General features: G+C 61.3%; 201 protein-coding genes, 3 tRNA genes, 1 other RNA gene, 5 pseudogenes and 2 riboswitches (2 of these 212 running past the window's edge). Of the genes and pseudogenes, 122 read left to right on the forward strand and 88 right to left on the reverse strand.

All coding sequences use genetic code 11. The annotated features are described in order from the left end of the window. The 12 genes from CPA42_RS00550 to CPA42_RS00610 all read right to left on the reverse strand — a co-directional run. Positions 1-987 carry the 5' portion of an ABC transporter ATP-binding protein gene (locus CPA42_RS00550; protein WP_002515844.1) on the reverse strand. The gene continues 759 nt to the left of window position 1, outside the view, so 987 of the gene's 1,746 nt are visible here — the first part of the coding sequence; it begins with the start codon at positions 985-987; the stop codon falls past the left edge of the window. Next, entirely contained in the window at positions 984-2,612 is a 1,629-nt protein-coding gene (locus tag CPA42_RS00555; RefSeq protein WP_002518610.1) for an ABC transporter transmembrane domain-containing protein, read from the reverse strand. Before CPA42_RS00555 ends, CPA42_RS00550 begins: the two co-directional genes overlap by 4 nt. A gap of 134 nt (positions 2,613-2,746) precedes the next feature. Further along, on the reverse strand, positions 2,747-3,733 hold the full coding sequence (locus tag CPA42_RS00560) for an ATP-binding protein (RefSeq protein ID WP_002515831.1): 987 nt from the start codon (positions 3,731-3,733) through the stop codon (positions 2,747-2,749). A gap of 1 nt (position 3,734) precedes the next feature. Beyond that, positions 3,735-5,699: a magnesium chelatase subunit D family protein gene (locus CPA42_RS00565; protein ID WP_002515900.1), complete on the reverse strand. Its 1,965-nt coding sequence runs from the start codon at positions 5,697-5,699 to the stop codon at positions 3,735-3,737. Then, positions 5,699-9,604 carry a cobaltochelatase subunit CobN gene (gene cobN, locus CPA42_RS00570; RefSeq protein WP_002515764.1) on the reverse strand — a complete coding sequence of 1,302 codons (3,906 nt, stop codon included), beginning with the start codon at positions 9,602-9,604 and terminating at the stop codon, positions 5,699-5,701. The genes CPA42_RS00565 and cobN overlap by 1 nt, the downstream gene beginning before the upstream one ends. Beyond that, complete coding sequence (locus CPA42_RS00575; RefSeq protein WP_002515755.1) at positions 9,601-10,695, reverse strand: radical SAM/SPASM domain-containing protein; 1,095 nt, start codon at positions 10,693-10,695, stop codon at positions 9,601-9,603. The genes cobN and CPA42_RS00575 overlap by 4 nt, the downstream gene beginning before the upstream one ends. Further along, entirely contained in the window at positions 10,692-11,693 is a 1,002-nt protein-coding gene (locus tag CPA42_RS00580; protein ID WP_002515897.1) for an ABC transporter ATP-binding protein, read from the reverse strand. The genes CPA42_RS00575 and CPA42_RS00580 overlap by 4 nt, the downstream gene beginning before the upstream one ends. After that, complete coding sequence (locus tag CPA42_RS00585; RefSeq protein WP_002518613.1) at positions 11,690-12,829, reverse strand: FecCD family ABC transporter permease; 1,140 nt, start codon at positions 12,827-12,829, stop codon at positions 11,690-11,692. Before CPA42_RS00585 ends, CPA42_RS00580 begins: the two co-directional genes overlap by 4 nt. An 82-nt stretch (positions 12,830-12,911) precedes the next feature. Next, entirely contained in the window at positions 12,912-14,156 is a 1,245-nt protein-coding gene (locus CPA42_RS00590) for an ABC transporter substrate-binding protein (RefSeq protein ID WP_002515779.1), read from the reverse strand. Between the two features lie 56 nt (positions 14,157-14,212). After that, positions 14,213-15,463, reverse strand: a complete 1,251-nt coding sequence (locus CPA42_RS00595) for an ABC transporter substrate-binding protein (protein ID WP_002518614.1) — start codon at positions 15,461-15,463, stop codon at positions 14,213-14,215. Between the two features lie 301 nt (positions 15,464-15,764). Continuing rightward, positions 15,765-16,538, reverse strand: coding sequence for a hypothetical protein (locus CPA42_RS00605; RefSeq protein WP_002515776.1), 774 nt, complete (start codon positions 16,536-16,538; stop codon positions 15,765-15,767). A gap of 39 nt (positions 16,539-16,577) precedes the next feature. Beyond that, positions 16,578-18,362: an oleate hydratase gene (locus tag CPA42_RS00610; RefSeq protein WP_002515783.1), complete on the reverse strand. Its 1,785-nt coding sequence runs from the start codon at positions 18,360-18,362 to the stop codon at positions 16,578-16,580. 171 nt (positions 18,363-18,533) lie between these two features. Continuing rightward, a riboswitch (TPP riboswitch) is annotated at positions 18,534-18,628 on the forward strand. Between CPA42_RS00610 and CPA42_RS00615 the strand changes: the two genes are divergently transcribed. The 3 genes from CPA42_RS00615 to CPA42_RS00630 all read left to right on the forward strand — a co-directional run bounded on the left by CPA42_RS00615 (position 18,611) and on the right by CPA42_RS00630 (position 21,203). Further along, a complete protein-coding gene (locus tag CPA42_RS00615; protein WP_032496966.1) occupies positions 18,611-20,188 on the forward strand; it encodes a bifunctional hydroxymethylpyrimidine kinase/phosphomethylpyrimidine kinase in 1,578 nt (525 codons plus the stop codon). Its footprint overlaps the riboswitch before it by 18 nt. 176 nt (positions 20,189-20,364) lie before the next feature. After that, a complete protein-coding gene (locus CPA42_RS00625) occupies positions 20,365-20,541 on the forward strand; it encodes a hypothetical protein (RefSeq protein WP_002515938.1) in 177 nt (58 codons plus the stop codon). 8 nt (positions 20,542-20,549) lie between these two features. Then, positions 20,550-21,203, forward strand: a complete 654-nt coding sequence (locus tag CPA42_RS00630) for a thiamine phosphate synthase (protein WP_002515767.1) — start codon at positions 20,550-20,552, stop codon at positions 21,201-21,203. Between the two features lie 290 nt (positions 21,204-21,493). On the opposite strand, the gene CPA42_RS00635 is transcribed toward CPA42_RS00630, so the two are convergent. Next, positions 21,494-22,453 carry an endonuclease domain-containing protein gene (locus CPA42_RS00635; RefSeq protein WP_002518617.1) on the reverse strand — a complete coding sequence of 320 codons (960 nt, stop codon included), beginning with the start codon at positions 22,451-22,453 and terminating at the stop codon, positions 21,494-21,496. Between the two features lie 368 nt (positions 22,454-22,821). Here CPA42_RS00635 and CPA42_RS00640 point away from each other — a divergent pair, with 368 nt between their 5' ends. Genes CPA42_RS00640 through CPA42_RS00675 form a run of 8 tightly spaced genes read left to right on the forward strand, consistent with a single transcriptional unit; the run spans position 22,822 to position 31,245 of the window. Continuing rightward, positions 22,822-23,013 (forward strand): hypothetical protein, encoded by a 192-nt coding sequence (locus CPA42_RS00640; RefSeq protein WP_002518618.1) that lies wholly within the window; start codon positions 22,822-22,824, stop codon positions 23,011-23,013. Then, a complete protein-coding gene (locus CPA42_RS00645; protein ID WP_002524221.1) occupies positions 23,010-23,099 on the forward strand; it encodes a potassium-transporting ATPase subunit F in 90 nt (29 codons plus the stop codon). The genes CPA42_RS00640 and CPA42_RS00645 overlap by 4 nt, the downstream gene beginning before the upstream one ends. Continuing rightward, a complete protein-coding gene (gene kdpA, locus CPA42_RS00650; RefSeq protein WP_002515780.1) occupies positions 23,099-24,769 on the forward strand; it encodes a potassium-transporting ATPase subunit KdpA in 1,671 nt (556 codons plus the stop codon). The genes CPA42_RS00645 and kdpA overlap by 1 nt, the downstream gene beginning before the upstream one ends. A 2-nt stretch (positions 24,770-24,771) precedes the next feature. Next, complete coding sequence (gene kdpB / locus CPA42_RS00655) at positions 24,772-26,886, forward strand: potassium-transporting ATPase subunit KdpB (protein ID WP_002515846.1); 2,115 nt, start codon at positions 24,772-24,774, stop codon at positions 26,884-26,886. Positions 26,887-26,898: 12 nt separating this feature from the next. Next, complete coding sequence (kdpC, locus tag CPA42_RS00660; RefSeq protein WP_002515896.1) at positions 26,899-27,504, forward strand: potassium-transporting ATPase subunit KdpC; 606 nt, start codon at positions 26,899-26,901, stop codon at positions 27,502-27,504. Between the two features lie 40 nt (positions 27,505-27,544). Next, a complete protein-coding gene (locus tag CPA42_RS00665; RefSeq protein WP_002550939.1) occupies positions 27,545-30,037 on the forward strand; it encodes a sensor histidine kinase in 2,493 nt (830 codons plus the stop codon). After that, on the forward strand, positions 30,034-30,717 hold the full coding sequence (locus CPA42_RS00670) for a response regulator (protein ID WP_002512833.1): 684 nt from the start codon (positions 30,034-30,036) through the stop codon (positions 30,715-30,717). Before CPA42_RS00665 ends, CPA42_RS00670 begins: the two co-directional genes overlap by 4 nt. A 3-nt stretch (positions 30,718-30,720) precedes the next feature. After that, a complete protein-coding gene (locus CPA42_RS00675; protein WP_002525240.1) occupies positions 30,721-31,245 on the forward strand; it encodes an EXLDI protein in 525 nt (174 codons plus the stop codon). A 492-nt stretch (positions 31,246-31,737) separates the two neighbouring features. On the opposite strand, the gene CPA42_RS00685 is transcribed toward CPA42_RS00675, so the two are convergent. The 4 genes and pseudogenes from CPA42_RS00685 to CPA42_RS13480 form a co-directional block, all read right to left on the reverse strand. After that, positions 31,738-31,810 (reverse strand) — tRNA-Ala (locus CPA42_RS00685). 139 nt (positions 31,811-31,949) lie between these two features. Continuing rightward, on the reverse strand, positions 31,950-33,200 hold the full coding sequence (locus CPA42_RS00690) for a M16 family metallopeptidase (RefSeq protein WP_002518622.1): 1,251 nt from the start codon (positions 33,198-33,200) through the stop codon (positions 31,950-31,952). Positions 33,201-33,322: 122 nt separating this feature from the next. Continuing rightward, the gene (locus tag CPA42_RS13475) at positions 33,323-33,781 is read right to left on the reverse strand and encodes a M16 family metallopeptidase (RefSeq protein WP_002525239.1); all 459 of its coding nucleotides are present in this window, start codon (positions 33,779-33,781) and stop codon (positions 33,323-33,325) included. A gap of 73 nt (positions 33,782-33,854) precedes the next feature. Then, positions 33,855-34,595 (reverse strand): annotated as a pseudogene (locus tag CPA42_RS13480) (M16 family metallopeptidase); the annotation flags it as partial. A 205-nt stretch (positions 34,596-34,800) separates the two neighbouring features. Between CPA42_RS13480 and CPA42_RS00705 the strand changes: the two are divergent. The 5 genes from CPA42_RS00705 to CPA42_RS00725 all read left to right on the forward strand — a co-directional run bounded on the left by CPA42_RS00705 (position 34,801) and on the right by CPA42_RS00725 (position 41,621). Beyond that, complete coding sequence (locus tag CPA42_RS00705; RefSeq protein WP_002518625.1) at positions 34,801-35,220, forward strand: DUF5318 family protein; 420 nt, start codon at positions 34,801-34,803, stop codon at positions 35,218-35,220. After that, the gene (locus CPA42_RS00710) at positions 35,213-37,558 is read left to right on the forward strand and encodes a transglycosylase domain-containing protein (protein WP_002515734.1); all 2,346 of its coding nucleotides are present in this window, start codon (positions 35,213-35,215) and stop codon (positions 37,556-37,558) included. Before CPA42_RS00705 ends, CPA42_RS00710 begins: the two co-directional genes overlap by 8 nt. Before the next feature lie 171 nt (positions 37,559-37,729). After that, the gene (locus CPA42_RS00715) at positions 37,730-39,115 is read left to right on the forward strand and encodes a DUF2029 domain-containing protein (protein ID WP_002518626.1); all 1,386 of its coding nucleotides are present in this window, start codon (positions 37,730-37,732) and stop codon (positions 39,113-39,115) included. After that, a complete protein-coding gene (locus tag CPA42_RS00720; RefSeq protein ID WP_002515792.1) occupies positions 39,112-40,287 on the forward strand; it encodes a glycosyltransferase family protein in 1,176 nt (391 codons plus the stop codon). The genes CPA42_RS00715 and CPA42_RS00720 overlap by 4 nt, the downstream gene beginning before the upstream one ends. Further along, positions 40,284-41,621, forward strand: coding sequence for an O-antigen ligase family protein (locus tag CPA42_RS00725; RefSeq protein ID WP_002515730.1), 1,338 nt, complete (start codon positions 40,284-40,286; stop codon positions 41,619-41,621). The genes CPA42_RS00720 and CPA42_RS00725 overlap by 4 nt, the downstream gene beginning before the upstream one ends. Here CPA42_RS00725 and CPA42_RS00730 read toward each other — a convergent pair. Then, positions 41,582-42,844 (reverse strand): glycosyltransferase, encoded by a 1,263-nt coding sequence (locus CPA42_RS00730; protein ID WP_002515719.1) that lies wholly within the window; start codon positions 42,842-42,844, stop codon positions 41,582-41,584. The genes CPA42_RS00725 and CPA42_RS00730 overlap by 40 nt on opposite strands. 267 nt (positions 42,845-43,111) lie before the next feature. Between CPA42_RS00730 and CPA42_RS00735 the strand changes: the two genes are divergently transcribed. After that, entirely contained in the window at positions 43,112-44,239 is a 1,128-nt protein-coding gene (locus CPA42_RS00735; protein ID WP_002515744.1) for a glycosyltransferase, read from the forward strand. Next, complete coding sequence (locus CPA42_RS00740) at positions 44,236-45,558, forward strand: O-antigen ligase family protein (RefSeq protein WP_002515867.1); 1,323 nt, start codon at positions 44,236-44,238, stop codon at positions 45,556-45,558. The genes CPA42_RS00735 and CPA42_RS00740 overlap by 4 nt, the downstream gene beginning before the upstream one ends. Here the strand turns inward: CPA42_RS00740 and CPA42_RS00745 are convergent. Continuing rightward, entirely contained in the window at positions 45,532-46,308 is a 777-nt protein-coding gene (locus CPA42_RS00745) for a YveK family protein (protein ID WP_002515829.1), read from the reverse strand. The two genes, CPA42_RS00740 and CPA42_RS00745, sit on opposite strands and share 27 nt — an antisense overlap. A gap of 173 nt (positions 46,309-46,481) precedes the next feature. On the opposite strand from CPA42_RS00745, the gene CPA42_RS00750 reads away from it, so the two are divergent. From CPA42_RS00750 to CPA42_RS00780, 7 genes are all read left to right on the forward strand, one after another. Beyond that, positions 46,482-47,099: an acyltransferase gene (locus tag CPA42_RS00750; protein ID WP_002515799.1), complete on the forward strand. Its 618-nt coding sequence runs from the start codon at positions 46,482-46,484 to the stop codon at positions 47,097-47,099. 83 nt (positions 47,100-47,182) lie between these two features. Next, on the forward strand, positions 47,183-48,295 hold the full coding sequence (locus tag CPA42_RS00755; RefSeq protein ID WP_002515800.1) for a DegT/DnrJ/EryC1/StrS family aminotransferase: 1,113 nt from the start codon (positions 47,183-47,185) through the stop codon (positions 48,293-48,295). Continuing rightward, a complete protein-coding gene (locus CPA42_RS00760; protein WP_002515865.1) occupies positions 48,295-49,287 on the forward strand; it encodes a Gfo/Idh/MocA family protein in 993 nt (330 codons plus the stop codon). Before CPA42_RS00755 ends, CPA42_RS00760 begins: the two co-directional genes overlap by 1 nt. A gap of 101 nt (positions 49,288-49,388) precedes the next feature. Further along, complete coding sequence (locus CPA42_RS00765; RefSeq protein ID WP_002515826.1) at positions 49,389-50,771, forward strand: O-antigen ligase family protein; 1,383 nt, start codon at positions 49,389-49,391, stop codon at positions 50,769-50,771. Between the two features lie 158 nt (positions 50,772-50,929). After that, positions 50,930-52,552, forward strand: a complete 1,623-nt coding sequence (locus CPA42_RS00770) for a peptide MFS transporter (RefSeq protein WP_002518628.1) — start codon at positions 50,930-50,932, stop codon at positions 52,550-52,552. A gap of 243 nt (positions 52,553-52,795) precedes the next feature. After that, the gene (locus tag CPA42_RS00775; RefSeq protein WP_002518629.1) at positions 52,796-53,980 is read left to right on the forward strand and encodes an NAD(P)/FAD-dependent oxidoreductase; all 1,185 of its coding nucleotides are present in this window, start codon (positions 52,796-52,798) and stop codon (positions 53,978-53,980) included. 15 nt (positions 53,981-53,995) lie between these two features. After that, entirely contained in the window at positions 53,996-54,796 is an 801-nt protein-coding gene (locus CPA42_RS00780) for an SDR family NAD(P)-dependent oxidoreductase (protein WP_002515845.1), read from the forward strand. Positions 54,797-54,859: 63 nt separating this feature from the next. On the opposite strand, the gene CPA42_RS00785 is transcribed toward CPA42_RS00780, so the two are convergent. Genes CPA42_RS00785 through CPA42_RS00795 form a run of 3 tightly spaced genes read right to left on the reverse strand, consistent with a single transcriptional unit; the run spans position 54,860 to position 58,149 of the window. Further along, on the reverse strand, positions 54,860-55,117 hold the full coding sequence (locus CPA42_RS00785; protein WP_002515906.1) for an HPr family phosphocarrier protein: 258 nt from the start codon (positions 55,115-55,117) through the stop codon (positions 54,860-54,862). A gap of 35 nt (positions 55,118-55,152) precedes the next feature. Further along, positions 55,153-57,165 (reverse strand): PTS fructose transporter subunit IIABC, encoded by a 2,013-nt coding sequence (locus tag CPA42_RS00790; RefSeq protein WP_002515803.1) that lies wholly within the window; start codon positions 57,163-57,165, stop codon positions 55,153-55,155. Positions 57,166-57,174: 9 nt separating this feature from the next. Continuing rightward, positions 57,175-58,149 carry a 1-phosphofructokinase gene (locus tag CPA42_RS00795; protein WP_002518630.1) on the reverse strand — a complete coding sequence of 325 codons (975 nt, stop codon included), beginning with the start codon at positions 58,147-58,149 and terminating at the stop codon, positions 57,175-57,177. Positions 58,150-58,278: 129 nt separating this feature from the next. Between CPA42_RS00795 and CPA42_RS00800 the strand changes: the two genes are divergently transcribed. Further along, complete coding sequence (locus tag CPA42_RS00800; RefSeq protein WP_002515812.1) at positions 58,279-58,464, forward strand: hypothetical protein; 186 nt, start codon at positions 58,279-58,281, stop codon at positions 58,462-58,464. Here the strand turns inward: CPA42_RS00800 and CPA42_RS00805 are convergent. Beyond that, positions 58,454-59,215 carry a DeoR/GlpR family DNA-binding transcription regulator gene (locus tag CPA42_RS00805; RefSeq protein ID WP_024513532.1) on the reverse strand — a complete coding sequence of 254 codons (762 nt, stop codon included), beginning with the start codon at positions 59,213-59,215 and terminating at the stop codon, positions 58,454-58,456. The two genes, CPA42_RS00800 and CPA42_RS00805, sit on opposite strands and share 11 nt — an antisense overlap. A gap of 164 nt (positions 59,216-59,379) precedes the next feature. Between CPA42_RS00805 and CPA42_RS00810 the strand changes: the two genes are divergently transcribed. From CPA42_RS00810 to CPA42_RS00840, 7 genes are all read left to right on the forward strand, one after another. Further along, complete coding sequence (locus CPA42_RS00810; RefSeq protein ID WP_002515750.1) at positions 59,380-60,678, forward strand: nucleotide sugar dehydrogenase; 1,299 nt, start codon at positions 59,380-59,382, stop codon at positions 60,676-60,678. Further along, a complete protein-coding gene (locus CPA42_RS00815) occupies positions 60,662-61,921 on the forward strand; it encodes an O-antigen ligase family protein (RefSeq protein ID WP_002518634.1) in 1,260 nt (419 codons plus the stop codon). Before CPA42_RS00810 ends, CPA42_RS00815 begins: the two co-directional genes overlap by 17 nt. A 118-nt stretch (positions 61,922-62,039) precedes the next feature. Beyond that, positions 62,040-63,155 (forward strand): glycosyltransferase, encoded by a 1,116-nt coding sequence (locus CPA42_RS00820; RefSeq protein ID WP_002515854.1) that lies wholly within the window; start codon positions 62,040-62,042, stop codon positions 63,153-63,155. Positions 63,156-63,252: 97 nt separating this feature from the next. Beyond that, on the forward strand, positions 63,253-64,326 hold the full coding sequence (gene wecB, locus CPA42_RS00825; RefSeq protein ID WP_002515914.1) for a non-hydrolyzing UDP-N-acetylglucosamine 2-epimerase: 1,074 nt from the start codon (positions 63,253-63,255) through the stop codon (positions 64,324-64,326). Then, positions 64,326-65,447, forward strand: coding sequence for a glycosyltransferase (locus tag CPA42_RS00830; protein WP_024513533.1), 1,122 nt, complete (start codon positions 64,326-64,328; stop codon positions 65,445-65,447). Before wecB ends, CPA42_RS00830 begins: the two co-directional genes overlap by 1 nt. Before the next feature lie 77 nt (positions 65,448-65,524). Continuing rightward, a complete protein-coding gene (locus CPA42_RS00835) occupies positions 65,525-65,668 on the forward strand; it encodes a hypothetical protein (protein WP_002518636.1) in 144 nt (47 codons plus the stop codon). Between the two features lies 1 nt (position 65,669). Further along, entirely contained in the window at positions 65,670-66,617 is a 948-nt protein-coding gene (locus CPA42_RS00840) for an endonuclease domain-containing protein (RefSeq protein WP_002515717.1), read from the forward strand. Positions 66,618-66,962: 345 nt separating this feature from the next. On the opposite strand, the gene CPA42_RS00845 is transcribed toward CPA42_RS00840, so the two are convergent. Continuing rightward, complete coding sequence (locus tag CPA42_RS00845) at positions 66,963-67,259, reverse strand: hypothetical protein (RefSeq protein ID WP_002515710.1); 297 nt, start codon at positions 67,257-67,259, stop codon at positions 66,963-66,965. After that, entirely contained in the window at positions 67,256-68,638 is a 1,383-nt protein-coding gene (locus CPA42_RS00850) for an NAD(P)/FAD-dependent oxidoreductase (RefSeq protein ID WP_002515932.1), read from the reverse strand. The genes CPA42_RS00845 and CPA42_RS00850 overlap by 4 nt, the downstream gene beginning before the upstream one ends. A gap of 126 nt (positions 68,639-68,764) precedes the next feature. On the opposite strand from CPA42_RS00850, the gene CPA42_RS00855 reads away from it, so the two are divergent. The 4 genes from CPA42_RS00855 to CPA42_RS00870 all read left to right on the forward strand — a co-directional run bounded on the left by CPA42_RS00855 (position 68,765) and on the right by CPA42_RS00870 (position 74,943). Beyond that, on the forward strand, positions 68,765-69,412 hold the full coding sequence (locus tag CPA42_RS00855) for an NUDIX hydrolase (protein ID WP_002515921.1): 648 nt from the start codon (positions 68,765-68,767) through the stop codon (positions 69,410-69,412). Next, the gene (gene hrpB / locus CPA42_RS00860; RefSeq protein ID WP_002515728.1) at positions 69,394-71,910 is read left to right on the forward strand and encodes an ATP-dependent helicase HrpB; all 2,517 of its coding nucleotides are present in this window, start codon (positions 69,394-69,396) and stop codon (positions 71,908-71,910) included. The genes CPA42_RS00855 and hrpB overlap by 19 nt, the downstream gene beginning before the upstream one ends. 169 nt (positions 71,911-72,079) lie before the next feature. Then, positions 72,080-72,183, forward strand: a riboswitch (TPP riboswitch). 34 nt (positions 72,184-72,217) lie between these two features. After that, positions 72,218-72,847 (forward strand): ECF transporter S component, encoded by a 630-nt coding sequence (locus CPA42_RS00865; RefSeq protein ID WP_002517296.1) that lies wholly within the window; start codon positions 72,218-72,220, stop codon positions 72,845-72,847. Further along, positions 72,844-74,943 carry an ATP-binding cassette domain-containing protein gene (locus CPA42_RS00870; RefSeq protein ID WP_002515789.1) on the forward strand — a complete coding sequence of 700 codons (2,100 nt, stop codon included), beginning with the start codon at positions 72,844-72,846 and terminating at the stop codon, positions 74,941-74,943. Before CPA42_RS00865 ends, CPA42_RS00870 begins: the two co-directional genes overlap by 4 nt. Before the next feature lie 12 nt (positions 74,944-74,955). On the opposite strand, the gene CPA42_RS00875 is transcribed toward CPA42_RS00870, so the two are convergent. Both CPA42_RS00875 and CPA42_RS00880 read right to left on the reverse strand, forming a co-directional pair. Then, the gene (locus CPA42_RS00875) at positions 74,956-76,131 is read right to left on the reverse strand and encodes a glycosyltransferase family 4 protein (protein WP_002515847.1); all 1,176 of its coding nucleotides are present in this window, start codon (positions 76,129-76,131) and stop codon (positions 74,956-74,958) included. A 90-nt stretch (positions 76,132-76,221) separates the two neighbouring features. Further along, positions 76,222-76,641 (reverse strand): DoxX family protein, encoded by a 420-nt coding sequence (locus tag CPA42_RS00880; RefSeq protein WP_002515901.1) that lies wholly within the window; start codon positions 76,639-76,641, stop codon positions 76,222-76,224. Positions 76,642-76,789: 148 nt separating this feature from the next. Between CPA42_RS00880 and CPA42_RS00885 the strand changes: the two genes are divergently transcribed. Beyond that, positions 76,790-77,017, forward strand: a complete 228-nt coding sequence (locus CPA42_RS00885; RefSeq protein WP_002515746.1) for a hypothetical protein — start codon at positions 76,790-76,792, stop codon at positions 77,015-77,017. 219 nt (positions 77,018-77,236) lie between these two features. Here the strand turns inward: CPA42_RS00885 and CPA42_RS00890 are convergent, their stop codons facing one another. From CPA42_RS00890 to CPA42_RS00900, 3 genes are read right to left on the reverse strand one after another with little or no spacing between them, the layout of a single operon-like run. Further along, positions 77,237-78,244: a dihydroorotate dehydrogenase-like protein gene (locus tag CPA42_RS00890; RefSeq protein ID WP_002515697.1), complete on the reverse strand. Its 1,008-nt coding sequence runs from the start codon at positions 78,242-78,244 to the stop codon at positions 77,237-77,239. A 23-nt stretch (positions 78,245-78,267) separates the two neighbouring features. After that, a complete protein-coding gene (gene nifJ, locus CPA42_RS00895) occupies positions 78,268-81,882 on the reverse strand; it encodes a pyruvate:ferredoxin (flavodoxin) oxidoreductase (RefSeq protein WP_002515899.1) in 3,615 nt (1,204 codons plus the stop codon). A 15-nt stretch (positions 81,883-81,897) separates the two neighbouring features. Beyond that, positions 81,898-83,715 carry an NAD(P)-binding protein gene (locus tag CPA42_RS00900; protein WP_002518640.1) on the reverse strand — a complete coding sequence of 606 codons (1,818 nt, stop codon included), beginning with the start codon at positions 83,713-83,715 and terminating at the stop codon, positions 81,898-81,900. 248 nt (positions 83,716-83,963) lie between these two features. Here CPA42_RS00900 and CPA42_RS00905 point away from each other — a divergent pair, with 248 nt between their 5' ends. Further along, a complete protein-coding gene (locus tag CPA42_RS00905; RefSeq protein WP_002515786.1) occupies positions 83,964-84,281 on the forward strand; it encodes a thiamine-binding protein in 318 nt (105 codons plus the stop codon). Positions 84,282-84,302: 21 nt separating this feature from the next. Here CPA42_RS00905 and CPA42_RS00910 read toward each other — a convergent pair. Beyond that, a pseudogene (locus tag CPA42_RS00910) lies at positions 84,303-84,966 on the reverse strand (FadR/GntR family transcriptional regulator). Between the two features lie 493 nt (positions 84,967-85,459). On the opposite strand from CPA42_RS00910, the gene CPA42_RS00915 reads away from it, so the two are divergent. The 7 genes from CPA42_RS00915 to CPA42_RS00945 all read left to right on the forward strand — a co-directional run bounded on the left by CPA42_RS00915 (position 85,460) and on the right by CPA42_RS00945 (position 92,883). Beyond that, positions 85,460-87,148, forward strand: a complete 1,689-nt coding sequence (locus CPA42_RS00915) for an L-lactate permease (protein ID WP_002517221.1) — start codon at positions 85,460-85,462, stop codon at positions 87,146-87,148. Between the two features lie 42 nt (positions 87,149-87,190). Then, entirely contained in the window at positions 87,191-87,997 is an 807-nt protein-coding gene (locus CPA42_RS00920) for a (Fe-S)-binding protein (RefSeq protein ID WP_002519934.1), read from the forward strand. 3 nt (positions 87,998-88,000) lie between these two features. Then, complete coding sequence (locus tag CPA42_RS00925; RefSeq protein WP_002517151.1) at positions 88,001-89,536, forward strand: LutB/LldF family L-lactate oxidation iron-sulfur protein; 1,536 nt, start codon at positions 88,001-88,003, stop codon at positions 89,534-89,536. Next, positions 89,533-90,213 carry a LutC/YkgG family protein gene (locus CPA42_RS00930; protein ID WP_002517088.1) on the forward strand — a complete coding sequence of 227 codons (681 nt, stop codon included), beginning with the start codon at positions 89,533-89,535 and terminating at the stop codon, positions 90,211-90,213. Before CPA42_RS00925 ends, CPA42_RS00930 begins: the two co-directional genes overlap by 4 nt. A 134-nt stretch (positions 90,214-90,347) precedes the next feature. Further along, a complete protein-coding gene (locus CPA42_RS00935) occupies positions 90,348-91,067 on the forward strand; it encodes an ABC transporter ATP-binding protein (RefSeq protein WP_002518646.1) in 720 nt (239 codons plus the stop codon). Beyond that, a complete protein-coding gene (locus tag CPA42_RS00940) occupies positions 91,064-92,293 on the forward strand; it encodes a DUF7224 domain-containing protein (RefSeq protein WP_002518647.1) in 1,230 nt (409 codons plus the stop codon). The genes CPA42_RS00935 and CPA42_RS00940 overlap by 4 nt, the downstream gene beginning before the upstream one ends. Next, a complete protein-coding gene (locus tag CPA42_RS00945) occupies positions 92,290-92,883 on the forward strand; it encodes a hypothetical protein (RefSeq protein ID WP_002518648.1) in 594 nt (197 codons plus the stop codon). The genes CPA42_RS00940 and CPA42_RS00945 overlap by 4 nt, the downstream gene beginning before the upstream one ends. Before the next feature lie 24 nt (positions 92,884-92,907). Here CPA42_RS00945 and cydC read toward each other — a convergent pair whose 3' ends face one another. The 8 genes from cydC to CPA42_RS00985 form a co-directional block, all read right to left on the reverse strand. Then, on the reverse strand, positions 92,908-94,512 hold the full coding sequence (cydC, locus tag CPA42_RS00950; RefSeq protein ID WP_002517200.1) for a thiol reductant ABC exporter subunit CydC: 1,605 nt from the start codon (positions 94,510-94,512) through the stop codon (positions 92,908-92,910). After that, the gene (gene cydD, locus CPA42_RS00955) at positions 94,509-96,077 is read right to left on the reverse strand and encodes a thiol reductant ABC exporter subunit CydD (protein ID WP_002518650.1); all 1,569 of its coding nucleotides are present in this window, start codon (positions 96,075-96,077) and stop codon (positions 94,509-94,511) included. The genes cydC and cydD overlap by 4 nt, the downstream gene beginning before the upstream one ends. A gap of 75 nt (positions 96,078-96,152) precedes the next feature. Further along, positions 96,153-97,226: a cytochrome d ubiquinol oxidase subunit II gene (gene cydB / locus CPA42_RS00960; protein ID WP_002517210.1), complete on the reverse strand. Its 1,074-nt coding sequence runs from the start codon at positions 97,224-97,226 to the stop codon at positions 96,153-96,155. A 12-nt stretch (positions 97,227-97,238) separates the two neighbouring features. Continuing rightward, positions 97,239-98,759, reverse strand: a complete 1,521-nt coding sequence (locus tag CPA42_RS00965; RefSeq protein WP_002517169.1) for a cytochrome ubiquinol oxidase subunit I — start codon at positions 98,757-98,759, stop codon at positions 97,239-97,241. A 134-nt stretch (positions 98,760-98,893) separates the two neighbouring features. Next, positions 98,894-100,447 (reverse strand): APC family permease, encoded by a 1,554-nt coding sequence (locus CPA42_RS00970; protein ID WP_002517073.1) that lies wholly within the window; start codon positions 100,445-100,447, stop codon positions 98,894-98,896. Positions 100,448-100,557: 110 nt separating this feature from the next. Then, positions 100,558-102,372 (reverse strand): ABC transporter ATP-binding protein, encoded by a 1,815-nt coding sequence (locus tag CPA42_RS00975; protein WP_002517202.1) that lies wholly within the window; start codon positions 102,370-102,372, stop codon positions 100,558-100,560. Between the two features lie 14 nt (positions 102,373-102,386). Continuing rightward, positions 102,387-102,557: a hypothetical protein gene (locus CPA42_RS13485; protein WP_002517102.1), complete on the reverse strand. Its 171-nt coding sequence runs from the start codon at positions 102,555-102,557 to the stop codon at positions 102,387-102,389. Then, a complete protein-coding gene (locus CPA42_RS00985; RefSeq protein ID WP_002518652.1) occupies positions 102,554-104,290 on the reverse strand; it encodes an ABC transporter ATP-binding protein in 1,737 nt (578 codons plus the stop codon). Before CPA42_RS00985 ends, CPA42_RS13485 begins: the two co-directional genes overlap by 4 nt. 271 nt (positions 104,291-104,561) lie before the next feature. Here CPA42_RS00985 and CPA42_RS00995 point away from each other — a divergent pair, with 271 nt between their 5' ends. Then, positions 104,562-105,671 carry a helix-turn-helix domain-containing protein gene (locus CPA42_RS00995; RefSeq protein WP_002517109.1) on the forward strand — a complete coding sequence of 370 codons (1,110 nt, stop codon included), beginning with the start codon at positions 104,562-104,564 and terminating at the stop codon, positions 105,669-105,671. A gap of 207 nt (positions 105,672-105,878) precedes the next feature. Here the strand turns inward: CPA42_RS00995 and CPA42_RS12815 are convergent, their stop codons facing one another. After that, a complete protein-coding gene (locus CPA42_RS12815) occupies positions 105,879-106,388 on the reverse strand; it encodes a hypothetical protein (protein ID WP_002524635.1) in 510 nt (169 codons plus the stop codon). Between the two features lie 132 nt (positions 106,389-106,520). On the opposite strand from CPA42_RS12815, the gene lysS reads away from it, so the two are divergent. Then, positions 106,521-108,053, forward strand: coding sequence for a lysine--tRNA ligase (gene lysS / locus CPA42_RS01005; RefSeq protein ID WP_002517110.1), 1,533 nt, complete (start codon positions 106,521-106,523; stop codon positions 108,051-108,053). 38 nt (positions 108,054-108,091) lie between these two features. Here the strand turns inward: lysS and CPA42_RS01010 are convergent, their stop codons facing one another. Then, the gene (locus tag CPA42_RS01010; protein ID WP_002517214.1) at positions 108,092-108,373 is read right to left on the reverse strand and encodes a cell division protein CrgA; all 282 of its coding nucleotides are present in this window, start codon (positions 108,371-108,373) and stop codon (positions 108,092-108,094) included. Positions 108,374-108,494: 121 nt separating this feature from the next. Here CPA42_RS01010 and CPA42_RS01015 point away from each other — a divergent pair, with 121 nt between their 5' ends. Then, entirely contained in the window at positions 108,495-109,325 is an 831-nt protein-coding gene (locus CPA42_RS01015) for a DUF881 domain-containing protein (RefSeq protein WP_002517097.1), read from the forward strand. 90 nt (positions 109,326-109,415) lie between these two features. Here the strand turns inward: CPA42_RS01015 and pknB are convergent, their stop codons facing one another. The 8 genes from pknB to CPA42_RS01055 all read right to left on the reverse strand — a co-directional run bounded on the left by pknB (position 109,416) and on the right by CPA42_RS01055 (position 119,095). Further along, positions 109,416-111,314, reverse strand: a complete 1,899-nt coding sequence (gene pknB / locus CPA42_RS01020) for a Stk1 family PASTA domain-containing Ser/Thr kinase (protein WP_002517196.1) — start codon at positions 111,312-111,314, stop codon at positions 109,416-109,418. 46 nt (positions 111,315-111,360) lie between these two features. Next, positions 111,361-112,788 carry a peptidoglycan D,D-transpeptidase FtsI family protein gene (locus tag CPA42_RS01025; RefSeq protein ID WP_002517156.1) on the reverse strand — a complete coding sequence of 476 codons (1,428 nt, stop codon included), beginning with the start codon at positions 112,786-112,788 and terminating at the stop codon, positions 111,361-111,363. Continuing rightward, a complete protein-coding gene (locus tag CPA42_RS01030) occupies positions 112,785-114,176 on the reverse strand; it encodes an FtsW/RodA/SpoVE family cell cycle protein (RefSeq protein WP_002517049.1) in 1,392 nt (463 codons plus the stop codon). Before CPA42_RS01030 ends, CPA42_RS01025 begins: the two co-directional genes overlap by 4 nt. Then, positions 114,173-115,660: a PP2C family protein-serine/threonine phosphatase gene (locus CPA42_RS01035; protein WP_002517157.1), complete on the reverse strand. Its 1,488-nt coding sequence runs from the start codon at positions 115,658-115,660 to the stop codon at positions 114,173-114,175. The genes CPA42_RS01030 and CPA42_RS01035 overlap by 4 nt, the downstream gene beginning before the upstream one ends. Positions 115,661-115,663: 3 nt before the next feature. Next, entirely contained in the window at positions 115,664-116,152 is a 489-nt protein-coding gene (locus tag CPA42_RS01040; protein WP_002517068.1) for an FHA domain-containing protein FhaB/FipA, read from the reverse strand. Between the two features lie 2 nt (positions 116,153-116,154). Next, positions 116,155-116,844, reverse strand: a complete 690-nt coding sequence (locus tag CPA42_RS01045) for an FhaA domain-containing protein (protein WP_002517207.1) — start codon at positions 116,842-116,844, stop codon at positions 116,155-116,157. A 171-nt stretch (positions 116,845-117,015) separates the two neighbouring features. Next, positions 117,016-118,059, reverse strand: a complete 1,044-nt coding sequence (locus CPA42_RS01050; RefSeq protein ID WP_002517080.1) for a hypothetical protein — start codon at positions 118,057-118,059, stop codon at positions 117,016-117,018. Between the two features lie 73 nt (positions 118,060-118,132). Further along, positions 118,133-119,095, reverse strand: coding sequence for a phosphotransferase (locus CPA42_RS01055; RefSeq protein WP_002517168.1), 963 nt, complete (start codon positions 119,093-119,095; stop codon positions 118,133-118,135). 386 nt (positions 119,096-119,481) lie between these two features. Here CPA42_RS01055 and CPA42_RS01065 point away from each other — a divergent pair, with 386 nt between their 5' ends. Then, positions 119,482-119,661, forward strand: a complete 180-nt coding sequence (locus CPA42_RS01065; protein ID WP_002517198.1) for a hypothetical protein — start codon at positions 119,482-119,484, stop codon at positions 119,659-119,661. Positions 119,662-119,687: 26 nt separating this feature from the next. On the opposite strand, the gene CPA42_RS01070 is transcribed toward CPA42_RS01065, so the two are convergent. The 3 genes from CPA42_RS01070 to CPA42_RS01080 all read right to left on the reverse strand — a co-directional run bounded on the left by CPA42_RS01070 (position 119,688) and on the right by CPA42_RS01080 (position 125,554). After that, entirely contained in the window at positions 119,688-120,389 is a 702-nt protein-coding gene (locus tag CPA42_RS01070; RefSeq protein ID WP_002517167.1) for a hypothetical protein, read from the reverse strand. A 9-nt stretch (positions 120,390-120,398) separates the two neighbouring features. Further along, on the reverse strand, positions 120,399-121,502 hold the full coding sequence (locus tag CPA42_RS01075; RefSeq protein ID WP_075261053.1) for an RHS repeat-associated core domain-containing protein: 1,104 nt from the start codon (positions 121,500-121,502) through the stop codon (positions 120,399-120,401). A 512-nt stretch (positions 121,503-122,014) separates the two neighbouring features. Further along, complete coding sequence (locus tag CPA42_RS01080; protein WP_002525230.1) at positions 122,015-125,554, reverse strand: DUF6531 domain-containing protein; 3,540 nt, start codon at positions 125,552-125,554, stop codon at positions 122,015-122,017. Between the two features lie 100 nt (positions 125,555-125,654). Here CPA42_RS01080 and CPA42_RS01085 point away from each other — a divergent pair, with 100 nt between their 5' ends. The 3 genes from CPA42_RS01085 to CPA42_RS01100 all read left to right on the forward strand — a co-directional run bounded on the left by CPA42_RS01085 (position 125,655) and on the right by CPA42_RS01100 (position 127,942). After that, positions 125,655-125,837, forward strand: coding sequence for a hypothetical protein (locus tag CPA42_RS01085; RefSeq protein ID WP_002517065.1), 183 nt, complete (start codon positions 125,655-125,657; stop codon positions 125,835-125,837). Further along, complete coding sequence (locus tag CPA42_RS01090) at positions 125,824-126,669, forward strand: hypothetical protein (protein ID WP_002517141.1); 846 nt, start codon at positions 125,824-125,826, stop codon at positions 126,667-126,669. Before CPA42_RS01085 ends, CPA42_RS01090 begins: the two co-directional genes overlap by 14 nt. Before the next feature lie 373 nt (positions 126,670-127,042). Beyond that, the gene (locus CPA42_RS01100; protein ID WP_023487481.1) at positions 127,043-127,942 is read left to right on the forward strand and encodes an LppM family (lipo)protein; all 900 of its coding nucleotides are present in this window, start codon (positions 127,043-127,045) and stop codon (positions 127,940-127,942) included. Positions 127,943-128,182: 240 nt separating this feature from the next. Here the strand turns inward: CPA42_RS01100 and CPA42_RS13020 are convergent, their stop codons facing one another. The 10 genes and pseudogenes from CPA42_RS13020 to CPA42_RS01165 all read right to left on the reverse strand — a co-directional run bounded on the left by CPA42_RS13020 (position 128,183) and on the right by CPA42_RS01165 (position 137,813). Further along, positions 128,183-128,632: a hypothetical protein gene (locus CPA42_RS13020; RefSeq protein ID WP_032500898.1), complete on the reverse strand. Its 450-nt coding sequence runs from the start codon at positions 128,630-128,632 to the stop codon at positions 128,183-128,185. After that, positions 128,589-128,888, reverse strand: coding sequence for a hypothetical protein (locus CPA42_RS13025; protein WP_002518660.1), 300 nt, complete (start codon positions 128,886-128,888; stop codon positions 128,589-128,591). Before CPA42_RS13025 ends, CPA42_RS13020 begins: the two co-directional genes overlap by 44 nt. Further along, positions 128,876-129,322: a hypothetical protein gene (locus CPA42_RS01120; protein WP_002518661.1), complete on the reverse strand. Its 447-nt coding sequence runs from the start codon at positions 129,320-129,322 to the stop codon at positions 128,876-128,878. The genes CPA42_RS13025 and CPA42_RS01120 overlap by 13 nt, the downstream gene beginning before the upstream one ends. Further along, positions 129,304-130,093, reverse strand: a pseudogene (locus tag CPA42_RS12820) (hypothetical protein); the annotation flags it as partial. The gene CPA42_RS01120 and the pseudogene CPA42_RS12820, both read right to left, overlap by 19 nt. A 54-nt stretch (positions 130,094-130,147) precedes the next feature. After that, complete coding sequence (locus CPA42_RS12645; RefSeq protein ID WP_002518663.1) at positions 130,148-130,594, reverse strand: hypothetical protein; 447 nt, start codon at positions 130,592-130,594, stop codon at positions 130,148-130,150. After that, positions 130,576-133,446, reverse strand: a complete 2,871-nt coding sequence (locus tag CPA42_RS01140) for an RHS repeat protein (RefSeq protein ID WP_002525228.1) — start codon at positions 133,444-133,446, stop codon at positions 130,576-130,578. The genes CPA42_RS12645 and CPA42_RS01140 overlap by 19 nt, the downstream gene beginning before the upstream one ends. Continuing rightward, positions 133,443-135,908 carry a DUF6531 domain-containing protein gene (locus CPA42_RS01145; protein WP_002534289.1) on the reverse strand — a complete coding sequence of 822 codons (2,466 nt, stop codon included), beginning with the start codon at positions 135,906-135,908 and terminating at the stop codon, positions 133,443-133,445. Before CPA42_RS01145 ends, CPA42_RS01140 begins: the two co-directional genes overlap by 4 nt. 447 nt (positions 135,909-136,355) lie before the next feature. After that, entirely contained in the window at positions 136,356-137,078 is a 723-nt protein-coding gene (locus CPA42_RS01155) for a hypothetical protein (RefSeq protein ID WP_002517087.1), read from the reverse strand. 205 nt (positions 137,079-137,283) lie between these two features. Continuing rightward, positions 137,284-137,368, reverse strand: a tRNA-Ser gene (locus CPA42_RS01160). Positions 137,369-137,447: 79 nt separating this feature from the next. After that, on the reverse strand, positions 137,448-137,813 hold the full coding sequence (locus CPA42_RS01165; RefSeq protein ID WP_002517182.1) for an RNA-binding S4 domain-containing protein: 366 nt from the start codon (positions 137,811-137,813) through the stop codon (positions 137,448-137,450). Positions 137,814-137,940: 127 nt separating this feature from the next. Between CPA42_RS01165 and ffs the strand changes: the two genes are divergently transcribed. From ffs to CPA42_RS01205, 8 genes are all read left to right on the forward strand, one after another. Further along, positions 137,941-138,037, forward strand: an RNA gene (ffs, locus tag CPA42_RS01170) — signal recognition particle sRNA small type. Between the two features lie 37 nt (positions 138,038-138,074). Continuing rightward, positions 138,075-138,452: a hypothetical protein gene (locus CPA42_RS01175; RefSeq protein ID WP_002518667.1), complete on the forward strand. Its 378-nt coding sequence runs from the start codon at positions 138,075-138,077 to the stop codon at positions 138,450-138,452. 94 nt (positions 138,453-138,546) lie between these two features. After that, entirely contained in the window at positions 138,547-141,393 is a 2,847-nt protein-coding gene (locus tag CPA42_RS01180) for a DNA polymerase III subunit gamma and tau (RefSeq protein ID WP_002517233.1), read from the forward strand. A 109-nt stretch (positions 141,394-141,502) separates the two neighbouring features. Further along, positions 141,503-141,826 (forward strand): YbaB/EbfC family nucleoid-associated protein, encoded by a 324-nt coding sequence (locus CPA42_RS01185; RefSeq protein ID WP_002517187.1) that lies wholly within the window; start codon positions 141,503-141,505, stop codon positions 141,824-141,826. A gap of 30 nt (positions 141,827-141,856) precedes the next feature. Then, positions 141,857-142,462 carry a recombination mediator RecR gene (gene recR, locus CPA42_RS01190; RefSeq protein ID WP_002512927.1) on the forward strand — a complete coding sequence of 202 codons (606 nt, stop codon included), beginning with the start codon at positions 141,857-141,859 and terminating at the stop codon, positions 142,460-142,462. A gap of 107 nt (positions 142,463-142,569) precedes the next feature. Continuing rightward, positions 142,570-143,145 (forward strand): PadR family transcriptional regulator, encoded by a 576-nt coding sequence (locus tag CPA42_RS01195; protein ID WP_002517220.1) that lies wholly within the window; start codon positions 142,570-142,572, stop codon positions 143,143-143,145. A gap of 5 nt (positions 143,146-143,150) precedes the next feature. Then, positions 143,151-143,933 (forward strand): ABC transporter ATP-binding protein, encoded by a 783-nt coding sequence (locus CPA42_RS01200; RefSeq protein WP_002517144.1) that lies wholly within the window; start codon positions 143,151-143,153, stop codon positions 143,931-143,933. After that, the gene (locus tag CPA42_RS01205) at positions 143,933-146,572 is read left to right on the forward strand and encodes an FtsX-like permease family protein (protein WP_002518669.1); all 2,640 of its coding nucleotides are present in this window, start codon (positions 143,933-143,935) and stop codon (positions 146,570-146,572) included. Before CPA42_RS01200 ends, CPA42_RS01205 begins: the two co-directional genes overlap by 1 nt. Positions 146,573-146,575: 3 nt before the next feature. On the opposite strand, the gene CPA42_RS01210 is transcribed toward CPA42_RS01205, so the two are convergent. Continuing rightward, positions 146,576-148,042 carry a threonine/serine exporter family protein gene (locus CPA42_RS01210; RefSeq protein ID WP_002519955.1) on the reverse strand — a complete coding sequence of 489 codons (1,467 nt, stop codon included), beginning with the start codon at positions 148,040-148,042 and terminating at the stop codon, positions 146,576-146,578. Positions 148,043-148,521: 479 nt separating this feature from the next. Between CPA42_RS01210 and CPA42_RS01215 the strand changes: the two genes are divergently transcribed. The 6 genes and pseudogenes from CPA42_RS01215 (at position 148,522) to ileS (ending at position 156,976) form a co-directional block, all read left to right on the forward strand. Beyond that, positions 148,522-149,322 carry an HAD hydrolase family protein gene (locus tag CPA42_RS01215; RefSeq protein WP_002517237.1) on the forward strand — a complete coding sequence of 267 codons (801 nt, stop codon included), beginning with the start codon at positions 148,522-148,524 and terminating at the stop codon, positions 149,320-149,322. 9 nt (positions 149,323-149,331) lie between these two features. After that, on the forward strand, positions 149,332-150,141 hold the full coding sequence (locus CPA42_RS01220) for a Cof-type HAD-IIB family hydrolase (protein WP_024513535.1): 810 nt from the start codon (positions 149,332-149,334) through the stop codon (positions 150,139-150,141). A 282-nt stretch (positions 150,142-150,423) separates the two neighbouring features. Continuing rightward, positions 150,424-151,158: pseudogene (locus tag CPA42_RS13030) on the forward strand (ATP-binding cassette domain-containing protein). Between the two features lie 50 nt (positions 151,159-151,208). Beyond that, on the forward strand, positions 151,209-152,360 hold the full coding sequence (locus CPA42_RS01240) for a hypothetical protein (RefSeq protein ID WP_002518672.1): 1,152 nt from the start codon (positions 151,209-151,211) through the stop codon (positions 152,358-152,360). Between the two features lie 11 nt (positions 152,361-152,371). Continuing rightward, a complete protein-coding gene (locus CPA42_RS01245) occupies positions 152,372-152,962 on the forward strand; it encodes a hypothetical protein (RefSeq protein ID WP_002518673.1) in 591 nt (196 codons plus the stop codon). 645 nt (positions 152,963-153,607) lie between these two features. Beyond that, positions 153,608-156,976, forward strand: coding sequence for an isoleucine--tRNA ligase (ileS, locus tag CPA42_RS01250; RefSeq protein WP_002518675.1), 3,369 nt, complete (start codon positions 153,608-153,610; stop codon positions 156,974-156,976). Positions 156,977-157,090: 114 nt separating this feature from the next. Here the strand turns inward: ileS and CPA42_RS01255 are convergent. From CPA42_RS01255 to CPA42_RS01270, 4 genes and pseudogenes are all read right to left on the reverse strand, one after another. Further along, a pseudogene (locus CPA42_RS01255) lies at positions 157,091-158,471 on the reverse strand (L-cysteine desulfidase family protein). A 21-nt stretch (positions 158,472-158,492) separates the two neighbouring features. Next, positions 158,493-159,752: an SLC5/6 family protein gene (locus CPA42_RS01260; protein ID WP_002525221.1), complete on the reverse strand. Its 1,260-nt coding sequence runs from the start codon at positions 159,750-159,752 to the stop codon at positions 158,493-158,495. 13 nt (positions 159,753-159,765) lie between these two features. After that, on the reverse strand, positions 159,766-159,909 hold the full coding sequence (locus CPA42_RS01265; protein WP_024513536.1) for a hypothetical protein: 144 nt from the start codon (positions 159,907-159,909) through the stop codon (positions 159,766-159,768). A 105-nt stretch (positions 159,910-160,014) separates the two neighbouring features. Further along, the gene (locus CPA42_RS01270) at positions 160,015-161,040 is read right to left on the reverse strand and encodes a Gfo/Idh/MocA family protein (RefSeq protein ID WP_002517228.1); all 1,026 of its coding nucleotides are present in this window, start codon (positions 161,038-161,040) and stop codon (positions 160,015-160,017) included. 106 nt (positions 161,041-161,146) lie between these two features. Between CPA42_RS01270 and CPA42_RS01275 the strand changes: the two genes are divergently transcribed. The 3 genes from CPA42_RS01275 to CPA42_RS01285 are packed head-to-tail and all read left to right on the forward strand — an operon-like array spanning position 161,147 to position 162,068. Continuing rightward, complete coding sequence (locus tag CPA42_RS01275; RefSeq protein ID WP_002517165.1) at positions 161,147-161,446, forward strand: WhiB family transcriptional regulator; 300 nt, start codon at positions 161,147-161,149, stop codon at positions 161,444-161,446. Then, complete coding sequence (locus tag CPA42_RS01280) at positions 161,443-161,616, forward strand: DUF4177 domain-containing protein (protein ID WP_002517217.1); 174 nt, start codon at positions 161,443-161,445, stop codon at positions 161,614-161,616. Before CPA42_RS01275 ends, CPA42_RS01280 begins: the two co-directional genes overlap by 4 nt. Next, on the forward strand, positions 161,613-162,068 hold the full coding sequence (locus CPA42_RS01285; protein WP_002517122.1) for a RidA family protein: 456 nt from the start codon (positions 161,613-161,615) through the stop codon (positions 162,066-162,068). Before CPA42_RS01280 ends, CPA42_RS01285 begins: the two co-directional genes overlap by 4 nt. An 82-nt stretch (positions 162,069-162,150) precedes the next feature. On the opposite strand, the gene CPA42_RS01290 is transcribed toward CPA42_RS01285, so the two are convergent. Next, positions 162,151-162,882 (reverse strand): Crp/Fnr family transcriptional regulator, encoded by a 732-nt coding sequence (locus tag CPA42_RS01290; RefSeq protein WP_002517201.1) that lies wholly within the window; start codon positions 162,880-162,882, stop codon positions 162,151-162,153. Between the two features lie 85 nt (positions 162,883-162,967). Between CPA42_RS01290 and nth the strand changes: the two genes are divergently transcribed. From nth to CPA42_RS01305, 3 genes are all read left to right on the forward strand, one after another. Next, complete coding sequence (gene nth, locus CPA42_RS01295; protein ID WP_002518679.1) at positions 162,968-163,696, forward strand: endonuclease III; 729 nt, start codon at positions 162,968-162,970, stop codon at positions 163,694-163,696. After that, a complete protein-coding gene (locus CPA42_RS01300) occupies positions 163,693-164,280 on the forward strand; it encodes a TlpA family protein disulfide reductase (protein WP_002519962.1) in 588 nt (195 codons plus the stop codon). Before nth ends, CPA42_RS01300 begins: the two co-directional genes overlap by 4 nt. Before the next feature lie 89 nt (positions 164,281-164,369). Beyond that, positions 164,370-164,933, forward strand: a complete 564-nt coding sequence (locus CPA42_RS01305; protein ID WP_002518681.1) for an NUDIX hydrolase — start codon at positions 164,370-164,372, stop codon at positions 164,931-164,933. Between the two features lie 80 nt (positions 164,934-165,013). Here the strand turns inward: CPA42_RS01305 and CPA42_RS01310 are convergent, their stop codons facing one another. The 3 genes from CPA42_RS01310 to CPA42_RS01320 form a co-directional block, all read right to left on the reverse strand. Further along, positions 165,014-165,550 carry a phage holin family protein gene (locus CPA42_RS01310; RefSeq protein WP_002517058.1) on the reverse strand — a complete coding sequence of 179 codons (537 nt, stop codon included), beginning with the start codon at positions 165,548-165,550 and terminating at the stop codon, positions 165,014-165,016. A gap of 96 nt (positions 165,551-165,646) precedes the next feature. Next, entirely contained in the window at positions 165,647-166,909 is a 1,263-nt protein-coding gene (gene nhaA / locus CPA42_RS01315; RefSeq protein WP_002517166.1) for a Na+/H+ antiporter NhaA, read from the reverse strand. A gap of 167 nt (positions 166,910-167,076) precedes the next feature. Further along, positions 167,077-167,691 (reverse strand): class I SAM-dependent methyltransferase, encoded by a 615-nt coding sequence (locus tag CPA42_RS01320; RefSeq protein WP_234886117.1) that lies wholly within the window; start codon positions 167,689-167,691, stop codon positions 167,077-167,079. Between the two features lie 272 nt (positions 167,692-167,963). On the opposite strand from CPA42_RS01320, the gene ssd reads away from it, so the two are divergent. The 8 genes from ssd to CPA42_RS01365 all read left to right on the forward strand — a co-directional run bounded on the left by ssd (position 167,964) and on the right by CPA42_RS01365 (position 173,357). Continuing rightward, positions 167,964-169,022 carry a septum site-determining protein Ssd gene (gene ssd / locus CPA42_RS01325; protein ID WP_002518683.1) on the forward strand — a complete coding sequence of 353 codons (1,059 nt, stop codon included), beginning with the start codon at positions 167,964-167,966 and terminating at the stop codon, positions 169,020-169,022. After that, on the forward strand, positions 169,019-170,185 hold the full coding sequence (locus CPA42_RS01330) for a TadA family conjugal transfer-associated ATPase (protein WP_002517205.1): 1,167 nt from the start codon (positions 169,019-169,021) through the stop codon (positions 170,183-170,185). The genes ssd and CPA42_RS01330 overlap by 4 nt, the downstream gene beginning before the upstream one ends. Then, positions 170,182-170,952, forward strand: coding sequence for a type II secretion system F family protein (locus CPA42_RS01335; RefSeq protein WP_002517096.1), 771 nt, complete (start codon positions 170,182-170,184; stop codon positions 170,950-170,952). The genes CPA42_RS01330 and CPA42_RS01335 overlap by 4 nt, the downstream gene beginning before the upstream one ends. After that, positions 170,949-171,698: a type II secretion system F family protein gene (locus CPA42_RS13490; RefSeq protein ID WP_002517057.1), complete on the forward strand. Its 750-nt coding sequence runs from the start codon at positions 170,949-170,951 to the stop codon at positions 171,696-171,698. Before CPA42_RS01335 ends, CPA42_RS13490 begins: the two co-directional genes overlap by 4 nt. 208 nt (positions 171,699-171,906) lie before the next feature. After that, a complete protein-coding gene (locus CPA42_RS01350; protein WP_002517142.1) occupies positions 171,907-172,194 on the forward strand; it encodes a DUF4244 domain-containing protein in 288 nt (95 codons plus the stop codon). An 89-nt stretch (positions 172,195-172,283) separates the two neighbouring features. Continuing rightward, positions 172,284-172,601: a TadE family type IV pilus minor pilin gene (locus tag CPA42_RS01355; protein WP_002518686.1), complete on the forward strand. Its 318-nt coding sequence runs from the start codon at positions 172,284-172,286 to the stop codon at positions 172,599-172,601. Beyond that, complete coding sequence (locus CPA42_RS01360) at positions 172,598-173,005, forward strand: Rv3654c family TadE-like protein (RefSeq protein WP_024513537.1); 408 nt, start codon at positions 172,598-172,600, stop codon at positions 173,003-173,005. The genes CPA42_RS01355 and CPA42_RS01360 overlap by 4 nt, the downstream gene beginning before the upstream one ends. 94 nt (positions 173,006-173,099) lie before the next feature. After that, a complete protein-coding gene (locus CPA42_RS01365) occupies positions 173,100-173,357 on the forward strand; it encodes a hypothetical protein (protein ID WP_002517135.1) in 258 nt (85 codons plus the stop codon). Between the two features lie 60 nt (positions 173,358-173,417). On the opposite strand, the gene CPA42_RS01370 is transcribed toward CPA42_RS01365, so the two are convergent. Then, a complete protein-coding gene (locus CPA42_RS01370) occupies positions 173,418-175,718 on the reverse strand; it encodes a DEAD/DEAH box helicase (RefSeq protein ID WP_002517084.1) in 2,301 nt (766 codons plus the stop codon). On the opposite strand from CPA42_RS01370, the gene CPA42_RS01375 reads away from it, so the two are divergent. From CPA42_RS01375 to tmk, 5 genes are all read left to right on the forward strand, one after another. Further along, the gene (locus CPA42_RS01375; RefSeq protein WP_002517101.1) at positions 175,706-177,223 is read left to right on the forward strand and encodes a methyltransferase; all 1,518 of its coding nucleotides are present in this window, start codon (positions 175,706-175,708) and stop codon (positions 177,221-177,223) included. The two genes, CPA42_RS01370 and CPA42_RS01375, sit on opposite strands and share 13 nt — an antisense overlap. Positions 177,224-177,315: 92 nt before the next feature. Beyond that, positions 177,316-177,603: a DUF2249 domain-containing protein gene (locus tag CPA42_RS01380; protein ID WP_002512961.1), complete on the forward strand. Its 288-nt coding sequence runs from the start codon at positions 177,316-177,318 to the stop codon at positions 177,601-177,603. Between the two features lie 222 nt (positions 177,604-177,825). Beyond that, the gene (gene topA / locus CPA42_RS01385; RefSeq protein ID WP_002525218.1) at positions 177,826-180,615 is read left to right on the forward strand and encodes a type I DNA topoisomerase; all 2,790 of its coding nucleotides are present in this window, start codon (positions 177,826-177,828) and stop codon (positions 180,613-180,615) included. 1 nt (position 180,616) lies between these two features. After that, positions 180,617-182,104 (forward strand): hypothetical protein, encoded by a 1,488-nt coding sequence (locus CPA42_RS01390; protein WP_002517071.1) that lies wholly within the window; start codon positions 180,617-180,619, stop codon positions 182,102-182,104. Continuing rightward, on the forward strand, positions 182,097-182,741 hold the full coding sequence (tmk, locus tag CPA42_RS01395) for a dTMP kinase (protein ID WP_002517149.1): 645 nt from the start codon (positions 182,097-182,099) through the stop codon (positions 182,739-182,741). The genes CPA42_RS01390 and tmk overlap by 8 nt, the downstream gene beginning before the upstream one ends. On the opposite strand, the gene CPA42_RS13035 is transcribed toward tmk, so the two are convergent. Beyond that, the gene (locus CPA42_RS13035) at positions 182,731-182,892 is read right to left on the reverse strand and encodes a hypothetical protein (RefSeq protein ID WP_002518690.1); all 162 of its coding nucleotides are present in this window, start codon (positions 182,890-182,892) and stop codon (positions 182,731-182,733) included. The genes tmk and CPA42_RS13035 overlap by 11 nt on opposite strands. On the opposite strand from CPA42_RS13035, the gene CPA42_RS01400 reads away from it, so the two are divergent. From CPA42_RS01400 to CPA42_RS01420, 5 genes are all read left to right on the forward strand, one after another. After that, positions 182,824-183,996: a DNA polymerase III subunit delta' gene (locus CPA42_RS01400; protein ID WP_225070348.1), complete on the forward strand. Its 1,173-nt coding sequence runs from the start codon at positions 182,824-182,826 to the stop codon at positions 183,994-183,996. The genes CPA42_RS13035 and CPA42_RS01400 overlap by 69 nt on opposite strands. 131 nt (positions 183,997-184,127) lie before the next feature. Further along, a complete protein-coding gene (locus tag CPA42_RS01405) occupies positions 184,128-184,934 on the forward strand; it encodes a DoxX family protein (protein WP_002517148.1) in 807 nt (268 codons plus the stop codon). A gap of 74 nt (positions 184,935-185,008) precedes the next feature. Then, positions 185,009-185,671: a regulatory iron-sulfur-containing complex subunit RicT gene (ricT, locus tag CPA42_RS01410; RefSeq protein WP_002517114.1), complete on the forward strand. Its 663-nt coding sequence runs from the start codon at positions 185,009-185,011 to the stop codon at positions 185,669-185,671. 259 nt (positions 185,672-185,930) lie between these two features. Continuing rightward, a complete protein-coding gene (locus CPA42_RS01415) occupies positions 185,931-187,370 on the forward strand; it encodes an alpha/beta hydrolase (protein WP_002518693.1) in 1,440 nt (479 codons plus the stop codon). An 88-nt stretch (positions 187,371-187,458) separates the two neighbouring features. Then, positions 187,459-187,791 (forward strand): hypothetical protein, encoded by a 333-nt coding sequence (locus CPA42_RS01420; RefSeq protein ID WP_002517108.1) that lies wholly within the window; start codon positions 187,459-187,461, stop codon positions 187,789-187,791. A gap of 33 nt (positions 187,792-187,824) precedes the next feature. On the opposite strand, the gene CPA42_RS01425 is transcribed toward CPA42_RS01420, so the two are convergent. After that, positions 187,825-189,474 (reverse strand): DUF885 domain-containing protein, encoded by a 1,650-nt coding sequence (locus CPA42_RS01425; RefSeq protein WP_002525216.1) that lies wholly within the window; start codon positions 189,472-189,474, stop codon positions 187,825-187,827. Positions 189,475-189,631: 157 nt separating this feature from the next. On the opposite strand from CPA42_RS01425, the gene CPA42_RS01430 reads away from it, so the two are divergent. The 3 genes from CPA42_RS01430 (at position 189,632) to CPA42_RS01440 (ending at position 192,591) form a co-directional block, all read left to right on the forward strand. After that, positions 189,632-189,707, forward strand: a tRNA-Thr gene (locus CPA42_RS01430). A 204-nt stretch (positions 189,708-189,911) separates the two neighbouring features. After that, positions 189,912-191,261, forward strand: coding sequence for a flavin monoamine oxidase family protein (locus CPA42_RS01435; protein WP_002517091.1), 1,350 nt, complete (start codon positions 189,912-189,914; stop codon positions 191,259-191,261). Positions 191,262-191,655: 394 nt separating this feature from the next. Further along, complete coding sequence (locus CPA42_RS01440; RefSeq protein ID WP_002518696.1) at positions 191,656-192,591, forward strand: hypothetical protein; 936 nt, start codon at positions 191,656-191,658, stop codon at positions 192,589-192,591. Positions 192,592-192,608: 17 nt separating this feature from the next. On the opposite strand, the gene CPA42_RS01445 is transcribed toward CPA42_RS01440, so the two are convergent. After that, positions 192,609-193,094, reverse strand: a complete 486-nt coding sequence (locus CPA42_RS01445; RefSeq protein ID WP_002517204.1) for a SixA phosphatase family protein — start codon at positions 193,092-193,094, stop codon at positions 192,609-192,611. 47 nt (positions 193,095-193,141) lie between these two features. Between CPA42_RS01445 and CPA42_RS01450 the strand changes: the two genes are divergently transcribed. Continuing rightward, positions 193,142-194,131: an acetylxylan esterase gene (locus CPA42_RS01450; protein ID WP_002517235.1), complete on the forward strand. Its 990-nt coding sequence runs from the start codon at positions 193,142-193,144 to the stop codon at positions 194,129-194,131. A 15-nt stretch (positions 194,132-194,146) separates the two neighbouring features. On the opposite strand, the gene CPA42_RS01455 is transcribed toward CPA42_RS01450, so the two are convergent. Both CPA42_RS01455 and CPA42_RS01460 read right to left on the reverse strand, forming a co-directional pair. Beyond that, on the reverse strand, positions 194,147-195,160 hold the full coding sequence (locus tag CPA42_RS01455) for a TRM11 family SAM-dependent methyltransferase (RefSeq protein ID WP_002517045.1): 1,014 nt from the start codon (positions 195,158-195,160) through the stop codon (positions 194,147-194,149). Positions 195,161-195,270: 110 nt separating this feature from the next. Continuing rightward, positions 195,271-195,825 carry an inorganic diphosphatase gene (locus tag CPA42_RS01460; RefSeq protein WP_002512977.1) on the reverse strand — a complete coding sequence of 185 codons (555 nt, stop codon included), beginning with the start codon at positions 195,823-195,825 and terminating at the stop codon, positions 195,271-195,273. Positions 195,826-195,951: 126 nt separating this feature from the next. Here CPA42_RS01460 and dacB point away from each other — a divergent pair, with 126 nt between their 5' ends. The 17 genes from dacB (at position 195,952) to CPA42_RS01545 (ending at position 210,260) form a co-directional block, all read left to right on the forward strand. After that, positions 195,952-197,325, forward strand: a complete 1,374-nt coding sequence (gene dacB, locus CPA42_RS01465) for a D-alanyl-D-alanine carboxypeptidase/D-alanyl-D-alanine endopeptidase (protein ID WP_002517077.1) — start codon at positions 195,952-195,954, stop codon at positions 197,323-197,325. Next, on the forward strand, positions 197,325-198,260 hold the full coding sequence (gene tilS, locus CPA42_RS01470; protein ID WP_002518698.1) for a tRNA lysidine(34) synthetase TilS: 936 nt from the start codon (positions 197,325-197,327) through the stop codon (positions 198,258-198,260). The genes dacB and tilS overlap by 1 nt, the downstream gene beginning before the upstream one ends. Before the next feature lie 27 nt (positions 198,261-198,287). Next, complete coding sequence (gene hpt, locus CPA42_RS01475; RefSeq protein ID WP_002517062.1) at positions 198,288-198,842, forward strand: hypoxanthine phosphoribosyltransferase; 555 nt, start codon at positions 198,288-198,290, stop codon at positions 198,840-198,842. Positions 198,843-198,983: 141 nt separating this feature from the next. Beyond that, positions 198,984-201,137 (forward strand): ATP-dependent zinc metalloprotease FtsH, encoded by a 2,154-nt coding sequence (gene ftsH, locus CPA42_RS01480; protein WP_002518699.1) that lies wholly within the window; start codon positions 198,984-198,986, stop codon positions 201,135-201,137. Between the two features lie 64 nt (positions 201,138-201,201). Then, complete coding sequence (folE, locus tag CPA42_RS01485; RefSeq protein ID WP_002517093.1) at positions 201,202-201,777, forward strand: GTP cyclohydrolase I FolE; 576 nt, start codon at positions 201,202-201,204, stop codon at positions 201,775-201,777. A gap of 63 nt (positions 201,778-201,840) precedes the next feature. Then, positions 201,841-202,143 carry a hypothetical protein gene (locus tag CPA42_RS01490; protein WP_002517194.1) on the forward strand — a complete coding sequence of 101 codons (303 nt, stop codon included), beginning with the start codon at positions 201,841-201,843 and terminating at the stop codon, positions 202,141-202,143. A 241-nt stretch (positions 202,144-202,384) separates the two neighbouring features. Next, positions 202,385-203,491, forward strand: coding sequence for an OmpA family protein (locus CPA42_RS01495; protein WP_002517089.1), 1,107 nt, complete (start codon positions 202,385-202,387; stop codon positions 203,489-203,491). A 161-nt stretch (positions 203,492-203,652) separates the two neighbouring features. After that, positions 203,653-204,129, forward strand: coding sequence for a hypothetical protein (locus tag CPA42_RS01500; protein ID WP_002518700.1), 477 nt, complete (start codon positions 203,653-203,655; stop codon positions 204,127-204,129). Between the two features lie 203 nt (positions 204,130-204,332). After that, entirely contained in the window at positions 204,333-204,857 is a 525-nt protein-coding gene (locus CPA42_RS01505; protein WP_002518701.1) for a hypothetical protein, read from the forward strand. A 29-nt stretch (positions 204,858-204,886) separates the two neighbouring features. Beyond that, on the forward strand, positions 204,887-205,339 hold the full coding sequence (locus CPA42_RS01510; RefSeq protein ID WP_002522336.1) for a hypothetical protein: 453 nt from the start codon (positions 204,887-204,889) through the stop codon (positions 205,337-205,339). A 189-nt stretch (positions 205,340-205,528) separates the two neighbouring features. Continuing rightward, a complete protein-coding gene (locus tag CPA42_RS01515; RefSeq protein ID WP_002517173.1) occupies positions 205,529-206,503 on the forward strand; it encodes a hypothetical protein in 975 nt (324 codons plus the stop codon). A 169-nt stretch (positions 206,504-206,672) separates the two neighbouring features. After that, on the forward strand, positions 206,673-207,089 hold the full coding sequence (locus tag CPA42_RS01520; protein ID WP_002517130.1) for a hypothetical protein: 417 nt from the start codon (positions 206,673-206,675) through the stop codon (positions 207,087-207,089). A 55-nt stretch (positions 207,090-207,144) separates the two neighbouring features. After that, positions 207,145-207,990 (forward strand): dihydropteroate synthase, encoded by an 846-nt coding sequence (folP, locus tag CPA42_RS01525; RefSeq protein ID WP_002517047.1) that lies wholly within the window; start codon positions 207,145-207,147, stop codon positions 207,988-207,990. Between the two features lie 60 nt (positions 207,991-208,050). Continuing rightward, positions 208,051-208,413, forward strand: a complete 363-nt coding sequence (gene folB / locus CPA42_RS01530) for a dihydroneopterin aldolase (RefSeq protein ID WP_002517487.1) — start codon at positions 208,051-208,053, stop codon at positions 208,411-208,413. Next, positions 208,410-208,967 carry a 2-amino-4-hydroxy-6-hydroxymethyldihydropteridine diphosphokinase gene (gene folK / locus CPA42_RS01535; protein ID WP_002517188.1) on the forward strand — a complete coding sequence of 186 codons (558 nt, stop codon included), beginning with the start codon at positions 208,410-208,412 and terminating at the stop codon, positions 208,965-208,967. The genes folB and folK overlap by 4 nt, the downstream gene beginning before the upstream one ends. After that, positions 208,964-209,500, forward strand: coding sequence for a DUF3180 domain-containing protein (locus tag CPA42_RS01540; RefSeq protein WP_002517092.1), 537 nt, complete (start codon positions 208,964-208,966; stop codon positions 209,498-209,500). Before folK ends, CPA42_RS01540 begins: the two co-directional genes overlap by 4 nt. 82 nt (positions 209,501-209,582) lie before the next feature. Next, on the forward strand, positions 209,583-210,260 hold the full coding sequence (locus tag CPA42_RS01545) for a hypothetical protein (protein WP_002518703.1): 678 nt from the start codon (positions 209,583-209,585) through the stop codon (positions 210,258-210,260). 76 nt (positions 210,261-210,336) lie between these two features. Here the strand turns inward: CPA42_RS01545 and CPA42_RS01550 are convergent, their stop codons facing one another. Further along, positions 210,337-211,497: an NADH-quinone oxidoreductase subunit D-related protein gene (locus CPA42_RS01550; RefSeq protein WP_002517111.1), complete on the reverse strand. Its 1,161-nt coding sequence runs from the start codon at positions 211,495-211,497 to the stop codon at positions 210,337-210,339. A 168-nt stretch (positions 211,498-211,665) separates the two neighbouring features. On the opposite strand from CPA42_RS01550, the gene CPA42_RS01555 reads away from it, so the two are divergent. Together CPA42_RS01555 and CPA42_RS01565 are read left to right on the forward strand one after the other, a co-directional pair. Continuing rightward, complete coding sequence (locus CPA42_RS01555) at positions 211,666-211,983, forward strand: histone-like nucleoid-structuring protein Lsr2 (protein WP_002512999.1); 318 nt, start codon at positions 211,666-211,668, stop codon at positions 211,981-211,983. Between the two features lie 261 nt (positions 211,984-212,244). Then, complete coding sequence (locus CPA42_RS01565) at positions 212,245-214,779, forward strand: ATP-dependent Clp protease ATP-binding subunit (protein WP_002517213.1); 2,535 nt, start codon at positions 212,245-212,247, stop codon at positions 214,777-214,779. Between the two features lie 52 nt (positions 214,780-214,831). Here CPA42_RS01565 and CPA42_RS01570 read toward each other — a convergent pair whose 3' ends face one another. Genes CPA42_RS01570 through CPA42_RS01580 form a run of 3 tightly spaced genes read right to left on the reverse strand, consistent with a single transcriptional unit; the run spans position 214,832 to position 217,583 of the window. Continuing rightward, positions 214,832-215,839, reverse strand: a complete 1,008-nt coding sequence (locus tag CPA42_RS01570; protein WP_002517104.1) for a DUF2891 family protein — start codon at positions 215,837-215,839, stop codon at positions 214,832-214,834. After that, positions 215,836-216,822, reverse strand: a complete 987-nt coding sequence (locus tag CPA42_RS01575) for a DUF979 domain-containing protein (RefSeq protein WP_002517209.1) — start codon at positions 216,820-216,822, stop codon at positions 215,836-215,838. The genes CPA42_RS01570 and CPA42_RS01575 overlap by 4 nt, the downstream gene beginning before the upstream one ends. Further along, the gene (locus CPA42_RS01580) at positions 216,819-217,583 is read right to left on the reverse strand and encodes a DUF969 domain-containing protein (RefSeq protein ID WP_002517113.1); all 765 of its coding nucleotides are present in this window, start codon (positions 217,581-217,583) and stop codon (positions 216,819-216,821) included. The genes CPA42_RS01575 and CPA42_RS01580 overlap by 4 nt, the downstream gene beginning before the upstream one ends. A gap of 122 nt (positions 217,584-217,705) precedes the next feature. Between CPA42_RS01580 and CPA42_RS01585 the strand changes: the two genes are divergently transcribed. The 6 genes from CPA42_RS01585 (at position 217,706) to CPA42_RS01610 (ending at position 223,482) form a co-directional block, all read left to right on the forward strand. Next, positions 217,706-218,476 carry a LamB/YcsF family protein gene (locus tag CPA42_RS01585; protein ID WP_002517206.1) on the forward strand — a complete coding sequence of 257 codons (771 nt, stop codon included), beginning with the start codon at positions 217,706-217,708 and terminating at the stop codon, positions 218,474-218,476. Then, positions 218,473-219,093: a 5-oxoprolinase subunit B family protein gene (locus CPA42_RS01590; protein WP_002517154.1), complete on the forward strand. Its 621-nt coding sequence runs from the start codon at positions 218,473-218,475 to the stop codon at positions 219,091-219,093. The genes CPA42_RS01585 and CPA42_RS01590 overlap by 4 nt, the downstream gene beginning before the upstream one ends. Further along, a complete protein-coding gene (locus CPA42_RS01595; RefSeq protein WP_002517224.1) occupies positions 219,090-219,959 on the forward strand; it encodes a 5-oxoprolinase subunit C family protein in 870 nt (289 codons plus the stop codon). Before CPA42_RS01590 ends, CPA42_RS01595 begins: the two co-directional genes overlap by 4 nt. Before the next feature lie 163 nt (positions 219,960-220,122). Further along, positions 220,123-221,610, forward strand: a complete 1,488-nt coding sequence (locus CPA42_RS01600; RefSeq protein WP_002517139.1) for a DHA2 family efflux MFS transporter permease subunit — start codon at positions 220,123-220,125, stop codon at positions 221,608-221,610. Positions 221,611-221,677: 67 nt separating this feature from the next. Continuing rightward, a complete protein-coding gene (locus tag CPA42_RS01605; protein WP_002517042.1) occupies positions 221,678-222,577 on the forward strand; it encodes a TIGR01777 family oxidoreductase in 900 nt (299 codons plus the stop codon). Then, the gene (locus CPA42_RS01610; protein WP_002517133.1) at positions 222,574-223,482 is read left to right on the forward strand and encodes a rhomboid family intramembrane serine protease; all 909 of its coding nucleotides are present in this window, start codon (positions 222,574-222,576) and stop codon (positions 223,480-223,482) included. Before CPA42_RS01605 ends, CPA42_RS01610 begins: the two co-directional genes overlap by 4 nt. Before the next feature lie 17 nt (positions 223,483-223,499). Here CPA42_RS01610 and CPA42_RS01615 read toward each other — a convergent pair whose 3' ends face one another. The 3 genes from CPA42_RS01615 to CPA42_RS01625 all read right to left on the reverse strand — a co-directional run bounded on the left by CPA42_RS01615 (position 223,500) and on the right by CPA42_RS01625 (position 226,096). Next, on the reverse strand, positions 223,500-224,054 hold the full coding sequence (locus CPA42_RS01615; RefSeq protein ID WP_002518705.1) for a nucleoside/nucleotide kinase family protein: 555 nt from the start codon (positions 224,052-224,054) through the stop codon (positions 223,500-223,502). A 73-nt stretch (positions 224,055-224,127) separates the two neighbouring features. Beyond that, a complete protein-coding gene (locus tag CPA42_RS01620) occupies positions 224,128-224,784 on the reverse strand; it encodes a response regulator (RefSeq protein ID WP_002517106.1) in 657 nt (218 codons plus the stop codon). Between the two features lie 79 nt (positions 224,785-224,863). After that, positions 224,864-226,096 (reverse strand): sensor histidine kinase, encoded by a 1,233-nt coding sequence (locus tag CPA42_RS01625; RefSeq protein ID WP_002517197.1) that lies wholly within the window; start codon positions 226,094-226,096, stop codon positions 224,864-224,866. Positions 226,097-226,348: 252 nt separating this feature from the next. On the opposite strand from CPA42_RS01625, the gene CPA42_RS01630 reads away from it, so the two are divergent. Continuing rightward, positions 226,349-226,867, forward strand: coding sequence for an FxLYD domain-containing protein (locus CPA42_RS01630; protein ID WP_002518706.1), 519 nt, complete (start codon positions 226,349-226,351; stop codon positions 226,865-226,867). 181 nt (positions 226,868-227,048) lie between these two features. On the opposite strand, the gene CPA42_RS01635 is transcribed toward CPA42_RS01630, so the two are convergent. From CPA42_RS01635 to CPA42_RS01650, 4 genes are read right to left on the reverse strand one after another with little or no spacing between them, the layout of a single operon-like run. Beyond that, the gene (locus tag CPA42_RS01635) at positions 227,049-227,960 is read right to left on the reverse strand and encodes a PRD domain-containing protein (protein ID WP_002517240.1); all 912 of its coding nucleotides are present in this window, start codon (positions 227,958-227,960) and stop codon (positions 227,049-227,051) included. A 4-nt stretch (positions 227,961-227,964) separates the two neighbouring features. After that, entirely contained in the window at positions 227,965-228,438 is a 474-nt protein-coding gene (locus CPA42_RS01640) for a PTS sugar transporter subunit IIA (RefSeq protein WP_002517155.1), read from the reverse strand. 11 nt (positions 228,439-228,449) lie between these two features. Next, positions 228,450-229,976, reverse strand: coding sequence for a PTS transporter subunit EIIC (locus CPA42_RS01645; RefSeq protein WP_002517125.1), 1,527 nt, complete (start codon positions 229,974-229,976; stop codon positions 228,450-228,452). A gap of 1 nt (position 229,977) precedes the next feature. Continuing rightward, positions 229,978-230,271 (reverse strand): N-acetylmannosamine-6-phosphate 2-epimerase, encoded by a 294-nt coding sequence (locus tag CPA42_RS01650; protein WP_002517172.1) that lies wholly within the window; start codon positions 230,269-230,271, stop codon positions 229,978-229,980. A gap of 393 nt (positions 230,272-230,664) precedes the next feature. Between CPA42_RS01650 and CPA42_RS01655 the strand changes: the two genes are divergently transcribed. Beyond that, positions 230,665-230,686, forward strand: partial view of a hypothetical protein gene (locus CPA42_RS01655; RefSeq protein WP_002518709.1) — the 5' portion only. Its footprint extends 221 nt past the window's final position; the window shows 22 of its 243 coding nt (coding positions 1-22); it begins with the start codon at positions 230,665-230,667; its stop codon lies off the right edge, out of view.

Below are 230,686 nucleotides of genomic sequence, written 5' to 3' on the forward strand. Positions count from 1 at the left end.
GTGGCGGGCCTGGATGACGCCCACCACTCGCTGCAGACATACCCATGCGGCCTGCAGGTTGTTGAGGAACATGAGCAGGAACCGCACAGGAGAGAACAACCTCAACAGCACCAGCACCGCTGTTGCAGCCGCGCCGACGCTCAGCCGGTCGGTGGTGACAAGCAGGTATCCCGTCCAGGCGACGCCGATAGTCGCCACCGCCTCGCCCGCTAGCAGCCGCACGACAAGGGTGTTGCCGAGGAATCGTCCGCGTAGGTTCCAGCGGATCGCCTGCCATGATCCGTTGGCCACCGCCCGGGTGCGCAGGTTTTCCAGGCCGAAGGCGCGCGCGACGTCCACCCCGTGAATCGTCGAGAGAATGCGCTGGGACTGGGTCGTCGACGCGTTTCTTTCCGCCCGGTACACCGGTGGGGCCGTGCGCAGGAACTCCCGGATTGCGAGGCCGTAGAGCACCCCAGCAAGGAGGACGGGGACGAAGAAGAGCGGGTGCAAGCTGGCCAGCGCACCCACTGACACGATCACCATGATCATGGTGTTGACGAGACGGGGGAGGGCGCCATTGGCGGCGTCGCGCACAGCCGTGACATCGTCGGAGGCCCGTGAGACGAGATCGGCGGTACCGGCTTTCTCGACCCGCTGCTGGTCCAGCCCCAAGCCGACCGCGATCATGGATTCCCGCAACCGGGTGATGATGGTCGTGAAGAAGGACGGCGTGAGGGACTGTGCGGCACCGTTACAGATCCCCGACCCGATCACCGCGGCAGCCATTACCAACGCCGGGGTAAGCAGCGCCGAGGTCGGACGGTGAGCCTTGGCCGCGTCAATGATCCAGCCGGTGGCCACCGGCACCGTCAGATCAAGCAGAGACGCCGCCGTGATCACCACGATTGCCCCGATGAAGTAGCCGCGCACTCCGCGAGCTGCCCGGTGGACCTCCTGGCGAACCTGGGCGGCAGTGGCGAGTGGCAATGAACGCGGGGTACTCATGACAGCATCTCCCGGTAGTCGTCGCGGGCCAGCAGTTCGCGATGCGGGGCCCGTGCGATCTGACGGCCGTCGGCGTCGAGCAGCACCACCTCGTCCATCTGGTCCAACAAGGCCGGGGATGTCGTAGCGATGATGGTGGTGCGTCCGGCTCGCAACTGCCGCACCTTCCTGGCGATGGTGGCGGTGGTGACGGCGTCGATGCTCGTGGTGGGGTCAATGAGAACGAGGCCGTCAGGAGAGTGCAGCAGGGCACGCGCCAGGGCTAGGCGTTGACGCTGACCCCCGGATACGTGGCGACCGCCCTCTCCGACCTCGGTCTCCAACCCCCGTGGTAACACGGCGACGACAGTGTCCAAAGCGGCTGCGTCGACGACGGCATTCAGCCTGGCGACAGTCGTCTGGCTGTCAAGCACGATGTTCGCACGGGCAGTATCGTCGAACAGTTCGGGGGAGCGGGGAGCCACCAGCACCAGACGACGCCGTTGGGCAGGGTTGAGGCGACTGGCGGGAACCCCATTCAAGACGGTCTCGGAGCCGTGGTCTATCGCCTCGGCCAAGGCGTCACAGACCGATTGAGGCGCCATGACACCCACATGGGTGCCGCCGGCGACGTCAAGCTGGAAATCCCTGACCGGGATGTGCAACTCCACCGGGCCATCACCCGGTGTGGTGCGGGCACCGTCGTCGGGGTGGATCTGCCAGGCTGCCGGGCTATCACGCAACTCACAGAATCGGTCCCCGGAGGCGTGGGCGGTGGCCAACATCGTCGCGGTGTCGACGCCCAGTGCTCGCAGCGGAGGGCCGAGGGTTTGGGCCAGCCCGACCACGGTGACGAGTTCCCCGACACTGATACGCCCGGCTAGGGTGAGCCACCCAGCTAGCACCGTCAGCGCGGTGATGAATACTCCCACCGAGGCGTTAATCGTCCCGGTGTAGACCCCCTTGACGCGTCGGGTGCGTAGGGTGGCGTCGAGGCCTTGGCGGCTGGCGGTCCGGAACCTTGCGGTGGCTCGGCGTTGCGCCGATAGCCCCTGTATTATCCGCAACCCACTGGTGAGGTCGGCGGCCGACCCGGCGACGGCGGCCTCGGCGCGGCGCTCACGCCGGGTGCTGCGCTTGACCGGGGCGACCCCCTTCACCGACAACAGGATGAGCAGCGGCACGATGCACACCGTCGCCAATGCCAACCAGCCGTTGATGAGGGTCATCGAGATCAGGGCACCGAGCAGGGTGACAACGTTGCCAGGGATCGACGTCAACGCGATGAAGGCGCGCGACACCGCCCGCACATCAGTGACGACGACCGCGAGCAGATCACCGGGAAGCCGCGAGCGCCCACCGATCCCCTCCGGGGCAGTGATCCGTTCGAGGGCTTGAATCCGCAAGTCGTGTTCGGCCAAACCGGCTCCGACATTGGTCTGCATCCGGATCGTCTGGGCTATTGCGCGCACCAGGTATGCCAGCGCGACCAGGGCCAGCCATCCGGTCAAGGCAGCGGCATCGGCAGCCACCACTCCGTCGTCAATGGCACGCCCCAGAGCCATCGGCACGCCGATGTTCACCAGGCTGACGAAGGCCGAGGAGACTGACCCGGGCAGTAGCCAGCGCCGCCCATCGCGGGCCATCCGGCGCACCACTGCCCGCCCATCGTGGGCATGGGTGACGTCGATCAGAGGGGCGTCAATGGGCGGTGGGGTTTGCCGGGGGATGTGCGGAAGCCAGCCCAGTTTCGGATGCCAGTGTCGGCGTGGGGTGCGTATCACACTGCCCTACCAACTGACTCGAGTGGTTGTCGTCTCATCCGGTGCGGCAGGACGAGCCGGGCAGCTTGAGAGAGGGCCTCTGTGGTGATCTCGGTGCAACCGTTCCAGGCTGCCAGAGTGCGCGCCGCCCGGACCATCATGATGTCGGCGCGGTGACCGTCGACGTGTGCGTTGATGCAGGTACGAGCCGCCGTCGTGAGAGTTTCGTCGGAGATGACTACCTGGGTGACGAGCTCAGTAGCACGTTGGATCCGTTCGCTGAGCTTGTGGCCATCCTGTTCCCATGTGCGTGAGAAGCCACCAGGGTCGTCCTCAAAGGCCATTCGGCGCCGGATTACCTCGGTGCGCTTGTCCGGGTCGTCCTCCCCGCTGACGGTGACGCACAGCCCGAAGCGGTCGAGCAACTGGGGGCGCAGTTCGCCCTCCTCCGGATTCATGGTGCCGACCAGGGTGAACCGGGCTGGATGGGTGACGCTGACCCCCTCTCGCTCTACGGTGTTGACGCCCATGGCGGCTGAGTCCAGCAGCAGGTCAACGACGTGGTCGTCGAGGAGGTTGACCTCGTCGACGTAGAGGATCGCCCGGTGCGCGGCTGCTAGCAGACCCGGCTCGAAACGGCGTCGCCCCTCCCGCAGGGCTGTCTCCATGTCGAGAGTGCCGGTGACGCGATCCTCAGTGACTCCCACCGGCAGCTCGACGACCGGCACCTGCACGGTGCGAGGCTCGGGCATGACCTCAGGCAGGTTGAGTGCGACCGCGTGGGTCGGGTACTCGTCGGGGGACAGGTGGTAGGGCCCGGGAATCTCCCGGTGTTGCGGCAGTAGGGCTGCTAGTCCGCGCACCGCGGTGGACTTGGCGGTGCCTTTCTCGCCGCGGATAAGTACCCCGGACAAATCGGGGCTGATGGTAGCGAGGATGAGAGCCAGCTTCATCTCCTCCTGACCGACGATGGCGCAGAAGGGATAGACGGGGCGTTGTGCCATGTCAGCGGTCCTTTCGGGGAGATTGGTGGGAGGGGTCAAGTCGAGAGACGACGTTGACGAGGTCGTCAGCCCGCAGGTCGTCGATGCGCAGACAAGGTCCACCCAAGGCTGTGGCAATGTCGCGGGCCCGAGACAGCTGGATACCTCGTGGGTCCTCGGTGTCGATGACGACCCAGCTGAGTCGTGTGTCGACGCCGAGCTTGGTTGCCACCCGAATCGCCTCATCGGTGGCCTGGGAGTTGGGACGGCCGTCCAGACTGACGTTGCCGCGCCCGTCGGTGACGAGGATGAGTAATGGTCGCAGCCCGGGGTCCTTGAGGAGCAGGGGCCGTACCACCTCGCAGGCCTTAATCAGTCCGGCCGACAGCGGGGTGCGCCCACCGACCGGTAGCTCTGCCAAACCGTGCTGGGCTACCTCCACCGAGGAGGTCACCGGCACCAGCACCTCGGCCCGGTCGCGGCGGAAACCGATAAGGCACACCCGATCACGCTTGACGTAGGCGTCCAAGAGGAGGGACAGCACGGCCCCCTTAGAGGCGGTCATTCGTCCTCGTGACCCCATCGACCCGGAAGCGTCGACTACGAAGATCACGCAGGAGGCGGCTCGTCCGGCCCGTACTTTGGCCCGCCAGTCGATCGGTTTGACGTGCACCGCCAGGTCTGGACGCTCGGTGGCCCGACGTGACTTCTGATGAACCGCCGCCGCGCGAAGGGTGGCGTCCAGGGCGAGGTCGTCAGGGCGGTCGGTGGGTCGGGCTGAGACGTAGCGGCCACGTCGATCGTTACTGCGGGTGCGCAGACGTCGTCCGCAGGCGCGACGGGCGAAGCGGTCCTGACTAGGTTCCAAGGGGCGGACGGCGAACGGGTCCCCGGCGGCAACCACCTGTTCACCGCTGCCCGAGGGTTGTTTCCGCGGGTCGTGCTGGCCGTCGTCTCGCTGGTTCTGGGGACCGTCGTGGTATTCGGGTTGTTGTTCGCCTGAACTGCTGGGCGGCGTGGCAAGATTCTCGCCCGCCTGCCATTTTTCCACGTCGGGGTCGGGTCGCTCGGGTTCCCGGGGACGTTGTTCGGGCTGGTCCGGCTGATCGTCGGGGTGCTGGTTGCGCGGCGGCGGAGACTCCGACGGGGTCTCGACGCGACGGCGGTGCCTCAGTACCATCTCGCTGATCGTTAACACGTCGTCCTCGGTGGCGACGCCGCGACCGACCAGGGCGGCATGAGCCCGCGTGGCTTCGGCCATGACGATGTCGGCGCGGTGCCCAGCAACGTGGTTCTGCCGACACAGGCAGGAGATGAGTTCGGTGACGACCTCGTCCAGTCGGACTCCGGCGACGATGTGCCGCGCCCTCTCGATGACTGCGGCCTGACGGTTCTGGTCGCTCTGCCAGCGGTGGTCGAACTCGGCCGGATCGGCGTCGTGGTCGAGACGCCGCCGGATGATCTCAGCCCGGACGGCCGGGTCGGACTCGCCGTGCACGTCGATGCACAGTCCGAACCGGTCCAACAACTGCGGACGCAGTGCCCCCTCCTCGGGGTTCATGGTTCCCACCAGCACGAATCGGCTCGGCAGGGAGGCCGTCAATCCCTCACGCTCCACCCGCACGGTCCCGGCGCAGGCGTCGATGACGAGATCGACGAGGTGGTCGTCGAGGAGGTTGACCTCGTCGATGTAGAGCACCCCTCCGTCGACCTCGCTAAGCAGACCCGGCTGGAGGACGGAGCGTCCCGCCACCAGGGTGGCTTCCAGGTCCAACCCGCCGACAAGACGATCCTCGGTGGTTCCCAGAGCCAGGGTGCGCATGATGTGACCGGGTAACAGCTCGACGAGACCACGAACCACTGTCGATTTGGCCGTTCCCTTCTCCCCACTAAGGATGACCCCACCGATACGCGGGTTGACCGCGCACAGCAGCAGAGCGAGTCTGGCTTCGTCCTGCCCGACGACGGCGGTGAACGGATAGGTCATTAGATCAACCCCAGCTCGGACAGGTCAAGTCCACCGGCAGGGTTCTGCGGAGGCGCACCCACCCGGGTGTTCGGGGCGATCGCGGGGTCGTCGGAGACCTCTTCGATGGTGCCCTCGATGTCAGCGTAGGTGTTCTCGAGTTCCTCGACGGTGCTCGGATTGGCCTCCCAGACGTGACGTTGGGCGGCGTCGAGCAGTTTGTCGACGATGTTGTGCAGGGCGTGCGGGTTGACCTGCCGGAACCATTCCTGCATCGCCGGGTCGAGGGCGTAACGACGCGCAACTCGTTCCCATAGGCCGTCATCGACGACGTCGGCGGTGGCGTCCCAGCCGATGAGGATATCGAGTACTGCGGATAGGTCGCCGGCTCCTTTATATCCGTGACGTTGCAGTCCCTCGATCCACGATGGGTTGAGGATTCGTGAGCGCAAGATGAGTCGGGCTTCCTCGGTGGTGGTGCGCGTGGCGATGCGGGTCGGATCCGAAGAGTCTCCTACCAGCGACATCGGCGCCTCGCCTCGTACTGTCGTCGCCGCAGCGATAAGCCCGCCGTAGTAGTTGTAGAAGTCGGTGCAGCTGAGCATGTCGTATTCGCGGGTGTCCTCATTCTTGACGGTGACGTCCATGCGTTTCAGGCTCGCGGTGAACCGTTCGGTTTCCACCTGTCCGAGCACTCCCTCACCGTAGGCGTGGGACGAGGCGGCAATGTAGGCCCGGCCCAGGTCGGCCTTGTCCTGCCACGCTTTGGTCTCGATGAGCTCCTCCACCCCGGCACCGTATCCGCCGGGCGGGCATCCGAAGACCCGGAGGGTCGCCTTGCGGCGGGCTTGCTCGACGTCAATCCCGCGGGCAGTCATTTCGACGACGTCGGCCTCGACGTGGGCGCGCAGCATGTTGTCGTCGTCAGGTTCGGGGAGGGCTGCGACCATCCGCACCGCCCGGTCGATCATCTCGACGAGGTTGGGGAAGGCATCACGGAACAGGCCGGAGATGCGCGGGGAGACGTCGATACGGGGACGCCCCAGCTCGCAGGGCTCGATGATCTGCAACCCGCTGACGAGCCCGGAGGACTCCCAGACCGGGCGCACCCCCATGAGGTACAGAATCTCGGCGATGTCGGCCCCTCCACTGCGCATATTCGGGGTACCCCAGACCACCACCCCGACGGTGCGCGGCCACGGTTGGTCGGGGTGGGCCTCGGCATACCCTCGGAGGAGTTGGTCGGCCAGTTCGACCCCCTCACGCCATCCCGTCGGGGTGGGCATGGTCTGGGGATCCAGGGAAAAGAAGTTTCGGCCGGAGGGCAGGATGTGGGCGTTGCCACGGCTGGGCGCTCCCGACGGCCCAGGGGCCACGAACCCGCCGTCGAGGGCCGTCATGATGGCGTCGATCTCGTTGTTGGTGGCGTCCAGCCGGGGCATGAGGTCTGTGAGGACCCAGGTGAGGGTTTCGATGACGTCCCCACGTTCGGCACCGAGTTGCTCATGACACAACTGGGCCGCCAGATCGTGCGCTTCGGTGTCGTCGGGGTGCCGGTCGCGGTGGCGGACGACAACAGGGGTGAGCAGCTTCACGCAGCGACGATGAGCCTCGGACATAAGCTGGCGTCCGGTCAGACCGTCGGGCAGGTCGGCGGTGACGGGCACTGGCTCGCCGGCTCTAGCAGAGACCTCGTCAAGGCTGGTCCCCCAGGCATTCAGCACGGCTTCGCGTAGGGACGGTACCGGCCCGTTGGGCTGACGGGTGAGTTGGGCGACGTACTCCACCTTGGCGGCGATCGGGTCGTCGTGTCCGGCGACGACTTGGCCCAGCACGTGCAGACCGTCAGAGATTTCACGGTCCTGCAGGTCGAGCAGATGATGGTGGACCCTGTCGAGCACCTCGACGGGGTCGGCGTCGACGTCGGCACTCGTCAGACCCAGATCGGTGTCCAGGCCTGCTTTGGTGACGGCGTCCCATACCTGCTCGGCGACAAGTCGGGCGCGCTGGGGGCTTTGCGACTGTGCCCCGGCGTATTCGCGCAAGATGCGGTCGATCTCGGCGGTGGAGTCGTATAACTCGGCCTGACGCATCGGTGGGGTGAGGTGGTCGATGAGGGCTGCGGCACTGCGCCGCTTAGCCTGGGTGCCCTCCCCAGGGTTATTGATGATGTACGGGTAGATGTTGACCATCCGGTCCAAGGCAAGCTCCGGGTAGCACTCCTCGGACAGGCCCAGCCCTTTGCCGGGTAGCCATTCCAGGCTCCCGTGGGTGCCGACGTGGATCACAGCGTCAGCTTTGAACACGTCACGGATCCAGCGGTAGTGGGCTAGGTAGTGGTGGGGCGGGGGCAGGAGTGGGTCGTGGATGTCGGAATCAGTGACAGCTTCGAAATTTCCCCGCGGCGGCTGGATCGTCAACAACACGTTGCCGTCGAGGTGCCCGGCGAAGGAAAATTCGTCGTGGTGGACGAAGAGGGATCCCGGGTGCGGGCCCCAAGCGCGATCCATCGACTCGCGGACGGATGCGGGAAGTGCCCGGTACCAGGACCGGGAGGTGGCAAGGTCAGCATGGACCTCGGCGCGCTGATACATCTGCTCGGGGGTGAGCCAGCGCTGGTCGCAGGTCAACGATGACAACAGCACCTGAGCGAGGTTGTCGGCGCTGTCGAACTGTTCTGGGACGTCGTAGCCATCCTCGGCCATTCGGACGAGGAGCCGGCGTACCGACTCAAAGGTGTCCAGCCCGGTGGCGCAGCCGATCCGGTCATTACGCGGCGGATGGTGGTGGAAGACGATCGCCACTTTGCGTTGGTTGGCGGAGGTGCGGGCCAGCCGGGCCCACGAAAGGGCCAGTTCGGCCATCGCCTCGGGGCGGCCGGGGACTGGGACCATGTGTGGTACGACGGCTCCGGTGAGATCGTCGACCCGATCGACTTCTCGGGTGGCCAGGAACTTAGTGATGAGGGCACCGTCGAATTCCGGCTGGGCGGCCTGGGTGGCAACGTCCATCGCCCCCATACCCTGGGCCTTCCATGCCGCCAACGGGGCGTAGGAGGTCAAGGCGTGCAGCACGCTCACCCCAAGTTTCGGATAGGCGTCCGCGTTGGCAGGTACGCCGGCGGTCATGGACATGCCGTGGACGTCGATCAGGGTGTCGATGACGCGGTTGCCATCATCGTCGCGTAGCAGAGTTTCGAGGGTTTGGGCCATGCTGGGGTTACCGCGGCGGGCGTCAGGAAGACGCAAACAGAAGAACGGCACAGTGTTGGCGTCGAGTCCCTCGATGGCCTCGATCAGGGCTTCGATGTGCGCGGTGTTGTGCTCCAGCCAGTAGCTGCGCGGGAAGGTGATCCCAACGGTGGGCAGATCGGGGTCCAGATGGTGCCGGTACTCGGCCAGGTTGGTGAACAGGCCGTGACGTGGATGCCAGATCCCCTCGGTGGGGGCGGGGATGACGTCGGGGATGGGGGCTGACCCGCCCCGCACCCGGTCGACGAGGATCCGTAGCGCCGCCTCGACGTTGTCCGGGCCGCCCATCTTCAGCAGCCCGATGAGACCCCTCCAGGTGCCGTCGTCGAGCCCGCTGGCCCAGTCCTGGGCGGCCAAGAGCCCGTCATCGTCACCGGAGGTGGGTTGGATGTGGATCCACGGCAGCGGCAGACCGGATTCGCGACGGTTTTTCCACGCCTCGACCAGAGCGGGCCATGCCGGGCAGGAAGTGGTACCGCCGTGGAAACTAAGCACGATGGCGTCACTGCGGGCGGCCGCCTGGGCGAAGGCGCGGGCTAGTTCCGGGTCGGTGATCTGATCCTTGGTGCGGCCGAAGAGGGTGATGTCGAGACCACGAGTGCGTAGCCGTGACAAGGCTTGGCTGACGAGGGTGAGTTCGCCGCCGGTGGCCGAGAAGAAGCTCAGGGTGGTCATGATGCACTTTCCAGACGGGCGAGAGTGCTGTCGATGAGGCAGGTGAGGGGAGTCCGGCGCTGTTCCGGGTCGGCAAGGGCATTGGCCTCTACTCGGGATGGGCAATCGCCGGGGCATCGTCCGGCCAAGGCGCAGCGGTGGCAGGGTCCGCGCAGGGTGTGGCGATCTTGCGAGAAACGCCGTCGCAAGCTTTCCCAGTCGATGCTATGGACGGTTCCCGCCCGGGAAGCCATATCTCCGACAGCTTGAGAACAGGGGTAGACGCTGCCATCGGGTGCGACCGCCATTGATTCCCCGATCGCCGCATGGCAGTAGGGGTGGTTCGCCACCGGGAGCAGAGTGCGGCCCGCGGGGTCGACGGCGCTGGTCGTGGGCACAGGACCACGGCGGAGAGCAGTCCTGACGGTCTCCAACTCCCGCCAGCGCAAGGGTGTGGCGCGCAGCGCGTTGATCTGTGCCAGCCGCCGGTGGAGCGTGGTGATTCCGTTGATGACGGCCTCGTCGCAGGGCACGAGTTCATCTCGCCCGGTTGCGCTCCCGATTGCCACAAGCGGGTCGAGTCCGAATCCGGTGACGTTGGGAAGCGCGGCGAGAGTGACGGCCAGCCCGTCTAGGTGATCGACGTTGAGGGCTGACAGCACTGTTGTCACCCGCACCGGGATGTCGGCGTGAGCGAGGGCGAGCAGGCCCCGGAAAGTCTGCGCCGCCGAACCGCGCGTCTTCTCGTGCACTGGGGGTGGCCCGTCGACGCTCACCCCGACTCGGACGCTGTGGCGTTTCAGCATGGCGATGATGTCGCCGTCGAGGCGGGCGGCATTGGTCTGGATGCCGCAGGTGACCTTTCCCCACCGAATTTCCACAACACGCTTGGCGACGTGCTCAATGAGGGAGGGCACCAGAGTCGGCTCCCCGCCGGCCAGTTGGACGTGGGCGGGCTGCCCGGTGGTGCGTACACCCTCGGCGACGAGGTCCAAGGCGGTGTCTGCCACCTCAACGGGCATCCGTCCGCCTCGACGGTCGCGGCGGTAACAGTAGGGACAAGTGAGATCGCAGGCCGCGGTCGGCCACAAGACGAGATAGCGCACGGTCATGACCGGGCACGCTCCCTGTGACGACCGATGAGATGCTCGTGGAGCTGGGAGAGGGTGGGTAGTACACAGTCGTCGACCGCCCAGCCTTCATCGGTGACTCCGATCGTTAGTACCTCGTCACCCGGCTGCTCAACGACCCGGTACCCGGATCGGGTCAGAACGTGGCGAGCGAGGTCGGCGTCTACACCGTGACCGACGACCCGTGCGACCGGGCGTCCGGAATCGGATTGCCAGAAGGTGAGGGTGCGAAGGTCGAAGGTGATCCCTTCGATACGGAAGGCTGCCTCAAGCGCACCGTTGCGGGCCAGGTCCTCCGGTGCCCCGATTACAACGTCGGTGTCGTGCCCGGCTACCCACAGGGTGTCGGCGTAACGCATCACCGGCTCGATGTCGTGGCTGCACACCACCACGGCGATGTTGCGCGCCGTGCATACCTCGCGCAGCATGCCGAGCAGGGCGATCCGTCCCGGTGGGTCGAGGAAAGAGGTCGGCTCGTCGAGCAGCAGTATGGACGGCTCCTGGGCCAGCGCCCGGGCCACCATCACCCGTTGACGCTGACCGTCCGACAGCTCACCGATGAAGGCGTCGGCCAAATCGGCAGCGCCCACCGCCGTCAGCGACTCGTCGATGACCGCATGGTCATGGGGCCGCAGCCGCCCACCGATGCCCGAATGTGGATGGCGCCCCAGCGAGACGACGTCGCGGCAGGTGAGCCGGGCCACCGACACCCGGTCGGTCAGCACGGTCGAGAGGGCTTGGGCGACCTGACGGCGCGACATCCGGGACGTCGGGGTGCCGTTGATCCGCACCTCGCCGGCAAGGCTCGGCTGCAGTCCAGCGACCGAGCGCAGCAGGGTGGACTTTCCGGCACCGTTGGGCCCCACGAGCCCAATCATCTGCCCGGCAGCCACCGAACCCGTCACCCCCGACAGCACCCTCGTGACGTGGCGGCCCGAACGGTACCCGACCGTCAGGTTCGACAGTGTGAGACCGGTCATGTCGCCTCCGCCTCCCGGTACCAGCGGATGAGGATGACCATGACGACCGGCGCCCCGAAAACTGCGTTGACGGCGTTGACGGGCAGCACGTCGTCACCGGGCAGCTGTGCCAGGATGTCGGCCATCAATGCCAGGGAACTGCCGGTGAGGATGCATCCGGGCAGCAGATGACGATGATCGGCCGTCCCCAACACCCCACGCGTCAGGTGGGGAATGGCGATTCCCAGGAAGCCGATCGGCCCGCAGAACGCGGTGGCGGCACCGGCGAGGATGGCTGTGCTCGCCACCAGCAGGGTGCGCACCACCTTGAGGTTCATCCCCATCGTCTGAGCGTAACGTTCCCCCAGCAACAAGGCGTTAAGCGGCTTGGCGAGCAGCAGGCTGGCGAGGATCATGGCCACAATGATCGGCACCATGACTCGCAGGTTCTGCCACGTCACACCGTGGTAGCTGCCGAACTGCCAGCGGGTGTACTGGGCAATGAGCTCTGGGCTCGCCCGCGACAGCAGTACGGTGACCCCAGACGAGACGAAGTACCCGATCATGACGCCGAGCAGCAGCAGGATCGTCGAGGAGTGGATGAATCGTCCTGCCAGCATGACGATGAGCAGCACGACGGCTGCCCCCAGAGCGGCTGCCACCATGATCAACAGGTCCGGTCCGATGCCCAATCCGGAGGCGAAGGTCGCCGCACCCGCCGATGCCGAGGTGGACAGCACCACCAGGGCGACGCCGAGACTGGCACCCGACGAGATACCCAGTACGTACGGGTCGGCCAAGGGATTGCGGAAGAGAGTCTGCATCTCCAGCCCGGACATTCCCAGCGCCGCCCCGACGAGCAGGGCGGTGATGGTGCGAGGCTCTCGGACGTCATGGATGATCGTCATCGAGACGGGATCGACGTTGGTGCCACCGGTGACGACCGTCATGACGTCACCTAACGGGATGTTCACCGATCCCAACGCCAGGCCGGCCAGGGTGACGGCGACGAAGATCGCTGCGAGGATCGTGAAACGTACCGGCAACGGCAGTCCACGCCGCCCCTGCGTCTGCCGGCTTCGTACATCCCGGTGATCCCGCACGTCCTGGCCTGGTGCCTCTCGGCTCTGCGACGTCTCCTGGTGGCCGTGTCTCACTGGTTGCCCCTGATACGTCCGCGGTGTGCCTCGGGGCGTTCGCGCCTCTCGTGACGGCACTGCATCATGTACCGAGGTGCAGTCACTTCGCGGTGGCCTTGCGGTAGAAGTGGAACTGGTGATCGCGGTCCAGCTCGGGGTGCAGGATCGCCGTCAGGTCCGCCAGGACGAGGTCGGGACGTACGACTCCGGTCTGCCAGTAGTCGTTGCCGTGCTTCGGGTCGGCTCGCAGGGTGGCGTCCCACACATTGCCGTTGTCGAGGGCCTTAAGCGACTTCAGACGTGGGTCGGCCTTGAGGATCTGCGGGATGGACGACTTCTCCGGCCCGTCGATCCAGAAGTCGGCGTCGTGGGCCTGCTTGATGACGGCCTCGGTGTCCAGCTTCCTCGAGGCTACCCCGTGGAGGTCCTTGAACACGTACTCACCACCGGCGTCACGCAGGAACTGGATGGCGTAGTTCTCGTTGGGTTTGATGTACCAGACGCCCTTGTACTGTGATCCGTGGAGCACGGTCGGTCGTGTCTTGACCTTGGCGGTGCGTTTCGCGGTCGCGTGGTACTTCTCGGCGATCTCGTCATACTTCTGGTTCGCAGTTTTCTCGGCATTGACGAACAACGAGTCGTACTTGATCCACTCGGCACGTCCCAGCGGGGTGCTCTCGAGGAAGTTCGGCTCGGCAACGACCGGGATGCCCATCTCCTTGATCTTGTCGATCTTGCTGGTGTTGTCGCTGCCGCTGACGAGGTTGAAGATGAACAGGTCCGGGCGCAATGCCGCTAATTTCTCGGTGTTGATCTCGGTGGCGTTGTCGCCTGCCGCGAAACTGGCGACCTTGTGGTCCTTGAGGGCCTGACGGGTGTCCGGATTCCCGACTCTATCGACGTTGACCATGCCAGCCACGGAGTCCAGCTTTCCCAACATCTGGAACTTCATTGGCAGGGTCGTCGAGCCCAACGCCACCTTGGTGGTGGGAATGGTGATCCGCTGCGCCTTGGCGAGCTCACCGTCCAGATGCGGGTCGGGGGCACCACACTGCACCAGGACGTACTGCACCGGTTTCGTCGCGGTGTTCGACGGGTGCTTGAGCGTCACGATCTTGTACGACTTGTGGTACGACACGGTGATGTCGCGAGCGTCGCCGAAGGTGGCCTTGTCGCCGAAGTAATCCTTCGAGGGGTCGAAGTCCTTGATGCAGCCCTGCCGGGAGGGCCCGCTGGACGACGTGTTCGCCGAGGAACCTGACTGCTCGGAGTGTGAGCACCCGGTGAGGGTGGCGACGCACATGGTGGTGGCGGCCAGACCCGCCACCAGACGATTGATGGACATGTTTGCTCCAGAAAATGGTGAAGGGAGGGTGTGCGGCGAGCAACGCCGTCGAGGGATCAGCTGAGCTTGGTGTAGTAGTACGGGGTGTACCCCTTCATGAGGTCTGGGTGGAAGATGTAGGTGAGGTCAGCCAGTACGACGTCGGGCTGGACGATCCCGGACTGCCAGAAGTCGTTTCCGGTGTCTGGGGCAGTGCGTTTGCTGGGGTTCCAGACGTTGCCATGCTTAAAGGCCGACAGGTTCGCGTAGCGCGGGTTCTGCTTGAGGGCGTCATCCTTGCCGTGCCACGTCGTCATGGACATGTAGTTGCCGTTGAGCCAGAAGTCGGCCTTGGAACCGTACTTGAAGACGACCTCGGCGTCGGTTGGGGTGGCTCCGTTGCCCTTGACGGCCTGGGCCATGACGTCGGAAGCTCCGGCGTCGGTCATGAACTTGATCATGTAGGAGTCGGCCCCCGGGACGTACCACTGCCCCTTGGTCTCCTGACCGACGAGCACGCTGGGTTTGTCGGCAGCGTTCTTGGCCTTCTTCGCCACCTCGGCGTAACGCTCGGCGATGCTGTCGAAACTCTTCGTGGCGGCGCCCTCCTTGTTGAGCAGGATGCCGTAGGCTTTCATCCACTCGGCCCGAGCTAGCGGGGTGGACTCGAGGTAGTCGAGGTCTTGCAGCACCGGGATGCCGGCGGACTGCACCTGCTTGAACTCTCCCACCTCTGAGCTGGCAGCCAGCACGGCGTCGGGTTTGAGGGAGATGATCTTCTCTGTGTCGATCTGCATCCTGCTCGATCCGTAGCTTGATATGTGGCGGGCCTCAAGGGCCTCACGTGCCGGTCCGCGATAGATCTGCTCGATCTGGTTGACGCCGACGATAGAGTCCAGGGCCCCCAAGGTGTGGAAGACCGGAATCTGGGTGGTGGAGGAGGCGGCGACCCGTTTGACCGGGACGTCGATGATCGGGGCCTTGGCGAGGTCACCAGTGAGTGCCGGCTTGGGAGCACCGCACTGCAGCAGCACGAAGGTCTGTGCCGGCCTGTCCTGCTCACCGAGGGTGAGAACCTTGTAGGACTTGTGGTAGCTGACGTGGACGTTCCTGGCCCCGGTGAAGGTGGCCTTGTCACCGAAGTAATCCTTGTCCTTGTCGAACTCCCCAGACTTGATGCACCCCGACATGTTGGCACCGGTGCCGACTGACGGGGCGGCTGTCGAGGTGTTCAGTGAGGTGGTTCTGTCGCTCGAACCCGAGCAGCCCGTCAGGGCCAGGGCGGGTGCGACGAAGAGGGTAATGAGGGCCGAGATCTTCCTCGGCATCGTCTTCGGAGTATTCACGCGGTTCTCCCTGCGGTCATGCCGCAGGTTTCGCGGAGGCGCACATAGTGTGCCCGGCAGACTCCTACGGCGAGAGTCAACAACTGCCACTCCTCAGAGAGTCGACCGGACTGAGCCTTGCAGGCATTACCGTTGCGCGACAGTGTCGGATTTGCACCGACTTCGCCCACTGCGGAGTGCCCCAAACCGAATCCGACTCGAGGCAATCGCACACTAACACCATGCATATGGGGTTCGTCGCGGGGGATGGAAAATGCTGCAGGTAGTTCCAGGTAGCGAATCGTCAGGAGCGCAGGTGCCCGATGACTGCCCACGGTCGTTCGGGGTTGACCAGGGCGTGCAACTGCTCAAGATTGGTTTTGGCACAGGCCATGACGACGCATGTGGCCGGGCCGCCGGAGCGGGTTAGGTCGACGTCGGTGGGTTGGAATGCGACGCGCAGTCCCGCAGTGGAGGCCAGCTGTTTGGCCTCCCAGGCCACCCCATGAGACCCGACCGGGACACAGTCGTGCACCTTCCCCGAAGCCATTAGTGCCCTAACCTCCGTGACGTCCACAATCTCGCGCCGACCAGGGGCGACGTCATCGTCAGGGGCCGAGATCGGAGCGCCGACACACACCAAGACGTCTCCGTCTAGGGACTTCGGCAAATCCTCGTGGTGCATGACGCCGATAATCGTCACCCCGACGCCGGTTTGGGTGGTGGCGACGTTGTCCTCCGTCGATCCGGTAACCGCATCTGGGTCGATCCCGGCGTCGAGCGCACAGCGTCGGAATTCGGCGATCATGGGCTGAGCAGATGCACTGTCCTGGCACAGTGTGTCGACGAGGACAAGCGGACGCGCACCGGCGCACAGCACCTCCAGCAGCGGCACTCGCGCTCCCAAGTGGGCGCACCACACCGGGTCGGCCGGGTAGGAATCGTCGGGACGCGGCCCGATGCCGCCGATCGTGTCACAGGCGATGACCAGACGGGAGGCCGGGATATCGGCCAGCAGTAGGTCGCGTAGTCGGGTGATGGACAAGCACCGGGAGGGGACACGGTTCGGGGCGGTCATGGTGTTATTCAACCGCCCCGAAACCGCATCGTCAGGACGTCACGGCAGGATGTCCTCGTAGTAGGTGTTCTTCAATAGCTTCGACAACAGCCAGCTACCGGGCAAGCGACCATTGTTGAGGGTTTTGGCGGAGGCCAGCAGGGAGCGGATGTCGTACTGGGTTGGCCAGATCGGCGGGATGTCACGGTCAAGGTCGAGCAGGCCGTAGACGGCCATCATTGCGGTGCGTGCCGAACCCTCGGTGGTGAAGACGCAGTCATCGGGGGTTTCGACGAACTGGCCTAGGCAAGCCAGGTTGACGCAGCCGTCCGGGATGACCTCCGGGCGATCGCCCTTGCCGCGGGGCATGAAGAAGGCCGTGATCCACGGCATCGTCGCGATTCGCACCTTGGTGTGGGCCTTGACCTCCTCGAACTGGTCGAGCAGTCCGAAGTGATAGCAGTACTCTTTGAGCAGTTCCTCGCCGGTGCATTCCAGCATTGTCTTGTTGACGACGTCGCCCTTTTCGAACGGGTACAGCCCGTAGGCCCATGCCACGCCCCAGTCTTCAGGCTGGCCATGGAACTGTGGCTGACGATTCATCGTCAGCGAGATGCACCACGACGAGTCCTCGGCGGTGATGATGCCGCCGGTGACGGTGCGCCCGGACAACGGATCGTTGCCGGTCAGCTCCTTGATCTTCTTGAGGAACGGGTGGTCACGACCGATGAAGTTGAAGCTGATTGATTGCCACACCGTCTTGTCAGCGTCGCCGCAGAAGACATCGGGACGTCCGAACGCGGGGGAGCGGCGAACCAGGTTGCGCCACAGCTCCCAGCCGGCCTGCATGTCTTTGTGGTAAGGGGCAGGGGTGTCCATGTCGCCGTATCCGGTGCACTCGGTAAGTGAACCGTTGGTCACGAACACCAGGTCCTTGGCGGACATGTCGATGCGATGCTCGCCACCCTCCTTATCGCGCCACAGGATGCCGCGGGCGATCTTGCGGTGGGCGGTGATCTCTAGGTCGACGTCGTAGACGAGGGTGTCGTACTGGAAGTTCACGCCCTTTTCGGTGAGCCACTTCACCAACGGGACGACGAAGGAGTCGTGCTGGTTGTAGCGACTGAATCGCAGACAGGACAGATTCGAGAAACCGGGAAGATACTGCAGGAAGCGGTGCATGTACCGTTTGAGCTCGGTAAGGGACTGCCACTGCTCGAAGGCGAACATCGTCTTCCACAGCAGGTAGAAGGTGGACTGCAGGAAGTCCTCGTCGAACCAGTCCTCGATCGACTTGTAGTAGGTGTCCGACTCCTTGGCCAGCAAGAGCCTCACGATGTCGAGCTGGCCTTTCTTGTTGAGCCCCATCTTTGAGGCGTCGCGCTTGTGACCGCGATTATTGATAATCCGACACGGATTGATGTTGGGGTCGTTCTCGTTCACGATCCGGAATTCATCCAGAACGCTGTAGGGTTCGGGCATCTCCAAGGCTGGGATGTCTTTCATGATGTCCCAGAAACACTCGAAGTGTTGCCCCATCTCACGACCACCGCGAGCGATGAAGCCCTTCTCCGTATCCCCTGCTCCGTCGAACGCGCCGCCGGGTTCTGACATTTCCTCGAGGATGGTGATGTTCTCCCCAGGCATCTGGGCGTCGCGAATCAAGTAGGCAGCGGAAAGAAGCGAGGCGATGCCCGAGCCGACGAGGTATGCCTTGCGCTCAGCGACGTCATCGGGCGGTACAGGGTGGTTCTGGGTGTAGCGGCCGAGGTCGTTCTGCACGAAAGGGTTGCCATCCGGGCTCACAGGGTAGCTGCGTTGATAAATGTGTTGGAAGTTCGTCATGACTGCTCCTCACACGACTTCGTCGGAAGTCCTTCGGTGAACTTCGACCAGTTCCCACGATAGCGCTGTCACCGCCTAATGGACCCTTGCCAACGACTTTTGTAGGAGTTTTGCAGGTGTTCGGTCGGTTTTCAGCGGCGGAGCGCAAGTTGTGGTGGGGTGACATACTGGTCTTTGGACACGGGGTGCGCCTCGGTGGCGCTGAGATCACACCCGTGGAACCTGATCTAGTTCGTACTGGCGAAGGGATGTCCGAGATGACCACTAGTGATGCGCTTGCCGAGCGGGGAACAATTCCCCGCGTCCTGTCAATTGCGGGTACCGATCCGTCCGGTGGAGCTGGCACCGCAGCCGACACCAAATCAATCGTCGCGGCAGGTGGATATGCGATGGTTGTCGTCACCTCCTTGGTGGCCCAGAACACCGAAGGGGTGCGCGCCATCCACACCCCGCCGACCGACTTCCTGGTCCAGCAACTGGCCGCTGTCAGTGATGACGTGAGAATCGACGCCGTCAAAACCGGAATGCTCGGCACCGCTGAGATCGTCGACGCGGTTGCGACCTTCCTCGACGAGCATCGACCGCCGGTAGTCGTCGTCGATCCGGTAATGGTCGCCACTAGCGGGGACCGCCTTCTTGCCCCCGACGCAGAGGCTGCCATGCGCGAGTTTTGTCGCCGCGCAACCGTCATCACCCCGAATATTCCGGAGCTCGCGGTGCTGTGCCGGAGCGAGCCGGCGACGACCCCGGAGCAGGCCGTGGAGCAGGCTCGTCGGTGGGCGGCTGAGACGGGAGTGGCTGTCGTCGTCAAGACCGGGCATTTGAATTCGCAGCGGGTCGACAATATGTGGGTGACGCCGGAAGGAGCAATGCACACCGTCCCGGCGGCGCGGGTGAAGACGACCAACACCCACGGTACCGGGTGCTCACTGTCCTCAGCCTTGGCGACCCGGTTGGGTGCCGGTGACACCCCGGGGGATGCCCTGGCGTGGGTCACCGACTGGCTGCACGAAGCGATTCAGTACGGGTCGGCGCTGAACGTCGGTAAGGGCCACGGCCCGGTGGACCACTCCCATCGGGCACGTCGGCTGGCCAAGGACGCCTCGGCAGTGGCGTGGTTTGCGCCCATCGACCCCTTGGAATCCCCGCAAGGGTTGGTTGGATCGGCAGAGCCTGCACCGGACGCGGTGGTTGCCCCAGCCGGCCCATGGACGACGGCCCTGTGGCAAGCAAGTGGGGACATCGCTCGTCGCATTGAGGACTCGGATTTTGTTGCCGCTCTCGTCGACGGCACCCTGTCGAAGCCGGCCTTCGAGTTCTACCTGGGGCAGGACGCTCAGTACCTCACCTACTATTCACGAGCTTTGGCATCCTTGGCGGCTCGTGCTGTCGACCCGGAGGAGTCAGTGTGGTGGGCGCAGTCCTCTCAGGCGTGCCTTGTTGAGGAGGCAGAACTGCACCGCTCTTGGTTAGGGGATCACATCGACGTGGTTGCCGGGCCGGTGACCTTGGCCTACACGGACTTTCTGCTGGCCCGGGCATTGGGTGACGACTACGTCGTCGGTACGGCAGCGGTACTGCCTTGTTTCTGGCTTTATGCACACTTGGGTGCCAAGGTTCCGCACGTTCCCGACGACCACCCTTACGCCTCATGGTTGCAGACCTATGGGGATCCCGAGTTCGTCGAGGGGGCGTCACACACCATCGGTCTGGTGGAGAAAGCCTTCCAGAACGCCTCCGCCGTCACCAGGGCTCGCGCTGCCCATGCCTACCTGACGGCCTGCCGTCACGAATTGGAGTTCTTCGACCAAGCTTTGCGGGTCTGACTAGCTCGTCAGCACAAAGATCATATGACCACACTTGTGTCTGTTGCGCGCCTGGCCTCGGCTGGAACGTCGATGCCCTCTGAGGGACGCGCTGCCCTGTGGGCGGGTGTTGTCGGGCCCCGATGGACCATTGCCTCACCGCCGCCGTTGCCGCGCGGCCCGGAGGAACCCCTTGGGTGCTCGCCCCGACGGCCATCGGGCTAGTCCCGGTGCGTACTCGGATGGCTCGGGAATTCCTTGATGCTGGGCCCGACGTGGCCGGGGAGGTTGCGGCAGCGCGTGCTGGCGGACCCGGAAGTTTTCGGGTGCAGCTGCGTGACGCCCTTGACGAGGCGGCGAGAACCGCAAAATAGGAGATGAGATGACTTTAGACCTGCGGTGCTATTTGGTGACGTCGGGGACTGGTCGGCACACCGTCGAGACTGCGGCAGCGGCCGCTGGGGCGGGTGCCGGGATGGTGCAGGTACGGGCCAAGGAATTGTCCACTCGTGATCTGTTCAGTCTGGTTTTGCAGGTCGGCGAGGCGGTTCGTCGAGCGAACCCCGCGACGCGGGTGGTCGTGGATGACCGCGCCGATGTCGCCTGGGCGGCCATACGGGCGCGAGGGAACGTCCACGGGGTGCACGTCGGATTGACGGATTTGCCGGTGCGTGATGCGCGGGCGATGCTGGGCCCCGACGCGATCGTCGGTTACACCACGGGAACCTTGGACCTCGTGAGATCGGCCGAACCGTTCGCTGATGCGCTCGACTATGTGGGTGCGGGACCGTTCCGACCCACCCCGACCAAGGAATCGGGCCGCTCCCCGCTCGGCGTTCAGGGGTATCCGGCCTTAGTAGGGGCGAGCAGCCTGCCGGTTGTCGCTATCGGTGACGTCCAGGTGGCCGATGTCCCTGCTTTGGCGGCCACCGGTGTGGCCGGTGTCGCGATGGTGCGGGCCATCATGGCCTCCGATGACCCTGCCGCAGTGGTGCGGCAGGTTGTGCAGTCTTTCGATGAGGTGCGGGTTAGCTGATGCTCTGAGGCGGTTTGGTGGGCTGACGTTGTTTCCCCGTTGGCGTAGGCATTGAGGTTGTGACTTTATCCCGTGTTGACGCTTCTGCTCTGTTCCCCTCAGCTCCGTGTGGTGATACTTCACCATCATGGATGACCACCTCACCCACACACTTTCATTTCACCTCTGTGTGGCGATATGGGTCGTGATCGTTGGGGATGCCTGGTGGGGTTGCAGACCGTGGGTTCGTAACCCTGATTTCCACAACCGGACACAATCACCTGCCGTCTAGCTAGAGAAATCAGCAAGGTTTACGCCGGTACGGCGCCATTCATGATCTGGCGCAGGACCTGGTTGGTGAGCGTGGTCTTAGGGCGGTGACGTTTGTGCAAGTGATTGATGATCCAGTCCAGCACGAACTTCGGATCGCGCCGCAGCATCGTCGGGGTGGCGTGTAGGATTCTCCACCCGGCCTGCTCCAGATGGGCCGAACGCACCATCATCGCCTCGTACCCTTCCGGGGTGCCGTGGACCGAGCGGCCTTCCATTTCCACGCCCAGCATCTCAGCCTGGAACGCTTGATCCAGGACATAGCGATAATTCCCCTCACCAACCCACACTTGGTGGTTCGGCTTGTGACCAGTGATCCCGGTTGCCCGTAGGATTCGCGCTAATTCCAGCTCCGGGATCGACCAAGGATTTAGGTCGATGTCGGCTAGCGCACGGTCGACTTCGGCCTTCGAGTACCGGCCGGTGAGGGCTTTACGGGCCGCCCGGCATGAGGCCGGGGTCACTAGGCGTTGGCGCAGAGCCTGGCACACCCAGTCCCACTGTCCCTGGATTGCCAGGATGATCACCGATACTTCTGGGATCGCGACTCGTATTCCTTCTTCTTCGATGGTGAAATAGTGGGGCACGTGCCAGCGATGCACCCAGATACGGGGTCGCCTCAGACGGCGAGTGGGCGAGAACGCCTCGATGGCCTGGATGCCGGTGTAGTCCCAGCAGCGCTGAGTGACCGGATTCTTCAGTCCGAGCAACACCAAGGCGGCCATGCCGACCAGCGTCGCGTCGCGGTGCCACAACTTCAGTGCTTGGATCATCGTAGTGACGTGGCGGGCAGCGCCGGTGGCGGCCACCACTCCCGGCAGGATGCGTACCGTATCGCCCCGGGCGACGGACCGGTCAGCCTGGCCTCGCAATGGGCTGTCACGGACAATGCGCGCCACCCCGCCGTTGCTGCGCAGCTCTAGTTCAAAGTTTTCCCTCATGTCCACAGTTATCGACACAGGCCCGCGGATGCACCACGTTTTTTGAACCTGTGGACAACCCGGCCCAGATCAGCCGTACTGGCTGTGGATAAGTCGTCACCTACTCGCATCCCAGCCACGTGAGATGGCACCACGGGCAGCCACCACCCCAATCACCACACTCAGGGTGGAGGAGGTGAAGGGGCACCGTGGTGACGGGTCCATGGCGGGAAGAGGGTGATGTGGCGAGGAGAGCCGTAATGATGATGAGGCCAAGGAGGGGATGGTACGTGGAACTTGTGTGATGGGGTCGCCGGGGTGACTAGCGCTCCCAGAACGGTTTCGAACTGGGAGTGTTAGGAAAACGTCAGGATCCCGCACATCCCCATATGGGATCCGTAGGGAAGCGCGACAGCGGCCGGGTCACGCGGTTTCGATGGGTGGTGGTGCCACAACCGGCACCCCGGAAACCCCGGGTCGTCGTCAAGGAGCCCGTCATGCTCGACGTCATCTGGCTGCTCGGTGTCATCGCCTTGTTCATCCTGCTCGCCCTGTGCGTGAAGGGGGTCGATGCGCTATGACCATCCTTAATCTGGTGGCCGCCATCCTCGGTATCGCCGCCGTTGTGTATCTCGTGATTGCCCTTATCCGCCCGGAGCGTTTCTAATGACGTGGATCTGTTTCCTGGCGGGTCTGGCTCTGCTCGCCATCGCGCTCGGTATCGCTCAGCATCACCTGGGCACCTACATGGCCCGTGTCTTCACCTCTGACAAGGACACGAGGGTCGAGACCTGGTGTTACCGCGTCATGGGGGTCAATCCCCGTGCCGGTCAGACGTGGAAGTCTTATGCTCGCGCAGTACTGGCTTTCAGTTTCTGCGGAGTCGTCTTCCTCTACGCTCTGCAACGTCTCCAGCCATGGCTGCCATGGTCCCTGGGGAAGGGATCAGTAAATCCGGCGGTCTCCTTCAACACCGCGATCTCTTTCGTCACGAACACCAATTGGCAGGCCTACTCACCGGAGGCGACCCTCGGGCACTTCGTCCAGCTCGCTGGCCTGTGCGTGCAGAATTTCGTCTCCGCCGCTACCGGCATCGCGATTGCTGTTGCGCTGATTCGCGGATTCGTTGGCCACGGTGAGCACACCATCGGCAACTTCTGGGTGGATCTCACCCGCTGCACGTTGCGCATCCTCATGCCGATTGCCGCCGTAGCGGCTTTCCTGCTCATCGCTGGTGGCGCGGTCCAGAATTTCACCGGGTTCCTGCACGTGACCGGTGTGGCTGGCGGAAACCAGGTCATCCCGGGCGGTCCCGTCGCCTCTCAGGAGGCCATCAAGGAGCTTGGCACTAACGGTGGTGGTTTCTTTAACGGTAACTCGTCTCACCCCTTCGAGAATCCGCAACCGTGGACGAACATGCTCGAGATCTTCCTCATCCTGCTCATCCCGTTCTCGCTGCCTCGCACCTTCGGGAAGATGGTGGAAGATGTGCGGCAGGGCAGGGCGATACTCGCTGCGATGGTCGTCCTGTTCACCGTCAACCTATGTGCCATGGCCGCTGCCGAATTTTCTGGCCACGGTACTGCCGCACGCCTCGCGGGAGCCCCGATGGAGGGCAAGGAGCAGCGCTTCGGATTGGCTCAGTCGGTCCTCTTCGCTAACTCGACGACGATGACCTCCACCGGCGCAGTCGACTCGATGCACGACTCCTTCACCGCCATCGGAGGGATGTTCACCCTGCTCAACATGATGCTCGGCGAGATTAGCCCTGGCGGTGTGGGGAGCGGTCTCTATGGCATGCTCGTTATCGCCGTCATCGCGGTCTTCATCGCCGGCTTGCTGGTCGGTCGTACGCCGGAATACCTTGGCAAGAAGATCGGCCCGCGTGAGATGAAGCTATCGGACTTGTACATCCTCGTGATGCCGACTCTGGTGCTATGCGGCGTAGCCTTGAGCCTGGCCGTCCCGGGCCTACGCAGTAGTGTCAATACCTCGATCGCCAACCCGGGCGAGCACGGGCTGTCCGAGCTGGTATACGCCTTCACCTCAGCCGCCAACAACAATGGTTCGGCCTTCGCCGGTTTGGACGCCTCGACGAACTGGCTGTGTGCCGCCCTCGGTGCGGCCATGCTCCTCGGGCGCTTCGTACCGATCATCCTCATCCTTGCCCTGTCGGGTGCCTTGGTCGAACGTGAACCAGTGCCCGTCACCGCCGGCACCCTTCCCACGCACAATGCGTTGTTCACGACCCTGATCGTGTTCACCGCGATCCTCGTCACAGCGCTTGTCTTCTTTCCGGTCCTCACGCTCGGACCGCTGGCCGAAGGACTGATCTGATCATGACCGTCATCCCTTCGAATTCGCGTTCCCGCGGTCTCACCGGGACTCAGGCGCGTCAGGCCCTGCCCGGAGCCCTTCGTAAGCTTGATCCGCGTTTTCAGTGGCGCAACCCGGTTATGTTTTTGGTGTGGATTGGCGCAGTCCTGACAACCATCATCGCTGGCCTGGAACTGCTCACTGGTGTCACCGACGGCGGTGTTTCCGTCGGTTTTTCCATGGCCATTGCGGTGTGGCTGTGGCTGACCGTCATCTTCGCCAACCTTGCCGAGTCGATCGCTGAGGGTCGCGGCAAGGCCCAGGCCGAGTCATTGCGCAAGACCCGCACCGCCACCAGCGCGATTCGCGTCGACGGGTGGGACGAGCGGAACGATCCGTCCGCCGAGCACACCACGACAACCGAGGTCGTCTCCTCGGAGCTCAGGTATGGCGACGTCGTCGTCGTGGCGGCGGGCCAGACGATCCCTGGTGACGGCGACATCGTCTGGGGCATCGCTTCGGTCGACGAATCGGCCATCACCGGTGAGTCAGCCCCCGTGGTACGGGAGTCCGGCGGCGACCGTTCTGCCGTCACCGGTGGTACGACAGTGCTTTCGGACCGTATCGTCGTCAAAATCACCTCGAAGCCCGGGCAAAGTTTCGTCGACCGCATGATCGCCCTGGTTGAGGGGTCCGGACGTCAGAAGACCCCCAACGAGATTGCCCTCAATATTTTGCTGGCGAGCCTCTCGATTGTCTTTGTCCTCGTCACCCTGACCCTCAACCCGATTGCGTCCCTGGCCGCCAGGCCGGTGAGCGTCACGGTATTGGTGGCGCTGCTGGTCTGCCTCGTCCCGACGACGATCGGTGCTCTGCTGTCGGCCATCGGCATCGCGGGTATGGACCGCCTGGTGCAGCACAACGTGTTGGCAATGTCCGGACGCGCGGTGGAGGCCGCTGGCGACGTTACGACTCTTCTGCTCGACAAGACTGGCACCATCACCTACGGAAACCGTCGTGCCAGCGAATTCATACCGATGCCGGGTGTGAGCGACAAAGAGATTCGCGACGCGGCCGCCCGGTCTTCGCTGGCCGACCCCACTCCCGAGGGCACCTCCATCGTCGACCTGGCCCGCGAGCAGGGCTTCGTCCCCGATGCCTGCGGCGAACAGGGGAAAGTCGTCCCCTTTACCGCTCAGACCAGAATGTCGGGCATCGACCTTCCCGACGGCACCAAAATCCGTAAGGGTGCCGGATCTGCTGTACGCGCCTGGCTGACGGAGTCCCACATCAATATGGACATCGACACGCTGGCGCACATGGATCGCCGGGTCGACTCGGTGTCCCAGTCCGGTGGTACTCCGCTCGTCGTGGCGGTACGCACCCCCGACCACTCGGGCAAGGTGCTCGGCGTCGTTCACCTCAAGGACATCGTCAAGGAGGGTCTAACCGACCGGTTTGCTGAGCTGCGTCGAATGGGCATCCGCACTGTCATGGTGACCGGAGACAACCCGCTGACCGCAGCCGCCATTGCCAAGGAGGCTGGCGTGGACGATTTCCTCGCCGAGGCCACCCCGGAGGACAAGCTCGCCTACATCCGCAAGGAGCAGGAGGGTGGCCGGATGGTCGCGATGACCGGTGACGGCACCAACGATGCCCCGGCTCTGGCCCAGGCGGACGTCGGCGTCGCGATGAACACCGGCACCTCGGCTGCTAAGGAGGCCGGCAACATGGTGGACCTTGACTCCGACCCGACGAAGCTCATCAGCATTGTCGGAATCGGCAAGCAACTACTCATCACGCGCGGTGCCCTGACGACCTTCTCGATCGCCAACGATATTGCCAAGTATTTCGCGATCATCCCAGCGATCTTCATGGCGACCTACCCGGGTCTGTCGGCCCTCAATATTATGGGTTTGCATTCCCCAGCGTCGGCGGTGCTCTCGGCGATCATCTTTAACGCCATCATCATCGTTATTTTGGTTCCGCTGGCCCTCAAAGGCGTGGCATACAAGCCCGCCGGGGCGTCGAAAATCCTCGCACGGAACCTGCGCATCTACGGGTTGGGCGGTGTTGTTGCGCCGTTCATCGGCATCTGGCTTATCGACCTGATTATCCGTCTCATTCCCGGCTTCTGATCGGAGTTCATCATGATCATCTCCTCTAGGACTCGCACCGTCCTCGTCGGGTTGCGCTCGATGCTGCTGTTTACTGTTATCGTCGGCGTCGTGTACACCGGCCTTATGACTGGGCTGGGCCAGTTGATGCTCCATCATCAAGCCAACGGCTCGCAGTTGGAGGTCAACGGCAAGGTGGTCGGCTCGACCCTCATCGGCCAGTCCTTCACCGACAAGGGTGGAAGGCCGTTGCCGAAGTACTTCCAGCCGCGTCCCTCGGCTGCCGGTGACGACGGTTACGATGCCGGGTCCTCGGGCGGTTCCAACATGGGCCCGGAAAACCCGGACCTGGCGAAGGCCATCAAGGAGCGTCGCAGCCAGGTGGCGGCCTTCAACTACGTCGATGCTGACCGGGTACCCGCTGATGCTGTGACGGCGTCGTCGTCGGGTCTGGACCCACATATCAGCCCCGAATACGCCAATATCCAGATCGCTCGGGTGGCGAAGGCTCGTCATCTCGACAAGGCCGTCGTACGGCGGATCGTTGACGATAACACCACGGGACGCCAACTCGGGTTCCTCGGTGAGACTAAGGTCAACGTCGTGACGCTCAATGCCGAACTGGATCGCCAGCACTGACGGTGCTGACGGTCGGGTAATCATGGCCTAGGAGGACGCGGTGGCTGTTCGGGGAAGGTTGCGGGTGCTGCTGGGCGCGGCACCGGGCGTCGGCAAGACCTACGCCATGCTTGACGAGGGCAAGCACCTGCGCGCCGGGGGGTCTGATGTCGTTATCGCCGTTGTTGAGACTCACGGCCGGGCAGCTACTGCGGCAATGACCGAGGGGATGGAGGTCATCCCGCGGCACTACGTCGAGTGCCGTGGCATTGAGCTGCCGGAGATGGATCTTGACGGGGTGCTGGCCCAGCACCCTGACGTCGCCCTCGTCGACGAACTTGCCCACACCAACGCCCCCGGGTCCCGTAATGAGAAGCGTTGGCAGGACGTTGAGGAGCTTCTGGAGGCCGGGATTGACGTCATCTCGACGGTCAACATCCAGCACATCGAGTCTCTCAACGACGTCGTTGAGCAAATCACTGGGGTACCACAGCGCGAGACTGTCCCGGACACCGTGCTGCGCAGGGCCAGCCAGGTGGAGGTCGTCGACCTCGCCCCGCAGGCCCTGCGCGACCGATTGTCGAGCGGCAAGGTGTATCCGGCCGAGCGGATCGACGCGGCCTTGTCAAACTACTTCCGGCTCGGCAATCTCACCGCCCTGCGTGAGTTGGCCTTGTTGTGGGTGGCCGACGAGGTCGATCACGCGCTGGCCGACTACCGTAGCGAGCACGGTATCGACTCCCGTTGGGAAGCCCGTGAACGGGTAGTCGTCGCCCTGACAGGGGGTCGGGAAGGCGAAACCCTGTTGCGACGCGGTGCCCGGATCGCGGTTCGAGCCGGTGGCGGAGAGTTGCTGGCGGTGCACGTCACCACCGAGGACGGGCTGCGCTCCCCGCATCCGGGGGAACTAGCCCGGCAACGAGGGTTGGTGGACAAGCTAGGAGGATCCTTCCACCAGCTCGTTGGCGATGACATCCCCGAGACTCTCATCGAGTTCGCGAAGTCGGTCAACGCCACCCAGCTCGTCATCGGGGCTAGTCGGCGCGGCAAACTTTCGCGGCTGTTGACCGGACACGACGTCGAGGCAGACATTATCCGGGCTTCCGGTGCTATCGACGTTCACATCGTCAGTCATGACGCCCAGGCGAAGGCGCTGCGTTTGCCGCGGATGGGTGGGTCGTTGTCGACGCGGCGTCGGATCGCTGGTTTCGCTGTGCTGGCGGTGCTCGGGCCACTCTTGACGTTGCTGTTGGTGTCGTCGCGTAGCCCGGAGGCGCTGACGACCGATGTGCTGGCTTACGAGTTGCTGGCCGTCGTGGTGGCCTTGGTAGGTGGGGCATTTTCGTCGCTCATTGCGGCTCTGGCCTCGGGTTTTGCGCTGGACTATTTTTTCACCAAACCTTTCTACACCGTCACCGTCAACGAACCGTTACACCTGGTGGCACTGTTGCTGTACCTGCTCACCGCGGCCCTGGTGAGTGTTGTTGTCGATCGCGCTGCCCGTAAGACCCGGGTGGCTCGACGCGCCGCCGCTGAGTCGGGACTGTTGCAGTCGGTGGCCGGTTTGGTGCTGCGCGGCGAGGACGCCGTTGAGTCGTTGTTGTCCAGGGCGACTGAGGCTTTCGGGTTGTCTGGGGCGCGATTGATGACCGACGGAAAGGTTGTGGCAAATTGGGGTACAACGAGTGATCAAGTCACGGAGCATCGCATCGACGACCATACCGTGGTGGAATTCCACGGCCCGGAGCCGGACGCCTCGGAGCGTCGGCTGATGTCGGTCATCGCCGCCCAGTTGGGGACAGCCTTGGAGCAGCATCAGCTGGAGGAGACGGCGAAGGCGGTGGAGCCGTTAGCGGCCACCGACCGGGTGCGCACGGCGTTGTTGTCAGCGGTCGGTCACGACCTGCGCCGCCCCCTGGCGGCTGCCACCGCCGCTGTGTCTGGGCTGCGCAGCGAGTGGTCGAAGCTTTCTGACCAAGATCGTGCCGATTTGTTGGAAACCGCTGATGAGGCGTTGTCGCAGTTGGCGAATTTGGTCACCGACCTTCTCGACGTCTCCCGGTTGCAGTCGGGGGTGCTGGGGGTCTCGGTGATGCCGGTAGACCCGGCTGAGGTCATCATGCCGGCGCTGGACGAGTTGTCCCTGGGGCCGGCCGACGTCGAGATCGACCTGGGTTCTGACGTTCCCGAGATGGTCGCCGACCCAGCCTTGCTGCAGCGAGTTGTCGTCAACCTGTTGTCGAATGCGCTGCGTTACGAGCCGGCGGGCAGCCGGGTGCGGTTGGCGGAGAGTAGCTTCGCCAACCAGGTGGAGATTCGAGTCATCGATCACGGCCCGGGGATTCCAGAGGACCGTCGCGACGATGTCATGGTGCCTTTCCAGCGGCTGGGTGATACGGATTCCAGCGTAGGGCTGGGGCTTGGCCTGGCGCTGTCGAAGGGGTTCGTCGAGGGAATGGACGGCACCCTGGCCTTGGAGGACACTCCCGGCGGGGGACTGACGATGGTGATCAGCTTGCCCCGGGTAGGGGTTGAGGAGGCAAGTGTTCAATGAGAATTCTTATCGCTGATGACGACCCGCAATTTTTGCGAGCCTTGCGGATCACTTTGGGCGCCAGGGGATACGAGGTCTTGTTGGCGCGTGATGGGCAGCACGCCTTGGAGATGGCCATCGATCACAAGCCGGACATCATTTTGCTGGATCTCGGGATGCCGCGTCTCGACGGGGTAAAGGTCATTGAGGCGGTGCGCGGCTGGTCGTCGGCGCCGATCCTGGTGATCTCGGGACGATCCGGGTCGGCCGAGAAGGTGGAAGCCCTTGACGCTGGGGCTGACGACTACGTCACCAAACCATTCTCGATGGATGAGTTGCTTGCCCGTATCCGCGTGTTGACAAGGCGTATTGGCCAGGACGAGGTAGATGAGGAACCAATCGTCGCTTTCGGGTCGGTGTGGGTGGATCTGGCTGCGCACACCGTGACCCGTGACGGGGCCAATGTCAGGCTGACGCCGACCGAGTGGCGGGTGCTGGAGCTGCTCATCCGTAATGAAGGTCGGCTGGTGACTCGTCAGACCATGCTGAGTCAGGTCTGGGGCTCCGAGCACGTCACCGACACCGGCTACCTGAGGCTCTACATTTCCCAGTTGCGCAAGAAGCTGGAGCCCGAGCCGAGTAGGCCGCGGTATCTCATCACTGATGCCGGAATGGGGTACCGGTTGGTGCTTGACCCCTGATATATGCATATAATAATGCACATGCCCACTAGAAACGTGTATGTCTCCGACGAAGACCAAAACCTGTTCCAAGAAGCAGCCGAGCTTGCAGGAGGGTTTTCACCTGCAGTGAGCGAAGCTCTGCGCGAGTACGTGAAACGTCGCAAGCTGATGAGGGGAGGGGCCGAGCAGGTTGAGGTAGATCTGCGTACTGACGGGATCGATCACCGTGTCTCGTTCATGGGGCGTCGGTTGGTCAAGGTGCAACGAGACCACGAGCAGGGCTGTCGCATTGATACCGTCTACGCGACTGCCAGGAAGCAATTTGCCGTGGTGTCGAAGGTGCGTCGTGTTCTGCCAAGCTGGGCCGGAGGCAAGGAAGATCTTTGGTCGCATCCAGAAACGTGGGACAAGGAATTCTGGACGGTCGGAGATCGTACGCTTAAAGTTTTTGCGAATTTGGATGAGTTGCGAGCGGCCGATGGTGAACTTGCAGAACGGGTCGACTCAGCGCTGCACGTCGCACCCTATGAGGTTCTGGACATTTAACACGTAGGGGGCTTAAGCGGTGGCCTGAGAGGTAGTGGTCGTCCATCTGCCGGCTACCACGTTTGACTGTTTTCGCTCGTCAGAAGCGTTTCGTCACCGATCAGTGGACCTACTACGTAGAGAGTTTGACGGCTTTGGCTCGGCCGCACGAACTGTGTGTGCGTTGGTCGCGAGGGGTTTACCGGGCATTAAAGCGGCCACCGGAACCCTGTGTTGTGGACTTCCGGGGTCAGTCTGTCCGCTCACTTGAGATGGCTCAACATTTCTGACCGACGCCGAAGTCTACGAACGCTGCGAAACGTCAACCGACGCCTTTGCAACCAAGCCTTCTTCACCAAGATCACATCGACGAAGACGACCAACTCCGCGTCGAGAACAACCGACCCTTCGAAATGCACCCCGACCCTCAGATCAACGCCAACGCCCTCACCTGGGCCCAAGACAGCAACAAGGCCCGAATCGAAACCAAGGGTTCGAGCCTTGTGCGTGGGGTGGAGCATAGGGGACTCGAACCCCTGACCTACTGCTTGCAAAGCAGCCGCGCTACCAACTGCGCCAATGCCCCGTGGACCTCCATAGTGTAGAGGATGCGCGGTGGTTTGGGCGAGTCGAAGCCTCGCGCAATGCCGTCTGGTCCTGCCAAAAAGTCGAGATTGTGACGGTACCATCGCGTTTTCGGGGCAGTTTGCGACGCATCGGCCCGGTTACGACAACACCTCGGCGGGACTAACGATAACGGCCTCGAGTCCACGCTCAGCCAGTGCGGGAGCCAACTCTTCGGCCTGACCGCAGATAGCGATCCGCCAGCTGTCGGGGATCAGCAACTCCCGCCAGGCTCGGTTCACCGACCATTCCCCAGCACTCGCCCTCGCTGATGCCACGGCGGCGAGGTGATCGTCGACCCAGTTCGGTGCCAGTCCGGCCCCGACCAGAGCTGCCACTTGGTGGGCGACCGCACCGGCGGTGTCGTACTGCAATGGGGCGATGCCAACCGAGTGGTCGCGGGCGGCATCCACTTCGTCGGCCCTCAGGTCGTCGCTGGAGGTGAGAATGCGTAATGCCTCGGCCACGGCGTCGGCTCCAACCTCAGTGCGGAAGGACCCCGCAACGGTCGCCACTCCACCATCGGGGAGTGGGCGGCTCGACATTCCGACCCCGTAAGACCATCCCTTGTCTTCCCGCAGCACCTGGTTGAGACGCGACCCGAACGTTCCGCCGAGGGCTCCGCATGCGACCTTGAGGGCAGCCCAACCCGGGTGGGAGCGCCCCACAGTGGCCTGCTGGATACGCACGTCGGCCTGCACAGCGTCGGGGCGGTCGACAAGAATCACCCGTGGTCCGTCGAGGCGTGGCTGGAGTGGAGCAACCTGCGAGGGGGAACCGCTGGTCGTCCACTCCTTGAATATTGACAAGTCGAGGTCCTCGACTCCCTCTCCGGCAACCACCAGCACGGCATCGGAGATCGTCCAGTGCGCGGCCCAGAATTCTCGTGCGGCTGCAGCGTTGAGCTTTTCTACCGACGAGAGGGTACCGATCGTGGGCAGGGACGACCGTGACCCCACTGGCCATAGCGCCCGTGCTGCTGCCATCTCGGCTAGGGACGATCCGCGCTGGCTGGTCTGGGCCAGGGAGGCTCGCGACGCGTCGATCTGACGAGCGATGTCCTCTTCGACCAGGCTCGTGGTGTTCAACAATTCGACGAAGAGTTCAGCCGCTGCATCGAACCTTGTCACGGGCACATCGACGCCGACGTGGCTTCCGGCTAACCCGGCCGAGCCGTCGTAGCTGGCCCCGATCGACTCCATGGCCTCAGCGAAAGCTGCGCCGGGATGGGGGCCGGTGGATTCGTCAGCTGTGCGGACGACGAGCCCAGCAAGGCCCTCGAGACCAGCAGGTTCGGCACACAGGGGCGCTTCCAACCCGATTTCCATAGTGACGATGCGCTGGCCAGGCATCGGAACGCGCACTACCGTGAGGCCGGTTGGCAGGGTCTCGACGAGGCACTGTGGAAAGGACCACGGCGAGCCAGGACGCACGGTGGGGCGACTGGTGAGAGGACGCTCATTACAGGTTTTCATCACGCCTCCTGGTGGACGACGGTTGACGCTTGATGGGGGGATAGCCACCGTCTTGCGGCTTCGGCAATGTGGTCCGCGGTGATAGCCCGGATGCGGTCGAGGTGAGTATTGACGAGGGCAGCGTCTCCTAGTAGCGACTCGTGCATATTGAGTAGGTCAGCCCGTTCATCAACGACGGCCAACGACTCCAACCAACTTCGTTCCACCTGGGCGCGCGCTCGCTCTAGCTCGGCCTGGCTCGGTCCGTTGGTGGCGAGTTCGGTGATGATCTCATCGACAGCCCCGGTCAGTTCTTTCTCGGAGACCCCGGGCTTGAGGTGTGCCGACACTAGAGCTGCCGACGCTCCTCGTGCCAGCCCAAAGTCGTTCATACCCACTCCATCGACGAGGTGACGTTCCCTTTCCAGGGTGCGAATGAGCCGTGAGCTCATCCCCGATCCGAGTATGTCGGTGGCCATGGCGACGGTGAGTATTGTCGGGGTTGGTGATGGGTGGAGTAGCCCATGCCCGGGTCACCGCAGTTCGCGGGAGGGGGCGCGTAACGACGACCCGAGGGTTGTCGTGGCGAACTCGTCCCTGAATGCGCTCGGGGAGGTCCCCGGTGGCAGCGGGAACCGCCCCGAGGTATTTATCGGCCAAGGTCAACCCTTCGTCGGCTTCAACACACCCGGAAATGACAAGAACGGCATTGTCGGGCCGGTACCAGGTGGAATGAAAGGCGGTGACGTCGTCGAGACAGGCGGCGTCGAGGTCGGGGACCGAACCGATGGTTGGATGACCGTAGGGATGCTCGCCGCCGAACCTTCCGTCAAGGAGCAGATCGAATAGGTCCCCATAGGGGGTGTTGTCGTAACGCTGCCGCTTCTCCTCCTTGACGACCTCGCGTTGGGTTGCCAGGTTTGCCTCGGTGACGGCCAAGTGCGCCAGCCGCTCAGCTTCTAGCCACAGTGCGAGTTCCAGCGCCCCGGCCGGTACTGTCTCGAAATAGTTGGTGCGATCGAAGCTGGTCGACGCATTCGCTGACCCACCCACCGACTCGATCGTTGCCAGATGTTCGCTTGATGCGATGCCGCTCGTCGTGCCCGAGAACATCAGGTGTTCGAAGAGGTGGGCGAACCCAAAATGGCCGGGTTCCTCGTCTGCCGACCCCACTCGATACCACATATTGACGGCAACTCCGGGAGAGGTGGTGTCGGGATTAACGACCACGCGCATCCCGTTGTCGAGTGTCGCGCGGTGTAACTGGAGGGCTTCGGACATAGGTCCGAGCATAGGGGTAGTGGCTCGGGCCCCTCCACGAGACCGGTGTGGTGAATGTGTTGGGGACGGGGTTTGATGTCAGTAGGGGTGGTAACTCTCACCTCTCCCACCCTGATTGCCACACGGGGCTCGAAGCACGTGCGGCGGATTCTTCGAGAACGCACCGTCGAACACTGGTGCTGCGAAGTCGTCTGAGCAGCGCCGTACTCTAGAGGGCATGCAGACGCAGCGAAACGTGGTTTCCCACGCTCTGCAACGCCGACACACCCTGGAGGCGTTGCGCAGCCCCCAGGTCGATCTCAGCGCCCCAACGGCGTGCGACGCCGACCCCATGCTGGTACGCGCCGCCATGCACCATGGCGAGCCCCTCAACCACGACTGTCCGGTCTGTGAGTCCCCGCGCTTAGCCCTGCTGCGCCATGCTTTCGGCCACCAGCTGGGCCAATATTCGGGTCGCATCCGTACCCTGGACGAACTAGAGGAGATGGAGCACCAGTTCGGCGAGTTTCACGTCTACGAGGTCGAGGTTTGCCCCGACTGTCTGTGGAATCACATCCTCGTCGACTACGTCCTAGGTGACGGTCGACGCCGCCGCCCACCTCGCCATCAGCCGACCGTGGAGGACATCTATGGCTGACCACAAACCCGCCAGAGCATCGAAGCGCCACGCCCCCGCGACTGGGGGCGGTGCCGGAAGGGCTCGTCGGGCCGCCGGGAGGCCCAGCCGTCATCCTAGGCTGGGCAAGTTTCTCCGGGGTTTGGTGATCGCAATCTTGTCTTTGGTGCTTATCGCCGTCGTTGGGGTCTTTGTCGCCTATGAGCGCACCGAGCTTCCCGACCCTAACCGCGACTTCCAGACGAACACCTCGTTTATCTACTACCGGGACGGCAGTCGCCTCGGGTCTTTCTCGGTACAGAACCGTCAATCGATCCCTTATGAGACGATGCCGAAGACTCTGCGTGACGCCGTCGTCTCGGCGGAGAATCGCACTTTCTGGTCCGATCCGGGTATCTCGGTCAAGGGCATGACGCGCGCCGCCTGGGCGATCGCTCGCGGTGGTGAGATGCAAGGCGGCTCGACGATCACCCAGCAGTACATCAAGGTGTTGTACCTGTCCCAGGAACGCACCATGGGTCGCAAATTCAAGGAGCTCCTCCTGGCCGTGAAGACGGGCAAGGAGGTCTCTAAAAAGGGCATTCTCGCTGGATATCTCAATACCATCTACTTTGGCCGGGGAGCTTATGGTGTTCAGGCTGCCGCTCGGGCTTTCTTCTACACCGATGCTTCGAAGCTCACCCTGTCTCAGTCGGCGGTGTTGGCTGCGGTGCTTAACAGCCCGTCAAATTTCGATCCCAGCGGTGGCGTAGGCGCTCGCGAGAGGTTACTCCAGCGATACCGGTACGTCCTCGACGGAATGCTGGAGGCCGGCAATATCACCCAGGCTCAGCACGACGAGGCTTATCGGCAGCTGCCGAAATTCCCGAAGGTCCCCGACTACAACCGATGGGCGGGAACCGACGGCTACCTCATGAAGTTGGTTTACGACGAGCTCATCGCCAGAGGGTTCTCCGATCAACAAATTAAGGGCGGTGGCCTCAAGGTGACGACCACCCTGGATCGTAAGGACCAGCAGGCTGCCGTGGCTGCAGGCCAGAAATATAAGAAAGTTGCTGGCCGCAACGCTGGTCCTGAGGGAGCCAAGAATCTACATCCTGCGCTTGCCTCAGTCGACGTCAGCTCCGGCGGTGTCCTGGCCCTTTACGGTGGCGATGACTATATTTCCAATACCCGCGATTGGGCGCTTACTGCGCGCCCGGCGGCATCCACCTTCAAGACCTACGCGGCCATAGCAGGGATGCGCCATGGATTCAGCTTGCGTTCCCGGTTGGAAGGTAACGCTTTCACACCTGACGGGGATAGCACCGAGGTTCACAACGAGAACGACCGGAACTACGGCACCGTCAGTTTGCGTCAGGCTATTGCGAAGTCGATCAACACCGCCTTCGTCGACATGGTCTCACGGATTAAGAATGGTCCGAGGGCTGTTGTTCAGGCCGCTACTGACGCCGGTTTGTCTCAGGGAACTGGGTGGGATCTGAATAACCGGATCGCTTTGGGAACTGCTGAGGTGAGTCCACTGGCTCAGGCGGGGGGCTATGCGACGATTGCCAATGACGGCAAAAGGGTTACCCCACACATTGTGGACAAGGTTGTTGACCAGTCAGGCAAGGTCCTCTGCCAGGCACCCACGCCGTCGAAGCAGACCATTGAGGCTGATATCAGCCATGACGTCAGCTACGCCCTGCAGTCAGTGGTTGAGGAAGGCACTGGACGGATTGTGGCCGGCTTTGACCATCACGTGGCCGGGAAAACGGGTACTTCGGGAGTTGGTCACGGGGTGACGTCGGCGTGGTTTGTCGCCTACACCAAGCAGATCTCGACGGCTGTCATGTTTGTGGCGGGGGATAGCGGCAACGAAAACCTTAACCGCTACGCCCGTGAAGGGGCTACCGGTTTCCACGGTGGTGATTACCCGGCTCGCACCTGGCTCGACTATATGCAGACGGCGATGAGGGGGATGCCCAACAAGTCCTTCGCTGCTCCAGACTGGGTGAATCTGTCAGGTAAGCATTATGGCTCCACCAACCGTCCGCAGGTGTCGGTCGAGGATGATTCCGATCGCGACCGGTCGAACCAGAATGATCCAGAGTCGCTGGGTAGGCCGTCTCCGACGCCGACTCGCACGTCGGCCTCCAGCCCAGAGCCGTCATCGGCGCCTTCTCGGGAGCAATCCTCTGAGCCCTCAGCGACGAGAACGGCGTCGGCCCATACACACACCTCTAAACCCACACAGACGTCACAGCCTGCGCACACCTCTAGACCGACTCATACCTCCACCCACACCTCTCGTCCGACCTCGGGCGAGACGACGCACGGTGGGAACCAGCTGAGTGGTCGGGCACAGAATGGGTAGCCTGACCACGTGACCATCCCTGATCCGAAAGAAGACGCCATGGCAGCTAGGAGGTGTGCTGTCGCACACCCAAATGATGGATCCCCGGGTTACACGGCTCGCCGTGGCCTTGATGTTCCGCGCGGATCCCGTGTGTCTCAACTGGGACTGGACCGTCGCATCGGCGGGCGTATGGGCCGCCATGCCTGGCCGCGCGGCGTCTTCTTTGATCCGGGCCCCTGGGCCATCATGAGTGCCATCGTTGTCTGGTTATTGACGATCTATCGCGTTACCCCGTGTGTGCAGCACGATGTAGCTAAGGCCGTCGATCCATATCAGCGGCAGTGCTACTCGGATATCCCGACGCTGTATCGGTCGTCAGGGATGGGTCATGGCGGGTCGTTGTTCGCGAACCCTGATATTGCCCAGACCCCTCTGGTAACCGTTCTCATGGCATTTTGCCGTCGAGTGGTGTGGGCTTTTGGTGCAGAGGTCTCCCCGAAGGCCACGGATCAGCAAGTCCTGGACGCCGCCAATGCCTACTGGGGAGTGGCCCAGATAGTGCTCTTTGTGGCTTTTCTGGCCGTCGCGATCTCCGTCATGCTGCTGGGGCGCGGATCGGACACTAATCTTCCGGTCGATGATAAGGGCCGCCCGACCCAGGCGCGGAGGCGATCTTGGGATGTTTTCTGGGTGGTGCTGTGCCCGGCGGTGTACCTCGCCGGTCTCATCGACTTTTCCATGGTTCCGGTTGCCTTAGCGACGACGTCCATACTGGCCTGGGCTCGTCGTCGCCCGTGGTTGGCCGGGATCCTGATGGGCCTGGCCTGCGCGGGGAGCCTCCAGGCGGCCGTGGTGGCTTTTGCCGTCTTGGTGTGCTGCTTGCGTGCGACGCGGTTGCCGGAGTTGGGACGGTACCTCCTGGCGGGATCCCTGGTGCTGGTGGTGTGCCACGTCATCGCGGCTTGTTTGGGCTTGCATACCTGGTGGGCCTATCTGCGTTCGACTTTCTGGTCGGGTACTGGCCTGGGAACGATTTGGTACGTCATTCAGGACTCTTCTGGTGGCACAATTCCGGGAATTGGTTGGATTACGGGCACCTTGACGGTGGGCGGTCTGCTTGGCCTGGCGTGGCTGTCGATGACGGTGCCGAGGCGTCCGCGCATCGCCCAGGTGGCCTGCGTGGCCCTGTTGATTTTGTTCATCACTAATAAGGTGTATTCGCCGCAGTGGATGCTCTTTCTGGTCCCGCTTGCTGCTTTGGCCCGTCCTGACCTGCGGGATTGGGCTGTGCTCATGGTGGGTGAGTGCTTCTACTCCTTGGCTGTGTGGGCTCATTTGGGTGGGCTTTCTCTGCCTGGTGGTTCTGACGCTGACGTCGTGTACTGGGCGTCGGTAGTGCTACGTCTGGCCTGCGAGATGTGGTTCGCGTGGGGTGTCCTGGATGACATCCGACGACCTTGGAACGACGTCGTCAGGGTGGGGTATGCCGACGATCCCACCGGCGGCGTCCTCGATCACGCCCCAGATCCGGCTCCTGAACCTGTTGAGGATTCCAGCGCGGAGGTTGCCCGATGACGCGTACCGGACGCGCGACGGCTAGGCGATTCGCTCCCTCGGCTGACGGACGCCTGGTGGCCCAGACCTGGTTGGGGAGCCGTGCGATCTTGCTAGTCGTCGCTGTGGTTGTCATGACCGGGTACCACCGCACCTTTTCTCAGGTGACGGGGAATTGGGACGTGCAGCACTACATGTCGATCGCGCGCAATGGGTACGCCGATCCTCTCGAGATGGCGTTCTTTCCCGGACTTCCGGCATTGCTGAAAGGTGGCAGCTTCCTTGGTATTCCTATGGAAGTTACCGGGGTACTCCTCGGTCTGATCGGTTCGGCCTTAGCCGCATGGGCTCTCTTCCGGATTGGTGGGATGCTTCCCGCCTGTCTGTGGCTTATTGCCCCGGCAACCGTGTTTACCATGGTCGGATACACCGAGGCACCTTTCTGCGCTGCTGCCTTCTGGGCTTGGGAGCGTGCTCGTGCTGGGCGCTGGTGGGCGGCAGCTCTCCTCGCTGGTCTGGCATGCACGTTCCGAGTTTCTGGCCTCTTCCTGATAGGGGCGCTGGCAGTCTTGGCAGTCCTTGGCGATAGGGATGAGGGCCGTCCGACGAGCCAGGCTGCCCGACGTCGCCGCCTCATAGATGTCGTCAATCGATTATCCACTCTGCTGGTGCCCACTGCGGTGCTGGTGGCTTTCGTGGTGTGGCTACATCGGCTGACAGGGTCGTGGACTGCGTGGTCCCAGGCCCAGACGAATGGGTGGAGACGCGGTTTTACGACCCCGGCGGAGACCTTGCGGCATACTTTGCCCGCCACCCACGCCGACACCTGGCGGTCCCTCTACGGCGCTGGAGCTAGCGGTGTGGCCGTCGTATTTCGGCTTGAATTGGTTTCGGTGGCGCTGGGTGTCCTGGTGTTTGTCTACTGCCTTGTCCGACGACGTTGGGCTTCGGCGTCCTGGGTGGGCATCCAGGTGGTGGCCTTTTCGATCGGTTACTGGTACATGAGTGTCAACCGTGCCACCTTGTTATGGTTCCCGCTCTTTGTCGCCCTTGCTGAGGTAACTCGTGGCCCGTCTAAACCGCCCGGTCTGGTGCTGCTGTGGCGGGGGATCATGGGCATCGTTATCGCCATTGATCTTGCTGTCATGGTGTGGTGGGGTTGGCGATTTTTTACCGGGGGGTGGGCTAGTTGAGACGTACGGCCTTCATCGGGCCGGGACGCTACCAGCAGGCCATCGGTTCGCTGACCTCTTGGGGGTTAGTGGCACTCGTGGTCGTCGAAGCCTTCGCTGATTTTCGGCATGGACTCACCTCGCCGCCGTGGATCGTCAGTAGCTATCTCATTGTTGATGTGCTGATCATCCTGGCTTGTGGACCTGCGTTGTGGCTGCGTCGTCATGACCTTGGACGGACCGGACGGTGGATGCTCGGCGGAGCCTTGGGTTTCATGGTGTGGGCTATCGTCTCGGCATCCTTCTGCCCGCTGCCTAATCTCGGACCAGGGCCGGTGGCCAGGCTCTTGTTAGTGATGGCTCCCGTCACTGCGGTTGCGACTCTGCTCGCCGGCCTGTCCGTGGCCGCGGGGCTGACGATCAGGTCCTCTGGACGGATGGTGATCGAACGATTGTGGTGGCCTGCTGCGGCCATGACGTGCGTGTCTTATCTCCAGTGGCCTCGCGCCATGAAGGTGCACGGATCCACCCGACTCGCGACCGGTATGGGTGGTTCTGCGGTGCTCCACGTCGCCTTATTGCTGGCTTGTGGTGTGTTGGTGGCGGCTGCGGTGGCCGGTTGCCGGCGCGTCGCCAGCGGGATACTGGCTACTGGCGCGCTTGTCGCTGTCATACTGACGGGTTCGCGAGCCGGGCTGGCCTGTGCGACCCTGTTCGTGCTCGGATGCGCGATTGGCTTGGTGGTATGGCGCCGCTCCCGGGTGGTGAGACGGGCGGGTCATAGACGAATGGTCTGGGGAGCGCTCGTAGCACTGGCTGTAGTCGTCATCGGTATGGTGATTGTGGTTCCTGGGCTTCGACGCATGCTGAACCCGTCTGATCCGATGAGGTCCCGCACGCTGCGCACCGGAATACAGGTGTGGTCGAGCGACCTTAACCATGTTTTCTTCGGGCTCGGATCGGGGCGTTTGTGGCCATGGTATTTGTACGACTGTCATGCCCGGCAGGAGCCGTGGCGCGAGTTAATGACGACGCAGTGGGGACCCACCCTCAGCAGCGCACACTCCACCGTGTTAGCGGTCCTTGTGGAGCTCGGTTTGCTGGGCTTTGTTCTGCTCCTGCCCGTTCTACTAGGCCCCGTGGTGGAGTTGGTTCGCCGTCTGTTTGACGGTACTGGCTCTCCTGCGGAGGTCGTGCTGCGCTGGGCGGTCGTCGCCACGTTGCCAGCTTTCCTCGTCGATACTTACTTGGTCAAAAACTTCGGCGTGAGTATGTGGTGGTGGGTGGTCACCCTGTCGAGCGTGGCGTGGACTGATCAGCGTCCGCCCAGCACCTCGCGACAGAATTCGGGGTAGACGACAGAGGCGCGGAACTTTTCTTCCCATACCTGGCGGGAGGCCTGACACACCTGCTGGTACTCGTCCTCAGACAGACGTGCCAGCTGCACTAACGCGTCAGATGCCTGGGCGTCGGTGAACTCGGCAGGCAATAGATGCCCGTTGTCAGACGAGACGATTTCTCCTACTCCGCCGACGCCAGTCGCGATAATGGGGATACCGAGGGAGGCAACCTCCATCATTGATACAGGAAGTCCTTCCGAGGAGGAGAGGTTGACGAATACTGACGGTTTGAGATCGCGCTGGGTCGCCATGACCTGGGTGTTGTCGACGTGTCCGAGCAGGGTGATAGCATCCGTGACGCGGTGAACGGTGACCTCCTCGCGCAGAGTGTCCATCTGTGGGCCGTCACCCAGATGAGTCCAGTGTGCGTCGATGCCGCTAGCTCGCACCCTGGCCAGGATCGCGGGCATCCGGATCATTCTCTTGACTGGGACAAGATGGGCACAGCTGACAATGGTGAATGGGTCACGTCGGCAGTGGGCCGTCGGTCCGGGGTCGGAAGTGCCCAGGTAACGAGTGTGTATCTTCCCGGCGTACTGGGGCCACGTTGTTTGCAGTTCCCGAGTCCCCTGCTCGGAGACCGGGCAGATCCCGTCAAGAGACTGCAATAGCAGGCGACGTTCTGGGATGTGGTGACGAGGGGCAACGCTGGGGTACAAGTCGTAGCGATGGGCACGGGAGATTACGCGATCCACCGTGACTCCTTGGGCGCGCAACTGCTCAGCTAGCAGGGTTGCGGTGCGGGCTGTGATATGGAGCCAGAAGGAATAGATTGTGACATGGGATTCCGAGGTCAGCCTGAGGTTCGGGAGTTTGGCAAGGATGCTGTCGAGGGCTGTTTGGGCGCAAGCCTCGAAGTGAGCGTCAGAGACGAGTAGGCGGGGCTGTCGTCGTGTCGCTGCCCAGTCCACTCCGCTGGGTGGCAGCCGAACTAGCCCTTTCACGGCGGCGAGGGCGCGATCGAGGCCCCGGGGTGAAGACCGGGCAATGTGCATGACCTGAGCGTTGCTCGGGATGGCTCGTGTCTGCACATCGGCGGGACCAGCCTGGATTGGGATGATCACCACCTGATCGAAGGCGCGCCCCACATGGTCGATCTCGTTCTCAAGGAACTCCTCCCCGCGTGACAGCGGGTAGGTGTTCGTCAGGAGGATCAACGTCGACTCTCGATGTGCCATGTGGTGATCCTAACGTGCCAGGGTCGTCATCCTCGCGGGGCGTGGGGTGGTCGCCTGGTCGACTACGTGTGGCAATACGGTTGGTGGAGGGAGCCCGTGCCATCCAAGATCGCTATGCGATGGTTCCCGAACGTGATTGCCACAGTGGTCGGGTATTGCGTGTGCGTTGCCGTCCCGACATGGTGTCTTGTGCTGTTACAGGTCTGATGCAGTCCTAGACCTCGGGTACCGTTGTGGTGAATTGTTCGGCGGATCGGAGGACAACCCATGCCACAGACCGGCGCTGATCGCGAGGTCCGACGCTGCATCTACCACGTCCCCTACCCACTGGACCCGAACACGACTTTCGGTGGGCAGAAGCGCGCTGTGGCGATGCTCAAAGCCTTGACGCAGTGGGGCGAAGTGTGGGTGGTTGCTGGTGACGCCCGTCAGCGGCGCCGCCAAATTCAGGTGGTCATGAACGCTATCCGTGCTGGCACCCGATTCGAGTTTTGCTATTCGGAGTCCTCGACGATGCCCACGACTCTTACCGAGCCCCATCACCTGCCCACCCACCCTTTGGAGGACTTCGCCTTCTTGACCCGCTTGCGTCGGCACGGCATTCCGGTAGGTCTGTTCTATCGGGACGTCTACTGGAAGTTCCCGCTCTACGGTGAGGGAGTCCCGAAGGCCAAACAGCTCGTGGCGCAGGCGATGTACCGCTACGACTTGCTCGCCTATCGGCAGTGCCTCGACGTCCTTTTCCTACCTTCACTGCGTATGGGGGAGTGGGTTGACGTCGGTGATCGAGTGAAAAAGGTTGCCCTGCCCCCCGGCCACGACATTGACGAGACCCCGACGGCCACCCCGCCATCGCCACTGTCGATGTTCTACGTCGGTGGACTGGGGTCCCTTTACGACCTGCGTGCCTTCTGCGAGGCAGTCGCCAGTGTCCCCGAGGCATCCCTGACGATTTGCACCCGGCCTAAGGAATGGGAACAGGCGCGCAAGGACTACGAGCCCCTTATGGGGAACAACATTAAGGTTGTCCATGCTAACGGCAAGAAGGAGTTGGAGCCCTACTTCGCGGCGGCCAATGTAGCCGTCTTGGCGATGGCTCCGCATGAGTACCGAGACTTTGCGGCTCCGCTCAAACTTTTCGAGTACATCGGCAACGGGAAGCCGATCATTGCCACCGAGGGCACCTTCGTCGGGGATGTCGTGACGCGCGACGAACTGGGGTGGACGGTGCAGGCTTCCGTGAACGAGTTCGCGGCCCTCCTGGAACAGCTCACCCAACATCCGGAGCGGGTTGATGAAGCTTGCGACCGGGTCATGGCCGCACGGGACCAGCACACCTGGGCAGCCCGGGTGGAGGAGCTGGTCACGGCCCTGGCTGCGGTGGATCAACGATGAGTGTCGCCGAACGAACGGCAGCACGGCCGTTAGACCGTCAGGAGATGGCGAGTCGGGCCACGTCAGGGGTGTGGCTGGGCGCGGTCGCTGCCGTGCTGGTAATGCGGCTGCCCATGGGATTCCTCCTCTTCCTGATCGTGCCGTGGGTCATCCTGGCGGTGCAGACACGGTTTGCTTCCAGCCTCAGGGTGACCCTTCTCGTTGCGGTCGAGGTGTGCTGCATGGTGGCTTCCGGGATGGCCGTGGTATTTTTCCACCCCGGACTCCTAACCGACACCGGGAACAGCGCCTTCATCATGCTCGCGGTTATAGGTGTGACCCTCGTGGTGTTCCGGTCAGCTGAGCCAGGTAGGACGGCTCGTCAGGTCCTTCACGGCCTGTACTGGGGTGCAATCCTCGTTTGGCTTATTGGCATGGGAGAGATCGTGACCGGTGTCAAGCTGCTGCCACTGCTCTACCCGCGGGCCAACACGCTGGGTGCGGTGTCAAAGAATCGATGGGTTGTTACTGCAACCTACCCCAACTACAACGATTACGGTGTCGTCATGGCGATGCTTTTCACTGCTGTGCTGGCCCGGCTGTGGTTCAACCCGCGAAGAGGTGCGATTCGTCTCGGACGGTTGTTCGTCCTGGCGACGTGTCTGGTGATGATCCTCATTGGCGGGTCGCGAGGCGCCCTCTTTGGCTGCATCTGTGCCGTCATGCTGTTGTTTGTCCTCAACGTTCGCCGTCTCCATACAGCCGCTATGGGGGTGCGTGCCTTCGTCTGGGGTGGAGCGCTTGTCATCGTGCTGGGTACCGGGCTGTGGATGAGTCCCTACGTCCAGGATCACTCCACAGCGGAACGTGGCACTATCATGGCCAACGCATTGTCGATGACGTTGTCTAACCCGGCCGCCCTGCTCCTTGGATACGGCTCACTGTCGGAGTATCAAGCCCGGGCGTCGGCTCTGTACGGACACGTTCTCATGGATCCGCACAATCTGCTATTGGAGATCGTCCTCCGCTACGGAGCGATCGCGATGATCCTTTTCGTTGTCTGTTGGTTGTGGATTCTGGTCCGTGGTTTCTTGCCGCGTCGACCCGTGGCCGACTGGCAGGCGGCCTTCGGTCTCACCGTCGTAATGCTTTTCCCTGTGCTCGGCGTCGTTCCGTCATCAACCCTGCGGTATCACGTGACCTGGCTCTACCTTGTTGCGGCTAGCTCCATCACTGCAGAGACTGTCGCAGCAAACAGTGCCAGTGCCGGACGTCCGACACTAAGTCCGGAAGCGGTGACGCAAACCGAACGGTCAGCGGGAGGCCCTGGAGCGGCGTGAGGAGCGGTATTCCAGAACGCCCATGACGACCAGTCCGAGGATCAGGCCGGCAGCCACCCCCACCATCGGGGAGGAGAGCTTGGTGCTGTTCTTGTTGGTTGCTGGAGCGTTCGGGTTGGGGTCCGATGGGAAGGCCGGCTGGACGATCGTTAGCTTCGGCTGCGGGAGGCTAGCGAGAGAACTAGGAACCAGGTCGTTCGCCTTTTCGGCGAATGCGCGGGCGTAGGCGTTGGCGCGCTCGATGGCCTGGTTTTGGTTGGTTCCCATGGCGTAGACCGCAATGACAGTGCCGCCCCCACCCCAATACACCGAGGCGCCCGCCTTGAGGTCGTCTGCGGTTGTTCCGTCATGGAGATACTTTACGGCGGCGTTGACGATGGGGTCCGGGGTGGTGAGAGCGACGTAGTTGCTCATGATCTGGTCGACGGTAGCCGACTCGACGGTGGCCTGGGCCTCGGTGCGTGGCTCGGGCAACGTGACCATCACATGGGCGTGGGCGGCGACCGTTCCGACGGTGTTCCTGGGTGCCATGAGGAGGGAATAGCCGACGAGAAGCCCGGCGGCAACAATGAAGGTTATGAGGCCAGCGAGCCAGTGGTGCCCCAGTCCTTTAAGGAACCCGAGTAGATCGATCGGCTGTCCCGGGTCGCGCGGGCGCGGTGGCTGGGTAGAGGAATCGGTGGTGCCCTCGCGCTCAATAGCGGAGGATCCGGATTGTGCGACGGTGGGTTCAGAGGGAAGGCTGCTCACGTCAGTGCATGCTACACAGCTCAGCTAAGCAGACGGGTGATACCCGCGCGTTAAATCGGTTGGAAGGCGGGCCGCCACGCCGAATTTTCGGCGTCGCCGTGCAGGGGCGACGGGCCTGTCGGGCTAGCACGAGTAAGCTGGCCTTGATGTAACCGGCATGAAAGGCGTCCCACATGGGTGAACCACGGATCATCGACACCGCCGACTTGGACGACGGTGTGACCATCGGCGACGGTTCGTCGATCTGGCATCTTTCCCAAGTTCGCAGCGAGGCCGTCCTCGGGCAGAACGTCGTCGTGGGCCGCGGTGCCTACATCGGCGAGGGCGTCCACGTTGGCGACAACTGCAAGATCCAGAATTACGCGTTGGTTTACGAGCCCGCGAAGCTGGAAGACGGGGTATTCATCGGACCGGCAGTGGTGCTTACCAACGACCACTTCCCGCGGGCTATCAACCCCGACGGCTCCCTCAAATCTGCTGACGACTGGGAGCAGGTGGGTGTGACCTGCAAGCGTGGCTGCTCTGTTGGCGCCCGCTCGGTGTGCATTGCGCCTGTCACTATTGGTGAGTGGGCCACGGTGGCTGCCGGCTCGGTCGTCACCAAGGATGTCCCGGCATATGCCTTGGTGGCCGGCGTCCCGGCCCGTCGCATTAAGTGGGTGGGCCGTTCCGGATTCCCGCTAGATCCCGACGGTGAGAACAAGTGGATCGACTCGCGTACCGGAGACCGGTTCATCGAGGATCCTGCCACCGATACGCTGACCCTGGTTAGCGAGGGCGAGCAGGCCTAAGGCCGTCGTCCCCCAATACCCCCTCGTGGGTGCTACGGCGCCCACAAACCGGACCTTCCGTCCGAATAGTTAGGAGCTTTCACGTGACCGCCCAGTTCATTCCTCCCGCTAAGCCGATCCTCGGCGATGACGAGCGTAAGGCCGTCGACGAGGTTATTGCCTCCGGCATGGTCGCCCAGGGCCCCCAGGTCCACGCCTTCGAGGACGAGTTCTCCTCCCAGGTCGTCGACGGGGTTCACTGCGTCGCCGTCAACTCGGGAACCTCGGCCCTCCACATTGGCCTGCTGGCCTCTGGCATCGGTGAGGGCGACGAGGTCATCGTCCCTTCCTTCACTTTCGCCGCTACCGGCAACTCGGTAGCCCTGTCCGGCGCCAAGCCGGTGTTCGCTGACGTCGACCCGGTCACGTTTACCCTCGACCCGGCTTCCATCGAGGCCTCTATTACCGACAAGACCGCCGCGATCATGCCGGTGCACCTCTATGGTCTCCCGGCTAACATGGCCGAAATTGTCGCGATCGCCACAAAGCACGGTCTCAAGATCTTCGAGGATTGTGCCCAAGCCCACGCTGCCAGCATCGACGGCAAGCATGTCGGTACTTTTGGCACCTTTGGAGCTTTCTCCTTCTACCCGACGAAGAACATGACCTCGGGCGAGGGTGGCATGATCACCACCTCTGACCCGGAAATCACCCGTAAGGCTGCCATGCTCCGCAACCAGGGCATGGAGAAGCGTTACGCCAACGAGTACGTTGGTCTCAACAACCGCATGACTGACATCCACGCTTCCATCGGACGGGTGCAGTTGACCAAGCTGGCCGGCTGGACCAAGACCCGCCAGGAGAACGCGGCGTTCCTGTCGTCCAACATCACCGAGGCCATCACCCCCGCCGTGCCGGAGGGTTATGTGCACGTGTACCACCAGTACACGATTCGTCTTGAGGGAGCTACTGGTGAGGAGCGTGACCGTTTCGTCACCGCTCTCAAAGAGGAACACCAGGTTGGCTCGGGTGTCTACTACCCGATTCCGAACCACCGGCTGCCGTCGCTGGCCCCCTACGCCCCGGGCCTGGAGCTGCCGAACACCGAGAAGGTTGCCGCCGAGTGTGTCTCACTGCCGGTCCATCCCTCGCTGTCCCAGGCTGACCGTGAGCGCATCGTTGCCGCTGTCAATACCTGCGCGAAAGCAGGTGCCTGATGGCGAATCTGCGCGCCGGCATGGTCGGCATCGGTTCGATGGGCAAGAACCACGTCCGCAACCTGCGCGCCATCGACGGCGTCGATCTGGTCGCGATCGCGGATGCCTCCGGCAAGGACCCGTTTGGAGTCGCCGGTGACCTACCCGTTCTCCCCGACGTCGATGCGGTCATCGAGACTGGTATCGACTACTGTGTCGTCGCTGCCCCGACGAAGTTCCACGAGGAGATCGGTCTCAAGCTGGCTGAGGCGGGGGTCCACGCCCTCATCGAGAAGCCGCTGGCCTACGACACTGCGGCTGCGACTCGTCTGGCTGAGGCCTTTGAGAGCAAGGGTCTGGTGGGCGCGGTCGGCCATATCGAGCGATTCAACCCGGCTTTGCAGTCGTTGCGTAAGCGTCTGGAGAACGGCGACCTCGGTGACCTCTACCAGGTGGCTACCCGCCGTCAGGGGCCATTCCCGGCCCGTATCGCTGACGTCGGCGTTGTCAAGGACCTCGCTAGCCACGACATTGACCTCACCGCGTGGGTTACCCAGCGTGAGTTCGAGTTGGTCGCCGCTCGCACCATGTTCAAGGCTGGCCGCGATTACGAGGATATGGTCTCGGCGACTTGCCAGCTCTCGGGCGGGCTCATGAGCAACCACCTCGTCAACTGGCTGACCCCGACTAAGGAGCGTCGCACCTTCGTGACCGGCGAGAAGGGTATGTTCGTCGCGGACACTCTGACCGCCGACCTCACCTTCTACTCCAACGCCAAGGTTGCGACGGTATGGGACGATATCGCTAACTTCCGTGGTGTTGCCGAGGGTGACGTGACCAGATTCGCGATCCCGAAGCCCGAACCACTACGCACCGAGCATGAAAACTTCCGTGACGCGGTGCTGGGCAAGGAATCCGACATTGTGACGATGACCCAGGGTGCCACGGTCGTCCAGGTGTGCGAGGCGATGATCACCTCCGCCGCGACCGGCGAGTTCGTCAAGATCTCCTGACGTAACAGTAGTCGGGCCGGGCCGCTAAGGTCCGGCCCGATTCTCACATCTCTGCTCGATTTTCCCTGCGCCCCGGAGCGGCCAGCTGCCCCACAGGTAGGATGACTCCCATCTTTCGTCTCCATGATTCCCCAGACGGCTCCTCGGCCGTAACATTATTGCGCTCGGTTGCCCCCATCCAATGGTTCAGCGGGGCAGCTGAGGTCATCGTCGCGTGTCTTTTCGTCACCTGCACCTTCGTAACGGTGGCCCAGCCTGTCTTTGATAATGGCGCATGCCAGTTGATGCTCCCGCTGTTTGCTGGAGCGGCCCTGGTACTCGAAGCGTTGTGCATCGTGCGGGATGTCCGAGGGGTGCCGTCGCCGCGCGAGTGGTCTCGTTCCCTCACTATCGTGACGTGCAGTTTCGTGGCGCTATTGGTATGGGCTGCGGTCTCAATCCCGTTTCACGAACATCTCATCTACGACGATTCCATGGGGGTTACCCGGGATCTTCCGCTATATGCCCTAGTGATGCCTCTGGCGGAGGCGATGGTTACCCTTCTCGTGGCTATTTTCGCGTGCCGGATGATCGCGGTGGGGAACCTTGAAGGCGCGCTGTGGCGGTTGTCGATGCTGATGGCCATCGCTAACCCAATTGACCTCGTTCGTGAGTACGTCGAAGGCAATACCACCGGATGGCGGGTTGCCACCAGACTCGGTGGGGCCGCCATCTGCCACGTCCTTCTCATCCTGGCCCTGGCCGTTGCTGTGAACGCCGTGATACGACACCGTCACCGGATTCTCTCCAGCGTGGCTGCCGTCAGCCATCTTGCGTGTTTGGCAGCATCCGGGTCTCGCGCCGGAACCATCAGCCTGGCACTATTCGTCATCGGGCTGGTATTTTTCGGACGTTCTTACCGGACGCGCAGCCGAAAACAGCGGATCGTCATCGCAGTGTTGGGAATCGTGGCATCAGGGGTAGCCATATGGCTAGTGACGACGGTCCGTTCTGGGTCTCTTGTCGATCCGGCGCGTGCGCGAACTTGGGCATTGGCGGGACGTGTTGTTGTGGATTCGCCGAGTCATTTCTTGGTGGGAACCGGGTACGGAACAATCTGGCCGTGGTTTGCTGTCGAGTCCACCTTTATGCCCGAATCATCCCACGGGATGCGCCGAACTCTTTATGGTTACAGCCTCCCACACGCCCACAGCCTCATCGTCCAGGTTGTCGGTGAGCTTGGTGTGATCGGGCTGGCCCTGATTTTGGTCTGCCTGGGAACTGTCATCGCGGTGTGTGTCAAGGGAATTCGCGGAGGCTATCCGCTTTTATCCTTGGGCGTGCTCGCAACAATGCCGGCTTTCCTCATGGACACCTACCTCATCAAGAACTTCCCAGTAGCTCTGTTCTGGTGGATCTTCACCTTGGCACTTTGCCGGTTAGTGACCACCGGTGATGCGGACGTCGAGGGTGGTTCAGGCTACCGCGAGGAGAAGTACGCCTGAGAATATATAACTTTTGGTCGCGCGCGAGTAGTACTTTCGTACTAGCCTATCTTCGTCATTATTCACATTTGTGACGACGCTGTCGCGATGCGATGAACACAGGCACCACTGTCTAGGCACAGGTCGGTCATCCCCCTGGGGAGTTCCGAACCATCGTCTTGGAGGACCTCGTGGTGCCTCATAACATCGGAAAGGAAGGGAAAATGTCCCTCGAACCGCTTGATGTCGACGCGGAAGGCGTCGCCGCCGCCACCAAAGCACGAGGTTTTCGGCCTAAGCATCTGGTGACAGGACCCTCGCGTGACGACAAGTCATTCTTGGGCCACCCCGGCGGTTTGCCGTGGATGCTCCAGGTAGAAATGTGGGAGCGGTTCTCGTGGTATGGCATGCGCGCCATCCTCGTTTACTTCATCACCGATACTTTGGCCCACGGCGGGCTAGGATTGCCGATCAACGCCGGCCAGGTTGTTATGGCTTCCTACGGCGCCGCAGTGTTGTTGATGACGATTCCTGGCGGTATTTTCGCTGACCGCATCCTCGGGCCGTGGATGTCCACCCTGTGCGGCGGTCTTATCATCATGACGGGTCACGTCATCCTGGCGATTCCACAGGTGGTGACGTCATGGATCGGCCTCATCTGCATCGCCATTGGCACGGGCTTTATCAAGCCGAACCTCTCCACGGTGGTAGGAGGTCTTTACGATGACGGTGACCCCCGCCGCGATCAGGGTTTCCTGTACTTCTACATGTCGATCAGTATTGGATCTCTCTTCGCGCCGATCGTCACCGGCCTCCTCAAGGACCATTACGGCTACCACGTAGGTTTCATTGCCGCTGCTATCGGTATGGCTCTGGGTCTGATCGCCTTCTTCCACGGTCGTTCCAAACTGCGTGAGCTCGCCTTCGACATCCCCAATCCGCTGGCCCCCGGCGAGGGTCGCCGGATGGTGCTCCGCGCGTTGGGCATTGCCGTCATCGGTGCCGTCCTTGCCATCGGGTTCAAAGCCCTGCTGGGCGAGTGGACCTCGGCCATCGCCTACGCCCTGTTCGCCTTTGCCTTGGTGACGGCACTGGGCTACTTCTTGACGATGTTCCGCTCCCCGAAGGTCTCTGATCGTGAGCGTGGCCATCTATGGGCATTTGTGCCGTTGTGGGTTGGCCAAGTGCTGTTCACCATGATCTTCGAGCAGGCGGCCGGCAAGATGGCCACTTTTGCTAAGGACAACACCGACGGACACATCGTCGGGTCGTGGTCGGTGGAGCCTGAGCAGTACCAAACCATCAACCCGGCCGCAGTCTTGATCCTGGCCGGCCTGCTAGGCATGTGGTTCCGGCGCAGGGAAGGGAAGTTCCCCAATACCCCGCAGAAGTTCGCCATTTCGGTGTTCATCATCGGTATAACCGCCCTCATCATGGGATTCGGTTTCCGGAGTTGGCCAGGTGGGAACAGACTCGCACCGTGGTGGTTCCTGGCGGTGGTGTTCGTCATTCAGACTGTTGCTGAGCTGTTCATGAACCCGATCGGTCTGTCGACCGCGACCAAGCTAGCCTCGAAAAAGTTCGCATCCCAGAACATGACCCTGTGGCTGCTCGCCTCAGCCTGTGGCCAGGGCCTCGCCTCGGTGACGATCGAGCGCACCAAGAACCTTGGTGATGTGGTGTTCTACTACAGCCTAGGTATCGTGACGATCCTTGTAGCGGTGGTGCTCTTCGTGATCGCCCCATGGACCCAGGCGAAGATGAAGGATGTCGACTCCGTTGCCGAGGAGGGTGACGCCTGACCTCGCTCCCAACCCATTGCGAGGTCCGTCCCGTCTGGGGCGGGCCTCGTGCCTTGTCGGGGGGTTTACGCGTGGTGTGGTAATCCGGTTTCTGGTGGCGACGGCTGCCGCCCCTCGTGGCAAGACATGCCGTTGCGTGCCGATATGCCATACGAAGCTTGGCCTAGTGCGAAAAGCTCGCTGGAACCCTAGAAGAGGCAGGGGCGGCAGGTTACCGTGGTCGGTGTACGCATCGTTTCGACGATGAACCCCATCCTGGGAGCAGATATGATGACGTACCAGTACCTCATTGTCGGTGGCGGGATGGCCGCTGATTCTGCCGCCCGCGGTATCCGCGACATCGACAAGAAAGGGTCGATCGCCATCCTCAGCGCTGACGTCGACGCCCCGTATCCTCGGCCAGCGCTGAGCAAGAAGCTGTGGACTGACCCTGAGTTCACCTGGGACCAGGCCGACCTCGCTACCGTCGGAGACACCGGCGCGGAATTGCGGCTCGGCACTGAGGTGCTCAGCATTGACCGTGACGGCAAGACCGTCCTGACCGCTTCCGGCCAGGTATTCGGCTACCAGAAGTTGCTGCTCGTTACCGGCCTTACCCCGTCGCGCATTGACGACGACGGCGATGCCGTCCTCTACTTTCGGTCTGCTCGGGACTACCAGCAGCTGCGTGCGCTGGCCCAGCCCGGTCACCAGTTCGTGGTCGTCGGCGGCGGATATATCGGTGCCGAGCTTGCTGCGGGCCTCGTCCAGCAGGGCTGCGAGGTCGCCCTCGTCACCCCCGATCCGACGCTGGGTGGTTCGCAATTCCCGGCCCAGATTGCGTCTGAGTACCAGAAGCTTTTCGCCGATGCTGGGGTGCACCTCGTCACTGGGAAGCGCGTCTGTTCGGTGCGCAAACATGAAGCGGCCGAGGTCACCCTCGATGACGGCACTATTCTCCAGGCTGACGATGTTATTGCGGGTTTGGGGGCATCCCCGGTCACCAAACTGGCCGAGGAAGCGGGTCTTACCGTTAATGATGGGGTCATCGTTGATGAGCAGTTGCGCACCAACGATCCGGCCATCTGGGCCGCCGGAGACATCGCCAATTACCCGGACCCGGTGTTGGGCCGCACCCGCGTCGAGCATGTGGACAATGCCATCGCGATGGGCAAGGCGGCCGGCCGCATCATGGCGGGATCAAAAGACTCCTACACCCATACCCCGATGATGTACTCACAAATCTTTGGGGTCCGCTGGGAGGCAGTCGGCACCCTCGACTCCAGCCTCGCGACCACATCAGTGGAAGCTGGGGATGGGCAGGTCGTCTACTACCTGTCCGACGGCAAGCCTGTCGGTGTGCTGCTGTGGAACCTTCCCGGACGCACCGACAAGGCCGTCACAGTGCTTGCCGATCCGCCTGAGGACCTCTCGACCGCTATCAGCTAACCACTAGGAGGAATCATGGATCTTGGACTCAACGGACGCACTGCGCTCATCACTGGCGCTGATTCGGGTATTGGCTGGCACACCGCGAAACTCCTCCTCGCCGAGGGAGCCAAAGTTGCCATCACCGACCTCGACTCTGACGAACTCACCCAGGCTGCGCAGGCTCTCGACGTCGCTGATGACCGTCTCGTCGCCCTCCCGGCCGACGTCACTGACGCTGACTCTCTGGCGAAGCTGCACCAGCAAGTGAAGGACGCCCTCGGTCCGATTGACATCCTCGTCCAGTCGGCCGGCGTGACCGGGGCCCAGGGTAAGTTCCACGAGATCGATGAGGAGGGCTGGCGTTCCACCCTTGACATTGACCTCATGGGTCCGGTGCGGGTGCTGCGCGAGTTCCTCGATGACTTGCGCACGGGTGGCTGGGGGCGTGTCGTGCTGCTGGCCTCTGAGGACGGCGTCCAGCCCTACGACGACGAGATCCCCTACTGCGCTGCCAAGGCCGGAGTATTGGCTCTGGCTAAGGGTTTGTCGCGGACCTATGCCCGTGAAGGACTCCTCGTCAACGCCGTTTCTCCAGCCTTCATCCATACCCCGATGACTGACGCCATGATGAATAAGCGGTCCAAGGAGCTTGGCGTTAGCTTTGACGAGGCCATCGAGTCCTTCCTTGACCAGGAGCGCCCCTATATGGAGCTCAAACGGCGCGGCGAGCCTGAGGAGGTGGCTGCCGTCATCGCTTTCCTATGTTCGGACAAGGCTTCCTTCGTTAACGGATCGAACTACCGCGTCGACTCCGGATCGGTGGCCACTTTTTGAGGTTCGACATTGGTGCCTGTGGGGCCGAGTCACGATGGCAGCGGCCCCATCGTGGAGGCTGGCTCAGGCGTCGAGGTTAGAGGCAACCAGGTCGGCAATGGTGTTGACGTCGTCCTCGTTATCGCCGGCGACTGTCACTGGGTCGCCTGCGCTGGCACCGAGGGTCATGATGAGCAGCACGGACTTGGCGTCAATTGGCTCGCCTCCCTCGGCAGCTAGGGTGACGGTTGAACTGAGCTTGGCAGCCTCCTGCGAGATGACGGCGGCGGGGCGGGCGTGGAGTCCGACAGAGGATCCGACCTTAACGGTTTTGCTGGCCATGATGGTGTTCCTTTCGGGGTTGTGGTGTGGAAATTTTACGCGGCAGCCGCGGCCTTGCGCCGAGCTGAGGCTTTGAGAGCGGTTACGAGCAAGGCTGCCACGAGGGTGCCGACGACAATGGCCAGGATGAAGGCCCAGACCCGATCAATGGCAAAGAAGACGAAGATTCCGCCATGGGGAGCTTTAGAAGCGGCCCCCAGAGCCATTGACAGGGCACCGGTGATTGCGCCTCCGACCATCATTGAGGGAATCACTCGTAGCGGATCCGCAGCTGCGAACGGGATAGCGCCCTCGGAGATGAAGGAGGCTCCCAGCAGCCAGGCAGCAGTGCCGTTTTCACGCTCGGCAGGCTGGTAGAGCTTCGGACGCAGGGTCGTCGATAGCGCCATGGCCAGCGGGGGAACCATCCCGGCAGCCATGACGGCGGCCATCACTTTGAGGGATCCGACGTTGGTGACCGCGAGGTTCGTTGTCGCGAAGAGGTAAGCCGCCTTGTTGATGGGGCCGCCCAGGTCAGAGCACATCATGAGTCCCAGGACGATTCCGAGGATGACGGCCGAGGCGCCGCTCATGCCGCCTAGCCAGTTGTTGAGAGCGTTCGTCAAGGCTGCCAGCGGACGTCCCAGTACGACGTACATCAACCCACCGGCGACCAGGGACCCGACGAGCGGGATGATGACGACCGGCATGAGGCCACGCAGCCAGCGCGGCGGGTTGAGACGGGTGAACCAGTAGGCGACGAAACCGCCGAGCAGACCACCGATGATGGCACCGATGAATCCCGCCCCGGTCACCCCAGCGACGGCACCCGCTACGAAACCGGGGGCGATGCCGGGGCGGTCTGCCAGGCCGAAGCCGATATACCCAGCGAGGGCAGGTAGCAAGAAGCCGAAAGCCGCTTGTCCGACCGCGAAAAGGACCGCGCCGATGTAGGTCATGGTGGCTGATCCGCCTAGAGCATGGGCGGTTGGCGTCGGCAGGTTGCTGAAGGTGTTGTGCAAGGCAATATCCATGCCGTCCTTGGCAATCTCATACCCGCCGAAGAGGAATCCCAGGGCGATGAGCAGACCACCTGCGGCGACGAACGGAATCATGTAGGACACGCCCGTCATGAGGGCCTGCTGGATGCGCTTGCCCCAGCCAATGTGAGATCCAGCCTGCTCGGGCTCCTGCTGTTCACCATGGCCAGCGGGGACCCGATGGGCGTGTGGGTCTTTGGAGGCGGCGACGGCCTCCGAAATCATCTTCTCAGGCTCGTCGACGGCCCGCTTCACCCCGGACTCAATGACTGGCTTTCCGGCGAAGCGCTCCCGGCCCTTGACACCAACGTCGGTGGCGAAAATGACAGCGTCAGCACCCTCGATGTCGTCGGTGCTGAGAGGCTCGGTGGCGGTGGACCCTTGGGGCTCGACCTTGACGTCAACACCCAGCTTCTTCCCAGCAGCCCTCAAATAGTCGGCTGCCATGTAAGTGTGGGCGATGCCGGTGGGACAGGCCGTAATGGCGACGATGCGGGGCGTATCGGAGGCGGCATTGGTCACCGCGGCGTGCCCAGGAGCGGGGAGGGCCGTTGCAGATGAGGTCGAGGCTTCTTCCTTCGGCTCGACGACCCCACCGATGAGGTCGACGACGGTTTGCGCGTCGGGGGCCTGACGCAACTGCTCGACGAACTCAGGATTGACGAGGGCGCGAGCCAGCTTGGTCAGAAGTTTCATATGGTCCGCGCCGCCGTCTTCGGAGGCCGCGATCATAAAGATGAGGTCGGCCGGGCCGTCAGGTCCATTGAAGTCGACAGCGGGCGATAGCCGGGCGAACCCCAGGGATACCTGAGATACCGCGGCTGAGCGGCAGTGGGGGATGGCGAATCCGCCGGGCATACCGGTCGGGCTTTTGGACTCGCGGTCCAGAGCGTCGTGGGCGAGGCCGTCAGCATCGGCGCGTCCAGCGGCAGCAATGAGTCCGGCGACTGAGGTGATGACCTCGGTTTTGGTCGAGCCGAGGTTGGCGTCAAGAGATACTAATTCCGGGGTAATGAGAGGAGTGCTCATCGGTTCTCCTTACAGGTGGGTGAGGCTGACGTGAATGGCGTCGGCCTGTGACGGGGTCGGCATGGTTGACCCCGGTAGAGCGGCGGCTGCTGTGCCCCACGCCACGGCGGCGCGCAGGCAGTTTTCGGGCTGGTCGCCGCGGGTGCGCGCCAGCAGGAATCCGGCCAGGGAGGAGTCTCCGGCGCCAACAGTCGACTTCACCTCGACCGGCTCTGGCCGGGCGTGCCAGGCGTCGTGTTCGGTGATGAGCAGAGCGCCGGTCCCGCCCAAGGTGACGATTACCTCGGCGATGCCGTGCAGACCTCGGGCGGCCACGACAACGTCGTCGAACTGTCCCCTTGTGGCAGCAGACTCGAGAGAGTCGCCGTCAATCCCGCATAGTTGGCCGAGCTCGACGGAGTTCGGCTTGACAAGGTCAGGGGCACAGTCGGGGAGGCGGGCCGCCAGCTCTTGGAGGGGTTGATCGGAGGTGTCGACGGCGACTTTGACGCCGATCTCATGGAGGCGGTCGGTCATTGTGGCATACCAATGTGTGGGTACGCCCGGGGGTAAGGATCCTGACAGTACGACCCATTGCGCGCCGGAGGACTTCTCGACGATGGCCTCCTCAACTGCGGTCAGCTCCTCAGGACTGAGGTCGGCTCCGGGCTCATTGATCTTGGTTGTAATGCCGTCAGGTTCGGTGATGGTGAGGTTGGTTCTCACCGCTGCCGCAACGGGTACAACTTGGTGCGGGATGTCGTCGTGGTTGAGGCCGAGGGTCAGGCGGCCCTTGGCTCCGGCTGGCACCACGGCGCAGGTTTCGATTCCAGCCCCACGAAGGACTCGTGAGATGTTGACCCCCTTACCGGCGGCGACCTCGGTGGAACTGCCGAGTCGGTTCACCTGCCCGCGCCGCAGCGGCCCAGCTATGGGCGCTGTGCGGTCAATGCTCGGGTTGAGCGTGACGGTGACGATCACGTGGACTCCTTCGGCTTTGGCCAACGGTTCCTCGGGCCCGAGAGAACCATCAATGTTGGGATGTGTGACACTCTAGTTCGTAAACACACTAATACGGACATTTGTTGTGTAGGTTTCTCGGAGCGAGGGCTGGCATAGGTGGTCCAAACATCGATGTGGCAATCCGGGTTACGACGTGGGGTACTGCCATGGGCGATGGTTGCTGACGCGATCATCACCCAGATTTCCACACCGCGCGGTGGAGCTTATCGAAGCGGTGTTCGTGGCGTCCGGTGTGATGCTCTCCAGCAGATAAGGGGGCTGTGTCGCTGGTTACCAGAAGCCGATGTCAGGCGATAACGATTTCGACGCCAGCTTTGTGCAGCATGTCGACTTGGTGAGGAGTCACCCCAGAGTCGGTGATGATGACGTCAACGTCGCCCAGCTCTGCGAACCTCATCGTCGATTCCGCACCCATCTTCCGAGAATCGGCGAGAACCACGACGTGATGGGCGCTCGCGACCATTGCTGCCTTAGTTGCGACTTCATCGGCGTCAGGAGTGGATAAGCCGTGCGTCGGGGAAATGCCGTTGGTGCCCATGAAGGCAACGTCGACGCGGAGTCGGGAAATGGCGTCAACGTTACCGACGGTGGCCTGAGTGGTGGGGCGCAGTCGTCCTCCCAGCAGGTGGACGTCACAGTTGCTGTGGGTAGCCACCGTACTGGCGATCGGGGATGAGTTCGTAAAGACGGTGAACCGCCTTGTGGAGGGCATGATCGACGCTAACCGACCGGTTGTCGATCCGGCGTCGAGGATGATCGACCCCTTGTCACTAGGTAGATGGGATAGTGCCGCCCGGGCGATTTGTTCCTTCTGCGTCACTGCCGAGGAGTCTCGGGTGGCGAGGGGCTGGTCGCCCAGCAGGTCGAACTCGATCGGGATAGCGCCACCGTGTACCCGCCGCAGCATTTTCTGATTGCACAACTGGTCGAGGTCACGGCGAATGATCTCGGGGACAACTCCTAGTGCAGTGGAGGCTTCAGCAACCGATACTCGACCGGTCTCGCGGGCAGTATCGATCAGCCACTTGTGTCTTTCGGCGGGATACACGGGCTCTCCTTGGGAATACCACTCGACGCAACTGCGGCTTGCGAAAGGCCTTGTCGGGGCCTGGTGCGAGCGTCTTTGCGACGGCGTGAGCATAACACGGACTCGTCGAGGTGCCGTACCCGGATAGACTGACGGAGTATTCGCGAATCCCAAGGAGTTCAGGAATGAAAATTGCCGTCGTCGCCATGGGCAAGATCGGGCTTCCCCTGGCCGTGCAGTTCGCCGAGAAGGGTCACGACGTCATCGGCGTCGACGTGCAGCAGCGCGTCGTGGACGAGATCAACAAGGGCAATGAGCCTTTTCCCGGTGAGGCCTTTCTTGACGAGAAGTTGAAGAAGCTTGTCCCGGCAGGCAAGCTCACCGCCACCACCGACTACTCCCAGGCCATCCCCGGCGCCGACGCGATAGTTCTCGTCGTCCCGCTCTTCGTTAACGACGAGACCTGGGAACCGGACTTCGGCTGGATGGAAAATGCCACCAAGTCGCTGGCCGAGCACCTCACCCCCGGCACCCTCATCTCCTACGAGACCACCCTGCCGGTCGGCACCACCCGCAATCGCTGGAAGCCCATGATCGAGGAGATCTCTGGTCTGAGTGAAGGCAAAGATTTCCACCTCGTCTTTTCCCCGGAGCGCGTTCTCACTGGTCGCGTCTTCGCTGACCTGCGTCGTTACCCGAAACTCGTCGGCGGCTTGAACGACGAGGGCACTGCCAAGGGCATCGACTTCTACCAGCAAGTTCTCGACTTCGACGACCGTGACGACCTTCCTCGCGCCAACGGCGTCTGGGACATGGGCACCGCTGAGGCCGCTGAGATGGCCAAACTTGCCGAGACCACCTACCGTGACGTCAACATTGGCCTGGCCAATCAGTTCGGCAAGTACGCTGCGGCCAACGGCATCGACGTCTACAAGGTCATTGACGCCTGCAACTCGCAGCCCTACTCCCACATTCACCGTCCCGGCATTGCCGTCGGAGGTCATTGCATCCCCGTCTACCCGCGCCTCTACCTATGGACCGACCCGGACGCCACCATCGTCCGCACTGCCCGCGAGGCCAACATGACGATGCCCCAGTACTGCGTCGACCAGGCCGCCTCGGTGCTCGGTGATCTGTCCGGTAAAAAGATTGTCGTCCTTGGCGCTTCCTATCGGGGCAAGGTCAAGGAAACTGCTTTCTCCGGGGTTTTCCCGACTGTTGACATCCTCGCCAAGGCTGGCGCTGACGTCAGCGTCCACGACCCGATGTTCACCGACGAGGAGCTCGGCAAGTTCGGCTTTAAGGCCTACCACATCGGCGATCCGGTTGACGGCGCTCTACTGCAGGCCGACCATCCCGAGTACGCCGAACTGACCCCGGCGGACCTGCCGGGTATCAAGGTGCTCGTCGACGGTCGTCACGTCGTCGATCCAGCCGTATGGGGAGACGTCGAGGTCATCGTCGTTGGTGACGGGGAGGCCTGAGTACTCCGGCAGCTTCCTCGACAAGATCGTCGAGGGGCTGTTGGTGCTGTTGCCTCCGGCAGCCCTCCTGGGGCCCTGGGCCGGCAGTGGAAGAGTGTTCGGCTACCGCATCTTGGTGGTGTTGCTAGTCGGGTGCGCAGTGACGGGATGGATTTATCCCATCTGGGTGCGACGATTCAGTCGCGCAGCTTGCGCCATCGTGGTCGTTGCGGTGGCGTGGGCCGTAACCGGTGTGGTAGGTGCTATGAGGCTGGGCCCGCGTCGAGACCTTTCGAGTCTGATGGGGGCCGGTCTTGCCCTGGCGGGGGCATGGTCAGTGGCGAGACTTATCTCGGATAGGCACATACGTCGTGAGCGTGCCTTACGCGATGTTGCGATCGGTTGGGCGGTCGCAGTCTGGGTGGGGGCACCGCTGGCCGTCTGGGAAATCCTTACCGCGCGACACTTGGGCACTTACGCCGACGGGGCATGGCGGAACCATCCAGGGCTTTATCGCCAGCCGGCGACGTGGCTCACCAACCCCAACCTTTACGCGGTTTTCCTGGCTGTAGGCTCCGTGTGGGTCGGTGTGGTTGGCGTGCGAAGCGCTACTCGGTGGGTGCGGATAGCTGCCATAGCCACGGCGGTGACCGGTTTAGGGCTGTTACTAGCGACGGACAGTCGCATAGTCTACGCGGCGCTGTTATTGGCCGTTATGGTGCGGTTGTGGGCGGTTCGACGGTGGCGCTGGGTGCTTCCCGGGGTGGTCATGGTCGTCGTCGTGGTAATCGTGGTGACGCACCTGCACCAAGCCGGGTTGGTATGGCACAGGTTCATCGGTGTACTGATTCACCACAACGATGAGGGCCCATCATCCTTCGCGGTGAGGACTACTTTGTTGGCTTGGGGTCTTGCGCTCGTGATGGAGTACCCCCTGCTTGGAGCGGGTCCGGGAGGATATCGGGCTAACATCCTCGCTGCGCCAAAGCGATGGTTTCCGCATGGCAAGTCCGATCCCCATAACGGGATCCTGGAGATTGCCTCCCAATACGGTTTGGTCGTTACCGCCCTAGTGGCAGTGTGTTGGTGTCTGGCCATTGGTCGATGTTGGCGGTCACGACGATGGTGGGGGGCTGCTCTCATCACTGCAATGCCGGTGCTCTCACTTGCCAACAGCACCTACTTGGTTCAGTCGGTGAACCAACTCGGGTGGCTGGTATGTGTTTTGGCGGCGAGTTCGTCCCGTCAGGAAACGCCGCAATGACGAGGTGACTGAATTCCACCGCATGTCGTGTCTGGACGTATGTAGGTCACGGTAGTGTGGGACCGCCGGTGCCTTAAAGGAGAGCGGGCATCGGCGTTGCAGTACGAGAGGGGAAGGTGTGCGGATACTTATTGTCGGTGCGGCATCGTCCATCCACACCGTTCGATGGGTCAATGGACTGGTCAAGCGAGGTCACGAGGTTCACCTGGCATCAGTCCATCCGGTGGGCCGTCACTCCATTGATTCCCGAGTCCGGATCCATCTGGCCCCACACGGTGGGAAGGCAAAATACGTCGTCAATGCCGGCTGGCTGCGATCAGTGGCGGCTGGGGTGCAACCTGACATCGTCAACGTCCACTATGCGACCGGTTATGGTCTGCTCGCTCGTCTTGCCCATATTGACGCCCCGACGCTGCTGTCGGTGTGGGGAAGTGACGTTTACGATTCCCCCCGGGCAAATCCCCTCATGCGTCACATGGTCCGATCCAACTTGGTCTCAGCTACTCGGATCGCATCGACAAGCCACTGCATGGCGCGTGTCACGCGTGACTTGGTGAACAAACCCATATCCATTACCCCCTTCGGCGTTGATACGGAAATACTCACGCCCCCTGACAGGCGGCGTGATGCGAACGACGGTGACGGGGTGGTGTGCATCGGGACTATCAAGGCTCTCCACTCCAAATATGGGATCGGTGAACTCATCCGTGCCTTCAGTCGGGTCCATGATGAGCGGCCTAATACCGTCCTTCATATCTGGGGCGGCGGCCCAGACGAGAATCCCCTCAAGGTCTTGGCTCGCCGTCTTGTCCCGGACGGTTCGGTGGAGTTTCGCGGTGCCATTGATCATTCTGAGGTCAGAGATGCCTTGGGTAGTTTGGACATCTTTGCCGCCCTATCGACCCTGGATTCGGAGTCTTTCGGAGTGGCGATCATCGAGGCGGGAGCCTGTGGACTGCCAGCGGTCGTCAGCGATGCGGATGGTCCGGCAGAGGTCGTCGAGGATGGTGTTACCGGCTTGATCGTCCCCCGTGGTGACGTTATTGCCAGCGCTACTGCCTTGATGCAGCTGGTTGATGACGTTGAGTTGCGTCGGCGTATGGGTGGGGCTGGTCGCCACCACGTCGTCGAGACGTATTCGTGGGAGCGTAGCCTCGATCTCATGGAGCTGGCGTATCGGGACACCATCGATGATGCAGCGCGCCAGCATTGTTCAGGTCGTCACGGTGGGTAGTGGAAGGTAGAGTGCCAGCATTGCGCCCAGTTCCCGATTCGGGCGCTGCCATGTGGCCTCGGGGAGAGGCTGACTATCTCATCGAGAGGATTGCGTCGTGCGCGTCGTGAGTATCGTCGGGGCTCGTCCCCAATTCGTGAAATTGGCCCCGGTGGCTAAGGCTTTCGCGGCCGAGGGGATCGACCACAAGATCATCCATACCGGGCAGCATTACGACGTCAACATGTCGGATTCCTTCTTCGTCGAGCTCGGGATCCCGAACCCGGACCTGCATCTTGGTGTAGGAGGCGGCTCCCACGGCGTCATGACCGGCCGGATGCTCGAGCAGCTTGATCCGGTGCTTGAGGACATGGGCCCAGACTGGGTGCTCGTTTACGGCGACACAAATTCGACCATTGCCGGCACCCTCTCGGCGGTCAAGATGCACCTGCCGGTGGCCCACCTGGAAGCCGGGCTGCGTTCCTTCAACCGTCGCATGCCCGAGGAGCACAACCGAGTTCTCACCGACCACGCCGCAGACCTGTGCCTGGCCCCGACCGAGGTAGCCATGGGACATCTGGCCGATGAGGGGCTGGCCTCCCGTGCAGTTCTTGTCGGAGACGTCATGACCGACGTGTGCCTGCAGGTGCGCGATTCCGTCCTCGCCAACCCGCGCCCGGTACCCGGTGTCGAGGCGGGCGAGGAGTACGTCATGGCGACGATCCACCGTGCCGACAACACTGACGACCCCAAGCGTCTGGCCCACATTCTTGACGCCCTCGGCAGCCTAGATCGCAAGGTCATCCTGCCGGTACACCCGCGCCTGCGCGCCCGCGCCGAGTCCGACGGCTTTACTGTCGCCCGCGGCAACCTCACCACCATTGACCCGTTGGCTTACCCCGACATGGTTAACGCCGTCACCAACGCCGCTGGCGTCATCACCGACTCGGGTGGTTTGCAAAAAGAAGCCTTCCTGCTTGGCACTATCTGCACGACGGTGCGCACCGAGACCGAGTGGGTGGAGACCGTCGAGAACGGTTGGAACGTGCTCGATCCCGATGCCGAGCACCTGAGCGAGTACGCCACGCGCCCGCACCCCGAGAGCGATCCGGGGCATCCCTACGGTGACGGCAAGGCTGCTCGCAATGTCGCCACCGTGTTGTTGAAAGCCGGCGAGCGAGACCGTTCCTGATGGCGAATTCTTCCCGCCTCGGCAGGGTCGTCTCCCTCTCGACAGTTCATCACGGTCACGACAACCGGGTTTTCAACAAAGAAGCCAAGGCACTTGTCGCAGCTGGGCACGACTACCACCTCGTCATTTCCGCTGACCGTGACGGGATCGACCAAGGGGTCCCCGTCGTCGCCTTACACCGCGAGGAAGGCCGGGTCCGCCGACTCGTCGTCAGTCAGCGGGAAGCATGGCGCCACCTGCAAGCCCTCCAGCCCGAGGTGCTGCATATTCACGACCCGGAGCTCATTCTGCTGGCACTGGTGTGGCGTTGGCGCCATCACTGCAAAGTAATCTACGACGCTCACGAGGATCTCATCGGCCAGGTTGACACTAAGCCGTACCTAGGCGCGGTGACGCGGCCGCTGGCCAAGATGGCCGCTCGTGGACTTGTGGGGCTAGCCGAGCGCAGCGCCGACGCCGTCGTGGCGGCTACACCGACCGTGGGGGAAAGGTTCCGCCGCGCTTCAGTGACGGTAGTGCGAAATTACCCGTGGCTGGGTAACTACACGGTGCCACCCAAGCCGGTGCCGGGGCAGCTCGTATACGTCGGGGACTTGTCGGAGGAGCGCAAGCTTTCCTTCATGATCGAGGTGACGCGCACAGTCCGTAAGCAGGTGCCACAGGCGCATTTGGTGCTGGCCGGACGTGTGCTGCCACGCTGCCAGGAAACGGTGGAGCATGCCGTGGCAGAAGGGTTTGTGGAGCATCTCGGTCTGGTCGCCCCTACCGAGGTGCCGCAGGTGTTGGCCAGCGCGCAGGTCGGACTGGTCTTCCTCAAGCCGCTGCCGAACTATGTCGCGTCGTTGCCGACGAAACTGTTCGAGTACATGGCTTCCCGAGTGCCATTTGCGGCTTCGGACTTTCCGGCCTGGCGCGAGATGTTCGATGGTTACGGGGCTGGGATTTTTGTTGATACTGAGGATGCCGCAGCTACTGCAGATGCCCTGAGCGAGCTCTTGGCGGACCCGCAGCGGTGTCGGGAGATGGGCTGTGCTGGGCGTCGAGCGGTTGAGTCGGGGCTCAACTTCGAGTCCCAAGCCGAGGCCTTGATCGATCTGGTAGCCGGTTTGCTCGAGGGCTGATTCCCCGGTCCCGTGCCCGGCCAACAGTTGGTGGAGTCTCCGCCGCCCTTTCCAGCTTCCGTGTGGTGATTCGGGTAATGATCGGCCTCAAAGCCATCCCCGGTAGCAGGCGCTGGGGTCACGAGGCAGTTTTCCACAGGCTGCGTGAGTACCCCGGCCGGGGTTGTCCACAGAACCGAAAATGGTTGGAGGAAATCGGCTCCTCCGACGACAACTTTTAGTGTGAGGAATCTTGGAGAACGACTCGATCGACGCGGCGTTGCCCGTATTTACCGGCACAGCTATGTCCGAGGCCAGGCCGACCGGGCGGTAGCTCGAGGGGAGGCTGTCCGCATCCTGCCGGGGGTGGTCGCTGCGTCTGCTGTGGCCCGAGACCCGAGGATCATTATCCGGGCGTTGTTGTTGTGGCACCGTGACATTGTGTTGGTCGGAAAGGCTGCCCTTATCATGCTCGGGATGAAAGCCCCGGGTACAACCCGGCCCATGGACTTCTACGGCGTTAAGGATGTGGAGGCTTTCTCTACAACTCGTTGTCTCACCCGGCCGGGAATTCGAGTGCGTCGGTGGCATATACCTCACTGGTTTATAACCGAGCGAGAGCAAATTCGCATCGCTACTGCTGAAGTGTCGGTTCTCATACTGGCTATTCAGGGCGAGTGGGGATGGGTGTGTGAGGCCCTCCGGCAACGAGTCGTGACGCCCGAATCATGCCGGCAAGCTCGTAAGAGCCTGACAGGTCGGTATCCCAAGACCAAGGTTGATGCTGCTCTGGCCGACATCTGTCTGGCTGCGTGGTCGATTCCAGAACTAGAGATGGGCAGGGTACTGCGTGCTACTGGGATCACGGGGCACAAACCGAATCACAAGGTTCGTGTGGGCGACCGCTACTACTACTTGGACCGGGCCTTCGAGGCTGAGAAGGTGGCTTTGGAAATTGATGGCCGATCGGTACACGGGACGATTGACGGGTTTGAGGCGACCATGATGCGCTCAGCGCATTTAGACCGCCACGGCTGGAAGGTGCTTCACGTCACCCCAACCATGTTCCGCGAGGACCCGAGGTTTGTCCTAGACTGGCTCGCCTCCCACCTCCACCGGCGTCATCGGCCCAAAACTATGTTTACCGAGTTCGCTTTGCGACGAATTATGAGCGGCGCCGCCCCAGCTTGAGGCGCGGCTCGGTACATGGCTCACGTGCCGGAAACCAGGCCTAACCTTGCCCTATCCTTCGCGGCCCCTCGGCTCTGCTGCGCTGTGGAAATCGGGGTGATGATCAACCCAGCTGCAATCTCACGCAGCATGACCGGTGCTTAGACACCCGATTGCCACACGACGGGAGAAGGACCCCTAGGGGAAAGCTCAAGGCTAGCCAGCTCAAACCAGGAAGCTTAGAGGTCTGGCATGGGAGCCCTGGTGAGTGACTCCACCGTAAATCGATGGGTAGTGCTGCTCCCGGTTCGCGTCTCACTACGACAGACGGAGGGGCGACACTCTCGCGTCACTCACACCGAATCGTCACTTGTAGGAGTAGAAGTCCGGGGCTGTTGAGACTCGCCCGGTGCCACCCATCGGGGTTGCATGACCATCAGCTCGAGGGTCGCGACGTTGGGTCACTCGCCCGCCGGAAGGCTTGCGCGTGGCGAGATTCTCGAACAAGGACGGGTCCTGGGAGCCCGTTTTCCTATCCTTAGGGCCTTTACGCATGGCTTTCAGTGCGATCCCGATAACGGCGACAGCAGCCACCGCGACGGCAACGAGGGTGCCCTTGTTGATCTCTTCAGGGTTGACTTCGGGCTTACTCATCTTTTTCACTCTTTCCCATCAATGGGTTTGGCGCCCTTCTCATCATCGTCGCGAAGGGCATTCTTGTTCATGTTCTCCTTACCCTCCTCGCTGAGAACGTCACCGACGATGGCTCCGGCCTCGCGATGGAAGGCGATGTAGCGGGCGCCGAGGTTTATCATGGCTTGCAGACGGTTGCGGCCGCCCAGCAGGGTGAAGATATGCACGGTGACCCACGTCAGCCATGCACCGATACCGGTGAACTTGAGCTTTTCGGACAGCTGCACGACGGCTGAATTGCGGCCGATCGTCGCCATCGTGCCTTTGTCGTTGTACTCGAACTTCTCCAGCGGCTCGCCGAGCTCGAGGTGAACGATCTGACGAGCAACGCACTCGCCTCCCTGGATGGCGGGTTGGGCGAGCTGGGGCTTGGGATCCTCGGTGTTGATGGCACCGTCGCCGACAGCAAAGATGCGATCCTGGCCTTTGACGAGGAGGGTGCCGTCGGTAGCAATGCGGCCACCTCGGCCCTGCTCAAATCCCCAATTCGTAACAGACTTGTGGGCACCGACGCCAGCGGCCCAAATGACCATGTCGGCCGGGAGAGTCTGGCCGTCCTTGAGGAGCACGGAATCCTCGCGCACCTCAGCGATGGCGGTATTGGTGCGCACATCCACGCCGCGCTTCTGCAGTTGGCGGCGGGTGTAGTGGCGCAGCGCTGGGTCGAAGGGCATGAGGAGGTGGTTGGCCATCTCGACGAGCGTCACGTGGACCCGGTCGGTGGACACATCCGGGAAGATCGCCGGGATGCCGATTGACTTCATCTCGGCGAGGGTGCCGGCCATTTCGACGCCGGTCGGGCCGCCGCCAACGATGATGACGTCGAAGGTCTTGTCACGTTGGGTGTCGAGATCCTCAAGGTAGGTGAAGATCGCGTCGCGAGCGCGCAGTGAGGATGCACGGGTGTAAATGGTGTACGAGTTTTCGGCGGCACCAGGGGTTCCGAAGAAGTTGGCCCCGACGCCCTGGGACAGGACGAGGTAGTCGTAGGAGATCGGGTCGCCGTTGTCGACCTCGACAATCCGGTTCTCGGTATCGATACCGGTCACACAAGCGCGACGGAAGTGGGTGTGAGGACCGTTGTTAGCGGCGAAGGAGCGAAGTCGGTAGGTGACATCGCCAGGGTTGAGACCGCCGGTTGCCACCTGATACAGCAGCGGCTGGAATGTGGTGTACGGGTTGCGGTCGATGAGGGTGACGTCGCATCCTGCCTCGGCAGTCTTTTCGGCAGCAGCCAAGCCGCCGAATCCGGCGCCGACGATGACAACTCGGGGCTTGGAGTCCGTCAGAACCGGTTTGCAGCCCAGGCCCGGCAGGCCGATGTCTGACAACAGGTTATTGATGCCCATCTAATCCTCCGAATGATGTTGCAATGAGACGATACTCCCAAAAATGTGGTGTAACTCGCAATGAGTGAGGTCTCATTGAGAGGCGCGGAAGGGGCACTTCCGCTTCCAGCGTGACAGGCTGGGACCATGCCACATCTCCATACGCAGCCGCACGGACATGACGTGACGATCAGTGCGTGGATCCTCAGACAGTTTCCGTCTGACGGCGTTCGTCGTCGGCAGTGGAAGGCGCTGGTGCACAAACACCGCAAAATGAACCTGTGGATCCAGCCTGGCGGGCACGTCGAACATACCGAGAATCCCTGGCAGGCCCTGGCACACGAGCTTCATGAGGAGACGGGCTACAGCATCGACCAATTGAGCGTTCTGCAGCCCTGGGACCGGTTGCCTGACGGCATACACGACCTCATGCATCCCACCCCGGTGCTCCTCAACACCCACAGCCCCTACCCGGGCCATTTCCACTCCGACATCGTCATGGCAATGGTTGCCCATGGCGATCCGGCGGAAAAACCGCGTCCGGGGGAGTCTCAAGAGCTGCAATGGGTCAGTCCTGACGAATTTGCCGCGTTGCCGGGGGCCGAGCCTGACGCAGTCATGATCATGACGATGATCGTTGAAAGGGTGGCTGATTCATGGCTGGCGATCCCCGCGACACGCTGGTCTCTGGCTGACGCTCCCGCTGAGGCGATGACCGATCGGTCTGTTGCTGAGGCCACTGCTCCTGATCCTCTCGACGACAGGGAGACGCTGGGGTGGGGGACCGCTCAGTGACGAGGAATTGTGGTCCAGACCTGGTGAGAGTTGGGGCTGGACTTCCGGTTGCCGCCTACCGTGACGAGATCACCACGGCTTTACATGGTGGGCGGGCCGTCATCGTGGCTCCACCGGGTACTGGTAAGACAACATTCGTCCCGCCCTTGGTGGCCTCGAGGTGTTCTGGTCGGGTTATCGTCACCCAGCCACGCCGGGTGGCAGCGAGGGCCGCTGCTCGCCGACTTGCCACGCTGACCGGGACCCGCCCCGGGGAGTTCGCGTCGCACACCGTGCACGGTGAGTCGACGACAACCCGCGACACCAAGGTGGAGTTCGTTACTACCGGGGTGTTGCTGCGCCGTCTACTCAGCGACCCCGACCTGACTGGGGTGGATGCCGTCGTCCTCGATGAGGTCCACGAACGTCACCTCGACGCTGACCTCGTCGTGGCAATGGTGTGTGAAGTTGCTCAATTGCGCGATGATCTGACCATTGTCGCGATGTCGGCGACTGTCGATAGTTCCGGGTGGGCAGCTTTTCTCGGCGGTGTTGAGCCGGCGCCGGTTGTCGAGGTGGCCTCCGCTCTGCATGAACTCGAGGTGGAGTGGGCACCGGCAGCTGGTGCTGCTGTGGAATCTCGGGGAGTGAGTCGCGAATTTCTCGGCCATCTTGGCACTGTGACCGTTGACGCGCTTGATCGCCACACTGAAGGGTCGGCACTTGTTTTTGTTCCGGGCGCCCGCGAGGTTGACCACGTCGTCGCGGATTTGCGTTCCCGGCTCGCCGGGATAGATGTGGTCGGGTTGTCTGGGGCGATGTCGGCACGTGAGCAGGATCATGCTCTGTCAGATCCAGGGAATGTGCGTCGCGTTATTGTCTCGACGGCTGTCGCAGAATCTTCCCTGACGGTGCCTGGTGTGAGGCTCGTTGTTGACTCCGGGTTGTCACGCGAACCGAGACTCGACCGTGGTCGAGGTATGACGGGCCTAGTGACGGTCCGGGAATCCCGCGCTTCAGCAGTGCAGCGCGCCGGACGCGCAGCTCGTCTGGGCCCGGGGGTAGCAGTGCGCTGCCTGCGTGCCCAGGACTGGGCGGGCATGAATGCCGACCCTACCCCCGAGGTCGACCACGCCGACCTTGTGGCGTCCCTGTTGTCTTTGGCGGTGTGGGGATCCCCTCGTGGCGAAGGGATGGCACTGCCAACACCATTGCCACAGGATCGGGTAGCTGCGGCCGAAGAGGAACTGCGAGATCTGGGGGCCGTCGACGCGGAGGGGCGGATTACGGCGAGGGGGCGTCACCTTGCCACGTTTCCCCTTGACCCACGTCTGGCAAGGGCTTTGACCGACGGTGCCGCCATCATCGGATCGCGCCGCTGTGCTGAGATCGCCGCCATGCTTGGCCTGGAAGACGGCCAGGTCGACCTCGTTGGGCAATGGCGTCAACTGCGATCGGGGCGACACCCAGAGGCCGCGATGTGGCGCCGCGAAGCTGACCGGCTGGCCCGGCTCATCAACGACGTTCCCCCTACCGACATCACCGATGACGATGCCGTCGCCACCGTCGTTTCCCTTGCTCGCCCGGGGTGGATCGCTCGCAGCCGAGGGGTGGGTTCTACGTCGTATCTACTGGCCTGTGGCACGGGGGTTGACCTTCCTCGCAACTGCCCTCCAGGGCTGCTCGGGCAGCCGTGGCTGGCGGTGGCACGTACCTCGCGCATTACTAGTGGCGCCCTCATCCGGGCCGCTGTCCCGCTCTCGGAGTCGGCTGCGTTGGAGTCCGGTGAGGCGATGCTGACGAACGACACACCGGTGACTTGGGATGGCGGGAAAGTACGGGGCAGGCGGGTGTCGCGCCTCGGTGCGATCGAGTTGTCGTCGACCCCGGTCCGCCCAGATCCGGTACGGGCTCGCCACGTGGCGCTGGAAGCAGTGAGGTCTGGGGGACTTGACGTAGCGAGCCTGACGAAGAACGGTGAATCTTTGCGACGCCGTCTTGCCCTGGCCCATCGGGTGTTTGGTGATCCCTGGCCCGATGTCAGCGATGAGGCTCTGCTAGCCTGCGCCGAGGAGTGGCTTGACCTCGACGCGTTGGCGGCAGGGCGGGGAAGTGACGCAGCTTCGGGGTTGCGGGGGCTGCTGGGCTGGCAGGAATCCGCTCGTCTTGACGAGGTCGCCCCCGAGACCATCACCGTCCCCAGCGGATCGCGGATCCGCGTCGACTATCCCGAGCCTGGCAGTGACACCTCTCCGGTTCTTGCAGTCAAACTCCAGGAGTGTTTTGGCTGGACTGATGGCCCGACGGTGTGTGACGGCAGGGTGAGGGTGGTCCTCCACCTGCTATCCCCGGCGCGACGGCCCCTGGCCGTCACCGACGATCTGGCGAGTTTCTGGGCCAGTGTGTATCCCGCGGTGAGGGTTGAAAACCGGGGGCGCTACTCCAAACATCCCTGGCCGGAGGACCCCATGACAGCCACACCTACCAAGCGCACGAATCGCGCCCTGCGGGGGAACTGATGTGGCGTCCTCCAGGGGCAAGATACGTGTGGTGAATTGGTTTTCGATCCCGTGGGTAACCACCAGGAGTGGCTCCGGGGTGTTTCCCAACCATGATTGCCACGGGTGGTTTGCGGGCGTCGAGTGGCGTCGAGCGGTGGTGATCTCACGGCGTCATAGCTATGATCGAGAGCAACGACAGGGGAGCATCGTCGGATGCTGAGAGTGGGCACCGCCCAGACCCTCGAACCTGAACCGGTTAGGACCGGCGTAGGGAGTCGGGCTCTTCGCGCTTTCGCGCCCCTTCCGAATGAGCGGAAGGACTTCTATGACCAACGACAAACTCACCATGCGATACCGCACTATCGACATCGTGACTCCAGTGATGATTGTTGTGGCATTCGGCGTCATCTTCCTCGGCTACGGAGCGGTATATAGTCTCCTCAAGCCGGCCACGTCGGTGTATCTGCCCATTGAGGGCATCCTTTCTGGCATCTGGTTCCTGCCGGCACTTCTTGCTGGGCTCATCGTTCGTAAACCCGGTGCAGCCTTACTCTCCGAGGTTCTGGCGGCCGCCATTGAGGCTGCTCTCGGCGGCCCGTGGGGGGCTGGCACCCTCATTTCCGGTGTCGTCCAGGCCCTGCCGATGGAGCTGTGTTTGCTCGTCGTCGCCTACCGCAAGGCCGGTCCGAAGCTTGTCCTGGTGGCCGGGGCTCTTACCGGTTTCGCTGAGGCCATCTACGAGCGCATCTCTTACTACCCGATGTTCCGTTTCGGCGACACGATCGTCTACTTCGTTTTCATGATCGTTTCCGGGGCTCTGCTCGGCGGTCTGGTGGCATGGGGTATTGTCCGTGGCCTCGCGGCTGCCGGTGCGCTCAGCCCCTTCGCAGTTTCTCGTGAATTGCGTGGCGGGAAGTCACCCCGGAGCACAATCTCATCGCGAAACCTGTCATGACTGACGTCTTGACCCATGCTGACCACGTTGACGAGGTTTCCAGCCGCCGGGCGGTGCCGGTGGATGTCGAGGGGATGACGGTCGGCGTTCCCGATCGCGACGAGCCCATTCTTGGCCCCATCGACCTCCATTTGGGGGCAGGATCCCGGGTGCTTGTATCTGGGCCGTCGGGAGCTGGTAAGACCACCTTGCTGCACGCCATCGGCGGCTTACTGGAGGAAGAGAGCTACGACCTTACCGGGCGGGTGAACACGTGGTCCGGCGACGTGAATGTCGGACTGTTGCAGCAGGAACCGATCCACTCCGTCGTTGCTGCTACATGCGGACGAGACATCGCCTTTGGCCCGGAGAACCATCGTGTCCCGCGCGAGGACATCTGGCCGATCGTCGAGGATTCCCAACGACGAGCCCGGTTCACCATGCCCATGGACCACTCGACTACGAAGATGTCCGGAGGCCAGATGCAGCGCCTCGCCATCGCTGGGATCCTCGCTACCAATCCCGGGCTGTTGCTGCTTGATGAGCCCATTTCCATGCTCGACGAGGAGTCGGCTACGGCGATCCGTGACGAAATCGCCAGGATGGCCCACGACCGAACTGTGCTCGTCGTCGATCACCATCCCGACCAGTGGCGTGGCGTCCTTGACCAGGTCGTCGAATTGACCGACCACGGCACCCTCAAGAAGATCTGGGACTTTGAAGACTTCCTGGACTCGCGTGAGGCAACGTCATTGCCGTCACACACCTCCACCGCGGGCGAGGTGGTTGCTTCTACCAGCTCCCTCGATGCCCACCGTCCCCAGTCCGACGACGTGCTGCTGGGTGGTGTCACCATGTCTGCCCGGCGTGGTCACATTACCGTTGTGTCGGGCCCGAGTGGGGTTGGCAAATCCACCCTGCTGAGGCTGCTCGCTGGCCTTGACGTTCCCGCGTCTGGCGAACTCACCCTGCCGGACCAGACCGCCTGGGTGCCGCAGAACCCGGAGAATTACCTGGTGGCTCGAACGGCTGCCGACGAGTTGTTTGCCTCGCCGATGGTCCCGGAGGACGCCGATCTTAGGGACTTGGTGCGGACCTTCGGGCTCAAATCGATCCTGGACTCCCACCCCATGACGTGCTCCGGGGGCGAGAAGCGGCGCCTTGCTATCGCGGCAGCCCTGGCCCAGCGCCCCGACCTTCTCCTTCTCGATGAGCCGACTGTCGGCCTCGACGACGACCGCGGCGCGAGCGTGCTGTCAGCGATTCGTGCTGCTGCTGACTCAGGTGTCGCCGTCGTCGTTTCCTCCCACGATCGTCAGGTCATCGCTATGGCCGACGAGGTCGTCGACGTCGCCTCTTACCGCGTCCCGGACCCCACTCCCAATGAGCGTCCGGGCGAAAAACCAGCCTTCCTGACGACGATCAACCCCCTCGTTGCTTTTCTCATTGCCATTGCTGGCATTTTCGGGTCTCTCTTTGTGCGCTCCCCCCTCGTGGGGGCTGTGGGACTTATCCCGGCTGCCGTGATGGCCCCGATGTGCTCCCGCCATGTCAAACCCTTGGTGGTGCGGACGGTGCCGGTTCTCATCGCTGCGGTGATGCTGGTCTGGACGACCCTGTTACTGCACAGCGGGTTCACTGACCCGTCCGCCTGGAGCGAGGCGACTCGTCAGGGTCTGAGGATCCTCGTTTTTGTCCTGCCCGGAGCGCTGGCCTCGGCGGCCATCGACCCTACTCGGTTGGGTGACGCCTTGGCCCAGCAAACCCACCTGTCGCAGCGTCCGGTAGTGGCTTCGATGGCCGGAGTGGTGCGGATGGGTCACCTAGGTGACCAGTGGCACATTCAGTCCGATGTACGTAACTTGCGCGGGTTGGGCCCCAAGCGGTCCCTGTCCTCGAGGATCACGTACCTGTCGTCAATGACCTTCGCGATGGTGCTGTATGCCATGAGGTCCTCGGAAGTCCTTAGCCGAGCGATGGATTCCCGCGGATTCGCGACGGCGACCCGCCGGACCTACGCGGTGGAGTCGCGCTGGCGTGCTCGTGATCTGTGGGGAGTGGTGCTTGCAGCGTTTGTTGTCGCGGTTCCGGCCCTGGCGGCGGTGTTGTTCGGCTGAACTGACGCGCGCTCAGCGATATAGCGCTTTCTCGAGCACCCTCGCCAGCTTGTCGACGGATGCCTGCAGGGAGTACTTGTTTGCCATGAGTTCACGGGCCCGCTCGTGCCAGCGCTTCATGGTGGCTTCGTCGGCGTCACGTACCCGCTCGATACCGGCTACCAGGTCAGTGGGGTCGACGCATGCGCCCACCTCGTCGTCGCTGATGACGTCGCGGATGGGCACCTTGGCGTTGGAGACGACGGCTAGCCCGGCAGCCATGTAGTCGTAGAGCTTGTTGGGGCTCATACCTTTGTCGAAGACCGACTGCGGGGATACCGTGTGCAGACCGACGTCGCAGGCCGACAGGATGCGCACCAATTCTGACTTCGGCACCTGGTCGTGGAAAGTGACGTTGGTTAGGCGGAGCTTGGCGACTTCGTCAATGGCCCACTGCTTACGCGCCCCGGCACCGACCAACAGAAAGTTGACGTCGGGCAGACGGCGGGCGGCATCGACGATGAGGTCCAGTCCGACGTAGTTGGCATGGGTTCCCGAGAACACCGCGGTGAACCCGGAGATGCCGTACTCCTTGCGCAACTCTTCGCGGGACTCCTTGACCTCGTATTCGGCCAGGTCGGCGCCATTAGGGACGACGGTGATCTTGTCGACGTTAATGCCGATTTCGCGGAAGTGGTCCTCCCAGCCCTTCGTTACGACGACGATCTGGCGAGCGTGGGCGTAGATGGTTTTTTCCAACCCTTGCAGCACCTTGTGCAGGGCTGACCCCTCCTTGAGGGCGCCGCCTGATACCAAGGATTCCGGCCATAGATCGCGGACTTCGACGACGAATGGCTTGCGACGAAGAGCGGCGACGACCATCCCGACTGCGGGGGACAAAATCTGTGGGGAGGAGGCGAAAATGACGTCGGCCGGGCGGGCTAGGGCTCGGGCTCCGGCGCCGGCGGCAAAGGCAACCCAGCCGAGGACCCGCTTGACTCCGTTGCCCTTGTACTGCGGGATCGGGACGAGGGTGTAGCGCGGGTCGTCAACCGTCATGCGCTCACCGGAGGTGTGGTTGATGTTGGCAGCATAAAAATGGGGCTGCCAGCCGCGCAGCCGGGAAAACATGTCAAAGTTCCGGGTGATGCCGCCTGATCCCGGTGGAAAGGCGTAGTGATTGATCACGCTGACCTTGCGTTGCGGCATCTTTCCTCCTGGGTTTGGGCGCACACTAACCCTACCGGGCATGGTCGCTGCCTGTGGACAGCGCCACGACCGGAGCCGTAGCCCTGGGTGTTAGTCCTCGCGGGTGCCTTCCAGAGCCAGGCCCACCAGGATGGGCTGGAAGAGCAAGCGAATTGCGCGCTTGCGGTCGTCGTCAAGGCCGAATCCATCCTTGTGCTCGACGAGTTGGCCGACGTTGCCAGGGAAAATTGCGGCGAAGAAGGCAGCTGCGCTGCGTCCCCAGAACTTCTTGTGACGGCCTGACAGTAAGGCGGCGCCGAGGATGATCTCGGCGGCTCCTGACAGCCAGACAACCGTGTCGTCATCGACCGGTACCCAATCGGGTACCTGAGCTTGGAACTCCTCGCGGACGAAGGTGAGGTGACCGACACCGGCGTAAGCCAGTAGACCGCCTACTCCGAGGCGGCTCAGGGTGCGTAAGGGGTGGCGCTTCGAGGGCGATGGGGCGGTGAAGTGTGATGGGTGGGACATTGATCCTCCTGACGACCAGAAGCGGTACTCAATCGATGATAACTCGTGGAAATTCTGGTTCTGTTTCGTCGTGGAGGCAGTCAAAGTAGCGCGGGGCCCTCTGCGGAACCCGTTTACCACGGCTGGCCCCAGGGTCCGGTGGCCGGTCGTGTGGACCGATTCCGGCAGCGGCCGATCATGGCGCTCGGATCGGTTTCCTGAGCTTGTGGCTGGCACGTTCAAGATGACGTCGAGTCGTGGTGATCATGTGACGGCCTCGCGCACCAGCATTGCAGCTCAACCGGTGGGTTCGACACCGCGCCTTTGCGGTAGCGCCCTGGCCATTGGATACCGCTATTCGCCCGAGAGGTGGTGTGGTATTTCGGTTGGTGAGTAATGAGTGAGCAACCTGAGATGGCACCGGACATCATCATTACCCCGATTGCCACACGCGGCGGGAGAGCCGGGGAGAGGTGTAAGGGTGGGGAGAGGTGCGAGGTTGGGGAGAAGCGACTCTTCCGGACAAGGCGCATCCCCGTGCCCTTGTCAGCGATAGGTATCGGACATAGCGAAGGGCCGGTGACGATCGCCACCGGCCCTTCTGCACATTCGAGGGTCAGGATCCATAGGTTGTTTTGGCCTTCTCGAGGGCCGCAACGTAACCGTTGCGTTCGTACTCGGCGGTCGACGCATCGTTCGGGACAGCGAGCGTTCCGCGCAGCGTGTCAAGGTCGACTTCCTTGCGTTGCAGGTAGGATTCCAGTCCCTTCTGCAGCTCGGTCGCGTACCCGGCGCCGTGACGCACCAACGCTGAAGTGGTCATAACGACGTCGGCTCCAGCAAGCAGGTACTTGACGACGTCGTTGGCGCTCTCGACGCCTGAGGACGCAGCCAGCGAGGCGCCAATGCGGCCCGACAGTGCAGCAATCCACGTCAGTGGCAGGCGAGCGTCAGCCGGGGAAGACAGCCACACCCCGGGCTCTACTTGCATTGTCTCGACGTTGATGTCGGGCTGCAGGAACCGGTTGAACATCACTAGGGCGTCGGCACCAGCGGCATCCAGGCGGGTAGCCATATTGCCGAGGGCCGAGAAGAACGGCGAGAGTTTGACAGCAACCGGTACGCTCACGGCGTCTTTGACGGCCTGGACGATCTCGACGTGGCGGTCTTCGACTTCTTCGGCTGACTGTTCAAGGTCACCGGGCACCATGTAGATGTTGCACTCGATGCCTGCTGCGCCGGCGTTCTCCATCCGTTTGGCGGTGTCGACCCAGCCGCCGTTTGTGGCCCCGTTGAGGGACGCAATGACGGGGATGTCAACGGCATTGGCGCTGGCTTCCAGATGGGCGAGGTAGCGCTCGGTAATGCCGCCTTCGTTGCTGGCCACGGTCGGGAAGAAGCTCAGCGATTCGGCGAACGAGTCCATGTACTCTAGCTCGATTTCGGCTTGCCGAGCCTCCTCGTGCCTCACCTGTTCCTCGAATAGGGAGTACATGACGATAGCTCCGACCCCGGCGTCGGCGAGGGCCCTGACCCCGTCGACTTTCTGCTGGATGGGGCCGGCGGAGGCAACTAATGGCGACCTCAGGGTTAGCCCCATGTACTTGGTGTGAAGATCACTCATGACACGTCATTCCTTCGTGGCTGTCAGGCGCGGTTGGATGAAGCGGCGAACTCGGACATACGGGCATCGACGGCGAAGCCCTCGGCGGTGCGGGATGCCATTTCGGCATACTCGGCGTAGCGACGCTCTACCTGGCGCTGGCCCAGGTCCAGCATACGTTCGGCCTCTTCCGGATGGGCCTTCTGGAGCATCCGGTAACGCAGCTCGAGCTTGGTGTACTCCCGCCACGTCTCGTCGGGTTTGGGGGAGTCGAGCAGGAATGGGTTGCGTCCTTCGTCGGCTAGCACCGGGTTGTAACGCATCAGCGGCCAGTGTCCACAGTGGACCGCCTTGTACTGCTGGTCCAGGCCGTTGCGCAGGTCGTAGCCGTGGGCGATGCAGTGGCTGTAGGCGATGATGAGGCTCGGACCAGGGTAGGCCTCGGCCTCGCGGAAGGCCCGCAGGGTTTGCTGCGGATCGGCGCCCAGGGCCACGCGGGCGACGTACACCGACCCGTAGGCGATGGCTTGCAGGGCCATGTCTTTTTTGGCGGTGGGTTTGCCAGCCGAGGCGAATTTGGCAACTGCCCCTAGCGGGGTCGATTTCGATGCCTGACCACCGGTGTTGGAGTACACCTCGGTGTCGAGGACCAGGACGTTGACGTCGCGGCCGGAGGCAAGCACGTGGTCGACGCCACCGGAACCGATGTCGTAAGCCCATCCGTCACCGCCGATAATCCACACCGACCGGCGCAGTAAGTGGTCGGCGACGCTCATGAGGTCGCGCACTGCCGGGGTTTGTTCCATGTCGGCGAGCTTGGCTTGGAGCTCCTTGACGCGGTGCTGCTGGCTCTGGAGGTCGTGCTCGGTCAGCTGCGGGCCATGTAGCAGATCCTCGACGAACTCCGGGTCGAGTTGGCTGGACACCTCCTGGAGGCGGCGTCTGGCCAACTCGGTTTGGACGTTGGCGGCCATTCGCATGCCCAGGCCAAATTCGGCGTTGTCCTCGAATAGCGAGTTCGACCAAGCCGGGCCACGCCCTGATGCGTTCTTGCCCCACGGGGTCGTCGGCAAGTTACCGCCGTAGATGGAGGAGCAGCCAGTGGCGTTGGCAACCTCGGCGCGGTCACCGAAGAGCTGGGTGATGAGTTTGACGTAAGGTGTCTCGCCACATCCCGAGCAGGCTCCGGAGAACTCGAAGAGGGGCTCCAGGAACTGGGTGCCTCGTACGGTGGCGAAGTCGACACGGGAGCGATCATTAACCGGGATTGTCTCGAAGAACTTCACGTTCTCGCGCTGGACGGTCTTGTCGAGGTGCTCTTCAAGGTTGATGGCCTTGCGGTCGGGTTCTCCGACTGGGTGGGCCGGGCAGGCCTCGACGCACAGTCCGCAGCCGGTGCACTGGTCGGGGACGACCTGCAGGGTGTAGCAGGACTCCGGCAGACCGGCGGCATTGAGTTCTGCGGACTGGAAGGATTCCGGGGCACCCTCGAGCTGAGACTGCGGGTAGTACTTGGAGCGGATGACGCCGTGTGGGCAGACGAAGGCGCAGTTGCCGCACTGGATGCAGGCGTTGGGCTCCCAGGTGGCGATGACGTCCGATAGCGTCCGCTGCTCATATTTGGTGGTGCCGGCAGGGTAGGTGCCGTCATCGGGCAGGGCCGACACGGGCAGCAGGTCGCCGAATCCCTCGATCATTCGGGCGGTGACATTCTTGACGAACTTGGGGGAGTCCTCGCGCACAGCCGGGATGAGGCTGTGGTTGGCAGTCATCTGGTCGGGAACCTTGACCTGATGTAGGTGTTCCAGGGAGGCGTCGACGGCCGCATGATTCATCTCGACGATCTTCTGGGACTTTTTACCGTAGGTCTTTTGGATCGAATCCTTGATCTTCGCGATGGCCTCATCCTTGGGCAGCACGCCAGAGATCGCGAAGAAGCAGGTTTGCAGGATGGTGTTGGTGCGGTTACGCAGACCCACCTTGCGGGCTACGGACAGGGCGTCGATGGTCCACAGGTCGAGGTGCTTATCGAGGACCTGACGTTGCATGGTGTTGGGCAGCTTGTCCCACACCTCATCGGCTGAGTACGGAGAGTTGAGTAGAACGGTGGTTCCCTCGCGGGCCATTGTCAGCACATCCATCGACTCCAGGATCCCCCAGGCGTGGATACCGATGAATCCTGCCTGGCTGACCAGGTAGGGGGCCTCGATCGGTTTGGGTCCGAAACGCAGGTGGGAGGTCGTCTTGGATCCGGATTTCTTAGAGTCGTAGACGAAGTAGCCCTGGGCGTAGGTGTTGGGGTCCGATCCGAGGATCTTGATGGTGTTCTTGTTAGCACCGACGGTGCCGTCAGAACCCATGCCGTAGAACACTGCGCGGATCGTTGTGGGATCCTCGATGTCGAGGGGTTCCCATGGCAGGGATATGCCGGTGACGTCGTCGTCGATACCGATGGTGAAGCGGGGACGCGGACTCTCCAGCTCGAGCTCGGCGACGATCCCGGCCACCATACCGGGGGTGAATTCCTTTGATGAGATCCCGTAACGGCCGCCTGAGACAATCGGCATGGAATTTCGGGTGCCGCGGGAATGAGCCTCGGATAAGGCAGCCAGCACGTCGAGGAAGAGGGGCTCGCCGTTCGAGCCGGGCTCCTTGGTGCGGTCCAAGACGGCAACGGTACGAGCTGTCTCCGGGATGGCTTTGACGACCTCGGCGGTGGGGAAGGGACGGAATAGGTGCAACTCGACGAGACCGAGCTTGTGCCCGCGGGCGTTGAAGTGGTCGATGGTGTGCTCGATGGTGCGGGCGCCAGAGCCCATACAGACTATGACCTCGGTGGCTTCAGGATCACCGTGGTACTCAACGAGATGGTATTGGCGTCCGACGACCTGGGCGAACTCGTCCATGAGGGACTGGACGATGCTCGGCACTTTCTCGTAGTACTTGTTTGCGGCCTCACGAGCTTGGAAGTGGGTATCGGGGTTCTGGGCGGTGCCGCGGATGAACGGGTGAGCCGGAGAGAGGGCGCGCTCCCGATGAGCGTGGACGAGGTCATCGGTGATGAAGTGTCGGATGTCGTCGTCCGAGAGCATCTCGAGCACGTTGAGTTCGTGGGAGGTGCGGAAACCTTCAAAGAAGTGCATGAAGGGCACGCGGGAGCGCATCGTCGCTGCTTGGCTGATGAGGGCCAGGTCGTGGCATTCCTGCACGGTCGAGGAGCACAACATGGCGAAGCCGGTCTGACGGCAGGCCATGACGTCCTGGTGATCGCCGAAGATGGATAGGCCCTGGGCGGCCAGCGAACGGGCGGCCACATGGAAGACCGTGCTGGTGAGCTCGCCAGCGATCTTGTACATATTCGGGATCATGAGCAGTAGGCCTTGGGAGGCCGTGAAGGTGGTGCTCAGGGCGCCACCCTGCAGAGCGCCGTGTATGGCCCCGGCAGCGCCACCTTCGGACTGCATCTCCATAACGGTGGGGATGTCTCCCCAGATGTTCTTGCGCCCGGCGGCAGACCACTCGTCGGCGGTTTCAGCCATCGGGGAGGACGGGGTGATCGGGTAGATCGAGCACAGTTCGTTGCAACGATAGGCGACCGAGGCGGCGGCGGTGTTGCCGTCGGCAATGGTGCGGACGCGGGAGTCGGAGCTATTTGCCATGGTCAGTCCTCCTTCTCAGTTCTCGGAGTCGACGGTGAACTTCAGTGAAGCTGACCGTTGTGGATTAGGTTCAGGACGCACCGCCCAGCCGGGTGTCGGGTTGCCGGATCCCTGTACGGTGGCCGGGTCCGTGCCTTCGGGGATCATCTCAATAGCATGAACTGGGCACTGGTCGAAGCAGGTGGCGCATCCGGTGCATTTGTCGTAGTTGAATTCGTAGCGGTGGCCCTTGCCGAGCTTGATAATGGCATCCTCAGGGCAGGAACCGTAGCAGCCGTCACATTCGAAGCAGTTACCGCAGGATAGGCATCGTCCGGCTTCGAAGTGGGCCTGATCGTCGGTGAGTCCACCGACGACCTCGTCGAATCCGACGCGCTGGGTCGGGTCGAGTTCGGGCTGGTGACGACGCAGGTGATCGCCGAAGTACCACAGGTTGAGGTCGTTGAAGCCCACCGTGGTGTTCTTGGCGGTCGGGTAACCGGACTCGCGGTTCAGCCACAGGTCGATCTGACGGGCGGCGCGTTTGCCGTGGCCAACGCCGATCGTCACGGTGCGCTCGGAGGGGACGGTGTCGCCGCCGGCGAAGATACCGGGGACGTCGGTCATGAGGGTTGAGGGGTTGACGTCGACGACGTCGTTGCGGAACCTCATACCGGGCATCTTGTGTAGGAAGCTGGTGTCGGCGTCCTGGCCGACGGCAAGGATGACGGTGTCGGCTTCGAGTTTCTCGTAGCGTCCGGTGCCGTGCGGCTTGCCGTCCTCGTCGAGTTCCATGACCTCGACGGTGAGGTCGTCGCCGACGTCAGTGATGGTGCGCAGCCAGTTCATCTGGACGCCCTCGCGCTCGGCTTCTTCGCGCTCTTCGGCGTGGGCGGGCATCTGCTCTGCGGTGCGTCGGTAGACGACGATGGACTCCTCGGCGCCGAGGCGCTTGGCGACGCGCGCGGCATCCATGGCGGTGTTGCCGCCGCCGTAAACAGCTACGCGGCGTCCAATGAGTGGCTTCTCGCCGGCGGCGACGTTGTGCAAAAAGCTCACGGCGTCGACCATTCGGGAGGCATCAACGGTCGGGATGTCGACGCGTTTGGATAGATGGGCGCCGATGGCCACGAAGACGGCGTCGAAACGCCCCTTGGCCTTTTCTTCCATGAGGTCGTTGACGGGATGGTTGAGGACGATCTTGATGCCGAGGTCGGTGAGACGTGCTACTTCGGCGTCGAGGATTTCGCGCGGTAGACGGTATTCGGGGATGCCGTAGCGCATCATGCCGCCGACTTTGTCGCCCGCGTCGTGGATCTCGACGTCGTGGCCAAGCATTGCGAGGTGGTAGGCGGCAGACAGGCCGGCCGGGCCAGCGCCAATGACGAGGACGCGGTGCCCGGAGGGCTCCGTGGGCCTGGTGAACGTCCAGCCCTTTTCAATGGCAAGGTCACCGAGGTAGCGCTCCACGGAGTGAATGGACACGGCACCATCGAGGTCGGCGCGGTTACAGGCCACTTCGCAGGGGTGGTAGCAGACACGACCGTGGATGGCAGGGAAGGGGTTGTCGGCGGTCAGTTGACGCCATGCCTTCTCTTCTTCGTGGGCCTTGATGAGGCGCAGCCACTCCTGAATGTTTTCGCCGGCTGGGCAGCCAGCATTACAGGGAGGAAGCATGTCGAGGTATACGGGTCTGCGGGTACGGGTGGGAGTGACGCGGCCGGTCGTGCGGGCTAGGTCAGGACGTGCAGTGATGTCCTGGTTTTCCCTGATGACGTACCCGTTTGGGTCGGTGGTGTCACTCGTCATAGTCTCGGCGCTCATACCTGGCTCTTCCTGTTGGAAATGCGGCATTTCAGATTGCGAATGTGGGGTTCGCAAACGAACCTACAGCCGATGTTAGACCACATGTGAAAGGGCGTGCAGGTCAGGGTATAGGAGATGAAATTTGGTGCAGGAAGGTTTGCCTAAACCGCATCCGAGATTTTGGAATTACGAACCATTTTATTATCGAAATATGGTGAGGTGTGAGGACTCGCAGCGGTGTGTGCCCTCGATGTCAAACTCGGTGGTTTCCTGGCCGATGGTGCAAGACTGGAACCATGATCGTTGCCTTCAGTCTTGTTCCCAGTGGTGGCCGAGCTTCACGGGAGGACGGTGGCGTTGCCGACGCCGTTGCTGCTGCTGTCAGAGTGGTTCGCGATTCTGGGCTGCCCAACCACACTTCGTCGATGTTCACTGAAATCGAGGGCTCGTGGGATGAGGTCATGGATATCGTTAAGCGGGCTACCGAAGCGGTTGCGCAGTATGGCACTCGGGTGTCGCTTGTACTCAAAGCCGATATTCGTCCCGGGCGTACCGGTGAGATGACGGCCAAACTGGAGCGACTCCAGGGGGAGCTGGATAAGCAGCACAACTGACCGCGGGTGAACCGGCGTTAATCATCTGTCGATGAGCAGGGTGTCGTAGGTATTGCGGATGTGCGCCTCGGTGACCTTGGCTGCTCGCTCGGAGTCGCCATTCTCGATCGCGGCAAGCATTTCTTGATGATCGCAGACGAGATCGTCACGCCATTGTTCCCACCCAATATAGGGAATGCTCCGCTTCCAAGATAGGTAGGTGCACCGCCTCGCGAATGGCCACCGTCAGGTCCCTCATGAGGCGGTTGTCTCCGGCTTCGGCTAAGGCGACGTGGAAGGCAGTGTCGAGGGCGTTGAAGGAGTCAGGTTGCATAGCGTCGTGCATTTGAACGAGGAGGTCTGTCGCCCGAGTTAAGGGCACAGGGGCGCGCACCTTTGCCGCTGCAGCACAGGCAGCTTTTTCAAGCGCTATACGGGTTTCAGTGAGATCAGCGAACGAAACAACGTCGAGGGCTAATTGCAGTCGCAGTATGCGTCCCATGGCGTCTGAGGGGCGGGCGTCGACGCGGGTTCCATTGCTGCGTCCGGTGCCTGAGGACAGGATCCCCTGGGCCTCTAAAGCCCGAATGGCTTCTCGAACCGCTCCCCGACTGACGCTTAGAGAAGCTGCGAGCTCTCGCTCTGGGGGAAGACGAGAACCGTTGACCCACCGTCCGGCGAGGATTTCGTCGTCAATGTGGCGCATGACAACCGAGAACCCCCCCGATTTCGAGGCGGTGCTCGAATGGGTCACTGATGCCTGATGTCCAGCGTGTGGGTCTGGTCGACTGGAGCCGGCGTCGCGGGTCTGTGTCATGGCTGGGATCCTCGTCGGTGAGTTGATTCGTAGGCGCCAATAGTTCATCTTATGTCCACCTCATGAGCTTCCCGGGGCGATGTGGTGTGATCTCGGCGATTCTCACAGTGGCTTGGTGCGGTATGTGAGGTACGCCTGAGTCGAGATGTGCGCAGTCCGGTGCTGGACGTCGCCGCGCACGCCCACAACATATTTAAAGTCATTGACAGCGTAGGCAAACCTTAAATGCTGCACAAATGATTGTTAAGCTAACTACGAATTGAACGGAAGTGCTTGACGTCCATCGAAAACGGTCCTACCGTCATATTGGTCGGACCAAATCGGTCCGACCTTGCCAGCGGTTAGCCGACCGTAGGCAGTGGTTGAACAACGGAGTTCTTCGATGGTTCTTCTCCAGACCTTCACCCCATCGGCCAACCCTCTAGGGTCGCAATGGCTGTCGGCCCTCTTGGCGGTCCTGCCGGTGCTGGCCATGCTCATTACCCTTGGTGCGCTGCGTTGGAAGGCGCACCTGGCTGGCCTCTTCTCATGGGGTGTCGCCCTCATTGTGGCGATCACCGCCTTCCGTATGCCGATCGGAATGGCGTTTTCCTCAAGCGTCCAAGGTTTCCTCTACGGCCTCTTCCCGATTTCGTGGATCCTGCTAGGCGCCATCTGGATGTATCAGGTGACGGTCATTTCCGGTCGCTTCGACGACCTGCGCCGCACCTTCTTCCTCATCAGCGACGACCCGCGTGTGCTGGGCATCCTCATCGCCTTCTGCTTCGGTGGTCTACTAGAAGCCCTGGCCGGGTTCGGTGCCCCCGTCGCCATCGCCGCTGCGATGCTCATCGCTATCGGATTCGGCAAGCTCCGTGGTGCCATCACTGCCTTGGTCGCTAATACCGTCCCGGTGGCGTTCGGAGCCGTCGGTCTGCCGGTTCTCATGGCCGCCAAGACCGGTGGCTTGGACGTCGCGATGGTGGCCCCGGTCACCGCCCGCGTCTGCGCCGTGCTCTGCCTCGTCGTCCCCTTCCTCATGCTGGCGATCATGGACGGCCGTAAGGGTGTTCGCGAATGCTGGCCCTTTGGCCTGTTCGTCGGCGTCGTCTTCGGTGTGACGAAGGTCATCGTCGGCGGCACCCCGGTCTACAACCTCACTGAGATTTTCGCCGCCGTCGTCACCGTCGCCCTCTCCCTGCTTTTCCTTAAAGTCTGGAAACCCAAGGGCGGCCGCGAGGCCGCCGAGCGCATCGGCATCCCAATCGATCCGACCGTCGAGATCGAGTCGGTCGAGGCTCAGGAGGTCGACACCTCTGACCTCACTGGCAGCCGTATCTTTATGGCCCTCGTTCCCTACATCCTCGTCATCGTGGTCTTCGGTATCGCCGCTATCCCTGCTGTCAAGGACAGTTTCAAAGCCGCCGACGTGAAGATGGCCTGGCCTGGCCTATCCGGACTCATGACCGCCGGTGGCGAGGCCGCCGCCCACCAGACATACATCTGGCAATGGCTGTCCCAGCCGGGCTTCTTGCTTGCCATCGTCGCAATTCTCGTGGGCTTCATCTACCGGGTGCCCCTCGCCGACGTCACTAAAGAGCTATGGATCAACGCCAAGAAGATGAAGTTTTCGATGCTGACCATCGGTTTGGTCGTCGCTTTGGCCTATGTGATGGGTGACTCCGGCCAGACCCTTGCTCTTGGCATGTTCATCGCTGGGGCAGGAGCGGTCTACCCGTTCCTCGCCCCGATCCTCGGTTGGATCGGCACGTACGTCACCGGATCCGATACCTCCGCCAACATCCTGTTCTCTGGCTTACAGAGCAGTGTGGGACAACAGGTCGGTGCTGGGTCATATCTTGGTATGGAAAGCATGCGGCATTTGCTGGTTGGTGCGGGCGCATCCGGCGGTGTCGTCGGCAAGATGATCTCCCCGCAGTCGCTGACCATCGCGGCCACCGCGATAGGTCTAGCCGGCGGCGAGTCGGTCATCCTGCGCAAGGTTTTTAAATTCTCGATCATCCTCCTCGTCCTGATGTGCATCATCGTCGGCCTCATGTCGACCCCGGTGCTCGGATGGATGGTCCCCTGAATCTGCTGACGGTTGACACCGCCTGGCATCCGTTCATTATCAATGGAGGTCACCATGACAACCACTACAAGCCCTGGCGCCAGGGCTACCTTGCCCGGCTTGCCGGGGGCGGGTATGACCGTCGGGCTGTTCATTACGTGCATCAATGACGTGATGTTCCCTCAAACGGGCGTGGCCGTCACCACCCTGTTGGAGCGCCTCGGCTGCAAAGTTGAGTTCCCACGGGAACAGACCTGTTGCGCCCAGATGACGACCAACACCGGATACTTCGACGAGGGTATTCCGACCGTCCGTCAGTATGTGCGAGCCTTCGGAGACTACGACTATATCGTCGCACCCTCGGGGTCCTGTGTCGCCGCCGTCCGTGATCAGCACCCGATGCTTGCCGAGTATGCCGGAGATTCTGGTCTGGCCAAGGAGGTCGAGCACACCAGTCAATGCACCTACGATCTACCCGAGTTCCTCGTCGACATTCTCGGGGTCACTGACGTCGGCGCATATTTCCCGCATCGGGTGACGTATCACCCGTCCTGCCACGGCAAGCGGCTGCTGAACCTTGGTGATCGTCCCTACGAGCTGCTGCGTCACGTCAAAGGCATGACCCTGGTCGACCTTCCGATGGCCGAGCAGTGCTGCGGGTTCGGTGGCACCTTCTGCATCAAAAACCCCGATATGAGCGCGGCCATGGCTAACGACAAGGCTCGCCACGTCCGCGAGACTGAGGCTGAGTACGTCGTCGCCGGCGATAACTCCTGCCTCATGAATATCGGTGGTGTGCTGTCGCGCCAGAACTCGGGCGTTAAGCCGATTCACATCGCCGAAATCCTCGCCAACACTGAGGAGGACTGACCCATGAGTACCGAACTGCGTCGCGTCACGTACGGAAACCACGGCGTCGCCCGGTTGACCCCAGCCCCCGACAAGCCCGGCACGTACATGGGCATGCCGAAGTTTTCGAAGGCCGTCAAGGGCGAGTTGAACTTGTCGGTGCAGCGCAAGAACATGCGTAATGCCACCATGACGATTCGCAACAAGCGCGCCATGCGTGTCTCCGAATCCCCGGATTGGCAGGATCTGCGTGATGCTGCCGAGTCCATCAAGAATCGCGTCGGCCGCCACCTCGACCATTACCTCGTCGAGGCGGAGAAGAACCTGACTGCGAATGGCGTTCACGTCCACTGGGCCCGGGACGGCGAGGAGGCCAACCGCATCGTCGCCCAGATCGCCAAGGATAAGGGGGTTGACGAGGTCGTCAAGATCAAGTCGATCACCAGTCAGGAAACTGACCTCAACGAGTACCTCGAAGAGCAAGGCATCGCGGCGTGGGAGACGGACCTAGCCGAACTCATCGTGCAGCTGGGCCACGACCGTCCGTCCCACATTGTCGTGCCGGCTATCCACCGTAACCGTGCTGAGGTCCGCGAGATCTTCCTACATGAGATGAAGAATTATGGCCGTCCGGCCCCCGAGGACATCTCGGAGAACCCGCCGGAGCTAACCAACGCGGCTCGTCTGCACTTGCGCGAGAAGTTCCTGCGCGCCGAAATGGCCGTCTCGGGTGGCAATTTCGTGCTCGCCGATACTGGGTCCTTAGTGATCGTTGAGTCTGAGGGCAATGGCCGTATGTGCCTGACTCTGCCGGACACCCTGGTGTCGATTGTCGGCATCGAGAAGGTGCTGCCGAGTTTCGACGACCTTGAGGTTTTCCTCAAGCTGTTGCCGCGTTCGGCCACCGGGGAACGGATGAACCCGTACAACTCGGTGTGGAGTGGTGTGACCGACGGTGACGGGCCGCAGGAACAGCACGTCATTTTCCTTGATAACGGTCGTACCGACGTGCTTGCCGACACCCTTGGCCGCGAGGTGTTGCGGTGCATTCGGTGCGCTTCGTGTATCAACATCTGCCCGGTTTACGAGCGGGCGGGCGGTCACGCTTACGGCTCGGTGTACCCGGGGCCGATCGGTGCTGTGCTCAATCCGCAGTTGCGGGGCGTGGAGCATCCCGTCGATCGTGGTCTGCCGTATGCGTGTTCGCTGTGCGGTGCGTGTAATGAGGTATGCCCGGTGAAGATCCCCTTCACCGATATCCTCCTCAAGCTGCGTAATAAGGTGGTCAAGTCCGAGAAAGCCGACCGTATACCGCAGGACTACGAGGTGGCCGGCGAGATGGGTCTCATGAAGACGGCCTCGTGGGCGTTCAGTGATCACAAACATTTCGAGGCGATCCAGGTTGGCTCGCGTGGCGTGGGACGTGTCCTGCGCGGCAAGAAGATGGGGCCGGTTCCGGTGCCGGTGGCCGAGCGGTGGCTTAAATATCGCGACGTTGACGCACCCCCGGCTGACACTTTCCGCACCTGGTGGAAGAAGAACAGGGAGGCTCAGCGATGACCACAATTAGCACTGATCCGGTGGCGCGTACCGAGATCCTCGCCCGGATTCGTCCCGCCAGCACTGACATCACCAATTCTGACCCGGTCGCAGATGTGCCGATCGAGTGGGAGTACGGCACTGGCATCGACATGGACGACGTGGTTGGCACCTTTGTCGAAAAGGTCATCGACTACAAGGCGACCGTCGTGCGGGTCAAGGGGGCTGACGTTCCCCAGGCCGTCGTTGAGGGGCTGAGGTCTACCGGTGCTGAGCACAGCGCCGTCGTTCCGGTCGGTTTGGACAAGTCCTGGGTGGGGGCGATCAAGACTGCCGGGTTTGACGCCCGCCTCGATGATCCGCAGCTATCGAAGAAGGAGCTCAATGACACCGATGCTGTCGTCACCGGCGCTGCGTGTGGTATCGCTGACACGGGCAGCATCGTGTTGACCCACGTGGAGGACCAGGGGCGTAGGGCTATCACCCTTGTCCCGGATCGCCACGTCTGCGTCGTCAAGGCTAGCCAGGTGGTTTCCGACGTCCCGGAGGCCATCCAGATCGTCAAACCGGCGGTGCATGAGGGACACCCGTTGACCTTCATTTCCGGTGGTTCGGCCACCTCTGACATTGAGTTGTCCCGGGTTGACGGAGTGCATGGGCCTCGTCGGCTTTATGTCATCGTCGTCGACGACCGGTGAAACACGACCAGAACTAGTGCCCCGGTTGAGGGACCGGGGCACTGCTGTGCCTGAGGGTGTAAGGAAGATGCGCCGTTCAATGCAGCCGGGTCTGTTTGGCTGCTTTCGTGACGGTTCCAGTACGATCAGCGACGATGATCATTGACGATGTGACGTTTTCCTACCGGCGTCACCACGAGGTCCTGCACGGTGTGACCGTCGAGCTTGCTCCCGGCAGGACAGTCTTGCTGGGCCCTAACGGGGCAGGTAAGTCCACTCTGTTCTCTCTGTGCTCGGGATCCAGGGCGCCCACCTCGGGGAGGATCGGTCTGGCCGGGATGGCTGAGGCGTCGTCGCGGACGTTGCGCCGGCGAGTAGGGCTGATGAGGCAGAACGTTCTCCCCATGCCAGGGTTCACCGTGCGTGAGCAAATCATCTATTGCGGGTGGCTCATGGGAATGAGTACTCGTGAGGCCACCGTGCGGGCAGATGATGTCATTGCAGCGGTCAATCTGACCGAAAAAGCCGACGATCGCACATCCAGACTCTCGGGCGGGCAACTGCGTAGGGTTGGCCTGGCCCAGGTACTCGTCGGGGAGCCGGAAGTGCTACTGCTCGACGAGCCCATGGCCGGGCTGGATCCTGCACAAAGGGTGCGTTTTCGCGCTGTCCTCGAGCATGTTCCTGATGATCGCGTCACCGTGGTGTCCACTCACCAGGTTGACGACCTCACTGACAGCTATGACAGGGTGATTGTACTGTCATGTGGCCGGGTCGTCTTCGACGGAACCCCTAAGGAGTTCGTGGATCTGGCGCCAGAGTGTTCGCAGCGTCGTGCTGAAATGGCCTACCTCGGTCTGGTGGCCGACGAATGAGGCTCACAACGCGGCTGCGAACTGCGCCCGGTGTCTGGTTGGCGCCCCTGATGGTCGTGGCCTTCATCATGGTTGTCAATGACACCGCCGGTGAGCCGTATTGGTTAGCTCAGGTGGCCGGGGACGCGGGGAGAACCATGGTCGTCAACGCGTTGTGTGCCTTGGCTGGAGCCCTGGAAGGTCATCGACTCAGAACCGTTGCTCTGAGGTCGAACCGAGTCAGGTCATGGTGGCGTGTCCTGCTCGGCCCGATAGTGACCTCGGCCGCAATGACCACTGTGCTCTCCGTCGTCTTCATGGCCAGACACGGATTCGCCCCGCACACGCTGGGGTGGTCCATCCTCGGTGTGACCGTGCTGTCGACTTGGGCATGGACCGTGGCCGGTATCGCGCTGGGATTGTGGTTGCACGTGGCCGTGGCGGCTCCCATCGCCCTGGCAACACCCTTGGTGTGGGTGACTTTCCCGCCTGGGATGTCGATCTACTGGCTCCGGCATCTCACGGGTTCCTGGATTGGGTGTTGTACGATCACCCAGACACTGAATCCCCTCGTCATCACGGGAACGCTGCGTGTTGAGCTCGGTCTGCTGGTGGCGGCCGTCGTTGTAGTGTCGGCGCGAGCAGCCCAGCATGGGCGCAGATTGTTGCTGAGCCTGGGCGGGTGCGTCCTTGTGATCGGATTCATCGCCGGTGCCGTCCAGGTTAGACATCTCGATGCATTCCCGACTATTGATCGGGAGCTGTCCGTCACATGTCGCACGGTGGAAGGTGCGGATGTGCAGTTGTGCCTGTTGCCCGAGCATGAGGCGGAGAGGTCTTTGATGGCTTCGTCGATCAAGCGGGTGTTCCCGATCTGGAAACGTGCCGGGATCGGTCTGCCGAGTATTTACTCCGAGCAGGCCCTGCCGGGGCACAAGGATGCTGTCGAGATCAGTGTGTCCCCTGACATGCCGGATGCGGCTTTCGCTATTGCGCGTCTCGCTACAGCCACCGGACACTGTTTCTGCCCGCCGGCGAGCACAAGTCCCACCGAGGTTATCCAGTATGAGGGACGGATCGACGCGTGGCTACGGGAGGTGGCGCGCGCAAGCGGCATGGAGGTTGTCGGTGCAGGGGTGGATGCCGAGGACGTCACATGGGCCGAACGGCTGCGCACCAAGGATCCCACCACTCAGGCGGTTGTTGTGACGAGGATGCAGAAATACCTCAGGGACTGCTACCGATGAGGTACTGGATGCGCAGCAGGCTGGCGTGGTTACAGTTGGCCCTCGCGTGCGTCTTTGCTGCCGTGTGCGCTCGGACTGATCCCGACGAAGTGGCAGTGCCAGCTATCTTCGGGAGCTTCGGGGCCGTGGTTGTCTTCAGTAATCTGTTCGGTCTAGTCTTGACCATCCTCTACGCCGTCGGTTTGTCACGGGCAGATCTGAGTGTCGAGGATCGATCACCCCGACAGACGGGAATCCTCGACGCTGCCCTTGGGCTGGCCCTGTCCGGGATTATGGTGCTGGGACTGTTCGGTGGGCCAGCGAACGCCCAGGTCATTCGCGACGTTCCGATACTCCTCGCCATGACGATGATCGCGGCGCGATGGATGCCTCGAAACGTGTCGGCCCTGCCCGCAATTGCCTATTTCTTCGTGGGTCTCTTGGCCGGTCGTCAGCGTAACGAGCGGGAGGGCTGGTGGAACTGGCCGGTCGCCGACGCTGCCGGGCCGGTCAGCGTGGGATGGATTATTGCGACCACCGTCTGTGGTGTGCTGGCGTTGAGCCTTCCGGTTCGGACGGTTCGCCGACGCTGCGAGGCCGATCTGGGCTGAGGGGAAGCAGAGCCTTTATCGACATCACCCAACGTGCCAGACTCGGTCGCATCGTGCCATGACGAGGGGGTCGTGGGTGATGACCACTTTCGCGGTCCCACTGGTGGTCGCCCACAGGTCGCTCATGAGAGCCTCGGAGGTCTCGACGTCTAGGTGCTCGCTGGGCTCGTCGAGGATGAGCAGATCGTGAGTTGCAGGATCGGCTGGAGTGCCATGGTTGACGAGCACCCGCGCCAAGGCCAGGCGTTGGGCCTCACCGCCTGACAGGGAGCTGCCGTCCTCGGTGACCACTCGTCGCGGCGGAATTGCTAGGCCAGCGCGAGACAGCGCTGTGAGAACCTCGTCCTCGGTGGCCTCTTTGCAGCCGATGCGTACATTTTCGCTGATTGACGTTGCGAACACATGGGCATTCTGGGCCAAGTAACGCACCCGCCCTGTCGTCGTCACTGTCCCGGTCAACGGTGGGATGAGCCCCATGATGGTCGCCGCGAGGGTCGTCTTTCCAATTCCTGACCTGCCGACGATGGCCACTGATTCCCCAGCCACCACGTGCAAGTTGACGTTTGAGAGCACGGGCTGGTTTCCCGGCCAACCAACCGTAAGCCCCTCGATCACCAAGGAGGGTTTTTCCTCGGAAGCAGCCGCGGTGGGGGAGTCGCCCACCCCGACCTGAGGCGCGTCGAGCACCTCGACTACCCGCTGCAGGGCCGCCTTGGCACGGGTATGAGTCTGGGCGGCCCCCGTGAACGCTCCGAACACCTCGTGGAGGGCCAGTGGGGTCAGCACCAGCACAGCCAGGATTCGCCCACCGATACGCCCGTCGGCAACCGCATTGCCACCGATCCATAGGGCCGAGACGACTGCTAACCCGGCCGCCAGGATCTGACCTGCGGTGCCGAGACCTCGTCCCCATGCCGCTCGTTGCTCGGCGGTGCGCAACCGGGAATCGACCTCCAACACATCGGCCAGGATCGCGTCCTGGGCTCCGTAAGCCACCAGATCAGGGGCGCAATGGGCCAACTCGCGAGTGCGGTCGGCCAACTGACCACGCAGCGGCACCAAGGAGGAGTCGGCAGCCCGGGACAGGCGTTGAGTGATCGCCGGCATGACGACGGCCGCCAGTAGGGCCGACAGTAGTAGGACCGCAGCCGAAGTCAATGAGAACCGGGCTAGCAGGACCGTCGTGCCAATGATGACGAGGCTTGACGCGCACGCCGGAACGATCACCCGCACGACCATGTCCAACACCGCGTCGACGTCGGCAGTAACCCGTACCAGCAGGTCACCCCGGCGACGTCCCAGCAGGGTGGTACGTGACAGCCGGTCGTAGACCCGCATCCGCAATGCCCCCTGCATCCGCAGAGCCAGGTCGTGGCCTACCAGACGTTCGGCGTAGCGGAAGACACCGCGGGAGATGCCGAAGAATCGCACCCCGACGGCTGCGGCCTCCAGGTAGAGCACCGGTGGCATCTCTGCGGCCCGAGACAGCAACCACGCTGACACACCCATGAGGGCCACGGACGCTCCGGATGCACATGCGGCGAGCAGGGTCGACAGGACGAGTAGCCAGCGACCTCGCGGGACATCCCGCAACAGAGTCTTGAGCAACTGGGTGGTTCGCGCGTTCATGCCAGCACCTCCAGGTCGACGACCACGTCGGCTGCCGCGATGATGTTGCGACGATGGGACACGACGAGCACCGATGCTCCCGAGGCACGTACCGCCTCCAACACGGTCGCCTCGGTGTCGGCGTCAAGACCTGCCGTCGGCTCGTCAAGGACCAGCAGACCGGCCTCGGCCTGCTCCACCCGCACCAGAGCGCGGGCCAAGGCCACACGACGACGTTCCCCGGCGGACAGACCTTCGGCGTCGTCGTCGATACGCTTATTCAACGGGATTGCCGCGGCTCCGCAGCGATCCAGGGCGTCGCGCAACATGGCCTCGGGCGCATCCGAGCACCCTAAACGGATGTTCTCGGCCACCGTACCGGCCATCATCGCTGGCACCTGGGGCACGTAGGCCAGCTGACGTCGCCACGACTGCCATACCGATTCGTCGGCCCCTATGAGTTCGCGATCGCCGACGAGGATAGACCCGGAATCGGGGTCGATGAATCCGAGCAGACACGACAGGGCGGTCGTCTTGCCACCACCGGAGTGCCCGACGAGGGCGACGACACTCCCGGGCTCGATGCGCAGAGACAACCCGTCAGGGGCGGCACGATCCGTCCCTTCATACGTGTGCGTCAACCCGCTGATGACCACCGGGACCTCGCGAGGTGAGGCGATCTCGACGTCGCTCTTGGGTGCCGTCGGCCGCCCGGACTCAATAAGCCCGAAGGACACCTCTGCGGCGGCCATTCCGTCAGCGGCATCGTGGAAGAGCACCCCCACCTGCCGCACCGGCAGGAAAACTTCAGGGGCGAGGATGAGGATGAACAGGGAGGTGCGCAGGTCCATTCCGCCGGCGGCAACTCGGAAACCGACGGTAACGGCCACCAGGGCCACCGAGAGGGTCGCCAGCAGCTCAAGTATGAAAGAGGACAGGAAACTGATGCGCAGGGTGCGCATTGTTTCGGAGCGGTTGGCCGCCTCGGTGCGGCGCAGCCCCTCGAGTTGGGCGCGGGCTCGCCCGAAGACCTGCAGGGTCGGCAGCCCAGCGACCAGATCAGCGAAGTGGTTGGCCAGTCGGGTGGCTACCTTGAACCGTTTTGCTACGGCCGCCTCGGTCCGCCAGCCAATGAGGGCCATGAAAACGGGGATGAGCGGGATCGTCACGACGACGATGACGAGGCTGGTGAGGTCGTTTAGGCCGATAGCGGTGGCTAGCACTGCTGGCACGATGACGGCCAGCACAAGCTGGGGAAGGTATTTCGAGTAGTAGCCGTCGAGGGCGTCCAGACCTGTTGTCATCAGGCTGATGAGGGTTCCCGACGGCATTGTTGCGTCAGTGGGACGCGACAACCTGGCTTGCAGGATGTCGCGCCGCAATTGCGACTTGACTGACGCTGAAGCTTGATGAGCCAGGGATTCTTGCAGCCAGGCGAGGCAAGCTCGACCACAGAACACCGCCGCAAGCAGCCCGCACCACATCGCCACGCCGTCGAGATGATGGGCGGCGAAGACCGACGAGACACCACGGGACAGCAACCAGGCCTGTGCGAGGATGAGCAAAGCCGTAGCCACGCCCACCACGCACAGACCTGCGAGAAAGGGAAGAGTGGCCCGCGCCCGGCGAACCAGGCGCGGATCCAGCGGAGCTGCCACGGATTAGGCAGCCACCGCGGTGTCCGGGATGGCCTCCCGAGTGAGGCGCTTGCGGAACACCCAGTAACTCCAGACCTGGTAGGCGAGCACAATCGGCACGAAGACGCAGGCGCTGATCGTCATGATCTTCAGTGTCCGGCCGGTTGCGGAGGCAATCCACATGTCGAATGCGATACCCGACGGGCGGTACCCGAGGTTGCCGTACATGGCGAACATGCAGGCAACGATCATGAGGGCGATACCCAGAGCGGTGCACAGGAAAGCCAGCCCCTCGCGGCCCTTGGCGACGACCGCCGAACCAGCGGCCAGCAGCACGACGACGAGCAGGCAGATGATCCAGGTGAGCACCTGACGTCCGTCTCGGGTGACGTACATGATGTTGAACATCAAGGCCCACACCAGGGCAACGACGGTGGCGATCCAGCCCAGCTTGGCCGAGGTCTTGCGAGCGCGGTCGTGCATGTCACCCATCGTTTTGAGCGCGACGAAGTTAGCTCCGTGAGCGCAGAAGAGCACCACGAACAGAATGCCGCCGATGAGGGCGAACGGAGTGAACAAGCCCCAGAAGGAGGTCGTCACTAACGGCGCAGTGCCGCCGTCTGGGGTCGAGTGCGGGCCGACGGCCAGGCCGCGGACGAAGTTCGCGAAGCCGACGCCGAGCACCAAGGTGGGCAGGAAGGAACCAATAGTGGCCATCCAGTCGAAAGCGTTGCGCCACGAGGAGGACGGGTTCTTCGAACGATATTCGAAGGCAACGCCACGGACGATGAGACCGAGCAACACCAGTAGTAGTGGCAGGTACAGACCGGAGAACATCGTCGCGTACCAGCCGGGGAAGGCGGCGAAGGTAGCGCCACCGGCGGTCAGCAACCACACCTCGTTGCCGTCCCAGGTCGGTCCGATGGTGTTGACCATGAGACGACGATCCTTGTCGTCACGTCCCAGGAAGGGCAGCAGCATGGCGACGCCGAAGTCGAATCCTTCGAGGAAGAAGAATCCGACCCACAGAACGGTGATGAGGACGAACCAGACGATCGTCAGGGGCGAGTGGGCAGTAGTTTCAAGAACGGGAAGCATGTCGTTACCTCCTCAGTATGCGAAGGACAACGGAGTGTCCTCGCCCTCGGTAACAGGTTGATCACGGGTGGAGAGCTCAGGCAGCCCCTCCTTGAGGGCCTTCCAGAACAGCCCCACCTCGACGACCGCCAGAATTCCGTAGACGACGGTGTAGGCGATGGTCGAGAAAAGCACGCTGCCGGCCGAAACGTTGGGTGAGACGGCTGCCGTAGTTGGCAGCACACCCGCGACGATCCAAGGCTGGCGTCCCATCTCCGTGAATATCCAACCGAAGGAAATGGCGAACAGTGGCAGCAGGGGTAGGGCGATCATGAAGAGGGTCAGCCACCCGTGCGGCTTCGGGTTGCGGCCTCCGCGCATTGCGATGAGCATGACGAGGCCGATAAGGCCACCGATCATGCCGAGGGTGATCATGATGCGGAAGGTCCAGTAGGACAACGGGACGTTCGGCTCGAGTTTGATGCCGTTGGCGTCGATCTTCTGACGCAGCACATTCTGGTAAGAGGCCTGCAGGGGGGTCTGCGAGCCGTCCTTGCGATGGTAGGTGTACTCGTGGACCTGATAGCTCTTGAGCTCGTTGATGCCCTTGACCTGCGAGCCCCACTTGCCGTTACCGAGGAAGCCGAGCATGCCGGGTATCTTGAGAGCCCACACCTCCTCCGAGCCGTCCTTGTTGCCGATGGTCAGCACTGAGAAGTCCGAGGTGTTCTGGTAAGCCGCCTCGGCAGCAGCCATCTTCATGGGCTGTGCGTCGGTCATGACCTTGCCCTGGTAGTCGCCACTCAGCACAACGCCGACGCAAGCGACAATGAGCACCCATGCGCCGAACTTCGAGGCCCAGCGCCACGTGCGGACGCTCTCGACCTCTTCGGCGTCGGAGATCTGGGAGGTGGTGCGTCCCCTGGCGACTTTGGCCAAGTGCCAGAAGGCGATGGCGGCGATAAGGGCGCCAGCCACCGTGTAGGAAGATGAGATCTGGTGAACGAAAGTCGCCTTGAATACCGGATTGCTTAGCACGGCCCCGAAATCGGTCAGCTCGGCCCGGTGGGTGACTGGGTTGTAGCTGGCTCCGACAGGATTCTGCATCCAGGAGTTTGCCGCGAGGATGAATACTGCGGAGATCATGGTGCCAATGGCGGTCAGGTAGATGCACGCCAGGTGGACTCCCTTGGGGAGTTTCTCCCAGCCGAACACCCACAAGCCAACGAAGGTGGACTCCATGAAGAAGGCCACCAAGGCCTCAAGGGCCAGCGGAGCACCGAAGATGTCGCCAACGAATCGCGAGTATTCCGACCAGTTCATGCCGAACTGGAACTCCTGCACGATTCCGGTGACGACGCCGAGGGCGAAGTTGATGAGGAAGAGCTTGCCGTAGAACTTGGTCAGACGAAGATAACGGTCGTTGCGGGTCTTAAGCCACACTGTCTGCATCACCGCCACGAGCATCGATAGCGCGATCGTGATCGGGACGAAGAAGAAGTGGTAGACCGTCGTGATCCCGAATTGCCATCGGGCGATCAGTTGGGCATCCATGGCGGGTACCTTACTATCCGAGGTCACCGGTTTGGCCCGACTGAGTGGTGTTGCGCAAAAACAGACCAAAAGGCCAGGTGCGTGCCATGTTGCTGGTGACGTTCGCGCTGCATCCGCATGACCGCCGAGACCAGTTAATCGCACGTCCGTTCGCGCCTGTGAACCTCCGTTGACGTTTGGTTTAAAGACTCAGTGGAGATACCCGACCGGCGTAGCGGAGCCCCACGCCAGTAGCCGATGAGCGCCATGACGATGATGAAAGCCAGGGTGCCGAGTGTCAGCGCCTCGAAGGAGGCATACGAGACCCCCTGGGCTTTGGAGAAGTCGTGAGGCATTCCCACCAGGGCCTCCAGGGTGCCTGGGAAGATGCTTACCCATGACCCAAAGGCGACAAATGTCGTCGTCACTACGCACATGAGGATGAAAAACCAGTTCGGGCCGGCCCGGAAGGGCCGTTCGACGTCGGGCTCGCTAAGCCGCAGTTTGGCTGCGGCCGGGATGATGAGCAGGTAGCTGAACAGGTAGGTCGTTACTGCCACTCCGAGGACGACGTTAAACAGGTCAGCGCTAGAACCCGTCAACTCCATGGCGGCGAGCATGAAAAGAGTGGAGACGATCCCCGATAGCAGGTTGACGTGCACCGGCGTGCCCAGCCGGGGGTGGAACTTCCCGAAGAACCCACCGAAGAAGGAACCATCAGCAGCGGCCATGGCCTGCATTCGGTCGGACATGATCATCCACGCCGCGCCCTGACCGATATTCGCCAAAGTGAACATAACGAGGGCTAGCACCATCATCGGTTCGGCAGCCGGTCCATATACCGAGAAGACGGTGTTGACGGCTTTAAGTAGTCCCGAGACTCCGTCGATGTCGGAGGGAGGTAGGACGAGCAGAATCGTTGCCACTGGAAGGAGGTAAAAAATTCCAGCCATAGTGGCCGAACGGAGCACCGAGACCGAGACGTCGTGCTGGGCGTTGCGCATCTCCCCCGACGCGCTCGATCCACCCTCAAAACCAAGGAAGGCGAAGAGCAGCAAAGGCGTCAGGGTGATGAATCCGCGCAGGGTGGGAGAGAAGCTACCAAGACTGAGGGGCTGGACGCCGTGTTGGGTCGCATACACGGCGGCGGTGACTAAGAACAAGCACAGGAAGGAGATTTTGAAAAAGGCGCCGGCAGTAGGAATCCATTTGGCTTTAGCTAGGGACAAGATAGCGGCGAACACCGTCAGCCAGATGAAGGCCAGCTTAAACAGGTAGTCACCAGCCGATCCTGCGGAAAAGTGAACGAGGTGGTTGCGGGCGGCCTCCGCGTTGAGGAAAGCCATCGAGCCGCCCACCCATACTGGCTGGGTGATCCAGGTGAAGACACTGGTGACGGCGGCAGCTGGCCGCCCAAAGGCACGTCGGGTCCATAGGTACACCCCTCCCTCGCCGACGAAGGCCGAGCCGGTCTCGGCGAAGATGAGGGAATAGGGGATGAGGAAGACGATGATGAGGAATACCAGCCAGGTGAAGGTTTCGGGGCCTTCGGCTGAGACCGATCCCAGCATCTCCAGCCCGACCACCGCAGAAACGATGAGGAAGACGATGTCGAATCGGTTGAGGGTACGTTGCAGGACCTTCGTCTGGTCCTTCGCCATGTCAGTGTCGTTGTGGGCAGTCAGCTGGGAGTTTTTGACCTCGGCCATGGGTCTCTTTCGTCGATGAGAACGACCGGCTGGGGGCTGGCCGGACGCTGTGCCCCGGCGGGCACCCCATCAACTTTAGAGCCTGTTGCTAAGAATGTGGGTGCGGTGTCTCATTCGTGACTCGCCGCGGCGAACTGCGCTTGGTACAACTCGTAGTAGTGACCCTGGTGCTCGAGCAACTCACTATGGCCTCCCTGCTCGACGATGTCGCCGTGTTCCATGACGAGGATGAGGTCAGCGTCCCGGATAGTGGAGAGGCGATGGGCGATGACGAAGCTAGTACGCTCCTTGCGCAAGTTTGCCATCGCCTCTTGAACGAGCATCTCGGTGCGGGTGTCCACCGAACTAGTGGCTTCGTCAAGGATGAGTAGGTCCGGGGCCGCTAGGAAGGCTCTAGCGATGGTGATGAGCTGCTTTTGACCCACCGAAACATTGGATCCATCATCATCGATGATGGTGTCATAACCGTCGGGCAGGGTGTGGACGAAGTGGTCGACGTGGGCGGCCCGTGCGGCGTTAAGGATATCTTCTTCGGATGCTTCAGGGCAGCCGTAGGCGATGTTGTCGTGGATGGTTCCGCTGAATAGCCAAGTGTCCTGTAGGACCATGCCGAGCCGGGAGCGCAGTTCGGCGCGAGGGACTGCGGAAATATCAACGCCGTCAAGGGTGATGGTTCCGTCATCAATCTCGTAGAACCTCATGAGCAGATTCACCAGCGTCGTCTTGCCGGCTCCGGTGGGTCCGACGACCGCAATCGTCTGTCCTGGTTCTGCGACCAGGGATAGGTCGGTGATGAGAGGTTTGTCCGGGTTGTAGGAGAAGCGAACGTGGTCGAAGACGACTCGTCCCTTCGTGGCTGGGAGGCTTCCGTGAGCATCCGTGGATAATTCGTCGGCGTCGAGAACTTGGAACACCCGTTCCGCGGAAGCCACCCCGGACTGCAGCAGATTTGCCATGGAGGCAATCTGGGTTATCGGCTGGGTGAACATTCGGGAGTATTGGATGAAGGCCTGCACGTTGCCTAGCGGCATCTGGCCCTTCGCCACCCGCAGGCATCCGATGAGGACGATGATGGCGTAGTTTGCGTTACCGAGCAGGAACATCACCGGTTGGATGAGGCCGGAGACAAATTGGGCCTTGGCGGTCGCCTGACGCAGTTCCTCGTTTCGTTCGTGGAATTCCTGGGCGACAGCCCGGCTGCGCCCGAAGGTTTTGACGAGGGCATGGCCGGAGTACGCCTCCTCCACCCGCGAGTTGAGCTCGCCGGTGGCTTTCCACATCTGGGCGAACTGTCCCTGGGCCCTCTTGCCGATGAGGCCTGCGATGACCCCGGCGATCGGGATGACGACTAGGGAAATGACGGCCAACAGCGGTGAGATCCAAAACATCATGATCAACACGCCGATGATCGTCAACAGAGCGTTGAGGAGCTGCTGCAAGGTTTGTAGCAAGGTCTGGGAGACGTTGTCGATGTCGTTGGTCATCCGGCTCATGAGCTCGCCGTGGGGCTGACCATCAAAGTACGACAGTGGCAGCTTGTCCAGTTTGGCACTGACCTGGCGGCGCAAGTCGTACATGGATCGCTGAATGGCGGTGTTGAGCAGGAACCCCTGCAGGAACATTAAGAGGGCTGCGCAGGCGTACAGGCCCAACGCCCAACTTATGATGACGCCGAGCCGGTGGAAATCGATGCCGGAACCGATGACGACGTGAGGATATTGCTGCAGCAGGGTGATGATCTTTCCTCGATCTCCACCGTGGCTGGCTTGTCCGAGTGTGTTGATGAATGTCTCGGCTGTCATGCCCCGGGCTGCGGGAATGTGCTTGCCTATCTGTTTTCCGACGATGCCGCCAAAAATGACGTCGGTGGCGCGGCCCAGGATTTTCGGGCCGATGACGTTGAAGGCCACTGAGATTGTGGCCATGATGACGACGATCGTCAGCGTAATGCGATGGGGTTTGAGTTGGCCGAGCAGTCGTTTGAGGGAGGGTCCAAAAGAAATGGGTTTTCGGTAACTTGACTACCACGATGACCTTGTTGGGAGGAGGCCCGGGCGATCTCAGCCTGCTCATTCCTGGTAGGTGCCTGCTGGGCGTCCTTGCCGGTCATGCCGCCTCCTCGACCGATAGCTGGGAGTCGACAATCTCGAGGTAGGTCGGGCATGACTTGATGAGTTCATCGTGAGTTCCCCTACCGACGATGTGTCCGGCATCGAGGACGAGGATCTGATCGGCGTTGCGGATCGTCGAGACCCGCTGGGCGACGATGAGCATCGCGGCGTCGCCATGATTGGTTTCGAGGGCGGCTCTGAGTCGGGAGTCGGTGGCCACGTCGAGGGCGCTGGAGGCATCGTCAAAAATGTAAATGTCGGGATCTTTGACCAAGGCTCGGGCGATGGATAGGCGTTGTCGCTGACCACCGGAGACGTTGGTGCCACCTTGGGTGATGGTGGCCTCTAACTTTCCGTCCATGTGGGAGACGAAATCGTCAGACTGTGCGACGTGCAGGGCGTTCCAGAGCTCCTCGTCAGTTGCGTCGCAGCGACCATCACGCAGGTTTGACGCTACCGTGCCACCGAAGAGGTAGGGCCGCTGGGGCACCAGACCGATGCAGCTCCATAGGGTTTCAGGGTCGTAACGGCGCACGTCGGTTCCGTTGACGAGCACCTGTCCGTGAGTGACGTCGACGAGCCTGGGGATGAGGTTGACCAGGGTTGATTTCCCCGACCCAGTGGAACCGATGATGGCTGTCGTCGTGCCACGGGCCAAGGTGAAGGAGATGTCGTGGAGAACCGGCTCAGAAGCGCCGGGGTAGCTGAATGTAACGTCGCGAAACTCTAGCAAGGTCGGAGCGTCAGGCAGGGCCATTACAGGTTCGGGATCAATGGTGAGAGACGACGAGGTGTGCAGCACTTCCTCGATGCGGTTTGCGCATACCGAGGCTCGTGGCCACATGACGATGAGCATGACCGCCATCATGACGCTGATGAGAATCAGCATGAGGTATGTGGTGAATGAGGCCAAAATGCCGACTTCGGTCTGTCCGTCGTCAATCCGTGTGGCCGCAAACCAGAACACCGCAATCTGGGACAGGTTCATGATGAGCATGACGAGGGGGAACATCGCCGCCATAGTCCGGCCGACGTTCACCTGGATGTCGCGCAGGGAGGAGCTGGTGGCGTCGAAACGTGCCGCTTCGTGGCGCTCCCGGGCGAAAGCTCGCACTACGCGGATGCCGGTGATTTGTTCACGCACGACTCGGTTGAGGTCGTCGATGCGTTTCTGCTGACGCTTAAACAGTGGCCCCATCCGGGAGACGATCAGCCCCGCACCGATGGCTAGCAGGATGACTGCCACCATGATGATCCACGACAGGGAAACGTCGGCACGTACGGCCATGATGATCCCGACCATCATCATGATCGGCGCCCCGATGAGCATTGCCAGCGTCATAAAGACCAGCATTTGCACCTGCTGGACGTCGTTGGTAGTCCGGGTAATGAGTGATGGTGCTCCGAATTTGTTGATCTCTCGGGCCGAGAAACCAAGGGTGCGGGTGAAGACGGCGTCGCGAATGTCACGGCCCGTTCCCATCGCCACCTGAGCGGCGAGATAAACCGCAATGACCTGGCAGATGGTCTGCCCTAAAGCGATCGCCAGCATGAAGAGGGAGTGGGTGGTGACATATCCGGTATCCGCTGTTACGACGCCCTTGTTGATGATGTCTGCGTTGATGGTTGGCAAGGACAGGGCCGCGATTTGGGCGCAAACCTGCATAACGATGATGACGGCAACGTGCAGCCGATAGGCCCTCAGGTGTCGGGTCACGAGTTTTGCCAGCACGAATACTCCTCGGACGGGGATGTGTGCAACCGCCGCCGGTTTGCCGGATCAATGCGAGCGGCACGACCACCTTAGTGGAGTTCACGGTTGGTCGCCCGCATGCGGTAGGTCGGTAGGCTGTGTGTCGCAGGAGGTGGGGTGTTGTGAGGGGGATGAGACGCTTGTGGTGGCGGAGTTCTTCTGGTTGATTCTGACGGGGTGTGCAAGCTCACCGGCGAGCAGTAGCGGGTAAGATATTGGGATTTTCCCAATTTTCGCGTAGGATGTCTCCATGAGTGAAGATATGCGTGAGATTGGGGAACGTATCAAGTCGCGGATGCCTGAGGGTATGACCCAGCAGTCACTGGCTGAGGCAATGGAGATGACGCCTGATGCCTTGTCGCGAATGCTCAACGGAAAACGTGGTATCACCATGACCGAGTTGGGCAAGGCTGCGGAGGTGCTCGGGGCCAGTGCTCATTGGTTGGTGACGGGGCACAAGGATCCCTATGCCATGAGGTTTGCCGCTCGGCACACGTATGATTTCGATACTCATCGGCATATCAACGAAGGACGGGAGAAAGATCGCGAGGTCCTCGACCATATAGCTGAGGTGTACCGGGCCGCGCATGGAAGTCTCAGGGCTAGTTCGGTGGTTCTGCCGAAGACCGCCAAACAGATGCGTGAAGCATTGGGTGATGGATTCGTTAATGACTTCGCCGCGCGCGTGAAAGAGGTTCTCGACGTTGACGTCATGAAGCGTTCCGGATTGTCGACGGATTACTCTCTGTGCATCGTCGGGCGGCGCGTTGTTGTGCTGAACAAACAGTTCTGGGCTCGTACGACTTGGTCTCTGGCCCATGAGCTAGGGCATCTCGTTCAAGGGCACCTGGATCGTGATGGAGACATCGCGGGCGAGGCGGACGAAAAACAAGCGAACGCTTTCGCTGCGGAATTGCTGCTGCCCGAGAAATGGATGAGGAACTTCAATTGGCCCGCATTGACCCGCGCGGATGTCGCTCGGATGGTTTGGGAGGCCAAGGTCTCGGCTGCTGCGATGAGGGTCAGAATTGAGACATTGAGATTGAAAGCGTCGGATGAGGTTCGCGAAGCCTTGGAGCTGACGACTCCGAAGTTACTCACACTCGCCAGAACTAGCGCGGCGGAGCGATACCGAGATGTATTCGTCCCTGATTGGTCCCCGACTGTCATAGCTGCGTTGCTTGAGGAGACGGAGAAAGGTAACGCGGATCCGATGCTGACTTCCAGGGTTTTAGGTGTCCCCGTTGACGACATCGATTTTCCTGAGCCGCCGAGCGAGGAGGAGATGGTCGAGCGGTACGAAAGAACGATGTTGGATCGTCGTAGGCGTGACGACGGGGCTGGGGAGTCTGCATTGTGACGATTGAGGATGGGATCGGGTGGACGTGGGTCTCGAACCAGGATAAAGAAGCGTTGCGAGGACTTCAGTCGTTCCAATGCACCCACAGATCGACCGAAGTCCCCCGGGGGTAGAGCGCTGCGACATCCTAAGCCGTGGGAGCTCGAGGTCCAGAGTTACTTTCGCGACAGAGGGTGCGGAAGGGCCAAGAAAAGAGGCACGCGGCGTTTACTGCTCGCGCGGAGGAGCGGGGTCATTGTGGCCGCCGCGGACACTGAAGTGAGTATTAGCAAAGATGGCGACGGCAGCTATGTCAATTTCTTCATCTGTGCAGTTGCCATAAATGTGTCCGAGCGAGGCAAAGGGGGCCGATTGGCCAGAGAACTCGTGCAGGTTCTCAAGGATTGCGCTGTGCAGAAAGCGCGTGAGGGAGGGCTGCCGAGGGCCAAAGTGTATGGGCGCATTGACGCTAATAATGAGCCGAGTGTGCATTTGGTGGATGACATGGGATTCGAGTTGGAGCAGATGGAGTCTGTGCATCTTCAGACTTGGTCCACCATGCTTGGCGTTTAGTTCGTTTTCCCCGACTGTGATGGGCGAACGGTGCCGGAAGCCGGCAGTCGATTGCTTCAAGGTGCGAGGGGTGGGGCCACTACCCGCTGACTTGACGTCCTTGCCTGCGTACACCACGTCGTCACAACCGTGCAGGTTGGTGAAGGTCTCTTTGCGTATGACCATGCGTGCACTCCAAGCACCAGGAAGGTAGCGGAGATAAGGAATTAGGTAGCTAGTTAGAGGTGATGACAACTTCGAAGGCGGGATAGCATAGGTGAAATCGTCGTCAGCTTGTTGCTTCGATAAGATTCCCTGGTGAGTTCTGACACTGCATCCAGCCAGTCCCCTGACGTCTCCGAGCAGATGCAGGTCCGCCTCGACAAGCGGGCCCGGATCATCGCTGACGGAGGCCAGGCTTATCCGGTCGATTTGCTACGCGACCACACCCTGGTCCAGGTTCGTCAGAAATACACCGACGACACCGGGGAGCTGACCTTGGCGCCTGGCGAGGAGACCACCGATGAGGTCACCGTCGGCGGACGTGTCGTCTTTGTCCGCAATACCGGCAAACTGTGTTTCGCCAGCTTGCAGGACGGGTTTACCGAGACTTCCAACGGTGAGCGGTTGCAGATCATGCTTTCCAAAGCCGAGGTGGGCGATGAGTCCTTGGCTGCGTGGAAGTCCGACGTTGACCTGGGTGACCACGTCTGGGTGCGTGGCCGAGTCGTCGTCTCTCGTCGTGGTGAGTTATCCATCATGGCTGCTGAGTGGCGGATGGCCTCCAAGGCTCTGCGTCCGCTGCCGACCCTCCATAAGGAGCTCTCGGAGGAGAGCCGGGTGCGTCGTCGCTACGCGGATCTCGTCGTTCGTGAAGAGTCTCGCCAGATGGTGCGCACCCGCGCCGTTATCACCCGCGCGGTGCGTCGCGCCCTCGACGAGCGCGGTTTCCTTGAGATCGAGACTCCGATCCTGCAGTTGGTCCACGGTGGTGCCGCAGCCCGCCCGTTTAATACCCACCTCAATGCCTTCGACATTGACATGAGTTTGCGTATCGCTCTTGAGCTCTATCTCAAGCGGACGATGGTCGGCGGCACCGATCGGGTCTACGAGATGGGTCGGGTCTTCCGCAACGAGGGTATTGATTCCAGCCACTCGGCCGAGTTCTCTATGCTCGAGGCCTACATGAGCTGGGGCAACCAATTCACTATTGCTGAGGTGATCAAGGACATCATCATGGCGGTGGCCGACGCCCTCGACGTCCATCAGATTGAGACCCCCAAGGGCACTATCGACCTCGACGGGCAGTGGCGTTGGGTCAGCGTCTACCCAGGCCTGTCGGAAAAACTAGGGCGTGAAGTCACCCTTGACACCCCGTTGGAGGAGTTGCAGTCCATCGCCGCTGAGCACGAGATTGAGATCGACCAGTCTTGGGAGGCCGGCAAGGTCGTTATGGAGCTTTTCGGTGAACTCGTCGAGCCGGGCCTTATCAACCCCACCTTCGTCTGTGATTACCCGGCTATCGCCCAGCCGCTGGCCCGTCCGCACCGCGACGATCCTCGCATGGTTGAGGCCTGGGACCTCATCATTGGCGGGATGGAGCGCGGTACTGGCTTCTCCGAGCTCGTCGACCCAGTCATCCAGCGCGAAGTGCTTACCAAGCAATCCCTCGCTGCTGCCGCGGGTGACCCTGAGGCGATGCAGCTTGACGAGGACTTCCTCGAGGCCCTGGAATTCGGCTGCCCGCCCATGGGTGGTCTGGGGCTGGGTGTCGACCGGCTGGTGATGCTCTTTACCAACGCTGGGATCCGCGAGACGATCCTCTTCCCGCTGCTCAAGCCGGAACACTGACTGAAGGCCCGCCGGGACATCCCTGGTGGGCCTCCCGCTCACTTCCACAGGGTAGCGACGCCGAATCCAGCAGCCATGAGCCCCATGCCGATGAGGATGTTCCAGTCACCCAGGTTGCTGATACCGGGGATCTGATTACCTGCGATGTAGTAGACGATCAGCCACAACACTCCGAGTAAAAAGAGGGGGACGAAGACCTTCGGGACCCATGAGCGATCAACCGGTGCAGCCTTTTTTTCGGCTCGTCGTTCGTCCATTGTGGCCCGGTTCTTGGCCTGGGCCTTCTTCTTGGCTTGCGGTCTGACCTTCGATTCGGGCACGGTGACTACTCCTGGGGTTCGAGGACACGCCCACCGAGCGTGATGGAACAAGTCTTGCTTGACTAGCCTAGAGGACGATCGCCAATTCCGGCGACACGGGTCAGCCTGTGAGGAGGGGACGATGAGCGACGACAACGACCCTGATGACGTCCGTCCCGACGACGCATCCGTCGATATCGACGAGGATAGGTCGCAGGCTACGACAGACCCCTCTATTCAGGACGTCCGTTCGGATTCGCGGCACCCTCGTCTAGCTAGATCCGCCAGCGTGATTGTCATGGCCCTGGCTGGTCTCATGATGACGACGGCTGCTATCAATTCACGCGGTCACGATCTTCGGCCCGAGCGTGATACCGACATGGCCACCCTGGTGCGTAGCCAGGCCAGTCACAACGCCGCCTTGCAGAAGGAGGCAGCCGGTCTGCGGGCGCAGGTGGAAGACCTTTCCAAAGCTAATCAGACTCCGGGCGTCACGTCCTCGGTCATCTCGTCGGCGTCGGCTTTAGCGCCGTCCGTTGGTTTGGAAGCTGTCAGTGGTAAAGCCCTGCGCGTCACGCTCGACGACGCGCCCCTCAGCGAGAATCCGGATGGGGTCGACGCCAACATGCTGGTCGTCCACCAGCAGGACATCCAGATGGTTGTCAACACCTTGTGGTCTGGGGGAGCAGAGGCCATGACCATTCAGGGGCAGCGAGTCATCTCCACCACAGCCGTGAAATGCGTCGGTAATACCGTGGTCCTGCATGGCGTGGCCTACGCTCCTCCCTACGTCATCGAGGCGATCGGGGACCTCAACGCCATGCAGAAAGCTCTCGACACCTCTGAAGCGGTGCGCATTTACAAGGAATACGTGAGTGCTTACCAGCTCGGGTGGTCGGTGGAGAGAGCTGGCCAAGTCACCATGCCTGCCTACACCGGCGCCGTTGCTGTGAGTCACGCCACGCCGCGTTGAGCCGGGCAATTTAGCGGACGCTGTGGTGTGGGGACATCGAAGCCCCCGCTAGCGCCAGCCAGATGAGCCCGCCGATGAGCGCATCGGGCTTCAGCGGCCCGACGACGAACTAGTCGTGGGTACTGCAGTCGTCGGGGCCGGCGGGACCGGTGCGATTGACGACGAGGACGGTTCCTCGGAAGGAGCGGAGTTCGTCGGTGGCTCGCGAGTAGGCTCTGGGGCTGGCGGTGCCACGGCAACGAGCACCTTGATGGCCGTTGACCTGTTAGCAATAGCCCCATAATCTGGATCCTGGCCAAAGACCGTTCCTGGAGCAGCAGAGGACGTCACCTGACGCTCCACCGAGATGGAGAATCCGCTTGATCCAGCGGCCGAATTAGCCTCTTCGACGCTCATACCCTTAAGGTTCGGCACCACCGACTTGCCGGTGGCGATCGTCAAGGTGACCTGCTGATCTGGGGTCAGTGTCGTTCCGGCTCCCGGGCTGACAGCATCAACGGCGCCAGCTTTCGCCGAATTCGGCTCAGTCTTGGGGTCGTCGTTGGTTACCTTTATCTGGCTATCAGAGAACCCGGCATCCTTAAGGGCTTTAAGGGCGTCGTTCTTAGGCAATCCGACGATATTGCGCGGGATCGTTAGCTGCTTCGGGCCATCGTTAACCGTGATCTTCACGTCGCTACCGGCAGGAACCTTCTCGTTAGCAGCTGGGCTTTGCGAGACGACCTGGTTGGCGGTCGCCTGGTCCCTTTGAACGTGGTCGACCTGGACCTTCAGACCGGCATTTTCCAGGGTTGAGGTTGCCCCCTGTTGGCTCAAACCGGTGACGGCTGGAACTTTGACCATCTTCACCGTTCTGGATGGCGTAGGAGCCGGAGAGGGCTGCGAGGACGAACTAAGGATCTTATGTAATCCGAACCCGAGCAGGGCGAGCAGCACCACTACTACGATCGTGACGACGATAACCGGCCAACGTTTACGATGCGGCTCTTCAGGCTCCTGGGGACTTTCAGCGCTAGCAGGGCTGGACTCGTCTTGCTGAGCAGCAGTGGCAGGGATGGGATCGGTTGCAGCGGCTGGAATAAGGTGAGTCTGCTCCTCGGTATCAGCCTCAGAATCGGCGTAATTCTGCATCGCAAAAGGTTCGCGTCCCGAGAGTAGGCGATCAATGTCGTCACGCATCTGCTTGGCAGTCTGGTAACGATCCGCCGGGTCCTTGGCGAGCGCTTTGAGGGTGATTGCGTCCATCTGATGGGTGATCTCAGCGTCCAGGGAGGACGGTGGGGCCGGGACTTCGCGGACGTGCTGGTAGGCCACCGAGACGGGGGAGTCACCGATAAACGGTGGGCGCCCGACCAGCAGCTCATAGAGAAGGCAGCCGGTGGCATAGATATCAGCGCGATTGTCGACGGTCTCGCCGCGGGCTTGCTCAGGGGATAGGTACTGGGCCGTGCCTATGACGGCGGCCGTTTGGGTCATGGTGGCGGAGGTGTCGGCGACCGCTCGTGCGATACCGAAGTCCATGACCTTGACGTAGCCCTCGCGGGTGAGCATGACGTTAGCTGGTTTGATGTCGCGGTGGACAATGCCGGCGGCGTGGGAGTAGCTCAGCGCATCGAGCACACCTTGAGTGAACTCCAGGGCACGCCGGGGGAGGATCTTGCGACCGTCACGTAGCACGTCGCGCAGGGTGTGACCGTCAATGAGCTCCATGACGATAAACGGCACCGGCAGGCCGGTAGCCGGGTCTTTCGTTTCACCTGTGTCGTACACGGCGGCGATATTGGGGTGATTAAGCCGCGCAGCCGACTGCGCCTCGCGCTGGAACCTCGCTTGGAAGGTGTCGTCGCTGGCGAGGTCAGTGCGCAGCTTCTTGACCGCGACGTCGCGGCCGAGGCGGTGGTCGCGGGCCTTCCAGACATCGGCCATGCCGCCACGACCGATGAGATTCTGCAGCTCGTAACGCCCGGAGAGCCAACTCTCAGCGCTCATTGAGGGATCTCCTTTGTGTTGACGTAGTGGGTTGTTTGTCTGCTTGTCATCTCATCGCCTCGATGACATCTCTAGCGATGGGAGCCGCGAGTCGGCCTCCTGAGACTTCATTGATGGCGGTGTCCGAAGATTGGATGAAGACCGCTACTGCGACGTGCGGGTTGTCCGACCATCCGACGAACCACGCATAGGGGGCCTTACCTTTTACCGTCTGGGCGGTGCCGGTCTTACCGCCGACGGTGGTCCCATTAATGCGCGCCCTCTTGCCAGTGCCATTGTTGACCACCGAGGCCATCATCGCCTTCAGCTGCTCGGCCGACTCCTTTGTCATCGGTTGAGACATCTGCTTCGGGTGATGTTCGGAGACTACCTGCAGGTTTGATGCTCTCACCTGCGCGGTGAGGTAAGGGGTCATGAGTTTGCCGCCATTGGCGATGCCGGCAGTCACCATGGCCATTTGCAGCGGAGAGGCTGCGACGTCGTACTGGCCGATGGAGCTCTGCGCCAACTGCGCATCGGTGAGGTTCTGCGGGAATCTTGATGCGGCTGAGGACACATCGGAGTTGACAACCTTGCCAAACCCGAATCGCTCAGCCTGATCTCGGATCTTGTCTTGGCCCAGGCTCACGCCAACTTTACCGAAGGCGGTATTGCACGAGATGTCAAGGGCGTGGGCCAAGGTGATCCTGCTGCCCCCACAGTTGGTCTCGTTCGTCAGCGGGGTGCGAGTGCCCGGCAGGATCCAATTTTCCGGTGAGTCGACCATGGAATTCGGGTGGTACCCGTTCTGGAGAGCTGCCGCGGCGGTCACCAGTTTGAATGTTGACCCCGGAGGGTAGATTTCTCGGGTCGCGCGGTTCGTCAGCGGAGACGACGGGTCCGCAACGAGGTTCTTCCATGCTCGGGTGGTGTCATTGAGGTGGTGGGAGGCAAGCTCGTTGGGATCATAGGAGGGGGACGACGCCATAGCCAGCACCGCGCCGGTGGTGTAGTCCAATGCGACGACAGCGCCCTTCTTTCCCTTGAGTCCGTCCCACGCGGCATCCTGTGCTTTGGCGTTAATCGTCGTGGTGATAGAGCCGCCTTCAGGTTTGTGGCCAGATAAGGTGCCGGTGATGCGAGAGAGCCATTGGGCATCGGAGGTTCCGGTGAGCTGGGCGTTCTGGGTCTGCTCCAGCATGGATCGCCCGTAGTAGTAGGAGTAATACCCGGTGATGGGTGCGTACTTCGGCCCCGATAGGTACACACGCTGATAGGCGAACTTGCCATTGCTTGACGTCGTGGTGGCGATCGGTCTCGAACCGACGAGGATATTGCCGCGGTTCTGGGAGAACTCCGCGTCACGCACCCGGACGTTGTGGGGATCGTTGTTGAGACTGGCCTGCCGGAACATAGCCGAACCTGTGAGGTTGACCATGAGGGCCAGGAACATCAGCCCGGCGAGCAAAGAGACTGCGCGAATTTGTCTATTCATCGCGTGCCTCCGGTGATGGCCTGTTGCGGATCAGGTGCCGGGACGGTGGCGGTGAAGTCGTCGGCAGGCTTTCGGTTCCGGTGTGAGACGATCATGATGATCGCAACGATGACCCAGTTTGCGATCAACGAAGAACCACCTTGACTCATAAATGGCGTTGTCAGACCGGTCAATGGTAGAAGGCGGGTGACGCCACCGATGATGGCGAAGACCTGCAGGGCGAGGGTGAAGGACAAGCCAGCGACCATAAGCTTGCCGAAGTCATCACGGCAACCGAGGCTGGTGCGCATTCCGCGGGCGGTAAGGATGAAGAAGAGCACGATGACGGCCATGAGGCCGGTGACGCCGAGTTCCTCACCTATGGATGTAGCGATGAAGTCACTCCACGCTAGCGGAACCATGCCGGGGCGTCCTAACCCCCAGCCGCGTCCGGCTAATCCTCCCCAGGCGAGCCCGAATTGTGCCTGGATGATTTGGTAGTTCTGGGTGTAGTTGCTGAATGGGTGCAGCCATGAGTCGAAGCGAACTCGTACGTGGCCGAAGCAGGTATACGCCAGCACAGCGCCGCCGAGGAAGCTCACCGCCCCTAGTATGGCCCATCCGACTCGTTCGGTGGTGATGTACAGCATCACGACGAACATGCCGTAGAACAGCATTCCGGTGCCCAGGTCGTTCTGGTAGACGATGACGAGCATCGTTGCTACCCACATAATGGCAATTGGCCCGAGGTCGCGGGTGCGCGGCAGAGTGATTCCAAGGATCTTGTGCCCGGCGCGGGAAAGGACGTCACGATTGTCGACGAGGTAGCCAGCAAAAGCGATAGCGAGCACGACCTTTGATACTTCGGCTGGCTGGAAGGTGTAGGAGCCAACGTGGATCCACACCCGCGACCCCAACGTCGCCATGCCCAGGCCCGGCACCAAGGGCAGCATGAGGAAAACCAGGCCCACAATGAACAGTACATACGGGTAGCGCTGCAAGTTGCGGTGGTCGCGCAGGATGAGCAGCGTCGCGACGAAGAGGACAATACCCAAAGCCGTCCACAAAGCCTGGGCATCCATGCGGTGATAGTGCGGATCAGGAATGTAGTCGATGCGATGGATCATCGCTAGCCCGAGCCCATTGAGAGTGAAGACGATAGGCAGGATTACCGGGTCAGCGTAGGGAATGACGATCCTCACGAAAATATGCGCGACGATAGCCACCGCCAGCCACACGCCGCCGACGGTTGTCCACGTATCTGGCAGCACGTGGTTGATGTTGAGCTCGGTGAGAACCCATCCGCCGAAGCCGATAGCCCAGGCGATGAGGAGCATGAAGAGTTCCGTCCAGCGCCTCTTGGCCTGGATGACGACGGTGCCGTCATCAAATTCCTGTCCGATACTCATTGGCAATCCCCCGAAGTGACGGCCGGGAGGTCGACTTCATGGCCTGCGGCGCTCGGTGAGGGCATAGCGGAAGTTGGCGTCGGCATGGCCGGGGTTGGTACAGCGGACGGCTGGGGAGTGTGATGGGCGTTCGCGGTGGGTCCGCTGGCGGAAGGTTGCGGGGGTGTTGAGGGGGGCGTCGCGGGTTTAGTAGGAGGTGGCGCAGTGGCAGCCTCCCTTATTACCTTGCACTGTTGAGCCCCAGTACGCAGTTCAGCAACTGTGGCGTGGGCTGAATCCATGGACGAGACCCTTATATTCCCCAAGACGCGGTCTCGGTAATAGCGGGGAAGATCAGCAGTTTTGATGTTGGTTTTCTCGGTGACGTGAGATAGCTGAATCCAGGCTAAATTGTCGGGTGATCCTTGGTAGATGGCTACTGTGTCGTCGTCGGTACCAACGTAGTACTGGGTGTTGAGGTAGGCGCGAGCGCCAAAAATGCCGCCGACTACCACAGCGACGAAGGCCAAGATGACGACGGGCCACAACCAATGGCGGCGGTGACGGGTCATGGAGTCAACGGGGGCGTAGCGCATCGACTCTTCAGCCTCGGAGTCGAACAATACGGTTGACTTGCCGTCATTGTTTGTCGCGGATGCCGGTTGATCGAGGGGCAGTGGGGCGGTGACCTCATGCTCGGGTACTTTGCGGGTCGTTGCTGCGCCAATGATGTGTGGTTCGGAAGCGTCCAGGTTGGGGTCGGCCTCAACGACCTCGGCGACGACGATGGTGATGTTGTCAGTGCCGCCGCCAGCATGGGCGTCTGTTGTGAGCAGATCGACGACGTCGTCGAGGTTGGTGGTGTTGAGGTGCTCGCCGATCGTATCGTCGTTAACCAGACCGCATAGTCCGTCGGAGCAGAAGAGAATGCGGTCACCCAAACGAAGATCCACGATCTGAGTGTCCGGGATGTGCTGAGGCTGACCATTAAGCACCTTGAGCAGGAGGGACCGGTGCGGGTGAACAGCGGCCTCCTCGGGAGTAATCCGCCCATCGTCAATAAGAGACTGCACCCAGGAATGATCGTGAGTCATCCGCTTCATCCGGCCTTGACGCAGCAAATAGCCACGGGAGTCGCCGATGTGAACGATGCCAAGCTGGGTACCAGAGAACATCGCGCCACAGAAGGTCGTTCCCATCCCTTCAAGGGAGGAGTCCCATGCGACGAGATCCGCCAGTTCGTCGTTGGCGTCGGCTACCGCACCGGAAAGAACGGTGAGCATCTCCTCACCTTGGGGGCGAGCTGGTGAGCCCTCGCCGGAGAACCTTCGGTCGGCCTTAGCAACATGGCGTACCGCGACGGTCGAGGCAAGGTCACCCGCGGCTGCGCCTCCCATGCCGTCAGCGACGACGAGCATCCTCGGGGAGACGTATCCCGAGTCTTGATTATTGCGTCGGACCAGACCGATTTCGGAGTGGCATCGAATATCGAGGGAAAAGGCCATTGCTCATCGCCTACCGGTGACGGTCATGGTGGTCCTGCCAATTCGCACCTCGTCCCCCACCGACAGGCGCGTCGGATTCTCGATGCGCTCACCGTTGACATGGGTGCCGTTGGTCGAGGCCAGATCCTCAACGAACCATGCGCCGTCGATCCCTGGGCTGAACTCGGCATGGTGGGTGGAGGCGTAGTCGTCGTCGATCGGTAGGGTGCAGTCGGTGCCGCGCCCTACCGTGACGCCGTTGGCTAGCGGAACAAAGGTGCCAGCTCGACTCCCCGAAATGACCTGCAGGCCGGTTGGTATTGGGGCAGGCTCACGACGACGAGTTCTGCGGCCTTTACTGCGTCGTCCGGTTTCCACGGCGGCTTCTCCAGCATTGCGAGGAACCCGGTGACCGTAGATATCGGTACGAATGACATTGGTGACAAACAGGATGAAGATCCACAATATCGCCAGATAAGCGATGCGTAATAGTGTGACGAGAAATTCGCTCACGATCAGATCCTCGTCGGCGAGTGGACCAGCATCCTCGTTGAGCCGATCTCGATGCGTGACCCGTCGCCAAGTTCGGTGCTGGTGACCTTGACGCCATTGACCGTCACCCCATTGGTGGAGTCGAGGTCCTCAATGGACAAACCAATGTCGTTGCCCTGGGGCCAGACGTTGATACGAGCATGGAGGCGAGAGATACCCGGATCGTTGATGCGGATGTCGGCGTCAGACCCACGGCCAATCGTCAGTCCCGGAGGGGTGAGGGGATGGCGCACCCCGTCGACTTCCAGCACGAGCGGTGCACGCCGATCTGAGACGGCCTTTGCGTGGTTTTCCCCGGTGAGGACGGTGAACTTACCCACTGGAAGGGCGTCGTCTAAGTCGTACCGAATGTGGATAGGCCCGTTGAACACGTAGTGACGTTCACTGGCGTGGTCGCGCAGGGTTGGGATGATCTCGGCGTTAAGGGTCTTGGTGTAGGGGACTAGACGCTCGTAATCACGGCTGGACAAGCGGACGACGAAATCGTTCGGGACCAGTGACTTGTCGCGGGACAGGATTTGCGCCTCGGAGTCGAGCTCGCGCTGCAGCCGACCAGCGATCTCCACCGGTTCAACCTCGCCACGGAAGGCGCGTGCGAAGACGCCGCTGACGGCACCTTCGATCGACTTCTCGACTTTGTCCAGGAATCCCACCCGGCTCCTCCTTCCGGCTACATGTCGGGTTCGGCGCCCGTTTCACACGGGCAACCCCCCATGCGAGTGTACCCAGAAGGTTTGACGGCGCCGCGTGGAGACCGTGTTCCGCGTGGCGTGTGGGTGGGCCGAACACGTTCTCGGATACGCTACGCGCCGTAGAGAACCGGCTCAGTGGTGACTCCGCCCAACATTGAACATGAGGTCGAGCCATGCCTCGCCGATCTTTGCGCCGGCGTGGTCGGCAAGGACCTCGGCGACATACTCCCGTTGGATCCGACGCAGCGGTGCGTCAGCCATGCCCTGGGCCAGGGCGCTCGACAATTCGCCGGCGGCAGGGTACCCGCACCGCGACAAGATGTCAGCTGCCGCAGGGGTGTCGGCGTAAGCGGCTGCGGGCAGGCCGGCGCCAGCGGCGTCGAGGATTCGGGAGGCCAGATCCTCCTTGCGGGTCATGACGAGGGCCAACTCGCTCTGGTTCATAACCGTGTTTTCGGATCCAGCTGGGTGAATACCGACGTCGCGGCGGGCTGCCACTGCCGAGCGGGCTCTGGATTCATCGTCAAGGCAGATCTCCAAGGACCAGCCGGGCACAACTTGGCAGGCGTGGTCGAAGGCGAGGAGAGCGTCGGCAAGCTGCTCATCGGTGCACGGGCCAAGTAGGGCAATTCGGTTGGGGCGGTCGCCAGGGGCCGGACCGCCGCCAGTCGCCGGGACGCCGATGGAATGCACCGGGACGCCGAGGTGTTCCCAAGGTTCGGTCTGGGGGTTAGGGGTGACGACAACGTCAACAATTTCCGCAAGCTTGTCAGGAGCGTCGTCAGGGTCGGTGGCGAGCAGGACGACGACGGGGCGGTCCGACTGGGCTTGAAGGCCGACGATCTCGTCAAGACGACGGGGATCAGTAACGATGAGTGCGCACTGGTGGTCGAGGCTCTCAACGAGTTCGTGGCGCGCCGTCCCCTGACGGTGACGTGACCATTTCGCTAGCACCTTGTGTGCCGGGGCAGGCATTGACGAAGCGGTGTCCTCGGATCCCTCGATCGGGAGCTGTGACACATCGATTCCCCGCCGGGAGAACTCGTTGGTGAGATCGGCGACGAGACGGCCAGGGCGGCCCTCGCCTGCGGCGGTCACCATGACGATGCGGCGGAAGCCGCGGGTGACATGGGTTGCCCGGTTGATGGTCTTGGCCAGGCCGAGATTGAGGTGCATGGTGTTTATTCTGCCGCGCGAGGGGGCTCATGAGAGGGGGCTCATGAGGGGCCGCACCGTTTCAGTTCGATAGTTACGCGAGGTGTTCGGAGGCCCACAGCCAGGCGCGTAATCGACTTGCCCGCTCGCGCTGAAACTCGCGGAATTGCGGCATTCCAGCGGGGTCGGGATTGCGGCATTCGCGTTCTGAGAGCCCCAAAATGGCGACGAGAAAGTCGACGATAGGTTCGACTGCTGGTCCGCCGTGAGTGGATGGGGAGAACTCAGCCGCGACGCGCTTAACTAGGTCATCGGCGCGATTCCATCGCGGGGCGTCAATTGGATCGGTGTGAATGATGTCGACGATGAGTCCTGCAGCGTCGACCCATGCCGGGCCGATCACGGCATGGGACCAATCAACGAGAACAGTTCCGCTAGTGCGCAAAAGCACGTTGTCGGATCGAACCGCGTTATGGATAACGGTGTCACCGTAAGCGTGGCGGGCGAGCCGCTCGACGCGTCCGGCGAGGTCGGGTAGGCGCTCGATGAGCCAGGGGTCGAGGTCGGTGGGGGTGTCGGCCATGAACTGTTCCCACACCGAGGGGGTGTTTTGCAGGCGTGCCGAAAATGGTTCCCACTGCTGGTGGAAATCGGCCGTCACTTCAGTCAGCCGGGACAGCGAAGCAAGGGTGGTGTCGATGTCCTCATCTGACCAGGGCAGGTCGGGGTGGGGGCCCTCGATGTCGGAGGTGACCATGCCTACCCATCCATCGACGTCGATGCGACCAAGTAGGCGCGGGGCGGGCGCGGTGTCGGGGAGGAGCGACAGCAGGGTGGCTTCGCGACGGTTGAGGCTGGGGATGGCCTCATTGATGGCTGGATGGCCAATTTTGACGAAGGCATGAGAACCATCGGCGGTGACGACTCGCGATGCCACGCCAGGAGTGGTGCCGTGGGTCTGGACGTGATCGACGGAGACCGGGGACCCCAGAATTTCGGCGACTCGATGGTGAACCGAATCGGGCAGTTGATCCCAGCGGACTCGTGATGGTTTCATGGACGCCTCCTCGTGCCCTTAGCCCATACTTTAGTTCACGACGTGGCCGTCGTGGCGATACCTAGGTTCGGAAGTGCAACACCGTCTAGCGTGTGAGTGTTCAAGTCGTTACGTGGAGGGGTTTGCTTCCTTGCGTTTAGGGTACCGGCTTGCCGGTCCGGTCGATCGCCACCGGTAATGGACCAGCATTCGCCAACCACTATCTCTGTCTGGATGCTCTCGGTATCCCCAAGCTGACCTGGATAAGGTTTGTCGCGAGATCAACACTCGCCCCCGGGCCTGCCTAAATGGATGCATGGTTGCTGACATGTTCGACGAACATATTGACTAACTCCGGTTATCATCAACACCACCTGCACCCGTCGTAATCCCAACGAGAACTTAAGGTGACGACGGGAGAGACCGAAGTTGCCAGCGATGGGTCGCATTTGCACATCCCGGTATTTCGTGGTCCTTGGGTCGATCGGGTGATTTTCGTCGAATCGGATCGTGTGGCGGTCGAGATGGCCAAACTGCGTCCATACCTTGTCTTGATCAACGCTAAGTCTCCTTGGGTGTATAGATGAGGGCGGTCTAGTTCTGGGTGGTGGTGTTAGTTGTCGTAGTGGTGTGGTGGTGGGGTGAGGGCGTTGAGGTGTGCTAGTTGTTCGGGGTTGGTGTTGTAGAAGTCGCGGTGTTCTCGGTAGGCGTCGGCTGCCAGGATATTGCGCCATATTTGGGCTTGTTCGTCCCAGTTGGGGTCGGTGATGTTGGCTTGGGGGAGTTGGATGTGGCGGTGGTGGAGTTCTTCGGCGAGTCGCAGATGTACGAGGGCGTAGTCGTATCGGTGGTAGTCGATGTTGATTTTGGTTTTTCCGGCCCAGATTTTGTAGCGGTGGCCACCGATGTCGAATCGGGTGATGTCGGTGAATCGGATTTGGTGATAGAAGAAGGGTCCGAATCGGGTCCAGATTTTGTCGTAGTCGACGCCGTATCTGCGGAGTGTGACGTCGCTGAGAATCCAGACGGGCGTTCCGAGAAAGAAAATGAAGCAAAACCATCCTCCGATGCTGTCCCTGATTCCGTCGGAATTACTCAGGAATATTGACAGCATGCCCCAGGTGATCTCTGCTGTGAGGGGTAGCCATACTGGGACTAGGCCTCTGGCTTGGGAGAATACGCGCGGGTGGTGTGGGTCCCAGCCCATGACGCGTAGTGCTTCTTGGACTCGGTAGGCTCCTTCGGCGGGTAGTTCGAGTGATGCGTCATCGTTGGGGCCGAATTCGCGTGGCCCGGCGCTGTTGTCTATAAACATGATTTGGAGTTATATGGAGGTGTGTAGCCCAGGGAAGCTGGTGTGGGCTGCGTTTCCTAGGGTGTGGGCTGTCTTCTTGCTGAAACCATCAGCAAAATCATGGGGATCCTGGCCATTCATAGCGGTGGAGATTTCCTGGGTGGTGGCGTCGGCAATCGCGCCCCTCACTAGCTCGTGGCCAAACGTGGAAAACTGCTGCTTCACCCCCATCGTATCCGTCAGCAGCGCGGGCCCGCGCTTGAAGCAGCCATTATTGAAACTGATGTTTGGCCGCGCCATTGCGTTCCCTCGTGCTGACAAGACCACCCCGAAGATAGCGTTGCCATTGGCCTGAGCCAGACCGCTCGCACTGAAATGCTTATCATGAGACATGGCAGTATCCATGATGTATTGCGTGTTGGAGGCGGCGAAATTGGATGCTGCCGAACCCGCGAAGTGATGTATGTACATGGTTTCGAGCGCATCGAGATCCCCACTCTTGGCGGCCAGCTTCAGAGCGTTGTTGGCGGCAGTGTTGGCGTTGAGTATTCCCTTCAGCCCGGTCTGGGCGAATCTCACCTCATCGCGAACGCTGAACTTGGTGATGGCTGCTGCGGCGGTGTCGGAGTGTTTCAAAACCTGGGTGCCAACAAGGTTGGTGGTGCCTGCCCCGACACCTCCCACGACAAACCCGATGAGGGCTTCTTTGCTGACTGTTCCCCAATTTACATCCCCGGTTGCGTATTTCTGGGAGCTAGCGGAAAAGCCGCCTGAGATGAGTCCCCCGGAAATGGCCGCGGCTAGGAGGGGTCCTCCTACGCCCGTGGCCGCTACGGCGATACCGCCGATGACGAGGCCGGCACCGATCAGGAAGTCCCGGGAGAGGATCCGGTCTTTGTGGGTGGCCCACCAGTGGCTGATCGGATCGGTGATGTGATGCACGAGTGTGCTGACGGAGTTGGCGACGTAGTGTGCGAGTGTGCCGATGGGGTGGGTGAGGAGTGCCAGTTGGTCGTCGGTGACGGGGTGGGTCCCGAGAGGATCGGTGAGGGTGAGGGGGTTGTTGTTGGCGTAGTCGTAGGGGTTGTTGGCCCATAGCGCGCCGGCGGGCGGGGTTAACGGGTCAGGAGACAAGAAGGTGGTGGTAGTTGGGTCGTAGAGGCGCGCCCCCACCAAGGGTGACCATCAACCACTAGCGTGTTCCCGGCCATCCTGATCGTCTCGGGGACACCCTCAATAGTGGCCGTGGCGGGCTGGTAAGGGTTGTCAGGGTCGGTCGGCATGACCTCACGCCATAGGTTGGTATCGCCGATGGGTGTGGCGCCGAGGATGCGTCCTCCTGGTAGGGGAAGCACAGGATGACCATCAATCGAGGTGGGAGCCCCGGTTACAAGGTCCCAGTCCACTCGCACCTGCTGGTCCCCAGTGGTGATACGACTGGCGCGCCCCAATGCATCGACGTGAGTCGATAAGGTCGTGGAGTCGGTGGTGATGCCAGACAGCCAACCTCGCCCATCCCAGGAGTAACGCTCCTCCTGGCCGTCTGGGCTGGTCGCACTGACGCGCCGTCCCGCCGCGTCATAGCGATACTGGGTGGCAGTGGCATGCCCGTTTGCACGCGTACACGTCTGTGTCAGGTGGCCTTCCTAGTCCCAGGTGAAGGTGGTGTCGGTTCCGGAGGTGGCGTGGCTGGTGAGCCGGCCATAGGCGTCGTGAGTCCAGGTATGTTGTGTGCAGGGCCCCGTCGCGCTGATGAGTGACCCAGCCTCGTTGTAGCCGTAACTCCAACGCCCTGATGGCCCCTCTATCCCGGTAACCCGTCCCTGAACATCACGGGCGACACGCGTGACGCGCCCATCGTGGACATACCCACACACCAGGCCGCCATCATGATCCCAGTGGTCGTGATGGTCGGGGGTGGTGACGTCGGTGAGTCGTCCGGCACTATCCCACGCCAGACTCGCCGCGCCTAAGGCGGAATGAGTAATACGGGTGGGTAGCCCATCGCCCCGGTAGGTATATGACACGGTGGCGCGCGTGTCGTCGGCGCGGGTCAGACGACCCTCACTATCCCAGTCCCAGTGGTGGCGGCCGATGACCTTACCGTCACCGTCAGTGGTGGTGTGGTCGCAAACAAGCCCGCGCGCATCGACACTGATGGTGTGGTGCAGAGGGGCCGCAGGGTCGGTGTGGTCGTCGATGTGAAGCTGGCGAGCCTCAAGGTCCCACCACTTGCGGGTAGAGACCTGACCGTCAATGGTGACTGTTTCTGTCCCGCCGCGCGTGTCGTAGCTGGTCGTGATGCCATCAGGGCCGGTGTGGCTGGTGAGACGCCCGGCTGGGTTCCAGGTGTAATGGTGGGTTCCGCCGGCGGGATCGGTGGATTCGACGATCTGGTCGAGCTGGTTGTATCGATAGGTGGTCAGCGCGGCGGCGTTGGTGGTGGTGACCAGTCGTCCGCGTTTGTCCCAGGTGTAGCGGTGGACTTGGCCGGCAGCATCGACTGCCGTGATGAGGCGGCCAGCGGTGTTGTAACGGAAGTGCCGGGTTCCGGTGACCGGATCCCAGGTGCGTGTGGGCCGTCCGCACACGTCATAGTCAGCGGTGAAGGTGACGACTTCGCCGGCACGTGTTTCGATGAGCCGACCTACAGGATCCCAGCTGTATTTGGCGGTAACCCCGGTGGGGTCGATGATGCCAGTTAGTCGGGAATCGGCATCGTAAAGGTAGCGGGTAACCGCGCCGGTCGGATCGGTTGTGCTAGCCAAGCGCCCAGCTGCGTCGTAGGAGTAGCGCTCTTGCAGCCCGGAGGGGCTCGTGATGGCGGACAGGTGTCCTACCCGGTCATAGTCGAACCGGGTGAGTGCGCCGGAGGGGTCGGTGAGCACGGCTGGCAGACCAGCTGTGTTGTAATCGATGCGGCTCATCGCACCAAAAACATCGGTGCTTGAGACGATGCGCCCGTAGTCATCGAACTGATCGGCGGCTATCACCCGACCCGCAGCATTCGTGACCTGAGCCTGGTGAGCGGTGGTAGTGGCGTGCAGACTCACCCCGGTGGGGTCGGTCAGCGAGGTCAGTTCTCCGATGATGTTGTAGGAGGCGTGCCAGTGGGCCCCATCTGGGTCTTTCACTGCGCACAGCCGGGCCATCGCGTCACGCAGGAATCCCCAGCTGGCTCCGTCAGGTAGCCCTATTCCCGTCAGATCCCCCACCTCGTCATACGACAGTGTCGTCGTGGCGCCGGTTGGGTCTGTGACCGTGGTGATCTGGCCATCGGGGCCCCAGGCGTAACGGGTGCATCCACCGTCAGGGGCAGTGGACGCCTCAAGGCGGCCGGCATCATCGTAGTCGTAACTCCAACAGGCTCCGTCCGGGTCGGTACGCTCAACGAGGCGGCCTGCCTCGTCATAGGCCAGCTCGGTGCGATACCCCAACGGGGTGAGGATCTGGCTGATCTGTCCAGCCTCATCGTGGTTGAACCGCCACGTGGCGCCAACCCCATTCGTAATGGCCATAACCTGGCCATACTCGTCGTAGTCGACACTGATGCTCGCGCCGGTAGCATCGACCAGTTGGCGCAGTAGACCCCGATTCCACGACATCGTCAGGGTGGTGGCGTGGGCATCGGCGAGGCGCACGGGTGTGCGTTCGGTGCCCTGGTAATCCAGGCGCACCCGGAGCGTGCCACCACTTGAGATCGTCGTGAGCCGGTCAGCCTCGTCCCAGCCGTAATCGATAACCCCACCGGTGGGCAATGTGGTGCGGGCGCAATGGCCCCGCCCGTCATAGGTGTGACGGATAACCTTGCCCGCACGATCAGTAGCGCTGACGAGGTTGCCGTAGCGGTCATACAGCATGGAGGTGCGCTGCCCGTCGGCATCGATGATCCCCACCGTGCGACCCCGGGCATCACTAATCCACGTATTGCAATGATGCCCCTGTCCGTCATCAGCGACGGTTACCCCGCCAGGAAGATACGTGAACCGTGTCAGGTGTCCTGTGGCATCCCGCTGGGTGCGGATCCTTCCGGCCTCATCAAAAGTGTTGACGCACTGGGCCACACCAGACGCATCGATAACCTGGCTGAGTAGCCAGCCGTCCCATTGGTAGCGGTGAACCCCGTCAGGACGGGTCACCTCTACCAGTCGACCGTGGGAATCGTAGGCATAGCTTACGCTACGGCCATCACTGGCCACGGCCTTAGCCAGACGACCCTGCGCGTAGAACAGATCCACCGACCGGCCCCACTCGGAGTGCATAGAAATGGCCATGCCATCACGGCGTTCGATCCATATCCCATCACCCGCTCCGGAGGTCGAACCCACCCAGGCGCCCTCAGCGGTGAAGATCAGCCGGCTACCAGTGTTGTCGGCAACGATCCACACGGGCCCAGCCACGGTAGCGCCCTGAACACCAGCTAGATCAGCAGCATCGCCGCGTGAAATCCACACATTGTCTTGGGCGGCCCGCCATGGTCCTTCGACAGTGTGGCAGCCCTCAGCAGTGGGGGAGCCGCTGGCGCCATTGCGGCCCGTGAGCGGGAAAACGATCTCGCGGCCGTCATCGCGCACCCAACGCGCCTGCTCATCAGTGACGATCAAACGCTGATCCAGAATGGTCGACCAGCCAGGCCCTAACACCCCACACGCCTCGGGCTCATCGTAGGCGGCAGCCAGCGTCGAGTTATACATCCGGGAGATCGCCAGCCCCTGGCTCGGCCCGCCAAAGACCACATCCGTTTCCGGGAGCACGAAGTTCCCGGTTGCCGAGTTCACCGGGTCCTCGATGTAACCAGTGGCAGGATCAATCCCACTCAAGGTGGGCGAGGACACCTGAATATCTGCCCGCGTCACACTCACCCCAGCGGCCCGCAACCCGGCCTCCAACGCCACATCGGCCAATATCACCGATCCGGAGCCGCCAGCGGCAGCAAATGCACGGCCCACTGCCTCCAACCACGCCACATCAGCGTTGTTGAGGCCCATCCACCGCTGGTACTGGCCAAACAAGCCCCCCACAGTCAATGATCCATACTGGCAACTCGCGCAGAAGTGCTCGTACAGTGCTTCCAGCGCCGACGCGGGCATCAACCCCCGATTTGCTCCATGAATCAGCCGGGCCCCACCGGTCAGGTTCACCGGAACCGCGAAATCAAACTTGACGGGATTTTGGTAATCACCCACGCCACTCGTATCAGACACGGAAACCTCACATTACATACACAACACTCTCACAATACAGACACAACACAGATGGTAGATAACCCCGCACTTGTGAATCTAGATGCTGCCTGGCGTTATGTCCCCCGAGCAACTCGTGGACGTGGTGGAAACTCAGAGCGCTGCCCCCGAGCCATGCATCGTCCTGATCGATGATGCGCACCTGGTTGCCGACGACAGTCAGGTCTTGGCACGAGTGCTGGCCCTTCCGGACTCGCCTTTGCTGTTTAATCGTGGCTGGGCGTAATAATGATCTGCGCACCCTGTACAGCCACTGGACGGGGCAGATCCGTAAGTCCCGGCTGGGAGTCCTGCTAGTGCCAGATGCTGATTATGACGGGGACCTGCTGGATGTACGTCTGCCGAGACACCCGGCGGCGACGGTCAACAAGGGAACATTGAAATACTCCCTCACCTATCGCACTATCAAGCAGCCGCTGAGCGGAGACGTCCTCGAGGTGGTCACGTCGGCCCGTTCCTGCCCTGATGCTACGTGGGATGGCACTGCCAAAGTTGTGCCGCATAGTCCGGCGCTCACTTCGATTGATGCCAAATGTGGGTGGACGATCACGCTGAAGACTCTCCCACAGGAGGAGCCGGTGACCGTCACGGCGAAATTCCCAGCGACGGAAGCGGCGATCAGCAATCAGGCAAACCTGCAGACTTGGCTGCAAAATCAGCAGCAAGCTACCGACAAGGCACTGAACAATGACGCTGTTACCTCAACTGCGTACTCTTTGCAACGGTTGCAAACGATGCGGATCAAGATACCCCCGCGGGTCAAGGAAAAATCCGCGATCCCGGTGACGATCTTGGGCACCTGGCCGGGTGGTGAAAATGAGATGACGCCGATCTACACCACGCCTTTCAGCTCAAATCCGACGAGCATCCTCACCGACATCACAGGAGGTAAGTTGGAGAACGTTCGGCTCACGGATCGTTGTTCGGGTGCAGTGTCTATTACCCCGGACGGTCACGACGTGAGTGCTCTGCATCCGGCTTCGTGCAGCATCGGTGCAGAGATCGGGAATTATCAGGTGCAGGAGAGCCCGATTACCATTGTTGCCGGTGGATCGTGACGGCGTCTGTTGAAAATGAAGTTAGTGGTCTTTGGGAAAGGTTCCCACGGGCATTGTTGTTGGTATTGATCTGAGAAGCCGTGGCGATTGTGGGAAGCTGGCCGAACCTGATTCCGTAGTGGCTGGGGGATTGCGGCCAAGATGTGACGCAAGTTCGTACGAGGCTCTGTGCGGTATCTTGAATTGTGTTATATCGAGGAGTTCTCCATGACTGCCGGTTGGCATATCCTCGTGCAGTCGAGGAACTGCGTCATCGCCACTTCGCACGTCATGAGACTGCCATCACTGATGTCGGCGGCTCGCCAGGTTGGGCCGTGAGCGCCACGCTCAAACCTGAAGGCACAGGTCTCCCGTTCATGATTTAATATGGGCTATGTTCAATCTGCCGCGCCCGGTGAGGTGCTGTTTGGTGGTTCTGCTTGCTCCTGTTGTCATGGGCGCGGCGAAATTCAACTACGGTATGGAGATTAGAGATGAGGATCACGTCCGCTCCACGTTCGTATACGGTGTCTCTAGAGCAGATCTAGAGGAGGCAGGGAAGAAACCCTCAGATTTCTCCGATTGCGACAAGACGTTCGATGTGTCTGCCTCCGAAAAGCAACACGGCGTAAAAGCTGAGTTCGTCGAGGACAAGGAATACGTTGGCTGCAAATTCACGATGACCACCACTGCAGATGACGCGCGGGGCGCTGGATTGGGATTGACTTTTGATGCGGACAAGGTGTCACTATCTATTGGTAGGAAGTTTTTCGAGGATGCTCGGCTTGATAAAATCAAGGTAGGTGCCTTTAAAGTCTCGGTGACGTTCCCTGGTAAGGTGATCAGCCACTCGGGTTCAAGCAGTGTTGACGGCAATACTGTCACGTGGACCGATATCAAGGACTCTACATCAGGATTGAAGGCTGTGGGCGAGCGACCTACCGGTGCTGCGACGGCGGGACCGTCATTCTGGAAGGGCTTCGGGAGACATGGCATCAGAGGGGGGATCATTGGCCTCATTGCGGGTATTGCCTCCTACTTTGGTAATAAGCGACGTGCGAAGAAAAAGCGGGCGAAGTCTGGCGGGGCAACTGCGACCGCGCAGTACCCGGGATACGGGCAGCCGCAGCCCCAAGAATGGCAGGCTCCGGGTCAGAACGGTCACCAGTATGGGGAATCGATGAATTCCGGGGGCAACCAACCTTATATGCAGGATGGTCGTTACATCGGGGACCCGTGGAATGCAAATTCGACGAACACTTCAGGGTTTAACGAGAAACCCAATCCAAGATAGGTGCGCACCCGGGGCGGTGCTCGCCCCGGTGTGGTCTGTGGTAATTCCCTGTGATGAATCGTTGAGTTGTGTCGGCTTCTATGCCGCAGGTGAGTAGGGTTCGGGTTCGTCCACCAGTGATAGCGGATCTAACAGGGTATTCTCTGCGTAGTTGACGTGCCCTGTTGCGATTTTCTGGTGGATCTTGCTTTTCTCGCGGCTTTCGAAGTTTCCTTTCGCTGCTTGATGTTTGGTTTACTGCTAGCGTAGCCACGTTTTGGGGACGATGTGGTGCCACCATTTGGGTTCGACGGGTTCGTGGCTGAAGGCCCACGACCAAGCATTAAGGATAGTGCGATTCGTGTAGTCGAATATGTCAACATAGTTTGATCCAGTTATCCTGCTTGTGTCATCCGCATGATTTATGCGGGTGTAGGATATGGTTTCAGTGCTGTAGATGCGCACAAATTCTACTGACTGTATTGCGTAAATCGGTTTTAGGATATTCAAGAGGAATGGCTCGATCATTTGAATTTTCAGGTGTGTATCCGGAATGTAGTCATATTCGGATGGCTTAAATAACAGATCTCCTGGCTTGCCGATGCATTTAGAATCGACATAAATTTCGGACCATTTGCCTATAACGAGCGGTCCGATTTCCGAAAGGCTAATGATTCTGTACGGTGCTTCTACTTCTTCGGTTCCATTGATTTTTCACCTGTTCGTCGATGATAAGTATTTGATTTCCGCCTCCGGGCAATCGGGCCAAGGTGTCTGAGTCTTCGATGGCTTTAACGGGTTGCTCGTCGACTATGCCCTCGCAGTAGTATATTCCGGATTCGGGATTTTTGTGGGTGGATGGTGCAGCGTCTCTTGTAGCTGTTGTGACTTCCGGCAGGTCAAGGTTGGTCTCAGTAGGGGAGTAGTGACTCGTCGCGTGGTGTGTGACTGCGGCTAGCGTAGCCATGTTTTGGGGACGATGTGGTGCCACCATTTGGGTTCGACGGGTTCGTGGCTGAAGGCCCACGACCAAGCATTAAGGATAGTGCGATTCGTGTAGTCGAATATGTCAACATAGTTTGATCCAGTTATCCTGCTTGTGTCATCCGCATCATTTATGCAGGTGTAGGATATGGTCTCAGTGCTATAGATGCGCACAAATTTTACTGACTGTATTGCGTAAATCGGTTTTTGGATACTTAAGAGGAATGGCTCGATCATTTGAATTTTCAGTTGCGTATCTGGAATGTAGTCGTATTTGGATGGCTTAAATGACAGATCTCCTAGCCTTCCGATGCATTTAGAACCGACGTAAATTTGGGACCATTTTCCTAGCACGAGCGGTCCGATTTCCGAAAGGCCAATGATTCTGTACGGTGCTTCTATTTCTTCGTTTTCCATTGATTTTTCACCTGTTCGTCGGTGATGAGTATTTGGTTTCCGCCTCCGGGTAATTGGCCTAAGGTGTCTGAGTCTTCGATGGCTTTGACGGGTTGCACTCCGGCTGCACCTTCGTAGAACGGCGCGAATCGAGGTATTTCGAGTTTTGTTACATTTTCAGCAGTATTCCTCCATTGGGGGGCAAGTGCCAAGTCGAGTTGAGTTTGGAGGGGTCCTGCTGGTCGTGTCCGGGACACGTAGCTGCCGACCTCGTAGTCTGGATTACTCCAGCTACGGTAGGTTGTGATGGGTTTTATGGCGATCTTGCTTTTGAATGTGGCTCCACGGAATGATGTTGCCTGACTTAGGTTTAACTGGCCATTTCTGTGGTATCGTGCGAGGAAGGTTGTTGGCTCTTTCCTAACTCCAAGGGTTGTGTTATGGGGTCCGAAGTGTCCGGTGGGTATTGAGTCTGGGAGTGTGTCGTATGTTTTTCCTCCTATCGTGGCGGTGATGCCTCCGAAGGCGGCACCGCTGAGTGTTTCTCCGCCTACTTGCTCTAGGTAGGTTTCGGCGTTGTGGGGCCCGGGTGATGTTATCCAGTGGTAGTTGCCCATCACGTAGCCTTGGGTTGCCGGCTTCTATCCCGCGGGAGAGGAGAGTTTGAGTTCCGGGACCTGCGATTTTGCCGGATATGGGGCCTGCGATGGGTTCCAGGACTCCCGATAAGACAGCCTCTCCGTAGTCGACGTGGCCGTGTGTAATCTGCTGGAAAACCATTTCACTTTCGGCGTTACCAATCCAGTGAGAGAGCAGCACTGTTTCATTGAGTGTGTCGACTATATGCTAATAAAGCCATTTATTAGGAATGAGGTGGTGCCACCAACTAGCCTCTATAGGCTCATGACTGAACGCCCACGACCAGCCATTAAAGAGGCTCCGCTTTGTATAATCCCCTATGTCCACGTAGTGGATTCCTGTTATTTCGCTTCTCTTCTGTCCTTCATGCATGGCGTAGTGGGATATAGGACCAGCGGCGTAGACCCGCACGAACCAAACGGCTTGTATTGCGTATTGCGGCTTTTTTATATCTAGAATAAATGGCTCCGACATCGTTATCGTAAGTCGAGTGTTTGGAATATAGTCATACTTGATTGGAGAGAAAAACAGGTCTCCTGGCTTTCCTATGCATCCGGTGTCCAGATTTATCTGTGTCAAGCTGTTTATAATAATGGGTCCTACTTGGGATATATCGATTTCTCGAAAGGGACGTTCTACTTCTTGGATTTCCATCGGTCTAGTACCTGCTTGTCGGTGATGAGTATTTGGTTTCCGCCTCCGGGCAATTGGCCTAAGGTGTCTGAGTCTTCGATGGCTTTGACGGGTTGCACTCCGGCTGCACCTTCGTAGAATGGCGCGAATTGTGGTATCTCGTATTCGGAGATGTGATTGGCCTTGTTGCCCCATTGTGGGGCCAGTGCTAGGTCGAGTTGGGTTTGGAGGGGTCCCGCTGGTCGTGTCCGGGACACGTAGCCGCCGACCTCGTAGTCTGGGTCACTCCAGCTACGGTAGGTTGTGATGGGTTTTATGGCGATTTTGCTTTTGAATGTGGCTCCACGGAATGAGGTTGCCTGTCCGAAGTCCAGTTTGCCGTTTCTTTGGTATTTTTGAATGAACGTCTCGGGCTGTTTACCAACGCGGAGTATCGTGTTATGGGGTCCAAAATGTCCGGTGGGTATTGAGTCTGGGAGGGCGTCGTATGTTTTTCCTCCTATCGTGGCGGTGATGCCTCCGAAGGCGGCGCCGCTGAGTGTTTCTCCGCCTACTTGCTCTAGGTAGGTTTCGGCGTTGTGGGGCCCGGGTGATGTTACCCAGTGGTAGTTGCCCATCACGTAGCCTTGGGTTGTGCCGGCTTCTATCCCGCGGGTGAGGAGAGTTCGAGTTCCGAGACCTGCGATTTCGCTGAGTCCCGAGCCTCCCGTAGGTGCCAACGCTCCGGACAATGCAACCTCTCCATAGTCGACGTGGCCGCGTACGACTTGCTGGAAAACCATGTCGCCTCCGGCGCCGATCAGCATCGCCCCGGGCACCTCAGCCCCAAAACACATCAGGAGTCCTCCGGCGGTGGCCAGAGCAACACCCCCGAGGGTCTCCCACGAGAACACGTTGCGGATGTGGCGGTCCCACAGGTTTCGGGTGTCAATAGTGCTAGCGAATTGGCGCATCTGGGCATCAGTGACGGGTCTGAGGCCTAATGGATCGGCTAGCGCAAGGGGATTGGTGGCGGCGTAACCGTAGCTGGCGGCCTCCCACAAGGATCCTGGTGGCGCCGCAAGCGGGTCAATGGTCAGGAAACTCGCCGTGGTGGAGTCATAAACGCGCGCTCCCATCCATGCCAAACCAGCTACACCAAGATGACCTCCCGTCATACTGATGCCCGCCGTCAGGTGTTCTTGGATCAACGTATACGGGTCGAGGGGATCGGTGGCTGGGCGACGCCACGGCTCATCCTGATCGCTGTCTGCGCTCACTGGTGTCAGAACACTGCCGTCGGGAAGTGGCAGCGCTGGTATGCCGCCAACCTGGACTAGCTGAGGTTCACCGGTCGCAAGATCCCACGCAATCGGGGTTCGTCCGGCAGGACCGGATACGTCGGTCAGACATCCGAAAGCGTCGACATGTGTGGCAAATTCGTGTGAGCGACCTGCTCGGAAGGTCATCACTCCCGCCAGCCAGCCCCGTGAATCCCACCTGAACTCCTCGCGCATCCCATCCGAGGATGCAGCCTCGATTCGTCGGCCGCATGGGTCGTATCGGTAGTGCGTCTCTACTGTGCTGTCACCAGGCCCCAATTGCGTCACCGTGCTGACGAGTTCGCCGGCGAGGTCGTAGTCGTAGTGACAGGTTTGACTGGTGCCGGCGTCCTGACACGTCGTGGTGACGAGCCGTCCCGCCGTGTCATAAACCCATCGGCGGCTCGATCCATCAAGGCCGTCGGCGGACGTGAGCGAGCCGGAATCGTCATACCCGTACCGGAAATCCCCGTATGGTGCGCTCACCCGGAGTACTCGGCCCATCTCGTCGCGACTGATGGTCGTGGACCCGCGGGAGGAGGTGTGGCTAGTGACGAAACCATCAGTATACCCCCACTGCTGTTGATCCAGAGGACTACCTAGCTTCGCGAGACGACCGACCGCGTCCCATTCCAAGCTCACCTCACCCAATCGAGAGTGGCGAATCGACCCCAATACACCGGTGTTGGTGTATGCGTAATCGATAGAATCACCAGTCAACGTGAGATGACGTACACGACGCCCCTCGGCGTCGTACCACCATTGTTCGGACGAGGTGAGTGGCCCCTCGTCCACAATCGATTCGTCTCCCGGCACGGGGGCGACGCTGTGGGTCAAGAGCAGCCCACGAGGGTCGTACCCCAACAGGTGGCGCCACGGGAAAGCAGGATCGGTGTAGTCATCAATAGTGACCGTGCGGGTGGTCGGCGTGATGAGGATACGACTGACCAGCTGGTCATCAATGTATTCCTCGACGCCTTTAGGGCCAAGACGACGGCTGACAACCGTGCCATCCGGGCGGGTGATGGCGGCCAGGGTTCCGGACTTGTCCCAGGTATATTCGGTGACTCGCCCCAGTGGGTCGGTGGCGGCGATCATCTGCCCGCACTCGTTGTACTGATACGTGGTGAGGCCACCACCCGGATCGGTGCGGGTGACGAGTCGGCCACACCGATCGTAGCCGTACCGTGAGACGCCACCAGCCGGGTTAGTCGCTGCCACCAGTTGGCCGGCAAGGTCGTAACTGAAGTGACGCTGTCCGTACACTAGATCGCAACTGAACACGAGTCTGCCGCATGGGTCATATCGGTACTGGCTCACTCCAGCGCCAGGAACATGACTGAGCACAACACGTCCCATGGCGTCATACTCGTAGCGCGCGGTCTCGCCAGTTGGATAAGTTACTGTCGCCACCTGGAAATCTGAGGTGTAGGAATAGCGCGTTACGCGGCCTGCGGGATCGGTGACATCAACCATCCTCCCACACGCGTCATAGCTGTAACTCGTGCGCAGCCCGGTGGGGCTGACGAGGGCCACAATGCGGCCCGCTAGATCGCGCTCCACATGAGTCACCGCGCCAGACTCGTCCTGAAACTCAACCGGTCGGCCACACAAATCACGCGTGACGATCTGCTGGGCGCCAGTGACATCGGTGACGGCAGTAGTAAGACCGTAGGGATCGGCATCGACGCGGTGGAGTTGGTGCCCGTGACTATCCGAGGCGGTGCTGGCAGTGAGACCGTCAGTAAAGACCCTGGCCTGGCGAAACCGGCTGGATCAGTGACGCCGGAAAGATTGCCATCAACGTCATAGGCATACGTCCACCTGGCCTCGTCCGGTGCCACCACCTGCGTCAACCGCGATAGCGCGTCATGGATGAAGCTCCAAGCGCTGCCGTCGGGGAGCTGCATGCCCGCCAGGTTCCCCAAGTGGTCGTAGGAGTGTTCAATGACGCGCCCGAGAGGATCGATGACCCTGGAGATCTGGCCGTCTGGGTGATACTCCCACTTTGTGACCCCACTATCGGGGGCAACCAACTCGATCAGATGACCGGCCACATCATAACGATGCTCCCACGTCGCGCCATCCGGTGTGACCACGGCAGCCAGGCGGCCAGCGTCGTCGTAGCTGAACCGCGTCGTGGCGCCACCCGGCGAGATCGTTTCGACGATCCGTCCCGCCTCGTCACGGATGAGGCGGGAAGCCTCCCCATGGGCATCCTCGACGCGCACCAATTCTGCATGATGGTGATAGGAAAACCTCAGGCTCACCCCGACAGGATTCGTGGCGCGCAGAAGCAATCCATCCTTCCACTCCGCAACGGTGACGCCACCGCACGGATCCGTGACGCGCACTGGATCACGCTCGGTGCCGTCATACTCGAAGGTGGTCTGGGCGCCATTGGCCAGGGTTGTGCTCACAAGCCGGTCCAGATCATCCCACGAACAGTCAATCGTGCCTCCAGTAGGAAGGTCCGTGTGCGTCAGTCTCCCTCGCTGGTCATAGCGGTGTGAGGTAACGTTTCCAGCCCGATCGACGCAACGCACCATATTGCCGAAGGAATCGTAGGTCATCGAAACCTGGCCACCATGGGCGTCGACCACACCTGTGGTGCGACCGTGAGCATCACATATCCAGGTATTGGCATTGGTGCCATCCGCATCGCTGGCGGCGGTGACGCCCCCAGGCAGATACCTGAAATGGACAGTACGACCGTTAGCGGCTTGTTGGGACGTGATCCGGCCCCGGCCGTCATAACTGTTGATGCATTCCGCGTTGCCACATGCATCCACCACGGTCGTGATGAGTGTGTCATCCCACTCGTAACGCCGTGAACCGTCAGGCCCGTCTACCTGGACGAGTCGATTTTCGTCATCATAGGAGTACCGGACACAACGGCCATCACTGGAAATAGCCGACACCACTCTGGCGCCGCCATACGACACGGTGATCTTGTGACCCCACGACGTTTCCATCGCGGTCACGCGATCGCCTTCCCGCACGGTATGCACGACGTCTCTTTGCGAAGATCCGCTGCACACCCATGCGCCACCTTCAGTGAAAACCCATCGACCTCCCCGGTTGTCCGAGATCACCCACACCCATTTTGATGTGGCCGGATCGCGAAGGAACTCCGGAAGTTGGGAAGCAGAGACCCGGCTGAGCCACAGATTCTCACCCTGAGCTCGCCACTGTTCGACAGGCTTTTCGTCTTCCTCTGCCGGATTGGGCAGCTGATTGGTCGTCGGCAGGACTGCTGTCGGTGCAGCCTTCACCGCGAAGGCGATATGCCTGCCATCCTCACGCACCCACTCGACGCACCCCGGCTTGACGAGCAGGCACTGGTCAAGGATGCTGACCCACCCCGGGCCGAAAACCCCACCCTGTCCCCGAACAGCCTGAATAGAGTTGTACATCCTGCTGAGGGCGAGGGGGGGTGACGCTGCCGCGAAGGCCAGATCGGTCTCGGGCTCGATGAAATTCCCGGTTGCTGAGTTGATGGGATCCTCAAGGTATCCAGTGCGCGGATCAATACCCGACAGCCCCGGGGATGTGATGTCGAGATCGGTACGCCACAAAGGGGTTCCAGCAGCTCTCAAGGCGGCTCGCAGGGCAGAGTTAGGCAAGGTAATAACACCAGAGCCAGCAGCTTGAAAGGCCTTGGCTACCGCGTGCAACCACTCGACGTCTCCGTCATTGAGGCCCCGCCACCGATCCAGCTGCACGAACAGATCCCCGACCTCCACGGTGCCGTACTTGCACTGGGAGGTGAAGTCGTCGAACCAGCCCGCCAGGACTGATCCCGAGGGTACCTGTGCTGCGGCTTCCCCCAACACCTGCGCGGCACTGATGAGATCCTTGGGGTCCGCCGCAGATATTCCACCCGATGAGCCTCGGATCGACCGATCCTGCTGACGATCTCCTGTCACAGGCGGATGGAGCAGCTGGGGGGGAGGGAGGCTCGGCAGGAGTGAGGTTGGGCGGAACATCGACGCCGGTGAAGAAATCGCGCACATGGTCACCAAAATCGTCATGTTGCGCAGCGAAATCGCGAACCTGTTGGCGTCGCTTATTCTCTAACCGAGCTTGCTCGGCAAGATAGTCCACCATGTCGGCGGCGGTGGTCAATGCCTCTGACAACGCCATAGCGTCCGCGGAACATATGTGGATGTTCTGTGTGAAGACAGTCGCGAAGAATCCCCGAAACCCTCGTGAGGCGATGGACTCAACAAGCGACGTTCGCGCGTCAAAAATGTTTATGCGTTGCGAGGTCCAACGCAGCTGGCTAGAGAACCCTTCGGCTGTTGAGAAATTGAATTCTACGGGATTCTGGTAGTCGCCGAAAACACTGGAATCGACCACTGAATGCTCCCTTGCTCTTTGGGCAAAGTGCAGCGTGATGCTCCACTGCCTGGCCTGCCGGCATGTCCTGAGCGCAGTCGGCAGGCGCTAGACTTTTGAGGGCTGCTATACGTCCTGTGTCACTTCTTGGCGATTCCCAGTGCTTTGGTGGCTGACTGCAGCGTGGACTTGACTATTCCGGCGTCTCGTCCGAAGATGCGGATCGCCTGATCATTGTTGAGCCAGATGTATGCCTGATAGCCGTGATCAGAGGTTCCGGTACTCCTTTTGATGGAGACATCGAAAAGAGCGGCTTGCTTGGAGATATTTTCGTAACCCTTGATGGGTGACGCCTTGATGTTTATTTCCAGGCCGTGATTGACACCTTGCGTGGACAACGTGGTATGACCGCACTTGGAAGTTTGTTCTTCTTGTGATTTGTATGCCTTCTTCTGTCGGTCGGACATGGCCGTGGTGACGATGATTCGTGTGGATGGTTTGTCACTGACGGCCACGAGAGTGTCGCTGATCTCGTGTGAAGTGAGGCCGAGGGAGGACTGCCTGAGAGCCGCATCGCATCCAGCTGGGGAGATCTTCGCTTGACTGAGCGTCTTGTCGAGATTGTCCACAACGGGCCTGAGCTGAGAGTTGTCCTGGATGACAAACGTGTGGCCATCGATCTTCTTGTGGGAGAACGCCTTGGTGAAGTCGTCCTTGCTAATTCGCTTGACCGCCTTGGTGGACGGCGAGGGGTTTGCGGGGGTATCGGATGACGAGTTTGTCTTGTCCCCGCACGCTGCAAGGCTGATCGCCATGATGCCGACCATGCCCAGCAAACAGGTTTTCGTCAATTTCTTGGTCATTCTGTGGTCACCTTTGCGCCGTTTTGATTTATGCTCAGAGAAATATACCCGCTCTTTACGGCAGGACATAACCACCGGCCTTGAGGAGTGAGCGAGTGACGCTGGCCGAAAACCCGAAGTACTATTTCGCGACGGCCCCTGGCAGAATGCAGTGAACTCAAATGAAAATGTCCGCCCCCGGATAGACCGAAAGGCGGACTTGCCGCGGAGGATACGAGATTCGAACTCGTGAGGGCGTGAACCCAACCCGCTTTCCAAGCGAGCGCCATAGGCCTCTAGGCGAATCCTCCGCCAAGTAGCGTACATGGACTTGACGCGTGGCGCCAATTCGGCCGCGAGTCGTGGTGTGTTAAGCCGGGCGAAGAGCCCTCAATAGCGAGAGTCTCGGCCTCGGAGCCGATCGATCTCGCGACGATCCTTCTTGGTGGGTCGTCCAGTCCCACGGTCACGGCGAGCGAGGGGAGCCGAGAGGTAGGCGGGTCGGGGAGCTGACAGATCTTCGTAAGCCTCGACCGCGAGTTTGGCGCCGACTCTTTTCGTGATCGGGTTGACGACCTTGAGGACCCGGTCCCATCCGGGGGTGTGGATGGTGACGGTATCGCCGGGTTTCACGTCGTGGGAGGGTTTAACCGGGTCTCCATTGAGGCGAATGTGGCCGCCCTTGACGGCGGCGGTAGCCAACGACCGGGACTTATAGACGCGCACCGACCACAGCCACACGTCGATCCTCGTCATGATGCCTCCCTTGCCGTGGAAAACGTGTCAGCAATGTTATGGCGAGTCACGCGTTGTTGCAGCCGATGATGATTCGCGCAGCATTGCCACGGGTTGTTCCCCGGGCAGGGCGTCGGTTAAAGTGGAACTTGGTTCCCCGTGCGACGGCACCTGACTGAACTCCCCCAGGACCGAGAGGTAGCAAGGGTAGGTTGGCTCTACCGGGTGCGCGGGGAGCCCTTTTCATGTCCGCGGCAGCCGTGCCTTATAAGGTTTCGATCAATGCCCGGGAGGAGGGTCGCTATGGACGATCAGCGACGCATCATCACGACCGACCGTGCTGGTTCCATCTGGGCAGGTATCACTTGGTGCTCGCTGTTGCTATTTATCGTCGCCGGCATCATCGGAATGATGGCTCAAACAATGCTGCCGGCCAATCTCGGTTACCCCCAGCTTCACGACAGCGGTGTGCCGACCTGGCTGACCTGGACAGTCGTCGGCCTAGACGTTGTGGCCTTCTTTATTCCCCCGCTCGTGACCACCTCGTGCGGCCGTAAAGCTAAGCGGCTCGGCCACCCGGTGCGCTCTGCGGTTCAGATCTCGTGGGCCACCTTCACCGTTGTGACGGTGATCAGCTTCTTGCTGGTTTTCTTTGGCTGAGGATGTTCCGCGCGGAGCTGGGCGGACCGATGAGAATGTGTCGCAGCCGTCAACTAGGGTTTTCACCGTGGATGAGAGGGCGCCTGAACCGGGCATGGAGAATGAGGCCGTTGAGCCTGAGGTCTTCGAGCAAGACGGTCCGGATCTTTTCGGTGACGAGGAGTCGCCGCGCCCCGTCATGCCTCCTGACGAAGCTACCCCTGATGATGACCTTCCCTCGGATCCGTGCGATCCAGGGTTGCTGGACGGCCCCGAGACCCCTGAGGAACCCGACGGCCTCGAGACAGACGAGGACGAGGAGGATGGGGCTGACGTTATTGAGCGGGTTCAGGAATTAATCGGGGAAGCCCCTGACAGTAACCCCGATGACGATCTTCCAGAGCTTCCGCTGGCCCTCTACCGGCGTTACCGTCCGGAGACCTTCGATGAGGTTATTGGTGAGGATCATGTTATTGAGCCTCTCAAGCGCGCGATCCTTAATAACCGCGTCAACCATGCCTACTTGTTTTCAGGGCCACGTGGCTGTGGCAAGACGACGACCGCCCGCATTCTTGCCCGAGCGCTGAACTGTGAGCAGGGTCCGACGCCGACTCCCTGCGGAACGTGTCAGTCCTGTCGCGACCTGGCCTGTGGTGGACCCGGATCGATTGACGTCATCGAGATTGACGCTGCCTCCCACGGCGGGGTCGATGACGCACGTGATTTACGCGAACGCGCCTTTTTCGCCCCAGTACATTCGCGTTACAAGATCTACATCATCGATGAGGCCCACATGGTCACCCCGCAGGGCTTTAACGCCTTGCTGAAACTCGTCGAGGAGCCCCCGCCACACGTCAAGTTCATCTTCGCCACCACAGAACCGGAAAAGGTCATCGGGACGATTCGCTCCCGGACTCACCACTACCCGTTCCGCCTTGTGCCGCCGAAGGTGCTCGTCGAGTATCTGGCTGAGCTATGCGGCAAGGAGGGGATCGACGTCGACCACGCCGTCCTGCCGCTGGTGGTGCGTGCCGGTGGTGGGTCGGTGCGAGACAGCCTTTCGGTGCTTGACCAGCTTCTCGGCGGTGCTGCTGATGGCCATGTCAGCTACGAGCAGGCTGCGGCCCTCCTCGGCTACACCCCAGAGGCCCTTCTAGACGAGATCGTTGACGCCTTTGCCGCCGGGGACGCCCACCAGGTTTTTGCCACGATCGACAAGGTCATCGAGGTAGGTCAGGACCCTCGCCGTTTCGCTGAGGACCTGCTGCGTCGCATGCGCGACCTCGTCATCGTCTCGGCGGTCCCTGACGCCTGCCGGAGCGGACTCATCGATGTCTCACCGGAGCAGGCCACCAGACTTGCTCACCAGGTTTCTGGTTTCGGCGCAGGCGAACTCACCCGCGCTGCCGAGGTATTGGCCACCGGGCTAACTAACATGCGCGGCACTACCGCTCCCCGGCTCCACCTGGAGCTGATGTGCTCGCGGATTCTCCTACCCGGAGCCGACACGGATGGTCGTGGAATCCATGCACGTTTGGAGCGGTTAGAGAGGAGGATCGGCGTCTCCGGCCCCGTTGAGGAGGTCGAACGTGCTGAGCGTCCGGTCACCGCCCAGCCTCCCACTCGCTATGCGGACACACCACAGCAGGCTAGTCCTCCTCAGCACTGGCCAGCGGAGAACCTTCAAAACCCGGAGCGTCGGTCCGCACCAGAACACCACGACGCCCCGTCGCCCGGACAGCGTCCATCTGGGCGTCCACGTCCCAGCCGTAAGGATTACCGGCCCGGCAATCAGCTTGCTGAACAGCCGCCGTCCAACCAGCACGGCGATGATGGTCAGATGTCGCAGGGACCAAGGCAGCAGGGCGGTCCGTCAACCAGTCAGCGCCAGCAACCCAGACCTCAGGACCACCAGCCGTCTCAGCGGGATCGTCAGGACACCCCACCGGCCCAACCTCAACAGCCTTCCGCCGAACAAGGCGGTCGCGCCGACGATGCCATAAACATCACCACCTTGCGTCGCGAGTGGCCGCAGGTCCTCGAAGCCGTCAAGGATGGCGGACGTGTCGCATGGATGGTCCTCAATCAGTACGCCCAGGTGCTTGAGGTTCACGGCAATCAGGCCACCTTGGGATTCTCTAATATCGGAGCCCGGGAAAATTTCGCTGCCGGTAATTACCCGAAGGTCTTGCATGACGCCGTTGTGAAGGTGCTGGGAGTGGACCTGGCCTTCACTGCGGTCGTCGGGGAGCCTCCGGCCGCCGTCCGCCCCGAGTCCCATCCTGCTGAGTTTCAGAGTGGACCGGCTGCCCAGGAACCACCGGATGACGATCCCTGGGAGCAAGGGCCACACCATCAAGACTCGACGCGAGGTGGCGAACCGTCGGACCCTACTCATCCCGGTCGGGATCCTCAGGGCCGACCGGGTGACCGTCAGGCGATTTCCGACGACGCTTCAAAGGATGCGCCACCCCCGCCGGTGACCAGCTCCCATCCCAGCGAGGCTGGGGACGACGATCCTGCCCCTGATGCCACGACCGAGGACCAGTCCGCAGATGTCCGCGATGAGGTCGTGGAATCGGGACCCGTAGCTGGCGCCCCAGACCCTGACAGCGGTGGAGCTGCCGAACCTAAACCTGATCTGGTGCCAGGCCAGGATCACGTCGAGGCTGCCGGACGCGCTGAGTCTGCGCGGCAGATCGACCCTGGTGGCGCATCCTCGCAAGGCCGTCCCTCCGCTGCTGCGGTCAGTACCGCGCACCGTTGGAGTGAGCGCGCTAAAGGAAGTGTTCGCCCTCTTGAGGTGACTTCGCGGTCAGCCCAGGTCGAGGAGCCGCCTGATGACGGCGGGGAGTGGGACGACACCGTTGTGGAGGAGTCCAACGAGAGTCCGATTGACCTCATCATGCGCGAGCTAGGTGGGGTCGTCATAGACACCGACGGTGACTCAACCGCCAGATGAATGCGAGCGGGAATATATCAACCCAGAATCTCGTCGTTACCGACGGCTACTGTGGATGACGACACCGCCCCACCGGCGAGGACCAGGGGCCACACACATGGGAGACACTATGACCACTGGAGGATTCGACCTCGGGGGACTTGACATAGGTGCCTTGCTCGCGCAGGCTCAGTCTGTCCAGAACCAGCTTGAAGCGGCCCAGAACCAACTCGCGGAGAGCAATTTCGAGGGCACCGCTGGAGGTGGCCTTGTTCGCGCCACGGTTACTGGAACCGGTGAACTCGATGCGCTGACGATCGCGCCCGAAGCCCTCGAAGACACCGACGCCGAGACCCTTGCGGCCCTCGTTGTGGCTGCCGTCAAGGACGCCACCGGCCAGGCCCGCGCCATGCAGCAGTCTCTCATGCCTCAGATGCCCAGCCTTGGGCTGTGAGCTACCCCAGCACACTAGACAGGAGAATCGATGTACGACGGTCCGCTGCAAGAACTCATTGACGCCCTTTCTCGGCTACCGGGGATCGGGCCGAAGGGTGCGCAGCGGATCGCTTTTCATATCCTCGACGCTCCTGCGGAGGAGGCCAATGAACTGGCCGACGCCTTGCGCGAGGTCAAAGAGAAGGCCAAGTTCTGCAAGATTTGTTTTAATGTCTCCTCCGACGAGGTGTGCCAGTACTGCCGTGATCCGCGTCGGGACCAGTCGATGATCTGTGTTGTTGAGGAGTCCAAAGACGTTATTGCTGTGGAGCGTACCCGACAATTCCGTGGTCTGTATCACGTTCTTGGCGGAGCGATCTCGCCGTTAGACGGAAAAGGCCCAGCTGATCTCCACATCCGTGAATTGTGCCAGCGGTTGGCTGACGAAACCGTTACCGAGGTGATCCTGGCCACCAACCCGAACCTTGAGGGGGAAGCAACGGCAACGTATCTTTCCCGCCTCATCGCGCCCATGGGCGTGACGGTGTCCCGACTAGCCTCTGGTTTGCCGGTTGGCGGCGACCTGGAATACGCCGACGAGGTCACCCTGGGGCGCGCCTTCGAGGGACGCCTCCATGTGGGAGTTGGTGCCTGATTAGCGCTGTGTCTCACTAAGTGGGCAAAGGTCGGATAAGTCCTTGACCGACGAATATTGCGTATGCGACTATTGGTCGAGATCGAAGCACGGCACCCGGAGGTTACATGTCCATCAAGTTCGCCATCCTCGCCTTACTGGCTGAGAAGCCTCGTCACGGGTATGAGATCAAAAACGAGTTCGATCGGCGCACAAATCATACCTGGCCCTTGAACATTGGACAGGTTTACACAACGTTGGACCGCCTTGAGCGTGACGGGTTGTGTTACCGTGGAGAGGAGACCCCCGATGGCAGGGTTATCGCCACCATCAGTCCGAAGGGTCGCGAGGAAGTGCGTCGATGGTTCACTACCCCGATCGCCCCAGCCAACCCGCCTCGCAATGAATTGGCCATCAAGATCGCCCTGGCGGCTACGTCGAAAGATGTTGACGTCGCCACCCTCATTCAGGATCAGCGTCACGCCACCATGCACCAGTTGCAAGAGTGTCGTCAGGCCCGCCGTAGTGTCGCAGAGGACGACCTCGCCGGTCAGCTACTCGTTGATGGAATGATTTTCGCCGCCGAGGCGGAGATCCGTTGGCTCGACCACTGCGAATCCAAGGCGGTACAGGCTTCTCACGCCCGCCCCCATCAGCCCGCCGAGCCAGTAACCGACGGTTCTAAGGCCGTCCAGGAAGCCTGAACCGTATGACGTCGACCCCGTTGCACGCCGCTGACCAGATCACTCCCACGATGCAGCGCACCGTGTTGTCCCTGGATCATGTGAGTCGTTCCTTCGGCGAGGGTGAGCAGCGGGTCGACGCCATCGTCGACGTCAGCCTAGGCGTCAACCCTGGTACCTTTGCCGCTGTCATGGGGCCGTCGGGGTCCGGTAAATCCACCCTCCTCGGTCTGGCTGGTGGGTTGGACCAGCCCACATCTGGAACTGTGTCGGTATGTGGCGAGCCGCTTGGCGGCATGTCCCGCGACGACCTGGCGCGGGTGCGACGTCGTCAGCTTGGTTTCGTCTTCCAGGATTACAACCTCGTGCCCACCCTTACTGCTGTCGAGAACGTGTCTGTGCCGCTGGAACTCGACGGGGTGTCGGCCACTCGTGCCCGCAAGGCCGCCGAGATCGCCCTCGAGCGCGTCGGCGTCCCGGAATTAGTTGATCGCCACATCGAGAAGATGTCGGGAGGGCAGCGTCAACGAGTAGCCATCGCCCGCGGCATCGTCGGGGATCGCCGCGTTTTGCTGGCCGATGAACCCACCGGTGCTCTTGATTCGGTCACCGGCGACGAAATCATGGCCCTCATCCGGACCCTCGCTGACGAGGGAGTCGCCGTCGTCCTGGTGACCCACGAGGCTCGTCACGCGGCGTGGGCTGACCGGGTGATTTTCCTGCGAGACGGAAGGCTCGTCGACGAGTCTCAGGTCGTCAGCGATCCTATGGAACTACTCAACGACAACCCGAAACGTGGCCGGTGGTGATGTCAGCCCGGACCACGCCCGAGATGCCGACTAGCGCGGTTCGCCTCTCCGGAGACGCTATTGCCCGAGGACGGCCCCACCGCCGTCTCATCAATCGCCTGGCCGTACGTGACATCGGCAGGCACAAGTTGCGCTCCCTACTTATCGTGATGCTCATAGCGTTACCGGTGGCCATCATGTCCGGATTAGGGGTGCTCCTGCGCTCGGATGGCAGTGTCTCCGGCAGCCAGGCCCTCAATAACTATGGTGACGCCGACATGGTCATCAGCCCGATATCAAATTGGGATGGTCACTGTTCCCAGCAAGGGCCGACTAACACGTACTGTGACGACGGTGCCGAGCCAGATGCGCACCAACGAGCCCAGCAACAGACGGCTCTGGCCAACCTGAGGCTGCCTGGCCACAAGCTGCACCCCTTGAGGACTACCGAGGCTAGCGTTTCCTGGCGGCTTGCCACCTTGTCGGCAACGGTTAAGGCGATGGACCTGACGACTATGCGTCCCTACCGCATGGAGTTCCCGCGTGGCCCCATGCCTACCGGCAATAACATCTGGGTGACCACCGGTGCTGCGAAAGATTATGGCTGGTCGGTGGGGTCCCGAGTAACCGTCAACGGGCACCGGTACACCATCACTGGGGTGGTCCGGGAAGAATGGCCGGGGAATGGTCCAACGTTCTGGGTAGCCCCTCGCAGCCCGTTGGCCCGTGGTGGAGAGCTCACTTATTACGTCAACGGTGCATCGCTCACGAGGCAACAAGTCGAGAAGCTTAATGCGTCCGGGGTGGGCGTCGCCGACCGCCGTGCCGAAGAGAGTGCCAGTCAAGGAGACACCTTCGAACGGGACATGTTTGCGCTGATACTGGCCGCTGGGGTGCTCTCGGCTATTGTCGTAGCCACTATCGCAGCCGCAGCATTCGCTATTGGCGCTCGTCAACAGCGGCGGATGCTCGCTCTGCTCGGCATTATCGGGGCCGCTCGACGTGACCTCATGGGTGTGATGATTCATCAGGGACTGCTGTTGGGCCTGACGGGGGCCCTCCTCGGGGTGGGCCTCGGCGTGGGTATGGGCAATGGCGCGGTGGCCATTATTCGAATGGTGTACCCCGACTACATCACCTATGGGGTCGATTGGGGATATGCCGCCGTCGGGTCCGTGGTCGGTCTGCTTGCGGCACTGACCGCTTGTTGGTTCCCGGCTCGTGACGTTGCCCGTCAAGACGCCCTCATGGGGGTCAAACATGCCGAATCTGCGGCACGGCCTGCGCGGCGACCAACGTTAGCGATCGTCATCGCGGCGATCGGTCTGCTCGCTGGTGTCGGTGGCGTCATATATGGCCGTCGTGGAACGACCGGCGACGTGATGGTGCGCCTGAATATTGGCATTATCGTCACCATTGTCGTGCTGTACCTGGCCGCTGTGTCTGCCATGCCCTGGTTGGTGGACAAGGTGTCGGGACGCAAATCGTCGCGGTTGCCGATCCGGTTCGCGCTGCGCGATCTTAACCGTAACCGAGGACGGGCGGTACCAGGGGTTGCCGCCTCCATGGCTATCACCGTGCTGGCATGCGCCGCCGTTACTTTTTGCGACAGTCTCGCCATCCAGGACAAGGCCGAATACGTCCCGGAGTTCGGAGACCACATTGGGGTTCTCGCTGGTGAACACGATGACGGGGTCAGGACTTCGGACGATCGTGTTGCCGGGGAGATCAAACGGGTCACTGCGGTTTTCGGGCCGCACGTGAAATATCTACGACCGGAGGAGCCGGTGACGTGCGGTCAGGACGGGAAGTACTGCACTAGCAGTCTCGAAGTCACCCCCAAAGTACCTAACGGAGCGATGTCGTCGACGGTGGCCATCGACGACGGTACTCTGTATGAGCTGCTGACTGGGGAGAAGGCAGACGGCAGGGTGATGAAGGCTCTCGATGATGGAGTCGTCCTGTTCTCGCCCGATGCCACACGGATTTCGCAGGCCATCATCTCTGACCATGACGAACGTCACGGTGCCGGCACCACCGTGCTTCCAGCTATCCATGCTCCCCACCATGCCCTGGGATACGGTGTGCCCAATCTCATCAGCCGTAGAACGGCAGCCAAGGTGCTTGGGGTAAGCCCCGACAACATGAAAACCCAATCCACAACGGTGTGGTTGCGGTTGCCGCATACTCCGACCGCGAAGGAAGGGGACCGTCTGCAACATTCCCTCATGGACGTCACCGGGTCACCCTCGGAGTTCATATGGGAAAAGGGGTACTCGGATATTTCCGGGACCGTGATGCGCTGGTCGGCGGTAGTGGGCACGCTGTTGGCGGTATGCGTGGGCGCCGTGGTATTGGCCTTGACTCTGTCCGACTCGAGGGGGTCGCGCACCGCCATCGCGTCGGTAGGGGCGTCAAAGGCGACCTTGAGACGAATGGTGGCAGCACAGGCCCTCGTGACGACAGGGCTTGGTCAGATCCTTGGCTTTCTCGTGGGGTTCGTGCCGGTTGCCGTTATGACGTGCGTCGGCCCCCGCTGGCCGATGCCAATGCCACTGCCGTGGCTGGCGCTCATCGTGTTCGCCCCGCCGGTGCTGCTGGCTTTAGTGACGATGGTCGCCGTACCAGTGCCGCGACCACGGATGCAGAGACTGGACTGACGCCTACCGTGCCCAAGTTCCCGTCACAGTCGGGTCAGTCTCAGTGTTGTTGAGAGCTGGATGGTGCGGATCCGCCGGGGGCTGGGATCGCCGACGGCGCCGTTCACGCGGGACGGCTTGACCAGCACCCCAGGAAGCGAGGGTCGCCAACCGGGACCGCAGATCCTTCGGGAGAGTGAATGGACGGGCCAGCAGCGCGCCGAAGCTGCCTCCGACGGCTAGCGCCACACCGACGAGCAGGGCCTCTAGAAAGAGGGTCCACCCAGCGTTTGAGGTGCCGCCGGTTTCGTTTTGCGCATTGACGATCATGTACAGGGCTCGGTACATCATGACGCCGGGCATGAGGGGGACGATGGCGATCGTCACCAGACCTAGCTGAGGCACCTTCCAGCGCTTCGCTCCCAGGCCTGCGATAAAGCCTGCCACCATGGCTGCGAGTCCTGACGCTGCCGACACAGATCCCGTCAACTGCATGCCGAGGAGGTATCCGGCCCAGGCTGCCGCCCCCAAGGCCGCACAGATCGCCAGGGTGCGGTATCCAGCGTGAGAAGAAATGCCGAAGGTCACGGCGATGACCGCGGCAGCGACCATCTGGAGGACCGGGTTGGTGGAGAACCCCAGGGCGGGCGAGATGTACCCGGGCACTCCGAGCCTCAGTCCGATCCACATCGCCGTGATGACGCCGAGGATGACGCCACCGGTTTGTACAAACCCTTCCAGGAATCGTCCGGAACTTGTGACGACGTAGCCGTCGAGGGCGTCCTGGGAGGCCGCGACGAAAGAGCCGCCGGCCAGCAGGGAGACGATTCCGGCGGCGACGATGAGGGACGGAGACAGCGGCAGAGGGTGATTGGAAGCCGCCATGTACACCATGACGATAAGGGCGAACGCGGTCGCGATGGCGCCACCGGCTGCCTGAGCAAAGAAATTCGTGATCCGCTTGCGCGCCATCGCCTGAACGGTGGCGTCGACGATGCACGTCGAGAAGAAGCTCAGCACGCCGTCCATGACGGTACCGCCGAACAAGGTGGACAGCCCTGCCCCCATGAGACCAATGTTCATAGTGACGAACCACTGACGGTACAACCGGGGGCTACGCGTGATGGCGGCCAAGCGGTCGGCGGCCTCCTCGAGCCCGACGGTCTTGTCGCAAATGTCATCGACGAGCAACTGCAGTTCACCCAGGCGCTGGTAGTCGTTGCTGCGGGAACGAACCACCCGCAACACGGTGATGGGGTCCTCGTCCAGTCCACGATGCTGGGTGACGATGACGGAAGTGTTCGTAATGTCGATATGGACGGTCACTCCGTAAGTCGCGGTGATGCGCAGGGCTATTGCGACGGCCTCAGACGCGGAACCTCCAACCGAGATCGCCATCACCGCGACGCGGGTGACGAGGTCGACGACACGTCGAGCCTGCATGATTGCCATCTCGGCGTCGCCCAGGTTGAGAGCTAGAGTCGGCTCCACTGGTGTCTTGGCGCGAAAGAGTTTTTCCAGCGGGACGCGACGGGTCCGGTGCGCCCTTGGTGGCCTGGAATGACGGAGTTTGGCTTGGCCATTGTGGGGAGAAACCGTCCTCGAGCGGGTCAGGGGCCACGACCTCGAAAGGTTGCCTACCGGGGCCATCCTCGTCGGGTTTTCCTCATTGACCGGGGGTTCAGGAGGGGTGGCGCTCGACTGTGGTGGGGTAGCGGGCTGGGCGGAGGCCTGGCCGGGACGGAAAATACGGGCGTCAATGCCGTCAGCGGTTCGTGGGATCGGGTCGTCGCCGTGCCAGGAGCGCGGATGATTTCGGGACGCGGATCCGCTACGAGCACCCGGCCGCTTCTCCGCCATCTGACACCCTCCTCGCGCCACGCAGGAACGCCCTGCAGGACCATTGTGATGGTCTTTACCGACGGTACCCAAACGGGGACGGATTCGGGACTTGTCGATAGGGTGACGGGGTGCTCATCGCGACCGACCTCGACGGAACCTTCCTCACCCCCGACACCACCGTGTCTCCTCGAAACCGGGCTGCCGTGAAGGCCGCCGAGGCAGCTGGTATTCACGTCATTCCGGTAACGGGACGGGCTATTGGTGGGCTGCGCGTCATCGGTCCGGTCTTTCACCGGTATGCCCTGGTGTCTAACGGTGCTGTCGGTACGGACATGTCCACTGGCGAGACTCTCTTCACCGAGACGATGTCGGCTCGCACCGTGAAGTCCTACGTCGACCAACTCACTGCCGAGTGTCCGGGGGTGGTGTTCTGTGCGGAGGTTGGGGATTCCTCAGTCTTTCTCGTTGAGGAGGGGTACGACGAGATTGTCCCTGCCTTTGAGTCTGAGAACGATCCCGCCGAGCACGTTCTCGTCAGTCGTAAGGAGCTGTGCTCTAGTGAAGCCGTCAAGCTCATGATCGTGCACCCGACAGTGCCTGCCTCAGATATCTACCAGTTGTCTAGGCGCCTGCGGGTGCCCGGAGTTCACGCTACGTGGGCGGGGTTCACGGTGGCCGAGGCCGGACCGGCCGACGTGACGAAGGCCAGTGGTCTAGAACGCATCTGTCAGCTCCTCGGCGAGGATCGTGCCAATGTCGTCGCTCTGGGAGACGGGGCCAATGACGTTGAGATGTTGCAGTGGGCCGGTGTGTCTTACGCGATGAGCGGCGCCAAGCCGGAGGCGATTGCTGCCGCGGACAGGCGCGCTCCCTCCTGCGAAGAGGATGGTTTCGCCGTTGTTGTCGAGGAGTTGCTGGCATCTCGATAATCTCGCAGTGTGCTCATCGCAACTGACCTTGACGGAACCCTCCTGACTCCTGACGGCACTATCAGCCCTCGCACTCGTGATGCCATTCGCGTCGCAGAGAAGGCCGGGGTGCCGGTGGTGCCAGTCACCGCACGGCAGATCTACGGTATTGAGAAGTGGCGTGACGATTTAGGCCGCTGGGCACTGTGCTCCAACGGCGCCATTTGCTGGGACCTCCAAGCTCGCACCGTACTCTTTCGCCAACTCATGCCGGGTGCCGTGGCGAACGAGTTCGCCCACCGTCTCCTCGATGCCGCTCCCGGCACCCGCTTTCTGACGATCAAGGACGACGGGCTCACTTTCGCCTCCCAGCGCGGCTATACCGAATTGACGACGTTCGCTGACCATTCCCGCGAGCCTTCCGACATGCCCGCCCTGGATCTCGACGAGGTGCTTGACGGAGACTGCCTCAAAATGGTCGCTCGCCATCCGAACCTGTCCGTCGAGGAACTCGCTGCGCGCGCGGCGAGCGTCGGTATGGCTGACGAGGTACACGTCACTACCTCGGGGAAGCCGATGCTAGAGATTAGTGCTAAGGGGGTGGCCAAAGACTCCGGTTTGTCCATGCTGTGCGATCACCTGGGCATTGACCGGGCCGACACCGTGGCTTTCGGTGACGGAGCTAATGACGTCGAGATGCTCGCCTGGGTGGGAGACTCCTACGCGATGGCTCATGCGGTGCCGTTGGCGGTCGCAGCGGCCCGTCACCGGGCGCCGTCGAATGCCGAGGATGGGGTTGCGCAGGTCATCGAGAAGCTGCTGTCCATGAGAGAACGGTGACGAACCATTCGGAGCTCAACATAGCGGTTGACAGGAAGTATATGAGGTACGGCCCTCTCGTAGGCGATCTTAATATAGGTGTCGTTAGCGTCTTGACTATAATTAAAGTCTGGAAATATGCTTAGCCGCCGACGGCCCTCCGAGCGGCGGGCATTAGGCTACGAGGACAAGCAGCGTGAAGAATCGAACGGTTGCAGGCGTGACCCTAGCGGCCACCTGTCTCGGCGTAATTGGGTGCGCCAGGTGAGGGCTTTTATGTGGTTGGAGTTTTCTCCGGATCCGATGGTGACCCAGACACTACAGCTCGAAGGGGTTCACTTCTCCTATCCACGATGCAAATCCCGGCTTTTCACTGAACTGAACTTAATTCTGGGTGATACCGGGCCAACGGTTCTCTTGGGCCTTAATGGTGCGGGGAAAACTACCCTGCTGCGGCTATGTGCGGGCGAACTTCAGCCCTCGGCGGGGTTAATAGCCGTGGATGGGGGTAAAGACCCTCGTTCCGTTGTGTCTCTGATGCCCCAGTAGATCAGGCCAATTCCTGGGTTCCGGGTAGTTGAGCAAGTGGCATATTCAGCTTGGCTCGGCGGGTGTAGTTCGTCCCAGAGTGAGAAGCGGGCAATTATGGCGCTAGAGGCAGTCCAATTAGAAGACCGTCTGAAGGACAAGCCCAATCAGTTGTCCGGAGGACAGCTGCGTCGAGTTGGTTTGGCTCAAGCTCTGGTAGGAGAACAGCCGATTGTTTTGCTCGATGAGCCAACTGCTGGCCTTGACCCAGCGCAGAAGCACGTATTTCGGAATCTGCTCACGGAGCTCGGCGCTACTCGTAGTTTTGTGGTGTCCACTCACGATACTTCCGACGTTGACTCAATGTACAACAGGGTCGTAATACTGCATGAGGGGAACATTGCCTATGACGGATCTACCGATGAATTCCTCATGCATGGTGCGGGATCTTCTCACGCAGCAGAGGCGGCATTTCTTGATGTCGTGGGTGTATCGGAGCAGGCGCGATGACGTGGCATCTTCTGCTCCGACGGTCTTATGGCGTGCGTCTTGTGCCAGTAATGCTGCTCATGTGGTGGTATGGGGCATTTGGGAACCCTCCGGCGCGTTCAGCTATTGAGCGGGCTTCCAGTATACTTTACGCATTCATGATGGTTGCGGGGCCTGTTGCGCTGAGTACTTGCTTGGAACTTCGGAGATTTACCGAAGGTCAGATTCTAAAGAGATTATCCAAGCGGTCTCGGCTGAGAATTGTGGCGCCGTGGTGGGAAATTGCTGTTCTTCCTTCTACAATAGCTGTAGGCGTTTTCGTTCTGCTTTCAGGATCTGGGGATCAAATTGTAAAAATGTCGTTGATTGGTGTTGTCTGGATGCTCGCGTGGGGTGTCTTTGGCGCCGTGATTGGAATGTCATGGCCATTGGCATTATCGGCACCGACGGCTCTTTTGATCCCATTTATACTCGTTTTGTATGGACCGGCCGTATCGGTACTAGAAATGAGGTATCTGGTTGGCTATTACATGGACTGCTGTAATGCGGGGGAGATGCTAGATCCGCAAGTCCTTGCGGCCGGCATGACGATGGCGTGCGGTGTTCTTGTCGTGTCGATGGTGGCGTTTATTGCGAGTAGGGGGCGCCATCATTCAAGTGTCATCGTGACCGTGATCTTGATTATCGGGTTGGTCTCAACAGTGTTAATTGGGTTCCGTGAGGTGGAGGGTGTGGGTGCTTTTCCTGCCGTGCCTCGAACTGGAACGCAGACGTGTTTGAAGGATCCCACGGTGTGTACCTGGGATGCGCACGACCTCCAACTGCTGGGGCCCATAGTGCAGAAGGCAGATGCTGCGTGGAGGGCTAACGGGGTTCACGTTCCAAGGGCATACCGGCAGGGCATTGGGCAATCGACTCAAACAATCGTTTGGTGGTCGGCGTCGGCAGAGGATGTGTCTGAATCGGCATTACCCGCACTATCGGCAGTCGCGGAGGGCCTGGCTGTTGCTCCATGCCAAGTTCGTCAAGACGAAGTGGAGACCTGGGTGGAAGATGTTCAGGAGCGTGTTGTCGCGTGGTTGGTGGAACATTCAGGCATCGAGGTGCGAGACACGGCATTATCCCCAGAGACTCGTGAGTGGTTGAAATCCATCGATCGGCTGCCGATCGAGAAGCAGGTCAGCATCATTGAACATGATCGAGCCCGGCTTCGGACATGTTGAGCGGTAATGTGGTGCTGGGCTGGAGAGCCTGGGCTCGAAATCGATCCCTGTTATCTTTGCTTGCAGCGACTGTGGTTTGTTGTGTCCTCATCGGACTCACTTCCGAAGTCATAATCGCGATCCCCCCGTTTTTGACAGGCAGAGGTGTTGACGTTTCTAACGCCGCCGTGGTTCCCCTGTGCGTGGTCATCGTGCAAGGTTGGTGTCTTTCGCGGCGTGACACGCGGCTGGAGGCAGGATCCGAGCGGCGGACTGCACTTGCCGATTGTCTCCTGTCAACGACGCCGGCCGTCCTTGTTGGAATTGTGGCGTATGTGGGAAATCTCCCCGTCGGAATGGTTGCCACGCGAAATACTGTCGGATTGTCTGGGGTGACCCTTCTTGCCAACGCACTTGGCGTCACGAGGCTGTCATCCCTACCTGCGACTATCTGGGTTCTCATGAGTCTATTGGCGGGGAGTACCGCAAGTTTCGAAGCTCCGTGGTCTTGGCCGGTGAAGGATCGCACAGATGTACTGTCTGCAGTGCTTTCAGTGGCTCTGTGCCTTCTAGGGATCTCTGCCTCGCTGGTTAAGCCCCGCCCGTGGCGTAATCGTGGGTGATCCTCATACGCGAGGTCAACTGACCAGTGTGGGCAGGTGGGGTCCCTCCGGCACACGAGCATGACGGTGAGGCGGGACCATCGAGACGGGAACGAGCAACACCTCAAGCACACTTGGGTGTTCTTTTTTCATGTCAACCTAGCTCGTGTTACCCATGACGGAAGACGTCTAGGACGCCGGATACCCAAGGTGGCTATTACCGCGCACAGAGCATCTCAGTGGTCCGTTGTTGACTCTGAAACCTGATTGCCACGGGTGTTTGCGGCAAGGCCTCGATCAAGTGACTACGTGCAGGCCGGGGGAGCTCCCAGGTGTGTGGCATTTCGGTAGGTGATGGGCGTTCCTGGCGTCTGTGGTGGCAACAATGCCGTAGAGCGACATCATTGCCATCATGCCCGGAGACCCGCCACAGTTTTCTCCAGTTGGAGTAAGATGCTTGCGACCGCAAGGCAGTGATGGGGCGATCACCCCGGAGTCGCTGGAAGAACGGGCGAGTGCATACACCGCCTTAGTAGAACCAGCAGCGATCGACTAACCGAGAGGCCGACGTCGTTGACGTCGTGCAAGGAGGGTGGTACCGCGGGTACCCGGAGAATCCGGTGTGCTCGTCCCTCGGTGACCCGAGACGAAGGACCACCCGCTGCGATGACCGATGTGAACCCAGTTCGCTCCGACAACTGCAGGCAGTACAACAACGTGCCGCCACAGATTGACCTGCCCGCGATGGACCACGAGATCATTGATCTGTGGGCTCGTCAGCACACTTTTGACAAGTCCTTGGAGGCCACCAAGGACGGCCAACCGTGGACCTTCTTTGAGGGCCCGCCGACCGCTAACGGCCAGCCAGGTACTCACCATGTTGAGGCCCGGGTGTTCAAAGACATCTTCCCGCGTTTCAAGACGATGCAGGGGTTCCGCGTCGACCGCAAGGCAGGCTGGGACTGTCACGGTCTACCCGTCGAACTGGCCGTTGAAAAGGAGCTCGGGTTCTCCGGTAAGCCTGACATCGAGAAGTACGGCGTTGAACCGTTCAATGCCAAATGCCGCGAGTCCGTTACCCGCCACGTCGATGCCTTTAGCGAACTCACCGAGCGAATGGGCTACTGGGTCAATATGGATGAGGCGTATTGGACGATGAGCCCGTCCTACGTCGAGTCGGTGTGGTGGGGTCTTAAGCGAATCTGGGATAAAGGTCTGCTCGGCGAGGACCACCGCGTGGCCCCGTACTGCCCGCGCTGTGGCACCACCCTGTCCGACCATGAGCTGGCTCAGGGCTACCAGGATGACCGCGACCCGTCGATCTATGTGCGATTCCCGGTGACGTCGGGCCCGCTGGCTGGACGCGCCAAGCTGCTGGTGTGGACGACCACCCCCTGGACCCTCGTATCGAACACTGCTGTGGCCGTCCACCCCGAGGTGCGATACGTCGTCGCCCACCGGGATCCGGTTCCGGAGGGATCCGATGCCGTCGCTACTGCTTCCGCAGAGGATCCGGCCTCCCAGGACCTCATCATCGCTGAGCCACTGTTCGAAAAAGTGCTGGGTGAGGGGTGGAGCCTTACCGGCGAGTCCTTCTTGGGCTCGCAGATGGAATTGTGGACCTACGAGCGCCCCTACAATTTCCTGGAGTGGCCGAAGACTGAGCGGGTGACGGTTGATGGACGTCCCACCCCTGCTGACGCAAACTTCGTCGTTCTAGCCGACTACGTCACCGTCGAAGATGGCACCGGGCTGGTGCATCAGGCCCCAGCCTTTGGCGCCGACGATCTACAGACCTGCCGTCGCTACGGGTTGCCGCTGGTCAACCCGATTCGCCCCGACGGTACCTTCGAGGAATCCGTGCCGCTGGTGGGCGGGCAGTTCTTCAAGACCGCCGACAAGCCGTTATGCGAAGATCTCGACAGGCGCGGAGTTCTATTCCGCTTGGAGATGCACTGGCACTCCTACCCGCACTGCTGGCGCTGTGATACCCACTTGATTTATTACGCCCAGCCCTCGTGGTATATCCGCACGACGAAGGTTAAGGAACAACTGCTGGCCCAGAACGAGGTCACCACGTGGTATCCCGAGACGATCAAGCATGGCCGTTTTGGTGATTGGCTGGAGAACAACATCGACTGGGCTGTCAGCCGGTCGCGCTACTGGGGTACTCCGTTGCCGTTGTGGCGCAACGACGACGATCGCTCCGACGTCATCTGTGTGGAGTCGCTGGCCGAGTTATCCCAGTACGTCGGGCGTGACCTCACCGGGATGGATCCGCATCGCCCGTTTATTGACGAGGTGACCTTCACCCGAGACGGCCATACCTATCACCGGGTGCCCGAGGTGGCTGACGCCTGGCTCGATTCGGGCTCGATGCCCTTCGCCCAGTGGGGATACCCGCATGTGCCCGGTTCGAAGGAGAAGTTCGAGTCCCACTACCCGGGTGACTTCATCTGTGAGGCCATCGACCAGACCCGCGGGTGGTTTTACACCATGATGGCCGTCGGAACCCTGGTGTTTGACGAGTCCTCGTACCGCAATGTGCTGTGTCTGGGCCACATCTTGGCCGAGGACGGTCGCAAGATGAGCAAGCACCTTGGCAACATCCTGTTGCCTATCCCGCTCATGGATTCTCATGGTGCCGACGCGCTGCGTTGGTTCATGGCGGCCGACGGCTCCCCATGGAGTGCACGACGCGTCGGTGACGAGACCATCCAGGAGACGGTCCGCAAGGTTCTGTTGACGTACTGGAATACCGTGAGCTTCCAGGTCCTCTACGCCCGCGCCAATGGGTGGTCTCCAGCTCAAGGCACGCAGCATGATGCCGACCCGGCGAGGGGGTTCGGGGGGGTCGTCCCCCCCGCTGTTGATGCGGTCGTCCCCCCCGCTGTGGGCTCGAGGGGGTTCGGGGGGGTTGTCCCCCCCGCTGTAACAGAGCGTCACGTGCTGGATCGCTGGCTCGTCAGTGCCACCAATGTGCTGGTACGCGACGTTACTGAGGCGCTGAACAACTTCGACACCCAGCGCGTCGGCAACCTTATTGCTCAGTTCGTCGACGAGCTGTCTAACTGGTACGTGCGCCGGTCCCGCCGTCGCTTCTGGGACGGCGATGAGGGTGCCCTGTGGACGTTGCACGAGACCCTCGAAACCCTCACTAAGTTGATGGCACCGATGGTTCCGTTTATCACCGAGCGGGTCTGGCAGGACCTCTTCGTGACGACAAATCCGCACGGCCCGGAGTCGGTCCATTTGGCAAGTTGGCCGGTGGCCGACGACTCGCTCATCGACGAGTCCCTGTCCGAATCGATGGATCTGGCCCGACGCATCGTCGAGCTGGGGCGCGGTGCCCGTGCAGAGGCCAAGGCCAAGATCCGTCAGCCTTTGTCTCGCGCCCTCATTTCTGGTGCCGCCTTGGCTAAACTGGACGAGGATTTGCAGGCTGAGATCCGGTCTGAGCTGAACGTCATGGCCCTGGATTCCTTTACTGCGGCTGGGGACCTCGTTGATCATTGCGCGAAGGGCAACTTCCGGGCCCTAGGCAAGAAGTACGCTAAAGCCACTCCGAAGGTCGCAGCCGCTATTGCCGCTGCCGATCCCGAGTGGCTTGCCTCCGAACTGGCCATCAAGGGGTCCGTCGAGATGGATGTACCAGAGGTCGAGGGAGGTAAGGCCGTCGTGACCGCTGACGATGTGATCGTCTCCGAGCGTCCTCGGGAAGGCTGGAGCGTCGTCAACGAGCAGGGTGAGACGGTGGCTCTCGATTTGGAGATTACCCCCGAGTTGGCTCGCGCTGGGCAAGCCCGTGAGGTCATCCGATTCGTCCAGGACAGCCGCAAGAAGGCTGGACTCGACGTTTCCGACCGCATCACCTTGGCGTGGTCTGCTAGTGCAGATCTGGCTACAGCTATCGAGGAGCATGCTGAGCAGATTAGTCAGGAGGTGCTGGCGGTCCAGATGTCGCGTGAGCCCCGCGCCGACGACTGGGCCGTCGAGCCGGACCTAGGACTGGCGGTCAAGGTCGTCAAGGTCTGAGGACACAGACGGTCGCCGTGCCGGCCAGTCGCCAGGTGTGGATCGACGGAGCAATATCGCGACGCGGTACCTCGCGCATCGGCCCGGCTGAGGCTGGGCCGATGGTCCCGTGATTCAGACGGTCTGTTTCGCCATCATCAGCGACAGGATCTCCGGATCGGTCTGTTTCATTCCTTCGGTTCCCAGCCGGCCGATGCCGCGAATCGCCGCGTCGACGTCATCGTGTACCAGCCCGTTCGTTCCAGGTACACGTCGGCCTGCCAGCGAGAGCAAGGCGGCACGGCCGGCTGCATTCGCTGAGGCGGAGACCTTCAACGCACAGCTGCAGCCGGCACCATCGCAGACCATGCCGACGACGTCGCCGGTCATTGATGCGACTGCGCGTTCCACCGCGCTGTAGGAGCCGTCTAACACCAGGCAGATCCCGGCTGCCGCGCCCATCGCTGCTGTGGTCGCGGCACAGAAGGCGGAGAGCACGGGAAGCCCGGCGTGGGCGTAGAGCGCGACGGCGTGAGAGAGGGCCAGGGCGCGCACGCGCCGTTCGTGGTCGACACCTGCGTAGTCCGCCGCGACAGTGACTGGGACGGTGGCGACGATGCCTTGGTTGCCTGATCCACTGTTGGTCATTGCCGGCAAAGGGGGCACCGCCCATTCGTGCGTCTGAGGCGGCTGCAGTGTATGCGGTCATGCGTGTGCACAGGTCGTCTGAGGCCATGCCGCGGTCGATCGATCCGAGTATGGCGGCACCTTCACCAATCCCGTAGGAGCCGTCTCGTCCAGCATCGACCAAGGCGCTGTTGAGGCGTTCGGCTTCGGTAATGAACTCGATGCGCTCAATATCCACGGTGGTAGCGAAATCGTAGATCTTGGCCAGACTGAGGCCTTGGAGGAGTGCGGCCGTCGGGGGGACGTGGCCTGCGGCTGGGCGTTCCTTGCTCTCAAGGACTTCGTCGTCGCGGCTGACAAGGAATACGTTTGTGTGGTCGCCTGCAATACAGGCTCGAGCGTGGTGACCATCGAGGTGAAGGACGGTTTCGGCATAGAGGTCATCGTCCACATCGGCCACAGTGAGTTCGACGGCTCCTGAATCGACTAGGTGACGCGCCTTCTCTGCCGCGTCTTCGCTGACGTCGGCCAGGACCGCTAGCCCCGCATCGGGGTTGCCTGCGAGGGCTCCCACCGCTGCGGCGATCTCGAGGCCGGGCCGTCCGGTGCCGGGGACCATGACGGCCATGCCGTTCTTCATAATGTTGGGGGATACCCGAGCGTCAATGTGGAGAGAGTCGAGTTGTTTCGCGTCGCTTCCAAGAGCTCGTTTGGCGCGCGCTGCGGCATAGGCCAAGGCAATCGGTTCGGTGCAGCCGGTGGCTGGGGTCACGCCCTGGTGGAGGGCCTCAATGAGGTTGTTGATCTCAGAGGGAGAAAGCGGGGTTTGACATCGTGTTTTCTGCATCGAGTCGGCATTCCGGACTCCTTCGGTCGCCAAGGGTGTCATGATCAACCTTTCTGATAAGAATTAGCTGAAAGCCAGGAATGGCGAGACAACTAGAAGAATTCCTGTTGCGATAATGAGAATTAGACTCGGGCGTCGGAATTTGTGAAGTGAGGGAACTTTAAATACAAGATACGCTGGGATGAGGCAACCGATCATGCCGAAGATGGGACTGCAGATGGAGGTGAAACTCAGCACAGGGGCATTGAGGAGGATAGCACCCCACGACACTAGGATTGCAAAGACGAGGATGGACCATGAAACAATTTTCTTGTTGATTCTCTCCTCGGGGATGAGGCGGCGTAGCACGTTCATCGCAATTCCTTGGCATGCCTCACGGAAGCCGAGGAACACCCCGAAGTACGCCGTCATTACGGCGAAGATGTTGAGAATCAAGGAGAAAATCTTGACGGTCGTGCCTCCCATGCCCTGGGCCACCATCGCCAAGGTCGAGATGTTTTGATTGTAGGCTTTCACCGCTACGTCATGTCCCATGGTTAAGTTGAAGGAGATGGCATAGAAAAAGACTGTGATGAACAGTATGCTGAACGCGATGTTCATGGAGCGCAAGGCCTTGTGACGTGCTACTTCGATTGACCTGTAGTGGGCCCGGTAGGAGATGACCATCGGGCTGAGTGACTGGATGAAGAGTATCGAGGTCAATGTGAATGGGAGCATGATGATGGTCTGTTTCACCAGGTAGCCCAAGCTCGGGAAGGCCCCGACGTTCGCCAGGTTCCAGCTGCCGATGATCGCGAGGCCGAGGAAAGTCACGACAGACAGTTTCGTGAGTACCATCACCGTCGAGATTCGGAAAAGGATCTTTTCCGCTCGTGAGGCGATCGCCACCATGATGCAGATGACAACCAGACCATAGAACGGATTGTGCGACCACACAGTTTTGGTCACTCCGAAGGAATGGAGAAAAGAGGCGGAATCGTTGGTGAGGGCTGTCGAATAAATAAATACCCAGATCACCAACATGATGAAATAGAGGATACCGATAAAAAAGCCCCAGTTCTTTCCCAGATAACCTGAGATGACGCTTGGGTAGTCCTTGCATTCGGGTGATTCGGCCAAAGTGTTAATAAATAGCCTCTGGAACAGGTACATCGCGGGATAGGCGATCACCGATGAGACGAGGAAAACCCACAATCCGACTAAGCCGACCTTCACTGGAAGAAATACAATACCAGCACCGATAGCCATGCCGATGCTCATAATGATCCAGCCCCAGTCGGTGCTGTCAAATTTGATGGCTTTTCGCCATTCCTGCTCGGTCATACTGGCAGGTCGGTCAACAGTGACCAATGTATTCATGGGAACCAACTTCGTCGAGATTCGGATTTTTGATGATGTTAGCATACTCCTTACCCTGCATCGAACAGGTAGTCGTGGAGGTGTCCATGATTATCCAGCAGGGACGTAAGGGAAGTGGCACGTCAGTCACGGAGTTTGGACTTACTAGCGTCCGTACGATTTCCTGGAGGGGGCGAGGAGTGGGCGAGTGATCTGAGGAGTCACGGCCTGTTGTCGGGCCCAAGGTTCAGGCGTGGGACAGTTCAGTGTCGTCGTAGTTCTCCACACCGAGCTGGTCGAGGACTCGAGACATCGTCCTGGCTACCGCCAGCGTGTCGTCGAGTGGCATCGTCAGGCTCTCGGTGCGTCCGGCTCGCAGACATTGGCAGACCTCCATGAGTTCGTGAGCGTAGCCGCGGCCCAGCGCGGGGGTGTTGTGGATCTCCGGGATGACTCCGCGGCGGTGGATGAGGATACGGCTGGGGTGGTGGAACCTAGGCTCGACCTCTATCCAGCCGTCGGTGCCTTGAATAGTCATGCGTCCCGGACCGTCGGAGGTGAACGAGATGGCCAGCGTGGCGAATTTGTTCTTTGGGAAAGTCAGCAGCATCGAAGCGTCGGAATCCACCCCATTGGGGAAGTGGTTGCCACGGGCGATGACCTCGGTGGGCTCTCCAAAGAGGCGAATGGCGAAATCGAGGGCATAGACGCCGAGGTCAAGGGTTACTCCACCACCTAGAGCTGGGGAGAAGAGACGGTCGTCAGGGTCATAATCGCGCAGGGCGAACAAATCTCCCTGGATACCCGTCGGCTCGCCGATCGCGCCATTGTTTACGGCGTCGATCATCTCGGTAACGACAGGCAAAAACCGGGTCCACATCCCCTCCATGGCAAAGACCCTTTTAGCCCGAGCAGCCTCAGCTATTTCGGCAGCCGCATGGGCAGTTGCGGCGAAGGATTTCTCGACGAGAACAGCCTTCCCGGCGTCAATGGCAGCCAGGGCGATCGGTCGATGCTGAGGGTGCGGGGTTGCCACGTAAACGACGTCCACTGTGGGGTTGGTGATCATGTCGACATAGGAATCATGAGTGTCTGGGCGGGGACAACTCAGGTTCTGAGTAACCAGATCGGCAAAAGCATCGGCGCGGGCTGCCGACCTTGACGCGATAGCGCAGATGCGTGCTCCCGGGACATGTGCGAAGTCTTTAAGAATCGTGCGAGCGATACGTCCAGTGCCTGCGATTCCCCAACCGATGGTGGTCGTGGTGTCCATGGGGTAACTCTAGAGTAGGTGTATGCGATATCATGGTCCATCGTGCAGTCAGTTTGACTATTTGGTCCCTTGTCAAAAAGCATCCGTATCGCGTACCGTGAGATTCGTGGAAAGCAATGAAGCTGACGATTGGACGCTCCAGGCAAATTGCCGCGGTATGGCAGATGCCCTCTTTCCGGATGGAAAAGAGCAGCGCCGAGCTAGGCGTATCTGCACTGACTGCCGCGTCCGTCCGGAATGCCTTGCTGAAGCCCTGGATAACCGGCTTGAGTGGGGGGTCTGGGGCGGTATGACCGAGCGTGAGAGGCGACGCTTGCTGCGTGAGCGTCCAGACGTGACGAGTTGGCGCGATGTGCTGCTCGCTGACCGGGGAACTCTGACGAAGACGGCTAGGGTGAAGTCATGACCCGATGGGAGTACTTCACAGCACCGATTCTGGTGCACGCTTCGCAGCAGATCCTCAATAACTTTGGAGCCGACGGTTGGGAACTTGTTCAGATCGTCGCCGGCCCCAACCCCGATTCGCTAGTGGGCTACTTCAAACGTCCGCTGCCTGACCAGGAGGAACCCCGATGAGCGCCACAACGAGGTGTGCCGAATTGGGGATTACTCTTCCTCCAGTTGCGGCTCCGGTTGCCGATTACGTGCCGGCCATTCAGACCGGATCACAGATTCTTACCTCCGGTCAGCTACCCTTCGTTGATGGTGAGTTGACTGCCGTTGGCAAGGTGGGAGACGCCGTTTCCGCTGAGCAGGCCGCTGAGGCTGCCCGCGCCGCTGCTCTTAACGCCATCGCTGCGGCAGCTGACGTGGCCGGTGGGTTGGACGCCATTAAGCGGATTGTCCGAGTGGTCGTCTTCGTCAACTCCGCCCCGGACTTCACCGGTCAAGCTGGGGTAGCCAACGGCGCGTCGCAGCTGCTTGGCCAGGTCTTCGGCGAGCATGGCCGACACGCCCGCAGCGCCGTCGGGGTGGCCACCCTGCCACTCGGATCAGCCGTCGAGGTCGAACTGACCGTCGAAGTCTGATCGCGCCGGTTCCAGAACAACACTGTGGGGGCCAGGCGTTAACGCCTGGCCCCCACACTTGTGGATGTGAGGTGCCGCGAACTCAGTTGGCCCGCGATGCCAGCTTCTCCGGCTCCATGATGGTGACAACCTTGGGTCGCGCTGCGATCCATCCCCGAGCGGCGAAATCCGTCAGCGCCTTGTTGACGGTCTCTCGGGAGGAGCCGACGGCCTGGGCGAGCTCGTGCTGGGTGAGGTCGTGACGCACCACGATGTGCCCAGTTGACGGGTTCGCGGTACCGAAGCGTCGTGCCAGGTCGAGCAGGGTGTACGCCAATCGACTTGGGACGTCACCGGAGACAAAATGGGCGGTGTTGTCGTCGGCTCGACGCAGGCGCTCCGACAGGCGTCCCAACATAGCCAGGGCGACGTCGTGACGGCCTTTAACGAGCTCGCGCATCTGCGCACCCGGAGTCTTGAGCAGGCTGCAGCGGGTCACAGTGGTGGCCGTCGTGGAGCGGGTGCCGCCGTCAACCAGCGACAGCTCCCCAAACATGTCACTGGGGCCCATAAGCCACAACAGGGAGTCGCGGGGAGTGAGGTCATCGGCAGTTGTGGAGCGAGTGAGCTTCACCTTTCCTTCGACGACGAGGTACAGGTTGTCAGCTGAGTCTCCGGCCTCGAAGATCACGGTATTTCGCGGGCAGACTGACGCCTCACACATGGCCATGATTCGGGCGGCCGAGGCTGCGCCGAGAGTTGCGAAGAACGGTTGGGTCGCCGCTGTTGCCACCACATTTGCCATCCGAACATCTCCCCTCATGAGCACGTGCATCGTTCGACCATTCGTGGCCGGGCGTGTGCCTACATTGTGGCAGCTGTCACATTCGGTGCTGACACCGGGCCTCGATTCTCCTCCTATGCTTAGCTCCATGGCAGCATCCCCTAGCGCATCTCGACCTCAACGGGAGGACTGCCGCGCGTGCGCCAACGAGGTGCGAGCACTCCTTGCCAAGGCCTATCCAGACGCTCACTGCGAGTTGAATTACGCCGGTCCGTACCAATTGCTCGTTGCCACGGTGCTGTCGGCCCAAACGACGGATCGGCGAGTCAATACCGTCACACCCACGTTGTTCAACCGTTGGCCTGGCCCCCAGGCCCTGGCCGATGCTGACATTGGTGAAGTCGAGACAGTAGTCGCCCCGCTGGGATGTGGACCAACCCGAGCAGCGCGCCTGGTGTCGATGGGCGCGAAGCTCGTCGACAATTTTGACGGTGCCATCCCTGACGATCTTGACTCTCTTGTGACCCTGCCCGGAGTCGGTCGTAAGACCGCCAATGTTGTTTTAGGTAATGCCTTCGGCATCCCCGGAATCACCCCGGACACCCACGTCATGCGGGTATCTCGACGTCTGGGCTGGACCGATGCGACTACCCCCGCCAAGGTGGAAACCGACCTGGCTGAGCTTTTTGACCCGTCTGAATGGGTGATGTTGTGTCACCGCCTCATCTGGCACGGGCGGCGGCGCTGTCACTCGCGGCGTCCTGCCTGCGGGGTATGCCCGGTTGCCGAGTGGTGCCCGTCCTTCGGGGAAGGCCCAACGGATCCCGAGGAGGCCGCCACGTTAGTCCGGGAGCCGCGTCGATGAGGGGGATGAAGGTTTTCAGCGCGGTGATGGCCGCCTTGATGTTTGCTGGCTGCGGGGGAGATGCGGGCATGGCTCATCAGCGCGAGGATGCCGGAATACCGGGGTGCTCGCATCTGCCGTCGGGGCCGATTGCGAAAAGTTCCGGGCCGGCCACAGAGGGCCGGCCCATGCCTGATCACGGCTTGCAATGCCTTGGTGAGGGGCCGACGGTCTCCATGTCTCGGGCGACGTCGAGGGGTGTGACCGTCGTGACGATCTGGGCGTCGTGGTGTCGACCATGTCGTAGTGAGGCTCCGCTCATTGCGAACGCGTACCGCAGGTATCACGACCGGGTGCACTTCCTTGGCATCGATTACGCTGAATCTGACGCATCCGAGGCCATTTCGTTCGCGGGTGACGCGGGTCTGACCTTCCCCCACCTGCAGGATCCTGACAGCACTATCCAAGGCGCTTGGCAGATCAGTGGGGTGCCCGTCACCTTCATCGTGCGCGACGGAACTATCGTCACCCGTCACAGTGGACAGTGGCGCTCCCAGCGGGAGCTTGACTCTGCTATTGACAAGGTCATTAAGAGGACGCCATGAGTCACTTAAGTGCCCTCATCGCCAGTCTTGGCCGTGACGACCCTGATTTTTCGGTGGGACGACGACCTGGCGGCGGACGATCCTCGGCGGTGCTGGCCCTTATCAGCGAGGAAGGGAACGACATTGTCCTGACTCGACGACCACTGTCCTTGCGTCACCATGCTGGACAGGTAGCCCTACCTGGGGGTCGGGCTGAGAACACTGACGAGACGATCGTCGATACCGCCCTGCGGGAAGCCCACGAGGAGGTGGGATTGGACAGACGCCTCGTCACCGTGAGGGGAGTGCTGCCGACTGCCCACGTGGCTGCTAGCGGCTCTGATGTCACGACCGTCATCGCCACCTGGAGTGGGGCAGGGACAGTTGGGGTCGTGGATCCCGCCGAGGTGGCCATGGTGCAGCGTGTCAGACTGGCTGACCTGGCAAATCCGGCGGCTCGTGCCACCACACGTCACCCCTCGGGATATCGCGGTCCGGCCTTCGTCCTACCCGACATATTCGTGTGGGGATTCACTGCCCATGTTCTCGACGCTTTGCTCGATCGCGGCGGATGGTCCCGGCCGTGGGATCGGGAGCGCATGGTGGAGATTCCGGAAGGATATTTAGGGGCTCGACGTCTGCCGGAGGAGATGACGCCGAACGACATTCCTTGAGGTGCGGGTTCCGCGCCTTGATGGCTACATCATAGGCAACGGCCCTCCCACATAGCTGTGGGAGGGCCGTAATAGTTAACTCAGTCGCGCTCGGTCGCACCGCTAGCGCGGCGGGGAGCGGAAGTCCCGTCAGCCGCCACCGGAGCGGCAGGAGAAGGAATTTCGCTGGCGTCGATGCTGCTGCGGGCAGTGGCGTTGTACTTACCACGGGCGACGGCCGACTTGACCGCTGTGAGAGTTGATTTAGCCTCGTCAACGATGCCGGTCGGGGCTTTGACCTGAGATATTTGTCCCTTGCCGGCCAGGGCGAGGATGCCTGCCAGGATGAATAGGACGACAGCCATCGTCGCAAAACCGACAACTAGAGACAGCAGGATGTCCCAGTTGCCAATATGCTGCCACATAAGAGAAAAAGCGAAGGCGCCACACAGCCACAGCAACAGTGCGCCGACGATACCGAAGTAACCAGCGCCTCCGAACATGCCGACACCAATCCCGGCGTGCTTGGCGGCAGGCTTGATCTCCGCCGTCACCAAGGCCTTGGAGTCCTGGACCAACTTCTGGCCGTCAGTCTTAAGGTTGTCAATCGTATCGCCAACCGGGAGCTTGTCTGCCATGGGATGCCTCCGCGTGATGAATGTAATGATCTCAGCCTAACGGGAATAGGTTCGATCTGCTGTGTTCGGGTTGAGTTGTCGTCGCAGGAACTGGCTTTAGTCGTTGCAGGTACCGGCTGCAACCGGAACCTCGTGGGAATGCTTGGTCTGGCGCATGGCGTGACTTTTGCCGCGATGGTGCAGCATGGCACCACCAAGGATGGCCGCCAAGAAGGATGCCATCAGCACGGATGCCTTGGCCTCGTCCGCGAATTCGTGGTTCTTTGGGAAGGATAGATCGGTCATGAGCATTGAGACGGTAAATCCGATGCCCGCCAACACAGCTACCGCGATGATGTCGCGCCATACAACACCGCGACCCAGCTCAGCCGAGGTGAATCGGGCGGTGAGACAGGATCCGAGGGTGATGCCGATGACCTTTCCAAGAATGAGCCCGCAGACGATACCCAGCGAGATTGGGTGAGTCCATAGGGCCAGGAAGGTTTTCCCGCTGACGTGGACACCGGCGCTCATGAGAGCGAAAAAGGGGACGACGACACCGGCCGACCATGGCTCCACTTTGTGCTGCCAGCGATCAACGGGGTCGTCCAGGACGTCTTCCTCAGTGCGGGTCAGGAGGCCAAAAGCGACGCCGGCGATGGTGGCGTGGACGCCGGAGCGCAGCATGCACCACCACCCGACGATGAAGATCGGCACGTACCACCAGCCGTTATCGACGTGGAAGTGTTGCATCACTCCCCAGAGGCCGATGCAGGCGATCGCACCGGCGAGCCACCAGATGTCCAGGCCCGTGGAGAAAAAGACTGCGATCACGATGATCGAACCGAGGTCATCGGCAATGGCCAAGGTGAGCAGGAAGGCTCGTACGGCCTGTGGCAAGCCTGCTCCGACGATGGCTAGTACCGTCAAGGCGAAGGCGATGTCGGTTGCCATCGGGATGGCCCAACCTGCCGGGTGTCCGTCGCTGGCTAACACGTTGAATAGCGTGTAGATGCCAGCCGGGAACACCATTCCGCATACTGCGGCAACGATGGGGACCAATGCGTCAGCAGGTCGCGATAGCGATCCCTCAACGAATTCTCGCTTGAGTTCGAGGCCGGCGATGAAGAAGAAGACCGTTAGAAGGCCGTCAGCCGCCCACTGCTCGATTGTGAGCGGACCAAGAGCCAATTCACGGAAGAAATGGTACGAGTGATGACCAAGATTGGCCCACAAGAGGGCTGCGACCGTGGCTGCCAGCATCAGCATGCCGCCAGTGGTTTCGTTTCGGAAGATGTCAGACAGGTGAAGGGCGTTCGGGCCTGTCACCGGTCGAAGGATGCTCTTGCGAGGCCGCTTGTTCTTGCGGGAATCCGTCATAAATGCCTCTCGGGAACCCGCGGCGCGGGCTCAGCGGGATAGGGGACAGAGTCACGCCGACCAGACTTCCCGGCACACCCTGTGTAGCAGCATACCAAATTGGTGTGATGTCACCGATCGGCGCTCATAGGGTGGACGGACCGTGTTAAGGCACGGTGTGAGCGGGATCAGAGCGTGATCGTCAGGCCGTCGTCATGGGGTCGAATAGGGGTGGTGAGCTCATCGTGGTCGACCCAAGCCCGCCAGCATTCAAGTTGATAGGGCAGACGTAACCCGCTAGTCCCGGCAGAATCGTCGGCGAGTGCGGCAACCTTCGTGAGCACGTTGGAGCGGGCGTCGGAGTCGAGGGCCCGGACGGCCGGTCGGGCCGCAGCCATGGCGACGAGAGAGTCACGGTTGACCGGCACCCACAGGCGCTTGGTGGTGTGCTCGTCCTCCGGAAAGTACTTGCTGGAGATGAGTTCATGTACTGACTCGGTGCCGTAGTCGCCGCTCATAGCATTCTCATCGACGGTGCGCAGTAGCGCCGCAAGCCGCTTGACCCACGGAACAGTGTCATCGCGTACCAGCCAGGAGACGCCGAGGACACTGCCTGGGCGCAGGACGCGGGCGATTTCAGGTAAGGCGAGGCCGGGGGCCAATTCGTGAAAGCCCTGGTGCACCAAGACAGCATCGAAACTGGATGAATTAAGAGGTAACGATTCGGGCGACCCGCAGACGGCCATGACGCCAGGAATGCGGTTGAGTTTTTCCGCGGTATCGGGATCGCGGTGAACGGCCAGGACATCGGCCCCATGGGAGGCAACGGCTCGGCAATGGGCGACGGTCGGGCACAGCACGACGACTCGACTACCTGGGTCCACACGTCCGGCAGTCAGCCATTCGAATGAGCCGCTGGGAAGATGCGGTGCCGAAGAGACTGCCATGGCCCCGATTGTAGAGGGAATCGTGGTGGCCAGGGTTGTCCACAGGGGCTCGTCGGCGAGTTGGCACGGTTTTCCACAGATCTGACATTGGGTGACGAATTCTGCGGTTTCCGACGACAACTGAAGGTATGAAGATTCTTGGACAAGGACGGGGCGCTGCGGTGCATCGGCCTGCGCATAGTGCTGCCCCGGAGGAGACAGCGGTCGTCTTGGTGACCCGGGATAGTCGATTGGCGGAGGTCGTCGGGTCAGTGGCAGCCAGCGGTGGGGTTGGTGTGGAAGTCTTAGGGGGCCGCGAAGCCGTGTCACGGGCTTGGTCGAGGAATGGTCCATTGCTGGTAGGAGCGGACATGGCTGGGTCGGTGATGGCGTGGGGGCTGTCTCCACGGTCGGGCACCTATGTCGTCGGTTTCGACGCTGAGGAGGCGGCACGCTGGTCGGCGGGACTATCGGCCAGCGTCATCGTCGTGCCGCGAGCCAATCAGGTGCTTACTGAGATTCTCCATGACGAACTGGCGACGACATCGAGGGCCACAGTGGTGCAGGTGAATTCGAGTGGAGGCGGTACTGGGGTCAGCACCTTGGCATCAGGTCTGGCATGGGCCGCTGCGAGGTCGGGGATAAAAGTTGGGCTGGTTGAACTTAATCCCAGTGCCGGCGGGATCGACCTGCTGCTAGGCATCGAGAGAAAAGACGGGTGGCGGTGGCCTGAGTTGGCGTCGGCCCGCGGGGTGACGACTGATTTGGGGTCTCACGTGCCTTCCCTCGACGGTGTTGAGGTGGTGAGTGCAGGCAGGGTGGGTGTTCACGTGCCTCCAGCAGCTCGTAGAGCTGTGGTTGATTCCCTGGCTGGCGATCACGATCTTGTCGTCGTGGATCCGGGAGGTCTTGATACTCCGGAGGTCACGGTGAACGTCAAGGTCGGGGTGGTGGCGGCTGACCTCAGATCTGTGATGACGGCCAGAGGGCAGAACCTTCCGGACCTCCTCGTAGCGCGGCGAGGGCCGGGACGATCCATGCCTGACGAGGATATCGAGTCGGTGTTGGGGGTACGGCCCGATATGACGATCAAGGATGACCGCCGACTGGCTCGTGGCCAGGGGGACGGGGAAGCGCCATGGGTGGTGGCCTCCCGACGATGGCGTAGCGGGTGCGCTGAGCTCGTTGATCAGGTGATGGGCTCATGAGCGGAGAAGAACCGGATCTCAAGCTCGTCGAGCAGGTGCGACGCCGACTGGCTGGCCTTGCGCGGGACTGGACACCGATGGACGTCGCCCACGCCATTCTCGACTGTGGCCGGGTGGCTTCAGACAAAACCGTACTGGCGGTCGTCGAAGAGCTACGCCGCACCAGCACTGGGGCCGGGCGATTAGATCCTTTGCTGGCAATGGACGGGGTCACTGACGTCCTCGTCAACGGTCCCAACCAGGTGTTTATCGACCGCGGACAAGGCCTGGAACTGACCGACGTCACCTTCAGCGGACCTGAGGAAGTAAGGGCTTTAGCAGTGCGGCTGGCTGCAGCGGTGGGGCGTCGGCTCGATGACGGCAATCCGTGGGTGGATGCCAGGCTGCCAGACGGCATCCGGGTTCACGCTGTCTTGGATGTGCTGGCGAGGCCAGGGACCTGTCTTAGTTTGCGAGTGCCGTCCCGACGCTGCCTCTCCCTCGACGATTGGGTAACCGGAGGATCGATGGCACCGGGGTGCCGACGGATGATCGACACAATTTTGAGCCGGAAGTTGGCCTTCTTGGTAACTGGGGGTACCGGGACCGGAAAGACGACCCTGCTTTCCGCGATGCTGACGAGCTTGCCGTCGGACCAAAGGCTGGTCATTGTGGAGGACTCCCGGGAGATCTGGATCGACCATCCGCACTGGGTGTCAATGGAGGCCCGCGCAGCCAACTCTGAGGGTAAAGGATCGGTGACTCTGACCGACTTGGTCCGTCAGTGCTTGCGAATGAGGCCCGACCGGATCGTCCTTGGAGAGGTGCGAGGGGCGGAACTGCGAGATCTCCTCATGGCCCTCAATACCGGTCATGAGGGTGGTTGCGGGACGGTGCACGCCAACGGGGTGGCTGAGGTGCCGGCTCGTCTGGAGGCTTTGGCTGCTTTGGGTGGGTTATCTCGGGAGGCGGCATCGGCTCAGATCACCGCAGCCCTTCACACCGTCATTCATGTGGAGAGGGGAGAGAGGGGACGACGGGTGGCGGAGATTGGGGTTTTCGTCGATGTCGAGGGTCGAGCTGTGGTCCTACCCGCCGTGCGGTGGGATGCCGACGGCGTGATGACTCTTGGCGACGGTGCGGGGAGGTTGTCACAGTTGCTCGGAATGGAGGTGGCGCGATGACGGTCATCGGAGCCTCCTTGCTTATGGGGTTGGCAGTATGGATAGCGATGCCATCCGCCACAAGGAAGCAGGAGGGGCGGCATCTACCAGCGTGGTCGGGGATACCGGTGGGGTTCGTGGTGGCCTGGTTGCTTTTTGGCGCGAGCGGTGTGGTGTGGGCCGTTATGACAGTAGTCGTGGGCGAAACGGTGCTCGTCGTTGTGCGCCGTCAGCGTCGGAGAGCCCAGATTCTTAAAGGCGGTCGCGAGGTTGCCCGGGCGACAAGGGCTTTGGCTGGACGGGTGTCGGTGGGAGAGATCCCCTCAGTTGCGCTAGAGCACGTGGCTGATGACGTGGAGGTATTGGCCCAGGCTAGGCGGGCTCAGGCAGTGGGCGGAAGCGTTTCCGACGCCCTCATTGCCACCTCCCGGCAACCAGGGATGGCTGGTCTGGTGCCACTAGCCCACGCGTGGCATTTGGCGGCGACAACAGGTGCGCCCCTCGCCCCAGCGGCGAAATCCGTGGCTGAAGGAACAGCTCGGCGAGCCCGCCTAGAAGCCACCCTCGACTCCGAACTCGCGGCGGCTCGGGCGTCGGGGCGGATCATGGGTCTACTACCTCTGGTCGGATTGCTTATGGGCCATGTCGTCGGAGCGCATCCGATGGTGTTCCTTACCACCACATGGTTAGGGAGGGCTTGCTTGTTGGGATCGACCTTGCTGGCATGCGTTGGGGTGCTGTGGAGTGAGTCTCTGGCTGATCGGGTAGCGAAGGAGGCACTGCCATGAGCGACATCGATGTGACGGGAACCCTCCTTCCGGCGATGATCATGGCCGCGATCGCAGCGTGGCTGGTCGTTCCGGCGACAGCACGAACACGTACTCAGGCTCGGAAACCGCCTCCCGCTTGGCTGGCTCCTCGCCCCGGAGCCCCAGCATCGCACATACGGGTGCTAGCGGGGCTAGTTGCGGCCTGCGCGGTCCTCATCGGCGTGCCGTGGCCGTTTCCAGCAGCGGCGGGTTTATCCGTTCTTGTGGGAACGGTGATGTGGTGGGGGTCTGGCCGGCTTGAGTCATCGGGGCATAGACGAATGGAACAGCATCGGGCGGCTCAGCTTCCTGAGGCTCTCCTGATGCTCTCGAGCGCGATGGAGGCTGGGCTGCCATTGCGGTCGGCAGTAACAACGGTAGCCGAATCGTTGGAAGGACCATGCGCTGAGGATTTGCGTCGGTTGGCGTCGTCTCTGGCGGCAGGAGTGCCGGACTCGAGGGCTTGGAACGATCTCGCGTCGGTAGAAGTGTGGCGTGATCCTGCTCAGGACGTCTCACGAGCCGTGGACTCTGGTGAAGGGATCAGCGAACTGTTGTCGGCCCATGCTGCGCAACTTCAGGTTGCAGCCGCAGAAAAGACCGAGAAAAAGGCACGTAAGGCGGGAGTTGACGCCATCGGTCCGCTGGTGTGCTGCCACCTTCCAGCCTTTTTGTTGGTTGGCGTGGTGCCGATTATCGCCGGAATGGTGTTGGGGGCGCTGTGACGACACGGGCTGTGTCGTGAGGGCACGGGCATGTCGTCCTGCCTGCCATCGGTTGTCCACAGGGGGTTTGGGTGACCGTAGGCGGGTTATCCACAGAAATGAAACTGACTGGCGGATTTTGGGAGCTCAGACGACAACTGGAGGTGTGAGGCACACGCCTCATAGAGGTCGGGAGTGGCCCGGCCTGATAAACAGACAGGAGACGACAGTGTCTGAGAACACCGATCCAACGACGGAACCCGTCATCTCTGCTAGGTCTCTCGACCTGGTTGGCGCTACTGATGTGGTAGAGCCCCGACATCGAGGGCGTTACCGAGCAGCGCGCAACAAGATCATTGATCGTGGCATGGCTACCGCGGAGTACGCCGTCGGCATGCTTGCCGCCGTCGCGCTCGCGCTGGTCTTGCTCAAGGTCGTCACCCACCAGGAGGTCTTCACGAAGCTGCTCAAACTGGTTGTCAGCATCATTGGCAAGGCAGGAGGCATGCTGCCGTGACCGGTCTGGCTCGTCGTGGCGGACGCTCGCGGGTGTCCGCCACGCCGGGTCGCTCCCCGCAGCGATCCCGGCAGCGTATAGCACGGGGGATGGTGACAGTCGAGATGGCTGTCAGTCTCATCGCAGCCACCCTGGTAGTGGCAACAAGTTGTTGGGTGGTGGGGCTGGTAGTCGTCGAGGATGCCTGCCGTACGACGGCCGCCCAGGTGGCCCGTCAGGTGGCTCGCGGGGATACCGCGTCGGCTCGGCAGGCCGAGAGTAACGCGCCCACCGGAGCCAAGGTATCTACAACCACATCCGGCGGCTGGGTGAACGTGACCGTTCAGGTCGACAGGTCGTTGGGGAGGATCGGGCCGGTACACCTGCGAGGGCAGGCCCGTTCTCCGATGGAACCGGGGCAGACATGATGAATTTGGCCTTGTCGAGAATCCGGACTCGTGGCACCAAAGCGGGTGGAGAACGAGGCTCGGGAACCCTGTTGTTGGCGGCTGTCGGGGTGGGGTTCATCGCGGCAGTGTGGATGTCACTTTTAATCACGGGATGGTGGTCAGCTACTCATCGTGCGGAAGAGACGTCTGACATGGCCGCATTGGCCGCTGGGGGAGCCCAGGCCATCGGGGAGCCTGGCTGCCCCGTGGCCGAGCGAACCGTCAAAGCCAATGGGGCTGAACTGGTTTCATGCGTTGTGCATAACACGGAGAACGGGTCGTCTGTGACCGTCGAGGTAAGGGTACAGCTTCACCGCGGATGGGAGTTGCCGGGAATGCCTACCAGGGTGGTGAAATCGTCTCGGGCCGGCCCGATGGAGTGAGAATTTCGCCCAGAAATGCCAGGGGAACCATAGGCGGCCCTAGGGGGCGTCGGTGATCCGTCCTAGCGCATGAGTTCCAGGTGTCGCTGCACGGATGCTGTGTCGAGATCTCGATATGGAATTGGGACGGATCACCGTCATTCCTGATGCTCATAGGACCGGGAAATTATACCTCTATCGAGAGTTGCGGATGGTTCCAGGAATGGCACCGAGCGAGGTCATTTCAGCCCAGGCAGCCGAAGACGACCTGGGTCAGTTGTCTGTCACGAGCTTGTCCGTAAACAGATGCGAATCACCAACCTGGGGTGCTGAGCTGCCCAGAGTAGTGCTGGGGATGTTGCAGGGGCGGTAACACAAACATCCGCGAGGAGGGGATACCGAAGCCGCACCATAAACTATGTCGAATGACCGATTAGGCCAGCGGATCCATCGCTGCCGTCAGTGCGGCAGCAGCGGCCTTATCGAGCATTTGGTTGGCATTCCCGCATTTGGGCGAGACGACGCAGGCGGGGCATCCAGACTCACATCCACATTGGGCTAGGCGCATGATGGTGGCATGCCACCATTCCTCGGCCTTCTCGAAACCGGCCTCGGCGAATCCAGCCCCACCGGCCTGACCGTCGTGGACGACGATGGTGCACGCTCCAGTGTCAGGCAACATCACCGTCGACACCCCACCCACATCCCATCGGTCGCACGGTGAGTACATTGGCAGTAGTCCAATCGCGGTGTGCTCAGCGCCATGGGCGGCCCCTGCCAGATGGACGGCATCGAACTTCAGGTCGTCCACAACTTTGTCGGGAATAACCCACCAGCAGGCCTGGGTGATCATGGTGTGGGTGGGCATCTCGAGGGCCACCGAGTCCCACACATCATTGGTGATTTCGTCGCGACGCAGATACCCAACAACTTGCTCTGTCAGTTCCACCTGCCCGCACGCCACATATCCGGGACCACAAGCGCGACGTCTCTCCTCCCGAAGGATTCTCACCGTCGACGCTGACTGCGGTTGAGTCCAATATCCCGGCAGGTCCTGGTGCACCAGGGCGTGGTGCTCGACCGGGTTGTATTCGTCGACCAGCCATTGATCCCCCTGATGCAGGTACACCGCGCCTGGATGCACGGTACGGTCTGCGGCGGCTTCGTCGACTCCCCCGATGACCCTCCCCGTGGACACGTCGATAATGTCAATCCCTTTGCCTGCCGCCGATCGCAGGTCGATGGCGTCGACAGCCCGTTCTGGACGGGTCCAGAACAGCCGATTTCCGCGACGTCGCAGTACGTTCTGGCCTGTCAGCGTTTTGCATATCCCGGCAAAGGCCGACCCGTAAAACTCTTCGTCCGCAGGGGAGAGGTATGCCTCCTGGGCGGCCGCGGCCACGTGCGGGCCGAGCACATACGGGTTATCCGGGTGCAACACAGTCGATTCCACCGAGGACGAGAACAATAATTCGGGGTGCTCAAAGAGGTATTGATCCAGCGGATTTTCCCGGGCCATGAGCACCACCAACGCGTCACGGCCCGACCGTCCGGCTCGACCAGCCTGCTGCCACAAGGCCGACAGTCGTCCCGGATACCCGGCGATAACGACAGCGTCCATCCCCGAAATGTCTACACCCAGCTCCAGGGCATTCGTTGCGACGACCGCTCGCACCGAGCCGTCCTGCAGTCTGGCCTCGATACGTCGTCGGTCCTCGGGAAGGTACCCAGCCCGATACGCGGTAACCCGAGCGCCGCTAGTTACCCGGTCCTGGGCATGGGCAGAAATGACCTCTGCCAGCGAACGCGAGGCGACGAAACAGATCGTCTGTAATCCGGCGTCGGCCAGGTCAGCTACAAGCCCCGTCGCATCGGTTGAGATGGACTCGGCTGGCTGCCACAAGACGACGTCACGGCCCGGGTGTGGGGAGCAATCCTCATCAACGACCTCGACCTTCTCTACCCCGAGCAGGCGGGTCCCGGCTTCGGCTGCGTTCGTCGAGGTCGCGCTAGAAAGCAGGAATACCGGATCTGCGCCATGCATCCGACAAAGCCTGCGCAGCCGGCGAATAACCTGGGCCACGTGTGCCCCGAAGACCCCGCGATATCGGTGGGCTTCATCAATGACGACATATCGCAGGCTTCCGAGCAACCCAGCCCACCGTGCATGAGACGGCAGCACCGTGTGGTGCAACATGTCCGGGTTCGTGAGGACGTATCGGGCCTGCTCCCGGGCGGAACGACGCTCAGCCTCATCGGAATCGCCGTCAAGGGTCGAAACCAGCCAATCCCTCGGCCCAACCTCGCGGCAAACGCGTTCTTGGTCGTGAGCCAGGGCCTTCGTGGGAGCCAGGTACAGGGCACTGTTGCGGTGTAGGGAATCCCGCAAAGATGCCGGCAGGCCAGGAGTTGGCGACTCCGGCACCACCGGGGTGGCCGATGCCGTCGCAGCCATGATCGGCAACAAATAGGCCAAGGTTTTTCCCGACGCCGTTGCGGTACAGATCGCTGCATGACGGCCTGCTCTTGCCAGCTCGGCGAATCGCGCCTGGTGTTGCCATGGCCGATGAATCCCAGCCGCTTCGACGGCTTGACGACAATCCTCGGGGAACCACGAAGGCCACTCGCAGGTGTGTCCTGCTGCGGCCTCGCGATGATCAAGATAGACCACCTGGGGGCTGGTCAACAGCCGCGACACAGCGTCACGGGTTGACGAGACAGATGGAACGATCACGCGCCAAGATTGCCACCATGGGCAGACACCTCACCGTCGACGAGATCGAACAGCTGCGGCACATCTTCACCGATATCGGGTACGTGACTGATCCTGTCATGGCCGCCATCGGCGACTCTGGGCAGCTCGGGTTGACCAGAAATAGCGCCACACCAGCTTTGCGGGCGTTAGCAGGGCGCACGGATGCCTTGGCCGGAGCTATTCGTCTATGGCTGTTGCAGCAGCCCGTTCCCGTTGAACAGTTGGCACCGTTGCCGCTGCAAGCCCTCACTGAGGCCGGCATCGTCAGCATTGCGGGATCAACAGCTCGCGCCCTGGTCGATGTGCGTCCCTACGGGTCCCCCGACGACGGCGCTTCGGGGTGGACAGTTTCCGACCTCACCCCGGGCTTGGATAAGGCCATCACTAAAATCCGCCCTGACTACGTATTAGGCGTTTCACCAGCATCAGTTTCACTGACCCAGATGGCTGTACCAACTCACGTGGGGAGCGCCCTCGACATGGGGTGCGGGTGCGGCGTCCAGTCCCTGCACTTGTCGCGTCATGCCGATCATGTCGTCGCCACTGACGTCAACCCTAGAGCCCTCGAGATGGCCCAGCTCACTTGCCGTCTTTCTCACGCCGACGTAGACATCCGGGACGGATCCCTCTACGACCCCTGCGGCCACGACACCTTCGACCTCATCGTCACTAATCCGCCCTACGTCATGGCTCCGCCTAGCCGTGATGGCCAACGGCTGATCTACCGGGAGGGAGGGTTCTGTGGGGACGGCTTGGTGGAGGCCGTGGTTCGTGGTGCCCCTGCCCGTCTCAATGACGGCGGGATGCTCCAGGTTCTTGCTAACTGGGCCCACATCGGTGATCAACCGTGGTCCGAAAGGCTCGCCACCTGGGTCGAGGAGACTGGCTGCGATCTGTGGGTGGTCGAGCGCGAGCACCTCGACGTTTGCGAGTACATCGAGACCTGGCTTACCGATGCCGGATTGGACGGGTCTGCCCAGTGGCGGTCTCGCTACGACGAGTGGTTGTCCTACTTCGACAATCTCGACGTCACCGGTGTGTCTCTGGGGTGGATCACTTTGACCAAGGCGGGCCGGGACGATCCCGATCTCTGCTTCGAAGAATGGCCCTGGCAGGTGGCACAACCGATTGGTGGAACGATGGCTCGACGCGCCCAGGCTGTCATCTGGGCGCATCTCAGTGACGAGGACCTGCTTGCTCGACGTTGGCGCATCGCCCCCAACGTTGACAGCGAAACTACCGGACGTCCCGGTGCCACCGACCCTGAGCACGTCGTGTTGCGTCAGCGTCGCGGGCTATGCCGGGCTGTCGAGATGACGACGGCCTCTGGCGGAGTGTTGGGTGCTTGCGACGGCGAACTCACATTGGCTCAGATCACCGATGCCGTCTCTGCGATTCTTGAGGTTGACCATGACGCCTTGCTCATCGAGGTGCTGCCTCTGGTTCGCGAATGCCTGCGCTACGGCATCCTCGAGACTGCATGACCGGGTGCACGCTGAGCGCTGTAACCCGTAATGCCACACTTCGATCCCGGGTGCGCTATTTTTGGCGAAGCAATCATTAAAAAGGAGGACTGATGACTGACCACCAGGAGATCCCGCTTACCGAGACCCATCACTGCAGCTGCGGTGAAAGCGACACCGAGTTGCCTGAGCTCGATGTGCGCACTATTCCGCACGCTATCCGTCATGGTGCCGTCATTGGTGCCTTTGCGCAGCTGCAGCCGGGTGCCTCGATGGTCCTTATTGCCCCGCACAACCCGCTGCCCCTGCTGAGCCAGCTTGAGCAGATCGGCAGTGTTGGCGTCGAGTACCTCGTCGAGGGTCCCGACGAATGGCACCTTAAGCTCACCAAACAGGCCTGATGCTCTGAGGATCCGGATGCGCTCCCGGCCTCCGGTACCTCATGTGTAGCCGGTCCGTCGGGGGCGAAGTGTTTACGTTTCTGGCATACCCGAGGTGCCGGATGCGACGGCTGTTGTTACGGTTGACGCGCGACCACCGGTGACGGTGCCGCTACATTGGGCCGCGGGCCGTCCACTTTGGGCAGCCCAGCAGCTCACATCACGTCAACGGAGAAGGCAGGAATGTCACCGACCAAGAGCCTCGTCATCGTCGAGTCCCCCCATAAGGCCACGATGATCGCCGGGTACCTGGGGCCCAAGTACACCGTGCGAGCCAGTCAGGGTCACGTGCGCGACCTGCCCACCAGCGCATCCGAGGTTCCCGCCAAGTACAAAGGGGAGCCATGGGCGCGTACCGGAGTCAACGTCGATAACGAGTTCACCCCGGTCTACGTCGTTTCCCCAGAAAAGCGGTCGACGATCCGCGAACTCAAGAGCCTGCTCAAGGACTCTGACGAGCTCCTGCTCGCTACCGATGGTGACCGCGAGGGGGAGGCCATCGCCTGGCATTTGCTTGACGAGCTCAAGCCGAAGGTGCCGGTGCGTCGCATGGTGTTCAACGAGATCACCGAGAAGGCCATCAACGAGGCCGTCGCCCATACCCGAAAGCTTGATACAGACCTCGTCGACGCCCAAGAGACCCGACGCATCCTTGACCGTCTCTACGGTTACGAGGTCTCCCCGGTGTTGTGGAAGAAGGTACTGCCGCGGCTGTCGGCAGGTCGCGTGCAGTCAGTAGCTACCCGACTAGTCGTCGACCGTGAGCGCGAGCGGATGGCGTTCACCAGCGCGAACTACTGGGACATGGAAGCCACCTTAACCGCCGACCTGGATGAGTTTCAGGCCCGCTTGGTTTCCCTCGATGACACCAAGATCGCCACCGGCCGCGACTTCGACTCCCACGGCAACCTCATTTCCAGCGTGCGCCGCCTTGACGAAGTTGCCGCGACCGCTATCGCGAAGGCCCTTGAAAAGGCTCCGTTCACCGTCACCAAGGTGGAGTCCAAGCCGTACACCCGCCGCCCTTACGCCCCCTTCCGTACCACGACCTTGCAGCAGGAAGCAGGTCGCAAGCTCGGCTTCACCTCCCAGCGCACCATGTCGGTCGCCCAAAATCTCTACGAAGGCGGCTACATCACCTACATGCGTACCGACTCGGTGGCCCTGTCTCAGGAGGCCATTCACGCGGCTCGCAACCAGGCTGCCGAGCTCTATGGTTCCGACCACATTCCGGACAAGCCGCGCATCTACGCCTCTAAGGTGAAAAACGCTCAGGAAGCCCATGAGGCCATCCGGCCTGCTGGCGAACACTTCCGCACCCCAGCTGAAACTGGCCTGACCGGGGACGAGTTTAGGCTTTACGAGCTGGTCTGGATGCGTACCCTGGCCTCTCAAATGGCCGACGCCAAGGGCGAAACCCTTTCGGTGACTATTGACGCTACCCCGGTCTCGCCGGTAAACCTGCCCGACGGCGATGTCACCACCGCTACCTTCACCGCGTCTGGGCGCACCATCACTTTCCATGGCTTCCTGCGCGCTTACGTCGAGTCCGTCGACGAAGGAGCTTCCGATGACGCGCAGAAACGTCTGCCTCAGTTGTCGAAGGGACAGGATCTAGACCCACGCGAGGTGACCGCTAAGGGGCACGACACCCGCCCGCCGGCCCGCTACACCGAGCCCAGCCTGGTGGCAAAGCTCGAGGAACTAGAGATCGGTCGCCCATCGACGTACGCATCAATCATCCGCACTATCACCAGCCGTGACTACGTTTTCAAGAAGGGCTCGGCCCTGGTGCCGACCTGGCTAGCGTTCGCCGTCACTAGGCTGTTGGAGGAACACTTTTCCAACCTCGTCGATTACCAGTTCACCGCCGACATGGAGGAGACCCTCGACCAGATCGCCCGTGGTAATGCCGATCGGGTGGCGGTGCTCTCAGCCTTCTACTTTGGCCAGACCAAGACTGGCGACGGCGACGTCCCGACGCCCACCGAGGGCCATGAGGGGCTGCATCAGCTTGTCACTGAGCTTGGTGACATCGACGCACGCACGATCTGCACCTTCCCGCTCGACGACTCTGACGTCGTTGTCCGGGTGGGCCGCTACGGCACCTACGTTGAGGATCCGGAGGGCAATCGAGCTAATGTCGACGACGCTCTGCCTCCTGACGAGCTCACCGTCGAGGCCGCCAAGGAGCTGCTGGTAAGCCCGAACGGTCAGGACCGCGAGCTCGGTCTGGATCCGCACAGCCATCGTCCGATTGTGGCCCGCAACGGGCGTTTCGGCCCTTATGTCACCGAGGTCCTTGACGATGACGAGGCCACTGAGATCGTTGAGACGACAACCAAGGATGGCAAGAAGCGTCGCACCAAGCGCAAGGTGAAGCCGCGCACTGCCAGCTTGTTCAGATCGATGAGCCTTGAGACCGTCACCCTTGACGAGGCTCTCAAGCTGCTTTCACTACCCCGAGTGGTCGGAACGGCCGCCGACGGCACCGAGATCACTGCGCAGAACGGGCGCTACGGCCCCTATCTCAAGAAGGGAACGGACTCGCGTTCCTTAGGCAGCGAGGACGAGATCTTCTCCATCACTTTGGAGCAGGCCGAGGCTATTTACGCCCAGCCTAAGCAGCGCGGTCGTGCTGCGGCTAAACCGCCGTTGCGCGAGCTTGGCGAGGATCCGGCCTCGGGACGCCCGATCGTCGTCAATGATGGCCGTTTCGGCCCTTACGTTACTGACGGCCAGACCAACGCGACCCTCCGCAAGGACGATTCGGTCGAGGACATCACCCCGGAGCGGGCCCAGGAATTGCTGGCCGAGAAGCGGGCTAAAGGGCCAGCCAAGAAGAGCCCAACTAAGAAGAAGACGACCAGGAAGACAACCACTCGCACAACCACCACGAAGAAGACGACCAAGGCCACCTCGAAGTCCGTCAAGGTGACCAAGGCGAACGCGAAAACGTCGTCAGGAAGCTGAGATGACGACGGGTTGTCGTTCGGGCAGCACCGAACCGTTGTACTTCGAGTTGGCATGGACGGCTGCTCGACCGGTTCCAGCCGACCTGCGCACAACCGTCGCCGCCGGCGGGGCCCGTCGGACCATTGAGTGCAAGGTCACCTTGCTGGACTCCCCGGACCACCGGCTGCTGAGGTCGGGGATTGTCGTCGCTCACCGCGTCGTGGATGGACTGGGGGAGTGGTACATGGATGCTCCCGAGTGGTCCCCGTGGTTACCGGTTGCTCGGTCAGTAGCCCTCGATGCCGCCGGTGAACTGCCTCAAGATTTCACTTGTCTGGTCCGTCCCTTCCTGCGCGGGGCGACCCTCTGCCCGGTCGCGGCCCTGTCCTGGGAGCGTAACGAGACGATCCTGGAGGCGCTCGATTGCACCAAACTGGCCCTCATCCGCGACGACCGCATTGCCGTCGTCCAGTCAGGAGTGACGACATCGCGGGTTCGCGAGCTGACGATTACCCCACAACGGGGTCTCGCTGAGGGGCAGCGGGAGTGGCTCACCAACCGCATCCTGGCTCTGGATGGTGTGCCAGTCTCTCGGCACCCTTCAGTTTTGCGACGTCTTGGCCCAGGGGCTGGCGCGCTCACCGACTACCCGCGTCCGCACCTTCATCATGGTGCTGGATTACAGACCTGGGTATCGGCTCAGCTGGCCGGACAGTTGCGGGACGTTATCGAGGCTGATCTGGCGGTTCGTTGCCAGGGGATGGATTTAGGCCCCACCGAGACCACACGGACGGAGCCGCGCGTTCTTCCAGAGTCCCCAGATCGCACTGATCTTGTGGGGATGGGATACGACCCGGTAACGATGTCGACCCCCAGTATCCACGACGGGAACCACGGGTCGATTCGGCCGCTTCAGAAGGCGATTCGGGCGCTGTCGGAGACTCTGGACGCAATGTCGGGTCTGCTCGATCAGGCTTGGGTCGAACGTGCCCAGAACTTGTGTTTGCGGGTGATGGGTCTGGATCCCGGTCACATCAGTATCCATAACCTTTCTCGAGAGTATTACCAGTTGCTCGAGGAGATCACAGCGGCGGCGCGGTCCCCGCGTCTCACTGTTGATCCTGACCAGCCCGCCCGTCCCACCATGAAGCGCGTGCTTCGGAAGTCGGTTGCTGACGCAGTGGCCAAATGCGATGACGTTGAGGATGTGCAGGGGTGGTCAACAGCCGAGGTCGCGGTTCGCCACGCAGCAGCGGTCGCCGGAATTCTCGACACGGGTCGCGCCGGAAAAGTGGCTAAGCGGCTGCGCCCCGTCGTCAAGGAGATAGCGCAGACCAAACGCAGCGTGACCGAGGCTGTTGACGTCTCCAAGATGTCTCCTCAGGAAGCTTTTGAGGCCGGACGCGAGGTAGAGCGGGCGTCGGCATCGTTGTTTGCGGCCCGACAATCGTTTAGGGATGACTGGCAACAGCATCGCCGCAAGATCCTTAAGGCTATCCATGACTGATCAGACGGTTACTGGCCGCGATCTGGGCGGTGTATTCGTTGTCTTCGAGGGTGGGGACGGTGCCGGTAAGACGACCCAGGCCCGACTACTTGACCAGTGGCTGACGACCGAAGGAATCCCTCACCTCATGACTCGCGAGCCCGGGGATTCCTGGCTTGGGCAGCGGATCCGCGAGCTGGTGCTCTCTCCTGGCTCCGGGCCGATCTCCTCGCGCGCTGAGGCTTTGCTGTACAACGCCGACAAGGCTCAACACGTCGACGAGGTTGTCATTCCGGCTTTGCGAGAGGGCAAGGTCGTCGTTTGCGACCGTTACGTTGACTCGACTATCGCCTATCAGGGGGCTGGCAGGGCCCTCGACCCTGGCGAGGTCGGCCAGCTCGCGTGCTGGGCGACGACCGGCCTGGTACCTGATGTGACGGTTCTGCTCGACGTCGATCCCTGCGAAGGGGCCGGTAAGATCGCCGCCAAGGATCGTCTGGAAGCTGCTGGTGACGAGTTCCACCTTCGGGTGCGTCAACATTTTCTTGACCTCGCTGCGGCCCATCCGCAGCGATACCTCGTGCTGAACGCGCGGAAGAGTCGCAAGGAGATCAGTGAGGCCATCCGTCAGCGCGTGACTGGATTGCTCAACCGGTGAGGAATCGAGCGGTTACGATGTCGGGCCGATCTGCAACGATGATCTTGTGAGCGATGTGTTGACCGGCGTGTGGGCCGATCTTGTGGGTCAGGAGAAGGCTGTCGGGGTACTGCGTCGTGCCGCCGAATCGCAGCCGGGGCGCTCGTCCCATGCGATGAGTCACGCATGGCTCATTACGGGTCCGCCTGGATCAGGTCGGTCGAATGCTGCGAAGGCCTTTGCAGCGGCGCTACAGTGCGTCGACCATGGATGCGGGCAGTGCAATGCCTGTCGAACCACCTTGTCAGGCGCCCATCCTGACGTCACCCTAGTGCGTACTGAGGCACTGTCTATCGGCGTTGATGAAGTGCGTGAACTGGTTCGTCGAGCGGCGATGAATCCGGTCCACGGGTGTCACCAAGTTGTCGTCGTCGAAGATGCCGATCGCATCACTGAACGCGGAGCTGACGCCTTGCTTAAAGCTATCGAGGAGCCTGCGCCGAAAACCGTCTGGTTGCTGTGTGCCCCTACTCCAGAGGACGTCATCGTCACAATCAGGTCGAGATGTCGGCGCCTTCACCTAGCTACGCCGCGCGATGAGGCTGTGGCAGATCTGCTCACCCGACGTGACGGCATTGCCCCGGAGGTGGCTGCTGAGGCTGCCCGCGCTGGCCAAGGGCATATCGGGCGGGCGCGGCGTCTGGCCTGGGACGAGGAGGCTCGTGCGCGACGCAACGCCATTGGTGAGCTCCCTACCCGGTTGCGGAGCTTGGGGGACTGTCTGCAAGCAGCCGAGGACCTCGTTAATCAGGCCAGCGAGGAGGCCGCAGCCGCTACCGCAGAGGTTAATGCGGCCGAGCGGGCCGAGCTGAAGAAAGCCCTGGGATTTGGCTCCTCTGGTGCTCGACCGCGCAATGCTCAAGCTGCTTTACGGGACCTTGAAAAGCAGCAATCCGCTCGGTTGAAGCGGTTACAGCGCGACGCCTTGGATCGTGTGTTAACAGAGTTGACTGCTTACCACCGTGATGTATTGGCTATCCAAACTGGCGCTGTGCGTCCTGAGGAGGAGAACGCTTTACGAGGAGCCCGCCTTGTTAATGCTGGCTGGTCGGCCTCCCTTCATCGGATCGCAGATTCGCAGAGTCCTGAGCACACTGTTGCCACGATCGATGCGATCCTTGCGGCGCGCAAGAGCCTGGAACATGGCGTCACCCCCCTGCTTGTGATGGAAACTCTCCTTATCGCCATGACGGGAGTAGACCGCGCCCGCTGGTGAATCCCCCTGTCATGGCATGATGAAGTGAATAACAACGGTGTGTTGCGCCGCTGTGGCAGCGAGTTTCGTGGCACAGTGTGAGTGTGCCGTGCCGTATCCTCGGTGCGGTTCCCAAGTCGTGAGGATTGAGCGTGAGCAAGGCGATCAAGAGGACTGCAGCGGACTCCACCGACGCCGAGACCACCCGGGTCATCCGGACGGGGGCCTCCCGCGTGGATGCCGATGTCAACCCCACTGAGGTGATCAAGCCCAGTGATTCAGCGGATTCGGAGCGCACCAGCGTCATCGACGACAATGTTTTCCGTCCTGACTCCGAGACGACTCGTGTTGTGGACGATCGCGAGTTCGAGGAGGAGCGTCGCCGTCGCGAATTGGCCGAGCAGCGCGCCCGCGAGCGCGCCGACCGTCAGGCTATCGAGGCCGAGCGTCAGCGTCGTGCCGCCCATGCCGAGCCCGAGCCGGAGCAGGTTGCTGAACCGGCCCCCAAGCGCACCACCGACAAGGTCATGGCATCCCTGGGCCTGTTCTTGTTCCGCCTCATCGTAGGCGGGATTCTTGGGGTTCACGGATTCCAGCACCTCGCCCAGCGAGACCTCACATTGCGCGCGGTACAGGCTCTCCCACTACCCAGCGGATACGCCCAGTCCGGTGTGTGGGTGCTGGGCATCTGCGAGTGCATTGCCGCGGTGTGCATCATCCTTGGCCTGTTTACCCGCGTCGCGGGAGCCGGCATCATTGCGATTATGGTGTTGTCCTTGACTTTCATCTTCTGGGGCAGTTTTGCCATCTTCAAAACGATGGGCTTCAAGGGCGAGCTGGAGCTGCTGCTGGCTGCATGCGGCGTGCTGTTGTTGTTCCTGGGTGCCGGTGGCTGGTCCATTGACGCCGCCTACCGGCGTAGCCGCGCTGCTGCGAAGGCAGAGGAGGTCGGCGACTGAGCCGAATCGTAGCGGTAGCCTTCCGCGAATACGGTCAACTTTTTCACCTCGACGTCGGGACCCTCGACGTCGAGGTGGGTTCGTGGCTGCTATATCCCACCCCAGAAGGGCCACTGGTATGCCGGTGCGTATGGGGTCCTGAAGAGGTCGATCTCGACGGGAAGTTGCCGACGTGCCCTGGTAAGGCCGGCGATGCCGCTGTCGCCGCTGCAGCGCGCGATCGACGCACCCGAGCCGAGATCTTGCAGACCGTTCGGCGCACCATCGAGGATGTGGGAGTCGACATGGAAGTGTTGGCGATCGACCTCGTCGAATCCGGCGATGATCGTGCTATCGCGGTGTATTTCCGCGCCCCACACCGAGTGGAGTTTGCCACCATCGTTGGTCCCCTCGCTCGGCGGCTACGCGCCAGAATCGATTTGCGCCAGCTTCGTGGCCGCGATACCGCTAGGGTCGTTGGTGGTGTCGGGGTGTGCGGTCGTTCGCTGTGCTGTTCGACCTTCCTGCCTGAGCCGTCGTCGGTGCCGAATCGCCTTGTCAGCGAGCAGGGGATGGCCTCTAATCCCTTGGCGGTGACTGGGGCATGCGGCAAACTTATGTGCTGCCTGCGTTACGAGTCACCTTATTACGCTGACTTTGAGGCTGCCCTCGGAGAGGTCAGGGTCCCGGATGCTCCGAGATGTCCGCTAATGTCGACGTGTTCTCGCAGGCGGGACCAGGAGCGCAAGGACGCCTGACTCCAGGAGGGACTCAATGACACCACGCGTTTCGCGACGACGCATGTTTGTCTCGGCTTTGATGGCCAGTTCCCTATTCGCTGTCACCGCATGTACCTCTGCGGGGTCTAGGCCGCCCCAGTCGGCCTCGGTGAGTCGACAGTCTGCGTCGCATAAGCCGAGCGCCTCGCCTTCGGTGACTGCCTCGGTCGTACCAGCTCAGGATAAGGTTGACACCAATCCGCCGGTAGCCTCCTTTGACCCGAAGGCGCACGCTCTCATGGAAGGTCCGCAGAGCCCCGATCGGCAGGCGATGCACCGAGCTAGAGACAACAAACCCTTCAGTAAGGCTCCTGCTGGTAAGGGAACGAATCGGTACCTATCTCGCAAGATTTCGTGGCATGACTGCGGGACGTTCCAGTGTGCGGACATCCCGGTGCCGTTGGATTGGGATAACCCGGACGGTCCAGCAATTACCTTGGCGCTCAAGCGCAAACCGGCTGAGGGTGCCGCCAAGGCGACTCTTTTCATCAATCCCGGCGGTCCAGGTGGTTCCGGCCAGGACATGGTCAGCTCCTTCCAGTCGTCGGCCTTCCCCGACCATGACGTCATTGGGTGGGATCCGCGCGGTACGGGGGCGTCGACTCACGTCAATTGTGGCCCTGCGAAGACGATGGATGGCCTGTTCAGTCTGGACGCCTCCCCTGATGACGAGGCCGAATGGAATGAGCTTATCCGCGGTACCAGGGACTTTGCGCGCAGTTGTCGCGCGTACTCGGGGCAGCTGCTGGACCACGTTTCGACGATAGACACCGCTCGGGACCTCGACTATTTGAGGTATCTGGTGGGAAATAAGAAGCTTGATTATCTCGGTGTTTCATATGGCACTTTCCTCGGTGCCACCTATGCCGAGCTGTACCCAGGCCGCGTCGGACATATGGTGCTGGACTCGACGGTGAACATCACGAACCATGACACCGTCAGTCAGGCTGTTGGATTCGATCGAGCTTTCGGTGATTTCGCACAGTGGTGTGCCAATCGGGGAAACCGCTGCGCTTTGGGAACGAGCGAGGCTGAAGTTCGCAAGGCGACATTGAACTTTTTAGACCGTCTCGATGCTCATCCCATGAAGGTTGCGGGGCGAGAATTGACGCAGAGCCTGGCGGCCACCGGCATCGCCTTGTTCCTGTATTCGGGTAAGCAGGCCTACTCGTATCTGATCGCTGCCCTCGTCGGAGCCATGAAGGATGGCAATGGCGGCTATCTATTGACGGCTTCCGATTACCTCAACGGCCGTGGAAAAGACGGTCAATGGGAGACGATCGCTTCGGCTTTCCCCGCGATCTCGTGTCTCGACCAGGCCGATTTTGGCTTGAAGCACGCGCGTCAAGAGTGGCCTCAAGAGGTCGCCAAGGCCCCAACATTAGGTAAAGCTCTGGGGGTGGCACCGATCTGTGAGGTATGGACGGCTCGCCCGGCTCCCCAGCTGTACCTGACCGCTCGGGGAGCGGCGCCGATCCTCGTGCTGGGTGCCACCGGCGATCCTGCGACCCCTTACGAGCAGGCCACATGGATGGCTGGCCAGCTCAAGTCTGGCGTGCTGCTGACGTGGCGAGGTTCCGGCCACTCCGCGTGGGAATTGGGTAACCAATGCGTCAAGAAGGCTGTCGAGGGATATGTCAATGACGGAAAGATGCCCAAGGACAACACGGTGTGCTAGCCGTTACCTGCTGCGAGGGTAAACGTGCGCGGTTGTCGGGAGGTTTGGGAGACGCCGCTACCCTTGTTTTCGTGAGGAGGGATTGCTCATGACCTTGGGCCAGCGCCATGTCACCGGCATCGTGGTGCGTGCCGTGGGCCTTGCCCTGCTCGCGGGTATTTTGCTTGCGCTGGAGTGGGCATGGCGCACACATGCGTGGAACGATCTCAAGGCCGTGGACGGACGGTGTGTCCTCGTGGGTGCGAGAGTTGACGACGGGCGTGTCCCGACGGTGGGGTGCCATGAGAATGGCGCCCGGTACGTCAAAGATGTTGTTAAGCCTTCATCACAGTGTCCCGAGGGACTGACCCGGGTGTCGGTACGCCACGAGTTGAGCCACGACACCGGGTATGTCGGGGCCTTGTGCGTGCGTAATCCTTGATCACACACGCCCCCGCAAAACTCAGGAGCCCAGCTAGGACAGCATCGCTCGACGCAGCACATCCAGTGGCAGAGCTCCCATCCGCAGCGCTGTGGTGTGAAACTCCTTAAGGTCGAAGTTCGGATCCTTGGCCTTCGCAGCCTCCCTCAGCTCCAGCCAGGTGCGCTCGCCGAGCTTGTAGGAGGGGGCTTGTCCGGGCCACCCGAAGTAGCGGTTGACCTCATAGCGGGCCGAGCCCTCGTCCATCGAGACGTGGTTGTTGAAGAAGGCCCAGGCTTTGTCCCAATTCCATTCGCCGCCGCCCATTTCCTCGGGGGCCTCGAACTGGCAGTGCAGGCCGATGTCGAGTACGACGCGGGCGGCGCGCATGGACTGCCCGTCGAGCAAGCCCATGAAGTGGCCGGGATCGTCCATGTACCCCAAATCGGCCATCAGCCACTCGGCATAGAGGGCCCAGCCTTCCCCATAACCCGACGTCCAGTAGTTGCGGCGCCAGGAATTGAGTTCCTCGCGGGCCGCGATGGCCGACGAAGTCTGCAGGTGATGGCCGGGAGCGCCTTCGTGGTAGACGGTGGTGAGTTCTCGCCACGTGGTGAAGGTGTTGACGCCGTCGGGCACCGACCACCACATGCGGCCGGGACGGGAGGAGTCATCGGATGGAGGGGTGTAGTAGACGCCGCCGTCGTGGGTGGAAGCGATCATGCCCTCGATGTGCCTAGCCTGCTCGGGTACCTCGAAGTGAGTGCCGTCCAGGGAGGAGATCGCCTCGTCGGCGCGCTCCTGTATCCAGACTTTGAGGGCCGCAGTGCCGGTGATCTGGTAGGCGGGGTCGGCGTCGAGGACGGCCATGGCCTCCTTGATGCTCGCTCCCGGGCGGATGCGCTCAGCTGTCTCGCGCTGCATCTGTTCGATGCGGGCGAGCTCCTGCTTTCCCCATTCGTAAGTTTCAGTGAGGTCGACGGTGGTGCCGACGAATTGGCGGGAGGCCAGTCGATAGCGGTCGATGCCGACGGCGTCGGTTTCGGTGGCCAGTGGGGCAATCTCGGACGAGAGGGCCTCGGCGGTGCGACGGAAATTCCTCTTGGCCGCGTCGATACCTTCGGCGAGTGCGGTTGTCACAGCGTCGGGTAGGTCACGGGAGGCGGTTCGCTTGAGGTAGTCGTCGAAGAACCCGCCGTCGGAGGTCCATGCGGTGATCTGTTCGACGAGGAGGCCGACTTGGCGAATGGCCGGCGGGATTCCGGCGTCGATCGAGGCGCGTTGGGTTGCCAGCCAGCCGTCCAGGGCAGGGCCGGTGGCATGAAGACGACGCGCGACCGTCGACACCTGGTCGGGGGTCTCGGTGGGCATGGCGTCGTAGACTTCGCGGATCTCGTGGACTCCCGACGCGATGCCATTGAGAGAAAGGAGGTCGTACCCCCTGTCGTGACTTTCCGCGTCTAAACCCAGGCTGGAACGCATCGCGGCGGCCGTGATCCGGTCGGTATCGTCGGCGGGCATAGCCTGATCGAGCCGGTCGAGGGTGTCCATGGCGAGGCGGTATTGGGCGTCCAGGCCGGCGGGGGACAGGTCGTCGTATTCGTCCTGGTTAAGATCCAAACCGAGCGCCGTGGCGAGCGTAGGGCTGGACTGGACGAGGGCAGCCCAATAGTGGTCGGCAACCTCGTCGACCTCTGATCCCATCTGGTGGGTGGTGTGTGCATTGTCCGTGGTCACAGCGATGACGCTATACCGAGCCGCCGACGGGCGCGTGGCATGCGGTGTTCCAGCAAAAAGCGTGTTGGTTTCGTGAAGAGGTCATCGTGCCGGTATAGTTTTCGAGGCCTGCCGCAGCAGGCGTGCCAACTTAGCTCAGTCGGTAGAGCGACGCTCTCGTAAAGCGTAGGTCACGGGTTCGATTCCCGTAGTTGGCTCCACGTTCCCAGAGCATTGCTGACAAGGTACCGCAGTGGTCCGCTCAATCCCGATTTGCGACCGCTCGTCCCACGAGGTCAAACTTCGGATCGAACAGGGGCGACGCTCAGCTCGTCAGAGGCGCCAGGTACGATCAACTCACCACGATTCATCGATCACGGTCCGGCCATGAGTTCGGTCCGTCCAGCGGAATTGCAAGGGGACGCATGTACGACAGCATCATCATTGGCGCGGGTCTAGCCGGACTCACGGCTGCTGAAGAGCTCGCCTCCGCAGGACACTCGGTGGTGGTCCTGGAGGCCCGAGCCCGGGTAGGCGGCCGCTTAGAAAACGCTGAGTTATCCAACGGACAGGTCGTTGAACTGGGTGGCCAGTGGGTGGGAGAAGGGCATGAGGAACTTCGCTCCCTCCTCTCCTCACAAGGGTTAGAACTGGTTGATTCGACCGACGGCGACGTCGTTGTCAAGGCCAGGGGCAGGGTCTCTCACGTCACAAGTTTGTCCGAGCCGTCCGCTCATTCCCTCAGCCCCTTCGAATTGGCTGACCTCGGCCAGGGCCTGCTGAGGTTCCGTCGTCTGGCCGATCGTGTTGCTAATAACAAGGGCTGGGCGGCGGCTAATGCCACCTGGTTGAACCAGTCGTTGAGCCAATGGACAGCCTCGAATGTTCGTACCGAGGCCGGTCGTGGCTACATCACGAACCTCTTCCGTCAAGCCTTCGGTGTGTCTGCCAATGACACTCCTCTCTTCAACGGTCTGGCTAAGGCCAACGCCGGTGTGGACTTGGAATCCCTCGTCGCCGTCAACGGTGGCCTTAAGCAGCAGCGCGTTAAGGGCGGGGTTGCTCAGGTTACCCGCAACCTCGCTGAGCCTCTCGGTGACGATCTTAAACTCTCCAGCCCGGTCCGATCCGTTCATAGTGACGACGACGGCGTTACCGTCACCACTACTGATGGCACGCAGTATCAGGGACGTAGCGTCATCGTCACCGTGCCGCCGCGGCTACTTAAGGACATGACATTCGAGCCAGCGCTGCCTGCTGAGCGTCTCGAGATGGCCGACAAGGTGCCAGCTGGCAATGTCATCAAGGCCTACCTCGTTTACGACAGCCCATGGTGGCGCACCTCTGGTGCTTCCGGCCAGATGGGTGCTGACGAGGGCGCTGTCCGCGTCATTTTTGATACCTCTGACGACGAGACCGGCAAGGGAATCCTCATGGGCTTCTTCGAGGGCGCCGAGGCTTCCGGCTACGGGAAACTTTCGATCGGTCTGCGTCAACGTGCCTTTGAAGAGGTCGTCGAGTCGGCCTTCGGCAAGGCCCCCAGCTCGCCGATCGAGTACCTTGATCGCGACTGGCTCGCTGAGCCTTACACCGGCGGATGCCACGGAGCCCACTTCGCTCCCAGTTTGTGGACGACTACGGGGCCGATCCTTGCCGAGCCGCTGGGCCGGGTGCTCTTCGCGGGGGCTGAGTACGCCTCTTCTTTCAACGGTTATATGGAGGGCGCACTGCGCGCTGCTGCTCGCGCTGCTCAGGAGGTCCTCGACCTGCTCTGAGCCAAGACGATCAGCCACTGACTTCTGCGGCGAACCGTGCCACGAGGCCAGCGTCAGAGGGTTGTCATCGCGGCGACTCCCATCGCTGACTTCAGTCTGGGGGCGACGTCACCGGGAGGAGCCACAGAGATGCCTGAAGGTCGCGCCGAGGGGCTGTTGCGGAAGCGCTTGGTCGACGTTACTGATATGTGAAAAAGCAGGCCGCGGAGTGACGGTGGCGTTACGTCGATAGCGCCAAAGTGACGGGAGCTAGTGAGAGGATGCCATATTCTTGAGCAGCCACTCGTGGATGGAGATGAGAATGTTTTGTGCGCGATGCGGCACCCAGGTGGGTGCACACGATGCAGTCTGCCCACAATGCGGGCTGAATTTGCGTTTGCCTGGTGCCGTGCGCATGACTGACCCGGGTTCCTGTGACGAGACGCGGGTCCAGAGCCCGGTGAGTGAAGGGGCGACACCGACGCGGGAGATCCCACGGGTGCAAACGCCGTCGGAGCCAGTGGAGTGGCAGGATTCCATGCCGACCCAGCAGTGGCAGGTCCAGGACTCGACGCCAACTCAGCAGTGGACCACCAATAGTCAGTCGGGGCCGCAGCAACCTTCTCAAGGGCAATACCGAGATCTTGGGGCTTCCCAGATGCCCGACGATTGGTTCCGTGACCCGGAGGCTGAGCGCACCCGGGTGATGGCCGCGGTTCCTGAGAATCCCGTGTTCACCCCTCCGCCTCCGCCGTCGACGCCAGCTATGGCATATCCGCCGCCACCTTCGGGTGACTCTTCACGTCATCGCAAAGTATTGATTGGCTTAGTGGTGGGTTTGTTGGTGCTGGTTGTCCTGGGAGCTGTGCTGCTTTTTGCCGGCGGTCTCAAAGGGCGTTCGGGTAGTGAGCCTGCTGTGGTCGCGACCCCGTCGGCCAGCTCACAGCCCAAGCAGTCAGCCTCGGAGGATCCGCAGGCTACATCGATTGACACCACCCCGAGCTTCCTAATGTCCTCGCCTGCCTCGCCGAGTCCCGTTCCGTCGAGTCCAGCCTTGTCAACCCCAACTCCGTTGAGCCCGCAGTCTCCTACATTGAGCGCTCGTCAGGTGGCTGACAAACTGCCCGATGGAGACACCCTTTGTTCCTCGTCGGTTGGTGCCGTCGGTACGACATCGTGCCCATTCGCTCTTGAGGTGGCTAATGCCATACCGGCGGGTGCCCAGGGCGACTATGAGGTGCAGGCGTATAGCCCGGTGACGGGTAAGACATACACCATGAAGTGCGAGACGCAGGAGAGCTATACCACCTGTACGGGTGGCATCGCCGCGAAAGTTCATATTCTGCGCTGAGGGCTCGGACCCTGAAATCACATCGGTCGCTGAACCCCGACGAGCCTCACCTTGTCGAAATATTCATCCTTGAGATCAGCCCACGTGCCGTCGACCTCTACCTCGGTGAGGGTCGCGGGCGGGTACCAACAGCCGACCTCGTTCTCGGCTCCACTCATGGCGGCAAGTTGCGCTGCCAGTCCGGGGATTGTCGGGGCATGGGCGATGATGAGCAGGTTATCCACATCGTCGTCGATTTCTCCGATGCGCTGACGCACGGTATCAGTGCCGCAGTAATAGAGGGCTCGCATGAATTCGACCGGACAATCCAGTTGGAGGCAGTCCCAGGTCTGGCGGGTGCGTAGGGCATCGGAGACCAGAGCATGTCCAACATTGCGCAGTCCTAAACGCGTGCCGACCTCACGGGCCTGACGGCGCCCCACGTCGGTGAGCGGACGCTCCCGATCCCCGCCCGGAGCATGGGATGCGGGCTGTGCATGTCTCATGAGGAACAGAGTGTGCATGGATCCATCGTTGCACTTCGCGGTCGCCGCGGTTCTACGATGTTGGCATGCCGTTGACGGATTTGGGCATTGATGAGGCGCGTACCTACCGCCCGAACGTCCCTGAACCCGATGGTTTCGACTCTTTTTGGGCCGAGACCCTCGATGAGTATTCCGGCGTTCCCCAAGATCTGACGGCGGTGCCTTTCGATAACCGTCAGGCTCTGATAGATACCTGGGATTTGTCGTGGGCGGGGTATCACAACTCTCGGGTGAGCGGGTGGTTACATGCCCCAGCCGCTGTGAACGGTCCATTACCCCTTGTCATCGAGTATCTCGGGTACTCGAGTTCGCGTGGTGTGCCGATTGGATCAGTCTTCGCTGCTGCTGGCTATGCACATATCGTCGTCGATCCACGTGGTCAGGGGTGGGGCCACCCAACCTTGACGGAAAACTGTCCGGATGTCCACGACGGGTCAGGCGCCCCCGGGTTTATGACCCAGTCTCTTTCCGACCCCCACGGTCACTATTACCGTCGGCTCTTCACTGACGCTTTCCGTTGCCTCCAGGCTGCCCGAGAGATGGAGCTGGTCGATCCCACCAGAATCGCCGTTCTCGGTCATTCCCAGGGTGGTGGTCAGGCCATTGCGGTGTGCGCGCTGGCGGCGATGCGCGGTATCAAGCTGGCTGGGGCCTTCGTCGACGTGCCGTTCCTGTGCCATATCAGGCGCAGTTGCGATATTGCCACGGATGGTCCATACCTGGAAGTCGTTCGTTACCTGGCTGCCCACCCGTCACTGTGCGGCCGTGCTTTCCAGACTCTCGGGTATTTCGACGGCCTGCATTTCGCCCGTCGGGCCCGAACTTCTACCTGGTTTTCAGTCGCGATGATGGACCAAGCGGTACCACCGTCGTCAGTGTGGGCGGCATACAACGCTTGGGGCGACGGCATGGTTGCTGATAAGCACATTGCCGTCTACCCCTTTGCCGGTCACGCGGCTGGGGAGGACGTCCAGCGCTGGAATCAGCTCGGAGTGCTGGCCCAGCTGTTTTCGTGACGAGCCAAGGTCAGTTCACGGTTTGACGGCGACGATGAGGTCGCGGTGTATCGAGGAATCGACGCGGTGGCTGAACTGATGCCACAGGTCGTCGTCAAGGGGCGTGAGACCAGCGGCAGACAGAATCGTCACGAGGTGTTCTCGAGACAAACCCAGGGTGTTCCACGACATACCTAGCGCGCCGCCGTGACGCAGCTGACCGGCCCATACCGGGATGGCCTCGCGCAACAGGTCAGTAGGGGAACGACGTCGAGATGCTCCGCTGTGGGAGCCATGCACTACACCGTAGGGGGCGTCGGTGACGACAGCATCGAAGGTCTTGCGTCCCCACAGCACTGCCGAATCAGCGGCGTCACCAGTGAAAACGCCCATGGCCAAAGGTTCGGTTTTTGGCAGGCTTACCTCAGCGTCAAACCGCTTGCCAAGCGAGCGGCCGTCACGTCGCACTGGATGGGTGCCGCAGCTGTGCTTGAGGTGTTTGCGACGCAGCCATGTCGTGACGTGAGCAGCGAGCGCCTCGACGGCCTTGGCATCCTGCTCGACACCGAAGCCGTTATGCCCGGCCCTCCAGGCGCATTCCAGAGTGGTGCCGCGCCCGGCCAGCGGGTCGAGGATAGCTAGCCGCTGGCCCTCATCACGACGGGTTGCGCAGCGGCCCTCCAGACTGGCGAGAGTGAGGTTGAGCAGTAGACGGGTGAACTGTTCGTTGGTCTTGCCTCGGTACTTCGGGATGGTGACAAGGTCCTCGTCTACGACGTCAACTTGCGGCAACTCGAGGGGAGCCAGCAGATCGCCACGGTATTCGAAACAGGCCAGAGCCGCCGAGGATCGCGCCACCGCCGCCAGATCTGCTGGCGGGAGGGGATCCTCGCTGTGAATCGACAGGTACTCGACCCCGGCCACGGTCACCGGGGCAACTGACGTGGCGTTGGGACAGGTGAGAGACAACTCGGCGGCGCACAGTCGTCCCGCCTGCCCGGCGTAGACGTGGTTTGCTGCAGGGGCGAGCAGAACGAGGGATTCGGACATGGGTGACATTGTGTCATGAACAGCATTCGGCATCCGCGGTGATGCGGGTGTCGAATGCTGACGTCATGACTCGCGGCCTGGAATTGGGGCGGTGCCGGGGTGCGAGTGGATCAGGCGGTGTGCAGGTTCTCGTAGGAGGTGCCCTTGGCGCGCTCGAAGGAAGCCTTGATCTCGGCCTCAGCCTCGTCGCGATCGGTCCAAGTGGCTCCTTCGACCGACTTTCCGGGCTCCAGGTCTTTGTAGACAGTAAAGAAGTGCTCGATTTCCATGAGGGTCATGCTGCCGACATCGTCAAGGTCGATGAGGCCGGCGCGGCGGGGGTCATCGGCAGGCACGCACAGCACCTTGTCGTCGCCACCCATCTCGTCTTGCATCTGGAACATAGCCAGTGCGCGGCACTCGATGAGGCAGCCGGGGAATGTGGGCTCAGTCAGCAGGACAAGGGCGTCAAGCGGGTCGCCGTCCTCGCCGAGGGTGCCCTCGATGTATCCGTAGTCATACGGGTACTGCGTAGAGGTGAACAAGGTGCGGTCGAGACGGATGCGACCGGTCTCATGGTCCATCTCGTACTTATTCTTGTTGCCACGTGGAATCTCGATCGTCACATCGAAGTGCAAGCTCTCAGGCTGTTCTCCCTGGAATGGATTGGTGAAATCGTCGGTCACGAGGGGCCCCTCTTCTTGTATTGGACACGGTGATGATCGACACTGTATCCGTTTGCAGGAGGGATTTTCGTGCCACACTCAGATCAACCTACGTCGAAGCGAGTTATGTCGGCGCCACGACGGCGCATGCCGGGATGGGTACCCGTTACTGTCGGCATCGCAGTGGTCGTCATTGTTGTTGTTGCGGTTATCGTCAGTTCGCTGCGGAGCGGGTCACCTGCGCGCTGGACCGGAGGAGGAATCCTTCCTCATCGCCACGACAACACCGCCCAAGCGGTGCAGCCGGGACGAGGGGTTGTCGCGGCAGTGGCACCGACGACGCCGTCGGCCAAGCCAGTCGCTGCCACGATCGCCAATCGCGTCAAGTCTGCAGGCGCAGCCCCTGGCGTACTGGGCGCTGACATTATGGATGCAGCGACCGGCGAGACCCTCTACCAGTCGGGTCAGAATTCCCTCCTGACTCCAGCTTCCAATCTCAAAGTGCTTACTGCGATTGCGCTGTTGGATTGCACCGACGCCGGGCATCGTTACACGACGAAGGTTGTCGCCAATGGGTCCGCACTGACTTTGGTCGGTGGTGGAGACCCCTACCTGCGTTCGAAGTCTTCGGCCCAGCACCCCGAGTATCCGTCGATGGAAGAACTTGCCAAGCGTACGGCGGCGGCTCTCAAGAAGGCGGGGACGACGAAGGTCACCGTCAACTTCGACGACACCCTGTTTACTGGACCGGATTGGAACGGGGCCTGGCCGGTCGACAACTACTCCGACGAGGTCACTCCAATTACGTCATTGTGGGTCGACGAGGGAATGATCAACAACAGCCCATGGAATCGCAGTAAGACGCCAGCCGTACTTGCTACCAACGCTTTCATCGGCTCGCTTCGTAGCGCCGGGATAACGGTAAATGGTTCGGTTTCTCGTCACAAGGCTGACAGGTCTGCCAGGGAGATTGCGGCGGTGCAGTCGGTCCCGGTGGAGGACCTTGTTACCCGCACCCTGGAGGAGTCAGACAACTCTGCCGCTGAGGTCTTGAGCCGGCAGATGGCTCTTGCTAGTGGCAAGCCGGGATCCTTTGCTGGTGGTACCCAAGCCCTCGAGGAGCACCTCAAGAACATAGGTGCCTGGCAGGACGGTGCGGTGATCCAGGACGGATCGGGATTGTCCCAGGGCAATCGGATCACCGCGTCGATGCTTTCGCGTGCCTGGCGCAAAGTATTGACGACCCCGAAGCTGCAGCCGGTGGCGAATGCGGTACCAGTGGGTCGGGTCTCTGGGACCCTTCATAAACGATTTTCCGATCCGAGCACGGCAGCCGGACGCGGTGTCGTTCACGCCAAAACGGGCAGTCTGCAAGGAGTCATCTCAATGTCGGGGTGGCTGCGTGACGCTGACGGGCGAATTTTGGTGGCTTCCTTCATCATCAATCAGACTGACGGCAGTGCCCGGTCGTGGCTCGACGTCGTTTACGGCAACCTGGCCGGGTGCGGCTGCACCCGCTGATGGCACGACGGGAATTAGGGCCAGCGGCCCTGGCAGTCGCCCAGGCCGTCGAGCGGATGGTGCGAGGGGTTGATCGGTTCGTCGTCGGGTGCTCGGGCGGTCCGGACTCGCTGGCCTTGGCTTTGGCCTCAAAGTGGGCCTCGCGGCGGTGCGAATCTGGCGTGAGGGTCGTCATTGTCGACCATCAATTGCAGCAGGGGTCCGACGAAGTGGCCGAGCGGACCCGGGACTTGCTGGTGCGACGCGGCATGGATGCATGTGTGCGTCGCGTCGACGTTGACGCTGATGACCCCGATGGCCCCGAGGCGGCGGCGCGGACTGCTCGTCGGGCAGCACTGCTCGACGTCGCTGGGGATGAGCCGGTGTTGCTCGGGCACACCCGGGACGATCAGGCCGAGCAGGTGTTGCTTTCTCTGGCCAGGGGCTCCGGGGCGACGTCGCTGGCAGGTATTCGGCCGCGTTCCGGTCAGTTTTGGCATCCGCTGCTAGAGGTGCGACGGGCTCAGACGGTGCAGGCGTGCCGGGAGTGGGAGGTTGAGCCGTGGCAGGACCCTCACAATGGTGATCCACGGTTCCTGCGCTCTCGGGTGCGCACTGAGCTCATGCCGGTTATGGAGGAGGTGCTGGGCCCAGAGGTGGCGGCATCCCTGGCTCGCAGCGCGACCTTGCTGGCAGGGGAAGATGAGGTCGTCGCCCGGGTTGCGCGGATGTGGGCGGATGAGCACGGGGTGAAGGCCAATGAATTGCCCGGTTTGCGTGGGGTTGAGGTCGGCCTGGCGCGCCGCGTCGTCAAGGAGTGGCTGCCGCAGGCGAGGATGGTGCACGTCGATGCCGTTTTGGGCTTGCTCGACGGGCCTGGTGGTGCAGGGGTGGACGTCCCGGGCGGACGCGTCGAGATGAGACAGGGGACTCTGTATCTAGCCCGGCGCCTGTGATGGGACATAAGTCGGTAGGCTGATGGTGTGCGAGCTTCTGACATTCCTGGAGATTTCGACCACGTTCTGTACACCGAGGAGCAGGTGGCCTCCCGTATTCGCGAGGTTGCTGCCCAAATTGACGCTGACTACGCCGGGCGAGAGATCCTTATGGTTGGCGTGCTCAATGGGGCCGTGATGACGATGGCGGATCTATGTCGCGCGATGACCTCCCATATGTCCATGGACTGGATGGCTGTGTCGTCCTATGGGGCTGGGACAAAGTCCAGCGGCGTGGTGCGCATCCTCAAGGACCTCACCAAGGACATCGATGGTCGTGACATTCTCATTGTTGAGGACATCATTGACACCGGGTTGACGCTGAGCTATTTGGTGCAGAACTTGCGTAGCCGCAACCCAAACTCGATTGAGATCATGGCGATGTTCCGCAAGCCCGAGGTTGTTACCTGCCCGCTGGATGTCAAATATGTCGGTTTCGACATCCCAAACGAGTTTGTCGTCGGATATGGCCTTGACTACGCCGATAAGTACCGCAACCTCACGGATGTGGCGACGCTGGCACCGCACGTCTACAAATCCTGAGGATGCGATCCCAAGTCGTGACGCCGTGCCAGTGAACTATTTCTGTTCTGAGCTGTCCGCGGAACGTAGCAAGGGCCGGTTGTTGTCATGCGCTGGTATCGTGACGCTCTGAGTTCCACCCATCATGCCTCTAGGTAGTCTATGAAAAACGCGTCCCGCATCTTCAAAGGTCCTCTGATCTGGATCCTGTTGTGCATCGGCTTGATCATTGTGTTCTTACAGTTTGCCGGATCGGGGAACGGGTATAAGGACATCCCGACTTCTGAGGCTGTCAGCATCATCAACAGCTCCAAGAAGCTGGATAGCGTCACGCTGACTGACGGCGACCAGGTCATCAAGATCACTGAGAACGAGAACAAGAAGTATCGCTCGTACTGGGTTGGCAACCAGTCCGATCAGCTCGTTGACAGGCTCAACGACCGAGTTAAAGCGAAGACGCTGAAGTCGTGGCAGGGTGAGAACCCCGGGCAGAGCATCTGGAAGGCTCTGCTCATCAACTTCTTGCCCTTTGTCATCATCCTGCTGTTTTTCTTGTGGGCCATGAACGCGGCACAGGGCATGGGTGGCCGCGGTGGCGTCATGGGATTTGGTAAGTCCAAGGCCAAGGTGGGTAGCAAAGACACCCCCAAATCGACCTTTGCCGACGTCGCTGGCTGCCAGGAGGCGATCGACGAGCTGCAGGAGATCCGCGAATTCCTCGCCGAGCCGGCGAAGTTCCAGCGGGTGGGTGCGAAGATTCCTAAGGGCGTGCTGCTGTATGGCCCGCCTGGTACTGGTAAAACCCTCCTGGCTCGTGCGGTAGCCGGTGAGGCTGGGGTGCCGTTCTTCTCTATCTCAGGTTCGGATTTCGTCGAGATGTTCGTCGGCGTCGGTGCCTCCCGAGTGCGCGACCTCTTTGAGCAGGCCAAGGAGGCCGCCCCGGCCATCATCTTCATTGATGAGATTGACGCTGTTGGTCGTCATCGTGGTGCCGGTATGGGCGGTGGCCACGACGAGCGTGAGCAGACCTTGAACCAGTTGCTCGTTGAGATGGACGGCTTCGACGTCCATGGCGGCGTCATTCTGATCGCGGCGACGAACCGCCCCGACGTTCTTGACCCGGCTCTGCTACGTCCTGGGCGTTTCGACCGTCAGATCGCAGTGGAGGCTCCGGATCTCGATGGCCGTCTCAAGATTCTCAAGGTTCACGCTCACGGTAAGCCCATGGCCGACGATGTCGACTTGGCGTCGATTGCCCGTCGTACCCCTGGCATGACGGGTGCTGACCTGGCTAACGTCCTCAACGAGGCCGCTTTGCTGACGGCTCGTGCCAACCTGCCGGTGATTGGTAACTCTGAGCTGGACGAAGCTATCGATCGCGTTATTGCTGGACCGCAGAAGAAGACTCGGCTCATGAACGAGCATGAGCGTTTGGTGACCGCTTACCATGAAGGTGGTCACGCTCTGGTGGCCGCGGCCATGCCGGGTACTGACCCGGTGCAGAAGATCACGATCTTGCCGCGTGGTCGGGCGCTGGGCTACACGATGGTCATGCCTGACTCCGACAAGTACTCCCAGACGCGCAGTGAGCTGCTGGACTCGATGGCGTACATGATGGGTGGTCGTGCGGCCGAGGAACTCATCTTTCACGATCCGTCGACGGGTGCCTCCAATGACATTGAGAAGGCCACCAAGGTGGCTCGCGCTCTTGTTACCCAGTATGGCCTGTCGGCTCGCGTCGGCACCGTTCAGCTGGGGTCCGGGGACACTGAGCCTTTCCTCGGCATGACTGCCGGACAGCAGCGTGACTACTCTGACGAGACTGCCAAGATTATTGACGACGAGGTGCGGGAACTTCTCGAGAATGCCCACCAGGAAGCCTTCGATTGCTTGGACGCTAACCGCGAGGTGCTTGACGAGTTGGTGCGTCAGCTTTTCGCACGGGAGACGCTGAGCAAGGCTGAGGTAGCCGATATTTTCAAGCCGCTCAAGCGTTGGCCTGAGCGCGGTGCCTTCACTGGTTCGGACAAGCGTGTCCCCTCGTCTATCCCGCCGGTCAAACCGCCGCAGATCGCTGGCGTGGACGAGGATGCTCCGGAGGTTGGTGCTCCTCGTCGTGGCGTCATCGCCCCGCCGACTCCTGAACCGGGTGGGGATCTACCGGGCGATAATCCTGGTAAGTGGGAACCCCCCTCCGATTGGCAGCCGCCAAGTGTTGGGGGAGGTAAGTCACCCGAGCCGCCAAGCCCGACGCATCCGGGGGAGGGCCCGCAACCTCCGTCAAACGGTAACCCTTGGGGTCCGCCAAGGTCCTGATTATCAACGGCCTGCCGCACATATCGCGGCAGGCCGTCGTTCTAGGCTGTCCGCTGTGAGTTCCATGAAATTGTCCGTTGATCGCGAGCGAGCCGCGGCAGCTATCCGCGAGTTTCTTCTGGCGGTCGGCGAGGATCCCGATCGGGAAGGCCTGCGCGATACTCCAATGCGAGTGGCCCAGGCGGCCGAGGAGCTATTTGGCGGATTGAGCCAAGATCCGGGGGAGTTGCTGGCAACGACCTTCGACATCTCCCACGACGAGATGGTGTTGGTGCGTGATATTGAGTTGCAGTCGATGTGTGAGCACCATCTGCTGCCCTTCATCGGGGTAGCGCACGTCGGTTATATTCCGGCTAGGGACGGCCGGGTGACGGGGTTGAGTAAGATCGCGAGGTTGGTGGAGGTCTATGCGCGTCGACCCCAGGTACAGGAGAGGTTGACGACCCAGGTGGCCGACGCCTTGGTAGAACATTTGGACGCTCGTGGCGTGATCGTGGTTGTTGAGGCCGAGCACATGTGCATGACGACGAGGGGGGTCCGCAAGCCGGGGGCCCGGACGGTGACCTCCGCGGTGCGCGGGATTCTGCGCAACCCAGCGACGCGGGCCGAGGCGATGGGGCTGATCACGGCTGGACGTTGACCATTTCAATGGGCCCTTACCTGGGCCCTGGGGCCTAACGTTTGAAGCTTTGACTTCCCTAGCATGGTAACAGTGTTCAGTGCTGTGGGCGGACCGGCTGCCGCGACGGTGGGTGTGATGACCGGGTTGGCTGAAGGGACACTTATCCTGGCTTTCGTCACACCGAGGCGTTATCGGCGCGGCGACGAGGCCGACCTTCCGGTGCGCAGCCGGTGGTGGGTACCCGTCTGGACGGTTTTCGGACGTTCGCCGGGTGCGGGCTTTCTCGTCTTCGTTGTGTTTTTCGCGCTGGCCCTCATCAGTGGAGGCGGCGGCATCGGCATGGGCGATGTCAAGCGGGCGGTGTTTATCGGCCTCATGGGCTGACGCCGACGCCGTTGTCGGGTCCGGTTGTGAGTACTACGTCGACTCCTGGTGATGCCGGTGATCCGGCTCCTGTGCCCATCGAGCCGACTTCTGGTCACATGCGGTGCGGTGATGTATTCGTGTTCCGTTAGGGTTTTGGCTGCAGCTTTGCGCTTAGTTATTAGTGTTCTCTAGTCAGGTGAGCCCTGGTTGTGGCTCGTGGGGCTTTGTTTGTGTGTGGGATTGGGTAGGTGTTGTGGGAATGTGGAATTGGAAGATGAGGGCGGCAGGTTTTATTGGTGGGCTTGCTGTGGTGTTTGGTTTTGTGGCGTTACCGGCGCACTCTGATGAGAGTGTCACTGTGCCGGTGCCTCTGGTTGATGCGGTGGCGGTGAGCCATTATGAGTCGGCCAAGCGGCAGAAGGAGAAGCCGGGGTCGGTGATTTTAGCGCTGCACGCCGTGCGGCGTCTTCCGTATGCCACGGTGGTGTACTACTCGGTGTCGGTGGACGCTTCGGTGTCTGGCCCGCTTGAGGACTACGGGTACCTCGTCGGACGTGGCGGTGCTCAGGCACACTACAGCGGAACCCTCAGTGCCGATGGTGCCGTTATCGATGTGGGGAATCATAAGCTGTATCGCACGATTGGTGACTTCCAGGGTTGCAAGATGTGCGCTAGCGAGTGGTGGAATGGTGCACCGATATGGGAAATGGCTCCTGGGCATTCCCGGCTTGGTTGGTTTAGTACTCCGCCGTTGCCTGCTGATGTGTCGCGGGTTGATGTCACGGTTGCTAATCGTATTTTTCATGATGTGCCGGTGGGTGATGGGTTGTTGGGTCCCACTATTGATAAAGAGGCGGCGACGGGTCGCTGGAATAAGGGTATGCCGTTGGGTGTGGCTTGGCCGGCACTGGATCCGAAGGATCTGGCTGGTGTCGATGTGTCGAAGTTCGTGAATGCGTTGGTGACTACGACTGGTGATGCTTCCGATGCTAGTCGTGAGCGGGTGACTAAGGAATCCATGAAGATTGATTTGGATGCCAGTGTGCTTTTTGATCTGGACTCTGATGTGGTTAAGCCGGCTGGTCGTCAGATCATTGACCGGACCGCTAAGCAACTTGTTGCTCGCAAGGTGTCGGGGAAGATTGAGGTGACTGGCTATACCGATAGTAGCGGTTCTGCTTCTCATAATCTGGATCTTTCGCGTCGGCGGGCTGCGTCGGTGGCCAAGGTCCTCGGATCGCAGCTATCCAAAGGGATCACCTTGGTTACAGCGGGTAAGGGGGAGGCTGATCCAGTGACCAGTAATGATTCGGAGGCTGGGCGCCGTTTGAACCGTCGGGTCACGATTACTGTCAAGGAGGGATGATGAAGGGTCGTCCGGTTTTCGTTGGCTGTGTGGCTGTGTTGGTTTTGACGGCTTGTGGTGGTGCTGGTGTGTCTGCTGGGTCGCATCCTCATACTGCTGTTGCTTCTTCAAGTGTGTCTGTGGTGGGCATGTCGGCGCCGCCGAGTGCGTCGGTGAGTGTGATGGGTTCGGAGCAGGCTGCGGCTGTGGAGTCGGCGGCGGGTAAGGCGATTCGGGATAAGGTGAAAGAGGATGGTGGCCCAATTCCCAAAGAGGTGGCTAACGTCTCTTTCCATCCGAACCTCGACGATAATGTCGACGTCACAGCGCATGTCGTCTCGATTAAGGCGGGCCCTACGGGCACTGTCCTGACTTTCTGGCTTACCTCGAACACAATTGATCATGCCATGGGTCCGGTCTTTCCCGAGGATTTCCCATCTCTCGTTGACACTGTTGGCGGTGTCAAATACGGGGTGAATTACTTTTCCAAGGCCGGTGATACGTCAAAGTTCGTGGTTGGTAGCGAGGAACCGGAGATTGATGCCAAGAGCGTCTATGTTATGCAGGCGTCGTATCCGCCTTTGCCGAAGTCGGTGACGAAGGTGAAGATCGCGATCGGGTCGGCCAAAACGTCGCCTGATATCCCGGTGACTCGTTGAGGGGACGATGTTGAGGCCTGGGCCCAAGCTAGGCCCAGACTTAGAGCCACGGGCTCAGGCGCGCTTGACAGCTTCGTCGCTATGATCAGCGCGGCATTGTGGAGACTATCGGGATGAGGCCCATGTTGGCCAAGTATTTCGAGAGCACCAGAACGCACCGCGTTTCGTTGAAGCGGTGGCTTCGGGCTGTAAGTGAGTGAGGGATGATGGCCAACAACTATGGCGTGTCGCGTAGGACGTTGCTCGGTGTGGGCGGGTTGATGCTTGGCGTTGGGCTGGTGGGTTGCTCTGATTCGGAGGAGGGTTGGGAATCAGTAACCGTTGATCGCATCACGGTGAGCCATCCCACGGAGTGGGTGGAGAAGCCACCGGAGAATGAAAATTTCACCAAGAATTTCACTGACGGCCCCCATGGCATGCAGATTGCGGGTCATTACAGTGACGACACCGAACCTACGTTGGCATGGTCCGTGCTTGAATTCATGATCCGCGGGACGTTCCAGGGCTACGACCCCAAGGGGTACCAGGAGATCACCGTCAAGGGCGCTGCCAGGGCGATCAAGTGCCCGTTTGACTTCACTTATAAGGGGAAATCTGCGCGAGGGTATTGGCTTGTTGCTTCGGGTGTGTTGCCCACAGAGGGTTCCGCGATCGTGCTTCTCCGTCTTCCCCGCGATGACACGAATCTGGTTGACAAAATTATTGCGTCGATGTCGTTCAAGGCGTGATCTTGCGCCCTGCTTGAGGTGGTAGAGATATGAGGCAAGATACTCGGTCGGCATGGGCGGACCCTACTTTGACGTCGCCGGCACCGAAGCGACGGTCTCGGACGTTTAACGTTGTTTTGGGGGTGTTGCTCACCATCGTTGCAGCAGGCATCGCCGATGTTGTCGTCGTGTGGTCGTGTGCTCTCGTCTATGACACGCGGCTAGGGGCAGCGCTTCTGGGGTGCCTGGGTGCGTTGGTGCTTTCGCATGTATGGGCATCGCGCCGGGCGTTGGCGACGGTGTGGTGGTCATGCGGATTGGTCCTGCTGTGTGTGGTGGGGATGGCCGTGTACGCGTGGGTGCGTGCGGGTCTGAGCCCGGTGGATCCCGTGGTTGTAGAAACGCTTGCTCCGATTCTTCCGGTGGCGGCTTGTACCGCGGTCGGTACGGGGTATGTGTGGCGGTTGTGCGCGCGACTCGTGGCAGACCATCGCAGCTTGTGAACCGGGACTAGGCAGCTGTCTAGCGCGGTGGAGGAGCGGTTCGGTTCCGACGCGTGATGTACGGACATCCGGTTGATCCCATGGTTTGGGCCCGGCTTGGGCCCCGGTTTGGGGCCATGGGCTCAGGTGCGGCTATGGGTTTCTTTTTATGCTCTCCCCTGTATTGGGTAGGTAGTGGAGGGGAGACCCATGCGGACAAGGGACGATCGGGGTGCCGCCGCGCCGGAATACATCGCAATTCTCCTTATTGCGGCTATGTTCACCAGTGCGGTGGCGGTCGGCGTCAAGCCGGAATGGGTGCAGCAGAAGGTGTGCCAGGCCTTGGCGGTTATCTTCGGGAAGGGTTCGTGTGCTCCGGCGAGCCAGGCGAAGCCGCCGGCCCAGCAGCTGCCTAAGCGCTGCTTGATTCACTCCGACGAGAATGCCACGTCAATCTATGCCGAGGGAAAGATCACCTGGGTCACGATCGGTGGGGAAGGTGGATACGGCTACCATTTGGTTGAGTACAGCGATGGTAAAGCTGACGTTGAATTGTTCTATAACGTCGGGGCAAGTGCCGGCGCCGCAGCGCCTGGCTGGAGTAAAGGCCCCGCCAGCCTCGACGCGTCCATCACCGGGTCGGCAAAGTACACGAAGGGTGAGACTGTCCATTACGACAGCGTCGCCGCTGCTCGCGCAGATCGGGACAGCTTGAACAAGTACGCTCGAGAACGTGCGCTGGCGGTCATGCATCTTGGCAGTGCCCCCGATGTCCCCAACTCCCGGCTTTCTTCGACTTCGAGGACAGTAGAAGTCGATGTCAAAGGTAAGGCGACTCTCAAGGTTAAGGCTAAAGTCGGTGGTCACGGTTCAGCCGATGCTGGTGCCAGCGGCAGTGTTAACGGCATTGTTCAGTACATAACTAAGCGTGATTCGAAGACCGGTGCGGTAACGCACACGGTTGAAGCTTTGGGATCGGCTAATGGTGATGCCCATGCGAACGCGGGCGCGACGATGGGTAACCACGGCGTCAAAACACCAACTGTCGGCGGTCATGCCGGGCTTGATGACGATACCTCGGTGTCGGTAACCAAAGACAATTCTGGGAAGATTACAGAGCTTGTCATCACCAAGAGCGGTGCCGAAGGCGCCGATTTCGGCGTGGATGGTGACTTCAAAATTTGAGCTGGGTAAGCCGAGGCTTGTTCCTGGTCCGGGTAAGCCGAGGCTTGTTTCTGGTCCGGGTAAGCCGAGGCCTGTTCCTGGTCCAGTTAGGTGGAAGCCTGAGCCCAATAAGACTCGCGATGCCGGTAACAACGAGGGCCGCCACGGCAAGCAGGGCAAGGGGAGTACTTTGTCTAAGAAGCCGGGTCGCGAGGAGGAGTCCGACGGTGACCACAAGAGTCGTGAGACGACCACCATCCGGGTAGCCGTCAACGACCAGAACCGGAGTCAGGTCGAAAAGTGGCTCGGGGATAACGATGTCGGCCCCTCCAACGCAGTGCCACTGCTGGTCAAGGCGCGGTTTATGAACCCGCTGGACGCTGACGCCACTAACGACTTCGCTAAGTTTCTTTACCAGTCTGAGGACACCCAGATCGACACGCAGACGAGCAGTGAGACTTCCGATTTGAAGGACGATTCATATGACATTTTGGTCGCGAAGGTCGGAGAAAAAGATGCTAGGGAATCCAGCTCGTCCACCGGTCAGATGGGTTATCTCTTGGAGAACGGCAAACGTGTCCCCAAGATTAGTGAGGGGTGCAAGTAAGTGACTCCCCGCAGACCTCGATGAGTGCCTGCGAGGCAGTCCTAGACTCCACTGCATGATCAATGTCGGCTCGGCTACCAACTCGCATCCCGCCCGCACCCTCGTCATGGGGGTCGTCAACGTCACTCCTAACTCGTTCTCTGACGGAGGCATGTGGGCCGATCCTGAGGTGGCCATCCGCCACGCTCGCGACCTCGTTGTCGAAGGAGCTGACATCATCGACGTCGGTGGTGAATCGACCCGTCCGGGCACCGAACGCACCCCCGAGCACGAAGAATTGCGCCGCGTCCTGCCCGTCGTCAAAGCTTTGGTGGCCGACGGGGTAGCCGTCTCCGTCGACACTATGCGCGCCTCAGTGGCCAAGGCTGTTGTCGAGGCAGGAGCCACCATCGTCAACGACGTCTCTGGGGGCAAGGCTGAACCGGAAATCCTTGATGTCGTTGCCGACGCTGGCGTCGATTACGTTCTCATGCACTGGCGCGGTCAATCCGCCACTATGCAGAACCTTGTCGACTATGACGACGTGGTAGCCGACGTCATTTCTGAGACCTCCCAGCAGGTCGACGCAGCTATTGCCGCTGGAATCGACCGTAGGCGCATCATCGTCGACCCGGGCATTGGTTTCTCCAAGACTTCCGAGCACAACTGGCAGCTCATGAACGCCGTTGACGCCTTCCAAGAAGGATTTGCCGACCTTCGTGTCCTGTGGGGAGTTAGTCGCAAGCGCTTCCTTGGTGAACTTCTCGCCCAGAACGGGGAGGACCGTCCGGCCCTCGAACGCGATGCGAGCACCATGGCCCTGTCGACTTATTTCGCCCTTCATCACGCCTGGTGTGTGCGCACCCACGAAGTTCGGGCCAACCGCGACGCCGTGGAGACCGTTGCCCGCCTTCTCGCCTGACGCGGTAATCTGCGCACTTGTCGGTAAAGTCCGATTGTGGCGAACAGGTAACCTTCCGCCATGACCTACGGACAGATCACCCTGACGGGCATCCGTGCCCACGCGAACCACGGCGTGCTTGCCAGCGAGCGTGAACTCGGTCAGCCTTTCAGCGTCGACGTGAGCCTTGACGTCGACATGGATACCGTCTCTGACGACCTCACCCAGGCCGTCAACTATGCGACGGTCGCACAGCGGGTGCTCAACATTCTCACCAGAGAGCCGGTGAGTCTCATCGAAACCCTGGCTGGCAAGATTGCTGACACCGTTCTTGCGATCAGTCCGCGTGTCCATTCTGTCCAGGTAACCGTTCACAAGCCACATGCCCCCGTAGGGGTTGCCCTCGACGACGTAGCCGTCACGTACCGAAAGGATGCCGAGTGAAAACCGTATTCAGCCTGGGTTCCAATATGGGAGACCCTTTTGCCCATCTGCGAGACGCCGTCCGCCTGATCGCCGAAACTCCCGGTATTCACGACGTCGTCGTTTCGCCCGTCTATGTCACCGCTCCGATCGGGGGAGTGGAGCAGGATGACTTCCTCAACCTCATCGTCGTTGCGACTAGCGACCTTCCTCCGTCAGTCCTGTTGGAGCGCGCCCATGTCATCGAGGCAGCCCACGGGCGCGATCACACCATCCCGAATGGTCCTCGCACCCTCGACGTTGATCTCATTCGCGTTGGCGACGAGACCGTCACCACCGACGAGTTGACCCTTCCACACCCCCGTGCACATAAGCGCGCCTTCGTTCTGGTGCCGTGGCGCGACGCCGACCCTGAGGCTGAATTGCCCGGGTACGGTCGGATCGCCGATCTGGTCGCCTCCTTCGATGCTGACGAGCTGGCTGACGCCGTTAAGCCTTATTCGCGTCAGATTGACGTAGCTGGGGTCACCGTTGCAGGAGAATGGGACGAGAGGCACGACGAGGAGGATGTATGACACGGAGCTTGCCACCCGAGTGGGATGACGACCGGCGACCTGGCGGCGGTAACCCTCAAGGCAACATCGCTCCGACCGATTGGAAGGTCATCATCGTGGCGGCCCTGTGCGGGGCCGCCCTGGGATGGTTTGCGCTGAGTATTTATAAGATCAATGACGTTACCGTGCCGATCTTGCCGTGGTCTTTGCCGGTGGTCATCCTTGTTGCCGCCATCGCAACCTGGGGGTACGCGCGGGCTTTCCGTACCAAGGTTGTTGATCCACAACGTGAGGTCGAGGCGAACCAAGGGCTCGTCTCGCTGGCATTGGGTAAAGCGATCGCCCTATCTGGCGCTGCGCTTGTCGGCGCTTGTATCGTGTACGTGCTGACCTTCGTGTGGCATCTCAACATTCCCTATCCGCGCCAGCGCGCCATCGTCGGAGGAGTGACGGCCATCACCTGCGCCGCCATGGCTTGGGCTGGATGGTTCCTGGAAAACGCCTGTAAGGTTCCTAAAGGGCCTGATGATTCTGAAAAGCATCCCAAGGGGTGACGGCGGACAAGATCACGACTCGCCGGGATCCAGTGCTTGACCAGAGGCTAAACGGGCTGTACTTGTGGCCTCCTCGCACGATATGATGATGCCCGTGAGCGGTGAGCATGATCCCAAACGGGTTGAAAAGGACACTGGCGAGCGCAGAGGTGTGCTCGCCCTTCTCATTGTGGCAACGATTGTTGCCGCTGTGTGTGGGGTAGTTCCCTCTATTTGGGCGGTCCGGGCTGGTGTGCTCGTTGCCCTCGTGGGGGCTTGGATTTCTGTCTTTATGGCGTGGCGCCAAGTTGATGCCATTCGCCGGATGCATTTCGACACCCTCAAGGAGCTTCGTCACGCCGCCTCGGAGCAGGAGAAGCGTCATCATGCCGAGTCCATGGAGATGATTGACACCTTCTCGCGTCGGGTTGGCTCTATCTCGAAAACCCTTGCTGATACCCGTGCCAAGCTCGATCGTGCAGAGAGCGAGCTGTCGACCCTACGCGGCGACAAGGCGGCTCTGCAGTACAAGGTCACCGCTGGCAACAAGAAGGTTGCTTCCCTTGAGATGCGTATTATCGAGCTGGAGACAGAGCTTGATGCTCTGCTGGCTGACGGTCGGTCCGGGCGCCTGACCACCCTGCGTACCGTCACTGATGCAGGTGTCCCCACCGCCGAGGAGATCTGGGAGCGCGGTAACGACGCGACTATCGCTGATCTGTCCCGAGTCGCTTTCCCGCGCTTATCTGAGGGGACTCGCGAGACTCGTCGCCAGGCCTGACGCTTAGCTTGCCAAATGTGACGCGGGGTCTAGCTTCCGGCTGGGCCCCGCGTTGTTGCGTCACCCCGATACCAGCTCACTTATCGAGGTCTCCTAGCGTCCATCCCAAGGAGGCAATGGTGGCCTCAACGTCGTCAACTCGAGTGCCGGGAAGCACCGCCTCCAAGACTTGAACGTTGGCGAAGGTCGGGGTGCGCAAGGCCATCCGCCACGGTGTCGTGCTGCCGCGGGACTCTAGCAGGTATCCGGCACGTCCCCAGGGGGCCTCTATAGTCGTCCAGGTGCGTCCCCGAGGGGCCTTGATGGCGGTTGGTAGACGAGTCTCCAGAGGCCCGTCCAAGCTCGGCAGCCGGTCGAGGATCTGACGGCATAGGCTCGACGACACCGCCGCATCGTTACATAACGTTGCCAGTCGTGAGTAGGCGTCACCACGGGGCTCTATGACGACCTCAGGCCACTTCAGCTCGTCGTATACCGCGGTGCGCCGTCGAGTATCTAGGTCGACCCCGCTAGCCCGGGAGACGGGCCCTGATAAACCATAGCGATCGATCATATTCGTGGGTATGACGGCCACGCCGCGCACGCCGACGGTGGCGTCGAGAGCGGTACGCAGTCGCGTCACAAGCGCATTAGCGTCGTCAAGCCACTCACCCAATGCGGGCTGCCATTCACTCTCTGGATGGATCCGAAGTCCCCCGATACGGGTGATCATAGGATGGATTCGATTTCCAGAGCACCTCTGCCAGATCCTTCGGGCGTTTTCAATTGCTGTAGCGATCGCATTTTCAAGGCCAGCATCATCACAGTGATGGCCTACCCATGACAAAAATGTGAAGTGTGAGGTGATTCTGCTGAACTCAGCGAGCAGGGTTCGTATCCATGCCACGCGAGTTGGGATGGTAATGCCCATCGCGTCCTCGATAGCATGGGCTGCGCCGGTCTCACCGATGAATGGAGCTGTCCAGTCATGACGTGATGCAAGCATCGGAATCTGGCGGTAATCGCGAACTTCGAAAAGTTTTTCATCACCGCGGTGAAGGGTGCCGACATTTACCTGGGAAGAGATGATGACGTCGTCATCGACAGTTGTGGCGATAGTGACGAGTCCCGACCGAGTGGGGTGAAGGTGCCCGAGATCTAGCCGAGTCACCTCGTATTTTTTGCCGGGGTCACCATCGGCGGATTGACTAGGATGCGTTAACGGCATCGATCCGATGACGAACATGATCTTTCGCATGGAACTGAACACACGTTGAGGATGCCGCATTGCACGCCTAGATGCATCTTCACGACAACGATTCGTCAACAAAAAACTGGATCCGCCTTGTGATTTTCGTGGTCATGAATATAAGCTGTAGTGTAAAGGCCGAAGTTGTATCTACGGCGCAAGTCTGAAAGGAATGCCATGGCACAGCGTGTGCGTGTTGATCTTGTCGATGATGTGGACGGAAGCCCAGCTGAGGAATCCGTCAATTTCGCTCTTGATGGTGTCAACTATGTGATTGACCTGTCCGCCGAGAACGCCTCCAAACTGCGCGATGCTCTGTCCTTGTGGGTTGATCATGCTCGTCGCACTGGTGGCCGCCGTACTCGTGGTCGTCGCCCAACCGGGGGCCCGACCGCTAACGAGGTTCGTCAGTGGGCCAAGAGCCAAGGCTACGAGGTCTCGGAGCGTGGCCGCGTCTCTAATGAGATCCGTGAGGCCTACCAGCGCACTCACTGATTCCAGTTTATGTGACCGTCTGACAAGGCGAGTCGGTTGCGACGCCGGAGCGGGATAGCTCCGGCGTCGCGCTGTTCTACTTGGGTTGTGCCAGCGGCGTAAACAGGTTTCGCAGATCTGTCGGCAGCGGTTATTAGACTGAGCACACAGGCTGACGGTCCAGTGCCGTCGGTTGGTTGCATGAAAGTTTCACGCGACCGCGGGTAGATCGGTCATCCGGTATTTCCGGGGATTGGTCTGCCCCACATACAAGGAGAGTTCATGTTCGAACGGTTCACCGATCGGGCCCGCCGGGTCGTCGTCCTGGCCCAGGATGAGGCCAAGGCCCTGAACCACAATTACATTGGCACTGAGCACCTGCTGCTCGGGCTCATTAGCGAGGGCGAGGGAGTCGCTGCCAAGGCTCTCGAGTCCCTTGACATTTCACTGGAGGCTGTTCGCGCCCAGGTGGAGGAGATTATTGGTCACGGCACTTCGACGCCGACGGGCCATATTCCCTTTACCCCGCGTGCCAAGAAGGTTCTTGAGCTGAGCCTGCGCGAAGCCCTCCAGATGAATCATTCGTACATTGGCACCGAGCACATTCTGCTTGGCCTTATCCGGGAGGGAGAAGGCGTCGCTGCTCAGGTACTGATCCGGCTGGGTGCTGACCTCAACACGGTGCGCAATAGCGTCTTGCAACTGTTGCAGGGATATCAGGGCGACGAGCGTCAGGCCGCCACTTCCGGTGCCCCCGAGGCCGGACCGCAGCAGTCCTCGGCGACGATTCTTGACCAATTCGGTCGCAACCTTACCGAGGCCGCCCGCGACGGCGAGCTCGACCCGGTTATCGGGCGTGAGAGGGAAATCGAACGAGTCATGGTGGTGCTGAGCCGGCGCACCAAGAATAACCCGGTTCTTATTGGTGAGCCTGGCGTCGGTAAGTCTGCTTGTGTCGAGGGCCTGGCTCAGGCCATCGTGCGTGGAGACGTTCCCGAGACTCTGCGTGACAAGAAGATTTACTCCCTGGACCTTGGCTCCATGGTTGCGGGATCGCGTTACCGCGGTGATTTCGAGGAGAGGATGAAGAAGGTCCTCAAGGAGATAAAAAATCGCGGGGACATCATCCTGTTCATCGACGAGATCCACACCCTTGTCGGCGCCGGTGCCGCTGAAGGGGCAATCGACGCTGCCAGCATGCTCAAGCCGATGCTGGCTCGCGGCGAGCTGCAGACTATCGGTGCGACGACCCTTGATGAGTACCGTAAGTACATCGAGAAGGACGCCGCCCTGGAGCGTCGCTTCCAGCCGATCCAGGTAGACGAGCCCTCGATCCCCCTGGCCATCGAGATCCTTAAGGGTCTGCGCGACCGGTACGAGGCCCACCACAAGATCACCATCACCGACGAGGCAATCACCTCCGCAGCGAATCTTGCGTCCCGTTACATCCAAGACCGCTTCCTGCCAGACAAGGCCATCGATCTCATTGACGAGGCCGGTGCCCGGATGAACATCCGCCGCATGACGGCCCCGCCGGATCTGCGCGAGTTCGACGAGCGGATTGCTCGTGTGCGAGTGGAGAAAGAGGCCGCCATCGACGCCCAGGATTTCGAGCGTGCTGCTGGGCTGCGCGACGACGAAAAGAAACTTCTCGCCGAGCGTGAGGCCAAGGAGGAGGAGTGGAAGCAGGGTGACGAGTCGGTGCCAGCCGTGGTCGGCCCTGATGAGATCGCCGAGGTGCTCTCTGGAGCTACCGGAATTCCGGTCTTCAAGCTCACGGAGGAGGAATCCCAGCGTCTGCTCCACATGGAGGACGAGATCGGCAAGCGTTACGTCGGCCAGGAGGACGCCGTTAAGGCCCTGTGCCGCTCTATCCGACGTACCCGTGCCGGCCTCAAGGACCCGAAGCGTCCGGCAGGTTCGTTCATTTTTGCTGGCCCGTCGGGTGTTGGTAAGACCGAGCTCACCAAGGCGCTCACCGAGTTCCTCTTTGGCGACGAGGACGCCCTCATCACCCTCGACATGAGCGAGTACTCCGAGAAACACACCGCTTCGCGGATGTTTGGGTCCCCGCCTGGATTCGTCGGGTACGAGGAGGGCGGCCAGCTCACCGAGAAGGTGCGCCGCAAGCCGTTCAGCGTCATTCTCTTTGACGAGATTGAAAAGGCCCACCCCGATATCTTCAACTCTCTGTTGCAGATTCTTGACGAGGGACGTCTTACTGACGCCCAGGGCCGTGTAGTGGACTTTAAGAACACCGTCATTGTGCTGACGACCAACCTTGGCACCCGCGACATTTCCAAATCAGTCAATCTCGGCTTTTCCAAGGCCGACGACGTCGAGTCTAGCTACGAGAAGATGAAGGCCAAGGTTACCGAGGAGCTCAAGGGACACTTCCGTCCCGAGTTCCTCAACCGCCTTGACGAGATCATCGTCTTCCATCAGCTCACCCAGCCCGACATCCTACGGATTGTCGACCTCATGGTGGGGCAACTGGAGGATCGTCTGGCCGACAAGGACATGGGTATCGAGGTCACTCCGGCTGCCAAGGAACTGCTGTCCACGCGTGGTTTCGACCCGCTGCTCGGTGCTCGTCCGCTGCGCCGGACGATCCAGCGCGACATCGAGGACGTCCTAGCCGAGAAGATCCTCTTCGGGGAGGTCAAACCTGGTCAGATCGTGGTGGTCGATGCTGCTCCGGAGGGTTCCGAGGAGCCGTTCGTCTTCACCGGCACGGAGCGCTCAGAGCTGCCTGACGAGGTTCCTCCTGAGCTCACCTCTTCGGCAGGGGAAAATAACAGGGGGCAGCAGGGCTGATTCCCTGATAACGATGGCCGTGGCCCGGTGCATTATGCGCCGGGCCCGTTCCTCACACCAGCACCGCCTGCAGGGCGAAGGACACCAACCAGTGAGTAGCCATGAAATCGCCATGGGTGATTTGGTGGGAGACTTCGTTGATCTGGCGGGCAGTGGCTTTCTCGATACGATGGCGGGAGCCTTCGGCAAGCCACGTGGCCAGTGCGCGCAGCTGCCAGGCTCGTGACAAGCTCAGCCCATATAGGTGAGCAAGCTTGCCGTCCGTGCCGTCTGTCACCCTGGGCACGTTCAGGAGATTATCGTCAGACTGTCCCAGACGCGGCAGGAATGTGTGTAGCCACGTCCCGAACTCATTGGTTCGACCCTCGACGTCATACACCCGAGCCATGAGGTGGGCCTCGCTCAACGCCGCCGACAAAAAGTCATTGCCACTCGGCTCCCACGAAGACGGGTAGTGAACGTCGGCGTCGAACAAGCGATGAGAGTGTTCCACAATGGCTTCGATGACCTCAGGGCGTTGCAGCGACCGGGCAGCGTCCAGACACAGACCGATGCCGAAGGCGGTGTTGTCGTGGGTGCCAGTGCGTACCGGGAAGGTGAGGGTCGGCAGCCACGCGAGCAGATTCTCGAAAACTTGAAGGCTGATAATGCGGGTGGCCGACGCCCACGTCGTGCCCGTGAGGGGAGCACACTGGGCAGCGAGCAGGGTTGCCCATCCCCAGCCGTAGGGACGCTCGTACCCGCGATGAATACGCAGATACTCGGCCTCCACGCGAGCGTTCTCGTCGGTCAGACGGTCATTGAGAACGCCGTTCAAGGCGTCGATTGTTGTGTGGTCGATCACCTGATTCGCGCAACGGAGCAGGGTGACCGCCGACCACTGCATGTGGACCGACGAGTGCCAGTCCAAGCAACCGTGGAAGGCCGGGTGGAGGCGCCATGGAGTGACGTCGACATCGTCTGGTCCCGAGGATTGGTGGGCTGACCCCCACGGGAAGGGACGATTGAGTCCGTCAATGATGGTTTTCGCCCAGATTGGGGCGTCATCGTCGAGAGTCATAGCAAACCTCCTGGGAAGCAGCACAGGTACATAATGAGGATGGTGCAGACCAGTAGCGGAACTGCAGTGGGTATCTGCGCCTTAATCGGACCATAGCTATCGTCGAGCTCAAGTAGAGCGGCCGGAACAAGATTGAAGTTCGCAGCCATCGGCGTGCACAGGGTGCCGCAGAACCCCGCCAGCATACCCATGGCGAAGACGGCGGCCATATTGCCGTGGAAGTGTTGGATGAGCAGCGGCCAACCGACGGCAGCAGTCATCACTGGGAAAGCCGCGAAAGCGTTACCCATAATGAGGGTGAACAAGGCCATCCCAAGGCAGTAGACGCACACCGCTGCGAAGAGACTTTCTGAAGGAAGGATCCACGAGGTGATACGCCCCACCGCATCGCCGACACCGGCGTTGTTGAATAAGGTGCCAAGGGTCGCCAGGAACTGCGGCAAGATAGCTGCCCATCCGATATGACCGAGCAATCGGTCTCCCTCTTTGAAAGCCACCACTGGTGAACGCACCTTGAACATAATCATGGCTGTGACAAGGGCAATAACGGACGCCGCTCCTAGACCAATGATCGTTGCCATGCCGGTTTCTAGTAGCGGCGACCCGTCAAACGACACGTTGCGCATCCCAGCCACTGCGAAAATGGCAGCCACGAACGGGATGATGAGGGCAAGCATGAAGAGTTTGTTGCCGAATTTCTTTGCTGACTTTTCTCGCTCGGCCTCGGTGGTCGTCTCGGTAGAGCCGCGACCCGGAAAGCGACAAGCGGCCAGCACAACCAGGAGGAGCACCGCAATACCCTCGACGAGAGCAGGTGCAGTCTTGTTGATGACAAAGCTGCCGTAGCCAAATGAGAAGGCCAAGATTGCCCAAAAAGCGGCCGACCCGAAGCGCTTGTTGTCCTCGCGGTCCCGCAGCCGGACGAGCGCGGTGACGAGGAAAAGGAATCCACACAACCAGTAGAACCATTCCACCTTAATCATTCGTGGACCCCCTGCTCCGGGTTGCCTCCGGAGGGCAGGCTGACGGTGTGGCCAGGCTCAGGGACCTCATCGATGTCGACGTTGTCGCCTCCCTCGGCAGCCATCTTGGCGAGTTTGCGGTCCAACAACCACAGTCGGGGTGCATGGATGAGGAAGGCACAAATGGCCGTCGGAATGGCCCACAAAGCGATTTGGAGAGCCTCGAGTTTGAGGTTGTAGGTGGCATCAACGAATCCAGTGATGAGCAGAATCGACCCGATGGCAATGAACACGTCCTCGCCGAAGAACAGTCCGATGGTGTCTGCTGAGGACGCGTAGGAGCGCAGTTTCTCGCGCATCTTGCGGGTGTATCGCGGGTGGGTGCGTCGAGCCGCAGCCTCAGCCATCGGTACGACGAGGGGACGCACCGCCTGGGCTGGCCCACCAATGGACGACAGCCCTACAGCTGCGGTGATCTGACGCACAGCAAGGTAGACGGCAAGGAGTTTTCCGGCCGTCATGGACTTCATCTTCGACATCAAGCGGCCGGCCTGCTGCATGAGACCGTGGCGTTCGAGCAACCCGATAACGGGTAACACGACGATGAAGACCGTCACGGAACGCGAACTGGCGAATCCAGTTCCGAAGGTCTCGATGAGCTTGACCGGTGACATTCCGGCGATGAGGCCGGCAGCGATTCCTGCGACGGCTACCACGAGCATGGCATTGAGCCGCAAGGCAAAGCCGATGACGACGATCGCCACGGCGAGTAAAACCCACATGGTGCGCTCCTCTCGTGTTCTGGGGTGTTGTGGCGTCACTTTAGAAGCGATCGGACCGCCTGAAGGTGTCTCTACCCAGAAAACGTGTTGACCGGGAGGGATCTCGGCGCCACCCTTATGTCATGGCAACTGTTGATCTCAACGCGGACATGGGGGAATCTTTCGGATCGTGGAAGACAGGTGACGATGAGTCCCTGCTGGGAATTGTCACCTCCGCAAATGTGGCCTGCGGATTCCATGCTGGTGACGCCGTCGTCATGGGCCAGACTTGTAAGGCTGCTGCGGAACACGGGGTGTGCATCGGCGCCCACGTGTCTTACCGGGACCTCGCCGGGTTTGGTCGCAACTTCATCGACGTTGACCCTGGACGGTTGCGCGATGAGGTCATTTACCAGTTGTCGGCACTGCGTGGAATTGCTGCAGTCCATGGCGCCTCGGTGCGCTACGTCAAGCCTCACGGCGCCCTGTACAACACGATCGTTCACCACCAGGCTCAGGCCAAGGCAGTCGTCGAGGCGATTGACGCTGTCAACTCCGCCACGGGTGCCGATATGGCCATTTTAGGCTTGCCGGGAGCTCTTGTCCTTGACCTCGCTGAGCAGCAGGGCGTCCGTACTCTGAGTGAGGCGTTCGCCGATCGGGCTTACAACCCCGATGGCACCTTGGTATCACGTCGCCAGGAGGGGTCAGTGTTGCATGATCCGGGCGAGGTCGCTGAGCGCGTTGTGACGCTGGTGACTCAGGGATCGGTAACGGCTATCGACGGCACCAAGGTACCGATTAAGGCAGATTCGGTGTGTGTTCATGGTGACACCCCGGGAGCTGTTGCGATGGCTACGGCAGTGCGTGATCGCCTTGCCTCCACCGGGATCGAACTGCGGGCTGCCGCATGAGGTTGTTGCCGGCTGGACGGACGGCAGTGCTCGTCGAATTGGATGATGCCGGTCAGCGTCGTCGCCTGCATCGGACTTTGAGTGAGCATCCGGCGGTGGGAACGGTCGATCTCGTCCCGGCCCAGACGACGGTGCTCATCGACGTCGAGTCGCCCGATCAGTTACCGGCAGCTGTCGCTCACGTCCAGGAGTTTATCGCCGCAGGATTGGACTGGGTTGAACAAGGAGCGCGGGAAATCGTCGAGGTGCCAGTTCGCTATGACGGGCTGGACCTATCTGACGTGGCGGAATTGCTCAGTATGACCACGGACGAGTTGGTGAAGCGCCACAGCGATCAGCAATGGACGGTGGAATTTGCCGGGTTCATGCCTGGATTTGGGTATATGTCCGGAGCTGATTGGCCGTACCGGATCCCGCGTCGGGATAGCCCTCGAACCAGGATTCCGCCGGGCAGTATCGCCTTGGCTGATGGATTCACCGGCGTCTACCCGCAAGCCTCCCCGGGCGGCTGGCAGATTATTGGCACGACTGACGCAATCTTGTGGGATGAGAAGGCTGACCCGCCAGCTCTACTACTCCCGGGAGCCGTCATCAGATTCGAGGTGGTGGACTCATGACCCACTTCGTAGTGGAGACAGCCGGGCCGAGAACCCTCATTGAGGACGCTGGCCGTCGAGGCTGGGCGGATCTAGGAATCAGTGGCTGCGGAGCATGGGATCGCCGGGCCTATCTGGACGGTGCTCGGCTCGTCGGTAATGGTGCTGGATTGGGGTGTCTGGAGATTCTGCTCGGACCGGTGCGGCTGAGATGTGTCGGGGGTCCTGTCCTCGTTGCGGTGACAGGGGCGGATGCCCAGATCGATTTGGATGGAGCGCCGCGCCCTAGCGGCTGGGGATTTCTCGTTACAGATGGTCAGACGGTGAGCATCGCCATGCCAGCAACCGGTTTGCGGAGCTACTTTTCTGTGACCGGAGGAATTAACGCGTCGCCCACCTTTGCCAGCGTCTCGGCTGATCCGACCCGTGGGATGGGCCCGGCCCCGCTGAAGGCAGGCGACCGTGTGAGCGTCGGTGATGGCCCAGCTGGTCTCATCTCGACGACTCCTGTCGACATTCAGCAGGCACCAACGGAACTCGTCCTTCATGGGGTATGGGGACCTCGCGACGATTGGTTTAGCGATGCTGGGCGGCGTTCCCTCGAGCAGACACCGTGGCGAGTCGCACAGGCGAGCGACCGAGTGGGCACGCGGTTGGAAGGACCTTCCCTGGAAAGAGCGGTGACCGGGGAGTTAACGAGTGAGCCGGTGATGCGAGGCGCGATCCAGGTACCTACCTCGGGAGTGCCTCTGGTCTTTGGGCCGGACCATCCGACGACTGGAGGTTATCCAGTTATTGGGGTTGTTGATCCAGAGGATGCTGACCGTCTTGCTCAGGCTCGGGCAGGGGTCGTCGTGAGGTTCGCGATGACCGCTCATGACTGGTGACGAGTATGACGTTGAAGTGTTAGCTATAAGCATAATGCCTAGTCCAAGGCTTGTTTATGACGTAATCGTGCAGGTTTCAGTGACGATGCGGTACGTGTCCCCGTCGACCTGCGGGAGGTACGATCGTCTCTTGGCCTAACTTCTTCTTTCCCTAGGAGACCCCTTGTCGCCTGAGCAGTCGTCCGTTGCCCATGTCGAACACCTTGCCCGGGACAGAGACGGGCACGTCGTCACTGAGGAGCAGGCCTGGAGCGCCCTGTGGGCCCTTCTTATCGGCTTCTTTATGATCCTCGTAGATACGTCGATCGTCACGACCGCTCTGCCGGCGACCATCCGCGCGCTCAACGCCAACCTCAACCAAGGCGTGTGGATCACGAGTGCTTACCTACTCACTTATGCCGTCCCGCTGCTGATTACCGGACGTATGGGTGATCGCTGGGGACCGCATCGTATGTACATCATCGGCATGCTCGTCTTCGGAGTTTCTTCACTGGCATGTGGTCTGTCCCCGACGATTGGCGTCCTCATCGCTGCTCGGGCGGTTCAGGGCATCGGAGCTGCCCTTATGACCCCACAGTCTCTGTCGATGATTACCCGACTTTTCCCACCGGAGAAGCGCGGTGCTGCCATGGGCCTGTGGGGAGCCACTGCCGGTGTCGCGAGTTTCGTCGGTCCTGTGCTCGGCGGCATCCTTGTTGACACCCTGGGCTGGGAGTGGATCTTCTTCGTCAACGTCCCGGTTACCGTCATCGGGTTGTGGCTGGCTATCCGTAATGTGCCTGCTCTCGAAACCCACGGCCATGCCTTCGATTGGTGTGGCGTCGTCTTGTCGGGTATCGGCATGACCCTGCTGGTTTTCGGTATTCAGGAGGGAGAACAGTACAACTGGGGGACGATCACCGGCATCATTTCCGTGCCGCTGCTCATCGTCCTCGGTGTGGTCTTTATGGTGCTCTTCGTCGTCTCACAGACGCAGTGGGCGCAATCCCGCTTGCATGCTCGTTCGACCAACTTTGAACCACTGGTTCCGCTGCGACTGTTTACCAAGCGCAATTTCACTCTCGCCAATATCGCGATTTTCCTCGTCGGCATGCTTGTAACTTCCTACTTTCTGCCGACGGCCATCTATCTGCAGAACGTGCCTGGCAAGTCCCCGACGGTGGCCGCCCTGTTGTTGATTCCAACCGCTGTCGTCTCCGGCGTGCTGTCTCCGGTTGTTGGACGGGTCCTCCAGCACCGTCGGTCTGGCCGGATGGCTGCGATTGGCGTCTCGCTATATGTGATTTCCTCCATCGGATGGTGGCTGTTCACAGTGCCGTCCACCGGTCTGTGGGTGTTCCCGCTGCTATCTGTCATCACCGGCGTTGGTGCGGCTCTTACCTGGAGTCCGATTTCCCTGGTTGGTACCGATGACCTCGGTCAGGCCGACGCTGGAGCCGGTTCAGGTGTTTATAACGCCACCCGTCAGGTCGGGTCAGCGCTGGGATCGGCTTTTATCGCGATGATGATGGATGCCCGAATCATGGCTCGCCACGATCTGGGGCGAGGTCTCGGTGAGTCGATGTTTATCACGATTACTGCTGGAACGATCTGCGTAATCGTCTGTGCATTCTTTGCGAACTTTCAGCGTTCGCGCCAGCGCAATTCTTGAGCGTACTCATCTGTGAGGCCGGTGGACCGCGCAGGGACGCCCTTCGCTGGACCCGTAGGATGACCATATGAGGATTGCCATCGGAGGGTTCGCCGGTCTTATCGGCACAGCGCTGGTGCAACGTCTGCGCAAAGAAGGCCATGACGTCGTCACGTTGACTCGTCATGAACCCATCCAGCCCTCTGATCGACGCTGGGATCTTGACACCCTCTCCATCGCGCCGCCTTTCCTTGACGACGTTGACGCTGTGGTCAACTTGGCCGGAGCACCGATCGCTGATGGACGCTGGACTGATGAACGCAAGACTCGCATCCTTGCCTCCCGCATCGACTCGACACGCGTTGTCGTCCGCGCCTTAGCATCCTCGCCGCGCTGCAGGATCTTCCTCAATGGTTCGGCGGTCGGTTACTATGGTCCGCACGGCGATGAATGGCTTGACGAGAACGATCCCGCCGGTGCGGGATTCCTGGCCGAGGTGTGCCAACGCTGGGAGACAGCCGCAAACTCTGCCCCTGACGGGGTGCGGGTAGCGACCCTGCGAACCGGTCATGTCGTGAGTTCCTTTGGCGGCATGTTGGGCAAGGAGCGACCGTTCTTCCAATTCGGCCTGGGCGGCAAGATCCGCGACGGAAGTCAATACATGTCGTGGATTAGCCTGCACGATCACGTATCGGCAATGATGAAGATTCTGACTGACGACACTATGAGCGGGCCGGTGAACCTCGTGAGTCCGAACCCGTGCACCAATGCCGAGTTCACCACGGCGTTGGCTCAGGCGATGCACCGTCCGTCTGTAATCCCATTCCCGGTTCCGGCAGCAAAGATGATCTTCGGGTCTCAACTCGTCGACGAAGCGCTGTGTTCGGGGCAGCGGGTTAAGCCAGCCAAACTCCTTGAGCACGAATTCGAGTTTCGTGACACCTCCATTACCGAGTCAATAACTTCAGCACTTGCAGGACGCCGATGAGTCAGAATAACCAACGTCCCGACGGTTTCTCTCGCCCCGATGAGTGGGGATCGTGGCAGGACGAACCACAGCAGAACCACGGCGATGCGTCAGGGGCGGCTTCACACGCTAGACCGGCGCAACGAGACGAGTCGACGGCATCTCAGCCTGAGCCTTACCGCTCGGTTGACGTAGACCCCTCATGGGCGCCTCCCTCGGCGTCGTACCAGCAGGCGACTCCCCGACCGGTTGCCCGAGTGAAGCGTCACAGTGATGTTCCGGTCGTCACGTGGACCCTCATTGGTATCTGTTTCCTGGTGTGGGTGGGGGAGTGGTTAAGCCCTCAGGTGGGTGAGGCCGTTGTGTTGGCCCCACGAGTCGGATTCACCGAGCCGTGGCGATTCGTCACTTCGATGTTCGGGCACGCGCTGAGTATCTTCCATATTGGCTTCAATATGTACGCGTTGTGGGCCCTTGGCCGATCTCTAGAGCCCTTCCTCGGACGCGCCAGGTTCCTCGCTGCTTACCTCATGTCTGGCCTGGGTGGTGGGGCGCTGTTCTGCCTGATGGCCACTGCGGATGGGGGCAGGGCGATCTTGCCGAACGTTGATGACGGTGTCGTCGGGGCCTCGGGTGCGATTTTTGGTCTCTTCGGTGTGCTGCTCATCGTGCAGCGACGCCTCGGGGCCTCGACGCGGGAATTATGGGTCGTATTGGCTATTAACGCCGCCCTGTTGCTTTTCATCTCTGGGATCGCATGGCAGGCCCACCTTGGGGGTTTTCTCGTCGGAATGATGTGCGGGGTTATTTTCTTCGAGGACCCCAAACGTATTCAGGCAGGCAAGTCCGCGCGGACATGGCCTCGAATGGCTTTGTTACTGTTTACCATGGTGGCCGCGCTGGTGGTCAAATATCTGGTGATCTGATACGCGTTTGGTGGCGGTCAGGAAATGGTGAGATCGGCGAGATCAGCTGGTCGGTGACGTGCGATGTGTAGCCCCTCCTGAACGGCCCACATGGCCCACTGGTCGCGAAATTCTGGGTCCCGGGCTAGGGCCCGGTGGCGCCTGAGCGGTGCGGAGACTTCGCACCACACTCGCAAGGATGCCAAAGGTGCATTCGTCGGCGTCAGTACCCCGCAGCCCTCGATAACGAGGGGACGATTCGCATTCAGGATGACTTCGTCGTCGAAGCGGTTTTGATACCAGTCCCATCGCCGGTACCGGCGTCTAGCGACGAGATCACGCAGATCCCACACTGCTGACAATCCGGACCAGCCGGGGTACAGGTCGTCAGCGTGGACGAGCTGCCAGTCGGCATGGTGACAGATGAGGGTATTGGCTAAGGTAGTTTTGCCTGCTCCAGAGCGCCCATCGATGAGGACAACCGGCTGCCCGTGTCGTAAAGGTTCGGCAAGGATGAGTTCTTCCAGAAGGTCAAAGCGGTTGGCGTCAATGAGCACCTCACCAGTCTCGTCGCCTTGGGCCAGGGAAAGCAACGATGGAGGCGGTCAGCCCGTCATCAGGTAAGTAGTTCCACGCAGTAGCCCCAAGCTATCAGCGCCGTTGCGCTTATGCAGCAAGATACCCAGCCCGCTCAACGAGTACCGCGATGCGGACTCGACTGTCGACGTCGAGCTTGGTCTGAATCGTCGACAGATGCGCCTTGACGGTGCTTGCCGAAACGTTTAACCGCGCGGCGATGGCGTCATTGGTTAGTCCCTCGGCCACCGCTATTGCAACCTCTCGCTCCCGGTCAGTGAGGGCGGAAAGGGTCTTGCGGGCAGCCCCGCGGACCCGTCTACCAGCGTCGCCCCGCAACTGTTCCAGAAGTTGGCGGGTCGACGTCGGGGACATGAAGGCATCCCCAGCGTGGACCGCACGCACGGCATTGACGATGTCATCAGGTGAGGAGGCTTTCAGTAGGAACCCCGATGCCCCGGCGTGAACCGCGTCGGTGATGGCCGCGTCGGCGGTGACGGTAGTGAGGACGACGACCTTGGGTGAACTCGGCGAATGGGTGATTCGCGATGTTGCTTCCACACCACTCATTCCGGGCATTCGCAGGTCCATGAGGACCACATCGGCCTGGGGAGCCTGCCTCACGGCTCCGTCGCCGTCACTGGCCTCACCGACCACCTCAAGGTCATCAGCGGCCTCAAGGATCTGGCGCACAGCCCTGCGTACGAGCGTGTCGTCGTCGACGAGTAAGACGCGAACGGGCAGCATGGCCACATCCTATGATGTCTATCGTTTGCGATCCGTCGCGGCACCACTGTGGTCTATTGGAAACGGGCGGGGATGATTATCACTGCCACGGGATGTCCACATGGACGTGGAACAGATTGTCATCAAGACCGTAGTGAAGGCTGCCCCCAAGTAGCTCGACACGCTCGGTGATCCCCCTAAGCCCGCGGGAATGGGCACTCGGCCCACCAGCCCATCCACCGATGTAGCCGTTCGTCGCGTCGATGCTGATTCCGTCTCGGGGATTTCCGCGTATGCGCAGGGTCGTCGTCTGCCCGGGTGCGTGCTTGGCCGCGTTAGTGAGCAGCTCCTGAACGATGCGGTAGACGGCCCTCGACACAGCGGGATCGACGCGATCGGCGTCCTCAATGAAGACGCTCGAATTGAGAGGCTGACCGGCGCCGAAGGACTCGTCAATGACCTCGGCCAGTTTCGACAGGGGCAAGTCCGGTGTCACGCGGGACTCGGTAAGCACCGACAGCAGGGAATGCAGGTCATTGACGGCTGCAGCTGCCCCAGCCTGTACCTCGTGGGCGGCCTTGACGACGTCCGGATTGTCCCGAAGTTGAGTCTCTAGCGCCCCGGACTGCAGGCTGAGAAGGGACAATCTATGGCCGAGTTGATCGTGGATTTCCTGAGCGATGCGCTCGCGTTCTTCACGGCGTGACAGTTCGTCGCCGAGTTTGGCGTTGGTGGCCTGCGCGACGTCGCGCTCCCGGGTAAGTGAGGTCGTCGCGCGTTGGGTGCGGCGCCACAGCCCCGAACCAATGGAGATGATGAGCCCGGCGGCGATGAAGGCCGCAACGGTGAACCAAGAGACTGTCAGGTCAGCAGCGTCAGGGGTGTTTGCTGGGGACAAGAGAGTTTTGATCGTCGACGCGGCTTTCGGAGACCTGGCGGCGTCCACAATTCCCACGATGGTGGTCGTGATCGTCACGGCTGCGGTGGCCCACCATGATGCTGCGCCACGTCGTCGTCCCAGCAAACATGCCAGGGCGATGAGAGGAACAGTGTTACCGATCGGTAGGACCAGGCTGATTGCCGCTGTGACGAGGGTGATCGTGAATGGTTGACGATGTCGCCATAGCAGCCAGACCGGCAAAACCATATCTGCGACGAGGGCGGCGACTCCGTGCAGCACGGTGAGACCGGAGGGATTCTGCGCCGTCATGCGGAGGGCCAGTGGACAGAACGCGGTCGAGGTGAAGCATCCGAGTATTCCGATGGCGATGAGGACGATGGACAGCCAAACAGCGGGCCTGCGATCGTCGCCCACGACTTCGTACTCGATCATGCCCTCATCCTAAGGGCGGTTTCGGTAGGGCTGCCTCGACCGGATGGGCGAAAACACCTGCCCAATCGGCCACCTGCGGTCTGTCCGTTCGGCCGATGCGGGAGGGCCCGATCCCGGGATGCACTGGTGTGGAGCCGAAAGGAGACACCAATGTCCAATGACCAGCAACCACCCCACTACCCACAACCGCAATACCCGGGAGAAGGTCCGCAAAGTCAGTCCAACCCCCAATATGCCCTGAACTCAGGCGGAATGCCGCCGTCGAAGCCAAAAAAGCCGATCTACAAGCGGGTGTGGTTCTGGATTGTTATCGCCGTCGTCATTCTGGGGATTTTCGCAGCTCTGGGAGGAGGGTCGAAAGGAGGTGACGAGCAGAAATCCGGTAGCGACAAGGCCGCGTCGGCCCCAGCTACGAGCCAGGCCAAGGAGGCTGACAAGTCTGCGGGAAAGCCCGCTGAGAAGCCTGCCGCGAAGACCACCGACGAGGATCAAGTCAAAGGTGATCTTGCCCTGCTCAAGGGTTGGAAGTTGAAAAAGGACGAGTTCTCTGCCCATGTGACGGGGTACGTGCGCAACAACTCTGACGAGTCGATCAACAACTACATCCAGATCGAATTCAACGCCTATGACGCGTCCGGCAGCAACACGGACACCTGTCTGGCCAACACCAACACCATCGATGCCCACGGCAAGTGGAAGTTCGATGCGATTTGTTCCCAAAACCCTAGTGAGATCAAGACCGTGAAATTGAAGGACCTCACCGGAGCCTGATCAGCCCGAGGTTCAGCCACTGTCATGGATCACAGTGGCTGAACCTCGTTATGTCGGGGTGGGAGTTAGGCACGCATCTGGATTTTGATCTGGGTGACTTTGGTGCTGGCTTTCCGGCAAGAAGGTCATCGCAATTTTGTGTATTGACCGCTAGCGATGAGCCTTAACAGGTGCGCGATCGTCAGCCATCCATCCCCATCACCTCGTTGTAGAGCCGGGTGGTGTGTAAGGCGATGTAGTTGATTTCGGCTTTCGTCAGGTCGTTGCCGATCACTTTCGACATGTGCTCGGCCACTTGGCTAGCTGCCAATGTGGCTTCTGCGTAGCGATCTGACATGAGCCCCACAATGTCCAGGTCAACGTGAGAGAGCTGCTTGTTGTCCGAGGCCCGAGCGAACAGATAGCGAAGGTGGGTGACGAAGCGGGATGCGCTCATGGACGAACGGTCGATCTCAACGTGCCACAGGTCCTCCAGCTCGGTGAAAACGTCGCAGATCGTCTGGGTCATCGACATGGTCCGCGAAACGTCTTTACTGTCCCACCGCTGATTGATGAAGTGCAGGGAGAATGCCACCCATTCCTCGGGTTGCAGATGGATTCCGAGAGCACCGTCGACGATTTCGACAGCGCGTCGGCCCAGTTCCGCCTCATCGGGATAGAGCTGACGGACTTCCCATTCCAAGGGAAAGTCGATGACGGCCCCCTGCTTAGCTCGGTGCACAGCTGCGACGAGGTGATCGAGGATGGGCAGCATCATCCGTCGGGCATGGGGAGTGCCCAGCTCTTCGCGCGCCAATTCGACGATTGCCTGTGCCACTCGCACCTCGGTGTGAGTGGCGTTCGTTAGCAGTGATGCGATGGCGGTCGTGCGATAGGCACCCTCTGCGACATATCGCTGGGCCGACGAGGCATCGACGATCTCCCCGCGGTGTCGTCCGTAGGCGATACCGCGAGCATTGACGACCATTTCGGTCCCCGAACCGTTGACGCCGAGAAGGACATTGTTGTTGTAAATCTTCTTGACGATGACGTGCCCGGGTCTGAGCGATCCCTGCTTCGTCGTTGCGTACCGTGAGCGATCCGGGCGTTGCACCGGGTCATCCTGCGGTGACTGAGAGCACTGACGCCGGATCATTGCTGCGTTCCGAGATGGTGAACCCGGCCGCGTTGGTCACGACCACGGGGGAGATCAGCGACGGTACGCGTGGCCGTATGCTGTCCAGGTCGACGCTCAGGAGCGGATCGCCGGTCCTGACCCTGTCGCCCTCGTTGACGTGGGCAGTGAAACCTTCGCCCTTCAGCTCAACGGTGTCGACGCCGACGTGGACCAGAACCTCCGCCCCATTGTCTGCGCGCAGGCTGACGGCGTGGAGGGTCGGCGCGACAAGCATGACGAGGCCGTCGATGGGCGAGGTGAAGTCGCCCGAGACCGGGGCGACCGCAAAGCCTGGGCCCATGTGCTTGCCTGCGAATACGGGGTCCGGTACGTCAGCAATATCGATGATCTCGCCCGAGACCGGTGCTGCGATGGTCAGGGGTGTGGCCTTGCGGCGCTTGCGGAAAATGGACATGTCGACACCTTTCAGTCGTCGATTCCGAGTTGGGCGTTGATGGCGTTCTTGTAGAGGATGGCTTTGGCTCCGTAGACGGCCTGGACTCCGCCGCCGACCTCGAAGACCTCGGTCGCTCCGAGATTCTTGAGGCTGGCTTTGCTGACCTGATCAGGCGCTTTTACTGACACACGCAGACGCGTGATGCACGCGTCGACGTCCTCGATGTTCTCGGCACCGCCCAAGGCAGTGATGATTTCCGCCGCTGTCTCGTCGATCCCGTCGTTCCTCCGCTCGGACTTTTCCTGGGACCTTCTATCGGTGGGTGTGGCGGCAGTCATGGTGTCCTCGAGATGGCCCGGGGTGGCGATCCGGAATTTCTTGATGAAAAAGGTGAAGGAGAAATAGTAGATGACGAACCAGAGCGCGCCGACAGGCAACACATACAGCCAGTGGGTCTTGGCCTCACCTTGCAGCACACCGAACAGGAGGTAGTCGATAGCACCACCCGAGAAGGTATTGCCAATACGAATGTTGATGAGGTCCGCCACCAGGAAGGAGACGCCATCGAGGACCGAATGGAACACGTAGAGCAGGGGGGCCACGAAGAGGAACATGTATTCGATGGGTTCGGTGATTCCGGTCAGGAAGGACGTGAAGGCGACGGAGGCGAACAATCCGGTGTACTTGGCGCGACGCCCCTTGGGAACGCAACGCCACATCGCCAGACAGGCCCCAGGCAGTCCAAACATCATGGTGGCGAAGCGACCGGCAAAGTACTTGGTGGAATGGGTGAACAGTCCGACATGGTTGGGATCAGCCAGCTGGGCGAAGAAAATCTTCTGTGCGCCTACAACCGTTTTGCCGGCGACTGCCTCGGTACCGCCGAGGGGTGTGTACCAGAACATCGGATAGATCATGTGGTGAAGGCCGACGGCGCCGGCTAGCCGCATGAGGAAGCCATAGAAGAACGTACCAATGACACCCCAGTCTGCGATCGCAGTGCCGGCTGACACCATCCCGGCCTGGATTGGTGGCCAGACGACAAAGAAGAATGCGCCAATGATGATTCCCGCGAAAGCCGTAACAATGGGAACGAAGCGTGAGCCTCCGAAGAACCCGAGGAAAGCGGGGAGCTCGATGTTGTGATAGCGGTTGTGAAGCCATACGGCGACGGCACCGATGACGAGCGAACCGACGACACCGGTGTCAATTGTCCGATCGGGGTGACGGGAGAGAACGACAAGCGCCTTCGTGGTGGCTGTCATGACCAGGAAACCGGTGATGCCGGCGAGTGCCGCGGTTCCCTTGTCACGTTTTGCCAGGCCGATGCACAAGCCGATGGACAGTAGCAGGGCAAGGTTTTCGAAGATGACATTTCCAGCTGCGCTCATTACCTGGAAGATGTCTTGGAGGATGGGATTGTCGAGAACTGGGTAGCTCTTGACGGTGGTGGGGTTGGACAGCGCACCACCGATCCCTAGCAGCAGACCTGCGGCAGGGAGGATGGCGATCGGTAGCATGAACGCCTTACCGATCTTCTGCAGAGTCTTGAACATGTCAGTTCTCCAACGACGTGTGGGGGATGCGGGCGCGAATCGCGTCGATGAATTGGGTGCAGATTTGGGCGGGACGGGTGATTGTGCCACCAACGGCAACGATGTCGGCTCCGGTGGACAGGATTGTCTTGATGTCGCGAACCGAGTTGGCACGGATATCGACGGCCCCGGACTGCGCAGCTGCCGTCGTGAATAGGGGCGTGACACCACCGCTCTTGGAATATATGGGTTCATCAGGCAATGTCTGGCACGGCACGATGAGTCCCTTCGCTAGGGACTGAACGACTGAATTCATGCGAACCTCCGGCAACGTGGGGTATACCCGCCTGAACACGCTCGTGCCCGCCGGTGGATCAGGTATTGCCGAAAGTTACAAGCCTGAGATCCATGAACTGCTATTGAGACGCTAGCACAGCCTCTGTCGGTGACGTTTGGGTGGGGGAGTCGCAGTACGAGTGTGGTCAGATTTACAGCCGTGTTTACCAGTGAGCTGGGATGATGACGTAGCTTGTGTAACCTCTTCGGTACCGTCTTTAAGCTAGTAACCAATAAAGGATTCGTCACGAACCGGTGTTGATCGTAAGGGGTACTACGAGGTCTCGGGCCACGTGACGGGATTTGTGCCACAGATCCTAGTGAGGTCAAGACCGTGAAATCCAAGGACTTGACTGAAATCTGAGGTTTCTATGTGGAGTTCAGTCAATTTGACC

The sequence above is a fragment of the Cutibacterium acnes genome (assembly GCF_003030305.1).
GTDB lineage: Bacteria > Actinomycetota > Actinomycetes > Propionibacteriales > Propionibacteriaceae > Cutibacterium > Cutibacterium acnes.

Bases quoted from the DNA above. Each gene is read 5' to 3' on its own strand.
- CPA42_RS00555 (WP_002518610.1), bottom strand. From the start codon at position 2,612: ATGGCCCGCGATGGGCGGCGCTGGCTACTGCCCGGGTCAGTCTCCTCG.
- CPA42_RS00560 (WP_002515831.1), bottom strand. From the start codon at position 3,733: ATGGCACAACGCCCCGTCTATCCCTTCTGCGCCATCGTCGGTCAGGAG.
- CPA42_RS00565 (WP_002515900.1), bottom strand. From the start codon at position 5,699: ATGACCTATCCGTTCACCGCCGTCGTCGGGCAGGACGAAGCCAGACTC.
- cobN (WP_002515764.1), bottom strand. From the start codon at position 9,604: ATGACCACCCTGAGCTTCTTCTCGGCCACCGGCGGCGAACTCACCCTC.
- CPA42_RS00575 (WP_002515755.1), bottom strand. From the start codon at position 10,695: ATGACCGTGCGCTATCTCGTCTTGTGGCCGACCGCGGCCTGCGATCTC.
- CPA42_RS00580 (WP_002515897.1), bottom strand. From the start codon at position 11,693: ATGACCGGTCTCACACTGTCGAACCTGACGGTCGGGTACCGTTCGGGC.
- CPA42_RS00590 (WP_002515779.1), bottom strand. From the start codon at position 14,156: ATGTCCATCAATCGTCTGGTGGCGGGTCTGGCCGCCACCACCATGTGC.
- CPA42_RS00595 (WP_002518614.1), bottom strand. From the start codon at position 15,463: ATGCCGAGGAAGATCTCGGCCCTCATTACCCTCTTCGTCGCACCCGCC.
- CPA42_RS00605 (WP_002515776.1), bottom strand. From the start codon at position 16,538: ATGACCGCCCCGAACCGTGTCCCCTCCCGGTGCTTGTCCATCACCCGA.
- CPA42_RS00610 (WP_002515783.1), bottom strand. From the start codon at position 18,362: ATGACGAACTTCCAACACATTTATCAACGCAGCTACCCTGTGAGCCCG.
- CPA42_RS00615 (WP_032496966.1), top strand. From the start codon at position 18,611: ATGTCCGAGATGACCACTAGTGATGCGCTTGCCGAGCGGGGAACAATT.
- CPA42_RS00630 (WP_002515767.1), top strand. From the start codon at position 20,550: ATGACTTTAGACCTGCGGTGCTATTTGGTGACGTCGGGGACTGGTCGG.
- CPA42_RS00635 (WP_002518617.1), bottom strand. From the start codon at position 22,453: ATGAGGGAAAACTTTGAACTAGAGCTGCGCAGCAACGGCGGGGTGGCG.
- CPA42_RS00640 (WP_002518618.1), top strand. From the start codon at position 22,822: ATGGGATCCGTAGGGAAGCGCGACAGCGGCCGGGTCACGCGGTTTCGA.
- CPA42_RS00645 (WP_002524221.1), top strand. From the start codon at position 23,010: ATGACCATCCTTAATCTGGTGGCCGCCATCCTCGGTATCGCCGCCGTT.
- kdpA (WP_002515780.1), top strand. From the start codon at position 23,099: ATGACGTGGATCTGTTTCCTGGCGGGTCTGGCTCTGCTCGCCATCGCG.
- kdpB (WP_002515846.1), top strand. From the start codon at position 24,772: ATGACCGTCATCCCTTCGAATTCGCGTTCCCGCGGTCTCACCGGGACT.
- kdpC (WP_002515896.1), top strand. From the start codon at position 26,899: ATGATCATCTCCTCTAGGACTCGCACCGTCCTCGTCGGGTTGCGCTCG.
- CPA42_RS00670 (WP_002512833.1), top strand. From the start codon at position 30,034: ATGAGAATTCTTATCGCTGATGACGACCCGCAATTTTTGCGAGCCTTG.
- CPA42_RS00675 (WP_002525240.1), top strand. From the start codon at position 30,721: ATGCATATAATAATGCACATGCCCACTAGAAACGTGTATGTCTCCGAC.
- CPA42_RS00690 (WP_002518622.1), bottom strand. From the start codon at position 33,200: ATGCCTGGCCAGCGCATCGTCACTATGGAAATCGGGTTGGAAGCGCCC.
- CPA42_RS13475 (WP_002525239.1), bottom strand. From the start codon at position 33,781: ATGGCCACCGACATACTCGGATCGGGGATGAGCTCACGGCTCATTCGC.
- CPA42_RS00705 (WP_002518625.1), top strand. From the start codon at position 34,801: ATGCAGACGCAGCGAAACGTGGTTTCCCACGCTCTGCAACGCCGACAC.
- CPA42_RS00710 (WP_002515734.1), top strand. From the start codon at position 35,213: ATGGCTGACCACAAACCCGCCAGAGCATCGAAGCGCCACGCCCCCGCG.
- CPA42_RS00715 (WP_002518626.1), top strand. From the start codon at position 37,730: ATGGGCCGCCATGCCTGGCCGCGCGGCGTCTTCTTTGATCCGGGCCCC.
- CPA42_RS00720 (WP_002515792.1), top strand. From the start codon at position 39,112: ATGACGCGTACCGGACGCGCGACGGCTAGGCGATTCGCTCCCTCGGCT.
- CPA42_RS00730 (WP_002515719.1), bottom strand. From the start codon at position 42,844: ATGGCACATCGAGAGTCGACGTTGATCCTCCTGACGAACACCTACCCG.
- CPA42_RS00735 (WP_002515744.1), top strand. From the start codon at position 43,112: ATGCCACAGACCGGCGCTGATCGCGAGGTCCGACGCTGCATCTACCAC.
- CPA42_RS00740 (WP_002515867.1), top strand. From the start codon at position 44,236: ATGAGTGTCGCCGAACGAACGGCAGCACGGCCGTTAGACCGTCAGGAG.
- CPA42_RS00750 (WP_002515799.1), top strand. From the start codon at position 46,482: ATGGGTGAACCACGGATCATCGACACCGCCGACTTGGACGACGGTGTG.
- CPA42_RS00760 (WP_002515865.1), top strand. From the start codon at position 48,295: ATGGCGAATCTGCGCGCCGGCATGGTCGGCATCGGTTCGATGGGCAAG.
- CPA42_RS00765 (WP_002515826.1), top strand. From the start codon at position 49,389: ATGACTCCCATCTTTCGTCTCCATGATTCCCCAGACGGCTCCTCGGCC.
- CPA42_RS00775 (WP_002518629.1), top strand. From the start codon at position 52,796: ATGAACCCCATCCTGGGAGCAGATATGATGACGTACCAGTACCTCATT.
- CPA42_RS00780 (WP_002515845.1), top strand. From the start codon at position 53,996: ATGGATCTTGGACTCAACGGACGCACTGCGCTCATCACTGGCGCTGAT.
- CPA42_RS00785 (WP_002515906.1), bottom strand. From the start codon at position 55,117: ATGGCCAGCAAAACCGTTAAGGTCGGATCCTCTGTCGGACTCCACGCC.
- CPA42_RS00790 (WP_002515803.1), bottom strand. From the start codon at position 57,165: ATGAGCACTCCTCTCATTACCCCGGAATTAGTATCTCTTGACGCCAAC.
- CPA42_RS00800 (WP_002515812.1), top strand. From the start codon at position 58,279: ATGTGGCAATCCGGGTTACGACGTGGGGTACTGCCATGGGCGATGGTT.
- CPA42_RS00810 (WP_002515750.1), top strand. From the start codon at position 59,380: ATGAAAATTGCCGTCGTCGCCATGGGCAAGATCGGGCTTCCCCTGGCC.
- CPA42_RS00830 (WP_024513533.1), top strand. From the start codon at position 64,326: ATGGCGAATTCTTCCCGCCTCGGCAGGGTCGTCTCCCTCTCGACAGTT.
- CPA42_RS00835 (WP_002518636.1), top strand. From the start codon at position 65,525: ATGATCGGCCTCAAAGCCATCCCCGGTAGCAGGCGCTGGGGTCACGAG.
- CPA42_RS00850 (WP_002515932.1), bottom strand. From the start codon at position 68,638: ATGGGCATCAATAACCTGTTGTCAGACATCGGCCTGCCGGGCCTGGGC.
- CPA42_RS00855 (WP_002515921.1), top strand. From the start codon at position 68,765: ATGCCACATCTCCATACGCAGCCGCACGGACATGACGTGACGATCAGT.
- CPA42_RS00865 (WP_002517296.1), top strand. From the start codon at position 72,218: ATGACCAACGACAAACTCACCATGCGATACCGCACTATCGACATCGTG.
- CPA42_RS00870 (WP_002515789.1), top strand. From the start codon at position 72,844: ATGACTGACGTCTTGACCCATGCTGACCACGTTGACGAGGTTTCCAGC.
- CPA42_RS00875 (WP_002515847.1), bottom strand. From the start codon at position 76,131: ATGCCGCAACGCAAGGTCAGCGTGATCAATCACTACGCCTTTCCACCG.
- CPA42_RS00880 (WP_002515901.1), bottom strand. From the start codon at position 76,641: ATGTCCCACCCATCACACTTCACCGCCCCATCGCCCTCGAAGCGCCAC.
- CPA42_RS00890 (WP_002515697.1), bottom strand. From the start codon at position 78,244: ATGAGTGATCTTCACACCAAGTACATGGGGCTAACCCTGAGGTCGCCA.
- nifJ (WP_002515899.1), bottom strand. From the start codon at position 81,882: ATGGCAAATAGCTCCGACTCCCGCGTCCGCACCATTGCCGACGGCAAC.
- CPA42_RS00900 (WP_002518640.1), bottom strand. From the start codon at position 83,715: ATGCCGCATTTCCAACAGGAAGAGCCAGGTATGAGCGCCGAGACTATG.
- CPA42_RS00905 (WP_002515786.1), top strand. From the start codon at position 83,964: ATGATCGTTGCCTTCAGTCTTGTTCCCAGTGGTGGCCGAGCTTCACGG.
- CPA42_RS00915 (WP_002517221.1), top strand. From the start codon at position 85,460: ATGGTTCTTCTCCAGACCTTCACCCCATCGGCCAACCCTCTAGGGTCG.
- CPA42_RS00920 (WP_002519934.1), top strand. From the start codon at position 87,191: ATGGAGGTCACCATGACAACCACTACAAGCCCTGGCGCCAGGGCTACC.
- CPA42_RS00925 (WP_002517151.1), top strand. From the start codon at position 88,001: ATGAGTACCGAACTGCGTCGCGTCACGTACGGAAACCACGGCGTCGCC.
- CPA42_RS00930 (WP_002517088.1), top strand. From the start codon at position 89,533: ATGACCACAATTAGCACTGATCCGGTGGCGCGTACCGAGATCCTCGCC.
- CPA42_RS00935 (WP_002518646.1), top strand. From the start codon at position 90,348: ATGATCATTGACGATGTGACGTTTTCCTACCGGCGTCACCACGAGGTC.
- CPA42_RS00940 (WP_002518647.1), top strand. From the start codon at position 91,064: ATGAGGCTCACAACGCGGCTGCGAACTGCGCCCGGTGTCTGGTTGGCG.
- CPA42_RS00945 (WP_002518648.1), top strand. From the start codon at position 92,290: ATGAGGTACTGGATGCGCAGCAGGCTGGCGTGGTTACAGTTGGCCCTC.
- cydC (WP_002517200.1), bottom strand. From the start codon at position 94,512: ATGAACGCGCGAACCACCCAGTTGCTCAAGACTCTGTTGCGGGATGTC.
- cydB (WP_002517210.1), bottom strand. From the start codon at position 97,226: ATGCTTCCCGTTCTTGAAACTACTGCCCACTCGCCCCTGACGATCGTC.
- CPA42_RS00965 (WP_002517169.1), bottom strand. From the start codon at position 98,759: ATGGATGCCCAACTGATCGCCCGATGGCAATTCGGGATCACGACGGTC.
- CPA42_RS00970 (WP_002517073.1), bottom strand. From the start codon at position 100,447: ATGGCCGAGGTCAAAAACTCCCAGCTGACTGCCCACAACGACACTGAC.
- CPA42_RS00975 (WP_002517202.1), bottom strand. From the start codon at position 102,372: ATGGCCACAATCTCAGTGGCCTTCAACGTCATCGGCCCGAAAATCCTG.
- CPA42_RS13485 (WP_002517102.1), bottom strand. From the start codon at position 102,557: ATGACCGGCAAGGACGCCCAGCAGGCACCTACCAGGAATGAGCAGGCT.
- CPA42_RS00995 (WP_002517109.1), top strand. From the start codon at position 104,562: ATGAGTGAAGATATGCGTGAGATTGGGGAACGTATCAAGTCGCGGATG.
- CPA42_RS12815 (WP_002524635.1), bottom strand. From the start codon at position 106,388: ATGGTCATACGCAAAGAGACCTTCACCAACCTGCACGGTTGTGACGAC.
- CPA42_RS01015 (WP_002517097.1), top strand. From the start codon at position 108,495: ATGAGCGACGACAACGACCCTGATGACGTCCGTCCCGACGACGCATCC.
- pknB (WP_002517196.1), bottom strand. From the start codon at position 111,314: ATGAGCGCTGAGAGTTGGCTCTCCGGGCGTTACGAGCTGCAGAATCTC.
- CPA42_RS01025 (WP_002517156.1), bottom strand. From the start codon at position 112,788: ATGAATAGACAAATTCGCGCAGTCTCTTTGCTCGCCGGGCTGATGTTC.
- CPA42_RS01030 (WP_002517049.1), bottom strand. From the start codon at position 114,176: ATGAGTATCGGACAGGAATTTGATGACGGCACCGTCGTCATCCAGGCC.
- CPA42_RS01035 (WP_002517157.1), bottom strand. From the start codon at position 115,660: ATGGCCTTTTCCCTCGATATTCGATGCCACTCCGAAATCGGTCTGGTC.
- CPA42_RS01050 (WP_002517080.1), bottom strand. From the start codon at position 118,059: ATGCACCTCAATCTCGGCCTGGCCAAGACCATCAACCGGGCAACCCAT.
- CPA42_RS01055 (WP_002517168.1), bottom strand. From the start codon at position 119,095: ATGAAACCATCACGAGTCCGCTGGGATCAACTGCCCGATTCGGTTCAC.
- CPA42_RS01070 (WP_002517167.1), bottom strand. From the start codon at position 120,389: ATGTTTATAGACAACAGCGCCGGGCCACGCGAATTCGGCCCCAACGAT.
- CPA42_RS01085 (WP_002517065.1), top strand. From the start codon at position 125,655: ATGCTGCCTGGCGTTATGTCCCCCGAGCAACTCGTGGACGTGGTGGAA.
- CPA42_RS01100 (WP_023487481.1), top strand. From the start codon at position 127,043: ATGTTCAATCTGCCGCGCCCGGTGAGGTGCTGTTTGGTGGTTCTGCTT.
- CPA42_RS13025 (WP_002518660.1), bottom strand. From the start codon at position 128,888: ATGGCTACGCTAGCCGCAGTCACACACCACGCGACGAGTCACTACTCC.
- CPA42_RS01120 (WP_002518661.1), bottom strand. From the start codon at position 129,322: ATGGAAAACGAAGAAATAGAAGCACCGTACAGAATCATTGGCCTTTCG.
- CPA42_RS12645 (WP_002518663.1), bottom strand. From the start codon at position 130,594: ATGGAAATCCAAGAAGTAGAACGTCCCTTTCGAGAAATCGATATATCC.
- CPA42_RS01145 (WP_002534289.1), bottom strand. From the start codon at position 135,908: ATGACGATTTTGGTGACCATGTGCGCGATTTCTTCACCGGCGTCGATG.
- CPA42_RS01155 (WP_002517087.1), bottom strand. From the start codon at position 137,078: ATGACCAAGAAATTGACGAAAACCTGTTTGCTGGGCATGGTCGGCATC.
- CPA42_RS01165 (WP_002517182.1), bottom strand. From the start codon at position 137,813: ATGACGAGGATCGACGTGTGGCTGTGGTCGGTGCGCGTCTATAAGTCC.
- CPA42_RS01175 (WP_002518667.1), top strand. From the start codon at position 138,075: ATGCCCGGGAGGAGGGTCGCTATGGACGATCAGCGACGCATCATCACG.
- CPA42_RS01180 (WP_002517233.1), top strand. From the start codon at position 138,547: ATGGAGAATGAGGCCGTTGAGCCTGAGGTCTTCGAGCAAGACGGTCCG.
- CPA42_RS01185 (WP_002517187.1), top strand. From the start codon at position 141,503: ATGACCACTGGAGGATTCGACCTCGGGGGACTTGACATAGGTGCCTTG.
- recR (WP_002512927.1), top strand. From the start codon at position 141,857: ATGTACGACGGTCCGCTGCAAGAACTCATTGACGCCCTTTCTCGGCTA.
- CPA42_RS01195 (WP_002517220.1), top strand. From the start codon at position 142,570: ATGTCCATCAAGTTCGCCATCCTCGCCTTACTGGCTGAGAAGCCTCGT.
- CPA42_RS01200 (WP_002517144.1), top strand. From the start codon at position 143,151: ATGACGTCGACCCCGTTGCACGCCGCTGACCAGATCACTCCCACGATG.
- CPA42_RS01205 (WP_002518669.1), top strand. From the start codon at position 143,933: ATGTCAGCCCGGACCACGCCCGAGATGCCGACTAGCGCGGTTCGCCTC.
- CPA42_RS01240 (WP_002518672.1), top strand. From the start codon at position 151,209: ATGCTGCTCATGTGGTGGTATGGGGCATTTGGGAACCCTCCGGCGCGT.
- ileS (WP_002518675.1), top strand. From the start codon at position 153,608: ATGACCGATGTGAACCCAGTTCGCTCCGACAACTGCAGGCAGTACAAC.
- CPA42_RS01260 (WP_002525221.1), bottom strand. From the start codon at position 159,752: ATGACCGAGCAGGAATGGCGAAAAGCCATCAAATTTGACAGCACCGAC.
- CPA42_RS01270 (WP_002517228.1), bottom strand. From the start codon at position 161,040: ATGGACACCACGACCACCATCGGTTGGGGAATCGCAGGCACTGGACGT.
- CPA42_RS01280 (WP_002517217.1), top strand. From the start codon at position 161,443: ATGACCCGATGGGAGTACTTCACAGCACCGATTCTGGTGCACGCTTCG.
- CPA42_RS01285 (WP_002517122.1), top strand. From the start codon at position 161,613: ATGAGCGCCACAACGAGGTGTGCCGAATTGGGGATTACTCTTCCTCCA.
- CPA42_RS01290 (WP_002517201.1), bottom strand. From the start codon at position 162,882: ATGCACGTGCTCATGAGGGGAGATGTTCGGATGGCAAATGTGGTGGCA.
- nth (WP_002518679.1), top strand. From the start codon at position 162,968: ATGCTTAGCTCCATGGCAGCATCCCCTAGCGCATCTCGACCTCAACGG.
- CPA42_RS01300 (WP_002519962.1), top strand. From the start codon at position 163,693: ATGAGGGGGATGAAGGTTTTCAGCGCGGTGATGGCCGCCTTGATGTTT.
- CPA42_RS01310 (WP_002517058.1), bottom strand. From the start codon at position 165,550: ATGGCAGACAAGCTCCCGGTTGGCGATACGATTGACAACCTTAAGACT.
- nhaA (WP_002517166.1), bottom strand. From the start codon at position 166,909: ATGACGGATTCCCGCAAGAACAAGCGGCCTCGCAAGAGCATCCTTCGA.
- ssd (WP_002518683.1), top strand. From the start codon at position 167,964: ATGAAGATTCTTGGACAAGGACGGGGCGCTGCGGTGCATCGGCCTGCG.
- CPA42_RS01330 (WP_002517205.1), top strand. From the start codon at position 169,019: ATGAGCGGAGAAGAACCGGATCTCAAGCTCGTCGAGCAGGTGCGACGC.
- CPA42_RS01335 (WP_002517096.1), top strand. From the start codon at position 170,182: ATGACGGTCATCGGAGCCTCCTTGCTTATGGGGTTGGCAGTATGGATA.
- CPA42_RS13490 (WP_002517057.1), top strand. From the start codon at position 170,949: ATGAGCGACATCGATGTGACGGGAACCCTCCTTCCGGCGATGATCATG.
- CPA42_RS01355 (WP_002518686.1), top strand. From the start codon at position 172,284: ATGGTGACAGTCGAGATGGCTGTCAGTCTCATCGCAGCCACCCTGGTA.
- CPA42_RS01360 (WP_024513537.1), top strand. From the start codon at position 172,598: ATGATGAATTTGGCCTTGTCGAGAATCCGGACTCGTGGCACCAAAGCG.
- CPA42_RS01365 (WP_002517135.1), top strand. From the start codon at position 173,100: ATGCTGTGTCGAGATCTCGATATGGAATTGGGACGGATCACCGTCATT.
- CPA42_RS01375 (WP_002517101.1), top strand. From the start codon at position 175,706: ATGGAACGATCACGCGCCAAGATTGCCACCATGGGCAGACACCTCACC.
- CPA42_RS01380 (WP_002512961.1), top strand. From the start codon at position 177,316: ATGACTGACCACCAGGAGATCCCGCTTACCGAGACCCATCACTGCAGC.
- topA (WP_002525218.1), top strand. From the start codon at position 177,826: ATGTCACCGACCAAGAGCCTCGTCATCGTCGAGTCCCCCCATAAGGCC.
- CPA42_RS01390 (WP_002517071.1), top strand. From the start codon at position 180,617: ATGACGACGGGTTGTCGTTCGGGCAGCACCGAACCGTTGTACTTCGAG.
- tmk (WP_002517149.1), top strand. From the start codon at position 182,097: ATGACTGATCAGACGGTTACTGGCCGCGATCTGGGCGGTGTATTCGTT.
- CPA42_RS13035 (WP_002518690.1), bottom strand. From the start codon at position 182,892: ATGGGACGAGCGCCCCGGCTGCGATTCGGCGGCACGACGCAGTACCCC.
- CPA42_RS01415 (WP_002518693.1), top strand. From the start codon at position 185,931: ATGGAAGGTCCGCAGAGCCCCGATCGGCAGGCGATGCACCGAGCTAGA.
- CPA42_RS01420 (WP_002517108.1), top strand. From the start codon at position 187,459: ATGACCTTGGGCCAGCGCCATGTCACCGGCATCGTGGTGCGTGCCGTG.
- CPA42_RS01425 (WP_002525216.1), bottom strand. From the start codon at position 189,474: ATGGGATCAGAGGTCGACGAGGTTGCCGACCACTATTGGGCTGCCCTC.
- CPA42_RS01435 (WP_002517091.1), top strand. From the start codon at position 189,912: ATGTACGACAGCATCATCATTGGCGCGGGTCTAGCCGGACTCACGGCT.
- CPA42_RS01440 (WP_002518696.1), top strand. From the start codon at position 191,656: ATGACTGACCCGGGTTCCTGTGACGAGACGCGGGTCCAGAGCCCGGTG.
- CPA42_RS01445 (WP_002517204.1), bottom strand. From the start codon at position 193,094: ATGCACACTCTGTTCCTCATGAGACATGCACAGCCCGCATCCCATGCT.
- CPA42_RS01450 (WP_002517235.1), top strand. From the start codon at position 193,142: ATGCCGTTGACGGATTTGGGCATTGATGAGGCGCGTACCTACCGCCCG.
- CPA42_RS01455 (WP_002517045.1), bottom strand. From the start codon at position 195,160: ATGTCCGAATCCCTCGTTCTGCTCGCCCCTGCAGCAAACCACGTCTAC.
- dacB (WP_002517077.1), top strand. From the start codon at position 195,952: ATGCCGGGATGGGTACCCGTTACTGTCGGCATCGCAGTGGTCGTCATT.
- tilS (WP_002518698.1), top strand. From the start codon at position 197,325: ATGGCACGACGGGAATTAGGGCCAGCGGCCCTGGCAGTCGCCCAGGCC.
- ftsH (WP_002518699.1), top strand. From the start codon at position 198,984: ATGAAAAACGCGTCCCGCATCTTCAAAGGTCCTCTGATCTGGATCCTG.
- folE (WP_002517093.1), top strand. From the start codon at position 201,202: ATGAAATTGTCCGTTGATCGCGAGCGAGCCGCGGCAGCTATCCGCGAG.
- CPA42_RS01490 (WP_002517194.1), top strand. From the start codon at position 201,841: ATGGTAACAGTGTTCAGTGCTGTGGGCGGACCGGCTGCCGCGACGGTG.
- CPA42_RS01495 (WP_002517089.1), top strand. From the start codon at position 202,385: ATGTGGAATTGGAAGATGAGGGCGGCAGGTTTTATTGGTGGGCTTGCT.
- CPA42_RS01500 (WP_002518700.1), top strand. From the start codon at position 203,653: ATGGGTTCGGAGCAGGCTGCGGCTGTGGAGTCGGCGGCGGGTAAGGCG.
- CPA42_RS01505 (WP_002518701.1), top strand. From the start codon at position 204,333: ATGATGGCCAACAACTATGGCGTGTCGCGTAGGACGTTGCTCGGTGTG.
- CPA42_RS01510 (WP_002522336.1), top strand. From the start codon at position 204,887: ATGAGGCAAGATACTCGGTCGGCATGGGCGGACCCTACTTTGACGTCG.
- CPA42_RS01515 (WP_002517173.1), top strand. From the start codon at position 205,529: ATGCGGACAAGGGACGATCGGGGTGCCGCCGCGCCGGAATACATCGCA.
- folP (WP_002517047.1), top strand. From the start codon at position 207,145: ATGATCAATGTCGGCTCGGCTACCAACTCGCATCCCGCCCGCACCCTC.
- folB (WP_002517487.1), top strand. From the start codon at position 208,051: ATGACCTACGGACAGATCACCCTGACGGGCATCCGTGCCCACGCGAAC.
- CPA42_RS01540 (WP_002517092.1), top strand. From the start codon at position 208,964: ATGACACGGAGCTTGCCACCCGAGTGGGATGACGACCGGCGACCTGGC.
- CPA42_RS01545 (WP_002518703.1), top strand. From the start codon at position 209,583: ATGATGATGCCCGTGAGCGGTGAGCATGATCCCAAACGGGTTGAAAAG.
- CPA42_RS01550 (WP_002517111.1), bottom strand. From the start codon at position 211,497: ATGCGAAAGATCATGTTCGTCATCGGATCGATGCCGTTAACGCATCCT.
- CPA42_RS01555 (WP_002512999.1), top strand. From the start codon at position 211,666: ATGGCACAGCGTGTGCGTGTTGATCTTGTCGATGATGTGGACGGAAGC.
- CPA42_RS01565 (WP_002517213.1), top strand. From the start codon at position 212,245: ATGTTCGAACGGTTCACCGATCGGGCCCGCCGGGTCGTCGTCCTGGCC.
- CPA42_RS01570 (WP_002517104.1), bottom strand. From the start codon at position 215,839: ATGACTCTCGACGATGACGCCCCAATCTGGGCGAAAACCATCATTGAC.
- CPA42_RS01575 (WP_002517209.1), bottom strand. From the start codon at position 216,822: ATGATTAAGGTGGAATGGTTCTACTGGTTGTGTGGATTCCTTTTCCTC.
- CPA42_RS01580 (WP_002517113.1), bottom strand. From the start codon at position 217,583: ATGTGGGTTTTACTCGCCGTGGCGATCGTCGTCATCGGCTTTGCCTTG.
- CPA42_RS01585 (WP_002517206.1), top strand. From the start codon at position 217,706: ATGGCAACTGTTGATCTCAACGCGGACATGGGGGAATCTTTCGGATCG.
- CPA42_RS01590 (WP_002517154.1), top strand. From the start codon at position 218,473: ATGAGGTTGTTGCCGGCTGGACGGACGGCAGTGCTCGTCGAATTGGAT.
- CPA42_RS01595 (WP_002517224.1), top strand. From the start codon at position 219,090: ATGACCCACTTCGTAGTGGAGACAGCCGGGCCGAGAACCCTCATTGAG.
- CPA42_RS01605 (WP_002517042.1), top strand. From the start codon at position 221,678: ATGAGGATTGCCATCGGAGGGTTCGCCGGTCTTATCGGCACAGCGCTG.
- CPA42_RS01610 (WP_002517133.1), top strand. From the start codon at position 222,574: ATGAGTCAGAATAACCAACGTCCCGACGGTTTCTCTCGCCCCGATGAG.
- CPA42_RS01620 (WP_002517106.1), bottom strand. From the start codon at position 224,784: ATGCTGCCCGTTCGCGTCTTACTCGTCGACGACGACACGCTCGTACGC.
- CPA42_RS01625 (WP_002517197.1), bottom strand. From the start codon at position 226,096: ATGATCGAGTACGAAGTCGTGGGCGACGATCGCAGGCCCGCTGTTTGG.
- CPA42_RS01630 (WP_002518706.1), top strand. From the start codon at position 226,349: ATGCCGCCGTCGAAGCCAAAAAAGCCGATCTACAAGCGGGTGTGGTTC.
- CPA42_RS01640 (WP_002517155.1), bottom strand. From the start codon at position 228,438: ATGTCCATTTTCCGCAAGCGCCGCAAGGCCACACCCCTGACCATCGCA.
- CPA42_RS01645 (WP_002517125.1), bottom strand. From the start codon at position 229,976: ATGTTCAAGACTCTGCAGAAGATCGGTAAGGCGTTCATGCTACCGATC.
- CPA42_RS01650 (WP_002517172.1), bottom strand. From the start codon at position 230,271: ATGAATTCAGTCGTTCAGTCCCTAGCGAAGGGACTCATCGTGCCGTGC.